The organism is Desulfovibrio intestinivivus, assembly GCF_053570665.1.
Window position 1 is genome coordinate 1,820,888 of sequence record NZ_JBRBQT010000001.1, and the last position, 228,543, is coordinate 2,049,430.

Sequence of the window (228,543 nt, forward strand, 5' to 3'; positions counted from 1 at the left end):
GTTGCCCGCTGGCGCGCTTTCAGACGTGGTGGGCAGAAGGCGTACCATGCTGGCGGGGCTTGTGGTATTTGGACTCATGCCCTTTGCCTATTTTTTTATCGATTCATACCGGGCGTTGATTGTTGTTCGCTTTCTGCATGGCTTGGCAACTGCAATTTATGGCCCTGTGGCTATGGCCGTGGTGGCAGAGGTGGCTGGTTCACGCCGTGGCGAACTGCTCTCGTGGTTTTCATCTGTGGGTATAATCGGCACCCTGCTGGGCGCGCCCATTGGCGGGCTGGTACTTGATGTGAGCGCCAGCGGCGGCCCGGTGCTGTGGCAGTTCCGTATGGTTTTTGCCCTTAGTGCCGTTTCTGGCATGGCGGCTCTGCTGCTTGGCCTTAAAACTCTGGGGCACGATGCGCCGTCCGAAACGGAGCGGGCGGCAGGGTCGGGCTTGCAGCGCTTTCGTCAGGGTATTGCCGAGGTGCTCTCTGACCGGCAATTGGTGACGGCCTCTGCCGTCGAAGGCGTGCAAAATATGGGCATGGGCGCGCTAGAGGCCTTTTTACCCATATATGCTGTAACAGTGGTGGGCTTGTCAGAATTTCAGGCTGGCCTGCTGTGGGGTGTGCAGATATTTGTAACCATGCTCAGCAAGCCCCTGCTGGGGAAAATGTCGGACTCGCGCGGCAGGCGCGGCTTGATAGTGGCTGGTTTGATCTTGTGCGGCGGCGCGCTTGGCGCGATTCCCTTTTTGCATGCATTCTTGTCTTTGCTGGCGGCTTGCCTTGTATTTGGCATGGGCGAGGCGCTCGTTACGTCTTCTTCCGCAGCTCTGGTGGCAGACATGTGCCGCGACCGCCGTTTTGGTTCGGCTATGGGAGCTTTTGGAACCATCTTTGATATCGGGCACGCGTCCGGCCCTATTTGTGCGGGCCTGCTCATTGGCTGGGGAGGGTATCAAGTGAGCTTTCCCTTGCTCGCAGTTTGTATCTTTTTGTCGATCCCTGTCTTTTTACGCAATGTTCCATCACATGATTGATCTGCGAGAGTGCAAATAGTAGGGTATTCTGAAGTCTTTATGCATTCGTTTATGGTGAACCGGCAGGCCATTTAGCTATGTAACTATCTTGCGAGCAAGGAAAATTCCATGAATGAAAGCAACGCAACGCATCAGGTTACCTTGCGGGAAGCATTCCTTTACTGGTTCAAGCTCGGCTTCATCAATTTTGGCGGGCCTGCCGGGCAGATCGCCATGATGCACAAGAATTTGGTGGATGGCAGGGAGTGGATCAGCGAAAAGGTTTTTCTGCGGGCGCTCAATTTCTGTATGCTGTTGCCGGGGCCGGAAGCGCATCAACTGGCTGTGTACATAGGCTGGCGGCTCAACGGCTACTGGGGCGGAACCATTGCCGGGCTGTGCTTTTTGTTCCCCTCGGTTATTCTGATGTTGTTCCTTTCATGGCTGGCTGCCGCCCAGGGGCAGGTTCCCTTTGTGGCCGGGATTTTTCACGGAATCGCCGCCGCCGTTGTGGCCATTGTGATTGAAGCGCTTATCCGGCTTTCAAAAAAATCGCTCAAACATCCTGCCTTGTATGCTTTTGCGGGCGGCTCGTTTGTACTGGGGCAGTTCTTTGGCGTGTCCTTTCCTGCGATTGTGTTGTTGGCTGGTGTGGCTGGTGTCATTCTTGGCAAATTTCGTCCAGACATTTTTTGCCAGAAAAAGCCGGGAACCAATGAATGCCTGATTGACGCGCCGGAATCTTTCACCAATCTGCCGCCGCTGACGCACCTTTTCAAGGTGGTGGGGATATTCGCGGTGATCTGGATGGCTGTGATTCTGCCCGTTTTCGCATGGCGAGGCATGGGCGACATACTTTCCCAGATATCCATTTTTTTCAGCAAAGCGCCCTTTGTGACCTTTGGCGGCGCATATGCCGTGCTTGCCTATATTATAGAGCATGCAGTGAACCTTGGCTGGCTGACGGAAAAGGAAATGCTGCTGGGCCTTGGCCTGGCGGAAACGACCCCCGGCCCGCTGATCATGGTAACGCAGTTTGTGGGCTTCATCACCGCCTGGAACCAGCCCGGCGGTCTGACGCCCATGACGGCAGGCATTCTGGGCGGCCTGCTCACCACCTTCACCACGTTTTTGCCGAGCTTCATGTTCATATTTGCCGGTGCGCCCTACATTGAGGCCATTACGGCCAACAAAAAACTCAATGCCGCACTTACGGGCATATCCGGCGCGGTGGTGGGCGTGGTGCTCAAGATCGGCGTATTCTTTGCCTGGAACACCTTTTTCCCGGCTACGGGACTTGATGTATTTGCCGTGACTGTTGCGCTGGTGTCGCTGGTGGCTCTGGTGCGCTTTAAGCTCTCCATGCATGCGCTGGTGGGGTTGAGCGGGCTTGCCGGGCTGGTCTGGCAGATGCTCTGATGCCTTGCGGGTGTGGGGCGGTTCTTCATTGGCCTGGGGCTGGCAAGGCGATGCCGTCTTGTCTGCACAGGATTTTTATCCTTAACGTCTGACACGTGGGGGAACGTATGAACGCAACCATTACGCCGCAGGAACTTCAGGGTATGCTGGCCGCCAATACCGCGACTGTTTGCGATGTGCGCAGGCGGGCTGATTACGAGGCTGACCCGCGCACTATCCCCGGCGCCGCATGGCATGACCCGGAGCAGGTGGACGTGTGGGCGGCGCAGCTGCCCAAGGACAAACCCGTAGCCATCTATTGCGTGCGGGGCGGCTCTGTAAGCAAGTCTGTCCAGGCGGCATTGGGGCAGAAAGGTTTTGACGTGCAGTATGTGGAGGGCGGGCTTGCCGCCTGGGATGAAGCCCATAAGTAGCTGAGCGCCGCGTAAGGGGACCCCATGCGCAGGTGACTTTGCACAGCGGTGCGCCGTGCTGCCGCAAAGGAAACGCCGCTTCCCTGCAAAGGGAAGCGGCGAAGCCTGCGCGCCGGGAAGGGAACGGCGCTTACAAAAGGCAGAGAGGCTTAGAAGCTGTACTGGAACACAACCTGGGCTTTCCAGGCGTCCTGCTTGTCAAAGCTGCCGTTGCCAGCGCCGTTGTTGTAACCGGCCTTTTTCCATGTGTCCTTGTCGATCATGTTGGCAACGTAGCCGAGTTCCAGATTCACACTCAGGTTTTCGTAGGCCTGCCACGTATTGACGAGGTTGAATTCCAGCAGCCCGTCGTTGGTGGTCAGATAGGGACCGTCGCCGCCGTAGCCCGCCTGCCAGGAGGAGGCATCCTTCATGTACTTGACCATGGAGGTGGCGTTGGTGCCGCCCCAGTAGGCCAGACGGAAGGTGTGGGAGATGTTTTCAATAAAGCTCATGTCTTTCAGCTGTGCGCCGATGCCCCAGGTGCCGGCATAGCTCATGCTCCAGTCGCACCCATTGGCAACCGGGCTCCACGAAAGGTTGCCGTCGCCGACAAAGGAGGTGAAGTTGCCCGCGCCAGCGATGGAAGGCATGCGCTCGGAGCCGTTTTTCACGTTGCCGTCGTCGCCGCTGGCGTACCAGCCAAAGATGCCGGGAACGCCCCAGTCCAGCTTGTATTCAACAAGGGCTTTTGCCAGCCAGCCCTGACGCTCGGTGCTGGCGCGCACGCTTTCCACGCCGCGCTTGAGCACATCGTAGCGGCCCATGGCTTCGGAGTAGCCGTAGTTGATGTCGAATTCGATGTTCAGGGGATCGAACATGGTGATGGCCACCGGCAGACCCGCCCAGAACATGGAGCCGTATTGCTTGTTGGTGCTGGAGGAGTTGAGGGGGTTCAGGCCGTTGGCGTAGTTGAAGCCGGGGTTGGTGCCGGGAATGGTGAGGCCAAGTTTGCCGTCGCTGGTTTCCCAGGGCGAGCCGTAGGTTTCGTCATCCAGGCCGCGCAGGGAATTTTTGCCGCGCATTCCGTACATGGCCCAGGGGGTGACTTCAACACCGTCAAAGCTCAGGGGCATGGAGAACATGAACAGATCAAGGTTGTCGAGGTAGTTGGTCTTTTCCGTGCTGGAGCGGCCATTGCCGTCAACAAACGCGCCATTAAAGTTGTCGTTGACCGGGCGCGCCCACATAAAGGTGAGGCCCACGTTTTCGTTAAACTTGTAGTTGGCGGTCAGGGCCGCGACATCGCAGTCCATAATGGCGGAGCCGCCAGCCACGTTGGGCATTGCGGCTGCCTGGAGGCCCATGCGCACGCGGGCGTCAGTCTGCGGAATCAGCCAGTCGATGTAGGCGTTTTTAACCTTGACCTGGTTGTTCCCGTCAGCGCCAAGAGCTGCGCCATCGCCTGATTTGCCCCACTTCTGATCGCCGATTTCAAAATACACCGTGCCGGACAGGGCCTCGGAGGCCACGGCGTCCAACTGGAGGCGGATGCGCTGGGAAGCGCCAAACTGGTCTTCAGTGTTGGTTTTGGACTTGGCTCCGTCTTTGTCTCTGGTGTTCTTGGTGAGGACGCCTTCGCCCACGCCAAAACCAACCAGCCATTCGCCCTTGGCCTTGAAGTCAATGGCCTTGGCCCCCCCGGCCACGCCCATCAGCATGCCTGCTGCAAGCAGTGTGACCATGCACACCTTTTTAAAGCGGTTCAGACCATTCCTTTCTCGTGAACTCATTCCTTTCTCCTCGTAAAGGGTTTGCGCAACGGTCGCAGACGCCACAGGCCCTTGCAACGCGCGCGTTATTTTTTCAGAAGACATCCCTGGCGGGCTGGCGCTTGGCGTGCAGCCGCAGGGTCATGTCCTTGGCCTAATACGCCCCCATCTGCCGCAAGCGAGGGGGCGATCAGTTTTCCGCGTGGTGGTTCTTGTGGTGGCCGCACTTGCAGTTGGCGCAGTTGCCCTTGCAGACGTGCTTTTTCTTTTGCTCGATGAGAACGCGATTGCCGGTAACGGCCATGTCAAAGCCGCTCTTGCCCTTGAATACGATACGTTCTGTGCTGAGACCGCCCAGCAGGAGCGAGGTCTTGAGGGCGTCAACGGCGGAAGGATGTGGGTTGGCTACGTGGCGCACGTCAATGAAAATGCGTTTGCAGTTTGCCTGATTGCACTGAAGAAGCTCAATAAGCGCAGTTGCCTGGGGAGGATCGAAGCGGGAAGAAACGGAAATGTGGAGGTTGTCGTGGCTGAAACGGTGGCTTAAACCCGTATGATCGGTAAACACCGGCTGCTGATCCATATTTTTATCTCCGCTTTGCTGAATGTGCATGGCGGTACACTGTCACAGGCAGAGCGGTGTGTCAATAAAAATGAAATTACTTTTCAAATTCAAATCATATCATGCTGATTTTATTATTAAAAATTGTACAAAAAATTGTATTTTTCCTAACATGTTCAATTGGAAAAGAAAGATTGCTAATCGATTTTAGGCTGCGAATATGACGGTGCGGAGTTGAACTGAGGGTTTTGCCAATAAATAGGGGCGGATGCTCCCAAGGAACACCCGCCCGCTGTGCAGAAGGAGGATTTGTTAGCGCTTATGCGGCCTTGATGCTGCCGTCTTGCACATGGAACAGCGCGGCCTGGGGTTCTGCCTTGCGCAGCAGTTCCGCCATGTGCGGCTGGCAGGTAAAGTAGAGCAGCTGATGGGCCTTGCCCTGGCTGCCGCCGGTCAGTTCCACAAAGGCGCGCGCCGTGCGCTCAGCCCTTTGCGGGTCAAAGTTGACCAGCACTTCGTCCATGATCACAGGCAGGGGCGCGGCATGCAGGGCATGATTTTTTATGTAGGCCAGCCGCAGGGCCAGATAGGCCTGCTCGCGCGCGCCACGGCTCAGATTTTCCGGCGCTATGGGTTCGCCCTGCACGGGCAGGATGGCGAGGCTGGCGTCTTCCAGCGAGGCGTTGATGCCGCGCCAGCGCTGGCCCGTAATGCGGGTGAAGATGCTTGAGGCAAGGCGAATGACCTCTGGCTGGCGTTCCCGCTCAAAGGTGCGCTTGGCTGTTTCAAGGATGCTGCGGGCAAGGGCCACGCGGCTCCAGGCAAAGGCCATGCGCTCCATGTCTTCCACAAGGGCCGCCTCCTGCTGCAATAGCTGTGAAAGCTCCTCGGTGCGCGAAAGGGCGTCCACCTTGCTGCGCAGTTCCGCAACGCGTTTGACCAGATTTTCTTCCTGCTCCTGAATGCCAGTCAGTTCTTCGCTGATGGTCGCGCTACGGCGCTCCTGACTTTCCTGATCCTCATGCTCGAAGGAATCGAGAAATTCCTTCAGGGGTGTTTTGTCCGCAGCCAGCCGCAGGGCGTCTTCCAGATCCTGACGGCGCTGGGTAAGGGCGCGCAGTTCTTCGTGCAGGGCGGCCTGACGCAAAAATTCTTCTGCATCGTGCGCACCCGCCATGGCAAGCAGGGAGCGCTCCGCGCTCCGGGCGCTTTCAAGGGCGGCTTCCGCAGCGCGGGCCTCGTCCTCCATTTCCGTCACTTCATTATCGAGGTTGCGGCGGCGGCTCTGCGCCTGCGACATGGCTTCCGCCGCTTCCAGCGCGGCATCAAGGCTGAGCAGCCAGTCGGGGCGGTTGTCCGCATCCTGATGCGGCGGCAGGCCAAGCTCCGCCAGCAGGGCTTGCAGCGGGTCGCGCAGGGCAGACAGCTCTGTACGGCCCTGATTGAGCTGCGATTGGGCGCGCTGCACCGAAGCCTCGGCAGCCAGGCAGTTTTCCATGTATTTCAGGGCTTCCCGCACTGTTTCCGGGTCAAGGTCGGTGCCGAGGCCAAGATCATGCAAGCAGGCCGTCCATTGCGAACGCGCTTCGTTGAGCCGCTCCTGCGCCTGACGCTGTTCCGCGCTGGCTTCTGCCTGGCGGGTGCGGGCGCGGTTAAGTTCGCTCTGTGAATTTTGCAGCGCGGCCTCGGCCTTGATACGCAGTTCGCGGGCGGCATCGGCCTCGCGGCAGGATTCAAGCACCTGCCGCACAGCCTCCGCCAGTGAATCTGAATCCGCGTTGGCGGGCAGGCGTTCAGCCACGGCAGGCACCAGACGCATGCGGGCTTCTGTCTGACGCAAGTCGTCATCCAGAGTTTGCAGCTCCGCATCGGCGGCGGCAACGCCGCCAAAGGCGAGCCGTGCTGATTCCACCCTGGCAAAAAAGGCAGCCGCACCCTCGGGCGAGGGCACATTGGCCACGTGCAGGGCCAGCATGAATTCGTGCCAGCGGCGGCGGGTCTGCTGCACAATGCCTTCTACCTCGGAGCGCACAGCCTGCCTTTTGCTCACTTCCGTGCGGGCGAGATCCATGGCGTGCTTCAGTTCGTCCATGTCCTTGCGGGCGCGTTCTTCTTCAAAGCATTGCTCGCGTTCGTGTTCAAGCAGCACTTCCCTGGCCTCAAGCGTCACCAGGTCCATGCTCTGTACGCCAGCCGCCGCGCAAAGCTGGTTGGCCTGCTCGTCCAGTTCCGCCACGTGGGCCGCGCACGAATCGCGTCTGCCCTGAAGTTGCAGATGTTCCATCTGGCGGCGTTTTGCCTCCGCGCCAGTGTGTGGTACGCCGCCAGCCATAAAGCCAACGCCGCAGAGCAGCAGCAGATAGCCGGACCACAGGCTCACGGGCAGCTCAATGTCGGCCGTGAGGCCAATGCTCGTGATGCCCATGCGCCAGTAAGCCAGCAGCATGCCCGCGCCGCCAAGAAAGAATGCAAGGCCCAGAACCAGCAGGGGCAAATTTTTCACTCTTGTGACAGGCGGCTCATTGCCGATGCGGGCGCTGAGTTCTTCAAGCCGCTCACGCTCCGTGCCCAAGGTGGCGGAAAGGGCGCGCAGCTTGCGCAGGGCAAGGCTTTGCCCGTCAAGATCCTCGCGGGTGGGGCCGTTTATATGGCGCTGTTCTTCGCGCAGGGCTTCCACGCGGCCCTTGACCGCGGCAACCTGTTCCTCCGCCTGGCGCACGTCCTGCGCGGCATCGTCAGCCTGCCGCATTTTTTCCTGCACATCGGCAGCAAGGGCGAGAGCTTCTTCCTGCCGCGAAAGGAGCGAATCAAGCAGGGCTTCTGCCTGAGCGCCGTCACTTGCACCGTTGACCACCAGCCGCAGGGGATTGAAAGCTCGGGAAAATGTTGTTTTTGCTTCGTTCACAGCGCGTTGGCGCAGGGGACGCTGGCGGCGGGCTTCTTCCTGCCGGGCAAGGGCCTGACGCAAATTGTCGCGGGCATCGTCATCCAGCGCTGCGGGCGGCGCGGGCAGCAGATCAAGGGCGGCTGTGTTGGAGGCCACCTCGCGCTCTGCGCTTTCCACTTCGCGGTTGCTCTGGGTGAGGCTGTCCACGGCGGCCTGATGGGCCGAGGCTGCGGCGCGCATTTCCCGCCCCTGGCGTTCAATGTCCTCGCGGGCAAAGAGGGAGCGGTCAGTGGCCCGGATGCGGTCGCACGACCAGTCCGGCCCGAGGCGCGAGAGTTCGCGGGTGAGGTCTTCCTGCGCGCGCAGCAGGGCTTCTTCCTGTGCGGGCAGGGCGCTCAATGCCTGCCTGAAGCCGCTTTTGCGCTCTGCCATGCGGCGCAGGGCGGGCAGGGCCTCCAGCAGGGGATAGTTGATCTCAAGTTCGTCACGCCTCTGGCGCAGCCGGGTGAGCTTTTCCATCTGCGCGGCCCATTGGCGCTCGCAGCCCTCGCGGGCCTCCTGCGCGCGGGCAAGGCGCTCCCTGCCGTTTTCGGGAAAGGTGGCGCTTATGGGGTCAAGCCGCTCAAGGCGCGCGCCCGCCATGCGCCATTCGTTCCACTGCAACCACACGCCAAGGCGGCGTTCAAGGATGCGGCGTTCTTCTTCAAGCTGGAGTTTGCGGTGGCGCAGATTTGCCAGATCGTCGCGCTTTTCGGCAAGGTCCATTGCCATGCTGTCGTACCCGGCGCATTCCTGTTCCAGTTCGATCTTGCGTTGCCGCAGTTCGGCAAGCTGGCGCAGGGCGGCGTTGAGGGCGGGCTTGCTGCCGCCGCTCTTGAAAATTTCATCGGCCTGTTTGTCCAGCAGCTTGAGCGCCTCGCCGGGCGAACGCAGCCCCGGCCCGAAACTTGCGCCGTACAGGGCGTTGCGCACGCCTTCGTCAGTGAGGCTGTTGAGGTCTTCAAGCTCTGTGAGGCTGAAGCCGAACACGTTGCGGTACACATCGCGGCTCACGCCGGAGAGCATCTGGCGCAGCATGTCTGGTTCCAGCGGTTTGCCTTCCGGATCGGTGAGGGTGAGTACGCCGCCGTTGCTGCCGGGCCGCCGGGTAAGGCGCAGAATGCCGCGTTCGTCCGAGCGCAGTTCCATGCTGCCGCCGGGCTGCCCGCCGCGCAGGGGGCCGGGGATACGCTTGTATTCCTTGTTGCGCGGGTCGGGATAGCCGATGAGCATGGTGCGCAAAAATTCCAGGCAAGTGGACTTGCCCGCTTCGTTTTCACCCAGAAAAATGGAAAGCCCCGGCGAGAGATTTTCAACACTCACGTCAGAAAAAATACCGAAACCGTCCATGTGGAAGGACTGGATATACATCAGCGTGCCTCCAGAAGATCCGTGCACAGGCGTTCGGCCTCTTCCAGAAGGGCTCGCATACGCGCATCGTCGGGTTGGGTGAGAATATGGCGGAGCTGCCCGTGGTCATAGACCTGTTTCAGCGCCGGGGTTGCCACATCGTGCAGGGTGTCGCTGCTTTGCGCCATGCGCTCGGCCAGCCGCAGGGTTTCGCCAAGCAGGTCTTCCCGTTGCAGATACTGGGCACGGTCAATGGCGGGGCTTGTTTCGGCCACCATGTCCTTGATCCACACGCTGGGAGTGCCTGTTTGCAGGTGCGACAGCCGTTCGGCAAGGTCTTCCTGATTGGGGGCATCGCGCAGGGCGGCGTCAAGCTGGGTGCGCCCGTGCAAAACGACGCGGGCCATCAGAGCCTCGCAGCCGGGGTCAGTGGCTTCGGCGGCCTGTTCCAGCGCGCGGGTCATTCTGTTTTCCACCTCGTTGAGGTGGGCCACATCGTCAAGCACAATCTGCACCCTGGCCCACTGCACAGGGCCCAGACGCACAAAATCCTCGTTGCAGGCATAGCCGCCGCCCGGTTGCGGGCTTGCCGTCACCCGCAGGCAGCCGCGTGGCCCCGGCTCATTGACGTGCAGGCCCTGAGCGTTGCCGCTGTAGGCGATAAAAGGGGTGGTGCAAAGTGTGGCCCGCTCGTGCACATGGCCCAGCGCCCAGGCGTCAAGCCCGGTATTTTTGAGGTCGTCCAGCGAGCAGGGGGCGTAGCGGTCGGCCTTGTTCTGGCCTTCGACCGTGCAGTGCAGAACGCCAAGCTGAAAGCAGTCGTGGTGCTGGTCGCGCCGGAACAGGCGGGCCAGGTTGCGGCCTTCCTTGATCTTGGCGTGGCTGATGCCGTGCACAACGGCCACGACCTTGCCGTCTTTTTCAACCGTGTGGCTTTCGGCATCCGGCCCGAAAACAGTGACGTTGTCCGGCCACTGTACAGCCGCCAGCCTTGAGGAAAGGGGATCGTGGTTGCCGTGCGCCAGAAAAACGCGCACTCCGGCATCACGCAGGCGGCGGCAGCCGTCGCACAGTTTAAGCTGAGCTTTAACGCTATGGTTTTCCTCATTATACACGTCGCCAGCCAATATGAGAAAATCCGGCTTGTCTGATTCGCAAAGCCGGAAGAGGCGGTCCATGGCCTTGAAGGTGGCCTCTTGCAGCAGACGCGCCAGATGCCCACCCTGCGCAGCCGTGCGGGAAAGCCCCTGAAACGGAGTGTCCAGATGCAGATCGGCGGCGTGAATATAGCGGATGCCGTCCATGTAAAAGCCTCTTTTGTGGATTTGTGGGAAATATTGCTGAAATCTAGACTTTTTCAAAATAAATGACAAGCGCAACGGCCAATTACGCCATTGCTTCAGGTGTGACGGCGCTGGTACAACAGTATGCCAGAAATATTATGCTGCAAGTACAGATAGATGGAAAAACCGATGGAGCAGGGCGGAGGAGGGCAGAAAAAAGCCAGACCGCCGATGTGCCGGAGGTCTGGCCCTGGAGTTGCGCTGAAAAAGCGGCTTGCCGGAGTTATTCCTGCACGGCGGGGTTGCCGTGCACAGGCAGGGAGCCGTTGCGGATAAAGTGATCCACAAGGCCGAAAACCATTTCATTGCCGCAGAAGTTTCCTGCGGCTATGGCCGCCTTGTAGGCAGGCAGGTTTGCCTCAAAGCGCTGGAGCAGTTCCGGTTCCAGCGTGTGCATGTCGGCCTGCATGCCGTAGTTCAGGCGTTCAATATAGAGCGCGTTGAAGCGTTGCTCCACCATGGCCTTGAGGGGCAGGGTGAGTATGGGTTTGCCCAGGTGCAGGGCCTCGCCCATGAGGGTATGCCCGCCGCCCTGGATAACGTAGGAGCAGCCTTCCAGCAGTCGCAGAAAGCCTTCTTCGCTCTTGCGCATGAAGATAACGTTGTCCTCCTGCCCTTCGGTGCGGTCATAGCCGAAGACGTAGCAGGTTTTGCGCGTGGCGGCGCGCAGAAAGTCCACCAGTTTACGGTGGGTGGAATTGCTCTGGTATACGAGTACGTGGCCGTCATCGCGCGGGTTGAGCGCAAGCACGCTGTCGCGCAGGATGGGCGGGGCCACGCGCGCCTTGTACTGCGGCAGCACAGGCGGCGAGTAGAAAGATATGATGAGGTTTTCCGCCGTGGGGCGGAAGAGATAGCGCGGGGTGAGGCCCTGCACAAAGGTATCCCACCACATGTTGGGCGGCAGGTTGTGCTGGCAGCAGGTGATGATGTGCTGATGGTCGAGGGTCAGGCAGGGCAGCCCGGCTTTTTCGGCGGCGCGCGGCACAAAATATTCCAGATCTGTCATGCAGACATCGGGCTGGAATTCATCAATGAGGCGCGACACCTGATCAATGTAGCGCTGCCTGTGCCACAGCAGGGGCAGGGCCCGGCTGATGGTGGCGGCCATGTCTACCTTGTAGTCCTTGAACACCGTGCCCAGGTTGGGCAGTCGGCGCACGGGAAATTCCGGCTCAAGAATTTTTGGGGCATCGTCGTCCGCCACAAAAAGAAATTCGTGCCGTGAAAGGCGGCGGGCTATGGTCAGGCCGCGCATGGCGTGCCCGTGACCTGTGCCGTGAATGCCGTAAAGTACGCGCGCCATGGTTCTCCTTTATCCCTGCCGCAGAATAGGCGGCGGGTTTGCGGCGGCAAGCCTACCAATGCACGGCAGTAGCGTCAATTGCTCGTCTTGACGCACAAGGGCCTGTTATCTACCATCACGCATTCATTGCTGTTTGTCACATCTGATTGCGGGGCGCAGCAGCGCCAGCGGAGCATACATGCACGAGCCCAGCACCGGGGCGAGCCCGCAGGGGCCGCTCTGCAACGTGACCATCCCGGTTTTTAACAGGCCTGCGGCCACGGAGCGCGCCATCCGCGCCCTGGCAGCCACCTCGCGCGAGGTGCCGTTCCATATCACGGTGGTGGACAACGGCAGCGAGCCGGAGCTTGTAAAAAAGCTGCTGGCCTTGCGGGCAGAGGGCTTGATCGACAATCTTTTTTTGCTGCCGCGCAATATGGGCGTGGCCTGCGCGGCCAACGTGGGCTGGCAGCTTGTGCCCGCGCCGCTGTACATGAAGCTGGATAACGACACAGCCATTGTGCGCAAACACTGGCTGCGCGACCTGCTGGCCCTGTGGAGCCACGGGCAGCCGCTCTCCAATCTTGGCGGCGCGTTTAACCGCGAAATGCTGCGCAAAACTCCCGGCAGCCTGCAAACCCCGCACGGTGAGCTTGGGCTGTGCGTGGGCAATCTGCCCGGTCAGGCCGTGCTTGTGCCGCAGGCTGTTTCTGAAAAGCTGGGTTTCTGGAATGAGGAATACGGCCTCTACGGCGGCGAAGACGGTGATTACGGCCTGCGCATGCAGGCGGCGGGCCTGCCGCAGTACTATTACCTCGGGCCCGAGTATTTTGAAAATATCAGGGAAGACGATGACGCGCGCGAAACCTATGCCGCACGCGGCATAGACAAGCGCAGGCTGCACCGCGAGCTGGTCGTCAGGGATAACCTGTGCATGGGCAAGCTGTTCATGAATAAAATCCTCTACCTTTCCGGCCTGCGCTCTCTTGCGCCACTACAGCGCTATGTTGTAGACGATGTGGACGGGCAGGGCCGGGTGCGGCTGGCAGAGCGTAAGGAATACAAGGATTTTCAGCGCGATCTTGCGCAGGTGGCTGCAGGGCTGAACGCCCGTTTTCGGGATTATGTCATGTCCTACAAACTGGATGCGCCTACGGCGGACGCCATGCGGCAGGTGCTTGAAAAGCACGCGCAGGCAACAAAAATTGATAAGGGGCTGTGATGAACGCACGTAAAGTCAGAGAAGACCTGGGCCGCGCCAAGGCCTGTTGCGCGCGCCGTGATACGGAGCGGGCGCTCTTTCTAACCATTTCGGCCCTCAAGGAACTGGGCGGCCAGAGCGCCCCGCTTGATCTGCGGGGGGATTTTCGGGCCGCAGTAGCGGATCTGGCTGTTGATCCGGAGCTGAAAGCCGCCGGAGCGCCCGCCTTTGTCTATACTCCCGGTGCGGAAAAAGATCTGCTCCAGCTTCTTTCGCAGCTTTACCGCTCCCTGAAGGGACAGGAAAAGGAAGAGGAATATCAGGCGGCCTTGCAGCGCAAGCTGAACCTTGACCACGGTTTCAGCGACGGCAAAAAGTTTTTGGCAGAGGGTAAGCCGTCAGAGGCTGATGCCTGTTTTGCCGAGGCTCTCAAACACTACAAGGACGAAAAGGCCATCTTTGGCATGATGGCCCGGGCCATGATGGATGCGGGCGAATATGTGCGCGCCATCGGGCATGCGCGGGCCGGCCTCAAGGAACTGCCGGACGATGCGGAACTGACGCGCCTTGTGGAGGAGTGTACCCGCCTGCGTCAGTAAAATTTTCGGCGTATTTTTTGCATCGTTCTGACGAAAACTTGGCGGCGGCAAAAGCTGCCGCAGGGAGTCGTCATGAACGGTCACAATCGTGTAAGGTCAGTTCCCTATATGGCATTGAGCGCGGCGCTCTTTGGCTGCGCGCTGTTCTTTGCAGTTACCCTTTGGCGCGGCGAAAGCATGGGAGAAAGCGGCCAGTTTGCCTATACCCCAGGTTTTGATGTGCGGGCGGATGTGGTCAATTCTGTGCGGGTTGTGCCGCTGGCGGGAGCCAACCTGCGCAGCCCCAGCGTGAACGCGGATAAATCTGCTGCTGTTTCCTTGGCCTATTAGGCTGTTTTTATTTTGAAAAGTTGGATTGCCACGCACCAGTAGCGGGCGGCCCATTTTTTGTGTACAATCTCTCACCTTTTTTGATCTTGTCCTTTCAGCGGTCATTCTGCTGGAGGGCTGACGTGTCGCGCGTAGTCTAAAAAGGAGATGCAGAAGTGTGTTTTTTGCTTGTTGCACCCCGTCGTATCTGAAGATCACTAATCGGGAACGGTTCTTCCCTTTGTTTTAAATTGCAATTAGCTGTAATTTTTACCGTATTGCTTGTAAAACATAGTAATTTGCCATGTTATATTGACTTTGTTTCAGAATGTGCCTACATTGTACAAGATGCCCGATTAGAAGGGATGAAAAGCCTTATTGTTCTCGTCACTGTAGTGCCATGTTTAACTTCCTTATTTCTCCATAATATTAGTGAGTTACTGACCGATACTTTTTGTTCGGCAATAACATCACGCATTCTTTAAAGGACATGTTTGCGTTATGAATTGGGACTGGGACAAACTTCAGGAAAAAAGGCAGAAGCAGGGTTCTAACCCTCCGCCCCGACCTCCTCAGGATATGGATTCTGACGATATGGGGCAGGAAGAAGAAACCCCTCGTGCCAAGCGCACTCCTTTTAACAACGGCCGTGGCCCCGGTGGCGAAAATCCTTTTTCCAAAATAGCCCGCATGCGCTTTCCCAACGGAAGGGCGGCTGGCCTGGTGGGTTTTGCCATTGTGGTTCTGTGGCTTCTCTCGGGTATTTATATTGTTAATCCCGATGAGCAGGGCATTGTGCTGCGCTTTGGCAAGTATGACCGCACCGAAGGGCCCGGCCCGCACTACGCGTGGCCTATTCCCATTGAATCAGTATATAAACCGCAGGTGACCCAGGTTTTGCGTAGCGAGGTGGGCTTTCGCTCCGTTGGGCAGGCGGTCACGTTCCAGCAGGGGCAGTTGCGCACTATTCCGGAGGAAGCCTCCATGCTCACGGGTGATGAAAACATCGTCAACGTGCAGTTCAGTGTGCAGTACAAGATCAGCGACCCCGTGGAATACCTTTTTAATGTCACCGCACCCGGCGCACTGGTGCGCAATGCCGCAGAGGCGGCCATGCGCGAGGTCATCGGCAACAGCCAGATCGACTCTGCCATTACCGATGGCAAGCTGAAAATTCAGAGCGAAGCCACCCAGCTGCTGCAAACCGTGCTTGACCGCTACGGCGCGGGTATACAGGTGCTGGCCGTGCAGTTGCAGGATGTGCACCCCCCGCAGGAAGTTATTGACGCGTTCAAGGATGTGGCAAGCGCCCGCGAGGACAAGAGCCGCATCATCAACGAGGCCGAAGCCTACCGCAACGAGCTGCTGCCCAAGGCCAGGGGCCAGGCTGCCGCCATGGGCAACGAGGCCGCTTCCTACAGCGCAACTCGCATGCGTACCGCAGAGGGCGATGCCTCCCGTTTTGAGGCCCTGCGCATCGAGCACGACAAGGCCCCCAAGGTCACGGAACAGCGTCTTTATTATGAAGCCGTGGAAGAGATCCTTTCCAACTCGAGCGAAAAGGTGCTTATGGACAATCCGGCTGCTGGCCGCGCGTTGCCCTATCTCACCTTGCCTGGTTTCGGCGCTCCTGCTTCGCCCAAGATGCTGGAGAAGAAATAATGAGTAAAAATCCTCTGGTGCTGATTCTTGTTGCTCTGGTACTGCTTATTGTTGTTACCCAGGGATTCTTTACTGTTCACCAGACCCAGAAGGCTCTGGTTCTGCAGCTGGGCGAACCGCTTTCACGCGTGTACGGGCCTGGTCTGCATTTTAAAATTCCTTTCATCCAGAACGTGGTCTATTTCGATGCCCGCGTTCTGGACTATGAAGCGCGCTCAAGAGAGGCCTTTACCGTAGATAAAAAGGCCATAGTTCTTGATAACTATGCGCGTTGGAAGATCATTGATCCCCTGCAGTTTTACCGTACCATGCGTTCCATTCCCGGAGCGCAGGCGCGGTTGGACGACGTTGTTTATTCGCAACTGCGGGCGCTTGTGGGTGCGTACACCCTTACAGAGGTCGTGTCCTCCCACAGGGCGGCCATCATGAAGGAAGTGACCAACAAGGTTTCCGACCTCATGCATGGCTACGGAGTCGAGGTGCTGGATGTGCGCATCAAGCGTACAGACCTGCCACCTGAAAACCAGCGTGCGATTTTTGGACGCATGCGGGCCGAACGTGAACGGCAGGCAAAGCAGTACCGTTCGGAAGGTGAAGAGGAGTCGACGCGTATTCGTTCCGATGCCGACCGCCAGCGCGCGGTTATTCTGGCAGACGCGGTGCGCGCCGCGCAGATTGAACGAGGATTGGGCGATGCCAAGGCTGCGGCAGTTTACGCCCAGGCCTATAACAAGGCCCCTCAGTTCTATGCGTACCAACGCTGGCTTGACGCCATGCGTAAATCACTAAAAGAGAACAGCAAGATGGTGCTTTCCAACGAAACGCCACTGCTCAATCAGCAACATTGATGCGTGGTTTTCCACGCCAGGAGTCAAAGAGTTATGCCCGGTTTTGCAGAAATATATGAACGCATCAAGCTGGCCACCAACAGCCGTACACAGGTTGAGCTGGCCGAGGTTCTGGACATTCGTCAGTCCAGTATTTCCGATGCGAAACGGCGCAATTCCGTGCCCGGTGACTGGTTCATGAAGCTCTTCGAGAAGTTTGGGCTGAACCCTGACTGGCTCAAGCAGGGTGTAGGCCCCATGTACTTGCGCACCGAGCAGGGCTATGTGCCTGAAGACGCACCGGCCTCCCTTGCAGAGACAGCTGCCCACTATGGCGATGCCATGGCCCGTGGCGGCATCCATTCCGTGTACGACGCCAAGTGCGTCTACAATGATGATGCCCCCCGTCCTGCCCTGGCCCTGGCGGGCAAGATATCGCTGCCGCTTTCGCTCACCCGTGACGGCCTTCAGGTGCTGCGGGTGCGCGGCGCCAACATGGCCCCACTTATCTCGGAAGGGGCGCACGTGGGTGTGGATACAATGGATACGGATGTGGTGTCTGGCCGCATCTATGCCATTTTTGCCCCCAACGAGGGCGTAGTGCTGCGCAGGGTGTTTTTGAACAGCACCCAGGATGGCTATGTGCTGCGCTCCGAGGCGGCAAGCTTCCCCGAAACCCAGTTGGCTGCGGGCCTGCTTGCCAAGCGCATGCTTGGCCGCGTGGCGTGGGTGTTGCAGGAAGTGTAGAAAAATGATGCTGCAACCGGCTTTTGCCGTTCATTCGTTTTGCCGAAGAGCCTGGTCGGTGTGCGGTCTTGCGGGCTGTCTGCTGCTGTGCGCCTGTAGCGGCGCGCAGACAGCGGCCTCACGCGGTGGGGACGGTATTACATCGTATGATTTGCCGTCCTCTCCTGCTGCAAGCCAGCCTTCCTACAGCACGGCTGGGGCACCCCCTGCCGCTTCGTCAAACACGGGGCAGGGTTACGCGACCCCCAATTATTCAGGCGGTTATTCCGGTGGGTATGCGGGGGGCAGCAACGGTGCGGGCACTACGGCAGCCCCAAGCTATGGAGAGCCGCAAAGTCAGGCTCCAGCCTATGCCGCGCCAGCTCCAACATATGCGCCCTCGCCTGCGCCAACGTATACCCCGTCGTATCAGCAAAGCCAGCCGCAGCCAGCGGCAGGCTCCGCTGCCATAGCTCCGGCATGGCGGCCTTTGGCTGATCGGCTTGCGGCTGACGGGCTTTCCGGCCCACGGGTGGACGCCCTGCTGGCTACGCTCAGCGCCACGCCCACGCAGTCGCCCATGGGCAGAAAAATGCGCGAGCTGTATAACCGCAAATTTTTCCCCAAACCGCCTTCCACCGCGCCTGCGGCCCTGTATTACAAGGGCGTGCTGACCGATGCCAATGTGCAGTTGTGCCGCCAGTTTGTGGCGCAGAACAAGCGCGCCTTTGATCAGGCAGAGGCCCGTTTTGGCGTGCCTTCATCCATAGCGGTATCCCTGCTGTTTGTGGAAACCCGTCTTGGCAAGGTGCTGGCCGATGTGCCGGAAAACGCCTTTTACACGCTTGCCAGCATGTCGGTAACGCGTCAGCCTTCTGATATCCCTGACTGGCTGCCGCGCATGCCCAGCTATCAGGAGCATCTCGACTGGTTTGCCGAAATCATGCCCAAACGGGCGGATTGGGCCTACAAGGAAGTTAAGGCCCTGGTGGAGCATATGCTGCGCGATAATATCGATCCGCACCATCTGCCGAGTTCCATCTACGGTGCTGTGGGCCTGTGCCAGTTCATGCCCTCCAATATCGCCATGTACGGCGCGGACGGTGATGGCGATGGCAAGGTTGATCTGTTCACCATCCCCGATGCTGTGGCAAGTCTTTCCAACTATCTGGCCAAGCATGGCTGGAAGTCGGGCCTGCCGCGCACACGGCAGCATCAGCTACTCATGGCTTACAATCATGCCGCCATCTATGCCAATACCATTCTGGCCCTGTCAGACATGATCAACGGCGCGCCCTCGCCCGAGGCCTCGGCCAAGGCAGCCCCGGCCGCTGCGGGCAAGCCTGCCCCGGCAAAAGCTGGTAAAGCCGCTCCGGCCAAGGCTGCCAAACCGGTGAGCAAGGCTCCAAAGCCAGTTAAGCCTGCAAACTGACGGTTTAAATTTATCCATGTACCACCATCCCGTTGTCCTCTGGGCAGCGGGATTTTTTGCGCGCAAAACCCGCCCAGGCAGGCATCAATGATCGGCAGTGCTCTGTGCCGGAAAAGCATGGATGGAATCCGGGGTGTATCTGCCGCCAACTGAAGGCCACCAATGACAATCTTGCCATCCCTTTATTGCGGTGGCATACTTTGAGGATGAACACTAATTCCGGCGCGCAGCCCCCTCTGAAAGAAAGCAACCGGCCTCTGGCCGATCTGCCTCCCTTGCCATCGCTTTGCAGCGCGGGCGCTCTGCGGCCCGTACCCAGTGAAGCCGCATGCTCGGCCCTGTGGGACAAATACGGCATGCTGCCGAATATTCGGCGGCACTCTCTGCTGGTGGCGCATGTGGCAGCCACGCTGGCCCAGCGGGCGGCAGACAGGGGCTTTGCCGTATGCGTCCCCGAGGTTCGCGCTGGCGGCCTTTTGCACGACATTGCCAAGACCTACTGCGTCAAGCACGGCGGCAGCCATGCACAGGTGGGCGCAGCCTGGACCGTGGCTGAAACGGGTAACTATGCCATTGCGCAGGGCGTGATGATGCACGTGTGGTGGCCGTGGGCCTTGCCCCAGGGGCCGGAAATCTGTTCACTGCCTTTTTTTGTGATCTATGCCGACAAGCGCATCAGGCACGATGCCTGCGTAACGCTTGAAGAACGCTACGAAGATCTGCTTGAGCGCTATGGCCGTACCGAGGCTGCGCGCGAGGGCATTGGCGTTGCCTACAGACAGGGAAAAAATATTGAAAGCGCCCTTGAGGCGCAGCTGGGATGGGCCTTACATGAAAATTCTTTTGATTGCGGGCGGGTGGTCCACTGAGCGCGAAGTTTCGCTCAACGGGGCGCGCGCCATGCAGGAGGCGCTTGCGCAACGCGGCCATTCGGTAACGTTTTTTGACCTGCTTTCGGGCTTTGACTGCCTGCTTGAGACAGCAGCCGCGCACGATTTTGCGCTCATCAACCTGCACGGCGCACCCGGCGAAGACGGCCTTGTGCAGGCCATGCTTGAGCGGGTGGGCTGCCCCTATCAAGGTTCCGGCCCTGCGGGGTCTTTCCTGGCGCTCAACAAAAGTGCTGCCAAGCAGATATTTCGGCAGGCGGGCCTGCCCACGGCAGACTGGGAATTTTTGCCTTGCGCCCCTGAGGCAGGCTGGCAGCCGCGCTTGCTCTATCCGCTCTTTGTCAAAAGCAATACGGGCGGGTCTTCGCTGCGCATGGGCCGCGCCAGCAACCGGGCCGAGCTTGACGCAGTGCTGGCATCCATTTTTGCCGCTGGCGACGAGGTCATCATGGAACCCGTGCTCGCAGGGAGGGAAGTGACCTGCGGCATTCTGGGCGAGGAAGCACTGCCGCCCATTCTTATTGAGCCTGTGGCTGGCGATTTTTTTGACTATGAAAGCAAGTACGCCAAGGACGGAGCGCGCGAGATATGCCCTGCGCCAATTAGCGAAGCGCTGACCGCCCGTGTGCAGGAGCTTGCCCTTGCGGCGCACAAGGCTCTTGGCCTGAGCGGCTACAGTCGGGCTGATTTTATTCTTGGCCCGGACGACAGCCTGACCATACTTGAGGTAAACACCCTGCCGGGCATGACGGCCACCAGCCTTGTGCCGCGCGAGGCCCGCACCGTGGGGCTCGACTTTGGCCAGTTGCTTGAGAGGCTCATTGAGTTGGGCATGGCCGACCAGCGTCGTAACTGATTTTTACCGGGGCCCCCGGCAGTCGGGCGGCCCCGGTATCGCTCTGCGTAGCGGCCTTTAGGCTGCGGCGCGGTATCCTTTCTGTTTATTCCCTCCCCGTTTCGCGCTGCCTGCCTGTTTCGGGACAAGCTCTGAATTGGTGATTCCAATGCTCAGTAAATCTGTCGCAGGTCACATGGCGGCATTGTTCTGCATTGTCGTGTGGGGCATTACATTTATTTCCACAAAGGTTCTGTTGCGGGCTTTTACGCCTGTGGAGATTCTTTTTTTCCGTTTTTTGCTGGGCTATGTGGCCTTGTGGCTTGCCTGCCCGCGCTTGCTGCGCATTACGGACAAACGGCAGGAAGTGCTGTTCGCCTTGGCTGGGCTGTGCGGCGTGACCCTGTATTTTCTGCTTGAAAATATCGCTCTTACTTATACGTTTGCCTCAAATGTGGGCGTGATTGTTGCCATATCGCCATTTTTTGCAGGCTTGCTGGCCTTCTGGCTGCTGCGGGCCGAGCGCCCGGGGCTGAATTTCTTTTTGGGCTTTGTGGCTGCCATGCTCGGCATCGGCCTCATCAGCTTTAGCGGCAGCACGCAACTGCGTCTCAATCCTCTGGGGGATATACTTGCCGTGCTGGCCGGGCTTTCCTGGGCAGGGTATTCCATTTTGACGCGCAAGCTCCTGGTCTTTGGCTATAACAGCCTGCTGGTCACAAAGCGCTGCTTTTTCTACGGCTTGCTGTTCATGCTGCCTTGCCTGCCATTTATGGAATTTCATCTGGGGCTGGAACGGCTGGAAAATTCGGTTAACAGCCTCAACCTGCTGTTTCTGGGGCTGGGGGCGTCCGCCCTGTGTTTTGTGGCCTGGACGTTTGCCATTCAGAGGCTTGGGGCTGTCAAAAGCTGCGTGTACATCTACCTTATTCCCGTTGTCACGGTGATTACTGCTGTTCTGGTGCTGCATGAGCAGATTACCTGGATGGCTGCGCTCGGAACAGCCCTGACGCTGCTTGGATTGGGCATTTCTGAAATGCGCAATTTCAGCCTGATGAAAAAGGCGGAGCAACTGAGCAAGTGACAGGAGGGCGTTATCGCGCCTCTTTGACTGACAGGCTTGGTAGCTTTTTTATGCGTGGGGATACGGTCGCCGTATCCCCACTTTTTGTTGCAGCATGCGCTAGATGACGCATGCAACTTGCTGGTGAATTGTGGACGCTATATGCATTTTCCCCAAAAGTTGCGGAATGAAAGCTGGTCAAGCGTGAATATCCTGGTAGGGGGAAGCCAGGCTGTTTGAGTGTGGATATCGCAGTAGATTAAAACGGGAGTTGCGGAATGGCAAAAAGTCGCATATCACAACAGCCCGGCCTATTCTCATAGCGGTGATATACATTGCTATGGTGGTGAGATGCTGCTCGTAATAGCCGGGACATGCCTTGCGGTGGCATGTGCGCGGGACGTGGCATCTTATAGCAAATTTTCTTCAACTCACCAAATATTTAAGAAAATTAGAGTGTGTATGGAAAGTCTTATTGGCGTGCTGCAACAAATTCAGGAAATTGTCTGGGGCCCCCCAACCATGATCCTTCTCCTGATTACCGGGCTTTATTATACTCTCCGGTTGGGATTTCTTCAGTTTATCCATCTCCCCAAAGCCATTCGTTATATTTTTGAAAAAGAAGAAGGCAGTGTGGGCGATGTTTCCGCATTTGCTTCCCTCTGCACGGCGCTGGCCGCAACCATTGGCACAGGCAGCATTGTTGGCGTGGCAACCGCCCTGCGTGTGGGCGGGCCGGGCGCGCTCTTCTGGATGTGGGTTTCGGCAGTTCTTGGCATGGCCACAAAGTACGCTGAAGGCGTGTTGGCCATCAAATACCGCTCCATAGACGAGAATGGTGAAGTGGCTGGCGGCCCCATGTACTACATTGAGCAGGGCATGGGCATTAAGTGGAAGTGGCTTGCCAAGCTGTTTGCATTTTTTGGCGCGGTGACAGCCCTGATGGGCTGCGGCACATTCCCGCAGGTCAATGCGATCACGGAATCAGTCAGCAATGCCTTTAATATGCCGATCTCACTGGTGGGCGCTGTTGTGACAATTGCCACCGCCGCCGTTGTTCTTGGCGGCATCAAGTCCATTTCCAGCGTGGCTGAATTTGTTGTGCCGCTGATGGCGGCCTTTTACGTTGCAGCTTCGGCCTATGTGCTGTTCAACCAGTCGGCGGCGCTTCCTGGAGCTTTTGTTCTGGTTGTGAAGTCTGCTTTTGAGCCGACTGCCGTGGCTGGCGGCGCTACCGGCGCTGTCATAGTTTCTGTAATGACCGCCATGCGCACCGGCATTGCCCGAGGTGTGTATACCAACGAAGCCGGGCTTGGCAGCGCCCCCATTGTGGTGGCCGCAGCCAAGTCTGATTCCGGCGTGCGGCAAGGCCTGATTGCCATGACCGGCGTGTTTTTCACGACCATTGTCATCTGCACCATGACGGGGCTGGTTATTATCACCTCTGGTTTGCTGGAAAGTTCTACGCTTGACGGCGGTATCCTTTCCAACGCCGCATTCAATGCTGGTATGTCCGGCGACATGGGGATGTACGTAGTCTCCATCGGGCTGGTATTTTTTTCGTTTACAACAATCATTGGCTGGAATTACTACGGCGAACGGTGCGTTGTGTATCTTACGGACGGGGTAAAATACGTAATGAGCTACAAAATACTGTATATTTTGTGCGTAGCGGTTGCCCCGTATCTGTCCATCAGGCCTATCTGGTATATGGCCGATATCACCAATGCCTGTATGGCCTTTCCCAACCTTATTGCACTATTGGTGCTAAGCCCCATAGTCATAGCGGAAACAAAGAAATATTTTCAATGATTGACTGCCCGCATCGTAACTAAAGGCGCAAAAAAAGCCGGTAAATCTCCGGCTTAAACAGGTCTGTATGCATTTTTAAGGGCATTCCCGATTGCTGGTATAAACCGGCAACCAGGAATGCCCTTTTTCAGTTGATTGCAGCAGTGAGCGTTTTACAGCAGCACACCCAGTATCAGTGCCGCGCCGCTGATGAGGTAGCATTTGCGCACCAGAGGCCCGTGAGCGTCCAGCGGCAGCCAGTCGCCATCCCCGGCAAGGCGGATGCGGCGGCAGGCGGCCAGATAAAAGGGCAGGCCCGTCAGACACAGCACCACCGGCCAGCCCGCCAGCCCCGCTGCCCACAGGTTGCACAGCAGCAGCCACACCAGCGGCCACCACAGGCGGAACAGCAAAAATGCTCCGGCCTTGCCCAGAGTATTGGCAAGAGTATGCTTGCCTGCCGCCAGATCAGTTTCGATTTCCGGCAGGCTCTGGTAGTACAGCACCCCCGCCACCATCAGGCCCACGGGCAATGCCAGCGCAAGGCTGCACGGTTCAAAACGGCCCAGCAGCAGAGTGGCGCTGGCGCTCACCATGATAAAGCCCATGTTCAGACATACAAAAACTTCGCCCAGGGCGCGATGCCCGTAGCGGATGGGCGGCGCCACGTAAAAAACGGCGGAACCCACCGCGAACACGCTCAATGCCCAGAGCGCAGGCCGCAGGGCCGGGGCCAGCCCCAGAATCAGCAGGCCGCCCACGGCAAGCGTTGCCGGGGTAAGCAGGAGCAGAACAATGGACAGTTGGCGCGGGCTGATAAGGCCGGATTGGATGACGCGCGAGCCGCCGATGTTGTCGCCGCCGTCCACGCCAAGAATATGATCAAAGAGGTCATTGGCCAGATTGGCAATGGTCAGGCCCATAAAGCAGCCAGCCAGCAGCAGGGCGTAGGTTGCCCACTGCCCTGGCCGGATGCTCCCTTGCAGGCGAAAGGTCAGTGCCAGAGCCAGAGTAACCGGAATAGCCGCCGTAATGAAAAAAGGCGGGCGGCAGGCCTGCCACCACGCCCTTGCCTGTTGGCGGAAAGTAAGCTTTGGCGCGAGGGCAGGGCGGGGAACCCATGCCTCGCGCAAAAGATCGCCGCAGCGCATGTTATACGCCTCCTTCACTCCATGTGTAGGGAATGGAAGGGTCATCGGCGGGCAGTCGCTGCCCTTCAGTGGGGTCGTGGGGGATGTCGGCACAGTTGCAGATGAGCGCCGGGGCGTCACCCATAGCCGTAAAGCCGTACCACACGTTCACGGGGATGCGCAGCAGGCCGTAGTGTTCCGGTCTGCCAAGGGCCAGTTCGCACAAAACGCCGCGCGTCTCGGAATCTGGCCTGTCGTCATACATCACGATTTTCAGCAGGCCGGAAGGCACGGCAAAGTGCTGGGTCTGGCGGGTGTGGCGCTTCCATGCCTTGACGTGGCCGGGCAGCACCTCTGAAAAATAGATTTCGCCAAAGCCCTTGCTGAAGTCTGGCAACAGGGGCGAACCGGGGCGCAGCATGTGCAGCACCGGCCCGCCTTCTGTCGGAATGACCTTCAGGGGGTGCAGCAGTGCGCCTGCAATGCCCACATCCTGCGCAGTCATTTCTTCCGTATTCATTACTTTACCCACACCTGATTGCGCTGTTCGGCCGCGTTGACGTAGGCCGCGATCTGCCCAAGGGTGAAGTCGAGCATGTTCTGGGGCTGTTTGCCGTTCTGGCCCCGATAGAAGCAGTGGTACCATTCGGCGGTGTAGCGGATGGTTTCCTCAAAGGTGAGGGTGGCCTTCCAGCCCAGATGCGCCAGCGCTTTATCGCAGCAGAGCTTGAGCAGGGTGCATTCTTTCATGCCAGCCTGACCATTCTTGTCCATTTCGCTGGCAAAGCCGGGCCAGTGCAGGGCAAGGGCATCCACCACTTCGGCGACGGTGTTGTTGACGTCTGCCGCAGGGCCGAAGTTGTAGGCCTGACCGCGCAGGTTGAAAGGCTCGTTGAGGCCCAGCAGCAGACGCGCGCCAAGCCACAGGTAGCCGGAAAGAGGCTCCAGCACCAGCTGCCAGGGGCGCGTGGACCACGGGCTGCGGATCTGCACAGGCTGCCCGGCGGCCCATGCGCGGGCGCAGTCGGGCACAATGCGATCCTGTGCCCAGTCGCCGCCGCCAATCACATTGCCGGCGCGCACGGTGGCGCAGGCTGGGCCCTCCTTGAAAAAGCTTTCAAAATAGGAGTGGGCGATGATTTCCGCGCAGCCCTTGGAGGCGGAGTAGGGGTCGTGCCCGCCGAGGTGGTCGGTTTCGCGGTAGCCCCAGACCCATTCATCATTGCGGTAGCATTTATCGGAAGTAATCATGATGACGGCCTGCACATCGGGGCAGGCGCGCACAGCCTCAAGCACGTTGAGAGTGCCCATCATGTTGGCTTCAAAGGTCAGGGCCGGGTCGTCATACGACTTGCGCACCAGTGCCTGCGCCGCAAGGTGGAAGACCACATCGGGGCGGAACTGGCGCATGGCCTTGATCATGCTCTCGCGGTCGCGGATGTCGCCGCGTACATCGGCCTCGAGGTGCGCGCAAAGATCCATGGCGGTGTAGTGCGAGGGAGTGGTGGGCACGCAGTCAGAAAAACCGCCGACCACTGCGCCCATCTGGGTCAGCCATGCCGCAAGCCATGAACCTTTGAATCCCGTGTGTCCGGTTACAAAGACCCGGCGTCCTTTATATGCGTTGGCAAACATGTTGGTTCCTCGTTGGGTTTTCGCGCGTTGGCTGACGCGGAAAGGGGATGTGCAGCCTGTGAAGTAAGCTTCGGCTACGGGCAGGCCGCAGCCGAAGCTTTAACTAAGTGTTGCGAAGCGCCGTTTAGATCCAGAAGGCCTTGCCCGCGTCCCACATCTCGTTGAGCTTGATGGAGTCGCGCAGCGTGTCCATGCACTGCCACTGGCCGGGGTGCGGATACATGGAGAGCTGCCCTTCCGCCGCCAGCCGCTGCAAGGGTTCTTTTTCCAGATCGCAGGCTTCGTCCTCGGTGAGGTAGTCAAGAAATTCGCGTTTGAAGACGAAAAATCCGCAGTTGATAAATTCGTCCAGCACGGGCTTTTCTTCCCACGAAAGGATCTTGCCGCTGGCATCGGTGCGCACCGTGCCAAAGCGCGAGGGCATGCGCACACCGGTAAAGGTGCCGATGCTGCCCGACTGCTTGTGGAATTCGATGAGCTTGTTCAGGTCGATATCGGCAACGCCGTCGCCGTAAGTAACCATAAAGCGGTCGGTGTCAATGTGCTTGGCAACGCGCTTGAGGCGTCCACCTTTTTGCGTTTCCTGCCCGGTGTCGCACAGGGTTACGCGCCAGTCTTCAATGGGATTGGGGTAGGTGGTAATGTTGCCGCTCTTGAGGTCAACCGTAAAATCCGTATTGCGGATGTTGTAATCATGGAAATACTGCTTGATGACCTCGCCCTTGTAACCAAGGGGCAGGATGAAATCCTTGAAGCCAAAGCGCGCATAGATGGACATGATGTGCCAGAGCACGGGCCGTCCGCCGATCTCGACCATGGGCTTGGGTTTGACCGAGGTTTCTTCGCGCAGACGCGTACCCTTGCCGCCGCACATGATGATGACTTTCATTCTAAGCCTCCTGCCGCCGCGTTTCATGGCTTGTTCCGTTCGCGGCGTGTGGCCCATGTGTAGCAGAAGGGCGCAAGGAAAAAAAGCCCCGCAAGGGGGCTTGGGCCGACGGGATGCACTTTGCATTTGCGCCCGCACGGCGTAGAATAAGCAAAGCGCATTCAAACCCAAACTTTTTTGTGCGCAAGAGAGGTAGTTATGATGTTGTTTCGCCGTGGTTTGCTGTTGCCGCTGGTGCTGCTGATGGGCGCACTGGTTGCGGCCTGCGTTACTTCCGGCCCGCAGAAGGCGCTGAATGATGTGGCCGACGCCCTGAACAAAAATGACGGCGCGGCTTTTCTGGCGCAAATTGACATGAAGCCCTTTGCAACCAACCAGATTAAAAATATGACGCGCGAAGATCAGGCGCTCAACGCCCTGGATTCCATGGGGCGTTTGCTCGGGCTGGGTGGTATGGAAGACCTTTTGGGCAGCGTTGTGGATATGCAGGCGCGCTTGCAAAAGCAGTATATGCGCGGCGTGAGCACGGGCGAGCTGGTAGCCCAGTGCGGCAAGGCTGACACTCCTGACTGTCCGTGGGTGCCTGAGAGTCTGAAGGCCGCCAAGGTTACCGAGCTTGGGGCCGATGCGGCGGTGGCGCAGGTGACTACGCCCGCCCGCATGACCAGTTGGCTTGCCCTGCGCAAGGTGGGCGAGAAGTGGCTGGTGGTTGGGCAGGCCGTGATGGAAAGCACTGCCAGAGAGTATGCGCTGCAGAAGGCTCCGGCTGCTCCTGAAAAGCCTGCGCCGGTAGCGCCCACGCCCAAGGAAGCGCCGGAGAAGGCCCCTGTGCCGGGGAATCGCGCCGACAAGGATGGCGTGACGAAGATTTAGGGTAAATTTGCGAGCGCATAGGGCGAAGTAAGAAGGGATTGGTGGCGGGGTGAGCCTGTCATGCTGATTTACGCAAACCCGTCTTTTACGCCCTGAATGCGTCAGCGCCGGGATTTTGATGCTCACGTACATGAGTACGCTGCGCTCAAAATCCCGGCGCTTCCTTTTCAGGACGCAAAAAGCGTATTTTGCAAATTCGCCCAACACCAGCCATCGCCTTCGCGTTGCTCCGGCGAGTTTAAGGAAGGCGACCCCACGACCATCTCCTGATGGCGGTGGAGTTTTCTGACTCACAAACTTCCCATCTGGTCATTGTTGAATGGAATTTGCCATTATCGCAAGTACCTTGTTGAAGTAGCACATTTCTTTGTTTTCTGTCAGAATTTGTCCACGCGTGGTGATGCCAGAATATTTAGGGCTACTGAGAAAGAGACAAAGCTAATCCCTGAATTTTGGCGAGATCAGTGGTATTGGGCTGAAAAAGATATTAATTAAAGCGAAAGCGCTCTCCGGCATTAAGGAAGCGCGGAGGGTGATCACCTTGGCGAGCGCAGCGCGTGAAGGAAAAGTCCGTTAAGCAATACGCTTGTCGGAGATACTTGGCACCTGCTTTTTGGGTATTGCGGTGGCAGTCTGAAAGATAAAAATGATTGTTATTATTAGCTTGCGAGTAGATTAGCTATGAGTAAGGCCAAGTTGAGGAAAATAAATCTTGACGATACTTCTAAAAAAAAATTGGAAGAATCAGGCACAAGGCTATTTCGAGAGCAAATGGATGCATTTAATAATTCACTCTATGGTCAAATTAGAATTTTTGAACAAAACCAAGAGAATTATTTAAAGAATATTATAAATAAAATTACTGAGCCACAGGCGACACTTAAACGCAGATTAAATGATGCATCGCCATTCAAAAAACTAGAAAACGATCTCGAACAGATCAATTGCATCGCAGGCATTGGAAGTAAGCTGAACTCTACCGGTTGGAATAATTCTTTATCAAGTGTGATGAAGTCCATTGTTGATCAATGGAAGATCATAGACTTTAAATCAAGCCTTTCTGTTTCATCTTTTCATCAAAATTCCAGTATTGGCCGTTCTGCTAAGCAGTGGCAAAGATATTACGAACAGAAAAGTAAATTTTCTCCTTTGCTAAAACTCCTTACGCAATACGATGGAGTTGGTGTCGATCAATATCTGTCTAGTATAGATGCAAGCAAAAAATTAAAGGGGGATTTTGAAAAACTTAGGTGTAAGTTGCCTGACGGGCTATGCGGCTCTCAGCAAGTCAGTGCAAAGAAATTTGAAACACTTATTAATGATGTTGAATCACACACTAATGATTTGTCATCAATTTCTGAGGGACAATGCAGGGCAGCTTATGCAGCAGCAAGCGCCTATTTAAATTCAAATTCCGGCGCATCCGACCTTCAGACGAAGATGGCAACATTGTCGCCCGGAACCAGGTTGCTTATTAATGTAATTATCCAGTGTGTGATTATCCCTTTGATTGCTTTTTATGTGCTTGAATTTAGAAGAGATATTGCAGTAAAAATTTCTAGTATTCCCGCGTGTGAATATGCATCATTGCGCCAGGGCATGGGGATTAATACCCCGGTGGCCGAAATAACAAACCCTAATGGTGCACGCGTTTACCCTGATGCAACGGATGACGTTGCTCCAGTTTACAAATTTGAGCATAAGGAATTTGTAGCACTCATGTGGGACAGAACCCCGGACAGTCAATGGCGGAGAGTCGCCTACGCATTCAATACAGAAAACAATACTCCCATCAAGTTTGGTTGGATACGAACGAATACTTACGAGCGAATCCGCATGCCAAGGAAAAATTTGGTTGGCCTTTATTCTGAGATGTTTGAAGAATAGTGTGGTCGAGAGGCCACGAGCTCTTTAGATAGCCGTGTTGGAACAGGGGCTTTGGGCGTTAAAACTCTCAAAATAGATTCTAAGTGTTTTTCTTTAGTATCTATAATTGCGACTCATATTTGGCTGAAGCGGATTTTGATCGGATCGAAAGCGCCCTCTGGCATTAACGCGGCGCGGAGGGAGATCACCTGAGCGAGTGCAGCGAGCGAGGGAAGCTCCCGCAGCTATGGCCGCGTTGCCCTCGTTGTTTTGAGGCAGTTGAAAGCGCTCTTAGGGGGTGCTTCGGGGGGGATGCAAGGGGGGCCGAGAAGGGGGCGAAGCCCCATAACCGGCCCCACCTTGCCGCACGCCGCGCAGGCGTCCCAAACTCCGCCAGAAGGCGGAACCGAGTGCCCGCAGGGCAGCAAAAAGAATTAGTTTCTGGCAGGCTAGGCGAAACCGCACGCCGCGCAGGCGTCCAAACTCCGCCGGAGGGCGGAACCCAGTGCCCGCAGGGCAGCAAAAATAATCAATCGCCGCCGCGCAGGCATCTCCCCCTAATTCAGTACTGTCGGCGCATCAGACGCGATCATGCTCGCAGGATGCCGCAGCAATAAAAGCTCCAGCTCCTCCAGCAAAGCCTTGCAGCCCTCGCCGTTCATGGCGGAAATCGTCAACGCATGGGGAAAGGCATCCGCCAGCTCCGCGCGAGCCGGGGCTTCCAGTTGATCCCACTTGTTCAGAATCATCAGACGCGGCATGTGATCCAGTTCCATTTCGGCGAGGATGCCTTCCACAGCGCTTATCTGCTGCAAGAGGTCAGGATGCGAGGCATCGGCAACGTGCAGCAAAAGATCGGCGGCTTCCAGCTCCTCAAGGGTCGCGCGAAAGGCGTCCATCAGCTCCTTGGGCAGATTGCGGATAAAGCCCACGGTGTCGGCCATGATGATTTCTTTTTCCGCAGGGAAGCGCAGCCGTCGGGTGGTGGGGTCAAGCGTGGCGAAGAGTTTGTTTTCGGCCAGCACTTCCGAGCGGGTAAGCGTGTTGAGCAGGGTGGACTTGCCCGCATTGGTGTAGCCCACAAGGGCCGCCAGCGGGATGCCCTGACGTGAGCGCCTGGCGCGGGTGAACGAGCGCTGCCGCCGCAACTGGTCAAGCTCTTTGCGGATGCGGGCCATGCGTTCGCGGATTTTGCGGCGGTCGGTCTCCAGCTTGGTTTCGCCGGGGCCGCGCCCGCCAATGCCGCCCATGAGGCGGTCCATGGCGCGATTTTTACCCACAAGGCGTGGCTGCGTATAGCGCAACTGGGCCAGTTCCACCTGGAGCTTGCCCGCGCGGCTCACCGCGTGCTGGGCAAAAATATCCAGAATAAGCTGGGTGCGGTCAATGACCTTGCGCTCGGTGATGTCTGCCAGATTGTGCAACTGAGCGGGCGAAAGCTCGCCGTCAAAAACCATCATGCCTGCACGGCCTTGCAGGGCCAGCACTTCAAGTTCTGCCACCTTGCCCTTGCCCATGATGAGGCGCGGGTTGATCTGCGCCACGCGTTGCACCATGCGCCCGGCAACGGTCAAGCCTGCGGTGCGGGCCAGTTCCGCCAGTTCGTCCAGATTGCGTTCCTGAATGATGCGTGGCTGCGTGCCTACAGAAACCAGCATGGCGCGGGGGGTATCGTCCGCCTCGCGGGCGTCCTCTGCCTTGCGGGCCAGCTCTTCTTCCAGGGCTTCCGCGGTGGCTACAAACTGTGATTCCGTGCGGTCCCACGGCTGGGGCGTATCCAGATGATAGGGCTGGCTGCCCGAAGGATTGGGCAAAAGATGGGCCGCCTGCCACTGCACGGGCTCGCCAACCGGGTTCACGGTGAGCGCCACCACGGCATCCAGCCGCAGAAACAGCATATCCATCAGGTCTTCCTGGCTGATGCCGCCGGGGGAAAGGTGGGTGTGCAGCAGGCGCAGGCCGCGCAGGCGTTCCTGCCCGCTGCGACCGCGCGGCAGTTCAGGGATCATGATGCTGCCCGCCTCGCCCACAATAACCATCTGCACCCGGCCCTTGCGGTCGATGAGCAGGCCCAGTTGCCGCCCCACGGCGCGTGAAAGCAGGGAGAGTTCCCGCGCCTGGTCAACGGTGTAGACTTCTTCCGCCGGGAAACGACGGTTGAACAGACGGGTGAGTGCTGCAAGCTGGCTCGGCTTGAGCCCCTGAACGTTACCTTCTGGCTTTGGGATGGGAAGCTCCTGAACGAAAAAATGTTAACCGCACCCGCAACCACTGTACCTCAAAAGGGGCAGGGCTGCGGGTGCGTGAACAAATGCGGTGCGTGGGCTGTGTACAAGCCTAGGGACGCAGATACGAGGTGATCAGTGCGTCATAGCGCGAGGTTGCCTCAAAAGCGCGCGAGGCCATGACCTGCCGGAACTCAAGGCCCACGGTGGTGTCTTTTTCCATTTCTTCCATGGCGGCGGTGTACCACTGCGGCGAGGGCAGCACCAGAATGCTGTGGAAGTTCTTGGCCGCAGCGCGCAGCATGCAGGGGCCGCCGATGTCAATTTCCTCCACGGCCTGCTCAAGCGAGAGGTGACGTTCCACCGCGCCTGCAAAGTCGTAAAGGTTGACGCAGACAAGGTCAAAGGGGCGAATGCCCTTTTCCGTCAGGGTCTGCATGTGCTGCGGCTCGTCCTTGTTGGCCAGAATGCCCGCATGAATCTTGGGGTGCAGGGTTTTGACCCGGCCCCCCAGAATCTCTGGGAATCCTGTTACCGTGCTTACTGCGGTAACGGCCAGCCCGGCCGCCTCAAGGGCCTTCTGGGTGCCGCCGGTGGAGATAAGCTCCACCCCCCGCGAGGTAAGAAACGTGGCAAACTCCACAAGGCCGCTTTTGTCCGTAACGCTCAGAATAGCGCGACGAATTGGCAAAATATCCATAAGCGACTCCTTGAAAAATGTCCCGAAAAGGGTTTGGCGGCGTATATACGCCCACATTCTTGATACCGCAAAAAGCCCGTTCTGGCAATGCGTTGCAGATAAAGCCATCCCTGAGGCCCCTTGCCCGCAAAGCAAGGCAAGGCTATGCTGCGGCAGGAGGACGTATGCAGCTCAAGCTTGTTTCATGGAATGTCAATGGCCTGCGCGCCGTGGCGGGCAAGCCCGAATGGGAATGGTTTTCGCGTACTGAAGCGCAGGTTGTGGCCTTGCAGGAAACCAAGGCCCACCCTGACCAGTTGAGCGAAGACGTGCGCGATCCTGACGGATGGGAATCCCACTGGTCGTGGAGCACGGTAAAAAAGGGCTACTCGGGCGTGGCGGTATTCAGCAAGATACCTTCGCTGAATGTCAGCATAGAGCTGCCCCAGCCGGAATTTCAGGGCGAAGGCCGTCTGCTGCATCTGGAGTACCCGCAGTTCCACTTTTTTAATGGCTACTTTCCCAATGGCGGTGCGGAAGAACTGGACGACAACGGCAAGCCCACGGGCCGCTTCAAGCGTGTGCCTTACAAAATGGGCTTTTTCGACGCCTTTCTCGCCTATGCGGAAGAATGCCGCAAGAGCAAGCCTATTGTGGTTTGCGGGGATTTTAATATAGCGCACAGGCCCATTGACCTAGCGCGCCCCAAGCAGAACGAAAAGTATACGGGTTTTTTGCCCGAAGAGCGGGCCTTTCTGGATCGCTTTACAGCCATGGGCTATGTGGACACCTTCCGTCATGTGCATGGCGACAAGGCAGACAGCTATTCCTGGTGGTCGTACAAGAGCCGCGCACGGGAAAAGAACGTGGGCTGGCGTATCGACTATTTTTTTGTATCGCAGGAGCTAGTGCCGGCTGTGCGCGATGCCTGGATTGAAACGGACGTCTTTGGTTCAGACCACTGCCCCGTGGGGCTGTGCCTGGAATTCTAAGGCCGCAAGTCATCTCTGTCGCCGGGCTGGAATCAAGCGGTTCCAGCCCGGCATTTTTTTGCCTGAGGCCTGCCCCCTCACAGTGTAGTACCGGGCAGAACAAATCCATGCATTCTCCGCAATCCCGATCGTAAACTGCTCATATTTTTCTGAACATGCTGCGCAAGCGGCTATCCTGAAAATGCAAAGTTGCTCAAAACGCATGCGTTGAGGCCGACTCCGGCGGTATTGCCTTCCTGTAAAATGGAGGGTAACAGTAACGGTTATGGCAACGAGCGTGAATATTGCGGTTTTTCAACCTCGCAACAGCCTGAATAATGTGCAAGGAACAGTAGCTCCCCACTTTTGAGGCGCTCCGTCAGATGGAGCGCGCCCGCCAGGAACCATCGCCCACCCCGTGGATTTTGTCCGATACTCCTGAGTGCCAATACGTGGCCTATGTCCTTTTGATTCAGTCCTGTCTTCACCTGCTCTTGGGTTTGCCCCTACTCTGATTTCCCCCTCCTGTCCCGGAGGGGAAAGGTTACCTTGCCGCGTCTGCGGCACAGAATGAGGATTGTGATGAAAAAATATTCCGACTCCACCCCGCCTTTGCTCGCGCACAGGGAAGTGACCCGGCGCGAAGTTCTCAAGTGGTGTACCGCGCTTGGCGGTGCATCCCTTTTGCCATTGGGCGGTGGTTTGCCCCTTGGTCTGGCCCGTGCCGCCACCCAGCCGCCGTATGGCGCGGGCGAGCAGTGCTTTTATTCCGGCTGCGTGGTGAACTGCGGCTCGCAGTGTACGCTGCGCGCCTTTGTCAAAGATGGCCGCGTTACGCGCGTGGAAACGGATAATTCCGATGACGGCCCCAACAACAGGGCCATCCGCGCCTGTCTGCGCGGGCGTTCAATGCGTAAATACACCTATTCGCCCGACCGCATTAAGTACCCCATGCGGCGCGTACCCGGCGCCAAGCGCGGCGAAGGAAAGTTCGAGCGCATTTCCTGGGACGAAGCCCTCGATACCGTGGCCAAGGAATGGGTGCGCGTACTGAACACCTACGGGCCGGAGTCCATCCACCGCCTGTACGGCTCGGGCACAACGTCCAGCGGCATGACGCGCCGCAACGAATTTTTCAGGCTTGCCAATTTGCTTGGTGGGCATCTGGACGAATACGGCACATACAGCACTGCCCAGATTTCAGCAGCCATTCCATATCTCTACGGAATCAATGCGGGCAATACCATCAATGACATGGCTAACTCAAAGCTCATCGTCATGTTTGGCTGCAACATTCTTGAAACCCGCCAGAGCGGCGGCGGCCTTTCTTATGAGTTGTTTGAAGCCAGAAAAAAGGGCAATGCCCGCATCATCATGGTTGATCCCCGGTATTCGGATTCCATGGCAAAGCTGGGGGACGAATGGGTGCCCATCCGCCCCGGTTCTGACGGCGCGCTTATCGCGGCCATTGCCTATGTGCTCATGAACGAAGGGCTGGTTGACCAGCAGTTTGTGGACACCCACTGCCTTGGTTTTGACGAGGAGCACATGCCCGAGGGCGTGCCCGCAGGCAACAGCTACCGCGCGTACATCATTGGCGAAGGCCCGGATAAAACGGCGAAAACGCCGCAGTGGGCGGAAACCATCACCGGGTATCCGGCGGAAAAGATCATCCGCCTTGCCCGCGAGATCGGCTCCACCAAGCCCTGCTGCGTTATTCAGGGTTGGGGGCCGCAGCGCCACGCCAACGGTGACACCATTTCCCGTTCCATTGCCATGCTTGCCATCCTTACCGGCAACGTGGGCATTGCCGGGGGCGGTTCCGGCAGTGCGGAAAGCGTGAGCCAGATCGGTTTTCCACGCATGCCCGAAGGCACTAATCCGGTCAAGACGCGCATTTCTTTCTACACCTGGGTCAACGCCATTGATGACTACACCCAGGTGACTGCCAAAAAGATGGGCCTGCGCAACAAGGAAAAGCTGGATCACGGCATCAAGTTCTTGTGGAACAGCTCGGGCAACGCCCTCATCAACCAGCATTCGGACATCAACGGCACACGCAAGATTCTTGAAGATGAAAGCAAGTGCGAGTGCATTGTGGTGGTGGAAAACCGCATGACGGCTTCGGCAAAATTTGCGGATATCCTCCTGCCTTCCGTGACGCCGCTGGAACAGGACGACATCATCCAGCAGGGCTATCAGGTGGATCAGAGCTCCCTGCTCATTGCCCGCAAGGCCATTGAACCCCTGTTCGAGACCCGCTCGCAGTATGATATTTGCGCGGCCCTGAGCGAAAAAATCGGCAAGCTTCTGGGCCTGCCCGATCTGACGGCAAAATATACCGAGGGCCGCAGCCAGCTTGACTGGGTGAAGCACCTTTACGCCCAGGCCCGCGCCAAAAAGCCGGAACTGCCGGAATCCTTTGACGAAGCTTCAAAGATCGGCCTGTTCAAGTGGTTCCCCATGCCGCAAAAGGTTGCCTTCAAGGCTTTTCGTGACGATCCGGCGGCCAATCCGCTCAAGACGCCTTCGGGCAAGATCGAAATATTCTCCAAGCGCCTGTGGGATCTGAACCAGACTTGGGAACTGCCCGAGGGCGATGCTATTTACGCCATACCCGTGCATGAAAAAACATGGGAAGGCCCGTGCGATTATGAGGGCATGAAAAAACATCCCTTCCAGCTTATCGGCCACCACTACAAGGGGCGCGCGCATTCAAGCTACGCCAACATTCCCTGGCTTGAGCAGGTTGCCCCGCAGCAGCTCTGGATGAACGAGGCCGATGCGGCGCAGCGCGGCATCAGGCACGATGACATGGTCAAGGTGTTCAACGACCGCGGCGCTGTGGTCGTGCGGGTCAAGGTGACGCCGCGCATCATGCCCGGTGTGCTCAGCCTGCCGCAGGGCGCATGGTACACCCCGGACAAAAACGGCGTGGATCAGGGCGGGTGCATCAACACCCTGACAAAAACGCACATGACCCCCTTGGCCAAAGGCAATCCGCAGCACACCAATCTTGTGGATGTGGTTAAAATCTAGCCTGTTGCGCGGAACTGTCTGCATTGAGGAGATTTATTGTGAAACAGCCGGCTTTTTATATAGATATGACAGCCTGTACGGGCTGCAAAACATGTATGGTGGCCTGTATAGACGGCCACGACCTGCCTCAGGGCGTCATGTGGCGGCGCGTGGCGGAGTACACGGGCGGCAAATGGGTGCGCCGCGCCAACGGCACGTATGACCAGAACGTGTTCTCCTACTATACGTCCGTCAGTTGCAACCACTGTCAGAACCCCGTGTGCGTGAAGGTTTGCCCCACCACAGCCATGCACAAGGACGAGCAGGGCATTGTGAGCGTGGACCCCGACAAGTGCGTGGGGTGCCGCTATTGCGAGTGGAACTGCCCTTATTCCGCCCCTCAGTATGACAAGCAGATGGGCAGAATGACCAAGTGCGATTTCTGCAAGGACAGGCTGGCAGCCGGGCTCAAACCCCTGTGCGTGGAAGCCTGCCCCATGCGGGCCATCCACTTTGGCGAATATGAAGACCTGAAAAAGCAGTTCGGCGATGCCGTGCATGTGGCTCCGCTGCCGGAGCAGAACGTGACCTCCCCCTGTCTTGTGATTACGCCGCCTCACAATGCGCAGCCTGTGGGCAGCAACATGGGCTGCATCCGTAATCCGGAGGAAATGTAACATGGAGTATCTTCAGGAATTTCCGCTGGTATTCTTTACCTTGCTGGTGCAGATGGCCGTAGGCATGGTGCTGGTGGGCAAGTGCGTGCTTGGCAACGAAGCCGACCGCGCACTGCGTGAAGGCGTGCGGCGGCAGAATGTGGCGGCGCTGCTTCTGTTTGCCGTGGCCGTGATCATCAGTTTTGTGCATCTGGGCACGCCCCTGCATGCACCCTTTACCTTGCTGCACGTGACGCAGTCGTGGCTCAGCCGCGAAATTCTCATGATCGGCCTTGTGGGGATTGCCCTGCTGTGGCTGGTGGTGGTCGGGCGCAAAAAGCATGCGGTGGATGGCGAGAAGAAAGCCATGATCGTGGCGGGCCTGTGCGGTATAGCGCTGCTGTTCGTTATGAGCTGCGTTTACAATCAGGCCACAATGCCCGGCTGGCGCAACTGGGGCGTTTTTACAGCCTTTCTGGCTTCCACATGTCTGCTGGGTGGATCCTGGCATGGCGTGGTGCTGAGCCTGTGCAAGGAAGCCGCACCCGTGCGCGCACTGGGCCCCTGCCTTGTGTGGGCGGTGCTGGGCCTTGTGCTTATGGCCGTGAGCCTGCCGCTGGCAATGCCTGAGCAGTCTGCCCTTGTCAATCCGGGTTCCCGCCTGCTACCCCCGGCGTGTATTGCCTGGTCGCACGGGTTGCACGCATTGGCCTCGGGTCTGGGCGTTGTACTGCTGGCTCTGGCTGCGGCCCGTGGCATGCAGGGCAAAGGATTTCGTCCGGCGCTGGCGGTTCCCGCATTTCTCCTGATTGTTCTGGGTGAAGTGTTCGGGCGGCTTGTTTTTTATCTTTCCTATTCACGCCTGGGCATGTAGGCACGGCAAACTCTACGGGGGCCATCTGGCCCCCGCATCAATACATATGGAACAGGAACAGTTGACGCAATACGTTGTGGCTTTGCAGTTTTGCAGCCGCATTTTCCAGAATTCGCCGGATGAAGACCTGCTGCGCGGCGTCATTGGCGGCGGGCTTTTGCAAGGTTTTGGTGCTTGGTCATGTTTCAGGCCTTCAGAGCTGGCTGAAAAGCTTTGGGGCGAGGCTCTTGATCCGGAGGGCCGCACTGCCGCCCTTACGGCAGCCTATCCGGCAGAGGCGGCGCAGGGCTCCTGCCGCGCGCTGTACCTGGATCTGCACATGGATCATCTGGCCCTGTTTTCCGGGCCGCAGCCTGCCGCCGCGCCGTGGGAATCCGTGTGGCGGGAGAAAGACCGCCTGCTTTTTGGCCGCAGAACCCAGGAAGTGCGCGACTGCTACAGGGCGTGGGGCATTGCCGCAGAGCGGGACGGGCACGAGCCCGAGGACCATCTGGGGCTGGAACTGGCCTTCATTCTTTTTCTTGTGCAGAACATGGACGGGGCCGTTGCCTCAAGCCAGGGGCAATCCCCGGCGGCTGCGCTGGCGGCTTTTATGGACGAGCACATCCTGGCCTAGGCTGGAGACTGTCTGAAAAAGGCTTCGGAATGCGCCAATACGGTGTTTTACCGCGAGATGTCGGCTCTTTGTTGCCTGCTGCTCGGAAACGTGCGGGCGCTCATTCAGGAATAGCCTGTACAGCGCACGCCAAAAGGATTTTGAGCAACGACAAAAGCCGTTCCTTGCCGAAAAAGGCGGGAACGGCTTTTGTTTGAGCAATTTGCCATCCGGCGAAATACAGGGGTGAGCAATTCTTGTTAGAAATTGCTCCGTTAGGGCGAGGGCAGCCCCGGTCTAGTCCAGCAGGCCCAGCAAACGCGCAACGCGCTGTTCGTTCAGGCCGCTATGCACCTGCACAAGATCCTGACTGTGCTGCATGGCTTCCTGCTCCACCTGAGCAAGGGCCTGACGCATTTCATCAGAATTGAGCATGTGCGGGGTGCCGGGAACAGTCTGTTCCAGAACCGGCGCGGCGGAGGTGCTGACGTCATCGTCAGCGGGCGCTGCCGGGGCCGCGGGGGTACTTTCTGCCCTGTTCACGGGCAGCATGGAGTTGACCCTTTCCTGAAAGGTAGGAAAAACAGGCCCCAGATCATTATTGCGAAAACGGAATTCCAGTTCCATCGGGCTTCTCCTCAGGCTTGACGCCTTGCTGCGTCATTGCACTCGCGCTTGAGCGCGCGGCGGCCATGTGGAAAAATTGACCGCCTGTTGGTATTGCCCGAAAATATGCAAATATCAGGCCGTTGTGTGCGGCACTGGTTTGCTTCTGTAAAGTTTCAGTCCATGATCTTGACCATCAGGCCCGGAGCCAGCCGTACCTGACCATCCACCACAATTTTGTCGCCCTCGGCCACGTTGCCGTCCACAACCGTGCGGTCAGCGTATTCAAACAACGGCCTCACCTTGCGATAGCTGGCCCGGCTGTCCTTATCCACCACGTACACGTAGGATTCGTCCCGGCCAGACTGCACGGCACGTGTGGGCACGGTCAGAGCCCCGGCGGCCATGCCCAGCGGCAGCTCCACCTGCACAAATTGCCCCGGCCACAAACGGCGCTGGCTGTTTTCAAAGGTGGCGCGCAGCCGGATGGTGCCGGTACGCGTGTCTACCGTATTGTCCACAAGGGTGAGAAGGCCTTTTTCCGTCGCGCCCCCGGCAGGCGTTGCAGAAACCGATACCGTTGTTTGCGCCATCTGTTCTATGATGACAGGCAGGTGCGCCTCTGGCACAGAAAAGCCCACATAAATGGGCGAAAGCGTGTCTATGCTGACAATAACTGTGGCGTCAGCTGATTTGACCATGTTGCCCTTGTCCACATTGAGTGCGCCCACTCGCCCGCTGATGGGAGCCACCACCGTGCAGTAGCTGAGGTCAAGGGCGGCGCTTTCCACAGCTGCCTTGTCAGACTGCACCGTGGCGCGCAGGGCCGCCGCATCGGTCGCGGTCTTCTCATAGGCATCGCGGCTTACGTAACCGCCGCCCACGAGCTTGCCGTAACGGTTCATGTCGTCTTGGGCTTTGGCAAGCTGCGCCTGCGATTTGGCAAGTTGCCCTTTCTTTTCGCGCAGCGCGGCCTCAAAGGGGCGGGGGTCAATGGTGATAAGCGGGGCGCCCTCGCGCACATTCTGACCTTCGGTAAAGTGAACCTGCTGAATTTCGCCCGTTACGCGGGGCTTTACCCCCACAGAGGCAGAAGCCCGCACGTTGCCCACAGCATGCAGCAGGCGCGGCACATCGGCCCGTGCAACGGCTTCAACCCGCACAGGGGCAGACGGCACAGCATTTTTTTTGCTGTCGTCTTGCGAGCAGGCCCCAAGGGCGAGCAGAAAAAAAAGCAGGAGGAGAGGAAGGGGATTCTGGGCTGGTTTCATGGCGTTCCCCATAAGTGTGAAATAGCCGACATAAGGCCGTTGCGCGCAAGAGAAAAAATGAAGCAAGGAGTACCCGCCGTCAAGAAGATAGTTAGCCACGCACCTAACAATCTGCGCTTGCCGCCCTTTTTGCGATGATTGACATTCGGCACGGTCACGGCATAATTACGCCGCATTTTTCGTGCAACCATCTGTGGTCGTTTTTTGAACGGCGGCAGCCTAACGCCCCATTTTCGGAGCTGAATCAACATTATATATGCGCCTTGCGGCGCTCCAGGAGCAGGAATTGGCAAAAAACCGCGCATTGCAGCAGTGGCGGGTGGAAGATTCCATCGAACTGTACGGCATCCGTAATTGGGGTGCCGGGTATTTTGACGTGTCGGATGCGGGCGAAGTTGTGATTTGTCCGCAGGGGCCCAAGGGGCCGCAGGTTTCGATACCGGAAGTTATCGCCGGGCTGAAAGAGCGCGGGTATGATATGCCCGTGCTGTTGCGCGTGGAAAACATTCTGGATTCGCGCATTGCCAATATCCACGAATCATTCCGCAAGGCTATCAAAAATCTGAATTATACGGGTTCGTACCGTGGCGTTTTTCCCATCAAGGTCAACCAGCAGCAGCAGGTTGTGGAAAAAATAGCCCAGTTCGGCTCCACCTACCATCACGGCCTGGAGGTCGGCTCCAAGGCGGAACTCATTGCCGCCGTGTCGCTCATGCGCGACCGCGAGGCCTGCATTGTCTGCAACGGCTACAAGGACGAAGAATTCATCGACCTTGGGCTTCAGGCTCTGCGCCTTGGCTTTAACGTGCTCTTTGTTCTCGAAATGCCCAGCGAGCTGGAAGTTGTGCTTGAGCGCAGCAAGGCGCTCGGCGTGCGGCCCAACATCGGCGTGCGCGCCAAGCTGGCCGTAAAGGCCAGCGGCCACTGGACGGATTCCGGCGGCGAACGCTCCACCTTTGGCCTTTCACCCGCGCAGATCGTGGACGTGGTGGATACTCTCAAGGCCAACGACATGCTTGATTGCTTCAAGCTGCTGCACTACCACCTCGGGTCGCAGGTTTCCAATATTCGCGACATCCGTACCGGTGTCATGGAAGGCGCGCGCCTTTACGTGGGCCTGGTGCAGGAAGGCGCCCCCATGGGCTATCTTGACCTTGGCGGCGGTCTGGCTGTGGACTATGACGGTTCGCACACCAACTATGTTTCGTCGCGCAACTATACGCTCGATGAATACAGCGCCGACATTGTTGAAGCCATCATGAGCATTCTTGATGAGCAGAAGATCCCGCATCCGCACATCATTACGGAATCCGGCCGCGCCACAGTGGCCTACTATTCCGTGCTGCTCTTTAACGTGCTTGATGTGAGCATGGTGGAAGAAGTGCAATTGCCCGACACCCTGCCCGAAGGTACGCCGGAGCCGGTGCAGAACCTGCGCGAAACCCTTGCCAACATCACCCTGCGCAATTTGCAGGAGTGCTATAACGATGCCATTTACTACCGGGACGAGATGCGTCAGCTGTTCTCGACCGGGCGGGTGAATCTGCGTCAGCGCACCTTGGCCGAGCGGTTTTTCTGGGCCATCATCATGCGCATTGCTCAGGAGAAAACACGGCTCAAGACGATACCCCGCGATCTTGCGGATATCGACGTGAGCCTTGCCGACATCTATTACGGCAACTTCAGCGTGTTCCAGTCCTTGCCCGACTCCTGGGCCATTGACCAGCTGTTCCCGGTTATGCCCGTGCATCGGCTCAAGGAATTTCCTTCGCGGCAGGGCATTATTTCTGATATTACCTGCGATTCTGATGGCCGGATTGACCATTTCATTGACCCGCAGGGCATGAAGCCCACCCTTGATCTGCACCCCTTGCGGGACGGCGAGGAATACTACCTTGGCGTGTTCCTGGTGGGTGCGTATCAGGAAACCCTGGGTGATCTGCACAACCTTATGGGCGACACCAACGTTGTTTCCATCAGGGTGCGGGATGACGGCAATTATGAGTATGTGCGCGAAATCAGGGGTGACTCTGTGGCGGATATTCTGAGCTATGTGGAATATGAACCGCGCCGCATTCTGGAAGATCTGCGCAGTACGGCGGAGCAGGCTGTGCGGCAAGGGCGGATTTCGGCCAGCGACCGGTTTGCCATTATGCAGGCATTTGAAGACGGGTTGCGCGGGTACACCTATTTTGAACGGTAGAGGCTGCGCAGGGTAGCCTGTGCGGTAGAAATAAGACAGTAAGGCTGGGAAAGTTTGGCGGCGGGGTGAGCCTGTCGAGCGCATTTACGCAAACCCGACTTTTTTGACCTGACTGCGTTAAAATCCTGTTTTTGATGCTCACGTACACGAGTACGCTGCGCTCAAAAACAGGATTTTTCCTTGTCCGGCCAGAAAAATGCGTATTTTGCAAATTCACTCAACACCAGCCATCGCCTCCGCATTGGCTCCGGCGAGTATAAGGAAGGCAACGCCACGACCTGCTTCTGATGATGGCTAGTGGGTGAAAGGCAGTTAAAGGCAAGAAAGTCAGAAAAGGCAAAAGAGTCGGAAGAGCTTGGTGGAGTGGGTGAGCCTGTCAGGCTGATTTACGCAAACCCGACTTTTGCACCCTGAATGCGTCAGCGCCGGGATTTTGATGCTCACGTACTTGAGTACGCTGCGTTCAAAATCCCGGCGCTTCCTTTTCAGACCGCAAAACGCGTATTTTGCAAATTCGCCCAACACCAGCCATCGCCTCCGCGCTGCTCCGGCGAGTTTAAGGAAGGCGACGCCACGACCTGCTCCTTATGGTGACTGTAAGGAAAAGCATAAGGGCAGCTAGAGAGAAGGCAAAAGCCCGTGGATCGGGTTAGATTTTTGTTGTTCAGAGGGTCAGCGAGCGTCAGGGATAGGGGAAATATTGCTTCTGGGCTAATGAGTTGTCTTGTGATTCGACATAGAACTAGTTTTTGCCGCAAGTGTGAGGTAGTAGCGATTTCGGCTGGGTAGGAGGGAAGTGTGGTTACAACAGGGAGAGCGGGAGCGTGGTGAGGATTGCAGTTCGGTTCCAGTTGCGCGTAGTTTTTTCAATAGTCAATTCTGCCCGTGATCGTGGGCTGAAACGGACTCACATTCAAAGCGAAAGCATCCTCTGGCATTTACGCGGCGCGGAGGGAGATCACCTGAACGAGCGTAGCGAGTGAGGGAAGCTCCCGCAGCATAAGACGCGTTGCCCTCGCCAATTTATGGAAGTTGAAAACCTTTCTTAGGGAGGTGCTTCGGGAGGGATGCAAGGGGGGCCGGAGTGTTGACGCAGTCAACGCGACCGGAAATCAGGAGCGGGTCGCGGCTTTGCCGCGCCGTCAGCGACTGATATCCGTGCCTTTCCGCCCGGCGGCCATACCGCCGATGGCGGCCCAAACACCGCGTTGCGGGTTTGGCATCAGATTGGCGGGCACAGCCCCATAACCGGCCCCGCCTTGCTGCGCGCCGCACAGGCGTCCCAACTTCGCCGGATGGCGAAAACGCCGTGCCCGCAGGGCAGCAAGAACCAAAGGGCATCCCTCGCCGGGGATGTGAAATCGCACGCCGCACAGGCGTCCCATACTCCGCCGGAGGGCGGAACCTCGTGCCCGAAGGGCAACAATGCTAATCAACCCGCGCCGGGAAGGCGCATAAAGCGAAATTACGCCTCCCAACACCTTGCCCGCCAGCCGGAGCCAAGTTCCTTCCACTGTGGGGCTTCGTGGCGGCAAATGTCCTTTGCCTTGGGGCAACGCGGGTGAAAGCGGCATCCGGCGGGCGGAGCCAAGGGGCTTGGCAATTCACCTTCCAGCGCGGCAATGGGTTCGCCCCGGCGGCTCCCGGTGGGCATGGCAGCCATGAGAGCCTGTGTATAGGGGTGCGCCGCGCCGCCAAAAATGGCATCGGTGGGGCCTTCTTCCACAATCTGGCCCAGATACATGACCAGGATATGGCGGCACAGAAAGCCCACCACCGCCAGATCGTGCGAAATGAAAAGATAGGCTGGCCCGAACTGCTCCTGCACTTCGCGCAGGAGGTTGAGCGCCTGCGCCTGCACCGAGGCATCGAGTGCGGAAACAGGTTCGTCGCACACAACCACGTCTGGCCGGGTGATGAGCGCCCGCGCCACGGCAATGCGCTGCCGCTGCCCCCCGGAAAACTCGTGCGGATAGCGGCGGCCCGTGCCTTCAAGCCCCACGGTAGCCAGCATGGCCTCGGCCTGTGCATGGCGTTCCTCGCGGGAGACGCCGCGCGCCGCCAGCGGCTCTGCCACGGAATTGCCCACCGTGAGCCGGGGATTGAGGGACGAAAAAGGATCCTGAAAGATCATCTGAATGCGCCCGGCAGCCCAACTGTCCGCCCCGGCGGGGGGCAGGGAGCGGCCATCAAGCAGCACCTGCCCCTGAGAAGGGGCCAGCAACCCGCAGGCCAGACGCCCGAGGGTGGATTTGCCGCAGCCGGATTCGCCCACCAGACCAAGGCTTGCGCCCTTGGCGAGGCTCAGGCTAACGCCGTCTACGGCAACCAAAGAGCGCCTTTCGCCGAACAGCCCTCGCCGGATGTCAAACACCCGTGAGACATCCTCCAGCCGCAGCAGGGCGGATGCGGAAGACTGGTCCGGCGCAAGCTGATTCAGCATGTTTTGCCCGCCACGCCTGCGGAGCTGAAAGTCGCCATGTCGTTGTACACGGAGGCAGCGCAACGCAGCAGGTGATAGGCCACAGCGCCGCCCGTTCCTTCGCCAAGGCGCATGCTCAGGTGCAGCAGCGGATTGTTGCGGGTTTCGCCGCCGGTCAGCTTGGAGAGCGCGCGTACGTGGCCCGGCTCTGCCGAGGCGTGGGAAAGCACGGCGTAGTCGGCAAGCTGGGGGCAGATGTGCAGGCCCGCCACATAGGCCGCGCTGCATATAAAGCCGTCAACCAGCACGGGCAGGCGGCGCGAGGCTGCGCCAAGCATCAGCCCGGCCATGAGGACAATTTCAAATCCGCCCAAGGCGGCCAGAATATTGATGGGGTCGTCGCCTTCCAGCATGGAAGCATTGACTGCCAGCGCGCGGCGCACGATTTCGGTCTTGTGGCGCACCATGTCGGGGTCCGCGCCAGCGCCGGGGCCTGTCATCTGCTCGGGGTCAAAGTGCAGCAAGGCGCAGTACAGGGCCGTGCCTGCCGTGCTGTTGGCAATGCCCATTTCGCCCACGCCGAGGCAGCGGTACCCATTATCCGCAAGCTGGTGCGCCAGTTCCACGCCCATGCGCAGCCCCTTGAGGCATGTTTCGCGGCTCATGGCCGGGCCCTGGCTCATATCTGCGGTGCCGTCGCCCAGACGGCGCTCAATGAGGATGGAGTGCGGCTCATAGGGGCCGCCATCGCAGCCTGCGTCCACCACGCGCAGATCCATGCCCGAGGTCTTGCACAGAACATTGACCGCCGCGCCGTTGTTGAAAAAGTTTTGCACCATCTGGCGCGTCACGGCCTTGGGAAAAGGCGAAACGCCCTGATCGGCAACGCCGTGGTCGCCAGCAACCGTAAGCATGATGGCAGGGCTGACGCTGATGGGCGCTTGCCCGCCGCTCATGGCGTAGAGCCTCTGGGCGAGGTCTTCGAGGCGGCCAAGGCTGCCCTGCGGTTTGGTGAGGTCATCCAGATGGGCCTGGGCATCGTCCAGGTCTTTCTGAAGCAGGGGCGCAATGCGCAGGCCGGGCAAAATCAATTCCAACAGGTCGGATTGAGTGGTTTTCATGCCGCTTATTTATCCTTAACAAGGGGCGTGCGCAAGACGGGACGGCTCGCCGCTGTGCGGAGTAAATCCATTTGGGGGCCTTTACGATCGCGTCAACGTGCTTATGTTAGCGACGAGGTAAGGAATTTATATGAAAATCAGACCCATCTATATACAAAAAAATCTGCCTTGCCGTGGGAGTTCGCGCCTCGGACGGGTAGAAGCGGCGGCAGTTGAGGGAAGTTTTGCCCTGCGCCTGTTTTTTTTGATGCTGGCAGCGGCGCTGCTGCTGTGCACACCTTCTCGGGCTGGGGCCGTAGCGGCGGACAGCCCCCGCATGACCCCTGTGGTGCGCGCCGTGCAGGCAGTTGCCCCGGCGGTTGTGAACATAACGAGCACACATATTGTTGAAGGGCAGCGGCTTTCGCCCCTTGAGCAGTTTTTCGGACCGGGCTTTCCCGGCTTGCCGGGTTTTGATATGCCCGGCGGGCGTAAAGTGCGACAAAAGCGCGTCAGTCTTGGTTCTGGCGTCATTGTAGACGGAGAAAAAGGCCTTGTGCTCACCAACGCGCATGTTATCGCGGGTGGGGACGAAGTCATGGTGCATCTGCTGGACGGCAGGGAATTTCCCGCCGCCGTCAAAGGGGCTGACCCGGATTTTGACATTGCCGTGCTCCAGATCAAGGGAGCGTCAAAGCTGCCTGCCGTAAAGCTCGGCGATTCAGGCGACATCATGCCGGGCGAGACCGTCATCGCCATCGGCAATCCCTTTGGTTTCAACCATACCGTCACCACGGGCGTGGTTTCTGCCCTTGGGCGCACTATCCGCAACAAGGACGGCGCGTTCACCGACCTTGTGCAGACTGACGCGGCCATTAACCCCGGCAACAGCGGCGGCCCGCTGCTGAACATCGAGGGGGTGCTCATAGGCATCAATACGGCCGTGGATGCACGCGCCGAGGGGATCGGTTTTGCAATCCCCATCAACAAGGCCCGCCGCGTCATGCACGACCTCATGAGCGCAGGCCGCGTGGCCCCGCTCTGGCTGGGCCTTGATTTGCAGGATGTGGACGGGCAAACTGCCATGGCCCTGGGCCTCAAAGATGCCGGCGGCGTGCTGGTTACGGCGGTGTTTCCCGGTTCTCCCGCTGCCAAGGTGGGCATAGCGCCCGGCGACATACTTGAAACCATAAATTCTTCACCTGTGCGCGACAGGCGCGATTATCTGGATATTTTGCGCAACCAGACAGCCGGAACCCCCTTGCGGCTGCAACTGCTGCGCGAGGGCGGGCCGTTGAAGATCGAGGCGACCCCCGAACCCTTTGGCGATGCGGAGGCCCGCGCCCTGCTGGAGCGTCGCTGGGGATTCAGCGCAGCGCAAACTGCGCAGGGCGTGGTGGTGCGGCAGGCCAGGGCAGACGGCCCGGCATCTTTTTTGCGTCAGGGCGACCACATAACAGCGGTGGGCGCTGCCGAAACCAGAACCATGGAAGATTTTTTACAGGCTTTCAGAAGAGAGCGCATGTCCGGGCAGATTTTGTTGCAGGTTGTGCGCAACGGCAAAGGCTATTACGCGCGTCTTGTGCCATAAGGCTCATAGGCGTTTTGTAACCAGTTGTTGAGGCAAAATATTTTTTAAAAAACTTTTCCGCCTGCACTGGAGCGGGGCTTGATATTCCTGTAGTTGTTGCACGGTTGGCTATTTTCCAGCCGACACTTGACAGGGTGGATGCCTAAAGCTATCCATTGCACAAGCGGAATTTAGCCGCTTGAAAAATCAAGCAAGTCAATGCAAATTTGGAGGACACCATGGGTTATAATGTTAATGTTGACGTTGACAAGTGCGTGGGCTGTGGCGAATGCGTGGACGTGTGCCCCGTTGAAGTTTACGAAATCAAGGACGGCAAGTCCGAAGCCGTGAACGCCGAAGAATGCCTGGGCTGCGAATCCTGTGTGGAAGTTTGCGAAGTCAGCGCTATCACCGTTGAAGAAAACTAGGAATTGCAGGGGTGCCCAAGCGGCATTCCCTTGCTGATTCTGCCGAGTTTTCATTGTGCCGCCCGGCGCGCACGCGCCAGGCGGCATTTTCATAAGGCACAGGCCGCTTTGCCGCCAGAGCATCCTGACTTTGAGAATGTGCATTCTTAAAGTTTCAAGACGCCCGCTAAGGCGCTTATCAGCGCATACAAACCGCGCTCACGCCTCTGTGGCGGACGTCTGCTCACGCAGCCGCCAGGGCGATTTCTGTGTGAAATCGTCTGTTCTCCCTCATGTCTTCCGCACTACCGCAGGATAACCATGATCCCTGATCTGAGCTCTATTTTTACCCGCTATGAAACATTGCGGGCCGAAGTTGACGACCTTTTCGGCAGGGTGCGCGGGGCCTTTCCCCAGTGCGTAGTCTGCAAGGAAGGCTGTAGCGATTGTTGCCACGCGCTTTTTGATCTTTCCCTTGTTGAAGCCATGTACATCAACAAGGCATTTGAGGCCGCCTTTGGTTACGGGCCGCAGCGCTCCGCCATTCTTGAGCGCGCTTCTGATCTGGACCGCCGCGCCACGCGCATCAAGCGCGAGCTGTACCGGGCGGAAAAAGACGGCGAAAGCCCCGAGGCCATCATGGAACGCGCGGCTCAGATCAAGCTGCGCTGCCCTCTGCTGGACGATAATAACCAATGCCTGCTGTACCACGCCCGGCCCATTACCTGCCGCGTGTACGGCGTGCCCACGGCCATTGCCGGGCAGGGGCATGTGTGCGGTTTTTCCGCCTTTGAAAAGGGCAAGCCATACCCCACCATCCATATGGACAAGATCCAGAACAGGCTTGAAGACCTGAGCAGGGATGTGGCCACAACAGTGCAGAGCCGCTTTAAAGAACTGCATGACGTGTATGTGCCTTTGTCCATGGCTCTGCTAACCCGCTACGATGAGGCATATCTGGGTATTGGCCCGGCCAAGAAAGAAGAGGCCTGATCGGGCGTGAAAGGAGTTTGAAATGTACGGCAGCATTCCCGCCACCGTCTTTCGCGATGGAACGCCGCAGCAGCTTACGGATGAGCAGGAAGGTCTCAAGCGCGAAATTTATGAGCGCATGAATCCGCGCCGTCGTAAATTTGTGGACCGCATCGGCTATGAAAACTGGGATCCTTTCCAGAAGCCCAACGAGCCGCTTGATATGCGGACAGATGTGTCCAAGCGCACCACGCAGCAGCTGGTCAACGAATTTCTGAAAGACGCGGCCAAAAAAGGGCCGTATGGCAAGGCCTACAGCAAGGGCGCTACCGAATGCGCCCTTGGCGTGGTCAATAAGGACGAAAAGTACATGGGCATTTTTGATTTTTGCCGATGGTACCATGATCTTTTGAAAAAAGAGGGGCACATAGCATGAAAGCTCGCTACGATGACCTGGATGAATACATTGCCGATCTGAAGGCGGAAATCGCCCAGAACGAGCAGTGCGCTACCCATTACTACAATCTTGGTCTGGCCCTGCTGACCAAGCGCGACTTTGTGGCTGCTGAAGAAGCCCTGCTGAACGCGGTGCGCAATTCGCCGCATCTGGCGGAAGCCTACGTGCAGCTTGGCGGCATCTGCCTTGAACGCGGCGACCTTGACGGCTGCCTGCGCTATAATGAGGAAGCCGCCAACTGCCGCGCCAAGTTCCCGGTGCCGTGGGGCAACATTGCCTTTGTGCATTTGCAGCGCGGCGAGCCCGACAAGGCCATCACGGCCCTGAACAAGGCCCTCAAGTGGGATCCCAATTTTGTGCAGGCCCGGAATGCGCTTTCCACCGCCTATTATATGAAGGGCGACTTTGCGGCTTGCGAAACGGCCTGCAAGGAAGTGATCAAGCTGCAGCCCGGTTTTGCCCCGGCCTGGAACAATCTGGCGCTGGCGCAGTTTGAAATGGAACAGTACGCCGATGCCGCAGAATCCGCCAAAAAGGCGCAGGCTCTGGGTTTTGAAGTGCCGGAAGGCTTTCTTGAAGAGCTTAAGGCCAAGGGCGTCTAACTCGCACCCCGTGCAATGAATATCCGTCAGGGCCACTGGAGAAATCCGGCGGCCCTGACAGTTTTTCTGGGGGCCGGGTATGGTTCAACGGCAGCACTGCAAAACAAAAAGCCCACCGGCATATGTCGATGGGCTTTGAACGCACATAAATTTTGTCTCAGGCGGTGTCGCCGTCCGTAAGCTCGCTGCACAGGGCCGCGCCATTGCTCACGCCCGCCAGCGCGATCTGAAAGGCCTCCACGTGTTCGGCGGGCAATCGCAGTTGCAATCTGGCCTCAGCCTGATAGTCTTCACTTTCAAGGCGGGCTTCGTAGGTTGGCAACATGCGGCGCAGGGCATCAAGGTGTGCGTAGGCAACCGTAAGCTGCAAACTGGTTTCCGGCACTCGCTGCCTCACGGGCAGGTCGGCCAGATTTTCGCGCACACTGTCCTGATAGGCCCGCACAAGGCCGCCGGTGCCAAGTTTGACGCCGCCAAACCAGCGGCTCACCACCACGCACAATTCGCCGATGCCGCTGTGCAGCACAATTTGCAGCATGGGCCTGCCAGCCGTCCCGTGGGGTTCTCCATCGTCAGAAGAGCCGATCTGCGCCGTGTTTCCCGGCGCGCCAGCGGCGTATGCCCAGCAGTTATGCGTTGCATCGGCGTGCTGGCGGCGTACCTGTTCCACAAAGGCCCGCGCTGTTGACGCATCCGGCGTATGGGCGCACTGGGCCAGAAAGCGGCTGCGGCGGATAACGATTTCTGTGCTGTGCGGGTGTTGGGGCGCAACATCAGGCACGGCATAGCGCGTCATTCGTCGTCACCGCATCTTCTACAGGCGGCGCGCTGGGCGTCGTTCAGAGGTGGGCAGAATTCGCGTATGCAGTCTTTTGCATTGGGGTAGCGCAGGGTCAGCTCTTCCGGCTGACCGAGGCGCAGGTCTTCCATGTCAAAGCCCGGTGAGACTGTGCAGCCCACAAGCGCAAACTCGGTGCCTGGCGCGGGCGTTGCGCCAAACCAGCAGCCGCCGGGAATGGTAAACTGCACGTGTTGCCCCGCCATAATATTCGGGCCAAGAATCACTTCGCGCGGTTGCCCGTGGGTATCAATACAGGCCAGGCGCAAGGGGCCGCCAAGGTGGAAATGCCACAGTTCATCCTGCCGGATGCGGTGCAAACGCGAATATTGCCCCTGCTCAAGCAGAAAAAGAATAGCTGTAGATACAGGTCTTGGCCCTATAAAACCACAGGGCATTTCATCCGCCGTAAGAATTTGCGGAGCTTCGTATGTGCGGTGATAGAACCCCCCTTCGGGGTGGGGCCGCATGCCGAAATAGGATATGATTTCTTGGGCGTTCATAGGTTCCTTTTAGCTTGTCATAGCGTTCTGCGCAACGGTATCAAGGGCTAAAGGGCGGGCCTGTAAAAATATTTTTTTGTAAAAAACTGCTTTACAAGACAGCGAGAATTCTTTAATCAGGAATTGTTCCTGATAAAAACAACAACTTCATCGAGGAGAATACCCATGAGCACCACACAAGAAAATTTGATGGCGGCCTTTGCCGGCGAATCCCAGGCCAACCGCAAGTACCTTGCCTTTGCTGTCGCTGCCGACAAGGAAGGCATGCATCAGGTTGCCAAGCTGTTCCGCGCTGCTGCGGCTGCTGAAACCGTTCACGCTCATGCCCACCTCAAGAATGCTGGCAAAATCGGCAACACCATGGCCAACCTCAAGTCGGCCATCGAAGGTGAAACCTACGAATTCACCACCATGTACCCCGACATGATCAAGCAGGCCCAGGCCGAAGGCCAGAGCGCCGTTGCCAAGTATTTTGACTTTGCCAATCAGGTGGAAGAAATCCACGCCAAGCTCTACAAAAAGGCTCTGGAAAATCCCGCCGCTCTGCCCGCCACCGATTATTACGTGTGCAAGGTTTGCGGCTATACCCACGAAGGCCCCTGCGACGCATGTCCTGTGTGCGGCGGCGGCGCGGCTGCTTTCTTCAAGGTTGAAGCCTAGCTCGGCCTTTGCGGCGCATGCAGGCACATTGCGGATAAAATCCGCATGAACGGGCTTGAGACAGGCTGGCAATAGCAGTCCTGCACGAAGGCCTGGCATGTCTTGACGCGCTCGATATGCGCCGGAGGAAACTGATTTGTTGATGCAGCAGTTTCTCCGGCGCATGTTGCATGAAGAGAGGGGCCGTGTTTCGTCGCTTGCGGGAATGTGAGCGTCAGCACCTTTGAGGGTGGCCTGCAAGGCGCAAAACGCGCCTTTTTGATTTGCAATTTAGCTTGAAAAGGGGCACTATCCGGCTGGTGCGCGGCCCCTCCATTGGCTGGCGTTGCAGCACCCCCTGCGTTGCGGCTTTTTGGGCTTGCGGCGCTGTGTTCGTTCATTACGTCCGCGTGGAGATCGTTGTTATGCGTCTTCTTGTCCGTCTTAGCCTTCTTGTGCTTCTGCTTGCCGTGGGCGGCATGGTCGCCCTGCCGGGCACTCCCCAGTGCGCCGAAAAAAAGGAAACGTCCAAGGAAGCCCCCAGTAAGTTTGATGCGCTCAAGCGTTTCAGCCAGGTTCTTGATCTGGTGGAGCGTTATTACGTGCGTGATGTGACGCAGGGCGACCTTATCAATGGCGCAGTCAAAGGCATGCTTCAGGGCCTTGACCCGCACTCCACCTTTATGAACGCCGAAGAATACAAAGAAATGCAGGAGACCACCTCCGGCGAATTCTTTGGTATTGGCATAGAAATTTCCATGGAGAACGGTCAGGTTACGGTGGTGACTCCCATTGAGGACACCCCTGCGTACCGGGCCGGGCTCAAATCTGGCGATATTATTCTGTCCATCAACGGGCAGCCCGCGCAGGAACTCTCGTTGCAGGAAGTTGTTTCCCGCATCCGTGGCCCCAAGGGCTCGGAGGTAGAGCTTGCCATCCTGCACAGCGATGCCAAGGCCCCGCAGACTGTCCGCCTTGTGCGCGATGCCATTCCGCTTATCAGCGTGAAGTCCAAGAAGCTCGAGGACGGGTATTACTGGATTCGCCTCACGCGTTTTTCTGAGCGCACCACAGAAGAGCTGCGCGACGCCCTTAAGGCGGCAGAAAAGGAAACCAAGAATTCCGGCGGCATCAAGGGCATTGTGCTTGATCTGCGCAATAACCCCGGCGGGCTGCTTGATCAGGCTGTGAGTGTTTCTGACACGTTCCTCGACAAGGGCGTCATCGTTTCCATCAAGGGACGGCGCGACAATACTGACCGCGTGTACGAAGCCAAAAAGCAGGGCGACGATATCCACGCCCCCATGGTTGTGCTGATCAACGCCGGTTCCGCCTCCGCCTCTGAAATCGTGGCTGGCGCCCTGCGCGACCAGAAGCGCGCCCTCACAGTGGGCGAGCGTTCGTTCGGCAAGGGATCCGTGCAGAACATCATCCCGCTCTCTGACGGTTCCGGCCTCAAGCTTACGGTTGCCCTGTACTACACGCCCAACGGCAGCTCCATTCAGGCCGAAGGCGTTGTGCCTGATGTGGAAGTGCCGTTTGAAGCCCCCCGCACGGACGACAAGGATAATTCCCGCCTTATGGTGCGCGAACAGGATTTGAACCGTCACATTGAAAACGGCAAGGATAAAAAATCTTCCAAGGCCAAGAACAGCAAGGAAGATGCCGCCGAACAGCTCGCGCGCGACAACCAGTTGCGCATGGCCCTGCAAATGGTCAAGAGCCTCCCCAAGATGCGGGAAATCAGGAATTAACCCCGTAACCGCGTAAAGCGGGCGGGCAGGAATAAACAGGGTGTTGCCTTTGCGCGACACAAAGTTATCAGACAGCCTTCTGGCCGGGCCCTTGCGGTTCGCCGGGGGGCTGTCTGCGTCTGCACAGCTTGCCGTGGGCGGCTTGCTGTGGCTTTTATGCAGTCTGGCCGTATCCTGCTGGGTTTACTGGCAGCTGGAAGCCCCGGCCCAGAAACAGTCGACTGCGTCAGGCGCGGCTTTGCCTTTTGCTGTTGCCCACAAATCCGCAGGTGCCCATGCCAGTGGGCCGGGTTTTGACCGGGCGCTGGCTCTGGAATGTGTGGATGCGCTGCTTGCGCGCACGCTTCCGCTGGCCTTGCCTCAGGCGCAGTGGCAGCAGCTCGCTTTGCAAGAAAATTTACCTGTCGAAACTTCGCAAGTGCCCTCCGGGGCAACCATTCTTCCCATTTCCACCACTTCCGCCGGGCAGGCGGCATATGCCGCTACATCTGCAAGCACGGCGGATCTGCGGCAGTTCATCGTCAGCGGCCCATGCGCGCCGCTGCGTCTTGGGCTGGCTCTGCTTCAGGGGCTGCGCGATCAAAATCCTGTTCTGGAAAGGGCAGGAGTGCGCGCCGAGGTGCGCTGGACGCCGCAAGGAACCCTTGAAGTCCTACTCAATCATCTGGTATACTATGTTGTTAGCTTCCCTGGTCGGGAGGGGCAGCTTTCAGATTTGGCACAACCTCTGCCGCCGGTGGCCCTGGCTATTGTCATTGATGACATGGGCCAGAAGCTCGAATCCGCAGAAGCTCTTTCCTCGCTGCCATTCCCGGTGACTCTGGCCATCTGGCCCAGATCGCCTCATGCGCAGGAAACCGCCGTGATTGCGGCATCCCGGCGGCTTGATTGCCTCTTGCACCAGCCCATGGAGGCCCTGCCACGGGCCATGCATGGCAGGCCGGACCCTGGCCCTGGAGCGCTGCTCACCAGTATGAGCGCGCAGGAGCTGCAGACGGTGCTTGAGGAAAATCTGCGGATTTTACCCTCGGTTGTTGGCCTCAACAACCACATGGGGTCAGCTTTTACTGGTGATATTTCGTTGTGCAGAGCACTGTGCAGTATGCTTGGCGGGCGAGGGCTCGCCGTGCTCGACAGTGTTACGCGCCCAGACCCCCAGCTGGCACTTGCAGCCAGAGAAGCGGGGCTGGTCAGCCTTGCACGCGATGTTTTTCTGGATACGCGCCGCGACACTGCGGCCATTCTGTCTGCGCTGGACGCGGCGGCAGCCCGCGCCCGCGCTCAAGGCATGGCTGTGGCCATTGGCCATCCTTATTCTGAAACCCTGCGCGCTCTGCGCGACTGGCAGGACAAGGACGGCGTGGCGGTGGTGCCCTTGCGGCGCATACTCTGGAAACTGGCCCAGGATGGAGCCGCCGTTGCGGCGCGTTCGTATCCTGCTAACAACAACATGGAAAAGGAGTAAGCATGCAATCCACTTTCGCCATTATCAAGCCTGACGCAGTTTCGCGCAATCTGACCGGGGAAATTCTGGCTGCCATGGAAGCTTCCGGCCTCAAAATAGTGGCTCTCAAGCGTTTGCGCCTTTCCAAGGCCCAGGCTGCGGGCTTTTATGCCGTCCACAGCGAGCGCCCCTTTTTTGACAGCCTGACCGACTACATGTCTTCCGGCCCGGTGGTTTGCGTTGCATTGCGCGGCGAAGACGCGGTGCCCCGCTGGCGCGCCCTCATGGGGGCCACCAATCCGGCTCAGGCAGAGCCCGGCACCCTGCGTCACAAGTATGGCCAAAGCCTGGAAGCCAATGCTGTTCACGGCTCGGACGCCGCTGAAACCGCGGCTTTTGAAATAGGCTACTTCTTCAGCGGCCTGGAAATCACGGAGTAATATTATGGCGCTCAAAATCGGCTGTGTCGGATGCGGCAACATGGGCGGGGCCATCATGGCCGGGCTTGCCCGCAAGGGCGGCTACGAACTGTGCGGTTTCAACAGAACCGCTGCACGCATGCGCCCCCTTGAAGAGCTTGGCGTGCGTGTGATGGAAAGCCCCCGGGCTGTGGCGCAGGCCGCCGACGTGCTGGTGCTGGGCGTTAAACCCTATCAGGCGGCAGAGGTGCTTGCGCAGATGCGCCCAGAGCTGACAGCCGGGAAAACCCTGGTTTCCGTAGCTGCTGGCGTGAGCCTTCAGCGCCTCACCGAGGCAGTTGAAGGGCGTTGCCCCGTGGTGCGCTGCATGCCCAACACCCCGGCCCTTGTGGGCATGGGCGTGTTCGCCCTCTGCTTTGATGATCCTGACCTGCCCGAAACCAGCAAGGCTGACATTCAGGCTTTGTTCGGCGCGTTGGGTGTGTGCGTGGAACTGCCGGAAAGCAAGTTCACGGCGTTCACAGCCCTTATCGGGGCCGGGCCTGCCTATGTGTTTGCCATGATGCAGGGGCTGGTGCAGGCTGGCGTTACCCTTGGTTTTCAGCACAAGGAATCGCGCGAGATGGTCACGGCCCTTTTTGGCGGATGCGCCAAAATGGTCGAGCAGAGCACCTCGCCCATCATGCAGTTGCGTGACGATGTCTGCTCCCCCGGCGGGGTGACTATCGCGGGCGTGAACGTGCTTGACCGCGCGGGCCTTGCAGGTCTGCTGGTGGAATCCGTGCTGGCCGCCAACGCGCGCGGCAAGGAAATGGAAAGCTGAGGCCCTGCGCCTGCCGTTGGCCTGTCGTTTGCTAGTACGCCTGACAGGGCATGAAAATAAAAACCGGCTGTTGTTAACAACAGCCGGTTTCTCTGTCTGCGGAGATATCTGATGGTGTCGGGGCGGCGTGGGTCGCCCGGTCATGCCCTAATGATCCAGGCGGATGTCCAGGGTGTGACCATCTTTTGAAAGCGTGAACTTGGGCTGAATCTTGCCCGTCAGGTCAATGACAATGCGTGTTTTGTCATCGCTCTTGCCAATGCGCACGTTGGTCACCGCAGGGTTCTTGGGTACGCCGGGCGCCTTGACCTGCCACTTGCCGTCCAGGTCAATAACCAGACGTTCAGGGCCGCTGAGTTGCATATTTTTGTAGACAATGGGCGCAGCACCCACGAGGCGCACTGTTGCGCCCTTGTCGCGCGCAAGAACCACAAACTTGGTGATGTTCTTGTGCTGTGGCGCGGCCTTGGCGGCTTTATCCTTCGCGGGTTCTGCCGTTGGCGCTGTTTTTTCCGTGACAGGGGTCACAGGCTTGGGCTGCACCACTGGCTTGGCAACGGCTGGCTGAGGTTCGGCAGCGGCTACATTGCTTGTCGGGGCGCTCTTTTCCTCCGGCTTCAGGCTGGGGATGGGCGCGCGGGCCGGGGCTTCGCCGCTGGCGTTGAGATCAGGAATGCCGCTCGGGGTCTGCGGGGGCAGATGCAGGGAAGGAGACGTGGCGGACTGGTTGCCAGCATCGGCGGGCGGGGCCGCATCCGGGGAGGTGACAGGCGCGATAATGCCTGCGGGGTTTGCTGGTTCAGGCTTGCGCATGCGTTCATTGAGCATGATAAGCGCCATGCCCAGAACACACACTGCCACAAGAAGACCGAGAATTACTTTGTTCATGCCAAAAGGCTCCTGCCAATGACTTGGGTTGGAACAGCTGCTCAGCGCTGGGGCGTGGGCTTGCCAGCGCTGCGCGTCCGTTTGAGTTCGCGGATGTGTTCCAACAGCTTGAAGTAGAGAGGCTCTCCGCTGGACATGCTCAAAGCCGTGCCGATGTGGGTGGCGGCTTCGTCATACAGGCCAAGCGAACAGAGAATGCGCGCCAGGTTGAAGTGGGCGTGATCGTCCTCGGGGGCCAGTTCCACTGCCTTGCGTGAAAAAAGCAGGGCGAGGTCGGGCTGGGAATTCTGGCGCAGACGTACGCCAAAATCACGGAACATATGCTTGTGGGCGGGTATGATGCCGTCCTTGGTCTGCGCCAACTGCTCAAGGGCAAGCAGTGCTGCCTTGCGCTCGCGCGGGCGTTTGAGGCGCAGCAATGTCTGGCGAAAAGTCTCCCGCAGCTTTGACTCCACCATCTTGGCCTTGCGGGCGGCTTCAAGGTCGTAGGCCTTCTTGGGCGCGGTAGCGGCAGCTGGCGCTGGGCCTTCGTCATAGTGAACAGCGGTGACGCCGGTGGCGGTACGGGAAGGAAAGGGGATAAGCCCCATGTCGGGCAGCTCGGGGGCCACTTCCACCGATTCGGGCAGTTTGGCCTTTGAAAGCGTCTGGAGCGGCGTACTCCCTGCTTTGGCTTTGGGTGCTCCAGCCTTGCGGGCAGGTTGTGCTGCCGCAGCATCCGGTTGTTGGGGGGCTGGCGCGGACGGGGCGGATTCAAAATGGCTGAGATCCGGCGTGATCACCGGCATAGCCAAAATATTGTGCTCTGCCTTGAATGACTGGGAAAAGGTTTTTGCGTTTATGCGCTCCACTTCTGTCACAGGCTGGAACGCGGCGTTGAGTTCCTGCACCGCAAAGGCTCCGTCTGGAAGCTCCCAGACGAAGTAGTGCGTTTTGCTGCGGCTCTCTGTCCAGTCGGCAGAGAATGAGAAGACGCCAGAAAATTTTGAGCGACGCATGTGCAAAATGTACATTATTTGCGTCGAATAGCAAGATTCGCTTCTGGCCTTTACGGGGCCGGGTCTTTGGGCTAGCATGACCCCATGCACGAAATGTCCATAGCACAAAGCCTGTTGCAGATGGCTGAGGATGAAATAGCCCGTCAGGGCTGCACTCGTCTGGAAGTTGTGAACGTCACGTACGGTTCACTTTCTGGTGTTGTGCCCGAGTCGCTGCAATTCTGCTTTGAAGTCATGGTGCAGGGTACCCCGCACGAAGGCGCGCGCCTGGAGCTTACCGAGCTTCCGCTACGGCTGCGCTGCTCCGCCTGCGGTAAAGTTTTTGGCGGGGAGGGGCAGGATGCTCTCTGGCTGCCGTGTCCCGATTGCGGCGAGCAGTTCGGACATGTGGTTGAGCAGGGCAGGGAACTCTATCTCAACCGTCTGGAAGCCAGCTAACCCTTTTGCCCTCTGGCTCTCCAGAGGGGCGGTTTGCTCCTTTCACTGCCGTCTTTGCCTTTGTCTTATCTTTCAGGCTCATGACCACGCCGTACCGACGGCAAGCAAGGAGAATTGAATGCAAATTCCTGTGGTTCGCAATGTATTGGAAGCCAACGAAAAAATGGCCGATAACGTGCGTCGGCTGCTTACCGAAAAGGGAATATTGTCGCTGAATCTCATCAGTTCGCCCGGCGCGGGTAAAACCACCCTGCTGGAACGCACCCTGAGCGATCTGGCCGGAGAATTCCGCATGGCGGTGGTGGAAGGCGACCTCCAGACAGATAACGATGCCCGTCGCGTTGCCGCCACAGGCGCGCAGGCCGTGCAGATCAATACAGACGGCGGCTGCCACCTCGACAGCAACATGATCCTTACCTCGCTGGAAAGCCTTGACCTCACCGGCGTGGATATCCTTTTTATTGAAAACGTGGGCAACCTGGTGTGCCCTGTGGAATTTGACTGCGGCGAAGACGCCAAGGTCGCCCTGTTGAGCGTTGCCGAAGGTGACGACAAGCCGGAAAAGTACCCCCTGCTGTTCAACCTTGCCAAGGCAATGGTGCTCAACAAGGTCGACCTGCTGCCCTACGTGGATTTTGACCTTGCGCGCGCCCGCAATTTTGCCACAAAGCTCAATAAAGATCTGGATATCTTTGAGGTTTCCTGCCGCAAAGGCGATGGCCTTGAAGGCTGGTACAACTGGCTGCGGAACATGCGCGCCGCCAAGAAGGAAGGCAGGCTTTAAACAGCCCCAGCCCGATACTGAAAATTCAAAAAGGCATCCCCGGCTCTTGGCTGTGGATGCCTTTTTACGTTCAGACCGTCCGGTTGACAGGCTCTGGAATATTCTATCGATAATTTATCTTGATTCTTCGCTTTCCTGATAGGCGGCAACATCAACCACAAGATTTTTTGAAGCCGGGCGCAGGGTGATGGTGAACAGCTGCACATCGCTGCTCGGGGCATCGGCATCCGCAAGCTTGGGCAGCATTTCTGTGGGAGCGAGCATGATGGTGGCTTCGCCCTTGCTGGCAGACATGAAATACTCAAGCACCTGCCGCAGCATGTCCTTTTGCTTGTTCAGATCCATGGACGGCATTTGGGTAAAGTTGATGTCCAGCCCCGGCAATTCGGCCTGCCATGGGCTGTATTTTTGCTCGTAAAGGGCGCTCAGCAGTTTGTCCAGGGTTTCCTGATCCAGCTTGCGGCGCAGTTCCATGTGGTCAAGCACAAGGGGAGTCTTGCTTGAAGGCTTTTCCCCGCGCTGGGCAGGCTCGAGCCGCGCGGCCCAGACCATACCCGCAAAGCCAAGGCTGGCAAGCACGGCATCGTTGTCGTCACGTTGCGGCGTGGCGCTCAGCAGAGTGCAAACGTCCTTCATGGGCATACCGGGGCGAAAACGGTCAAGCGCGCAGACCGGGCCAGCATCCGGCCCAGGCAGCAGGCTTTGCGCTTCGCCGGTCAGGCGTTGCTGTTCCCCCTTGGAAATGGCGAGTTCCAGCACGGGTTTTTCGCCCATGCGCAGGGTCACGCTTTGCGCCTTGGCCAGCGGCACATCTTTGAAAATCCACAGGGCAAGGCCTGTGTCCACGCGCAGGTTGGTGACCGCGCCGGGGTTTTCAATGTCGTCCCGCCCGGCGGGAGGCATGTCGAACCGCACAAAATGCATACTGCGGCCAGTCTGAAAGCCCATGCTCAGAATATCCTCGCCTGTGGCGTTGACGATGGTGAGGATTTGCGGTTCAGGGCCGGGTTTTGCTATATGGGCGGCAGAGGCCGCGCCAGCAATGATCGCTCCGGCCAGCACAAGACAGATGGCCGCGTATATGCGAAGAAACCATACATCCTTGGTCATGGCGTACTCCATGTTTGTAACTTGTGCCAGCATGATAGCAGAGCGCAGGGCAGGCCCGCAAGCGGCCACGGAAGCTCTGGTTGTAAAAGGCTATATAGGGCAGTGTTTGCAGTGATCTGTCGTGCAGATTACCGGCGCACTTTACGCCAGCGCCATGCATTGATATGGTTGCCCGCGCCGACGTTCTTTCTGTCCCTCCCTGCGCACGATTATCGCAGCAAACCCCAACATCCGGAGATTCCATGCCTCCTGCTACCCGTCAGCCTTCATCCGATCAGGCAAATGATAAAAAATGCCTGTGCCTGCGCCCTTCGTCCTTGCTGGCGGCAGGCTTTCTGGTGGTGGCGGCAGTGGTGTTGGCATACCTTGGCGGGGTTATGAGCGGCAGGGCCTACTGGAAGGCCCACCCGCAACCCACTGCGGTCAGGTCGGGCACGTCTGCGGCAAGCGCCCCTTCATCCGCGACCACGCCGGACGATGACCCGCATGCCGCGGGCGGCGATCAAGCCTCCAGCGCGGATGCGGGAGCAAGCGAACCCAAACAAAAAGTGCTGGCCGCCGAGGAACTGCGTTTTGCCAGAGTGCTGCGCAACGATGCCGCCACGGGCGATGCCCCGCTCAAACCCTTGCCGCCCATGACGCCAGTGCAGCCCAAACCTGCAGGCGTGGCTCAGGCCGGGGTTGCGCCAGCACAGCAAGGTGGCGCGCAAGGTGGCGCGGCAGGGCAGCCGGCGGCTCAAGTCGGCATTGCAAGGCCGCAGACCTCTGGAATGTACGATTATGTATTTCAGGTGGGAGCATTCAAGGATGCGGACGCTGTGGACTCTTTGCGTCAGCGTCTGGAGGGTCGGGGAATGCGTACAAAGATGGAGCGCTCGGGTAAACTCTATGTGGTGCTGGTGCTGCTGCGCGGCGATGAGGCCAGGGCCGCAGAGGTGCTGCGCTCCACAGAAGGCATGGGGCTGGGCAAGCCCATACAGCGCAGCCGCAAGCCAGTGCTGCAACAGTAATTTTTTGTCTTTTACCCCGGCCTGCCCCGTGCTGTTTATTGCGCAGCGGGCAGAAAACGGTGTTCAATGCTGCCGCGCACGGCATGCCGCATGGGCAGCATGGCGGGGTTTGCCCCCCCGTGCAGCGCGGCCAGCAGGTCTTCTGCGCGGTCAACGTCTCCACTGCACAGCACGGCCATATATACGCCCGCCTGTTGATCCGCTCCCACAATGCAGGCCGTGTCCACTCCCAGCGCGTCTTTTCCTCTGAAAACATACTGGACATCAGCCCTGTGCAGAGGCTCCCGCACCCCGGCGGCGGCGCGCAGCAATCCTGCCACGTCAGCCGCATCCGGCGGCCCTGCGGTTTTGCCCACCATGATGCGCACATGGACGGCCTCTTCCGGCCCGGTGAGTGCAAGCACCCACGCTCCGGCCAGGGTTGACGGGGCTTCGGCCTGCCAGCCCTGGGGCGTTTCCAATGAAAACCAGCCGTAGTTCTCGGCCCTTGCGGTCTGCGCTGCTGCCATCAGGGCCAGCCAGATGGCAGCAGCGCAGACCGCCCAGATTGCAGGGCGCACTGTGAAATGAAAAGTCATATGATCCTTTTGCGCTGCGTGCTTAGTCGTTCAATTCCACCTTGGGGGGCTGCCAGGTTCCCTTGCCCAGCGGCAGCACGGAGAGCCCTTCGGTTTCAGGCCAGTACAGGCGCATTACAAGAAAGATCGGGCCGTCCGGCGCGGGCAGCCAGTTGCTTTCGTGCGCTTTGCCAGGGGAATCGCGCTGGATCAGGATGGTAAGCGAGCCATCGGGATTCTTTTTCATGTCCGGCAGCATGGGCGAATTGATCAGGTAGCGGTCAATGGGATTCTTTATGAGCAACTGGGTATTGCCGTCGTACATGGTCACAGACCAGAAAGCCTTGGCCGGAGGGTATTGTCCGGCGGGAATGGTCATGTGGTACTTGTGCTTGCTTCCGTCAAGAGGGCTGCCGTCAGCCAGCGTTTTGGTCATGGGGTACACGGCTTCTTCGGCATCATTGCCGTAAATGCCCGCCTTGGCCCCGGCTGCCCGCATCAGCCAGTCCCCGTTAAAGAACTCCCTGTTGCCAAAGGGAGAACGCATCTTCCAGCCGTTCACGCGAAGCCCCGGCCTTGTGACTGAGGCATCGACCATGCCAGCGCCTTTTTGCAGGCCGCGCAGCAGTGCTGCCTGCGTATCCTTGGGCAGGGCATCAAATACAAAAGGTTTGCCTGCGACAACGCCAATACTGGCAAGCTGGGCGCGGATAGCGACTTCTTCCGGCCCGGCCGGGGCAAATTGGAGCGCAAAGGCCAGATAATCAAAAAATTCCGGCTTTACAAAATCCTGCCCGATGTTGGGGAAGGGCGGCATGGGAAGCGCCGGGGGCGGCGTTTGACCCAAAAAGGCCGAGAGGGGTTTTACGGCGTAGCCTGTCTGGAATTTCAGCACATTTTCAATATCTGCGGGGTTGAACAGCTGGGTGCGGAACAGGGCCATGGCAAACTGCGCATTGGAGCGGAACACGCGCATGCCCGCAGGCGCTGCGCCCTTCCATTCCGGCCCCGCCACAAGATAGCTGCCCCCGCCGTTGCCCGTTGTTCTGCTGCCTATGTAGCCAAAGTTGAAAGTATTGGCGTCCACAAGCTGCACACTGAAATACCGCCCGTCCGTATCCTTCGGCACGGTAATGACCACCGGTTCGGCCCTGAGGTCAAGACAGGCAAAGGAGTAGGGCGTGTCGCTGTTGGGCGTGATGACCACGGTATCCTTGTAGGTGAACACCCGCGCCCCGTTGCGCAGGGCGTTGAAGGGCGCTTTGTACTGCGGGGACTTGGTGTCAACGGAGTATTCGTAGGTGACGGCGTAGTGCATCACTATGGGCAGGCCATAAACAAAACCTTGCGCGGCAATGTTTTCTACCGCAGCGGCATCGGGAAATTCTTTCGGCTGTTGCGCGGCGTAGCTGAACGGGGCGCACAGAATCAAGGTTAGTGCAAGTGCCACCGTAACCCTGACGATGCTGAAAACAGGTGAATGGTTTGTCATGATGTCCCCGGTATAGTTTAAGACATGTTCCTGGCAGCATTTTGCTGTTTCTTTTGCATGCCCCACAAACTCGCCGAAATCAACTATTGTATTGTATGTGTTGTGCCGCATGGACAAGCCCCCCTCCTCTAGCTATTCTGACTGGCAGCGGGGCAACTGCCCCGTCATAAAACTATCTGGCGCGGTACTGCTTGCGGTGGATGCAAGCTGGGAGGAATATGACTGTTCCCCGTAAGGTTCTGATTTTTTGCGCGGCGCTTGCTGTGCTGCTGCTGGTTGCATTATTATTGTGGCAGTGGCTGCGGCATGATGGAGATCAGCTTGTGCTGTATGGCAATGTGGACATACGGCAGGTTGATCTGAGTTTTCGCGTTAATGGGCGCATTGCAAAAGTGCTGGTCGACGAAGGTGATGCCGTTGCCCCCGGCCAGGCACTGGCCCGGATTGATGATGATCTGCTGACCCAGCAGCGTGATCAGGCCGCCGCAGAACTTGCAAAACAGCAGGCTTCTCTGGTGCGGCTTGAACGCGGCTACCGGGTGGAAGAAATCGCTCAGGCCCGTGCGGCGGTGAGCGGTTCTGCCGCTCTGGCAGAAAACGCGCAGATCAATCTGAATCGTGTTGCCGCCATGCGTGTCTCCAACGCTATTTCGCAAAAAGACCTGGACAACGCCCGCGCCCAGTATCGTGAAGCCAGCGCCAAACTGCGTTCCAATCAGGATCAGCTCGACATGCTGCTTTCCGGCTACCGGGAAGAAGAAGTGCTGGAGCAAAGAGCGGCGGTCGCCTCTACGGCGGCAGCCCTCAACCAGGCGGAAATACGGTTGCAGGACGCAACCCTTGTGGCGCCGCAAAAAGGTATAGTGCTTACCCGCGCCCGCGAGGCCGGGGCCATAGTGCAGGCCGGGCAGACTGTATACACGCTTACACTTCCTGACCCCTTGTGGCTGCGGGCCTATGTGGATGAACCCAATCTGGGGCGCGTCAAACCCGGCATGGCTGTGAAAATTCTGGTGGACGCCGCGCCAGGAAAGAGCTTTCCCGGTACGGTGGGCTTTATTTCACCCTCGGCGGAATTTACCCCCAAGACGGTTGAAACCTCCGAGGTGCGCACTGCTCTGGTCTACCGGCTGCGAGTGCAGGCGCAGGATCCGGAAAATGTCATGCGGCAGGGCATGCCCGTGACCATCATTTTGCAGGATACGCCCGCGCCATGAGCGGCAATGCCGCCGATGCCCAGGCCGTCTGCCTGGAGGGGCTGGTCATGCGCTTCGGCAAGGGGCGCGAGGCCGTCACCGCTCTGGACGGCGTGAACGCGGTCATCCCCGCCGGGCGCATCACCGGGCTGGTGGGGCCTGACGCGGCGGGTAAAACCACGCTCATGCGCATCATGGCGGGCCTTATGTTGCCAAGCGAGGGGCGCGCAAACCTCTTTGGGCAAAGCCCGGTAGAGCTTATGCGCAGCCAGCCCAACAGCATTGGCTACATGCCGCAGCGCTTTGGCCTGTATGAGGATATTTCCGTCATGGCCAACATGCGGCTGCATGCCAGCCTGCGCGGGCTTGAAGGGGCAGAGCGCGACCGCGTGTTTGAAAAGTTGCTGGGATTCACGAACCTTGCCCCTTTTACCGAGCGCCTTGCGGGCAGATTGTCTGGCGGCATGAAGCAGAAACTGGGCATCGCCTGCGCTCTGCTAGGGGCGCCGCGCCTGCTGCTGCTTGACGAACCCGGCGTGGGCGTTGACCCGCAGTCGCGCCGTGAACTCTGGCGCATGGTGCAGGATTTGAGCCAGGGAGGCATGACGGTTGTGTGGTCCACCGCCTATCTGGACGAGGCCGAGCGCTGCCCCGGCGTGATCATGCTGGACAGTGGCCGCGTGTTGTTTGCCGGGCCGCCGGAGGAACTCACCGCGCGGGCCGAAGGGCGGGTTTTTCTGCTTCGGGCCGCTGCGGGAATGCATAAAAAGGAATTGACCCTCTGGACCATGCGCTCGGGCATTGAAGATGCCCTTATTCAGGGCAGCCGCATCCGGCTTGTGCTGGCGGCAAATGCCCCTGACGATCTGCGGCGCGAGGTGCTGGCCCGTGGCGGCGAGGCCGTGGCCCCACGGCTGGAAGACGCCTACATGAGCGCCGTGGGCGGCATCAACCAGAGCCCTTCGCCCTATGGCAAACTGAATGTGTCCCACAACGGCGGCAACCACGCTGGCACTCAGGGCAGCGTCGGCGGCAGTAATGTTCTGGAATCAGAGGGCGCGGCAGGAGCGCCTCCCTCGGCTGCCACTTCGTCAGATGCGGCTTCGTCCTTTGCTTCCGCTGATTCCGGCCCGACTTTTTCCATCTCGGCCCGCAACCTCACCAAACGGTTTGGCGCATTTGTGGCGGCGCGCGATATCTCCTTTGATGTGCGCCCCGGTGAAATTTTTGGCCTGCTTGGGCCCAACGGGGCGGGCAAGTCCACCACATTCCGCATGCTCTGCGGGCTTTCGCGCCCCACATCCGGCAATTGCGCCGTGGACGGGGTAGATCTGCTGCGCGCGGGCAGCGAGGCCCGCTCGCGGCTGGGCTACATGGCGCAGAAGTTTTCGCTGTACCCGGATATTCCCGTGCGTGAGAACATCAATATTTTTGCCGAGCTGTATGGTCTGTCCAAGGAACGGCGCAACGCCCTTTTGCCCGAGCTGGCCGAGGCGCTTGAATTGCAGCCCTATCTGCGCAGCCGCACAGGCTCGCTGCCGCTGGGGCAAAAGCAGCGGCTGGCCCTGCTGTGCGCCACCCTGCACGAGCCGCCCGTGCTGTTTCTTGACGAGCCGACCTCTGGCGTGGACGCGCGCACCCGCCGGGATTTCTGGAAGCACATTTCCGCCATGACCACAGCCGGGGCCGCTGTGCTGGTGACGACCCACTTCATGGAAGAGGCGGAATACTGCGACCGCATCGCGCTGATCTACCGCGGAGCCATGATCAGCATGGGAACACCAGACGAACTCAAGGCATCCTGCACCGAGGTGGAAGACCCCACGCTGGAAGAAGCCTTTATTGCCAACATTGAAAGATACGACAGGGAGCATCCGCAGTAGCAGGCCGCGAGACAGAAGATTTTTTTCGTAAGGTTCTGCTGCCCGATCCACAACAAACGGCCCGGCACACATGCAAAGCAATATCTGGTTACGACAGCTTTTTGCCCTGGTGGGCAAGGAATTTCAGCAGATCGTGCGCGATCCCTCATCCTATCTTGTGGCCGGGGTTTTGCCTTTCATCTTTCTGCTGCTCTTTGGCTACGGCATTACCCTGGATGCGGGCGTGCTGCGGGTGGCTGTGCTGGATCAGAGCGGCGGGCGGCATTCTTTGAGCCTTGCGGCGGATTTTGCCCACTCCCCGTGGTTTGCCACGCGCCCTGTGGGAACCATGGCCGAGGCCGGGCGTATGATGCGCGATTCTGTGGTGCAGGGCATACTGGTGATTCAGCAGGATTTTGACGAGCAGCTTGAGCGCGGCAGTGCCGGGGCCGTGCAGGTGCTTGTGGACGGTTCAGAACCCAATACCGCCCAGTATATCCAGAACTACAGCCAGGGGCTGATTATGGCCTGGCAGCGCACGGCCTTGCCGGATGGCGTTGCAGCAGCGCTGCCCATCAATATTCAGCCGCGCTTCTGGTACAACCCTGCTGCCAAGAGTGTGCAGTTTCTTGTGCCGGGGGCCATAACCGTTATCATGACGCTTATCGGCACACTGCTGACCTCCCTGGTATTTGCCCGCGAGTGGGAGCGCGGCACCATGGAGGCCATGTTCGCCACGCCAGTAAGCCGCATGCAACTGCTGCTGGGCAAGCTGATTCCGTATTTCTGCATGGGCATGTTCAGCATGGCCCTGTGCGCGGTGGCGGCGGTGACGCTCTTTGCCGTGCCGTTTCGCGGCTCCTTGTGGGTACTTGTGCTCTTGTCGTCCGTATTCATGCTGAGCGCGCTGGGTCAGGGGCTGCTGATTTCCGTAACACTGCGCGGGCAATTGGTGGCGGCTGAAGCGGGATTGTTCTCCGGCTTTTTGCCCGCACTGCTGCTCTCGGGCTTTGTGTTTGACATCAACAGCATGCCGCCCGTGCTTCAGGCCCTGACGCGGCTTTTGCCCGCCAGCTACTTCAATACCTGTTTACGTACCATTTTCCTGACCGGGGACGTGTGGGGCGTGTTTGGCCCCAGCCTGCTGTTCATGGGGCTGCTGGCCTCGGTATTGCTGGGGCTGGTGTACCGCAACCTTGTCAAAAGGCTGGATGCGTGATGGCAAGGATAAAACTGCCCCGTCTGAACCTGCGGCGCATGGCGACCATTGTGCGCAAGGAACTGCTGGTTCTGCTGTGCAACAAGGTTTCGCGCATGCTCATTATTGTGCCGCCGCTCATGCAGATTGTGGTGTTTGGCTGGGCGGCCACCATGGAAGTGCGCAATGTGGATGTGGCCGTGCTCAACCATGACAGCGGCAACTGGAGCCGCGAGATCGTACGCAGGCTACAGGGGTCGCATACCTTCCGCAGCGTGACATTTCTGGATGGCGAGGCGGATATTCGCCCGACCATCGAGCGGCAAAAAGCCCTGTTTGTCATGGTGTTTGATGATGAATTTTCCCGCAGGGTCGATGCAGGTGCGCCAGCGCAGATGCAGGTAATACTTGACGGCAGGCGCTCCAATGCGGCGCAGATTGCCTCCTATTATCTTGAAACCATTGTGCGCGGCATTGGGGAATCCACGCCACGGGGGCAAATGGCGCTCGGCGCTGCAACTGCCGCAGGCGGCGCGCCCAAGCTGGATGTGCGCGTGCGCTGCTGGTTCAACCCCAATCTGGAATTTCAGTGGTTCTTTTTGCCCAACCTTATAGGCATGCTGGGCTTTATGCTGGGGCTGGTGGTGACGGGGCTTTCCGTGGCGCGGGAGCGCGAGGTGGGCACCTTTGACCAGTTGCTGGTTTCTCCGGCCACCCCTACGGAGATTGCCCTTGCCAAACTAGTGCCGGGTTGTCTGGTGGGGCTGGTGCACGGCACAATTTTTCTGCTCATATCTATTTTCGGTTTCGGGGTGCCGTTTACCGGCTCTCTGGTGCTGCTCTATGTGGCCATGCTGGTTTTTGCCATGGCTTCGGGCGGGGTGGGGCTGATGGTGTCGTCGTTATCTGCCACGCAGCAGCAGGCCTTTCTGGGGGCCTTTACCGTAGGGGTGCCGTGTATTCTTATTTCCGGCGCGGTTACGCCCGTCATCAACATGCCGCCATTTTTGCAATACGCCAGCCAGCTGAACCCCATGCGGCATTTTACCACCATTGTGCAGGGGGTTTTTCTCAAAGATATAACCGTGGCTGCGGCAGCGGTGAGCCTTGGCAAGATTGCCTGCATCAGCGCGGTGGCGGTGGGCGTTGCCGTGTGGATGTTCAAGCGCAAGGCCTGAGCGGGTGGTCTAAGCGCCCCTCATAAGGCGTGCATAAATCAGGCTGGCCGTGTGCTGCTGACCTCTGGCGTGAAGCTGGTGCAGAATCAGGATGGGGTCAGGCTTCCGGCGGTTTTTTGGCGGAAGATGATTGCGGAGAGCGCGCAGGCAGCGGGGCTGGTTTTTTTGTGGGGGCAACGGTGCTGCGCGGCGTGCGGTGGGCCCTGCCCACGATAAGGGCAATAACAACAATGGAATAGAGATAGCCGGTAAAACCCACAAGCACTGTGGCATTTTTGGCAATCCAGGTTTTAGGCGTGATGTCGCCGTAGCCGATGGTGAGGATGGTCACGTAGCTGAAGTAAAACAGGTCGTTGGCCGCTTGGTCGCCCGCGCCCAGCCCATTGAAAGAACCCGGCTGATGGAACTCGATGGACAGAAACAGAAAATAGCCGCAATAGCCAATGAGCAACAGGCCGCACACCGCAGCGTAGACGATCTTGGTCGTAAACATCTGCGCGTGGGATATCTGCCGGAATACCTCAAACATGATGCTGCCGAAAAAACACAGATAGAGCAGCAGCAATTCCTCTTTCATGGTCTTGATAAAAAACAGATCCATGGCCCGGCCCACAATGAGCAGCGCGCCGAAAAACAGGACAAGCCGCAGAATGCGCGGTTTGAATTCAAAAAGTACAAGAGCAGCAAGCAGCTGGATAGGCAGATAGATTGCCTGCGCCGTGCCCCGGTAGATGTTTTCTGGAAATATGATGTTCAGAATGAACACGCACCACAGCGAGAGCATGAGCAGTTCAAAACGATTTTCGTAAAGTCGGGCGCGCAGTGCTCGTAGTTTCAGCATACTATCCTCATTTCGCGCATACTACAGGCATGAATCATCCCCGGCAAGAGGGCGCGCGCTCTTATCGATGCAGATAACCGTCGCATGGCGTGTGGACAGGCGGGAAGGAGAGCCGTACACTCCGGCATCCTAGAAATGCAATGGAGACTGCCATGCCCCAGAAATTTATCCGGCTTGTTATGCGGGGTTTGCCCCTGCTTATGCTGACGGTTCTGCTTGCAGCACAGGCGCAGGCCGCGCCCCTGACAACAAAATATTACAGCCTTGATCTGCCCGCGGACTGGGTGGTGGTGAATGGCCCTACCAAGGTGCAGGAAGCCGTGCAGGTTGTGATGGGGCAGAAGGATCACAAAAGTTCTGCGCTCATTATTGTGGGGCCTGCCAATGCTGGCGAGGCCGAGCAGGCCGCCAGGGGCAATGCCAAACGCTTGCAGGGTTCAACGCCTGTTTTTCGCAGCAATGGCCAGTGGGAATTTACCTTTGAGCAAAAGGGCGTGAAGGGCTACGGCATTGTGCGCGAAGATGCGCAGTCCAAGTTATTGCTCATGCTTGTAATCAGCGGCGATGCGCGCATGGCAAACTTTGTGTACAGCATGCGCGGCCCGTACCGGGCCTTGATGCCGCAACCGCCGCAGCTTCCCTGATGCGCAATTTTTACGATTTTGGGCCGTCCGTATGGGCGGCTTTTTTTGTCTGAAATTCCAGTCAGACGAGGATACAAAAAAAGGACTTGCGGATTACTCCGTAAGTCCTTTGATTTTTTGTGGAGCCCTTGAGCAGGATTGAACTGCTGACCTCATCCTTACCAAGGATGCACTCTACCGACTGAGCTACAAGGGCGTAGCAACGAAGAAAGCTTCTATCCTAACCGTGGGTGATCGTCAAGCATTCCTGCGCAATTTTTTTATTTTTATGAAAAAGCACAGGGTTGGGAGGCCAAAATCACCGGGATTACGCTTTCAGCATGCCGTGGATGGCGCGAAAAAGCGCGCGCCGGGCCTGCGGGGAGGTGTTCTCCGCAGTTTCCTTGCGGGCGGCAAGGGTCAGGGTCAGAAGTTCTTCCTGGCTTGGCAGAGCGGCCTTGCCCGTGGCCTCTGGCTCTTCTGCGTCCTGCTCCGGCAGTGCCCTTGCGGTCAGCAGGGTTGCCACCAGGTCCGCAAGTTCACTTTGGTCAGCGCTCAGCAGGCGGTCACGCCACTGCTCTGCCTGATGCAGGGCCGCGGTGGCGGCTGCGGAAACCTCGCGGCGGGCATCCAGCATGGCGCGGATGGGCGCAGGGTCAATCTCGCGCATGACGCGGCCAATAAACTGCATCTGGCGGCGGCGGCCTTCGTGGTCGCCTATGCGGGCGTAAAGTTGCAGCGCTTCCCTGAGGTCTGCGGGCAGGTCAAGGTTTTTGACTTCCTGCGGGCCAAGGCGCGTCAGCTCTTCGCCCATGTTTTGCAGGGCAAGGCTCTGGCGTTTTTTTTCAGAGCGGCTGGGCGGCAAGTCAAAGCCTTCCGCCTCATCGCTGGATTTCCATTGGTACTGCTTTTTGCGCGGCATTGCCTCTCCGTCAGATATAGATGCCCAGCAACACGCCAGCCAGTACGACCGGCGAAATGATGCCGTTGATGGTAAAAAAGGCCGTGTTCACATGGCGCAGATCCTGCGGCTTCATGAGCCTGTGCTCCACAAGCAGCATGACGCTGATGCCGAACCACACCACGTACCAGGGCCAGGAAAGCCCGGCGGCAAAGCCCGCCAGCAGCAGAAAGATGGACGTCATGGCGTGCGAAAACGCGGCCAGCGTCAGGGCCGTATCCGGCCCAAAAGAAGCAGGCACGGAATGCAGCTCAAAGGCCACGTCAAAATCCATGTCCTGAAATGCATAGTAAATGTCAAATGCCGCTACCCAAAAGGTAACAGCCCAGAACAGCAGCACAGCCGCAAGGCCAAGGCTTGCGGGATTGACCGAAAGCCAGCCAGCCAGCGGGGCAAGACCCAGCGTCGCGCCCAGCCAGAAGTGGCACAGGGCCGTAAAGCGCTTGAGCAGGCTGTAGATGGCCGCAAACAGCAGCGCAGGCACGGAAAGCCACAGGCAGACTGTGTTCAGCGCCGCGCAGGAGGCAATAAAGATAACTGCCATGAGCGCGCAAAAGGCCCATGTCTGCCCCTTGCTGATAGCGCCCGTTACCAGGGGGCGACCCTGTGTGCGTGGGTTGTCGCGATCAAAGGGCAGATCGGCCAGCCGGTTGAAGGCCATGGCGAATGAGCGCGCCGCGATCATGCCGATGGTCAGAAAAATCAGGCTGCGCGCAGAGGGCAGGCCGCGTGCTGCCAATACCGCCCCTGCCCACGCGTAGGGCAGCGCAAAAATGGAATGCTCAATCTTGATCATCCGGCAAATGTCGCCAAACTGGCCAAAAGGCGTGGAAAGCCTCATGCCGGAACGCGGAAAAAAGCCCATGTGTTCTCCTTAACCGCCGCAGTCGGCGGGGTCGCCCTGCAATTTGGCAAGGGCGTGGGGCAGGGCGGGCAGTACGGCGGCAAGGTTTTCCACAACGGCCTTGCGGCTGCCCGGCAGGTTGATAATGATGCTTTGCCCCAGTGTGCCCGCTGCCGCGCGCGAAATAACCGCGTGGGGCGTTTTGGCAAGGCTGGCGGCCAGCATGGCCTGAGTAAAGCCCGGCAAGGGCGTATCGAGCAGGGCGGCAGTGGTTTGCGGCGTGATATCACGCGCCGAAAGCCCGGTGCCGCCGGTGGTGCATATAAGGTCAAAACCCTGGCTCAGGGCAAGCTCCGTCAGCAGGGCGCGCAGTTGCGCGGCTTCATCCGGCAGCAAAAATCCCTGACTGTGGCTCAGCGGCATGGCGGAGCCGACCATTTCAGCAATGGCTGGGCCGCTCAAATCCAGCCGCTGGCCGCGCGCGCCTTTGTCCGACAGGGTTATCCAGGCAAGGCTGTAGCCGGTTTTTCTGGCGGTTACTTCCAGCGGGCCTTCGGGCAGATCCGTCAGCGCAGTCAAAAACAGACATTGCACCGCGTGGCTCGCCTGCCACGGCTCCTCCCCGTTGCCGCCGGGGTTTGCCATGTTGGGCGGCAGGGGCATCCATGCGCGCCCCGTAACCTTGAGCAGGGCTGTGCCGCAGGCCCCGCAAAAGCATGTGCCCACCCGCAGGTGGGGCATTGCCCATGGCTCGGGCATCATGAGGCCGTGGCTGCGGCAAAAATCGGTATCCGTGGCGGCAACAGGCAGCAGGGGCAGACATTGGCCCCGCTTGCAGGCGTGTACGTGCAGCAGGATATTCATACGTTGCTCCGGGGAACTGGCCGATGGCTGGTATCGGATTGGAGTGGGCAATAGATTATTGTAGCCGTAAGCGCAATGGGTTACAAGTCTGATACGCGCCTGCGTTTGCGCAGCCAGTGAGGCCTTTCGCCTACGCATGGCGCGTCCGCCGCCCCGGCGGCCCCCCAACGCTGCACGGCAGCGTCATTTCCGTGTATTTTAAGGAGTATCCCCATGAGTACCCGCAGCCAGGATCAGACCCAGGACCTGAAGGTTCTTGGCACAGGCCGCCTTCAGTCCCCGGAGGGCGGCCCCAGCGTAGCCCTGCTGGAGGCCTTTCCCAACTGCTTTCCCCAGCGCCCCTATGTGATCAGCATCAGCTTTCCCGAATTTACCTCGCTCTGCCCGGTGACCGGCCAGCCCGACTGCGGCACCATCACGGTAGAGTACATTCCTGACGAGCTGTGCGTGGAATCCAAGAGCTTCAAGCTCTATATGTTCGCCTTCCGCAATCACCAGTCGTTTATGGAAACCATCACCAACAACGTGCTGGAAGACCTGCGCACCCTGCTCAATCCCTGCTGGTGCCGGGTCAAGGGGCTGTTTGCGCCGCGCGGCGGCACGCGCATCCACGTGTTTGCCGAAACCTTCAAGGACACCATGCCCGAAGAGCAGAACCGCCTTGTGCGTGAAGCCGTGGCTGCGTGGAAGTCCGAACCCGATCCGCACCGCCCGTAGCTGCAACACTTTTGCTTCCGGTGGCAACAAGGGCTGTTAAAAGCCTAGTGCCGCCGGAAGTGGAATATCTTTGTTGCAAACAGCTTGCAGGCCACTTGTTTTGACGTGAGCGCGCCCAGAACAGCCGGTGGCGCGCTGCCCTGATTTTTTGCATGGCTGAAACGAGGAATAATGATCGCTTCTGAAAGCGGCTGCTCGCAAGGCAAGGGTGGGGAATCCTCCTCGTTTTGCGCTTCTGGCCCTGCCGAGCACGGCCCCGGGCATTCTGGCGGCATTGCGCGCACGGCGGCCCTTTTGGGCGGCTTTGCCCTTGTTTCGCGTGTGCTTGGCCTTTTGCGCGACATGAGCATGGCCTGGCTTGTGGGCGGCGGCGCTGCCGCCGACGCACTGGTGGCTGCCATGCGGCTGCCCCATGTGCTGCGCCGCATGTTGGGCGAAGGCTCGCTTTCCATGACCCTGACGGCAAGCCTTGTGCATCTGGAGCGCATGGGCGCATCGCCCGACCATGCTGTGGAGGCGAAGCGCAGCCGCAGCATGCGCCTGTTGGCCCGCGCTCTGGCCGTGAGGCTTGGCCTTGTGCTGACTCTGCTCACAGTGCTTGGGTTGGTGGCCACCCCTTGGCTTACTGATATTCTGGCTCCCGGTTTTTATGGGCCGGAACGGCAGGAGGCCATATACCTGCTGCGCATCTGCCTGCCCTATACGCTGGCGGCGGGCATGGCTGCTCTGGGCATGGCCCTTTTGCACAGCCTTGGCGTGTTCTGGCTGCCCGCTGTTTCTCCTGCCCTGTTCAATATTGTCATTTTGTGTTTTGCAGGAGCGGCTGCCTTGGGCCTGCTGCCTGCGGCTCCAGCTCTGGCTGTGGGCATGCTTTGCGGCGGTATTGCGCAATGGCTGGCGCAGTGGCTGGCAGTGCGGCGTTTGCTGCCTTTGCGTAAAGCCGGGCCTGACGAAGGGCCGGATATCGCGCAGGGTAGCGCAGGCGGGAATGAATCCTCGCTGCAAAAGCGCGCGGCATCCCTTGCCTGGAACTGCCTTGGCCGTCTGCCCGCGGGCCTGCTTGGGGCATCCGCACCGCAACTTGCCATGCTGGCAGCCATGTCGCTGGCGTCCAGCCTGGGCCGAGGGCAGGTGGCTGCTCTCTACTATGCCGAACGCCTGCTTGAACTGCCCCTTGGACTGGTGGGCGTGTGTCTGGGCATGGCAAGTCTGCCCACATTGAGCCGCCTTGCAGCTGCCAGAGAATTTTCGCTTTTTTCGGATCAGTTGCGCACGGCCCTGCGTTTGACCCTGCTGCTGAGCCTGCCCGCCGCCACAGGATTGTGGGCCGTGGGGCCGCGTCTGGTGGAAGGTCTGCTGCGGCACGGCGCCTTTGGCGACAATGCGGCTTACGAGACAGGTCTCGCCCTGTGGGCCTATTTGCCTGGTCTGCCCGCCTTTGCCGTCAACCGCTCCCTGCTGGCGGCCTGCAACGCGCTGGGCGAGGTGCGGCGCACGGCGGTCAGCGCTGTGTGGGCCGTGGTTGCTACGCTTGCGGTCGGGGCCGCACTGGTCCATAGTCTTTCGGGCAGTCTTGGCGTCATGGCTCCGGCACTGGCCGTAAGCCTTGGCTTGTGGCTGCAATGCGGCTTTTTGCTGTGCATTCTGGGCAGGGCGCTGAAAAAAGGTTCCGCTGGCGCGGCATCCGCCAGCGCATGTCTGCCTCCGGCGGGTGCGGTACTGCGTCAATGTGCCGCTGCTGCGGCCACGGCCCTTGCCGCGTGGCAATTGCTGGAACTGCTGCACGGGCGCGGCATCTGGTTGGGGCTTGCCCTTGCCATTACTGGCGGGGCAACGGCCTGGGCTGTTTGTCTGTTTGTTCTGCGCGATGCTGATGCCATTGCGGCTGCCAGCGCACTGGCGCACCGTCTGCATGGCAGACCACACCAACAGTAAGGAGCGCGGGGGCGTGGCTCTCGCGGCAAAACATATGCCCAATATCTCTCACGTTCTGCGCCGCAGACTTGCCCTGGCTGTATGGGGGGCGGCCTTGCTGCTGTTCCTGCTGCTTGGCGTCTGGAATGTCAATGAGGACAGGCAGGAGGCGGAAAACCGCCTTGGCAGCGAGGCCGGACGTACCGCAGCGCAACTGGCGGCCCTGCTTTCCCTGCCCGCCTGGGAGCTGGACGAACTGACCGCGCGCACCATTGTTATGGCGGCCATGACCGATGAATCCATTTACGCCATCAAGGTGCAGACACCGCGTGGCATGCTGGAAGGGCAGCGGCGCAACTACCAGTGGGAGCCCATCCCCTGGGACGATGAAATTGCGGAAAACAGCGTGCAGGGCATGAATCCGCTCAAGATGGAAGGCCGCCCCGTGGGGTCGGTGGAAGTGTACCTTTCGCCCCGCATTACTGATGAAGACCTGGCCCTGAAGGCCCGGCGGGAAGTGGCGCGTTTTTGCCTTTCCGCCCTGTTTTCAACCCTGGTCTTGCTGGCCCTGCTCTGGCACTGGGGCGATCTGGCGCGGCTGAAAGCCTTGCTGCTGGAGCGTACCGCGCCGCAGGGCACTGCGGCGTCCGGCGAACCTGCTGCTGATTCGGCTTCTGCGGCATCCCCGGAGCCAGGCCTTGCAGATATTTTTGAATCAGGCTCAGCTGGTGATAATACAGCCCGCAGTCATGAGGCATCACCGCAGCCAGCCGCAGAGGCGCAGGGCGGAAGCGGCGCGCCCCTGAGTGAAGATATCGCAGCCGGGGCTGTTGTGAGCGCCGAACTTGGGCGGGCCTTTTTGTTGCGCCGCCCCGAAGCCTGGCGCGTTACGGCGGGCATGTTCGGCAGAACGTTTGCCCCTGCCCCTGATCTGCTGCTGCGCCTCTATGCGCTGGAAGATGCCGATAACCTGTGCCGCCTTGGGCGGATTCTTGAAAAAGCAGCGCCCTGTGTGGGCGCGGAGCGGCTGGCCTCTACCGCGCATGCAATGCAGTGGGCCGTGAATGATACAGACGCCGCTTCTGCGGCTCTGGCCGTGGAAGAATGCGTGCTGGCGTTGCGCGAAGTGCTGGGAGCGCTGGAAACACAAACGGCCCGCAAGGAAAGCAAACCCTCGGTGCAAGAGGGCGGAAGATAAGGAGATCATATGGGTTTTTTCTCTGCCATAAAAAAAATGTTCGGCGGCGCGGAAGATGCGGCCAATGCGGCGCATGAAGCGCCCGCAGAAATTGGCGCAGATGCAGGCGCAGCTGGTGCTGCCGCAACTGAAGCTCTTGCAGAACCTGCTGCGAAACCTGCGGCAGAAGCCACTGCCCAGCCCTTTGCGGCATCTGCCGCTGATGAGGCCCTGACCCTGCGGCTGCGCGAGGCCGAGCCACGGCTTTCCGTATGGCTTGGCATCGTGCTTGAGGGCGTGGATGAGGCGGGCGACCTGTTGTGGCAGCGTCTGTTCTTTTTGCTGCGCGCCCTTGATGCCCCGGAGGCCGAAGCGCAGAACTTTGTGCGTGATTTTCAGGAATGGCTCGCCCGCATGAATTATCGGCAGGTGGAGGAATTCCGTTCTGAATTGCAGTATCGTCTGGCTCTCGCCCTTGATATGGAAGACGAAGAGGACGAGCGCAACCGCCTGTTTCTCAAGATCAGCCAGGGGCTTTCGCGTACCCGCGAGCAGTTTTCCAAGGGGCTGGACGCGTTGTTTGCCGGGCATGGCGAACTGGACGATGCCTTCTGGGAAGAGCTGGAAGAACTTTTTATCATGGCCGATCTTGGCTATGAGCCTTCCATTGAACTGGTGGAACGCCTGAAAGAGCGCGCCCGTAAGGAAAAGGTCACGGAATCCACCAAGGTGCGCCAACTACTCATGGCCGAAGTGGAAGAAATCTTTCGCGCGCCGCGCCGCATCGCAGCCGTTAACCAGCCCGAAGTTGTGCTGATGATCGGCGTCAACGGCGTGGGCAAGACCACCACCATTGCCAAGCTGGCCCATCGCGACCGCATGCAGGGCAAAAAGGTCATGATTGCCGCCGCCGATACCTTCCGCGCCGCCGCCATTGAGCAGTTACAGGTCTGGGCTGGGCGCGTGGGGGCGCTGTTCCATGCGCGCACCGCTGGTTCAGACCCTGCCGCCGTGGCTTACGAGGCTATGGACCGCGCGCTTCAGGAGGGCGTGGATGTGCTCTATGTGGACACTGCTGGCCGTTTGCAGACCAAGGTCAATCTGATGGAAGAACTGAGCAAGATCCGTCAGGTGCTGGGCAAAAAGCATGCGGGCGCGCCGCATCGCACCATTCTGGTAATCGACGCCACCACCGGGCAGAACGCCCTTTCGCAAACCAAACTGTTCAAGGAAGCTGCGGGCATTGATGAACTCATCATCACCAAGCTCGACGGCACGGCCAAGGGCGGCGTAGCCATTGCCGTTGCCATGCAGCATCACCTGCCCATCACCTATGTGGGCCTTGGCGAAAAAATGGAAGACCTGCGCCCCTTCAGCGGCGAGGATTATGCCCGCGCCCTGCTGGGCGTGAAGGAAGACGCGTAGGCCCGGTCAGGATTCAACCCTGCAATGCCGGCGCGATTGCCGGAAGCGGAGCATGCCATGAGAAGAGCGTTTATCTGTCCGTCCAAGTACGTTCAGGGCGAGAACGAACTGCTCAACCTTGGGTATTTTGTGCGGCAGTACGGCACAAAGGCCCTGCTGGTAGCCACGGAAAGCAGCGTGAACCGGGTGCGCCAGACGCTGGACGCCACAGCGGCCAAGTTTGGCGTGACCTTTGTGGAAACGGAATTTCAAGGCGAATGTTCACGCGTTGAAATCGCCCGTCTTGGCGAGCTGGCCCGCCAGCACTCCTGCCACTGCACCGTGGGGCTTGGCGGCGGCAAGGCGCTGGATACGGCGCGCTGCGTGGCGGCGGGGCAGGGGGTCATTGTGGTGCCCACCACAGCGGCAACGGACGCGCCCACGAGCCATTCCGCGGTGATCTACACGCCAGAAGGGGAAATGGAAGACTACGCCTATTTTCCCCGCAATCCCGATGTGGTGCTGATGGATGTTTCCATCATTGCCGCCTCGCCGGTGCGCTATCTGGTGTCGGGCATGGGCGATGCCCTTTCCACATATTTTGAGGCGCGGGCCAGCGTACGCTCCTGCGCTCCCGTCAACGCCGGTCTGCCCTGCGGCGCGCGTACGGGCGACTGCCCCCCTGCCAGAGGCACCCTTGCCGCGCAGGCCCTTGCAGCCACCTGCTACCGCACCCTGCTGGAAGACGGCTACAAGGCCGTGCTGGCCAGTCAGGCCAAGATGGCGACGCCAGCATTGGAAAACATCATTGAAGCCAACTCCCTGCTTTCCGGCCTGGGCTTTGAGAGCGGCGGTCTTGCGGCAGCCCATGCCATCCACGATGGCCTGACCGCGTTGGAAGAAACCCACACCTATCTGCACGGCGAAAAGGTCGCCTTTGGCACGCTGGTGCAACTGGTGCTGGAAAACGCCCCCACGGAAGAACTGGACGAAGTGCTGGGTTTTTGCACCTCAGTGGGCCTGCCTGTGTGCCTGAGCGATATTGGCATCACGGACATCAGCCCGGAAGCCCTGCGCAAGGTGGCCCGCAAGGCCTGCCTGCCCGAAGAATCCATCCACGCCATGCCCTTCCCCATCACGGAAGAGAGCGTAGCTGCGGCCATTATGGCGGCGGACGCGCTGGGCAATGCATTCAGAAGCTAAAAGCATCCTGAGGCGCAAGCGCCAGGGCTGAAATTGTCAGCAATAGAAGGGGGATTCCTGCACGGGAATCCCCCTTCTCCGTATTTGCAGGGCAACCCTGAGAAGTCCGATCTCCATTTATCCCCGGTTGCGGCGTATTTTTGCCGTTTTGCTGTTGGCGAGGGGGCGTTCCTTTAGAACTTAACAAGATATGAAACCCCCCGTTGACTTTCCCCCGCACTGGAAGGTTACGCTGGTCTGAAATAACCATTTGAGCATCTAGCAGGTGCTGAAAATACATCTGAAAGGGTTTGTGGGCCGATATGTATTTTTTGGGGATTGTCTACGTTTAACGCCTGGAGTCGTGTGATGAAAAAAATTTGCCTTGCATTGTTTGTCAGTTGCTTTGTCTTTGCATTCGCGCTCAGCCAGTCGGCCAGTGCCGCTACAGAGCTAAAGCACTGGCCTGCCCCTGTGAAAGAACAGCTCGACAAGGTGATTGAAAAAAATGCCAATCAGGGCAACTTTGCCGTTTTTGACATGGACAACACGAGCTACCGCTATGATCTGGAAGAATCCCTGCTGGCCTACATGGAAATGAAGGGCGCGCTCTCCCGCGAAAAGCTGCCCCAGGAACTGCGCCTTATTCCCTTCAAGGATACCAAGGACTTCAAGGAAGGTCTGGTCAGCTATTACTACCGTCTGTGCGAAACGGAAGACCTCATCTGCTACCCCTGGGTTGCGCAGGTTTTTGCTGGCTTTACGCTTAAGGAACTCAAGGGCCATGTGGACGGCCTCATGGAATACAAAAAGCCCCTCAAGGCCAAGTATTACAGCGGCGACACCGTGAAAGAAGCCAGCATCAATCCGCCCAAGCCCTTCACCGGCATGCAGGAACTGTACGCCAAGCTGATGGAGAACGGCATCAACGTGTACGTTATGACCGCCGCCAGTGAAGAACTGGTGCGTATGGTGGCCAGCGATCCCAAGTATGGCTACAACGTCAAACCTGAAAATGTCATCGGCGTCACCATGCTGCTCAAGGATCCCGCCAACGGCGCCCTGACCACCTCGCGCCTCCAGATCGAAAAGGGCCAGTACGACCAGAAAAAGAACCTTGATATGCTGCTCACCACCTACCTCATGAATCCCATGACCTGGTACGAAGGCAAAATGGGCACCATCCTCGGCTACATCGACCAGTGGAAAAAGCCCGTCATCGTGGGTGGCGACACTCCCATTTCTGACGGCTACATGCTGCTGAACGGCGTGGACGTGGAAAAGGGCGGCGCGCGCGTGTGGATCAACCGCAAAGACAGCGCCATGAAGAAGATGGAAGGCATGTGGACCAAGGCCGCTGCCCGCCAGAAGGAACTGGGCCAGCCCGTCACCGCCGACAAAAACTGGCTTGTGGTCAAGCCCGAAGAAATTCAGTAGCCCGAGGCGCGCTGGCGGTTCCGCCGCCTGACGCCGTGATCTGACATTCAGCGGGATATTCCGCCAGATATCCCGCGCAACCTGTCCCGCATCCCTACCCCCCCAATAAGTGAGGCCCACACGAAATGGTTCGTGTGGGCCTCATGATTTTAGTCTGCTAAGCTGTGATCAGTGTGCTCTTACTCGGCCTTGAAGGTGAGCTTGTCGTCCGTGGCGTCTACAGTGACGCACTGACCATCGCGGATTCTGCCGCCCACCAGCTCCTTGGCAAGCGGGGTTTCCACAGCCTGCTGCACGTAGCGCTTGAGGGGCCGTGCGCCGTACACAGGGTCGTAACCGGCATCGCCAATAAACTTGCGGGCCGCATCAGTAAGCTCAAGCCTGATCTTGCGGTCTTCAAGCCGCTTGCGCAGCCGATTGACCTGAAGATCCACAATGCGGGCAATCTGGTCGCGCCGCAGGGGCAGAAAGACCACGGTTTCGTCCACGCGGTTGAGGAACTCGGGGCGGAAGTGCGCCCGCAGATCCTCCATGACCCTTTCCCGCGCGCCTTCCTTCAGCCTACCGTCGGCGGAGATGCCCTCCAGCAGGTGCACGGAGCCTATGTTGGAGGTCATGATGACTATGCAGTTGCGAAAGTCCACCGTGCGTCCCTGGCTGTCCGTAAGGCGTCCATCATCCAGCAGTTGCAGCAGGGTGTTGAACACATCGGGGTGCGCCTTTTCAATCTCGTCAAACAGGATGACGGAATAGGGCTTGCGGCGCACGGCCTCGGTAAGCTGCCCGCCTTCGTCATAGCCCACGTATCCTGGAGGCGCGCCGATGAGCCGCGACACGGAGTGCTTCTCCATGTATTCGCTCATGTCCAGCCGCACCATGTTGTCTTCCGTGTCAAAGAGTGCCTCGGCCAAAGCCTTGGAAAGCTCGGTCTTGCCGACGCCCGTGGGGCCAAGGAAGATGAACGAGCCAGTGGGCCGCGCCGGGTCGGAAAGCCCCGCGCGGGCGCGCAGCACGGCATCGGCCACGGCTGTGACGGCCTCGTCCTGACCCACCACGCGCTCGTGCAGCTGGTCGCCCAGGCGCAGAAGTTTTTCGCGTTCGGATTCAAGCAGGCGCGTTACCGGAATGCCCGTCCATTTGCCCACAATTTCGGCCACGTCGTCGGGGCGCACTTCTTCCTTGAGCAGACGCGGGCCTTCGTGTTCCGAACCAGCGCCGGAAGCGGCGGCCAGCTTCTTTTCCAGCTCAAGCAATTTGGAGTACTTGAGTTCTGCGGCCTTGTTGAGGTCGTAGGCGCGCTCGGCCTGCTCAATGGCAAGCTTGGTCTGCTCGATCTGCTCCTTGATTTCGCGCACATGGTCGATGGAGCCTTTTTCGCTCTCCCACTGTTTGCGCATGTTGGCCTGCTGGGCGCGCAGGTCAGCCAGTTCGTTCTCAAGCTTTTCAAGGCGTTCGCGCGAGGCGGCATCTGTTTCACGGCGCAGGGCCTCACGCTCGATTTCGAGCTGCATGACCTTGCGGTTCACTTCGTCCAGATCAGCGGGCAGCGAGTCGATCTCTGTGCGGATCATGGCTGCGGCCTCATCAATGAGGTCAATGGCCTTGTCCGGCAGCTGACGGTCGGTGATGTAGCGGTGTGAAAGAACCACCGCTTCAACAATGGCAGAGTCGCTGATGCGCACGCCGTGGTGCACCTCGAAACGCTCCTTCAGCCCGCGCAGGATGGAGATGGCGTCTTCCACCGTGGGTTCTTCAACCATGACGGGCTGGAAGCGGCGCTCCAGAGCCGGGTCTTTTTCAATATATTTGCGGTACTCGTCCACCGTGGTCGCGCCGATGCAGTGCAGCTCGCCGCGCGCCAGCATAGGCTTGAGCAGGTTGCCCGCGTCCATGGCCCCTTCTGTTTTGCCCGCGCCCACGATGGTGTGCAGTTCGTCGATGAACAGAATGATCTGTCCCTCGCTCTTTTGCACCTCGTTGAGTACGGCTTTGAGGCGTTCCTCAAATTCGCCGCGGTATTTTGCGCCTGCTATGAGCGCGCCCATATCAAGGGCAAAGAGCTTGCGGCCCTTGAGGCCCTCCGGCACGTCGCCCTTGACGATGCGGAAGGCCAGACCTTCCACAATGGCTGTTTTGCCCACGCCCGCCTCGCCTATGAGCACCGGGTTGTTCTTGGTGCGGCGCGAGAGAATGCGGATAACGCGGCGGATTTCGGAATCGCGGCCAATGACCGGATCCATTTTGCCCTGACGGGCTGCTTCCACGAGATCGCGGGCATACTTGGTCAGCGCTTCAAAGGTGTCTTCGGGGCTGGCGCTGGTCACGCGCGCGCCGCCGCGCAGCTCTTCCATGGCTGCCACAAAACGGGCGCGGGCGATCTTGTATTCCTTGAAAACTTCGCCAAGAGGCGAGGAGGGCGCAACATCGGTAAGCGCGGCAAACAGGTGGTCAACGCTTACGTATTCGTCCTTCATGTGGTTGGCTTCGTTCTGCGCATCGCCCAGAATTTTCGCCAGCCGCTGGGTAATCATGATCTTGCTGGGATCCATGCCGCCTCCGGAAACAGAAGGCCGCTTGCGCAGCGCGCCCTCAATGGCAACGCTGAGGGCCTTGGGCTGCACGCCCATCTGTTCCAGAATGCGCGGCACGATGCCGTTTTCCTGCTGTACAAGGGCCAGGGCCAGATGCTCGGCATCCGTCTCCTGATGGCCCATGCCTGCGGCAATGCTCTGGGCCTGCCCCACAGCCTCGCGGGCTTTATCCGTAAATTTGTTGATGTCCATAAGCTTCCTCCACACGCGCCCGCGCTGCGGCGGGCAAAATTTTGTTATTTCTGGCCGGGAGGCTGCATGCTCTCAAACCGGCTATTCGTCTTCAAAATGCTGTAAGCGTTGCACCCTGCGTTGCAGAGAATCTATGCGCTCCAGAAGATCCACAATAATAGTGCCGCCGAGCACGGGCAGCTCAAAGTCGCAACAGATGCGCTCAAGCTTGCGTACACGGTAGATGTCTACATCGCGAAAAAGGAAATCCTGCGCCGCGCTGGTGCGGGCTTCAATCCAGCCAAGGCCCATCAGTTCCTGGAGCCGCTCCGGCGCAATGCCTGTGGCTTCAATGAATTCCTGCCAGACCATGACCGTTGAAGGCACGGGCAGTGAAGGTTTTTTCGGGGTCATGCTCATTTGTGTCCTCCACCAGTAACCGTATCGGTTGCCGCCTGCGGCGGCGCCGCTGGAACATGCATGCAAACCCTGTGCGCAGCCGCCGGGGGTGTCCGCTGGCGGCTGCCTGATTGTTCCCTACGAGCGGGCCTTGAATGTTGATATCTCGGCCAGCTTGCTCCACAGATCGCGCTCTTCGTCCGTGATCTGCGCGGGAACCCTAATCATGATCTTTGCCAGCAGGTCGCCCCGCTTGTCGCCAGCGCCCAGGCCCTTGCCGCGCAGGCGGAACTTGCGCCCGGAGCTGGAGCCTGCGGGAATCTGCATTTCTACGCTGCCTTCAAGGGTAGGCACTTCAACCCGCGCGCCAAGGGCTGCTTCCCACGGGGCCAGGGCCAGATCGCATTGCAGGTTGTCGCCGTCCACCTTGAAAACATGGTGGGGCAGATAGCGCACGCGCAAAAAGAGGTCGCCCGGCGTGCCGCCCGGCGCAGGGTCGCCCTGCCCGGCGAGGCGCAGTTTTGCCCCTTCGCGGATGCCAGCGGGCACGTTGACCTCAAGAGTCTTTGCGCCAGCGGGCATGTTGATGGACACGGAGCGCGGGCCGCCGCGCAGCACTTCTTCAAGGCTCAGGGCCAGCTCCGCCTCCACATCGCGGCCACGCCGCTGACGGGACGAAAATCCGCCAAAGGGATCAGGGCCGAAATTGGCCCCGCGCCCGCCAGCTTGTCCGCCCATCTGGCCGCCAAAGGGGCCGCCGAACTGAGCGCCGCCGCCATACTGGCCACCGCCGCCAAACAGGGTTTCAAAAAAGTCTGAAAAGCCCGAACCGTCAAAATTTTTGCCGTTGAACGTGAAATGCACATTCTCAAAGCCCGGTTCGCCCTGAAACTGCTGGCCGTGCTGCCAGTTGGGGCCAAGCTGGTCGTACAGTTTGCGCTTTTCCGGATCTTTGAGCACTTCATAGGCTTCGTTGATTTCCTTAAACTTCTCCTCTGCCTGCTTGTCGCCGGGATTGAGGTCAGGGTGGTATTTGCGGGCCAGCTTTTTGTAAGCCTTGGAGACCTCCTCGGCTGACGCTGCGCGCTCTACTCCCAGAAGTTTGTAATAATCCTTGTACGATACTGCCATGATGCGTGCTCCCCGTCGGGTCGTTTCCTTGACGTGCGTCCAGAATACACCTGTTCGCCACGCCTGCCCATAAAAAGTAAGGTCAGCCAGCGCATCGTCAATAGGCAACTGCCGTGTTTTTGTCTGGCATTACGCGGGGCTTTCCATAAATAACAACAAAAGACCCCTGCCGCCCGAAAGGGGACGGCAGGGGGCAAAAGTGAAAAATAGTAAAAATTATTCAGCTCAACCTGTAAATAGTATTGATTAATGTGTATATGGGGTATAATTGCAAAAGCTGTTTATCTACCAGACTATCCCGCGAGGAGCCGCACATGCCTCAGCCCAACGACCATTTGCTGATTGATCTCACCAACGCGCAGCAAGCAACGGCCCTGAATTCCGACTCCATTCTGCACCGTATGCAGCTTGAGACATTTTTGGATCGAGTCGATGACGTTGTGGGCCGAGTGGATGGATTTTCTTCTAAATTGAAGCAATGTGGTGATGGTCATGCTCGTAGCGTTAGCTATGAACGTTATCATGACGTGATAACCCTTCATGGTAAACGTGGTTCTGGTAAAACCACTTTTTTACTTTCGGCCTTGGAGTTGCTTCAAGGGGTAGGAGAAAAACAGCGAGAATTTCGTGACAATGGCAGAGCAAATTTGAAAAACCTTTGCGTGTTAGAAGTCCTTGATCCAACGCTCTTCGGTCTGCACGAACATTTACTCTTGTCTCTGTTGGCGAAAATTGCTGTTGAAGTAACAAATGCGGTCAAAAAAAATGGAAGAAATTTGGACTGCGGGCACTCTGACGTTTGCGAACTGGAAAAGTGGAGAAAAAGTCTGAGCCAGTTTGCAAAAAGCCTCAAGCACATGGGTGAAACCCGAGACGATCTTGATGGGGATTCACCCAAGGAAACTGTACCTTGGGATGATGCGGAGTTTATTTTTGAGCAAAATATGGAAAGTGCTAGGCGCAGTTTTAGCTTGGAAAGAGAATTCCATAAATTTCTTTATGATAGCCTACAGCTAATCGGCAAAAAAGCCTTTGTTCTAGCACTGGATGACATTGATACTCGTCCACAAATCGGTTGGCATGTGCTTGAAGTGTTGCGCCGCTATTTTACTTCTCCGCAGCTCGTGGTTGTACTCTCTGGCGATATGGAGTTGTTTAAAACAATCATTGAAAAACAACAGCTAAAAATTTTTGATTTAAATTTTGCTAGTACTTCAAGAGTCCGTAAGGAATTTAAATCTCGAGTTGACGGACTGACGGAACAATATTTGTTGAAGATTTTGCGAACTCCTTCACGTATTAGTCTTGGTTCATTTCAATTCGCTTTGCAACAATGGAGACGCTCAAAGCCAGAGGCCGAACAAATAATTGGTAAACCAGACCATAACATGCAACTTGAGCTTCTGTTGAAGCGAGCCTTTTTCCCATTACTAGCCTGTAGCCGCAGAATAGAACAGCGTCTTTTCAGACAGACGCTTTTTGGTAATCCCGCTCGGACTGTGACTCAAGTTTTGGCCGCATTGTGGGAAATTTCAATGAAGCATTCAGAATACCAGGTTGAAGAGGAAAAACGTTTAGACGAGTCAAACGAATATCTGCCTCCAGCCGTATGTGAGTCGGCTGTGGAGCGCATGCGTGAGGTTTTTCAAGTTTCTTTGCAGAATATGGGATTTTCGAGACCTTTTGATCTTGCAGAGGCTTTGCAGTCAGCACACGGTGTTAATTTGCTGATGCCGCAGTTGTTTGCACACGGATACGTGACTACTGGACTTGATTTACTGCCGACTCGTCAAAATCCTGACGAGAATAATGCGTTACTTGCGTTGAACGCAGAAATGGCTTTAGCAATGCGTACTAACCCTGCGGTGCTTCTGGGATATGCTCTTAAAGCTTGTTTTTTGCGCGAGGTTCTGTTGCGTCGCGGCCAAGAAATAGATGTTACTTTGTACGAAAAGTATGAACAATATCTTTGCCTCAAAACAGAAGAAATGCTTAGCGTGACGGCTGCACGAATATCAGCTCTGCATTGGGGGCAGCCTCGTGCTAAAGGGCCAATTCGAACTATGGGGATGGTTCGTTTATTTGGAGCTTCAATCACAAAAAATGCGCCGATTGCCGTGAAGGCTATGTATGGAATGGAGATTGCTAAACTTCGAGCAATTGGGCGTGTGAATATTCCAGTTGAATTGCAAATGTTTGTTAGTATTTCCAGTGACTATGATGATAATAAGCCACTTCGCAGGTGGGTAAATACCCCTGAAACACTCAGGGGGGCTATTTCATCGTGGCAGCGTGAATTCGTGGGCTTGGGGGTAGTTGAGATCCGTGATGGCGATGACAGTTATCGTGCCTTTTCTGTTTTTCCATTATTGGCTGCTTTGTGCGATATATTAGAAAATGAAGATTCTATGCATAGTTTGGTTGCACAATATGGTCAGATTCAAAGTTTTCATTCTTTTTCTTCATCAATTGATGCTTTACTGCATGAAGATGACTTAGGCGAAGATGAAGAGGTTTCTGAAACTGAAAGTGTATCTGTAGAAATTTACAATGAAAAATTTATTAATTCTTTAATTGCATGGGTAAGACAGTCAAAAAGAGATTTAGTTACGATTGTTTCGCCAACACTTCTTTGTTCGAGAATAATGCAACGTTTTTTTCGTGCTCTGTCTCTCATTGATAATGATATGAATAATAGATCAACGTATGTTGGATCATATATACATAGGTGCTTGATTGCTTTTTTTAATAGTGTTTTAGTTGAGGAATATTTACTAAAAGACAATGCTGAAAATAATACAAATGTTTTGCTTGATAGTCCGACAAAGTCAGATGATATTTTTATAAGGAATATGATTTATTCAAATGCCATTGTTAAAAAGTATTCTAGTGATAAATATGTAAAAGAGAAAGATTCTGTGGTGATTTTTTTAGAAGATATAAAGAAAGGTGATTCTTTAACTATAGCAAAAGAATTTCCATTATTCAAGTCAATATTTACCTGTCCAATTTGGGAATTATATTTAAACCAATCTGATTTTTATAATAAAGACGAAGAGGGTTTAACAGTGTTTAGCTTGTATATGGGAGCCATTGGAAAACCTGCAAATACTTTAGAAGATAGCAACGAGATTGCATATGGTGAGGGGCATGTTTATGGTATAAACCTATTTGCCCTCCTCAACTCTTTAGCTATCCCCAAGCCAGAACAGGGAGTTGTTCGTAATAATGCCGCATCGAATAGTGCTCGCAAAATTGTAAAAACAGAAACGCGCACTAATGTGGGCAAGAGGTATGGGCTGCCTTTAAGTCCAAAATCAATTAAGAGCAAAAAGCTATTAGAGGCTCCTGAGTCTTTTAGGTTTTTAGATTCCATGCGCCTCCGCCCAGGAGGAAGCGATAAAGCTTTTGCGATGCAATATGAGAATCTTGTGCGAACACTCTATCAAGATGAATCTGTAGTGAGCAGATTGATGGATCAAAAGAATTTGGATGCGTTCTGGATGTATTTAAGAAAGAACCTTAAAGCGTAATGATCATCACATACCGCCATTTTTGCGCATCGGCTCGCGTGCTGGAAGTGTATCAGTCCACAGAGTCCGGTTGTGACTACGCACTCCCCAGCACGGAGTCCTTGAGTTCGGCCTTGCGTAATGCAGTCAAGCTTAGTCTGCGCACAGAGCATGTGGATGTGCCGGATCACCAACACCAGAATCGGCGTGAGCAGGCGTTTACCAACACCAAGTCACTAGCAGGCATGCTGCTGACAGCCCTTGGCGCTACGGACGGGCAGGGAAATGTAAGCAGCGAGGCTGATTGTCACTGTCTGGAGGTCAACCACGGGCGCATCTATGTGCGCGCCAACAGGCTTGAAGACTGGCAGCACGAAATAACAGCTTATCAAAGCCCTCTGCCTGTTATGGCTGCCGCGTGGTTGCGGCGTTGCCTGCGGGAACATGTGGCCTTTACTGCCGCGCTCAAACCTTTCTGCGAATTTTTCAATCATTCTACCTTGCCGGGTGTGCACGACCAGCGCCTCAACGATCTGATAAAGAACGGCACACACAAGCGGGGGCGTTTGTGTGAATCGCACATGCACATTAACGGTTCCACAGAATTTACGCCCACATGGGTGCATTCCCTCGCCAACCACAAGGGCACCTACCGTGAGCTTGAGAAGGCCCGGAAAAAGGGGCCGAGCAAAGAGCGCGTTGGTTATTTTTTCGATCAGTTGCGCACATCACCTCTAAAAATTTTGCATAGGCTGCGTACTGCAACCATTTTGCGGGTGTGGTTATGCCAGTTGTTGCTGACCCAATCTTCGTGCGGGCAGCAGTCCGAACAATCCTGCCACAGCGGCAGCACTGACGGGCCAAGCTACAATGATCTGACTGCTCTGTTGCGCGGCTGTACCAATGGCTGGGAATTTTCACGACAGCATCCATTTGAGCACTCGGACCTTCCTGCGGGCATGACCGACGTGCAGCGCGAGGCTGCCATGTGGCTGTTTGCCCTGTGGAAGCTGCACGAAAGCAAAGACCACTTTTTAGCAATCCTCATGCATGTCTACATGCTGCTCATGCACCAGCATTTGCGGTTGCTTGTGCAGCAGCCAGAGCAGTACGGCTTTGACCAGTTTCAGTACATTACTCTTGCTGGCGCGCGCGAAGCTGCCGAAGATGTGGGAAAGCCAGGATTTGAAGCGCGGTTCCGGCAGTTTTACGGCATGCACGGGCCGGATATGGCCCATGTGGAGGCGCGTTTCGCGCCCAAGGATGACCCGCAAAAAATGGACAAGCTGCTGCGCAGCATCTGGAAAGGCTACATTGCAGCAACAGAACAGGCTAGCAGCAAGGGCATTGAACCGTGCCCCACGTGCCCCCGCATTGCCGGGCAGTTTCGCATTTGCAATGGGGTGGTGCACTGCGCCCCCGATGCGCTGGAAGGCAGCGGCAAGCCGTATACTCTGGGCCTGGTGGCGCACTTCATCAAACAGCCGGACACGAAAAAAGGTCGTTGTCGTCATCAGGCATTACGCGACACAATGGCCAAGCAGGCCCGCACCCTCATAGCGCGCCGGGAAGTATATCGTAAAAGTTCACCGGACCTGTATGCTGCTATTATCGGCAAGGATGCAGCCTCCAACGAGCAGGATACCTCGCCAGAAGTGTTTGCGCCTGTTTTTCGCCATCTGCACATTGCGGGCATTACCCGCACCACATTTCATGCAGGCGAAGATTTTGAACATATCCTTACGGGCATCCGCGCGGTGCACGAAGCTATACGTTTTTTGAACATGGGCAGCGGAGACCGCATCGGACACGCCACGGCACTGGGCTTGGCACCAGAGCAGTGCCGCATCAAGATATTCTATTGCAAGCAGGGTCTCTGGCTCGACAGTCTGGTGTGGCTGACATGGCTGTTGGAGCAAAAGCCGGAGCTGCGGGCCTTTGGCGGCGAAATATGTTCATTCCGGCAGGTTATTGAGCGACTGTACTTTAATATTTATGGCAAAGACTGCCCGCAACTGCATGTGCTGTGGAAGGCATGGGAGCTGCGCAAGTATGATCTGCGCAGCGTTACTGAGGATGATTTTGAAGCCATCACACCACAAACACGGCACGAGAGGGACTTGCTGCGGCAGGAAAAAGCCGAATGCGGCGAAAGGCTGTATGCGGAAGCTTGCCGGGAACTGGAACTATACCATGCCGCAGGCACAAAAAAATCAAGCGATTTTGTAAGGTGCAAAGACTGCGATAGAAAAAAGAAAATGTATGGCAAGTGGGACGAAGTCATCACCCTCAAACCAGAGGAACTGCCCGGTGCGGATTTGATACGGGCGGTTCAGGACGCCATTATTAGGGAAATGCTCCAAAAGGATATTGTGGTAGAGGTGCTGCCCACCAGCAATGTGCGCATAAGCCATTATGAAAAAACAGAAGAACACCATATTATGCGTTGGCTGAATTTTGATGACAAGCGCCCGGCCCCGCAGGTTGTTCTTGGCACAGACGATCCCGGCATCTTCTCAACCTCGCTTCGCAACGAATACAGTCTGATTCTCAACAAGCTCAAGGAGTTGTATCCCGGCAGGTGCGAAAAGCCATACGACATTATCAACCACCTTATCGAAAACGGCTTGAGCTACCGATTTACGGCATAGAGCTGACAACATCGCATTGCAGAATACAAAAAGGGAAGGAAGGGCGTTACCCTTGCCTTCCCTTCTTTGTTGCGGTCAAACTTGCCCGTTTTGCGTTCGTAGGCTTGTAGCTAGAGGTTTCTACGGCAGCAGCGGGCCGCGTGAGCCGATGGTGTAAAAGTTGCGGCCCACGCGGGAGGCTCCGTTGAGCAGGGTGCTGCTCAGGCCCAGATAGTCTGTTTCGGCGCGCGAGCCAGCAAAGCCGGCGTTGGATGCCGATACCGCCGACTGGTTGCGCAGGCTCCAGGCCCGCATGTCTTGCGCGTGTGCTCTGCTTTGTCCCTGCTGTTCGGCAGCGAGGGCGTCCAGTTCGCCTTTTTCAGCGGTGTCCAGGGTTTTATCCAGCGTGGAGCCTGCATCGGTCTGCGCTCCTGATGCCCCGGCCTGAGCGCGTTGGGCACCGATGATGCGGGCCGCCTCCTGCCTTTTGGCCTGCGCCGCTTCGTAACCCGCCCGGCGTTCCTGGCGGGCGGCCTCGTCCGCCGCCTGTGCGCTCAGTTCCGCCTGCTGGGCGTTGCGGGCCGCAAGGTCGGACTGATATTCCGTCTGCTGGCGGCGGTTTTCTGCCTGCTGCACGGCGCTCACGGTTCCGGCTGCTGCCCCGGCGAGGGCAACGGCGGCGCTGATCATGGCGGCTGTGCTGGTTGCTATGGCCATTAGCTGTCCTCCTCGATTGTTCCTGCGGCCTTGGCTGGCGGTGGCGGCAGGGTTTTGTGCCAGATGGTCTCCGTGGGCTGCGCTCCAAGGCGGCGGTAGAGCGCATGGCAGGGTCGGGACGCTGGCGAACTGTACTGCACAAGGCCCACGCCGCGCGCGGCAAGGGCCGACTCCGCGTGGCGCAGCAGGCGCAGGGCAAACAGGCCGCCGCGTGCCCCAGGGGCAAGATACAGCCCGTCCAGAGCCGCCAGCAGAGTTTGCGGGCAGTGCGGGCAAGACACCAGAGTAAAGACGGCATAGCCTGCCAGTGGAGCGCCGGAAGTATTGGAGGTCGCGCCGTGGTCGTCCTCGGCAAGCCCCCGCGCGGCGCTTATGTGCAGCATGCCCAGCCGTTCAAGGCTGGCGTAGCGTTCATGATCAAGTCGGTAACGTTGTGCGCCGTGCAGGGCGGCTTCCACCTCATTCCAGTGGGCGGCGGCGAGTTGTTCCGCTTCTGTGGATACCTGCGAAAATGTTTCTGTTGTTATGGTCAGCATGGATTGCTCCTCTTGCCGCATCAGGCAAAGGTTATGTCCAGCGTGAGCGCAAGTACGCGAAAGGGCAGGGGCCTCTGCTGCACCAGCCAGATGCTCGTCTGATTGTCCCAACCGCCGCTGGGAGCGCACATGATGTCGCCAGAAAAGGGCTGCACGGCCTCGCCCCAGTGCTCCGGCATAAAGGGCAGGTCGTACAGTTCGCTGCGGCTGGGGCCGTATTGCCCGCCTACGCTGCGGTACAGGCGGAGAGAGCAGGAACCGTAGGCTCGCCCCTGCGCCAGTGTCGTGCCGGAATTGAAGTCGCCCTCCACCGGCAGGGGGGAGAGCACTGATGCATACGGCAGGCCTGCCTGCACCACAGAGGCCGCATAGGGCAGCTCTATGCGCCCACCACGCACCACGCAGCCCTCCACAGGGCTGCCGTCCGCCAGTACGGAAAGCGCGCAGCCTTCCAGATGGTCCAGCCCTTCCACTGTCGACGTTGGCGTATCCGTGCGGATGCCAAGGCCGCAATCTACAAAGCAGGCTTCGGCAATGGGCTGGCTGTCCGCCCAGACCGGGGCCAGCCGTTCGAGAAAATAGCGCGTCCGGCCCGCAATGGTGCGGCGCACCACAAGGGCCAGCGCATCGCCGTCCTGATCAGCCACTGTTGCGGCAGAAATAACCTCGCCGTCTGTCACATGGCGCGACCAGCCCCAGATGTCGTGCTCCTTCATGTAGGTAAAACCCAGTAGCAGGCCGTCATCGCGCACGCACCAGATGGTTGAGCCGGGGGTCTGCTGATAGGCCCACTGTTTGATGGTGTGCCCCTCAAACAGGTGCGGCGCAAGAATGGAAAGGTCATTTCCCGAATATCCGTCTTTTTCCAGCGAATAGAAAAGATCGCGCACTCGCGAGCCGTGGCGCTGCACATGCAGTACCGAGTTGCCGATGATGATGGGCGCAAGCCCCGCGCTGCCCCAGTACGACTGGGCGGTGATGCTGACCTTCTGGGGCGTGATGGCCGATCCATCGCCGCCGCTGGCCTTGTATTCGCTGCCGGAGGTGCCCACCAGAAGATCACCGAAGCTGGCAACCCAGGTTACGGAGTCTATGGAGCCGGAGGCGATGAGGTATTCCACCGGGTCGTCATCCTGCAAGGGGCGCGACTTGCGGAAGGATTCAAAATTGCCCGTGCGCGACATGTAAAATGCCTGTGGCGTGCCGGGGGTGGCCGCAAGCACCATGCGCTGCTGGTGAAAGGCCACCACGCCGGGATTGTTGCCGTCAGCAAAAGGATTCCAGTCTTCGCGAGGCGTGTCTGTGGTGTCGGCCTTGTAGTTCTGGTCGCTGAAACTGGTGCCGGAGGCAACGCCGATAAAACCGAAGTAGCCCGCTTCCTCGCGGTAAACGTTATATTCCGCAGCGCCTTGAACGGCAGGCCAGCTTATGGTTGTGCTGTTGCCCACCACCCAGTCGGAGGGGTGCCGCGCTCCTTTGCATTCCCCTGCAGGCGAGGCGAGGGACTGCCTGCCGTTGGCATCCACCGCCGCCACCTTGTACCGCAGGGTGTAGGAACCGCCGCTGCCAGTAAAGGCCAGCGTGGGTGCGGCGGGGGCGGGCAGGGATGTGTTCAGTTTCACCTGTTCCAGGCTCCAGGTATAGTTTCCACCCGGTGCGTCGCGCCGCACTATTTTGTGCAGCGGATATTTCTGGTGGGCCAGATAGACCACATCGCCCACCTGCGCGTGGCAGAGCGAAAGCAGGTCTTCCGCCGCATAGGGGGTCGTCATGACAGGTGCCGTGGTGAATCCGGCAACTGTAGCAACGCGTAATGTTTTTTCGCCAAAAACCAGAAGAAAATTCTGGCTTGGATGCGCGCTGAAGGTGAAGGGGAGCAACACGGAATATGCTCCAAGCTCCGCCAGAAAGCGGGTGCCGGGCCGCCGGGCCACGTCGCCGTGCAGGCCGGGGAGCATGTTTTCCATGCAGGCAACACAGTTGCGGTAACGGGAAAGGTCGTACCGGGCCGAGAGTGTGGGTGATATTTCGCCGCCGGTAAAGTTTTGCAGGGCTATGCGCATGGCTGTTCCGTCTGCAAAATGCCAGGAGCATCGGGCCAGGGTGTTTCATCACCGCCGCCATCCCACGGTGCGCCGGACTGTTCGGGCAAGGCGCGAAGTGCGGCCCGGTATGTCTTGACCAGCGGCAGATCGCCCTCGCTGATGGGGTAGTCGGCCAGCAGATACTTGTCCGTATCTGCAAGCCGCACGTCACGGGAGGCGCGCAGAACTTCAAATACGGAATCTCTGGGGCGCGCAGGAATCGCCCCGGCTTTATACGGCCTGCCGTCCCATCCGCGCACCACCTCATAATCAACCTCGACACTGCCGGGGAATGGTTGCGCGTCCCACATCTCAATATCACCAGCGGCGTTGCACAGTATATGGCAAGGCATCAGTTGCCTCCTTCTGTAATAACAAAGTGCATATACATTGCACTTAGGGAACTATAACTGGCCCACACTGCGTCCCCCTTGCGGACGGGCACCATTATCCCCAGTGATTGCCCCGGCCCCGAAGACCAGTCGAGGATATCTACTACATAGCTAGCTGTGGACAAACGTATGTACTGACCTGCTGCTGTGGATACACCAGCAAGCTTGAACCAACCTGCGGATGGTGCTGGTACTGTGTACCCCCCAGAAGCGGGAACGGCCACAGCCACCACCCTCTGGCTGGGCATGGCGTAGTTCGCCACCTTGCCGGAGCCTACTGGCGTCAGGTTATCCATATCCAGATTTGCCTTGCCCGCCAGGCCTGCCATGTAATTTGACCAGTCGAACACGCTGGCGCTGTTCTGCGCAGATGCCAGAACCACAAAATGCCGCAGGCGTATGCCCTCAGTAGTGACTGTGTTGGAATTTCCGTAGATGGGGCTGCTGCGACTCGCGTCAAGCCCAATAGAGTTCCAGCCACCACCAGATGATTGACCAAACCCAATACCGCCTGAACCTGTAGAGTATAAAGCACCCGTTCCATACTCTCCCCTAATCGCCTGAAATCCCAACGTGCTGCCTGTGATGTTCGGCAACCCGGCCTTATAACTCTTGCCCAGCTCTGAGGCACTTGCGGCCTGCGTGATGGAATCGCCGTTTTTCAGCAGCGGCACTTTGAACTTCTGGGCGGTGGTGTCCAATGCGAACTTGGCGCAGTTGCCCGTCAAGGCAACCTGGGCGGCAAAGGCGGCATAGGTGCAGGTGAGCAGTTTGCCGCCCGCAAGATACGTGTCGTAAAACTCCCTGAATTGTTCACGCGTGTATTCCGCAGCGTCAGCCGGGACTGTGCCGTTGGGCACGTAACCCTCTGCCGCCATCACGCTCATAATGCTGCCGATCAGAGTTGTGCTGACGGCTGTGATACCACTCTCAACCCCGTTCAGCCGCGTATCCTGCTGGGTGTTTTTTACTTCCGCATCGGCCATGCGGCTGAGCAGGTTGTCCGGCACGGCCTGTTGCGCCGCGTGGGCGGCAGTTTGGGCTGTCTGGGCGCTTGCCGCTGCTATATCTGCCTGCGCAGTGGCGGCGCTCATGCTTGCTTCTGCCGCTTCTGCCACCGTTTGTGCTGCTGTGGCTGCGCTGGCCGCTGCAGCAGCGGCAGAATGCGCGGCTGCGGTGGCGTTTTGGGCTGCTGCATCACGGCTGGAATAGATGGATGCAACCACTTCTTCCGGCGACTTGTCGCTGGTGGCGGGCATGATGACGGCGCGTGCGAGTTTTTCGTTCAGTTGCTGAAGTTCCGCAGTGGCCTGATCAAGCCCGTCTTCTATGACCTGCGGATCAAATCGCGAAGCGGATATGAGGTCTATGCCCTGCTCAAAGGGCATGTTGCGCACAATGGCGAGCCGCCAGCCTGCGGGCAGGGGCGCTCCATCGTGCAGATAGGTAACAGTGCCGCCGCTCTCGCCTATGTTGGCTGTCCAACCCTGCGCAGGAGAGGTTTCTCCCTTGGGCGATGTGGTGCTGATGTTTAGTTGGTCTGTGCTCCAGACCTTGAAGGCAAAGGGAAAGGACGTTGCTGCGCCATTGCCTTCATACACGGCGCGGCTGGGGCTGTAGGGCAGGGTCATGCCTCGCTCCTTGCGGTTTTTTGCTGTGATTGCGGGTGCACTCAGCGCACGGCAAGCCAGGGGTCTTCCACCGGGCGGTCACTGCGTTCGGACGCGGCAGCGCTGCGGGCTGGCGGCAGGCTTGCGGCGTAGAGCTGCTCCAGCTCGGCTGCCTTCTGGCTGCTGCCCTTAAGTAGGGGGGCAGCTATGAGAGCCGCCAGCTTGCGGGCCAGCATGTGCGCGAAGAGATCATCAAAAAGGCGGCTGTTGCGCACATCTTCCGTGTACAGGGCAAGGGCGCGCGCCGCGTCGGTGAGCAGCAGCGAGCCATCGCCCGCCGCATTCTGTGCAAGGCAGAATGGGCGGGCCGTAATGCCCTCGTGGCGCACCTCGTGCACCTTGAGGCAGTCATCGGGCAGGGCGTAGGCAAAACGGAATTCCGGCGCGTAGCCTTCGGGCAGCGGCACAAGGGCCATCCATGTTCTGCGTTGGGCAAAGCTCCAGGGGAAATCGCGCAGCACCTGTCGGCGGGCGGAATCCCAATACAGGCGGCATTGCAGGGCCTCTGGCGTGTTTTCCTGCTCGGAGGCGACACTGCGCGTCCCCAGAAAGCCCAGTGCGCGGTTCCACACGCTTATCTGGCTGATGGTCATGGCAGTTCCTGTGATGAAAAGGAGAAGAAGCCTCCGGCCTGCCCCGCAGGGGGCCGGAGGCTGTACGGTGGCGGGGTGTGTTTTAGCCAGCCATGATGGCAGGCTCGTAGGGCAGGTCTTCCTCCCGCGTGAGGGCGGCAAAGATACGTCCCTTGCTCACGGTTTTACCGTCAGCGGGCGTGACGGAGAAGGTCAGGCGCAGCCAGCTCTTGCGCACGCTCTGGGGCAAAAAACGCATATAGGGGCGCGCGCCAAGGCCGAGGCCGGGAGCTTCCACCGGGTTTGGCACAGTCACTGAAGCACCGTTAACGGCAGTCCAGGGGCCTTCGGCGCGATCTGCCTCCTCCATGCAGATGGTGAGGCTTTGCGTTTCAGCCGGGGCAAAAGCTTCGGTAACAGAAAGCCGCAGGGGCATGGGTTCCATGCGCCCGGGAAGCTTCAGGCCGGTAAGGGCCACAGGCTGTCCCGTGGCGTTGGCGGTAAGGGGGCCTTCAAAAAAAACGGAGTTGCGGTCGATAATAGCCATGAAAACTCCTTTGGCGGAATAGTGGAGGAACAGCGAAAAACCAAGCTGGGTACTGCGTGGAAGCCCCGGCAAGGGCTTCCGCGCGTTACAAAGGATTGTGGTTAGGCCACCACGCCTTCGTTGGAGAGCACGGCATCGCACTGGCGCACAGGGCGACCATGCAGCACAGGCACGGCCTTGGAGTCAAAGAACTCGCCGTACTGCAGCTGCACGTTACCCGCATCGGAATTCTGCAACTCAAGGGCGGTGAGCATGTCGGCATTGGCGTACCACACGGCCTTCTGGCGCAGGTGCTGGGGCATGAGGTTCTTGGCCTCGATGGTCAGCTTTTGCATATCCACAAAGCCGCTCTGCCCCTTGCGCTTGCCGAGAGAGGCCACGGGCAGGTTTGCGATGCGCACGATGCCGCGCCAGTCGCGCACGGCAAGGCCGCAGCGCCAGTTGTATTTGTCGCCCACCACCTGATATTTGCGGCCGTCCGGGTCCTGAGCCATGTAGGTTTTGAGGTCTTCGTGCGAGAGCCCGCCGTTGCTTTCCTTGGGGTAGACGCCGTGCACCGACTGCGCGCCCCACGAAATAAGCCACAGGGAGGTGCAGCCGCCCTCGTCGCGCCCGCCCGCATCGAGCACGTTTTTGGCGTCCAGCGCGGGGTAGCGCATGGCAAGGCCGTTGAACTCGTCGGGGTTCAGATTGCTGTTGCCGTAAAAGAGGGTGGTGGCCACTTTCTGGCGCATGGCCTCGGCAAAAGCCACGCCTTCGCTCATGCGAAAGGCCTTGTCGCGGCTGCCGTAGAGGCGCAGTTCTTCCACGTCCAGTTCCATGATGGCTTCAAGGATGCCGCAGCCTTCCTTGACCTGGCTCCACTGCGATTTGGAGGGCGGCGTACCCTGATAGAGTCTGCGCCAGTAAACCTCGGGCAGTCCAGTGCGGATGCGGGTGAGGTGGCCGTCGCTCTGGTTGGATTCCATCCAGAGCACATCGTCCATGATGTCGTTGGTTTTGTTCATCAGCTCGATGATCTGCCCGGCCTTGTCGCCACGGTAGAACTGTTCCATCTCGGCCAGGGACACCACCAAACCCATGGAATTAGCCATAATACCCTCGTCTGTTTGCAGGTTGCTCAAGAAATGTTGTTGCTATGACCTGTGATTTGCAGGGGCGTAAATCAGATGCTTCCGCTGCGCGAACTCCAGCCTGCGTACATGCGCTCTTCAAGCGGCGGCATGGAGCCGCCCGCCTGTCCCTGCACCAGCCCGTCCTCCATGAGGGCATCGGCAAGGCGGTTGAAAAAGCGCAGCACGTCAGGGTTGTTGCCGTAGCCGGTCTGTTCCAGCAGTTGGCCGATGCACTTGCTTTCATCAAACCGGTCAAGGGCAAGCTGGGCGCGGGCAACAGTGGCAGGCAGGTTTGCACCGCCGATCTGCGGGTCTTCCGTGGCCTCCTTGCGCCACTTGTTGACCTGCTCCTGCCACTGAAGGCGCTGGCCTGCTTCATGCTCGCGCAAGCGCTGGGCATAGGGATCTGCCTGCGAATTGGCCTGTTCATTCGCTCGATCGGGATTTTCTGCGCCAGCGGCAGCCTGTGGCGCTGCGGCGGCAGGGGCGGCACCGCCGGCTCCTCCGTTGCTCTGGTCTGCGCCGGAAAAGCCGCTCGCAGAGGAAAAGGCGTCTTCGGCAGTGGAGGAAGCCTCAGAATGTGTCGAGATCATGAGCGTCGTTCTCCTTGGTTTGCAGCAAGCGGGGCAAATGCCCGGGGTTTGTCTGTTGCATGAGGCGCATAAGGCGCATGCCGATCATGCGTTGGCCCTCGGCGTAGAAAAGGCGTGCGCTTTGGCAGGATTCGGGGGCATTGCCCACATCCTCGGCACTGAAGTTGCGGCACAGATGCAGCAGCCAGCGCAGCAATACGCGGCCCTGAGGCTGGGCCATTAGCGCATCCACTGCGGCCCGCATGGCGGCATCAAACGTCTGGGCGCGGTTGGCGGTATGCTGATGCATCTGCTGTTTGGCCTGTTCCCGCTGCTCCGCCTGTTCATATGGGGCAAAAACATCCATCAACGATGTTCCTCCGATTTTGCGCCCTGGGGTTCGTCATGCTGCTCCGCTTGCGCCATTGTCGCCTGTCCTGTCGCCTGTGCCATTTTCGTATGTTCAGCGCGGGCAAGGCCACCCGGCAGGGCGTTGCGCAGCAGCCGCGTGATGCCGTCCAGCACGCTGCCCTGTTTGCCGTCCGGGCCGGAAAGCGGGCTTTGCGAGAGCTGGCGTACCATGTCCACCCCTTTGCCAAGGGCTTCTGTGATGGCCTGCGTCTGGGCGGCATCAGCCCTGGCGGCGCGCAGCTGCTGGCGTTCCTCTGGCGAGCGCGTGAGGCTCACGGGCAGGCCCAGACTTTCCGCATAATTATCCAGCAGATGATCCACATTGAGGGTGTCCAGGGCTTCGGGCCATGCGCTGGAAGCCTTGAGGGTCAGGGCCATGTACTGGTCTGCCGCATTGATGCCCACCAGCTTCTGGGCCTGCGCCAGCAGGGATACAAACTCCACGCGCAGGCGGCGGCCCGCCAGCTCGGGCGGGCAGGGGGGCAGCATGTCCAGCTCGCGCATGCACTCGAAGGTGCGATCCATGAGCGGAATGAACAGCTCATCGTGCAGCCGTTCCAGCACCGGGCCAACAAGCACCAGTTTTTCCTCCTCCCGCGCCGCGATTTCGCTGGCTGTCACGCCGCTGCGGCCGTCAAGGATGAGCTTGAACAGGTCGTTGTAGAGTCCTTTGCGTATCTGATCCTGAACCGACTCCATAGCCTTGCGGGCCGTAGCGAGGTCGGGGTTTATCTGCAACAGGGGCGTTGCCGCCTGAGGGCTTTGACCCGGCGCGCTGTCCACGTAGTTGACGCCGCCAGGGGTGAGATCAAGCCCCACGGAGCGCAGGCCCGCAGCCACGCTCATGGGCGGGTCAACCGCCTTGTGGATGGCCTTGAGCGTGGTGACGCCCATCTGTTGCAGCATGCGGCAGTCGGGCAGGGCGTCCATGGCGGGCGAGCGCCCGTACACATCGTTGCCCGCCACATCCCAGCGCGGGCCAAAGCCCGGAAAGGAGCGAAAGCCCGAAATCTTGAGGGCATGGCGGTTGCCGTCGCGTCCTTCCAGCCAGTAGACGGAAGCCACGGGCATGCGGCTTGCGTCTGCCAGCCCGTGCTGCGTGTTTTCACGCGGGTACACGGCCTGAATGACGTTGCGCCGCTCCTCGGGATTGCGGCGCGCCGCCTCGCGCAGGGTTTCGGGCAGGGCCGAAGGGCCGAAAGCCTGAACGATCTGGCGCAGGGTCATGGCGCTGCGGCGGAACACCGTGTCCACCCGCCGCGTTGCATCGCAGTCCAGCGCATATTCCCCCGCGCAAAGGGGGATAAAGCGGAACCCGTGCTGCGGATCAGCCAGCTCAAACACAAAGGCCGTGCCAAAGGTGCCCAGTTCGCCATACATGGTGTGCATGGCATTGTAGAAGTTTGACCGCTGGAACACGGTGCGCATCCGGGTGGCGACTTCGTCCAGCCATGCCTGACCAGGGCGGCTGCGGGCCAGATCGGCATCGTCAAGGCTTAGCCGGAACCAAGGCCTTGCCGGACTGGTGAGTCCGCCCTGAAGGCCAGCCGCCAGCGTACGCATGGCCAGAATGCCAGTGGCGTCCACAAGCCCCCGGTTGAGCATGGGGCCTTCTTCCGCCGCGTCCACCTGCGGATTCAGGCGGCAGCGCGTGGGCAAAAAATGATCAGCCAGGCTTTGCCATGCTGCGTCCCATGGGGCGCGGCGGCGCAACAGGGCATCATGCCGCCGGGAAAGGGCCTGCACGTCCACAGCATATTGCACGGCATTCTGCGCGATATTCTGGGGCGCAGGCTGCCCCGCAGACGCGATGCTGTTCTGGATGTGTGCGGTCACGCTACTGCCCCAGAAGGGTTTTGCGCGTTGCATCGGCGCGGTTAAGTGGGCTGGTGTACACAGAGCCGTTGATGCCCGCCGCCTTGGCGGCTTTGTCTTTCTGGTTCTGGCGCGCCGCGGTGGCGGCCTCGGTTACGGGTTTTTCCACTTCCTGCTTGGGAACGGGCGCAACTGCGGGTACATCGGGCGTGCCGCCTCCTCCAAATCCCATGACGTTCTCCTTATGTTGAATGATTACTGACAAGTCCTGCGGTGTGCAGAGCACCAGCACGCCGTCCACCCATGTCTTTTTGCGGGTATGCAGACATGCGCCGGGCAAGCGCCCGAGCACGCGGAATCCACAGGCTTCGGCCAGCCTCCAGGCATGGCGGTTGGGGGCCGGGCAAAGCCCCATAACTGCGGAGCAGTCGAGGTTTGCAAAAGCCCAGTTCAAGCCCCCGTGCGCCATGGACACCGCCAGCCGCGCCCATTGACGAAAGGTGGTGAAATCGAATTCCCACACCCGCCCCCTGCGAGGACTGAACATTGCGCAGGCCAGCAATGGGGCCGGGCTGGAAGCGCAAGCAGAGGCGGGCTCCGGCGGCGGGCCGTAACAGCCCAGCAAGACGCCTCTTTCCGGAGCGGTGATTGATTGCCACTGGGCCAGCGTGGGCTTATGCAGGGAACTCATGGCGCTGGCTGTGAGGCCCTCGGCTTCCATGCGTTCAAAAACGGCATCGCGGGCGTGTTGATCCACAATGGGGGCGTAGGAAAAGCGCATCAGCGTCCTCCAAAAAAGTCGTAGTCAGTGCGGGCGCGGTGCGCGCCAGAGGCCGTTTCCTGCTGTGGGCGAAAGCCCGTGACTGCGTATCGCAGTGCGTCTGCCGCGTGGCTTGCCCAGTCGTGCAAGGGGCCGGAGCCTGCCTGCGCGGCCTGCGAGCCTTGCCCGGAGCCAGCCTTCCAGCGCCGCCTGTAGGCCCGCAGGGCCTTTACGCCCTGGGCGCAGGCTGCCGCATCAAACCAGAAGCGCGGCAACTGGCGGCGCAGGGCATCTATGCCGTCAGCCAGCGAGAGAGCCGGGGCCAGGGTAAAACGTATGCCCAGTTGGGCGGCGCTTTCCCAGCGGCTCAACCCGGTGCCCAGTTCGCGCACGCGGATGTCGTGCGGGGCAATGTGGGTGCCGTAAACAAATCCGCGTCCGGCAATGACCCCATCATGGACATCATGAGCGGCGGCTTCCGCAGTTTCAGCAGGGCGGGCCTTGGCGGCCAGCACCTGCGCATAATGCGCCAGCCCCTCGCCGGAAGCTTCGTAGTAGTCGAGGATGCGCCAGCAGCCCGAGGGCTCCACCTGAAAAAACCAGATGGCCGTGGCGTCATCCATGCCCAGATCCCATGCTGTATGCACGGGAAGCTCCGGCGCGTGGGGCAGGGGGCGGATGCGCCCCTCGCGTTCTGCTGTATCCAGCAGAGGCGCGTAATAAGCACCGCGCACTGCCGCTGCAAACGAGCATTCAAACTCCTGAAGATATTCGGCCTCGTCCATGCCCCGGCGTGCCGCTGCCAGCTCCTGCTGCGGCAGGTAGCCGGTTTCGGAAGCGGGAAAGCGAAAGCGCGACCAGATGCCTTCTTCATCAGCGCCTGCCTGCTGCCATACGTCATAGAGCAGGTTGTCCGTGCCTTGAGGCGTGCCGCAGAACAGTGCGCGGCCCTGGCGGTCGGCCAGCATGGGGCGCAGCACCTGCGTCCATACCTCGCGGGGCATGTCCGCCGGTTCGTCCAGCACCAGATCATCCAGATACAGGCCGCGCAGGGCTTGCGCGTTTTCCGTCCCCAGCAGGCGTATGCGGCCCCCGGTGGGCAGCACGCAGACAAGCTCGCTTTCCAGAAATCGCGTACCGGGCACGGCCCCGGCAAACTGCTTGCAGTAGTCCCATGCGACCGCCTTGGCCTGCCCCAGAAAGGGCGCGGCATAGGCTGCCCGCCAGTCGTGCTTGCCCACGCGCAATGCCTGGCGCACCAGATCATTGACCGCCGCTACTGTTTTGCCAAAGCGCCTGTGGCAGAGCAGCACGCAGAAGCGGGTGCGCTCCTCATGAAAGCGCCACTGCAAAGGGCGGGGGCAGTAGGGGATGATGTGCGGCGCAGGCTGGGACATGGAAAATATCCTTGTTTTTCAGGAGAAACTGTTAGTTGCTTGAGCCGTATTGCGGCAAAATTTTTTGCGCGTGTGCTTTGCCGGATGCACCTGACGGCTTGGATGATGTTCGGGGCGATGCTCCAGATAAATCTGCAGGCAGCCTGCCGGATGCAGCCCTTGGGGGGCCGCCCCACACAACAACCATCCTGGGCGGGGCATCGGGCGAGGCTTCATCGCGGAGGGAGCGCAGGATGGCATGCAGTTCTTTTATTTCTTTGACAATATCTATACTTTTTTCCGCAATATCAGCAGCGCTGAGGGTGCTGGTGAGCAGGTCAAGCCGCTGCCCAAGGCTGTCGAGCAGGGTGGAGTTGCGACAAGTGCCTTTACGTTTTGCAGGGGGCATCAGTTGCAGCCTCCCGCAGCATCGGTGCCTGTGCGGCAGGCGAAAGCCGCACCACTCTGAGGCACGAGGCGCAGACGGTCTTCCTGCCGCTCAAAGCTGTGCTCAAGCCGCTCAAGCAACCTGTCCAGACCAGAAATGCGCATATTGAGCGCCTGAATTTCACCGCGCAGGGCCGCCAGCTCGTTGTGCAGGCCTGCCATGTCTGCGGTATCGGGGGCGAGCCGCAGGTTTTCTTCTATGGCGCCGAGCCTGCGGGTGGTTGCGGCCTCACGCCGGGTATCGCGCTGTACGTGCAGCAGGTAGTCCTCCTGCCGCACAAAGGCCCGGCGCAGGCTCCACAAGGCCCAGGCAAACAGCCCCTGCACAAGCAAAACAAGCAGGCTTGCCCCTGTGGAAGAAAAAATGTCCATCATTACCGTATCCTCCAGGCCTGTTGACCTGCTCAAAAACAAATTGTCTCAGTGTGTTGCCAGATCGTTGCGAGTCTGGACCGGCCTAAAATCCCAGCCCCAGCATGCCCAACAGCAGGGTCATGATCTGGTTCAGGGCCGAGGGCGGCAGGTGGTCGCACCAGCCCGGAAAAAGCAGGGGAATAATGATGAGCCTCCCCGCAACCTCCCAGCAGAACAACAGGGAGAGCATCCAACCGAGGAAGGAGCGCCACAGCCGCAACATGCTTGCGGGCGCGCCGCCCACCTCAGCCTCGTTGATGCGGCTTTGCGCATCGTTCTGCCGGTTGCGGTCGGGCAGAATTTTGCCCACAGCGCCGGTGATACCGCCCAGCAGATTCCCTAGCAGTGCCCACATGTCAGTTTGCCTCCCGTTCAAGTTCAGCAAGATACTGGGCCAGGGCCTTTACCCTGTTGCGCCAGCCTTCAAGAAACACTTTGAGGGACGGGCGGCGGGCAGCCAGATCACGGTAAAAGGCATCGCGCAGGCGCAGTATCTGCCGGGCGGCAAACCACTGGAGGTTGGCCGATTCCAGGGCTTCGGCCAGTTCTGCCGTGCGCGGGCCGGAGATTCCGTCCTCGGCAATGGGCCGATAGTGGTCGAGCTGGGCTTCGCCAACGGCGTTCATGCCCTGCTGCAACTGGCGCACAGCTCTGGCTGGCCCCATGTTGACCGCGCCGTCGTACAGGGCCACTGCCAGAGGCAGGGGCAGGGCGGCGCAGCCAAGGGCATCCCAAAAGTGTTTTTTGAACAGCGCGGCGGCCTGCTGCATGGTGCAGGCGCGGATGTCGTCAGCGTCCACATCGCCGTCCATATCCAGATCAAGGCCGTTGTACGTACAATGGGGGGTGCGTGCAGCGGTGCAGCCATCGCAGCTTCTGTGCAGGCGCAGGCATTCCTGCCGGGCCTGCTGGGCAAGATCCTGCACCCAGCGCAGGGAAACCCCGTACTTGGTCAGACCGCCCGGATCAGCGGGATGGTCTGTGAGGCCGCCTTCCCATCTGGCGGTGAAGGCGTGGGCAGTATCAAACAGATTGGGCATGATGAGGCTCCTTGGCATGATGTGACCGCAATCAGCGGCGTGAGGAGAACATGCCAAAAAGTCGGGCGCGCGTAAGACTGAAAGGATTCAGTAGTGTCAAAAGCGCATGATGCGTTATTTTTGCAGAATTTTAGCGGAAAATGAGGAGTTTGTGGCAAAAAAAGCCAGCATAAACGCTGGCTTAAATTTTTTAAGGGCAGGCAGTCTGCCGTTATTGGCTTAATTTACAGCGCATTATCGCGCTTCTGGGCAGAAATTTGCGCGGAATCGCCAAGCATCAGCAGAAGTTTAGCCTGCGGGGGAACGGAACTTTCTTTTTTCAGAATTTGCCATACGCGGCGGTCGGATACGCCGTGACGGCGCGCCAGGCTGGACACCGCAGATGTACTGCTTGAACCGCGCCCTGTGCTGCGTGAGAAACCTTTGACGATCTCATGCTGCCGGAGGCGGGTCATAATCGCTGTGCAGCGAGGTACATACAGGCTTGTGCCGCCAAAGGTCGCCATGAGCTTGCGCAGGCATTTAAGGCCAAGAGTTTTGCGCAGCGGATGCGTTCTGTCCTTGGGCACATTGCGCGGTACGCGTATGCATTGCCCACCAAACGCGTGCAGCACCCCCCAGAATTGTTTCATATCGTTCAGGGCCCTCCATATCTGACGCGCATTGTCGGGCAAGTGGTTGATAAGTTCGCGCCATTGTTCTTCTGTTTCGGCCATATGCAGGGCATGGCCCCATGCGGGATTATTTTTGCGGCGTATACGCGAATCACCCTCTGGGGCAGAGGCTTTTGCCGAAGATTTGGCAAGTTCTGGTTGACTGTTGTCGGGCTTTGCCGGGTCAATGAGCCTATTGGTCATGGCGCGTCTCCACTGTTTGGCAGGCGCGCGCGGATATGTTGATTGCGGGCGATTCTGGCGTTGCGGGCGATATTTGCGAGGGGATGCGGAACTGTGCGGGGAACTCCTGATCCATCTGGCAGGCCAGAAGATACAGGTGTTCGATGACGAGGCGCAGTATGGGCTGCTGGATGGCGCACTCGCCAGTGTGTAAGGAATCCAGCACAGCGCTCAGGTTAGGGATGTCGTCAAGAAATGCGGACATGCTATGCTCCAGAAATAGGAAATTTAATTTAACGGGCCGTAAAATAGAAAAATCACTATTCGCAGGGATAGTCAAGGAAAAGTTTTATTTATAAGAAAAGTTTTAACAATATGAATTTATTTACATAAATTAAAAAAATTACAGAAAATGACGCCTTTTTTTAACATAGATTTAAAAGTTTTCTTTGAGCTTCAAGGAAAACTTGAAATTACCTAAAAACAAATATAGATGTGTACAAACAGCTCGTTTTTTTTATGAAAAATATGGTCCGTGCTGGTCGGCCATCTACGGCCCCGGCACTTCAGGGCAGCAAACAACAAGGGAAAAACATGAAGAAAGCACAAGCGCCCCTGGTATCAGCATTTGGCGCGCGTATGCGTCAGCGCAGAGAAAACTTGGGTTTGCACAAGCAGGTACTGGCAGACACTGTGGGGCTGAGCCTGACGACAATTCAGCAATATGAGAACGGGCAGATGCCCAAGGGCAGCCATGCCGTGCGGCTTGCCGATGCCCTAGAGTGTTCGCTGGACTGGCTGCTGGCCGGGCGCGGTGATTGCGGCAACGGTATGGTGCACACGCCTGAAGCGCGGCTTATGATGGTTCCCATGGCCGAGGCCCGGCTCTCTGCCGGGACAGGAAGTTTTGAAACTGGCGGCGAGGTGCTGCGGCACTATGCGTTCAGGTGGGATTTTTTGCGGCGTAAGGGCAACCCTGCGCAAATGGTGCTGTTACGCGTCTCAGGCGACAGCATGCAGCCCCGTATTGTGAACAATGACGTGGTGCTGATAGACCAGAGCCAGCGTGAGCCTGTGCCGGGGCGCATATACGCAGTGGGCGTGGAAGATATGGTCTATCTTAAGGTGCTGGATGCCATGCCGGGCAAGCTTATACTTACGAGCATAAACCCGGATTTCGCCCCTATCGAAGCCGACACCAGCGAGCAACTGGGCGGGCTGGTGCGTATCATCGGCAGGGCCGTATGGGTGGGGCGGGAGCTGGACTGAGCCAATCGGCCCGCATGCGGCCACGGCAGACGCACGCAGGTTTGACCTCATCTGGAGCGCAGCAGCCGTGCGCGGCAGATATCTACCTCACGAACACTGCCTGGCATAACAATGCTTGAGCCTTATGGTCGGGCAACTACGGGGCTGCGATGGGACTGCGACGAGGCCGCCTGCTATCAGTTCTTGAGGGCTACGCTGGGGGCGGCGATTTTATCCATGTCGTATTCGCTGGCAAGGTTGCGGTTCCATGCGCGGATGGCTGCTCCCTGCGACACCGACCACTGCTGCGAGGTTTGCCCGCAAGAACAGACAACGCGCCATACCTCCTGCCTGCGACCAGGGGGAAGCATGGATTCCAGATGGACATTGGTGCCGCCGCATGCAAGGCAGGGGCGGATGGTGTGCGGATCAAGCTCTTTCATATAGGCCACCATACCAGTTTTGAACCGGCATCACAAGGACTGCGGCTGCTAATAAAGAGCACCCATGTGAAAGACGCAGCAATGAAATATTTTTTTACAGGCTGAGGCATTCTTAACGTTTTGCTGACGTGCATATTTGCAATGTAAGTCCGCACGCGACATGTGGCGCGTTGCAATTTTTTTAGCACCTTTCTGGAGGAAATATGCGTTATCTGCTCGTTATGATCATGTCTCTCATGCTTGCCGCCCCGGCCTTTGCTGCCAACACCACCGATGCTCCTGCTGCTCCTCACGCTGCTCGCAAGGCCAAGGGCGTGACAAAAGTCGCTCCGGTCGATACGGTAGCCAAGGCATTGGCCGCTGCCAACAAAACCCCTGTGTCCGTTACCGGCACTATCGTGGAACCTGTGCAGGGCAAGAAAAACCGCTACGTCTTTGAAGACGGCACTGGCCGCATGACCGTGGCCCTTGGCAAAAAGGCCGCCGCTGCCGCGCACATTGAAGCGCAGAGCAAAGTTCACCTGACCGGCGTCATGGTGGTCAAGGCTGGCAAAGAGGGCGTGATGGCCGTGCGTAAGGCTGAAATACAGCAGTAGACCGCGAAATTGCGGAAATTTCCCGATGTCCGCAGGCTGCGCCACAGTGCGCGGGCATCGGGAACTGCTTTTAAAATATCTTCTGCCTCCTGCCTTCACTCCCCACAGTACATTAATCCATCCGGCGGCGCAGCCCGGCCTTTCTGGAGAACAGCATGCAAACAGTGCGCCCCGCCCTGTATCTTTTTTTTCTGCTCCTTGCGTTCAGCCTTGTGATCTCCATGGAATCAGCCCCGGTCGCAGCGGGTTTTGAAGGGCCAGGCGTTGCCGCCACAGTAACGCGGGCCGTTGACGTGCTGGGCGCGCAGGATGACGCGCCATGCGTTCTTGAGGGGCATCTGGTGGAAAAATTGCCCCGGCGCAAGCACCGCTATCTGTTTGAGGATCACAGTGGACAGGTCGTTGTGGAAATCGACAACAAGATTTTTGAGCAACTGACGATCACGCCCAAGGACAAGGTACGCCTGCAAGGGCATGTGGATTGGAACCGCAAACGCCCCAATGAGGTGGAAGTGGATTCCATATCCATCATGGGTTCCATAACGTCAAAGGACCTGCCTGAAACGGCGGCTCCGGCGCAAAAAACTAGCCCCGCAAGGCGCTGATAATGGCCGTTGCCCTTTTGCTTGTGGAGGACAACGAGGATATTCTCGCCAACCTCTATGCCTTTCTGGAGCCGCTGGGCTATGAGCTTGACTGTGCGCGCAACGGCAGAACGGGCCTCGCCATGGCGCTTGGACAGCACTTTGACTGTATTGTGCTGGACATAATGCTGCCCGGCATTGACGGCATAAGCCTGTGCCGCGAACTGCGCGACAAGCACCACAAACATACCCCGATCATCATGCTCACAGCCAGGGATGCCGTGGCTGACCGGGTACAGGGGCTTGAAGCCGGGGCTGACGATTACCTCGTCAAACCCTTTGCCCTCAAGGAGCTTGAAGCCCGCATACGCGCCCTGCTGCGGCGTGGGCGCATGTCTTCCGGCAATACCGCCGATGGCGGAGCTGTGTGGAGATACGCGGATTTGACGTTTAATTCGGGCGAGCACTGGGCCGAGCGGCAGGGCCGCCGCCTGCGCCTGAGCCCCACGGGTTTTCGTATTCTTGATGAACTGATGCGTGTTGCGCCCGGCCTTGTGCGGCGCGAAGATCTGGAGCATGCCCTCTGGGGGGACGACCCGCCGGAAGGCAGCGCCCTGCGTACTCATATTCATGAGTTACGGCGTGAACTGGACAAGCCTTTTGCCGAATCCTTGTTGCACACCGTGCCGCATGTGGGCTACCGTCTGAGCACCGACCCCGGAGACAATGACTGATGCCCCGGCCAGAACCACCGCTTGCAGGCAGCTACGCAGCTGTACCCCGCCGCAGAACCAGCATCCGCCGTCGTCTGCTGGCGGCTTTTGTGTTTCTGGCCCTGATCATGAGCGCGGCCTTGGGCATCGTGGGGCGACTCTCCTTTGATTCGCTGGCAACCTACCTTGTGGGCTGGCATGCAAGGCCCGTGATGGAAGCCTTTATTGAGGCTGAAAAGCGCGCCTGGGAAGCCGAAGACAACGGCGGCGGCAATCTGTATTACGGCGAAGACCTTGCCGTGGTCATGCACTGGCGCTTTCTTGTTGGCAAGCAGGTGCCGCAGCAGTGGCAGGAGATGCCGGACGGCCTGCACTTCATCAGCCACATGGAAGAATTTATTCTCATTGAGCGCAGGGATGACGTCATCTATGTGCTCAATGGCGGCACGGGCGCCTTTTTGGCCCTGAAACAGCGCCTGAACCGTATTTTGCTGCTCTGCGCCGTCAGCGGCCTTGCGCTGGCGGTTGTGCTGGCTGTGGTGCTGAGCCGCCGCCTCACTGGGCCGCTCAGCAGGCTCACCACTGCGGTGGAAAGCCGCCCCCCAGAGCGCATGCAGGCCCATGCGCAGGAAACACCGGACGGCTTGGCTCCCATTCCGCTGACCGGTCTTGATGACGAGGTGGGCGTATTGGCGCGGGCCATTGCTGCGCGTGAAGAAGCCCTGCAACGGTTTGTTCTGCGCGAAAGCAACTTCACGGGCGATGTGAGCCATGAGTTGCGTACGCCGTTAACCGTCATGCAGGGAGGTCTTGAAATTCTTGAACTGCAACTGCAAGGGCTGGCGCAGGCTGAAAGATTCGCCCCGGTGGTGCAGCGGCTGTTGCGCACCACGGCTCGTATGTCCAATACCGTGCGCACCTTGCTGATGCTGGCCCGCCGCCCCGAAGAAATAGAATTTCAAACGCTGGATTGCAGCGCGTTGCTGTGGGGAATAGTGCGGGAAATGGGAGGGGACGGCCTGTTGCATTGCTCTGCTGCTTCTGACAGCTTGCCCGATCCGGCTCCTGAAATCACCCCTGAATTGGCCTCTGGCCTTGCCAACGCGTCTTCCCTCCAGCCTGTTTCCGGTAGTGATGCAAATCCTCTTGATACTGGCGTGCCCGCAGCGTCACGCCACCCTGGCAAGAACGCAGCCGGGCGAGGCCCTGAGCAGCGCCGACCGGTAGCCTTGCAAGCTGATATCGCCGCCACTGTACTGGCCCGTGGGCAAAAAGAACTGGCGGCGATCGTGTTCAACAATCTGCTGGACAATGCTTGCCAGTATACTGAAAATGGGCGCGCCAGTGTTTCCCTTTGCCAGGGAGAGCTGCTTGTTCGCAATCGCGGGTATATCCCCACCGGCGTTGATATTTTTGCCCGTGGGGTGCGCTGTACCCAAAAAGCAGTCAGCGGGAGTGGACTTGGTCTTTCGCTGGCGCTCAGAGCCTGCGAAAGACTTGGCTGGCGGCTTGATATGGTTTCAGATCCGGCAGACGGTGAAGCTGTCTTTCGTGTAGTATTTCCTCCGATATCTCAGGGAGTTGACATATAATGCCCGGTATTCAATCTCGGCAGAGCGTGGCCTCTGCTTTCGGCTTGTTTTCTGGCAAGCGCCGATGGGTGCTGCTTGTGCTGCTGGCAGTGGTGGCGCTGCTGTGCTGGCGTTTATTTTTCAGCGGCAATCAGGCGCGCCGTGGCATGGGTATGGATACGCCGCCGGTGCGGGTTGCTGCCGCCCTCGCTCAGGATGTTCCCCATTTTCTCAATGGCCTGGGCACTGTGCTGCCCTCAAGCGACGTGCTCGTGACCAGCCGTGTGGACGGCCAGTTGCAGCGCCTGCATTTCAAGGAAGGCCAGCAGGTCAAGGCTGGCGACTTGCTGGCGGAGATCGATCCCAGACCTTTTCAGGCCACGCTGGATCAGGCGCGAGGGACTCTTGCCAAGGATCAGGCCCAGCTGGACAATGCCCGTAAGGATCTGGCGCGCTATGCCAAGCTTGCGCAGGGCAACTTTATTGCGACACAGCAGTTTGAAACCCAGCGCGCCCTTGTGCGCCAGTATGAGGGCACGGTAGAGGCCGACAAGGCCGCCGTGGATTCCGCAGCGCTCCAGCTGAACTACAGCCGCATCACGGCCCCCACGTCGGGACGTCTGGGCCTGCGCAATGTGGACGAAGGCAACATGATAAAGGCCTCGGACACCTCCGGTATTGTGCGCATTACCGAGGTCAGCCCCTGTGATGTCGTGTTCACCCTGCCGGAAAGCCAGGTGCCGCTGGTCGTGCAGGCCCTGCGCGCCCACGAGGATGACGTGGATCGCCGCCCCCTGCCTGTTCAGGCCTGGGACAGGGAGCAGAAACGCCTGCTTGACGTGGGCGGGCTGCTTTCACTGGACAACCAGATTGATCTTTCCACCGGCACGGTAAAGCTCAAGGCGCGTTTTCCCAATACTGAAGGGGCCCTGTACCCCAACCAGTTCGTCAACGCCCGTTTGCAGGTGCGCGTTCTTAAAAATGCCGTCACTGTACCCACCTCGGCGGTGCAACTGGGGTCGCGCGGGGCTTACGTCTATGTGGCGGCCAAGAACGACAAGGGGCAGGATGCCGTAACTGTGCGGTCTGTAACCCCCGGCATTGCCACTGACGCCCTGACAGTTATTGATAAGGGCCTTGAACCGGGCGAACAGGTGGTGGTGGACGGGCTTGACCGTCTGCGCGATGGTATTGAAGTGAAAATTGCGGCCTCCGCAGAAACACCCAAGGCACAGCCTGCGGAATAGCAGCCCGGCTTTGCCGGAATGCCCACCGTGTCTTCCACCCCTTCCTGAAGGGGGAGCATCCGCCATATGAACCTATCGCGCATATTCATTTTACGACCCATCGCCACCTCGCTGCTTATGGTGGCCCTGTTTCTTTCAGGGCTGCTGGGTTACCGCTATCTGCCCGTGGCGGCCCTGCCGCAGATAGATTACCCCACCATTCAGGTCCAGACGCTCTATCCCGGCGCATCGCCTGATGTTATGGCCGCTGTCATCACGGCTCCCCTTGAGCGCCAGTTTGGCCTCATGCCCGGCCTTGTGCAGATGAGTTCCCTTTCCTCCGCCGGTGCCTCGGTGGTGACCCTGCAATTCGACCTCACGCTGGCGCTGGATGTGGCCGAGCAGGAAGTGCAGGCGGCCATCAACGCTGCAAACAATTTGCTGCCCAGTGACCTGCCTTCGCCGCCCATTTACAACAAGGTCAACCCAGCGGACCCCCCGGTTATCACCCTTGCCGTCACCAGCGACGCCATGCCCCTCACCCGGCTGGAAGACCTGGTCGACACACGCATGGCCCAGAAAATTTCGCAGTTGCCCGGCGTGGGCCTTGTGACGCTTTCGGGGGGGCAGCGCCCAGCCGTGCGGGTGCAGGTGAACCCCAAGGCGCTTGCCAATGCGGGCCTTACCCTGGCTGACGTGCGCACGGCCATTTCCAAGGCCAACGTCAACAATGCCAAGGGCAGCTTTGACGGCCCGGAACGGGCCAGCACCATTGATGCCAACGATCAGCTTGCCTCTGCCGATGCCTATGCCGAAGCCATAATCGGTTACAAGGACGGCGGCCCACTGCGCCTGCGCGATGTAGCCGAGGTGGTGGAGGGCGCGGAAAACGCCCGTCTTGCAGCCTATGTGGCAGGGGAGGGCATGAACTTTCGGCCTGCCATCGTGCTCTCGGTGCAACGCCAGCCAGGAGCCAACGTCATAGACGTTGCGGACAGGGTTTTGCGGCTTCTGCCCGTGCTCAAACAGACCTTGCCCGGCAATGTGGACGTGCGCGTGGTAACAGATCGCACCACCACCATCCGCGCCACGGTGCACGATGTGCAGCTTGAGCTGCTGCTGGCTGTGGCGCTGGTGATCTGGGTCATCTGGCTGTTTTTGCGCAATGCCAGAGCGACCATTATTCCCGCTCTGGCTGTGCCGCTTTCGCTGGTGGGCACCCTCGGCGTCATGCATCTTGCCGGGTACTCGCTGAACAATCTCACGCTCATGGCTCTGGTTATCGCCACCGGCTTTGTGGTGGATGACGCCATCGTGGTGATTGAAAATATCTCGCGCTATCTGGAGCAGGGGCAAAAACCCGTGCAAGCCGCCCTTACCGGGGCAGGGCAGATAGGCTTTACCATTATTTCGCTGACCATTTCGCTGGTGGCGGTGCTTATTCCCCTGCTGTTCATGGGGGATGTGGTGGGGCGGCTGTTCCGCGAATTTGCGGTAACGCTGGCGGTCACCATTCTTATTTCTGCTGTTATTTCGCTCACGCTCACGCCCATGCTCTGCGCCATCATGCTGCGGCCAGAGCAGCATGACGGAAGTCATGCGCAGCAGGAAGACGGCAGGTTTTTTACTCGTCTGCTGGCGTGGTATGAAGAAAAACTCGACTGGGTACTGCAACACCAGAGCCTGACTCTGGCGGTGGCGGTGGGAACGCTGGTGCTCACGGTTCTGCTGTACATTGGCGTACCCAAGGGCTTTTTCCCCGTGCAGGATACGGGCGTCATCCAGGGGATGGCCGAAGCGCCGCAGGATACGTCCTTTGAGGCCATGGCCGGGCGGCAACGTCAGCTGGCCGACCTCATACTGCAAGACCCTGCGGTTAAGAGCGTGGTGTTTTTTGTGGGCGTGGACGGCGTCAACCAGAGCATGGGAACTTCGCGCCTTTCGGTGGAACTGAAGCCGCTGGAAGACCGCGATGCCCGCGCGCCTGCCATTGCGCGCCGCATTATGGAAAAATCCACCGCTCTGCCCGGCATGACCCTGTACTTGCAGCCCGTGCAGGATCTGACCATAGAAGACCGCATTTCGCGCACCCAGTACCAGTTTTCAATAGAAGCGCTGGACAGGGATCAGCTGGATCAGTGGCTGCCGCGTATTGTGAACGCCCTTTCCCAGCGTCCAGAGCTTGAAATGGTCACCAGCGACTATCAGAATCCGGGCCGCATGGCATGGCTGAACATTAACCGTGACGCCGCCGGCCGCCTTGGCATAAGCATGTCGACCATTGACAACGCCCTGTACGATGCCCTTGGGCAGCGGCTTATTTCAACCATTTTCACGCAAACCAACCAGTACAAGGTGGTGCTTGAAACCGCCCCCCGTTTCCGTATGGGGCCGCAGTCCATTGAAAACATCTATGTTTCGGGCGGCGATGGCAAACCCGTGCCGCTCACAAGCCTGGCAACGCTTGAGGAGCGCCCCGTGCGGCTTTCCGTTGCGCGTCAGGGGCAGTTCCCGGTGGCGACCATTTCTTTCAACGTGGCGCGCGGCTCTTCGCTGGGTGCGGCGGTCAAGGCCGTGGAAGAAACCGAAAAGGAATTGAAACTGCCCACGGCCCTGCGCACCCAGTTGCAGGGCGCGGCCAAGGCCTTCACCACGTCTACAGACAATCAGGTCTGGCTTATTCTGGCGGCCATCATCACCATGTATATTGTGCTGGGCGTGTTGTACGAAAGTTACGTCCACCCCGTCACCATTCTTTCCACCCTGCCGTCTGCGGGCGTGGGGGCATTGCTGGCCTTGATACTGGCAGATATGGATCTTGGCGTGGTGGGCATAATCGGCATCATCCTGCTTATCGGCATCGTCAAGAAAAACGCCATCATGATGATCGACTTTGCCCTGGATGCGGAACGCAACGAAGGCAAGGAACCTCTTGCCGCCATTCGTCAGGCCTGCCTGCTGCGGCTACGGCCTATCCTCATGACCACAATGGCGGCCCTGCTGGGCGCATTGCCCCTCATGGTCGGCTGGGGCATGGGCGCGGAACTGCGGCGTCCTCTGGGCGTGACCATGGTGGGCGGGCTTATTTTCAGCCAGGCGCTCACATTGTTCACAACGCCTGTCATCTATCTGTGGTTTGACCGCGTGAGCCGCCGCTTCAAGGGCCATAAGGAAGACAGCGGGGCAGGGCAGGAAGGAACCGCAGCCCGGAGCAATCCCCCGCAAGAGGCACGGCCATGAGTACAGAGCGGCAAGACGCGGAAAATCCGCCTCTGCAAGGCCGTGCTGCTGAACAGGCCGACAATGCCGTCACTCCGATTAGGCCGGAGGCATCTACCCGCCATGGCCGTGCGAGCAGGCTCAAAGCCCTGCTGGAGCAGGGCCGCAGGCATCGTTTTGGCCCTGAGGCACTGCCAGCCAACCTTTCCGCGCCGTTCATCCGGCGGCCTGTCGCTACGGCCTTATTGACCTTTGCCATTGCCCTTGCGGGCATAGTGGCTTTTGGTTTGTTGCCTGTGGCTCCCCTGCCGCAGGTGGATTTTCCTGTTGTTGTGGTGCGTGCAAAGCTGCCCGGCGCAGGGCCGGAAACCATGGCCGCCACCGTTGCCACACCGTTGGAACGTTCGCTTGGCCGTATTGCTGGCGTGTCGGAAATGACATCCACCAGCTCGCTTTCCAGCACAGAGGTTGTGCTGCAATTCGATCTTGACCGCAATATTGACGGCGCGGCCAGAGACGTGCAGTCATCCATCAACGCCGCCCGTTCAAATCTGCCCACCATGCCCTCCAACCCCACCTATCGCAAGGTGAATCCGGCGGGCGCGCCCATCATGATTCTGGCCATTTCGTCTGATGTGTTGACCCGCACCCAGCTGTACGACGCGGCCTCAACTGTGCTGGCGCAAAAGATTTCGCAACTGCCGGGCGTGGGCGAGGTTATTGTGGGCGGCGGCGCGCTGCCCGCAGTGCGCGTGGACGTCATCCCCGATGCCCTCAACAGGGCAGGCCTGACCATAAGCGACGTGCGCACGGCTCTTGCGGCGGCCAATGCCTTTATGCCCAAGGGGCAGGTGGACAATGGCGGACAGTACTGGCTGATTGGCGCAAGCGACCAGCTGCGCAAGGCGGAAGACTATAAACCGCTTATTGTTGCCCGCAGGGCAGACAAAATCATACGCCTCTCGGATGTGGCAGAGATCAAGGACGGCCCGGAAGACGTGCGCGCCATGGCTGTTTCGGACGGCAAACCGGCGGTGCTGCTGATTGTGTTTCGTGCGCCGGGGGCCAACATCATTGAAACCGTTGATCAGGTAAAGGAAATGCTGCCGCAGTTGCGTTCGTGGTTGCCCGAAAGCGCCGACCTGGGCCAGAGGCTCGATCGCTCGCTGACCATCCGTGCCTCGTTACACGAGGTGGAAAAAAGTCTGGCGCTTTCCATGGCGCTGGTGGTGCTGGTAACCTTTTTGTTTTTGCGCAACGGCAGAGCCACGGCCATTCCTGCGGTAGCGGCTCCCGTGTCCTTGCTGGCGACTTTTGGCGTCATGTATCTGTGCGGCTATAGCCTGGATAATCTTTCGCTCATGGCCCTGACTGTTTCTACCGGGTTTGTGGTGGACGACGCCATTGTGGTGCTCGAAAATATCGTGCGACGCCTCGAAATGGGGGAAACTCCCATGCGTGCTGCCTTGCGCGGAGCGCGCGAGGTGGGCTTTACCGTAGTGTCCATTTCCATTTCTCTGGTGGCGGTATTTACGCCCATATTGTTTATGGGCGGGATTGTAGGGCGTCTGTTCCGCGAATTTTCTGTGGTCCTCACCACGGCGGTGCTGGTTTCGATGGTGGTTTCGCTGACCACCACACCCATGATGAGCGCCATGCTCTTGCGGCCCATGGCACATGAGGATGCCGCCGCCGCGCAGGCCGCCCGCCTGGGCGCGGGTGGGCTTGCGGGCCTGTGGTGGCGTCTGCTGGCCCGTGTGGGCAATTTTTGGGGGCGGCTGCTTTCTGGCATGCAGCGCGGTTATGCCAACACCCTGCCCGTGGTGCTGCGGCACCCGCGCCTGACCATCTGCTCGTTGCTGGTGGTGATTGCCGCCAACGTGTGGATGTATGTTGTTGTGCCAAAAGGCTTTTTCCCGCAGCAAGATACGGGCGTCATCATGGGCGGCATACGTACTGACCAGAGTTCTTCGTTTCAGGCTTCGCAGGCAAAGCTGCGCAAACTTGTAGATGTTATCAAGGCAGACCCGGCGGTGCAGCATGTGTCGGGCAACATTAACAGTGGGCGCGGGGGGGGCGGCGGGGTATTTATCGCCCTGAAACCTCTTTCGGAACGCAAACTCGACGCCATGGCTGTAATCGGGCGGCTGCGCGGCAAGCTTGTCTCCGAGCCGGGCATGCAGATTTTTTTGCAGCCCGCGCAGGACATCATGATGGGCGGGCGTGGTGCGCGCTCGCAGTATCAGTACACCTTGCAGGCAGACAACCTGGAAGACCTGCGCACGTGGGGCCGCAAGCTGCAAAGGGCTGTGGCCGCCAACCGGCTGTTCAAGGATGTGGACAGCGATATCGAAGAACGCGGGCTTGAAACTCTGGTCAAGGTGGATCGTGATGCCCTGGCCCGTTACGGCCTGACCATGAAGGATGTGGACGCCGCCCTTGGCAATGCCTTTGGGCAAAGTCAGGCATCGACCATTTATCAGGATAAAAACCAGTATCATGTAGTGCTGGAATACGGGCCGGACTGGCTGGCCGGCGCCGATGCCCTTGGCAAGGTGCGCCTGCCGGGCGCCAACGGCCTTGTGCCGTTGCTCAGCGTCGCCACGGTGGTTCCCGCTTTTGCGCCCCTTTCTGTGGCGCATCAGGGGCAGTTTGCCGCAGTGACCATCTCTTTCAACCTTGCATCCGGCGTGTCGCTTTCGCAGGCGCAGGAGGCTCTGGCTGCCATCAAGGCGGAACTTGCCATGCCGTCTTCTGTGGTGAGCGGTTTTCAGGGCACGGCAAAAATGTTCAGCGATACCGCTGGCAATCAGGTTGTGCTGGTGCTGGCGGCACTGGCCGCGCTGTATATTGTGCTGGGTATGCTTTATGAAAGCCTCATCCATCCGCTGACCATTCTTTCAACTTTGCCTTCGGCGGGCGGCGGGGCCTTGTTGGCCTTGATGGCCTGCGGCATGGAGTTCAGCGTCATTGCGCTTATCGGCGTGTTGCTGCTCTGCGGCATTGTCAAAAAGAACGCCATCATGATGATCGATTTTGCCCTGGAGGCTTCACGCACGCGCAATCTGCCGCCGGATAAAGCGATTTTTGAGGCCTGCATGCTGCGCTTCCGCCCTATCATGATGACCACGGCGGCGGCCATCCTTGGCGCCGTGCCCCTGGCTCTTGGGCATGGCGATGGCGCGGAAATCCGTCAGCCCCTGGGCGTCACCATCGTGGGCGGTCTGCTGGTCAGCCAGTTGCTGACGCTCTACACGACCCCAGTGGTCTATCTGTGTCTTGACCGCCTGAGCCGTCGCTTCAACCTCTGGCGCAAAACACGGCGTCGCTCCGTGGCGCAGCAGAATAAGGAATTCATAGTCAAGCCCTAAGTTTTCTGCGCAGCCCCATTGCCCTTTGCCTGCATTTAAGAAAGGATATGATCATTCCCCCTACCTGACGATCCAGCGAGGAATGTCATGTACCACCACACGCTGCACATTCTGCTGTTCAGTTCTGCCCCTTTGCTGGAGGCTTCGTTGCGCGCTGCCGCGCCGCGTCCCGGTTTTGCCCATATAATTACTGCCGACCATGATCCAGAGACTGACGCTCAGGCCCAATGCGCCGGGGCCGATATTGTGTTGCTGGACGCTCCCCGGCTTGAGCATCTGCCCGCCATGCGCCGCGCTGCCAGATCGAGCGCCCTTTTCATATTTGCGGGCGAGGCCCAGCCTGGGGCAGAATATCTGCCGCTGCTCGATGATGTATGGCTTGGCCCCGCAAGCGCCAGCCTGTACGACTTTCACGTGGCCCGCCTGCTGGATGCCGTGCGACAGCACCGGGATCATGACCTCGCAACCCTGCACCTGAACACCGTCATTGACCTGACCACGGACCTTGTGTGGTTCAAGGATGCCAAGGGCGCGCACGTAAAGGTGAACGAAGCCTTTTGCCGCCTTGTGGGCAAGAGCCGCGAGGTTGTTGAAGGGCGCGGGCATTATTTCATATGGGATCTGGAGCCGGAGGAATACGCGCAGGGTGAATTTGTCTGTCTTGAGACGGATCAGATCGTCATGAACTCACGCGAGGTGGGGGTTTTTGACGAGGTGGTCAAAGCCCCGCAGGGCATGCGCCAATTCAAGACGCGTAAGGCCCCCCTGTTCAATGTCGACGGCAGCGTTATGGGAACCGTGGGCATTGCCCGCGATGTGACCGACATTGCCAACATGACTGCGGAGCTTGACCTTGTTTTGCAAAGTATCCCATATGCGGTCATGCTTCTGGATGCGGACAGGCGTATTGTCAATTTTAATGAGCGGTTCAGGAGGTTGTTTGGCGTTGCCGACCACGAGGACATCATCGGCGTGAAGCGGGAGGATTTTCGCAAACGCGCCATTGACAGCCTTGGTTTTACACGCAACGGAAAGCACGTCAAAATGCGGTCAGCCGTGGATGGACACGAGCGCGCTATTGATATGTATGAGGAGGATATCTTCGACATCTTCAATAATGTGATCGGCATGATCTGCATCTACCGGGATGTGACCCGGCAGCGGCAGTTTGAAAAGCGTCTGAAAGAGCGGGCCAATACAGATGAACTGACCGGCCTTTTCAACCGTCATTATTTTTTCAGGCAAATACCTGTTACCATGCCTCTGGGTGCTGGGCTTGCCTATGTGGATCTGGACAACTTCAAGTATGTCAACGACAGATACGGCCACTATACGGGCGACAAAGCCCTGGTGCTGACAGCCCAGTTGCTGCGCAAACACCTGCGGGGCGCTGTGATCGCCCGCTTGGGCGGGGATGAGTTTGCCGCCTACTTTCCCGAAGGGTGCACGGAAGAAAGCCTGTGCACCTGCGCCAGCGATCTGCTGACCTCCATGATTGAAGCGTATGACGCGCACGAGGCGTATCAGGGGCTTTCGGCCAGCATTGGCGTTGCGCTGGTTGAGGATCAGGGGCTTTCGCGCGAAGATCTGGTGCGGCGGGGCGATCTGGCCATGTATACGGCAAAGCGCCTTGGCAAGAGACGTTACTGTTTTTACACAACCAGCCTTGAGTAGCGGGCAGGGCGTTCCCTGTGGAAACGCCGCCGGGCACAGGGCAGACACGGGCCGGATATGGGCCGGATTTGGGTGCAGACCATGCGTATTCCAGCATTTGAGCTTGAAGTATTTTTTGGCAAATACGAATTTTCCACGCCGTATCTTCTGGCGCAGTCAGACTGTGAGGCCATGAGTATTGATGCCCTGCTGGGATTGGAGCCGGATGCGGCCTCAGCCCGGCAGGATTTTTTGAACACCAGCCTTGGCTATGGCGAAAACAACGGCAGGCCCGATCTTCGCCGCGCGGTGGCAGGGCTGTACGCTGGTATGCGAGAAGAAAACGTGGTGCTGTTTACCGGCGCGCAGGAGGGCATTTTTGCCTGCATGAACGCCCTGCTTGAGCCGGGCGACCATGTGGTGTGCATGTTCCCCGCCTATCAGTCCTTGTATGAGGTGGCCCGGAGCACGGGTTGCCATGTGGACTTCTGGCATCTGCGGCAGACGGAGCAGGGCTGGCAGGGAGATATGGATGAACTGGCCGCACTGCTGCGGCCCGACACCAAGGCCATTGTGCTCAATGCGCCGAACAATCCCACGGGCTTTACCCTGAACCGGGAACAGACCGACAGGTTGTGCGAGCTGGCCCGTCAGCGTGGAGCCTGGATTTTCTGCGATGAAGTTTACCGAGGATTGGGCTGGAACGCGCCAAGCGTTGGTGCAGAGGGCGCTCCCGGGTCGCAGCAGGCAGGCGACAACGCACCCTGGATTGCAGATGTGTACGAAAAGGGTATTTCACTCGGTGTGCTCAGCAAGGCCTATGGTCTGCCGGGCTTGCGCGTTGGCTGGCTGGCCTGCCGGGACACAGCACTGATGGAAGGTGTTGCGCGCTACAAAAACTATCTGAGCATTTGCGGGGCAACGCCTTCAGAAGCGCTGGCCCTTGTGGCTCTGCGGCATGGGGAGCATCTGCTGGCAAAAAACCGGGGCATTATCAGCGAGAACCTCAAGACGGCAGACGTTTTTTTTGCCCGCCATGCCCACATGTTTACCTACAACCGCCCTCAGGCTGGCCCCATTGGCTTTCCTCGCATACGGCTCAGCGAGCCTGTGGCGGATTTTTGCGAAAGGCTGGCTCATGAAGCCGGGGTTTTGCTGTTGCCGGGTTCCGTCTACGGCATCAAGGAACCGTATTTCCGCATAGGCTATGGCCGTAAAAGTTTTGCGGCCCACCTCGCCCGGTTTGAAGAATGGCTGGTGAAAAAGGGCCTTGCATAAAAATGACTTAAAATGTTTGGGGCTTGCCCCGTCATATGCAACAAACCCCGCAAGGCTTTGCCCTGCGGGGTTTGTTTTCAGAATTGCGGAACAGTGCTGTCTTTGCCTGCGTTGACGGCATCAAGATACCGCGCCCAGGCTTCGCCAATGGCAAAAAGCTTTTCGCGGGGGATTGCCGCGCTGTCATACGTAATCAGTATGGAGCCGCTGACACTGTTGCCTTCCACGGCATGCACACCGCTGATGGCGCTCATTTTCTCGCGGGCCAGCCGCAGTACGCTTTCATGCCGCAGGGCGGGATGGCGTATGCGCACCCTGCCGTCCACAAAACTGCGCACATACCTAAGCAGATGGATGGCGTTCATAATAGAACTCCTCGCCGGGCAGACTTTTCGGCAGGTGGGGGCGCATGGCGTTAAGGGCAACGCCAAGGGTGGTCAGGTTATGCAGCAGGGCGGAAACGCCCGGCCCAAGCACCATGAACAGGCCTCCCATCAGGAACAGGCTGTTGAGGGTCATTGTGGCCACAAAGTTGCCGTGGATGCGGCGCAGGGTATGATTACCCAACAGGCGGGCGCTGACCAGCCCCTCAAGGCTGGGATGGGTCAGCAGCACGTTGGCAACTTCGCGGGCCAGGTCCGTGCCATCGCTCATGGCAACGCCCACATGCGCCGCTGACAGGGCAGGGGCATCGTTGATGCCGTCGCCCACCATGAGCACCTTGCAGCCTTCTGCTGCCAATTCCTGCACAATGCGGGCTTTGTCCGTGGGCAGCACCTGAGCGCGAAATTCCGTAATGCCCACCTGTGCAGCCACGGCCCTGGCCGTGCGCTCGTCATCGCCTGTCAGCATGAGCACCCGGCGCATGCCAAGGCCGCGCATGGCTTCAACCACTTGTGCCGCTTCGGGCCGCAGGGGGTCTTCAATGGACACCAGGCCAGCAGCCCGCCCATCCTCGCTCATGAACAGCAGGGAACGGCCAAGCTCGGTCTGCTGGCCGATAGCTTCCGCAAGGGGCGAAAGATCAACGCCTTCATCGTGCTCAATGTAGTGGCGGCTGCCCACCCGCATTTTTTTGCCGTGCAGCGTGGAGGCAACGCCGTGCGCCACCACGTATTCCACATGGGCGTGTTCCTCTGCGTGTTGCAGGTCTTCTTCCTCTGCCTTGCGCACAACGGCGCGGGCCACAGGGTGGGGAAAATGTTCTTCAAGGCAGGCCATGATGCGCAGCACTTCGTCACGCTCAAAGCCAGGGGCCGGGATGACCTCCACAACCTTGGGGCTGGCCTGGGTGAGGGTGCCAGTTTTGTCAAAGACCAGCGTATCGGCTTCGCTCAGGGCCTCAAGATAGCGGCCGCCCTTGATGGCAATGCCGTGGCGCGCGCCTTCGCGCATGGAGGCCAGCACCGCCAGTGGCGTGGCAAGCTTAAGGGCGCACGAGTAGTCCACCAGCAGCACTGAAGATGCACGGCGGAAATCACGGGTGATCAGCCACACAAGCCCGGCAAGGCCAAAGGTAAAGGGTACGGCCAGATCAGCCAGACGTTCAAACTTGCCCTGCACGCCCGCCTTGAGCGATTCAGACTCTTCAATAAATTTTACAACCTGACGCAGGCGTGTGCCATCGCCCACATGGCGGGCGCGAATCACAAGCCGTCCTTCTTCAAGGGCTGTGCCAGCGTATACAGAAGCCCCTTCTGTGCGGCGCACGCCAAGGGGTTCGCCTGTCATGGACGACTGGTTCACAAGGCCGCAGCCTTCCTCAACCTCGCCGTCAACAGGGATGGAGCCGCCAGCATGCACAACCACAAGGTCGCCCTCGCGCACCTGCGCCAGAGGAACGGAAACTTCAGTGCCGTCCACCAGCAGCCAGACGTTTTCCACGTTCAGGGCAAGGCTTTCGGTCAGCGAAGCCATGGAGCGGCGTCGTGTCCAGTCTTCAAGGGTCTCGCCCAGTCCCAGCAGCAGGGTAAGCATGCTGACCGTGCGGAAGTCGCCCATGATGAGCGATGCGCCAATGGCGGCAGCGTCCAGAACGTCAACGCTCAAGGTGCCGCGCAAAAGCGCGCCCAGACCTTTGAACAAAAAGGGCAGCGCGCCCATGACGCTGTTGAATACGCGCAGGGCCAGCGGCAAAAAGGGGCGTACGAATACATAGCGCACCAAGGGCATAAGGCCCTGACTGGGCGAAAGCGCGTTTTCGTAATGTTGCCCCTGGATATCAAACTGACCGCCTGCATCGGCCGCGCCTACCAGCAAGGTAAGGGCGGTAACGCGGGTTTCTTCGTTGTCATAAAAAATCAGCAGGCTGCCGATCAGGGCATTGGCGTGCACTTCGGTGATGCCTTCGAGCGATTCCAGGGCGCCGGCCAGGGCCTCGATACGGCCTTCGCCGAGGCAACTTGATGCGCGCACGCGCATTCTGCCGGATTCAGGCGTTGTGATGCCACGCAATTCATGAACAATAAAAAAACGCATGCGCGCTCCTTGAAGCGAGGCGGCCTGGGCCGCACTGTCCTGAACGATCCCCTGCATATACGGGAGGATGGAGAGTTTGCGTGCCGCCCGGATGCTCGGGCGGCACTGGCAGCTTCAGCGCCGAAAAAAGGCGCTGCAAACAACTGCGTGATTAGGCCTCGGTGGCGTCCTTGGATGTCTTGCGCTTTTCAGCCGCAAGGCGGGCCTCTGCGGTGAGGTCTTCCACATCTTCCTTGATGGCTTCAACCTTGCTCAGCAGGGCGTCTTTCACGTCCATGCCGCGGCTCAAAAGGTCAGTGGCCAGGGGCTTGAAATCCAGCTTGCCCTTGCTTACGGCCACCGCGCCGAGCACACCCAGGGCAACGCCGCCCAAAAACCACAATCCGCACTTCATGCCTTCGTTCATTTTCCTTCTCCTTGCTCTTGTGTGTCCAGATTCGGTCAGCGATTCCAGCATGCGGCAGATGGCCGAATCGAGATAATAGTCCAGCTTCCGTCCGGTCGCTCACTTGCGACCGGACGGTAAAACTGGCAGATTTTCAGGGTATGATGCTTAGATAAAAGCTAGCTGGAAGCGCCGGAAAGGTCAACTTTGATAAAGTCGGCTTCGCTGTTGCGCAAGGAGATGGTTACGCCTGAAAGGCGCAAGGCGACAGGATCCTTAAGGGGGGCGCGGCCTACGATGGAAACCGTGGTGCCGGGGATAAGACCCATATCACGAATGCGGCGGTTCATTTCGCCAAGGGCTTCAACGGCTGCAATCTTTCCCTGCTGTCCTACTTGCATCTGACGCAGATTGACAATCTGGCTCATGCGTGCACTCTCTATGTTTGATGCTGGTGGCAAATTTGTTCAATGGCTTTTAACCGTTCTGGATGAACAGGACGGGGTGTGCCCCCCCCCTGCTGCAATCCACAAAACAACCTTGCCTTCATTACGGTTCTGTGTCAAGAGAAAAGAAAGTCGTTTTCAAATTTGATGACAGATCAGGGCTTTAGTCCTGCAACAAGGAGGGGCCATGTTTCCTCAATATGTAGCGCATAGTATGGAAGGGCGGGCGCGTCTGCGCCATCCGGCTCTGGGCGAGGTTGCCGTGCGCAGCTCCGTGCAGGCAGCGCTTGGTAAAGAGCAGGATGTGCTTGAAGTACGGCCCGGTGCTGCCTCCATGCTTCTGCTTTTGAAGCCCGGCGTGGACCTTGCCAGCCTGTGCCAGCGGCTGGAACTGAGCGTACCGATCCTGGCCCGCTCGCAGGCTGAGGTCGCAGCCGAGCTGCGCGCTACGGCACGCGCCCAGCGGTGTGAGCAGTGGCGTAGCAAGGGCGGCGACAAAAGTGCATCTGCAACCAAGGGTTTTTCTTTAGGCAACAGGGGTGACAAGAGAAATATCCTGGGCATTTCGCAGCGAAAACTCGAAGTTCGGGCCATGCTGGGCGTGGCAGGGGTGTGCCTGGCTTCCGGCCTGTCCGGGCCCAAGCCGCTGCATCTGCTGGCGGGCCTTGCCTGGGCGTTGATGGCCAGCCGCCACGTGTGGGTTCGGCGCAAGGCTGTTTAATGAAAGCTTCCGTTGAACGTGTGCGCGCCGCCTGCGCGCGCTGCGCCGCATTTGCAGGCAAGTGGCTGCTGACGATCTTTGTGGCTGTGGCCGCTTTTGCCCTTGCGGCGCAGGCTCTGGCTCTGGTGCTGGCGGCTCTTGCCCTCTTGCTGATTGCCTTGTGCCTTGCCTCCATGTGCATGCCAGAGGAAAGCCGGGCTGTGTGGGCGTGGATGCGTGACACGCTGGGGCGCTGGAGCGCTGTGGCTGGAACAGATAAGACGGATGAGGCGCAATCGCCCGCTGAACCTGTGCCCGCTGAACCAGTGCAGGGTGAACCTTCGCAGAATGAATCGGTGTAGGCGGCAGGTACTGCCCCGCATGACCCGCAGAGAGGCGACTCCCGGCGGGAAGAATCATCAAAGTAGCCAGCACCTCTCAGAGAAATCTGTAAATTCGTAGTCAGCCTTGAGCCACGCCGCAGTGCCCTGGTCTGACTGGCGATTGGCGGCACTCTGGCTGACGCGGAACGTCCTCCTTTTGCGGGCCCGCGTTCAGAGCACACCTCAATAACCAGCGTGATCCTGCGGTCAGGCTCATTTTACCAATCTGGCTTTACTGTATCTCAGACAGCAGCACACCCCCGCGATGGCACAATCTGCGGGGGTGTGCTGTTTTGCCGGGACGTTGAGGGTGCGCCCCGGTTAGAGTGCAAAGCCGCTCCGGGCAGCCCTGCACCTGAAGTATCAGACCTGCGCGGTCTCGGCAGCGCCTTCGGCGGCGCTTTCCGTTTCGTGTCGGCCTGCAACAAGGTTGCGGTGTCCTTCAATTATTTTGCCGATGACTTCCGGTTCTGCCAGCGAAGTGGTGTCGCCGATGTCTTCGTAGCTGTCGCCAGCGATCTTGCGCAACATACGGCGGATGATCTTGCCCGAGGTGGTCTTGGGCATGGCGTCCACAAACTGGATGAATTCCGGGCTGGCAAGCGCGCCGATGTCGCGGCGCACGGCATCGCGCAGTTTTACGCGCAGTTGCGCGCTCCACGGCACTTCATCCCGCGTAACCACGTAGGCGTAGATGCCTTCGCCCTTGAGGGCGTGGGGCATGGGCACAACGGCGGCTTCGCCCACTTCGGGGCAGGCAGCCAGCACGGCTTCGATTTCTGCCGTGGAGAGCCGGTGCCCCGACACGTTGATGGAGTCGTCCACGCGACCCAGAATCCAGAAGTAGCCGTCCTGATCAACTTCTGCCGCATCGCCTGAAGAATAGCAGCCGAAGCGTGAGAAGTAGGACTGGTACTTTTCCTCATCATTATACACGCCCTGCATCATGCCGGGCCAGGGGCGGCGGATGACCAGATGCCCGGCCTTGCTGCCTGCTTCGGCTTCGTCCCCGTCACGCGAGGCTGTGCCGATAACCGCAGCGTCAATGCCGGGCAGGGGCTTGGAGGCCGACCCGGGCTTGAGCTTGGTGGCATAGGGCATGGGAGCGATCATGGCGCCGCCGGTTTCGGTCTGCCACCATGTGTCCACGATGGGCAGCTCGCCGCCGCCGATGTTCTTGTGGTACCACTGCCATGCCTCGGGGTTGATGGGCTCGCCCACGCTGCCGAGAATGCGCAGGCTGCGCAGGTCGTAGCGCTCTGTCCACGCCTCGTTCATGCGCATGAGCGAGCGGATGACCGTGGGCGCGGTATAGAAGATGTTGACCCGGAAGTTCTCTACAATGCGCCAGTAGCGGTCAGGGTATGGCCATGTGGGCACGCCTTCAAACATCAGCGTGGTGGCCCCAAGCGAAAGCGGCCCGTACACGCCATAGGTGTGGCCTGTGATCCAGCCTGCATCTGCCGTGCACCAGTACACATCATCGTCGCGCATGTCGAAGCACCACTGCGTGGAGTGCGCCGCATATGTGAGGTAGCCGCCCGTGGAATGCATGACGCCCGTGGGCTTGCCCGTGCTGCCGCTTGTGTGCAGCAGAAAGAGCGTATCGTTGGCGTCCATGGGTTCGCAGGGGAAGTCCGGGTTAAGGGTAAAGTCATCAATCAGGTCATGCCACCACACATCGCGGTTGCGCTGCATGTTCACGCCGTCAATACCGGCATGCTTGACCACAACCACGTGCGCCACCGAGGGGCACTTTTCAAGGATGGGGTCAAGATTGGCCTTGAGGGGCTTGAACTTGCCGCCGCGCACCGCCGCGTCCGCCGTGATGACAACGCGAGCTTTGCAACCCTGAATACGGCTGCGAACGCCGCCCTCCGCATAGCCGGAAAAGATGGCCGTGTGGATGGCGCCAATGCGGGCGCAGGCAAGCATGGCGATAAAAAGTTCCGGAATCATGGGCATGTACAAAGCCACATGATCGCCCTTGCGGATGCGCAGCGAACTCAAAGCATGTGCAACGCGGCACACTTCAGTATAAAGCATCTGGTAGGTGTAGCAGCGAACGTCTGTTTCTTTTTCGCCCTGCCAGATAAGCGCGGCCTTATTGCGCCGCCCAGAGATGAGGTGCCTGTCGATACAGTTAAAGGAGGCATTAAGTTTGCCGCCTGTAAACCACTTGTATTTATGGTTTACCTCATCTGCTTCCAGCACTTTGTCCCAGCGTTTGAACCAATGGATCAACTGCGATGCTCGCGCACCCCAAAAGTCGTTGGGGTCTTCCAGTGCGCGGCTGCAGAGAGCGTCATATTCTTCTGGCCCACATACCCATGCAGAAGTTTTGCCGTGCTCAGGTGGAAGATAGCTGCGGTTCTCATTTAACAGCGTTGTGATCCTTTCCTGGGACATGATTAAATCCTCCCTCCTGTGTGTTGCATAGAATTTCTAGAGGTGAAATGATTCCATGGTACAGCACTAAAAATATTTTAGAGAGGCGTCAAGAGCCCGGAATTGATTGATCTTTCAGTCATGCCTGTGCATATTTTCACAAAATGGCATAAAAGGCAACCTAGGATACCAAGCTGTGCGGATTGGAACGCCATACCAATTGAAGAAATAATTCACAATTGCCGACAAACTTTTTTTTATTTTTTTCAGAGCCATTGGGGAAAGGGCAAAAAGTGCGCTCCGCCATTCAAAACGAATAGGCTGGGGCAAAGGGAACGATCCCCCGAAGTTTGCGGTGACTAGGTCCGCAGTGGAAAATGCGGGATGCGACCACAAGCGTGACTTCGCGGCAGCGACTCACCCGGCAGCGCGGGGCAGGCGCCACAACATTATGGGCGCAAGGTTCCCCGGATTCGTTTGGGGCAAGGGGCTGGTTGTGAGGCAGTTCTGGTAGGGAAGACAACCATGACACAGCCCATGGGGCAGCTGTGTCATGGTGGAAAGGGCGTATCTGTCAGGCGCAGGGCAGCATGAGGCCCCTGTCCAGCATGACCTGGGCAAGCTGGGTGACGGGCAGGCCCACTACCGTGCTCCAGGAGCCGTCAACGCGCTCAACCAGCACCGCTCCTTGCCCCTGAATGGCATAAGCGCCTGCTTTGTCGTGCGGCTCTCCGGTATCCAGATAGGCTTGCAGCAAAGGCTGCGGCCAGTGGTGGAAGAAAACACGGCTGGTGTCGCTGAATGACAGCATGCGAAACGAATCGACACAGTATTCGTCCACATTGGGGCAAGTATTGGTGCTGGCAGGCCCTTCTGCTTGTGCAGGGCTAAAGGCTGCATCGGCAGGCAGCAGCAGGCACACGGCGCTGATAACTTCATGCCCGCGACCGTTGAGGCGCTCCAGCATGCGCAAGGCATGAGCCGGGTTTTCCGGCTTGCCAAGAATATCGCCGTCCACAGCCACTACGGTATCTGCGGCCAGAATCACGGGTTGTAATTCATGGTTGGCTGCTCCTTGCTGGCGAACGGCATGCCCTGATGCCAAGGCCTTGGCAGTAGCAGCGCGCCGAGTATACGCCTCCGGGGATTCGCCCTGTTCCGGGCGTGGTTCATCAGCACTGGTGAGGGCCAGACGGAAGGGGATTCCCCATTCGTTTAAAAACTGCCGCCTGCGGGGCGAGGCAGAGGCCAGGAGCAGTTCAAGGCCTGAGGCCATGCGGAACAGCGGGCGCAAAAATGAGGACGAATAGGCGGCAGCCGGGCACGGGGCAATATTGTAGGACATGGTAAAGCCTGATTAGCGCGGTGCGGGAGCGTGACGCAATATTTCGCCGCCCTGCATGTCCAGCACGCAAAAGACGCCGTTTTCTATAAGGCCGTAGGTGCGGGGCGAGCCGCTCTTGGGCAGGGAAAGGGAACCGGGGTTCCAGAAGTGCAGGCCATCAATGGTTTCGCCGCGCGGCACATGGGTATGCCCGCGCAAGAGAACCGTTCCGGGCTTGATGCCGGGGCAGGGCGGGCGCTCGGGCAGGTGGTGCCCGTGGCTGGCAAAAATACTCAGGCCGTCTGCTTCAATCCAGGTGGACTCTGCGACTGCAAAGGGCAAAAGGCACAGATCAACCTCTGCATCGCAGTTGCCGCGCACTGCCATCACCGGGCAGGGCAAGGCCGAAAGATCGGGCATGGTTTGCAGCACGGAGCGGGTGTCATAGCCCTGCGGCAGGGGATTGCGCGGGCCGTGGTAAACCAGATCGCCCAGCAGCACCAGTGCGTCAGGGGTAAGCTCTCTCGCTTTTTCCAGCAAAAAAAGCAGACTTTCAACAGACCCGTGCAGGTCGGAGGCAACAAGCATGCGCATCAGGCGCATTCCTTGGCAGCAGGGTGTTCCCTGTTCCAGTCTTCAAGAGGAATAGCTTCTTCCACAAGCATGATGGGAATATTGTCGCGCACCGGATAGACCACGCCGCAGGCCTTGCAGGCAAAGGCGGCGACTGAACCGTTGTCTTCCAGCGCCACAAGGTTGCCCAGGCATTTGGGGCAAGCCAGAATTTGCAGTAACTCGCGGGTTTCCATAGGCATAAAGAATCCTTCTGTTAATCGTGAGGGGGTATTCTATCTCCAAGCGTCTTCCAGTTCAAGACTTGCCCCATATTGTCATTTTGCGGTATAATAATTATCCCATGAAAGATAGTATGAAATTCATTGATCTGCACACGCATTCCTCCGCTTCTGACGGTACGGATACACCTGCCCAGCTTGTGGGCAAGGCACATGCAGCAGGCCTTGCCGCAGTGGCAATCACTGACCACGACACCCTGTCTGGCCTTGATGAGGGGCAGCAGACCGGGCGCGAGCTCGGTATTGAGGTTGTGCGCGGTTGCGAAATTTCGACAGGCACGGAACTGGGCGAACTGCACATTCTTGGCCTGTGGCTACCGGAAAATCCCCAGCCTTTGCTGGAAAAACTACGCTGGCTGCGCGAAATGCGCGCAGAGCGCAATGTGGGCATAGTAAAAAAGTTGCAGGATCTCGGCTACGACATCAGCATGGAAGAAGTGCTGGCGGCGGCCAAGGGCGAGAGCGTGGGGCGACCACACATCGCTGCTGTGATGCTGCACAAGGGCTTTGCCAAGGATCCCCGGCAGGTTTTCAAAGAATTTTTGGGCAGCCGGGGCAAGGCGTATCTGCCCAAAACCGTGCTGGAACCTGATGAAAGCGTTCGGTTGCTGGCCTCCATGGGGGCAACGGTATGCCTGGCGCATCCGCTGCTCTGGAAGGCCCCCGCAGGATGGCTGGACTCCATGGTGGCCCGCCTCAAGGAATACGGGCTCAGCGCCATTGAGGCCTATCACAGCGAACACTCCGAAGCCGATGTGCGCACCTGCCTGGCCCTGGCCAAGCGTTTTGACCTTGGCGTTTCCGGCGGATCGGACTATCACGGATCAAACAAGCCCACTATCCGTCTGGGCCAGGGCTACGGGGGCTTGCGCGTCAGCTCGGCTGTACTTGAAGGCTTGAAAGAACGCCGGGACGCTGCCGGCCTCCATATCTGACCGTCCCCCCATCGCCCGCTTGCGGCGGCCAAGTCAAACCGCTTGCGCAATCGGGTCACCCGATGTACAGCGGTTTTCCACACTTATCTGGAAGGCATTGCATGCGTATTCTTCATAAACAGCAACATCTTCCCCCTCTTGAGGGGCCACGGCTTGAGCCGCATCCTTTTCATGGCGCAGGGGTGCCCCCTGACGAACACGATGGTGCGCCGCTTGTTCCTGTTGCCCGACCCGAGCGCGGGTCAGCCGCGCAGGGCACTGCCGCCCCCCACAGAGAAGCCCCTTCGGGCAAGGACATAGGCACAGAAGCCTTTGAACTGCGCCAGCTTGGCGAAGAGGATTTTGAGGAGTTTGAGGCCCTGCTGCGCTACGCCTTTCAGGTAAGCACATCTGAAATGGCCCGTATCGGCTGGTCCGACATGGAGATGAAGCAGTCCAAGATGCCCATATTTGAGGCATCCCACGTCATGGGCTGGTTCTACAAGGGGCATCTTGCCTCGCAGATCGTTAACTACCCGATGGAAGTGAACATCCAGGGCGAAATTTGCAAAATGGGCGGCATCACCGGCGTCGCTACCTATCCCGAATATACGGGGCGTGGGCTGATCCATTCGCTCATTGGCAAAAGCCTTGAATATATGCGCTCACAGCAGCAGATTGTTTCCTACCTCTGCCCCTATTCCATCCCCCTGTACCGCAAGCACGGCTGGGAAATTGTTTCGGACAAGATGACCTTTGCCATCAAGGACACCCAGTTGCCCAAGCGCCACCCCGTGGACGGGCAGATCGAGCGCGTGGACATCGAGTGCGAAGACCTGCACCGCGTTTACAAGTATTTTGCGCTTCAGGAACACGGCGCGCTCATTCGCGGCAAGCTGGAGTGGGAGGAGTACTGGCGCTGGGATTCGGACGACGTCATGGCGGCAGTGTACTACAGCGCCGACGGCAAGCCCCTGGGCTATGTTATCTACTACATTGAGAACGAAGTTTTCAGTATCAAGGAAATGGTCTACCTGAACCAGGAGGCCAAGTACGGCATCTGGAACTACATCAGCGCCCATTTTTCCATGATAACCAAGGTGGAAGGCGCCAATTACACTGGCGAGCCCATTGCCTTTCAGTTTGAAGACAGTGAAATTGACGAGAGCATTCAGCCCTACGCCATGGCGCGCATTGTGGATGTGCAGCGCTTTATCGAACTGTACTCCTTCCAGTTTGAAGACCCCAAGCTGACTCTTGAACTTGAAGTGAGCGATGTCATGGCCCCGTGGAACAACGGCATCTTCCATGTGAGCTGGCGTGACGGGCGTACTTTTTGCGAAAAGGTAAACACCTGGAGCACAGGGCATCGCCTTTCGCTGGATATAAAAACGCTCACAACGATGCTGATGGGCTACAAGCGCCCCACCTATCTGTACAACAATGACCGCATCGACATGGACTATCATCTGCTGAAAACGCTGGAGACACTGATCCCGCCGGACAAGCCGTATTTTTCGGATTATTTCTGATTTTCGGGAGCAGGGGCTCGCAGGTTGACACATCTATGGACAGATGGCAGTTGTACGCCGTTCCGTGGATGCATTGTTCTGTTCTTTTGGGTTTCCGCAGGCCGTGCCTTTTTATCCGAGCCCACGCAAAGGAGTATTGGATATGGCATGGTTTGCATTGAGTTTGGCCGTGGTGACCGAGATTTTGTGGGCGCTCAGCCTCAAGTGGGCTTCTTCGCTGGGCAACTGGCAGGCCGCGGCAGTGCCCATTGTGTTGAGCTTTGTGAATATGGGTCTGCTGGCACTGGCCATGCGTGGGCTCCCGGCGGGGATGACCTATGCCCTCTGGACAGGGGCAGGCACTGTGGGCGTGGTTCTGGGCGGGGCGCTTTTTTTCGGCGACAAGGTTTCGCTGCCCCAGCTGTTTTTCATCGCCCTTATCATCATCGGCAGCGTAGGGACAAAGTTTTTTTCATCCCAGGCATAGGACTTTTTGCCTGTCGCGCCGCATGATCGGCGCGCTGAAGCATTGTTGCTGCGTACGTACAGAGCATGGAACATAAAAAGGCGGGGTTGTCCCCGCCTTTTGTGTCTCTTGGTATAGCGATCTAATGCAATTACTTGGCTATTTATCCTGCCCGCAGCATTTTTTGTACTTTTTGCCGCTGCCGCAGGGGCAAAGGTCATTGCGGCCAATACGCGGCGCGGCTTTGGCGGGCTTCTTGGGGGCTTCCGAAATGCTGCCGCCGCTGGAGTAAGAAAGCTGCGAATTGCTTTCCTTATGGCGGTATTCCCGCGACACAGGGGAATGCTGCGGCTCTTCGACCGGCACTTCCACTTCCTGCTGTTCGGGTTCGGCGGGGATAGGCTCAATCTGTACACGGATGCGCGTAAGGGCCCGGAACACGCTTTCGCGAATCTGGAACAGCATGGCCTGGAACATTTCAAAGCCTTCGCGCTTGTATTCCAGCTTGGGATCGCGCTGGCCGTAGCCGCGCAGGCCTATGCCGTCGCGCAGGGCGTCCATGTTGCGCAAATGTTCTTTCCAGCAGCGGTCAAGCTCTTCCAGCAGAAAGTAACGCAGAATATCGGCATAGGTGGGGCCGGTTTCCGCCTTGAGCTTGTCAAGAATACCCTGGGCCATAACTTCGGTTTCTTCGCGTTCGGGCAGGCGTGCGCCTTCATCAAGCACTCTGTCGAGGTTGAAGACATCGCGCAGCCGCGCCAGAGCCGCGGCGCGGGCATCGTCCTGACTGTCCACAGGCAGGGATGCCAGCGGGCTGTACACGTCATCCAGCACATCGCTCATGAATTCCTGCAAAACGGGCTCAAGGTCTTCCTCAACCATGAGTTCGCGGCGCAGGGTGTAGATAACTTCGCGCTGCTGGTTCATGACGTTGTCATAATCAAGCAGTGTTTTGCGTATTTCAAAGTGGTGGGCTTCCACACGCTTTTGAGCGCCTTCCACCGCGCGGGTAACCATGGCGTTTTCAATGGCTTCGCCATCGCGCAGGCCAAGTTTTTCCATGAGGCCCTTGATACGGTCAGAGCCAAAGAGGCGCATGAGGTCGTCTTCCAGCGAAAGGTAGAAGCGCGAAGAGCCAGGATCGCCCTGACGGCCCGAGCGGCCACGCAGCTGGTTGTCGATGCGGCGGCTTTCGTGCCGTTCTGTGCCAAGAATGTGCAGGCCGCCCAGATCCACAACGCCTTCGCCCAGCATGATGTCCGTACCACGGCCAGCCATGTTGGTGGCAATGGTGACGCGGCCTCTCTGGCCTGCCAGCGCCACAATCTCGGCTTCTTTCTCGTGCTGCTTGGCATTGAGCACGCTGTGCGGAATGCCGAGCTTGCTCAGCCGGTGCGAAAGCATTTCGGACGTTTCAATGGAAATGGTGCCCACAAGCACGGGCTGCTCTTTTTTGTGCAGTTCGGCAATGGCTTCAACAATGGCGTCAAATTTTTCCTGCCGCGAACGGTAGATGAGGTCAGGATAATCCTTGCGAACCATAGGTCTGTTGGGCGGAATGGAGATAACCTCAAGGCTGTAGATCTGATGGAATTCCACAGCTTCGGTATCCGCAGTACCGGTCATGCCCGAAAGTTTGTCATACAGGCGGAAGTAGTTCTGGAAGGTGATGGAGGCAAGCGTCTGGTTTTCAGCAGCGATGGTGACGTGTTCCTTGGCTTCCAGCGCCTGATGCAGGCCATCTGAATAGCGGCGGCCAGCCATAAGGCGGCCAGTGAATTCGTCAACAATAATTACCTGGTCTTCCTGAACAATATAATCCACATCGCGCTTGAAAATCTGATGCGCCTTGAGCGACTGCATCACATGGTGTTGGGCCGTGATATTGGCGGGGTCAAAAAGGTTGTCCAGCTTGAGCAGTTCCTCGCACCGGGCCACGCCATCATCGGTGAGCATGGCGGTGCGGGCTTTTTCGTCCACCGTGTAGTGTTCGGCGGTGAGCTGACGGACAATGTCGTCCACCGTGCGGTACATGCCCACCGACTCATCGGAAGCGCCGGAAATGATGAGCGGCGTTCTGGCTTCATCGATGAGGATGGAGTCCACTTCGTCCACAATGGCAAAATTGTGCCCGCGCTGCACCAGCTGGTTGGCGTAGAATTTCATGTTGTCGCGCAGGTAGTCGAAGCCGAATTCATTGTTGGTGCCGTAGGTGATATCCTTGGCGTATTCGGCCTTGCGTTCTTCGTCATCAAGGCCATGCACGATAACGCCCGTAGTCAGGCCCAGAAATTCGTATAGCTGGCCCATCCAGGCCGAGTCGCGTTTGGCAAGGTAATCATTGACCGTGACCACGTGCACGCCCTTGCCAGACAGGGCGTTGAGCACCACGGGCAGGGTGGCCACCAAGGTTTTGCCTTCGCCGGTCTTCATTTCGGCAATTTTGCCCTTGTGCAGAACCATGCCGCCGACGAGCTGCACGTCATAGTGACGCATGCCCAGTATGCGGCTTGAGGCTTCGCGCACCAGAGCAAAAACTTCGGGCAGCAGAGCGTCGAGAGTCCTTGTGCCGTCCTGCACTTCCTGACGGTATTGCGCAATGCGTACAGGAAAGTCGGCATCGGCCAGCTGCTGCATTTCAGGCTCGAACGCGTTTATGCGCTGTACCATGGGGTGGAGCTTGCGCAAGTAGCGGTCGTTGGTGCTGCCGAAGATTTTTTTGAAAAGAAAACCAAACATGAAGTCTCCTTACTAGAGCATTTTCACTTTGAAATGCTCGCTTACCGCCTAAGCATCTCTGCTGTCTTCGCTCGTAACGGGAAAAGCAATTCGCGGTGCGGATTTTTCAATATCCACGTGGTGCAAACAAATATTTTCGATCTGATCTGTCTGGCACCATGTCCGGTCGCTTATGCTGCGCAAACACCTGTTTCGGGTGCGCTGCGGAACGTACTGAATGCGCGGTGCCTGATCCCAAGTGGACAATGCACGGCATCCCTCAAAAATAAGACATAACATTGAGGTTGGCAATGCAACGCGGCAAAAATATTATCGGGCAGGAGGCTGCAGAGCGGTGCCAGTGCGCCCATGAGAGCACAGCAGCCACCTTGCTGAATCATTTTTTTGCGCGCTCCAACCCTTGCAGCGCAAGTTTCATATTGGGCTTGAGGGTAAGCGCCGTCTGAAAAAACTGCACAGCCCGGACACGGTCGCCCGACTGTAGAAAAACAGCACCAAAGTTGCAGGCAATGGAGGCGTTGTTCTTGACCATTTCCGGCTCCAGATCCAGAGCCTTCACGAGGTTTGCCTTGGCCTGGATAAAATCCGCGCCTTCGGCAAAGGCCATGCCTACATTATAATAGAGCGTGGAGTCGTCAGGGGCGACCTTGATGGCGCGTTTGTACTCACTGATGGCGTCCTGCCAGCGGCCCTGCCTGCGCAGGCTGATGCCAAGCTGGTTGAACAGGGCCAGATCTTCCCGCCCAAGGCGTTTGCCCTTGGCCTCAAGACTGCTGCGCAGAAATTTTTCTGCCTTTTCGGGATCACGTTCGCCATAAATACTGGCAATTCGACTTGAGAGGGCGCTGAGGCCGTCGGCAGCTTCTCTGTTCATCTGCACCACTGCTTTTTCAAAAAAGGCCTCGGCCTTTTCCACATCGCCGTTGGCCAGATGGGCCTCACCCAGGCTGACCTTGCGGTTCACGTTAAGAGGCGAGATCGAGTCCAGTTTTTCGAGATAGCGCACCTGCTGTGTCACATCGCCAATTTCCGCGTACATTTCAGCAAGGCGCTGAAGCGGGGCGAGGTAGAGATCGGCAGATTTTGCGGCTGATTCATAAGAGATACGTGCTTTGTCGTATTGCTGGGTGGCGCGGAAGATATCGCCCATAACCAGAAATGCCGCGGCGCTGCCAGGCTTGAGCTGCAAAACCTTCTGGCAGGCGGTCAGTGCCAGGTCGTATTTTTTTTGCGCCAACAGCTTTTTTGCCACGTCAATGACCTGCCCTAGCTTGCTTTGCGGCCTGAGGGTAAAAGCCATTTTTTCAATGAGAGTATTGGCAGAAACAGGCTTGGCGATAAAGTTGTCTGCCCCAACTTCGTGGAGCAGCATGAGGCGGTCGCGCTGCACATCGCTCGTGAGCACAATAATTTTAAGCGCTGTGAAGGCCTGCTTGATCTGGCTCACAAGAAAGCTCAGATCCTGCCCGCCGATACTGCGCTCCATAAAGATAAGGGGGGCAGGGTGTCGGGCCAGAATGTCGCGCAGCTCACGCAGCATCGTGCGGGGATCTGCAATGGCAGTAAAAATGCTCTGCGCGGTAAGCCCCATCTCTTTGGCCAGGGTTAGGCGCAATTGTGTGCAAAAAGCCTGGTCATCGCTCACAGCCAGGATATGTCCATTTTCATTTGTAATGTAATTTATGACAGTATCTTGGTATGAATTGAGTTTTGCCCTGTTAGCGGCATCAATCATGGACATGGGATCTCCTGAAAATATCGGAACCTAAGATGGCAATTTACTGCACTATAATGGAGGGTGTGCGACAAAAGAGCGTCATCTTGGCAAATTGCCGGAGGGGTGCGGCTCTTGTAGTTTTTGCGAGGCCAGGCGTCAAGAAGTAAGATTGGCGCGGCAAATAACCTGGATGACGTGATAAAAATTTTGCAAAAATGGCTTGACGTTCAAGGGGAACTTGGATAGAAAAAATCTCCACGCGATAAGAAGCAATTTTTATCGGCGTTCCCTGGACGGCAGGGAAGGATGGGTTGAGTCCATCCTGATGCACCCCAATGTGACCGCAATATGTGGTTGCAGAGGGTTTTGACATGTGCAGGCGTTACCGAATGCCGGACAATGTCGAGCCGTTCCAGCCCAAAGACGGATCCCACCGCAGCCCCCAGGCCGCGCGTGACCCGGGGCTGTAAGGTAGGGGGATAGCCCCCATTTGGTGACCCTGCGGGACCGCTTGGCCGCTCTTTCTATGGAGTGGCTTAGCCTGGGCGACGCTGGGGAGCATCACGCGGATGATGCAGGCGCGTTCAGGCGTCCAATCTTCCGAATTCTTCCTGAAATTTCAGGCGTGATGCGCGCATTAGCGCAACCCCTTACGTTGCTCCGTTTTCCGTTCCTTGCCAGGGTGAGGTCGGCCCTTCGGGCCATGCTTCATGGCCCGCGTATGCTGTGAAGGAGCCCGCGCTCGTAGCCCATAGGGCCGCGCGGGATGTTTTTGCAAACGGAGTAGGCACAATGACGACAGTTAGCAGCGATCGCATTCGGATCAAGCTCAAAGCCTACGATTACCGCATTCTGGATAAAGCCGTTGCGGAAATCGTGGATACGGCGCGCAATACCGGTGCCGGTGTGGCGGGACCAATTCCCCTGCCCACCAACATTCACAAGTACACCGTGCAGCGTTCCGTGCATGTGGACAAAAAGTCCCGTGAGCAGTTTGAAATGCGCATTCACAAGCGGCTCATGGATATCCTGGAACCCACGCAGCAGACCGTCGACGCGCTGGGCAAGCTTTCGTTGCCCGCCGGTGTGGACGTGGAAATCAAGCTCTAGCGAGAGGCAGTCATGGCTGAGAAAATGGGAATTTTGGGTCGCAAACTTGGTATGACCCGCATATTTGACGGCGCTGGCGCTGCCGTGCCTGTCACGGTGATTGAGGCCGGTCCGTGCCCCGTCACCCAGGTCAAAACTGCGGAGACGGACGGCTACAACGCCGTTCAGATCGCGCTGACCCCCGCTAAGGAAAAGCACAGCACCAAGGCTTTGCAGGGACACTTCGCCAAGGCTGGCAAGGGTCTTTTCCGCCATCTGCGCGAAATCCGCCTTGCGGGTGCGCCGGAACAGGAGCTGGGTCAGGAACTGACCGTTGAAATTTTCGCCGCAGGCGATACGGTCAAGGTGACCGGCACAAGCATGGGTAAAGGCTACCAGGGGCGCATGCGCCGCTGGAATTTCGCCGGCTCCAAAGATACCCACGGCTGCGAAAAGGTGCACCGCAACAATGGTTCCATTGGTAACAACACCTTTCCTGGCCACGTTTTTAAGGGTCGGAAAATGGCGGGCCATTGGGGCAATGAAACCGTTACGGAAATGGGCCTGACCATCGTTGATGTGCGTCCTGAGGACAACGTCATTCTGGTCAAAGGTTCCGTGCCCGGCCCCAAGAACGGGCTGGTGCTGATCCGCAAGCAGTAGAGGAAGCAGCAATGGCTACCGTGAAAGTATATGACCAGAACAAGCAGGAAAGCGGCGAAATCACGCTGGCTTCCGACGTGTTCGAAATCGAGGTGAGGCCCGAAATCCTCAACCTCGTGGCGCGCGCCCAAATGGCGGCTAAACGTGCCGGCACGCATATGGTAAAGACCCGTGCGCTGGTTTCCGGCGGCGGCGCTAAGCCCTGGAAACAGAAGGGAACGGGCCGTGCACGTTCCGGCTCCAACCGTTCGCCCATTTGGCGCGGTGGTGCCGTTATCTTCGGACCCAGCCCCCGCGATTACAGCTTCAAGGTTAACAGCAAGGTGCGCGCCCTGGCCATGAAGATGGCCCTGTCGAGCCGCCTGGCTGCTGCAACCCTGATGGTGGTCAAGGGTATTGAACTGCCCGAAGCCAAAACCAAGCATTTCGCCAAGGTTGCCGACACGCTGGGCCTTTCCAAGGCTCTCATCGTGGCGCCCGTAGAAGACAGCGCGCTGGTTCGTTCCGCTCGCAATATTCCGGGCCTCACCCTGACCACTGTCGATCGCCTTAGCGTGCTTGAAATCCTCAAGCACAAGCAGCTCGTTCTGCTTGAAGGCGCTATCGAACCTGTTCAGGCGCGTTTCGCAAAGAAGGGGGCGTAAGATGGAAACCACTTCTGTTCTGCTCAAGCCCCTGCTGACCGAAAAGACGACCTTGATCAAGGACGAAGCCCAGCAGGTGGCCTTTATGGTTCACACCCTGGCCAACAAGCTTGAAATCAAGCTGGCCGTGGAAAAGGCTTTTGATGTTAAAGTGGAAGCCGTCAACGTTGTACGCCGCGCCCCCATGAACAGGGAGCGCCAGGGTCGCGTTGTAGGCCGTAAGCCCGGCTGGAAGAAAGCGTATGTTACGCTGCGCCAGGGCGATAAAATTGAGTTCTTCGAGGGAGTGTAATCATGGCTGTCCGCAAGCTGAAACCGACCTCCGCGGGGCGTCGCTTCCAGACGGTTTCCGACTTTGAGGAAATCACCCGGACGCGCCCTGAGAAGTCGCTCACTGAAGGCCTCACCAAGAAGGCCGGTCGCAACAATCTGGGTCGAGTCACCAGCCGCCGTCGCGGTGGTGGTGTCAAGCGTCTGTACCGTATCATCGATTTCAAGCGCGACAAGGCTGGCGTTGAAGCCACTGTTGCGCACATTGAATACGATCCCAACCGTACCGCCCGTATCGCGCTGCTCCATTATTCGGACGGCGAAAAGCGCTACATCCTCGCTCCGGTTGGCTTGAAACAGGGTGACAAGATCATGTCCGGCATCAACGAGCGCAATGGCGTTGTGGCCGACATCAAGCCCGGCAATGCTTTGCAGATGGCCCGCATCCCTGTGGGTACCATTGTGCACAACATTGAGCTTTACCCCGGCAAAGGTGGCCAGATGTGCCGCGCCGCCGGTACCTATGCCCAGCTGGTCGCCAAGGAAAGCAACTACGCCCTGCTGCGTCTGCCCTCGGGCGAAGTGCGCAAGGTGCTTGCTACCTGCGTGGCTACTGTGGGTCAGGTGGGCAACGTGCATCACGAAACCATCTCTCTGGGCAAAGCTGGCCGCAACCGCTGGCTGGGTCGTCGTCCCAAGGTTCGCGGCGTTGCCATGAACCCGATCGACCACCCCCTGGGCGGTGGCGAAGGCAGAAGCTCTGGTGGCCGTCATCCTGTGTCGCCTTGGGGTATGCCTGCCAAGGGTTACAAGACCCGCGACAAGAAGAAGGCCTCTTCCCGGCTGATCATCAAACGCCGCGGCCAGAAGTAGGAGTAGCTCATGCCGAGATCGTTGAAAAAAGGGCCGTTTGTTGACGGCCATCTGATGAGAAAGGTCGACAGCACCGTGGCCAACAGCGACCGCCGTGTAGTCAAGACCTGGTCGCGCCGCTCGACCATCCTGCCCGAAATGGTGGGACTGACCTTTGCGGTGCACAATGGCAAGAAGTTCGTGCCGGTGTTCGTTACCGAAAACATGGTTGGCCACAAGCTGGGTGAATTCTCGCCCACTCGTACCTTCCATGGGCATGCCGCCGACAAAAAGGCCAAGGCCGGCAAGAAGTAGGGTAGGCATATGGAATCTAAAGCTATTGCAAAATTCCAGCGCGTTTCGCCGCGCAAGACCCGTCTTGTGGCCAAGAACGTGCAGGGTCTTGGAGTGGAGGAGGCTATGAACCTTCTGCGCTTCACGCCCAACAAGCCCGCTGGCGTGCTTTTCGGCGTGCTCAAGAGCGCGTTGGCCAATGCCTCGCAGCTGGGCGGCGTTGATGTGGATGCCATGGTGGTGAAGGAAATCGTGGTGAACGAAGGCCCCACCTGGAAGCGCTTTATGCCCCGGGCTCAGGGCCGGGCGACCAAGATTCACAAGCGCACCAGCCACATCACCGTTATACTCGCAGAAGGGCAGGAATAGGCTATGGGTCAGAAAGTACATCCGTTCGGGTTCCGGCTTGGGTATAACAAGAATTGGCAGTCCCGCTGGTTCAGCAAGAAGGACTACCCTGCCTTTGTCTATGAAGACAGCAAAATCCGCGCGTTCGTGAAGAAGCTCCTGTTTCATGCCGGGGTTTCCAAGATCGAGATCGAACGTGCCGGCGGCAAGGTACGGCTTATCCTTTCCACCGCTCGCCCCGGTATTGTTATCGGCCGCAAGGGTGTGGAAATCGAAAAGCTTCGCAACGATCTTCGTCAGAAGTTCGGCCGCGAGTTCTCTCTTGAAGTGAACGAAATTCGTCGCCCCGAAGTGGACGCCCAGCTGGTGGCCGAGAACATCGCCCAGCAGCTTGAGCGCCGCGTGGCCTTCCGGCGCGCTATGAAGCGTACCGTGTCCATGGCCCGCAAGTTTGGCGGCGAAGGCATCAAGGTAACCTGCGCCGGACGTCTGGCCGGTGCAGAAATCGCCCGTACCGAATGGTACCGCGATGGCCGAGTGCCCTTGCAGACCCTGCGTGCCGACATTGACTACGGTTTTGCCGAAGCGCACACCACCTACGGCATCATTGGTGTCAAGGTGTGGATCTATAAGGGTGAAATCCTTGACAAAGAGGTTGATCAGTAATGCTTGCGCCCAAAAGAGTTAAATTCCGCAAGTGGCAGAAAGGCCGCCTGCGTGGCCTGGCCACCCGCGGCGCCACCATTGCGTTTGGTGATATCGGCCTTAAAACCGTGCAGCATGGCCAGCTTTCCAGCCAGCAGATTGAAGCTGCTCGTATCGCCATGATGCGTCACATCAAGCGTGGCGGCAAAGTGTGGATCCGTGTGTTCCCCGACCGCCCCGTCACGGCCAAGCCTCTGGAAACCCGTCAGGGTTCCGGTAAGGGCGCGCCCGTGGGTTGGTGCGCTCCGGTCAAGCCCGGTCGCGTGCTGTATGAAATCAAGGGCGTGAGCCTTGACCTCGCGCGTGAGGCGCTGACCCGCGCCGCTCACAAGCTGCCCGTTAAGACCATCATTGTGGTGAGGGAGGGCATCTAAATGGCTGCCAAGAAAAAGACCGAAACCGCCGCCCGGCCCGCCGCACAGGATTTGCGCTCCATGAGCGTGGAAGAACTGCGCACGGCTCTTACCGAGCAGCGCCAGGAACTGATGAACGCCCGCTTCAAGCATGCCGCTGCGCAGCTTGAAAAGACTTCCGAACTGAAAGTCATGCGTAAGCAGGTGGCGCGCATCGAGACCGTATTGAACGAAAAGGAACAGAGGGCCTGAACATGCAAGCTCTGGAAGATCGCAAGGGCAGAATGCTGACCGGCATTGTGGTGAGCGACAAGAACGACAAGACCATTGTCGTGCGCGTCGAGACCCTGGTCAAGCATCCTCTGCTTAAGAAGTATGTGAGGCGCCGCAAGAAGTTCACGGCTCATGATCCCATGAACGAATGCGGTATGGGCGACAAGGTTAAAATTGTGGAGTTCCGTCCGCTTTCGCGCAACAAGCGCTGGCATCTGGTCTCCATCATTGAAAAAGCCGTGTAGGGTAGTGCCATGATCCAGGTAGAATCGACGCTTCAGGTGGCCGATAATTCCGGCGCCAAAAAGGTTGCCTGCATCAAGGTGCTGGGCGGTTCACACCGCCGCTACGCCTCGGTGGGCGACATTATCGTGGTTTCCGTTAAGGAAGCAATGCCCCACAGCAAGGTTAAGAAGGGCGATGTTATGAAGGCTGTTATCGTGCGTACCGCTAAAGAAGTGCGTCGCATGGACGGCAGCTACATCAAGTTCGACGGCAACGCCGCTGTGTTGCTCTCCAACCAGGGTGAGCCGGTGGGTACGCGTATCTTTGGCCCCGTGGCCCGTGAGCTGCGCGCCCAGAACTTTATGAAAATTATTTCGCTGGCCCCGGAAGTGCTGTAGGAGACCGTCATGAAAATGTATCGCATCCGCAAGGACGACAAGGTGATGGTAATCGCCGGCAAGGACGCGGGCAAAATCGGCAAGGTGCTGAAGATCCTGCGCAAGAAGGATCGCGTGCTTGTGGAAAAGACCAACATGGTCAAGCGCCACATGCGCCCCAACCCCTATGCCCAGCAGCCTGGCGGTATCGTGGAAAAGGAAATGCCTATCCACGTGTCCAACCTTATGGTTGTCTGCTCTGCCTGCGGCAAGGCCACTCGAGTGGGTTACAAGACCATCGAGTCCGAGGGCAAGGAAAAGAAAGTGCGCTTCTGCAAAAAGTGCAACGAAGTAATGGAATAAGGTGATACGATGACACGCCTTGAAAAGATATATAGAGAGAAGGTGGTTCCGGTACTGCAGAAGGAGTTCAGTTACTCCTCTTCGATGCAACTGCCCGGTATCGAAAAGATCTCTCTGAACATCGGCCTTGGCGCCGCTAGCTCGAACAACAAGCTGATGGAAGAAGCCATGGCGGAACTTACCGCGATTGCTGGCCAGAAAGCTGTGGTTACCCGGGCTAAAAAGTCCATCGCCGCATTTAAGCTGCGCGAAGGCATGCCTATCGGTGTGCGCGTCACCCTGCGCAAGGAACGCATGTGGGACTTTCTGGACAAGCTTATGAACTTTGCCTTGCCCCGAGTGCGTGACTTCCGTGGTATTCCTGACCGCGGTTTCGATGGACGCGGCAATTTCACCCTGGGCATCAAAGAACACACCATCTTCCCCGAACTGGAAGCTGACCGTGTTGAAAACCCCAAGGGCATGAACATCACCATCGTCACCACGGCGGCCACGGACAAAGAAGGCAAGTTCCTTCTCGACCAGCTTGGCATGCCGTTCCGCAAGTAGGAGTTAAGCAATGTCCCGTACTTCTCTGGAAGTAAAGGCCAAGCGCAAGCCTAAGTTCAGCGCCCGCGCCTACAATCGCTGCCCGCTTTGCGGTCGCCCCAGGGCTTTCCTGCGCCAGTTCGGCATCTGCCGTATCTGCTTCCGCAACATGGCCCTTCGTGGTGAACTGCCCGGCGTGCGCAAGTCGAGCTGGTAAAATTTCCGGGTGTGCAAACACCCGGGAGGCGCGCCCTGCGCGCCAGCGGGAAGTGGCGGCATCGTGCCGTCAACCCCGCCCCCAAACTCTCAGGAGCATTCGATGTTGACAGATCCCATTGCGGATATGCTCACGCGCATCCGCAACGCGCATTTGGCCCTGCACAAGGAAGTAAATGTGCCGAGCTCGAAGATGAAGGAATCTTTAGCCGCCATCCTCAAGCAGGAAGGTTACGTCGAAGACGTGGCCGTGGCCGAAAAAAACATTGTTATTACCCTTAAGTACCAGAAGGGAAAGCCCGTCATCAGCGGGTTGAAGCGTGTGAGCACGCCCGGTCGCCGGGTTTATGTTGGCGCGCATAACATCCCCAGGGTGCAGAACGGCCTCGGCATCTGCATTTTGTCCACGTCCAGCGGCGTGCTGGACGGCATGACCGCCCATGAGAAGAAGGTGGGCGGCGAACTTCTGTGCGAAATCTGGTAGGCGGTGCACCATGTCGAGAATAGGTAGACTGCCCGTTGCCGTTCCCAATGGCGTTGAAGTCAAGATCGGAACGGATGTTGTGGAAGTTAAAGGGCCCAAGGGCTCGCTGAGCACCCCTGTCTGCTCTCTGCTCACTTACGAGCAGGCCGATGGTCACGTGACCCTTGGCCGTATAGAAGATACCCGCCAGAGCCGTTCGCAGCACGGCCTGCGCCGTACCCTTATTGCCAACTGCATTGAAGGCGTTACCAAGGGCTTCTCCAAGGGCCTGGAAGTTATCGGTGTCGGTTACCGCGTGGCGGTCAAGGGCAACATTATCGAGCTTTCAGTGGGCTATTCCCACCCTGTGCTCGTTGAACTGCCCGACGGCATCAAGGCCGTGGTTGAAGGTCAGGTTCTGACCCTCTCCGGCATCGACAAGGAACTTGTGGGCGAAATGGCCGCCAAGATTCGCCGCATTCGTAAGCCTGAACCCTACAAGGGCAAGGGCATCAAGTACGTTACCGAGACTATCCGCCGCAAGGTTGGTAAGTCCGGCGGCAAGAAGTAGGGGGGCGCGTCATGAAATACAGCAAGAACGAATCCCGGCAGCGCCGCAAGATCCGTATCCGCAAGAAAGTCAACGGCACCTTTGAGCGCCCGCGTCTGGTTGTGTTCAGGTCCAACCTGCACATCTACGCCCAGATCATCAACGATCTGGACGGCGTGACCCTGGCTGCCGCCTCTACCCTTACGCTTTCCAAGACCGAAGCCGGCATGCACTGCAACAAGAGCGGCGCCGAGATGGTGGGCAAGGAAATTGCCCGGATGGCCAAGGAGAAGAATATCAATCAGGTGGTATTCGATCGCAACGGGTACATTTATCACGGTCGCGTCAAGGCCGTAGCCGACGGCGCCCGCGAAGGCGGCTTGGAGTTCTAATATGCGTCAGGAAAATACTGAAACTCAGCAGAACGAGTTGGGCGAAATCGAAAAGATCGTTTCCCTCAACCGCGTGGCCAAGGTCGTCAAGGGCGGTCGCCGTTTCAGCTTCAGCGCCCTCGTTGTCGTGGGCGATGGCAAGGGCGGCGTGGGCTTCGGTCTGGGCAAGGCCCAGGAAGTGCCTGAAGCACTGCGCAAAGCCACCGAACGCGCTCGCAAGAACCGCGTTCAGGTTGCCCTGGTTGAAGGCACCCTTCCTTATGAAGTGCTCGGTCGTTTCGGCGCCGGTCGCGTCATGCTGAAGCCCGCCTCTGAAGGTACCGGCATCATTGCCGGCGGTGCCGTGCGCGCCGTCATGGAAGCCGTAGGCATCCGCGACGTCCTCGCTAAGGCCATTGGTACCAACAATCCGCACAACGTGCTTCGTGCCACCATGCAGGGCCTCGTTTCCCTGCGCAGCGCCGAAGATGTTTCGGCCCTGCGCGGTAAGAAGCTGGAAGCCCCGAGGAAGTAACCATGGCAGAAATCAAGGTAAAACTCGTGCGTTCGCGCATCGGCTCCACGCCTGCGCAGCGCAAGCTGCTGGACTCCCTTGGCCTCAAGCGCCGCGAGATGGTCAAGACGTTCAAGGATACCCCGGCTATCCGGGGCATTATCGCCAAAGTTCCGCATATGGTTGCCGTTGTTGAGTAACGGCCAAAGGATATACCATGCAACTGCACAATCTGTTTCCTTTTCCGGAAGAGCGTAAGACCCGCCGTCGCGTGGGCCGTGGCTCTGGTTCCGGTCTGGGCTGCACTGCGGGCAAGGGCCACAAAGGGCAGAACGCTCGCGCCGGTGGCGGTGTCCGCCCTGGTTTCGAAGGCGGCCAGATGCCCCTGCAACGCCGTTTGCCCAAGCACGGTTTTAAGAATGCTCCCTTCAAGGTCACCTACGACATCGTCAATCTTGACGCGCTCGTGTCGGCCTTCCCGGGCAAAACCACCATCACCCTTGACGACATGTACGCTCGCGGTATTGTCCGCATGGGCGCGCCCGTGAAAATTCTTTCGCGCGGCGAAGTCTCAGGTGCTCTGTCGGTGGAGGCTCACAAGTTCAGTCAGTCTGCTGCGGAAAAGATCCGTCAGGCTGGCGGTAACGTCACTGAGCTGGAAGCGGTTTCTGCCGCTGAATAATTCAGGTGGCCGCGCGTAAGCGCGGCCTCACGGCTTTCACTGGCGTCATTGCCCGCCGCGAGGCGGGCAATGACGTTGCGCACATACTGCGCCACAGGCGCACAAACGCAACGAGTGTTTCATGGCAGTAGGATCGGCAAACAATATGGCGGGCCAGGCTTCGCTGACCAAACGCATCGGCTGGACCTTCCTGATTTTGTGCTGCTACCGCATTGGCGTTCACGTACCCATTCCGGGCGTTGACGCTTCTGCGCTGGCGTCGTTTTTTCAAAGCATGTCCGGCACGCTTTTCAGCCTGTTCGACATGTTTTCTGGCGGCGGCCTGTCCAACGTCTCGGTGTTCGCTCTGGGCGTCATGCCTTACATTTCGGCAAGCATTATCATCCAGCTTTTGCAGGTGGTCAGCCCCGACGTCAAGCGCATGGCCAAGGAAGAAGGACAGGCGGGACGGCGTAAAATTACGCAGTACACCCGTTACCTCACAGTGCTTATCACCCTGGTGCAAGGCCTTGGCATTGCCGTTGGTCTGGAAAATATGACCAGCCCCGCTGGCGCGCCTGTGGTTCTAGCACCCGGCTGGCATTTCCGTCTTGTGACCATGGCGACCTTTACGGCTGGTTCCGTGCTGGTCATGTGGCTTGGCGAGCAGATCACGGAGCGCGGTATCGGCAACGGTATCTCGCTGATCATTTTCTGCGGTATTGTTGTGGGCATTCCCCGTGGCATCATCCAGTCTGTGGCTCTTATTCAGGCTGGCGACATGAGCATCTTCATGGCAATTGTTATCGTGGTCTTGATGGCTGCGGTTACTGTAGCCATCGTGTTCGTGGAGCGCTCACAGAGAAGAATCCCAATCAGTTACGCCAAGCGTCAGGTTGGGCGTAAAATGTACGGTGGTCAGAACTCGCACCTGCCTTTGCGTCTGAACACGGCGGGCGTTATTCCGCCTATTTTCGCATCTTCTTTGTTGCTGTTTCCTGCTACCATTGGTCAGTTTTCGACCAATCCTTATGTGAAGCAGGCAGCAGAATTCTTCTCGCCGCACGGCGTTGCTTACAACGTCCTGTATGTGGCCTTGATGTTCTTTTTCTGCTATTTCTATACGGCAATCATTTTTGATCCCAAGGATATGGCTGAAAATCTGAAGAAGAACGGCGGGTTTATCCCCGGGATTCGTCCTGGTGAAAAAACCCAGGAATACGTGGACACGGTGCTTTCGCGGCTGACCCTTTCGGGGGCCACCTATATTTCAATAGTCTGCCTGCTGCCCATGCTGCTCATCAGCAACTTCAACGTGCCCTTTTATTTTGGCGGCACGAGTTTGCTGATCCTTGTGGGTGTGGCCATGGACTTCATGAATCAGGTGGAATCACACATGATCTCCAGCCAGTATCAGGGCCTCATGGCCAAGGCGCGGAAGAGCGGCAGGCTTTAGAAAGTTGGGGCAGGCCTCTGGCTTGCCCTCCGCTTTCGCAAGCGCGGATGGTGATTGTATAATGAAAAAATATCACGGCGCATTCATCAAGAATGAAAGGGAAGTGGCCTGCCTGCGGGAAGCAAACCGCATGGTGGCCAACATACTGGATGCCGTGGGCGATATGGTGGAGCCGGGCCTGCCTACCATGCGTCTTGAAGAGTTGGCGCGCGACATGTGCGCCGACTATAAGGTAAAGCCAGCGTTTCTGGGCTACTGCGGTTATCCTTTCGCTCTGTGCTGCTCGGTCAACGAGCAGGTGGTGCATGGTTTTCCTTCTGCGCGGCTGCTTAAGGAAGGCGATATCGTCAGCATCGACATGGGCGTTGTTTATGAAGGTTTTGTGGGCGATGCCGCTCGTACCTTTCCGGTTGGAAAGGTCAGCGACGAAACCCGCAAGCTCATGCGGATAACGGAAGAAAGCCTGTACGTTGGCATTGAACAGGCCCGGGCTGGCAATGATGTCTACGACATCGGAGCAGCTGTTCAGGATTATGTTGAGGCAGCCGGTTTCAATGTTGTGCGACGTTTTGTTGGGCATGGCGTGGGCGCAAAAATGCATGAAAAGCCCGAAGTTCCTAACTTCAGGCCGGGCATGCGTGGGTTGACCTTGCAAAACGGCATGGTCATTGCCATTGAACCCATGGTAACTGTTGGCACTTACGAAGTGGACATTCTGGACGATCAGTGGACCGCCGTGACTCGCGACGGTTTGTGGGCCGCTCACTTTGAACACAGTGTTGCCATAACCCCAAATGGCCCCCAGATTCTCAGCATTTCGGACCGTGGTTTGAACCGGCACACAATTGAAGGTTGACATCAGCGTTAAAGCTGGATAAAGATTTTCGTTCCCGTCCTTATTTTGAGGACTGCGGCCTGTTGTTCTATCGTGGCGAAGCCGCAAGCCGGATCTTTATTTGGTCAATGCAATGGTTTCTTATTGGAGATTGAGGTATGAAAGTAAGACCTTCCGTCAAGAAAATATGCCCCAAGTGTAAGGTTATCCGGCGCAAGGGAGTGCTTCGAGTTATCTGCGAAAACCCCCGGCACAAGCAGCGCCAGGGCTAGGGCAGGAGACTAATTGTGGCGAGAATAGCAGGTGTTGATTTGCCTCGCGGCAAACGGGTGGACATTGCGCTCACCTACATTTATGGCATTGGCCGTACCACGGCCATGAAAATTCTGGATACCACCGGCGTTAACTGGGAGCGTAGTATTGACGACCTCTCTGCTGACGAAGTTAACGAGATCCGTAAGGAACTCGAACAGAACTACAAGGTGGAAGGCGACCTGCGTCGCGAAATCTCCAGCAACATTAAGCGCCTTATGGACATTGGTTGTTTCCGTGGTCTGCGTCACCGTCGCGGCTTGCCCGTGCATGGTCAGCGCACCCATACCAATGCCCGCACCCGTAAGGGACCCCGCCGCGGCGCCGTAGGCAAGAAGAAGTAGCGGTGCGGCTGCGCTTGTCGCAGTTTGTAAAGCGGATGCAGCAATAGTGCTGCCGTGAGGACGAACGGATTTTTCCGCCATTGGCGGAAAAGAATCTGACAAGCTTCCAATTTGAGGTTAGTTATGGCCAGACCCAAGAAAGTGGTCAAGAAAAAGGAAAAGAAGAACGTGCCGGTGGGCATTGCCCACATCCAGGCTTCGTTCAACAATACCATCATTACTTTTACGGATACGCGCGGCAATGCTGTCTCCTGGGCCTCCTCGGGCCAGAGCGGCTTTAAGGGTTCGCGTAAGTCCACCCCTTTTGCTGCGCAGGTTGCCGCTGAAACGGCTGCCCGCAAGGCTCAGGACAACGGCATGCGTACCGTGGGCATCTATGTGAAAGGCCCCGGTTCCGGTCGTGAAGCCGCCATGCGCGCTATTTCGGCTATCGGCTTCAAGGTGGCGTTCATCCGCGACGTTACGCCCATTCCGCACAATGGCTGCCGGCCGCCCAAGCGCCGCCGCGTCTAGTTTGCGCCTAGCGTAAACCGCGCCTAAACCGTAAGAGGTAAAGATAGATGGCTAAATATACTGAAGCCAAGTGCCGCATGTGCCGTCGCGAAGGCTGCAAGCTTTTTCTGAAGGGCGACCGTTGCTTCACTGACAAGTGTGCATACGACCGTCGTCCTTATGCCCCCGGCCAGCATGGCCGCGCGCGCAAAAAGGTCAGCGAATACGCAGTTCAGCTGCGTGAGAAGCAGAAGACCCGCCGCGCGTACGGCATTCTCGAACGCCAGTTCCATGGCTACTTTGAGAAGGCCGAAATGCAGAAGGGTGTTACTGGTACCAACCTGCTCGTTATTCTTGAACGCCGCCTCGACAACGTGGTGTACCGCCTTGGTTTTGCCAACTCGCGCAACCAGGCTCGTCAGCTCGTTCGGCACGGCATTTTCACCCTCAATGGCCGCAAGGTGAACATTCCTTCCTTGCAGATCCGCGTGGGTGACAGCATTGAAGTGCCCGAAAAGAACCGCAAGATTCCGGTGCTCGCTGAAGCTCAGGAAGTCATTGCACGTCGTGGTTGCCCCGCCTGGCTTGAGGCTGACGGCGCCGCTTTCAAAGGCTCTGTCAAGGCGCTGCCGCAGCGTGACGATATCCAGTTCCCCGTCAACGAGCAGCTGATTGTCGAACTTTACTCGAAATAAGCGGGGGTTCGCATGCTTATAAAACAGGGCGAACGCCTTATAAATGCACGCAACTGGTCAGAGCTCGTAAAGCCCGATCAGATCATGCGCGAAGAAGAAACCGCCAGCATCACGCATGGCAAATTCATTTGCGAACCGCTGGAACGGGGCTATGGCACCACCATCGGCAATGCAATGCGCCGGGTTCTTTTGTCGTCCCTTCAGGGTGCGGCCTTCGTATCGGTGAAGATCATCGGTGTGCAGCATGAATTCACCACGGTGCACGGTGTTCTTGAAGACATCACTGATGTCATCCTGAACATCAAGCAGGTTCGTCTGCGCATGGACACCGATGAACCGCAGCGCATTACCCTGCGCGTTGACCAGAAGGGCCCGGTGACTGCCGGACACATCATGGGCAACCAGCATGTTGAAGTGCTCAATCCTGATCAGCACATCGCCACCCTCACTGAGGATGTCGTGCTTGAGATGGAATTTGAGGCTCGCATGGGCAAGGGCTATGTGCCTGCTGACATGCACGAGGGGCTGAACGAGGAAATCGGCGTTATCAAGCTGGATTCCAGTTTCTCCCCTGTGCGTAAGGTGGCCTACACCGTGGAGCAGGCTCGTGTTGGCCAGATGACCAACTATGACCGTCTGCTGCTGGAAGTATGGACCGACGGCTCCCTCACACCCGAGGATGCCATTGCCTACAGTGCCAAGATCATCAAGGACCAGATTTCTGTGTTCATCAACTTTGATGAACGTGTGTCTGGCGACATGCGGCACGGCAGCGGCGAGAGCGGCGAAATCAATGAGCATCTGTACAAGAGCATTGACGATCTTGAATTGTCGGTGCGCGCCACCAACTGCCTGCGCGGCGCCAACATTGCCCTTGTGGGTGAACTGGTGCAGCGTTCGGAAGGTGAGATGCTCAAGACCAAGAATTTTGGTCGCAAGTCGTTGGATGAAATCAAGGGTGTTCTTTTGGACATGGGCCTTGACTTCGGCATGAAGGTCGATTCCTTCGACAAGAAATATCAGGAATGGAAAAGGAAGCAGCAAAATGAGGCATAGCAATTCCGGCAGGAAACTCTCGCGTACGCCTGCGCACCGTAAGGCCCTGTTGCAAAATCTCGCTAAGGCCCTGCTGATCCACGGCAAAATCCGCACCACGGAAATTAAGGCCAAGGAGCTGCGCCGGGTGGTGGAACCCCTGATCACCCTTGCCAAGCGCAATGACCTGCACGCCCGCCGTCAGGCTTACCGTGTGTTGAACGATCACGCTTTGGTTAAGCGCCTTTTTGATGAGATCGGTCCTGTTTTCGCCGGCGTTCCCGGCGGTTACACCCGTATCCTTAAGCTGGCCATGCCCCGTAAGGGCGACAACGCCCCCATGGCCATCATTGAGCTTTCTCGCGCTCTTGAAGCTGCTCCCGCTACGGAAGCCGCCGTTGAAGATGCGCCTGCCAAGCCCAAGCGTACCCGCAAGCCCAAGGCTGAAGAAACCGCCGAAGCGTAACCGCTTTGTTGGTTTGACGAATACTGACGAAGGGGCGCTTTGCGCCCCTTCGTCGTTTTGCACTGCATGCATTCTAGGCTGAATGAGGATAGTTGCAGTGCAAAATCCCCTGAGCGCTTTTTCAAAATACGCCGCATAGATGACCTGCTCAGGCTTCTTGCCTCATTTATCAAATCCTGATTCTGCCCATCAATAAAGTCGGCTGCTCTATCATTCGCGAATTACTGCGCAGAGTCTGCCCTTTTTCCCTATCGTTGCCCTCGAGTAAATTTCTTAGAGATGCGTTTAATTGCCCGTAAAAGCGTCTCAATTGGTCTCATTCCCCTTTTTGGGGGGCGGGGGAATAATAGTCATCATCTGTTGCAAGCGTGTTCAAAGGCAGTTTCAATTTGAGCATTTTTGCTCAATGAAGCCAGATCAAAAGCTCGCATCCTTACTCGCAGTGGATTGGAATATCGTAAGGAAAACTTCGATGGGGGGCCTTAATATTTGTCGCGGAAAGAGCTCGATCTCTTTGGCTGGATGCTCACCAGTGGCTCCTTTTGGGGCTGTACCCAGGAATCATGTGATCTGTTCAAAAAAGTCAGGACAAGCCTGCATAAGGCGAGAAGCAGGGAGTAAAGAACAGGGAACCCGCCCGCAGTGAGGCAGGTTGCCTGTTGAATCAGAAGGAATAGACAATAGTTAGTGTCATTTTCCAGGCTTCTCTGTAGTTAAGGCTGTCACTAGATATTTTTTGGTAGCCACCCCCAGACGTCCTTGTCCAGCCACAAGTGAATATAGCCAAGCTCCAGCACAAAATCCTGATTTTTAGCAGCCTTGTAGGTGCTATTCAGATTTAGCTCAAAACCGGCGTCGCTGGTGGTGAGGTACGTGCCCTGTGGTGCGTTAAAGTCCGTCATGTTGCGGTAAACCGCACGCCCAGAATTGTCCGTAGTCTGGCGTCCTGTAATGTATGAGGCCATTTTGATGTTGTTGGTGTGACTGAAATAGTTAAGCCGGATTATATGGCACAGGGCAGCAACAAAGCTGATGTCTTTTAGGCGAGTGCCTGCACCCCACGTTCCAGAGGGCTTGGTGCCCAGAACTCCCTTGCCCCCAGCGTACAGCACACTGCCACGGCAACCGAATGACGATGATAGGGAATTAGTAGCGTTTGGTAGTGGCAATATACGGCAAGCATTCAGAGCCGTTGTGCGGGTTATCGTCGTCACCGCTGAAACTCCAGCCATAGAAGCCTTGCACGCCCCAATCAAAGGCATATTCGGTCAGAAGCATCCCAAACCAGCCGGATCGGTTCAGGTATTCCCTACCGTGATCAACTGCGCCGTAACGGAGCTTGCACCATCCGCGCCGAGCGCGCCACCATGATTGGCCATGCCCCAGCACTGCTCGCCGATTTCAAAAAAACTGTACCGGACAACTTTTCGGAAGCGACCGCATCGAGTTGTCAATGCATGCGGTTATACGCTTCAAAATAGTCTCTCGGCTGGTGCATGGATGACCATTGCTGGCCATTGACTGTCTCACCCGCGCGGCTTTTGTTCATAAAGTTGCGACCGTTGACGTGGTCAAAAGCAAAATGCCAAGCCCTTCGACTTTTAAGTCGATAGCCAAGCTTTGTCCGCTCATTGCAAAAAAACAGCAGACTCCCGCAATAAATGATACAAAACCCTTCATTAGAACCGCCGTCTATTCAGTATTCAATGTCCCTCCCTCTCCCCTCAAGAAACAATCCTTTCCGCGGTGAACCTGCTGCGTTTTTTTGTTGCGCTCCTTTTCTGGGCTTAAACGTTTCAGACATCCTTTGCTGAAGAGGGAGCATATTGATGCTCATTTATTAACGCTCGTTAACTATTTAATCACGTTTCCGAACCTGCAGCGAGGCTCACCCCCGCGATTGTGATTTATATAACGTAAAAAAAGATCGTTTTTGCAATAGATTAAGTGCATCCTCCCCAATTTTTTAATCGTATTTATTGTATGGCATGCCTTTTGCTTCCATTGATACATATTTGGACTGTTGCAGAAACTGTTTGCTTGATGAATGATCACTGTTTTTCTGATTATTGTTTTTACTATTAAATCCATATGCTCATGAAATAACATGAAATGCATGCGGATTTGATAAAAATAACAGACTAAATGGAGGATGACATGGCTACAGCAACTACAGCTCTTGAAAATGCACTCGCACAACTGGAACAAGCGGCAGCCCTCGCCGGACTCGAACCCCATGTTCATGAATTTCTCAAGCGTCCCATGCGTGAACTTACAGTGCGCATCCCCCTTAAAATGGATAATGGTACTGTAAAAATTATCGAAGCCTACCGTTTTCATCACAACTGGGCCAACGGCCCCATCCGTGGCGGCACGCGTTTTCATAAGGATGAAACGCCCGATGACGTGCGCGCGCTGAGCATGTGGATGACCATCAAAAACGCCTGCAACAACATCCCCAACGGCGGCGGCAAGGGCGGCATTGCCGTTGACCCAACCACCTTGTCTCTTAACGAACTGGAGAGGTTGTGCCGTGGCTATATCCGCGCCATCTCTTCCATCACCGGCCCCTGGATGGATTTTCCCGGCGCGGACATCGGCACCGATGCCCGCACCCAAAGCTGGATGCTGGACGAATGGGAAGCCATGCACCAGCGGCTTGAACCGGCTGCCGTGAGCGGCAAAGCCATGCCCCTTGGCGGTTCTGCCGGGCGCGCTCTGGCCACTAGCCGTGGCGTGCAGTACGCCACCCGTGCGGTTGCGGCCTCTGTGGGCAAGCCCATGTCGAGTTTGCGCGCTGTTGTGCAGGGTTTTGGCAAGGTGGGCGGAAACCTTGTGTCGCTGTACAATGAAGACAATGTGACCATCTGCGGCGTAAGCGACGTGAACGGCGGCATCTACAATGCCGATGGTCTCGATGTGAAGGACGTGTTTGCCTGGTTTGAAGAAAAGGGCACCCTGACCGGGTATCCCAAGGCCAAAGCCGTGACCAACGCGGAGCTGCTGGTGCAGGATTGCGACGTGCTGGCCCCCTGCGCCGTACAGAGCGTTATCACCCCTGAAAATGCGGCTAACGTTAAGGCTTGGGCCATTATGGAAGGTGCCAACGGCCCTGTGACTGTTGAAGCCGAAAAAATTCTGCGCGACCGCAAGATTATCGACTGCCCCGATGTGTACGCCAACTCTGGCGGCACCCAGGTGGCGCATTTTGAGCGCATTCAGAACCTCAATAATGACTGCTGGACTGAAGAATTCGTCAACAAGAAGCTCGAAGGCGTGTTCCTTGACGTATTCAATGAAATATATGCGGTCTCCAACGAGAAAAACATCACCATGCGCATGGCCTGCTGGGTCAAGGCGTTGAACCATACAGTGGCTTCCATGAAGTGGCGTAGCTGGGTATAGGCGTTTTAGAAGCATAAGCTTAACGCCGTATCAAGGGGGGCAGCCGAGATTTGTGCCTCTGAACCAGAAATGGCGACCTCCCTGTTTTACCTCAAGCAACTGCACGTATGCAGGTTACCCAAAGTGCGCCCAACGGGGTGCGCAATGCAGGCCGCCCGCCTGAACACCAACAGGCGGGCGGCAGTCATTGCTGGGGCCTTTATGCTGGCATTACAATCATCGGGTGAGGTCATATGGAAGTCAGTTTTGTTCATTATCTGGGCATGTTTCTGGTGGTCGGCATTACCCTTGGATACTCAATTTATTCCGCGCGCAGCGTAAAATCTGCGGACGGGTTCAGCCTTGTGGGCCGCGCCGCTTCTTCTCCTCTGGTGGCGGGCGGTATCGTGGGCGTTATTATCGGCGGCGGCGCAACGGTGGGCACGGCGCAGCTGGCCTATCAGGCCGGTCTTTGCGCCTGGTCGTATTCTCTTGGTGCAGGGTTGGGTTTTTTGGTGCAGGGCATTTTTTACGCCCGCGCCCTACGGCGCACCAATCTTGAAACCGTTCCCGAATTTTTTGGCCTGCATTATGGCAAATACGCTGCCCCGGTCATCAGCATATGCGGTACCTTGAGCATGCTGTGCGGCTGCGTGGCCGGCGTCATTGCGGGGATAAATATACTGGCCGCAATCCTTAAAATCAGCCCACTTGCGGCAACCTTTCTGCTTGCGGCGCTTGTGCTTATGACCGTGTTTTTCAGCGGTCAGAAAGGCAGCAGCGTTACTGGCATTATAAAAATGAGCGTACTGTGGGTGGGCCTGCTGGTAGGCAGCGCGGTGGCTGTGGTGTCGCTGTACGAACTTCCTGATTTCTCTACGGTGTTTCCGCATGAGCCCTGGCTGAACCTTTTCAGCACCGGTAAGGGGCAGGTGCTCGGCAACATATTCTCTACCGTGGTGGGCATTTGCTGCTCGCAGAACTACATTCAGGCACTGTACTCAGCCAGCGATGCCCGCACGGCTTCTCGCGGGGCCATCATGGCTGGCCTGGTGGTTATCCCCGTTGGGCTGCCCATTGTGGCCATTGGCATGTTCATGCATGCGCAAAATCCGGCATTGCCTCCCATTTTGGCCTTGCCTACGTTTTTCTTCACCTATTTGCCCGACTGGTTTGGCGGCATAGCCATTTCGGGGGTGCTGCTGGCCATCATCGGTTCTACCGCAGGGCAGGCTTTGGGCATTGGCACCATGATTTCGCGCGACTTTGTGGGCAATGTGTTCAAGGTTACATCAAGCGAGGGGATTCTGAAGGCCAACCGGATTACCCTTGTCATCGTGACCGCGATCTTTTCGACTCTGGCCTATACGTATCTTCATTCAACCGTGCTGTACTGGAATTTCTTCTCCTTCCTGCTGCGCGGCGGCGGTGTTTTTGTGCCGCTGACACTGGCGATTTTCAAGCCCGGCTGGCTCTCGCCTTTCTGGGCTCTGACCTCCATCATTTGCAGCACCACGGCAGCCATTGTCGCCAAGCTGGCTTTCGATGTGAGCCAGCCGCTGTTCCTTGCCTTGGGCATCAGCCTTGCCATTGTGGCCTTGGGGGTTGTGGTCTCTGGTAAGAGCTACCGGGCTGCCTACATTAACGCGCAGGCCGAAAAGCAGGCCGACCCTGTGTAGCGGGGCGGTGGCAAAAGTTGCTGAGGCAGAATTTGTAGTCTGGCTGCGTCATACCGCTGTGACATGTGCTGACAACACGGCAGGGAGTCCAACGTACGGCTTTGGAATGCCAAGGGCCGCGTAAACAACCCGTTGTGTTTTTAAACAGATCTGCCCTCACGAGGCGGCTTGCATTCAAAGGGCATTATGCCCGAACATGCAGGCCGCTTTTTTGTCTTTATCAACCTCTTGGGGGCAATCTGGCAATGAGTCTGTGTTGCCTCCGTACTGGCAATGTGCTGCCAATGCCCGACTATGGGGCGTACCTCACCTCTGATTCAAACGGTCATGAGTCGTGCCTAATCGGCTAAACCGGAACGTATTGGTCGTTGGAATCAGTTTCAGGGGGAATAGAGTTTCGCCCAGGTGACCGCATTGACGGGTATGATTTTGTCCTGTTATCAAATTATACCGCAAAGATAGATTCTTTTGGCTGTTTACCGATGCGCCCGATGCCGGGCTAGGGAATACTATGCAGGATTATGATTCAAAAAAAGCAGACCATGTATTATCAGACTCCGACATGGTATTGCTCCAGACGCTCGGTCGCCGAAATTTTTTGATGTACTCTGGCGTGCTGGCGGCTACTCTTTGCCTGGGTGGCTTTTTCCCCTGCGAAGGCGTCGCAGACAGTGGGATGAAAGAAACAGCAATCCCTGTTGCATATCCTATTGATCCCAATGTGGCGACAACTGTTGAGCGAACACTTCTTTTTGCTGCCGTTGCGCCGGGCCTCAAAGAGCCGGATCTGCCAAAGATATCCCAGTGCAGTGTGTATGGCTATGGTAACCATACTTTTGGCCCTGGGCTTTCTGCTGTTCGGCGTACAGATATGCTCGCGCAGGGCGGCGGCACCCCCGAGGCGAAACGTCTTGTGCAGTTGGCAAGCTTTTTTTCCTTCTCGGATGTGCACATCACAGACAAGGAATCCCCCAACCAGCTGATACTCAATCAGCAGTTAAACCCCTTATTCTATTTTTCTTCGTCCATATATTCGCCGGTTATGCTGTACTCCACGCAGGTGCTGGATGCGGGCATTCAAACAGTAAACGCCTTGCATAAAAAAGCCCCGTTTGATTTTGGCATATCGCTGGGTGATGTGTGCAATACCGCCCAATATAATAATTGCGTTGGTATATTGATGTGTTTGACGGCAAGGTTATTACACCGTGCTCTGGTGAACGCCTTGGTATCGACAGCATTGACTATCAGAGGCCCTTTAAGGCCGTTGGACTGGATAACTCCATACCCTGGTACCAAACACGTGGGAACCATGACCATTTCTGGATGGGCAGTTTCCCCGTGCATGCCGACAAATCCTTGGGGCTTGCAGAGGCGTACACCTCGGGTGAAGTCATGGCGGCTGGCCTCATGTCTCTTGATAGCGGCGGTGCGCATTTCCCCTGCCTGTATGATGTGCCAGGCAGCCTGCGGGCGAAAACATTTTATATGGGCCTGATCGATGGAGCTACCCCTGAAGGTGCTATTATTGGGGCAGGCTCCAGGAATGCCTACGCGGCAGCCCCAAAAACGGCGGCAGACCAAAGTCGCCATCCTGTAAGCATTGCCCAGTGGAAACAGGAGTTTTTTGACACAACTACAGAGCCAGCAGGGCATGGGTTCAATCTGGTGGATCCTGCGTATGGCAACGGATTTGCCTGCTACAGCTTTGTGCCCAAGGCCCAAATCCCGCTCAAGGTCATTGTGCTGGACAATACCCAGTCTGAAACAGACGGTTCCCACGATATCCACGGCCACGGATTTCTGGATGCCGCGCGGTTCAAATGGCTTAAAGAGGAGCTGGCCGCAGGGCAGGCCGCTGATCAGTTGATGATAATCGCTGCCCACATACCCATTGGTGTTTCTGCCCTAGGCTCCGAGATGGAATGGTGGGAAAGCGACAAAGACCCCAATGCGGTTGAGCAGAATGCCACCTCGTTGAAGGATCTGGTCAGCATGCTGTGGGATACGCCAAACCTGCTCATGTGGATGTCAGGGCATCGCCATTTCAACACGGTAAAGGCCTTCCCCTCGCCGGATGCAAGCCGTCCGGAAAAGGGCTTCTGGCAGGTGGAAACTGCGTCACTCAGGGATTTTCCGCAGCAGTTTAGAACGTTTCAGATATGCCTTAACAGCGACTACACCGTATCCATTGTCACAACCAACGTTGACCCTGCGGTCGCGGAAGGAACCCCGGCCGCAAAGTCGCGCTATTACTCCATCGCTGCACAGCAGGTTTTGCAAACAAATCTTACCGTTAACGCTCCCAATGCCGCAAAGTACGCCCACAAGGAGATCAGTTCCATGGATCCCAGCCGCGCTCAGGATGGCAAGGTTGATCCCACCATCCAATGGCAGGATGTGGCCGGTTACGGGCCTTTCCCTTCGTTGCAGGATGGACAGTATGGTTCGCCTGCGTATCTTTCGAGCGCCTACCCATCCTACAATGCAGAATTGCTCAAGCAGCTAAGCCCGACAATGGTAAAAGCCCTCAGAGACAGATTTGGTCGTTAAATAACGATAAGATTACTATGAGTTTCCCCTTAGGGGATCAGCGGAATGTCTGGCCGAAATGCTGGCTATGCCGTAGATATTTTTATTGTGTATTAAGGGGCGGGAAATATCCCGCCCCTTTTTGTGCGTAGCCCACCGAGGGAGAGTTTTTGCATGACACAGCAGATTTATTGCATGTACGCGTTTTGTGCTGCTGAAATGGCAGGGGAATTGGTTAGAAACCTGTCGGGAAAACTGCCCATTGAGGGGCTTGCCCCCGTCTTTGGTGTAAAGCCGTTTAGTGCCAGCAACTTCAGCCAACAAACTGGATGCTTAAAAAGCAGAAAACCCGCCAAGCTGTTAGCTTAGCGGGCTTCTTTGAACTCTCTTGGAGTTCAAGATGGTGCCGAAGGGGAGAATAGGCACCGCGACACCATCGAGTCCAAAACAACCTGATATTGTTGATAAAATTTTTTGAGATTTTTGTCTATGCCCCCACACTTTGACCCCATGCTTTGACCCCACTTAGGTGCATTGCACCTGCCTGGAGTTCCCCCCTATTTGCTCCACCCTTAACATTTAGCGCCCAATACACTCCAGAATCTGAAACCATGCCATTGTATTCGACTCATACCAATGCTTTTCTGTCCTGCTTGGTGGAATGAATAGGTCATCTGGCGATCTAAGGAGTGCATGATGGTTTCAGACAGTCCTGATTTGCAAAAGCCAGTACTTGGCTTGATAAGTTGCACCTGTGACGTGCCTGTATGGGGAATCCTACTGATTGGGGTGTTTGTATTGTGTTTGGTTGTCTTTCTATTCATGGCAACTAGGAATTGCAGGCGAGCAATGGCTGATTGTAGCTGGGCGCGTGCCCAGGCAGATACGGATGATCTGACAGGACTTTGGAGTCGTCACGCCATAAATCGTAGGCTTCAGGAAGGGCAGTGCCATCAAGATGTAGATGGCCCATTGTGGAGCGTTGTCTTTATTGATGTAAATGGCTTAAAGTCGATTAATGACAACTGTGGGCACCTTGTGGGTGACTGTGTGCTGAAAGTATTTGCGCAAGGTTTGTCACACTCAATCCGGTTCAGCGATTATGCAGGAAGATGGGGCGGGGACGAATTTGTAGTATTGGTGTCTGGAATGCGCTCAAATGCTGACATAGAAAATTTTTGCCATAAGCTTCAGCAAGAAACATCAAAAGCAATCACTGTAGATGGCAATGAAATTAAGATTAGTGCAAGCTTTGGTTATGCACTCGCAAGAGTTGATGGCGAAAGTATAAATGATCTGATCAAGGTTGCTGACTCGCGAATGTACATGAACAAACATGAGGATTGTAAGAACTAGTCAACTGGGACTATAACTGAATTTATAAATCAAACAGGCGTCAATGTCATTGACTACTGGCTTGTGCACCCAAAACGGCGCAATCAATTTGGACAAATCAGCAAGGCTGGCTAGATTGGTAAAAGCTAGGCTAAGCACTTATTGGCAGCCTCGAGCCTCAGCATTTCTCTCAAGCCATGCATTACACTCTGCCTGTAGGCATGGTCAGACCCAAGGGGGGCAACTCGGCTCCCCTTGGGTTCTTTAATGTGCAGTGTTATTTTTCGTGTTTGCCGGTGGGGCTGTGTGGGCAACCTGTGCCCGTGTTTGTGCTACCGCACCATGTACATTTGTTGGCTCCTGAGCCGTGCTTGTGCTTTTTTGTCGGGCTGTGCGGACAGCCTGAGCCGTAGTTGGTGGAACCACAGAATACACATTTTTTTTCATCGTCATTGTGCTCATGCTTTTTGGTTGGGCTATTGGGACAGCCTGAGCCGTAGTTGGTGGAGCCACAGTAAGCGCATCTTTTTTCGTTGTCATTGTGCTCATGCTTTTGTGTTGGGCTATGCGGACAACCAGAACCAAAGCTGGCAGAGCCGCACCAGATGCACTTTTTGGGATCGGAGCCATGTTTGTGCTTTTTTGTCGGGCTGTGGGGACAGCCTGAGCCGTAGTTGGTGGAACCACAGAATACACAATTTTTTTCATCGTCAACGTGTTCGTGTTTTTTTGTGGGGCTGTTTGGGCAGCCTGAACCGTAGCTGCTAGAGCCGCAATACTTACATTTACTCAAGATGCTCTCCTTTTGTGTATGAATTAAATTTGATTGTTTTTTCTATCTATGGGTTTCAATGGGGCGAATTTTGCTGCACTTTATCTCAACATATATCCCAGCTTGTAAGCAAGAAATTTGCAACCAGCAAGAATTGTTGAGCTAGTTGCTACGTTGAGTTGTTTTTCTAAAAATGGCTCATATCAGTGACGATGCTGCATAAAACTGGTTCTTGAAACGGCCAAGAAAATTTTTACTTCCGTTATGTGGAGTTTTTTTCTTGATGGAGTGTGCGGATGATATTGCCAGCCTTGCAAAAGTATTCATTTGTAACTCCATGAGTCGCAGGATGTGTAATTATTGCAAATATTGTTGTTCCGTTATGCCCTGTGCTTATGTTGTCTGCTACTTCTATGAATGGAACGTCAGAAATTTCTTCCCAGTATTTTGCGTATTTCTTGCTGTAAAAAATGACAACATTAGGTGAATATTGAATGATTTTTTGTTGAATTGATTTTATTCGAAAAGCAAGAATCTCCTCAGAATAGTTTTTTCTTGAGCTGAGATATGGCAGCGTAGAAATGGAGTTATAGTGCCATTTACTGGTTGATGGGGATGGCAGTGGTAGCAATTCAAGAAGGCAGGTATCGTCGTTCCACCGGCCCAGGCGTTTTGCCTGATATTGGCGTATCCGATCTATCGATGGGGCAATATTCTGAAAGCATAACGCGATGCGTATCAATTTGCTCCATGTAGTTTGTAATACGGGGGGGGCTGCAAAGAATTTGTCTATACCAATGGCTTGGTGGTAGGAGGCCACATCTACCAATTCGCTGCAATGTTTTGTCCATGCATTAATACGCGCCATGATTTCTTCTTTTGTATTGCCTCCGCCTTCTTCCATGCCAATAAACCATATTTTTCCATGATAATTACCATAACCATAAAATTCATGTATAAATTTATGTAAAACTGTATCAAAATCGCTATTCATTGCATGTCTCTTGGTCGTCGTTATAATTCAGATTTAAAACAGACTTAAGCACAATATCAAGGTCGTTCAGGCAGTGTTGTTTTTTGCTCACAATTACGACTTGGATGTTTGTGCCGTTTCATTAATTTTCTTGACCTACCATTGGGAAGTTTAATGAATGCTGTCTCTTCTTTTGCAGCATATCCTTCCAATGTGTCGCTGTGGTGTGGTGCATTTACCTCTGGGCTTAATAAAAAAGAAAAATCTGCATTAGGCCATAATTCCCCAGCCATCATCCGAGTTTCGTGCGGTGAATATGATATTGCAGACAGAGTATCAGCCATTGCGATTATGGAAGATCGATATTTCAGCTTGGATATCAGGGCTGTAGGAAAGCCCTTTTGTCCGTGAAGGAGTCCCCAAAGCTGACTTATCAATATTTGTATCCCAACTGAATTCTTGCTGTTTTTTGCCGCTGCAAAGACTGCATCTTCATAACGCCTATGGGCGATGGTGCAATATAGGGCTATGGCAAGAGCCTCATCTGCAGTTCTGCCGGTTCCTAATTGGCTTGGAATTTCAGCGCTGGTATTTTTGCTGAGATAATTTTTTCGGCCAAAAGTAAAAGCAGCATATATCAATTCATGAAGCGAATTATCTATTGATATAATATTAGTATAGCGAGAGATGTCTTTGAGCAGCTTTTCAAGGCGCTCCCCTGTAGGCGCGTTGTCAAAGGCAAACAAGCTAACAAGCCTTACCCAGACCCCAGCCACTAGCGACGTAATGGGGTCGCTATGCGTCAATCGTAAGGAGTTAAATCCAAGCCTAAAATCTCCCTGGTAAATATTTTGTGCATCATTACTGTCATCTGTGCGGATAATGTGCTGTTTATCGCCAATTGGAAAAAAATTGCATTGTGCACTTATGAGGCCGATTGGTGTGAGGCGTGCGATGCTAAGGCAACCCTTATTGCTGTTGGTTGGGTAAAATGTTTTTGAATCGGGAAAGGATTTATTGATATAGCCATTTTGCAGCCCTGCCGCCCCATTGGGGTAGGCCAGAAAAAGTGAGCCGTTTCCTTTAGATTGAGCTAAGGTGGATATGTTTGCTTGTAGAGTGCGCCAGTCGCGTAATGCAAAATATTGCATGCATAGTTCTGGGTAGAGGTATTTTAACCTTTGGGGGGCTGTGCCCATAACCTCGCGTGCATGTTCGTTCATGATTCGAAGCTTGTTTGCTTCTATATTTTTTGTATTGCCTAGTTTCTTTAGCAGGTTGTCTATTTTTGCATGGAGGGGGCGCAAGCGAGGGCAGGCTGCTGCTGGGGATGTGTATGATCGAATCAGCGCTTCAGTAGTAAAAAGTGAAAGGAGCGTGCTTTGTGTTATTTGCAACGTGTCTAAACTAGCTATGTGATTAATGCAGTCTGATGCAGATGTGTATATTTTTTTTGATGTTGTGATTGAATGTTCGATTGCATCGCCAATAGCTCCGCCGATCATGCCCGCACGAACGGTATTTCTTTTTTTGTTAGCCTCAAGAATTGGAGGCAGGTTCAGAAGATAGGCCTCCTGCTCTATTGTTTCGATGGCACCAGGGCGAGCCTTACGAATCAAGGAAATGGCTTTTTCTGGTTCACACCCTTCTTCAATGAGAATACGAGCTGCCAGCGTACCCGTGCGACCTAAGCCCCCGCGACAGTGGATGAAAATTTTGCCTCCAAGGGAGATCAGTAGCCTGAGCAAGGCACAGGGAAGATCCCATGTATGACAATTGTCGTGGCTTTGTCGCATCTTGAGGGCAGACCCATCAACAACCGTGAAATGCCACCATGTCATCCCAGCCTTTTTAACTGCGCGGCCCAGATTTTTTACATGGAGCGCAGAAAGTTCTGAATCTTCCATGAGGGTTACTACAATTCGTGCCCCCCATTGCTGTATGCGGGCAATATCAGTTGCAAGGTCTCTGTTGCATGAACCACTCATGGCACAAGGGTCAACCTTTCCAGGGCAAATTGACATGCCAAGGCCTGGAAAACCTTCAGGTGTAGCGATTTTCAGTGGTGAGGTTTTGCTTGTGTGCACGATCGACATTTTCTCCCCTTTTTGCAGAAGCATACCACAGGGTATGAAATTGTTAACCATCCAAAAAAATTTAAATTGTGTTATGCTTCAAAATACTGTGCGTGTGTCTCTGCAACTGTTTGTGCAACTTTAGCTCGCAACCATTCAGGCGAAAGGACTTCTGCAGTTTTTCCAAAGCTGAGCACCCAGGATAAAAATTCTGGTGTGCTTTGACATTGCACTTGCAGATTTAGTGAGCCATCTTTAAAAAATTCAGTTACTTGATGTGCACTCCACTGGCGTTCTGCCACATAGGTCGCAGCGGCGGCAGAAAACCGCACCACGGCGGTAAAGGGCTCGCCCTGCATTACCCCAAATGTAGTATTGCCTGGCTCGGGAATTTCCGGCATACAGGCTGCCCGCCGTGTGGCATTGCAGACCTTGATACGGTGTAGGGCCAGCGTGGTATGGTTTTCGTAAGCAGGAACAACCGTGCCTTTTGCTGCCACAACATAGCCTTGTATCAGGAGACTTTCTCGGAATCCAATCATGCGTTTTGGGGCAAAATCAAAAGATTTTTCTTTTGTGGTTGTCGCTCCTTTATATGTAATTTCGCAGACTTTGTGCTTGCGAATAGCATCCAAAATAGTGCTAAGCATTTTTTGAAAAGGCTTATAGTCGATTCGCCCTTTGGATATGCTTGTACCAATGTGATCAGGCAGCTCCTGTGAACCTTGCGGCAAAAAAGCCACAGCTTGCCGCAGGCTTATTTCCATTTCTTTGTGCATTGTTTCTGGCAGCAAATTGGTCAGCAATTCGCGACAAAGGGCAAGTTGGTACAGCCCCTCGGCATTAAGGCAAACCGTGGGGAGCCGTGATGGCTTTTCCAGTTGATATAGAACCTCGCGCCCCTGCTGAAAGCGTTGTATTTTGCCAAATCGTGATCCTTCAAGCTGTTCAATCAACCTGGTTACGGCCGGTTTAGAACAGCAAAGCATGCCTGAGAGTTCCGTAAGACTGTACGGGCGGTTCGCCACCAGCAGCATAGTGTAAAGGCCAAGTAGTTTTTCTGCTGGTTTTGCGTCATTCCACTTTTTGCCCATTACGGTCTCCTTAATGAACTAATTCGTTAATTATTAGGCAAAACCGATACGTTGTGCAACATCTTCGAGCTTTAATGACTGCTCGTGGAGCAAGGCTGACAGCAACACTTCATGAGAAATCGAACCTTGCTCACACAGCCAGAACTGCATGAGCACGGCATGAAAGTCACCAGGGGTAAGTTTTTTTTGTAAGCATAGTTTATTTTTAAGCTCAAGTGATAGTGGCGTGCCCACAACTGGGGCAAGCACTTTGGTATAGAGGGCTTCCAGCTGCGTTGGCCCGGCATATGTAAATTCAATTTTAAAACTGAAACGTCGCATTGCCGCAGGATCCATCCCATTTCTATGATTGGTGGTGCAAATGCAAAGCCCTGTAAAGGATTCAAGAGCAGTTAAGAACTCGTTTATTTGAGTTTTTTCCCATCCCTGGCTCACACTGTCGCGATTATTCAAAAAACTGTCTGCTTCGTCGATAACCAGCATGGTGTCATTGTGTTGCGCCTCAGAAAATGCGGCGGCAATATTTTTTTCTGTCATGCCAACATAAGGATCTAACAGGTCGCTAGCTTTCCTGATGGTTAAATTCCTCCCTAACAGATGTGCAAGATGTTTTGCCAGTGCTGTTTTGCCAGTTCCAGGTGGCCCATAAAAAAGAATTGTGCCCATGCCCTGACAGCCAGTTTTGTTGGTGTTCAGGTGCTTGTTCAAACGATGAAGTTGATCAAGCTGCACGCCAAATGGTTGAACTGTGCACACACCGTCCAGGCTGTAAGCGTTGCAGGTGTCGCTGGTGGGCTTTCTTTTGGGCTTAATTCCGTTTTCCGCCAGGGTCGCATGTGCCAGCAAAATACGCTCTACGCAGGCGGCAAAGCCGTTGCGCGTGGCTAATGTTTTGGCTTCGCGTAAGGCATGTTCTATGACAGCTACCTGCGTGGGGTATTGGTCAGAAAACTGTTCTACAACTTCAGGTGCGATATGCTTTTCGACCTGCAATCGTTGCATTGTTCTGAGCCAGATGCGTCGACGTTCTATTTTATCCAGTGCCTCAAAATGGATGCTGAAGCTAAAACGCCTGCGAACTGCCTGATCAATCTGGTTAACATCGTTGGTTATCCATATGACATGCTGGTTTGGGTGTTCCATAAATTCGTTTAGCCACGCTTTGGTGGATGAACTTCTGTACATGGTTACAGAGGTGTCCAAAAGGCGCTCTGCCTCATCCACTAGAACAAAGCTATTTTTATGGGGAGCAGCCATTCGTAGGCATGCCGTGAGCGCAATGCGCCTGTCCTGGGTTAAGTCATCCTCTTTGCAAGGAACAGCCCAAGCCTTAACGTTTAGCTCATTGGCAAGGGCGTTGGCAAAGCTGGATTTCCCTGTGCCTGGTGCGCCGTATAGCAAAATATGAACAGGTCTGCTGCTTTGGCGACGCAGCAGGCGCATAACGTGTTTTTTACTCTCTTCTGCAATGTTAAATTCGTTTAGAGGCAGAGACTTGCCTCGCAAGGGAGTGCAAAAAATTTTGTGCAATGAGGCTGTATCGCAACGTTGCCAGATTGTTTCAAATTTTTCGCAAAGCCTGATGCCTGATCCCCCAGCATAAAGAATGCCCATATCTTGCAATTGTGCAATTGTTTCCTTGCAAACAGTGCTGGGGATATTCAGCATGTAGCTGAGCGTCAGTCTGGATTCAACAGACTGAATACGCAGGGTGTCTTCAAAATAAATTTCTACAAAACGAAAATTTCCTGTCAAAAAAGCGAGGATACACAAACTCATTGCTTCATTGCTCAAGCCAAAAAAAGTTTGAATTTTTTTCTGTGATTTGGTGTAGGGTTTGCATATTTGTTCATGGGGATAGATGCAGGATAAAAATGTTTGTGCGCATTGCCTGAGGTGAGGCTGAAACCACGCATGATCTTCTGCGAGTTCTTCCAGGGCATCGTCCAGACGTTTTACTGGCTTTGTTTGCATTTCTTTAATGGCGTGGCGAAGCTTTGTATTGTTATGGCTGCGACCAGAATAAGCGACCATCTGGTCTTGGAGCATAACGACAAAATCCCTTAGGTCATCTGCGCACCAGCGTAGACAAGAAAAGAAATAGTTGTTCAATGGAATAGGTAGGTCAAGGAGCCTCATAAGCCATTTGCCCGCTAGGGCCTTGCCCAATGCTACTTCTGGTGAAATCAAGGTGTCTGAGGATGGACATGAAATTTGAAACGATTTGCGCATTTTGGGATTCCTTGTTTGCAGGTACCATGCACATTTATCGTTTCAGATTTTGACGGTTGTTTTCAGTTTATTTGACCTTACCGCCAGGACAACGCACGGCCAATAGTGAATTGCTAGCCAACAACCAACTATAGCACCATAAACAGGTGCGCTACTTGACGTGCCCAATAATTGCCGTAAGTAAAAATCCATGTAATGTGCCCGCTACCGTCTGCACGCTAGGGCAAAAAAATTGCTGATTTTTGGAGGCAGAATGAGCATGGAATGGGCTAAACTATTTGATATTAAAACGTTTTCTGAGGCTAATCCGCAAGGCTTTACAGGGTTTGAAAAAATTGGCGATTTGGGCAGTGCCTGCGCCAATGCTCCCAAAGAGGCAGGCGTCTACATGATCCTGCTCCCCGGCGAAACAGAGCAGCCCATTTTTTGCGTTCCCGGCAGGGGGGCCCGCGCCAACAAGGTCACGCCGCAGAGCGAAGAAAAATTACAGCAAAGCTGGGTGCAGGGAACAAGAATATTATATATTGGCAAGGCTGGCGGCCCGAAATACAAAACAACCCTTATGGCGCGTTTGCAGGCGTATATGCGGTATGGAAACGGTATAAAGGCAGCGCACCGTGGTGGAAGATCAATCTGGCAGTTGGAAAATATTGACGAGTGCCTTGTTGCATGGCGCGTCGCCCCTGAAGATCCAAAGGGGTGTGAAGGCTGTTTGCTGAAGAGGTTTAAAAATATTTATGGAAATTTGCCCTTTGCCAACAGGCAAGGTTAGGTTTTTTACGGGCCCTAGTAGTGCCGAAGCCAGATAGTGAGGTTTAGGTAGATTCCGTTTTTGTACTATTTGCACGTCCTCGTATGTCTTTGTGCCGCTGGTGATTGATGTAATGAGCGCAGACGGTTTCTCAAGGTTGTTCCATGGTCACCTTTCCGCAACATCTGGAAGCATAAATCGGTGTGTGAAAAATGGGGTAGTGCGCTGCTGATTAATTGGGGGGTGCAGAAAATATAGTGTTATAGTCCATTGCCTCCACATTTATCTTGAATTGAGCAATCTCTTAGCTGTGGAGTTCTTTGCCATGCATCCGGTTCGTGAACAGATGCCGGATGCATGGCTACTTCATTTTTTGTTATGGCTTCTTTGCCTCTGGCAGGGCAAGTATGTTTTCGGTTTCAATTGTGCTGTCCTTGCCGGGCTGTTTGCGAGCGTCAAACTCTTCAGCCGCAAACGCCGCAGCAAATACGCCTGCTATTCCGGCCACCATACCGCCAATAAATACCCAAGTCTTGCTCATGTTCTTGCTCCCCTTGTTCTTGCGAAATGATAGAAGTTGGGGAATTCCCGCCTTCTGCATGCCAGCCCGAGTGGGGCTAGTCGTCCCAGTTGTCCTTGATGACTTGCAGCACTGCGATGGCTACTGGTATCCAAGCCAGTGGGTTCATATGCCCTCCTTCATTTTTAGCAGCGCGGGATGCGCCGCTTTTTGTTAAGCGTAAAGAAACGGAATACTCCCGTTCGGTACCAAGGTCTGAAATCTAGGGGCACCATCATGCTGCACCGCCTTTGAGTAATGCAGCCTGCAGCATGGCAAACATGGCAGGCACCAGATCAGGCAGATCGTTGACCATCCTACTTGTGTGCGGCAGCAGATGTATAATGTGCTCATCCCGTATGCCAATGCCATAAACTTCAAAGCCAAGTTTTTGCGCCACCCCCAGGGCATTGTTTGCGGCCAGCTGGTTGTCCGGCATGCCATCAGTGATAACCAGAATCATCTTACGCTGTTCTTTGAGGGGCAGCATGGTTTGCAAAACCCACCACAAGGCCCCAGCCAAGGGGGTGCCGCCAGAAGCCCGAATGTCGAACATATCTGGCACTGCCTGCCCGTGTCGCATGATGGGGAATACTGAATTGGTCGCCGTGGCAGCAGGGAAGGCCGTAACCGCCGGGTTCACGCCACGAATATGGCTCAACGCTGTTGCCACGGCATAGCAGGCCCGGTTGGCAAGATTAATCGGTGCGCCAGCCATACTGCCGCTTACGTCCAGCAGGATATGGACAGCCGTATTGAGACCCAGTTGCACAGACTCTTTTTGGAAAACACGAGCATTGCCAACCTGCAGACGATAAAGCGAATTAGCGTGCAGAGTCCCTCTGCGCCAGATGCTGCAACGTCTTTGCGTTTGCGCCTGCAGAAAGCCCTGAAAGCGTGTACGTAGAGCAATGCTGGCCTGAAGGGCTTGTAGCTTCTGCTCTGCTGGCAAGGCGGCTGCATGCCGGGTGCCTTCTACCGCGACGTTAAGAGCGTCACCGGCTGCTTCGGCACTATTATTGGTAAGTTCAATCGCCATGATTTCGCCGAGTTGCTGGGGTAGATCCTGCGCCCCCGCATGAAAAAGAGTTTTGAGCGGTAAATCACTCAAAGCACTTGATGGTTGAACAGACCAAGATTGTTGGTTTATTTGTGAAGTAGAATCATTGGTCTCCCTTGTCGGCTGTGGCATGTCGCCTTGATCGTTTTTTTCCGTATACTTGTTGGTTGCCATTGGCTGAGGCGGTTCCCACTGCCGGATGCACTGGGCGATTTGCCGAGCGTATTCAACTGCTGCCGTCGTATCCGGGCAATGTATGTAGACCTTGACCAATATGGCATCCAGGGCCTCTTTCAATCCGGGGAAGTGATGCTCCATGATGCTTGCCGCGTATTGGCGTGCCGGGGTCACCTCATCCACATCCCAGGCTCGCACCGTCAACAGCACATAGTCCAAAACAGCAAGGGCCGGGGAATCGTCCCCGGCCCTTGGCTGTGCTTGTTCTACAAAGAATCGTCGTATCAGCCAGTTCAGGTTCCTCCGGCAGCCGGGGAAAATGCCCGACAGCTTCTTTTCAACACGCCAGTCCTCAAGGCAGTTGAACAGATTGAAGGTCACAGGATTAAGGTTTGCAGCTTTCAGCACGCTAAAATCAGTGTGCCGTATATGGGCAGCCTCATGGTCTGTGAACCCTTTGGCCAGCGCCAATAATTCCGGCTCACAATCAATGGGCAATGATGGCAAGTGGATAACCTTACCGTTGGTACAGGCTTCCTTGCCGCCAATACGCACCTGCACGCCATAGCGGTCACCCAGAATGGATGCCAAAAGGGGCAGGCAGTTGAGAACATCTTTTGTTCGAATCATGGTACCCCACAATAAGAAAGCCCGACATTTCTGCCGGGCTACTGTTCGGGTTTGTCAGGCAACGCTACAAAGCATGGCGGATCGTTTGCCAGCGTAGTATGTCGCCCTGCGGGCGGGAGGTAAGCTGGATTCATTTTGCCAATTTTTTATATAGCGTATCGTGTTCAAGCATGCTGTTATCAAGGGCTTCAAGTACATTCCTCTGTACAACTATTTCCTTGCGATTTTCAATGAATGCACGTGCAGCATCTTCTAGGACTGCCCCAATTGGACGGCCTTCCTGTCGAGCGATTGTTTTGAGGCATTCATAGAGGTCCGCATCCATCTGGCTGGCGAACCTTGTCCGTCTGGTTGATACTTGTTGCATGGGGATCCCTTTCCTTGAGGCTAGCCATAGCGTTAGCCTTATTCAATGAATTTTTGATATTACCACAGACCCAGGCTGGGTATGGCAGGATGCGGCAAAGCGCTATCTGCCACGGGAATCTCAGGCAGGATGGGCTCATCGTCCATATTCCCATTCATGGTGCCATCCATCAGTACAGCAGGGCCGTCCGGCTCGTGGATAACGCCCGGACCAGTCAACAGGGCATCCAGCACAAAGGCCGGGCCGTAGCCTTCAACAACTTTTTGGGCGTGGCCCACAAGAGCCGTACTGTCCTTGAGCAGGCAGACCAGCCCTTGCAACAGCAGCAGATCTGTGCCGGTGATGTTGCCCTTCTTGGGCATGCGCAGCAGTGCAGCCTGCACGATGTCAGCCACCGGGGCCACATGTGGCTCTACGAAAGACAAGCCCGTGAGCTTGGCATGCAGGGTGCGCAGCGGTGAAAGCGCCTTGTGGGTTACCTCCGTTTTGCCATGATAAACCCTGCGCCATATATCATCGGCAGACTTGGCCACCTCATCAAACAGGGTGCCGCCAAGGCCCTGCACCTCTTCTGCCAGACCGGCTTCCAGCACAGTGGTGTTGTCTGCGTGCTGCTCAAGCGGGGCCACCTTATACAACTGCCAGCGAAAATCCATGCGGGCTCGTACATAGTCGGGCCCCACAAGGGAGTTACGGATAATTTCGCCCCACTGATGGTGCTTCTCAATCCATGCCTGCACATTTTGGTCATAGTCCGCCAGAAATGTCTCCTTTTCTTTTTCGAATTCGGTGCGGATGTTAAGCAGCTCCTGCACGATTTCGCCGGCTTTTTCCTCGGGGATGGCCCAGCCGGACATGAACCGCACCCCATGCCGGTCAAGATAGTTAAAGGCGCGAGCCTTGAGCGTGCCGAACACCTTGAGGTTTTCCGGGTCAGCAATGCGTTTGGAACCAAGCGAGGCCAGATCCTCAGGCGGTAGCTCCGCGCCGCCCAGGTCCTCCTGGCACATTTTGCGTCGGGCTGACCACAAACTGACGTTAAGGTTGAGTGCCAATAAATTGTCTAAAATACGGATGTCTGAAACAAGTTTTGTCATGGTTTTCTCCTAGAAAGAGCTTTTTGCAGGATTGAGAGTGTAGCCTTGCGTGATCTTTTTTGTCGCGCGAGCTTCAAGTTCCAGCACGGAATTGTTGCCAGCACAATTTTCAGCGGAGATAAAGTGTTGTTGCCCGACAGTGTCCGGTTTGCCCCACTCCAGCGTGAGCCCCACAGGGCTGGCTTCGCCGATCCAGTATTTGCCGTCCTGTTTTTTGCCAGAAAGGTTGTGGACTACCTGAAGATGAACGCGGGGCTTGGCCACCGTGGGTGTGCGGTGCAGATGCCCGCGCATGAAGCGTAGGGCTTGCTCACCTTGCAGGGGGACTGCCTCAGACGCCTCGGTTTTGGGGGATCCTGGTTCCACTTGTTGTGGGAACATGCGCTGAGCCAGTTCATGCAACATGGCGCGGGTTTCACGGCTGGCACGGAAGGCCAGAGCCCGGTCGAGGGCGTAGGTGACAGGCTGTACGCCCTGATGGGCTAGCGGCTGAAAGCGAACGGTCAGATCACCCCAGCGCAGCAAACTGCGTGTGGAGAATGTTACTTCTATGGTGCTGGTCAGATTGCTGGTGGTAGCCTCGCCCATGAAGAGTTTTCGAACCTCATTGGCATAGTCCACCATGGTGGCGCACAACGATTCGGGTAGCGAAGGGAAGCGCCGTGCGAGCAGGCGTTTTTCCACCTCGGCAGATGGGTAACCCACTTCGCAGATAGTAAAACGGTCCAACCAGGCAAGGTTCTGCCGCTGGGTGCCCTGATAGAGGCCGGTGTCATCGCCACCGCCATTGGTGTTGGCCGTGGCAACCAGACGGAACATGGGGTGTGGCGCAATCAGCTCGCCGCCGTTTTCCGCTATGCACAGGGGGGATCCGTCCAATACGCTATTCAGCCCTGCTGCAATCTCTGGCGAGGTCAGGTCGATCTCATTCAGCAGCAAAAGTGCGCCGTAGCGCATGGCAAGCGTAAGCGGGCCGTATTCAAAGGTCATGTTGCCGTTTTTGACCGTCAGGTGACCAATCAGGTCGGCAAATTCCAGCCGCCCGTGCCCAGTAACCTCAAAGACGGGATAGTTAAGCCTGGCAGCCAGCTGCTTGATGCAGCTGGTTTTGCCGCAACCAGTGGGGCCGAAAAGGTACAACGGTTCCTGAGCATTGAGAAACCAGACCACAACATCGCGACTGGACTCGTGGAAAATATAGTCGTGGTCAATGGCCGGGGTGTAGGCCGAAGGAACGGCGTATCCTTTGACTGTGGTGCCGGAGAGCTTGCCGCTGAAAACCTGCCCGGCATCAAGGTCGCTGGGTTTCAGGTTACTAAGTCCTTCGATCAAATTTGTATTCATAATTGCTGCTCCTTAGATACAGAAAAAGCCCGGCTCCTTTTAAGGGAACCGGGCTCTTCGAAATATGGTATCAGTCTGGCTAGGATGGTTTTTTGTGAATTATACGGAATTGTCTGACTGGAGAACTTCTGTGGCCTCAGGCAGCGAGACGACTTCCGTATGACCATCAGGGTAACGCAGGGTGCATTGCCCTTTTTCATCCAGATAGTTCAACGGAATGCCTTTTTTAAGCTCAAATTCAAGAATAACATGCTGATTTTCAATGGCAGTAGCAACCAGCTCTTCAAGGGGAAGTGGTATTGCCTTCGCTGCATTGCTTACAATTTGCCTATCAAGAAGCAGTGTTCTCCTTATGGCACTATTCTTCAGAGGGCATACGTCGTAAGGCTTGTCGATATGCCTCAAGGCGTTCACGCTTACCAATGGAGATGACCGATACAAAGAGAATGTCATCATCCACCTTGTACACAAGGCGATACCCAATGGAGCGCAATTTGATTTTGTAGCAATCACGCATGCCAGACAGGGCAGATGAAGGAACTCTCGGCTGCTGTAACCGTTCTACAAGTTTCTTTTTAAACTGTTCTCTGATGCTTACATCAAGCTTTTTCCATTCTTTCAGTGCTAGCTCATGAAACTGCAGACTATAGCTCATCAAGCGTTACCTTGACAAAAGGGCCATCTTCGCGCTTTTCAACAATCTTTCTGTCTTCAAGATCTTCGAGAATTTCGAGGATTTCTTCATAGTGCTTTGCGGACAACAGGTATGCCTCAGGTTTGTTATGGTTCAAAACTGCCACCGGCGCATCCTTGGCAGTTGCCAGGACATTCGCAAAGTTCCGTTTGAGTTCAGTGACGCTAACGGTGATATTGGAGTGTATGGAATCCATGAAATCCTCCAAGTTGGATAAATTCGATATCTTTTATGACATCAAATTTGACATCAGTCAATGAGGCTCAGTCCACTGCAATTTCCCGGGCAATTCGCACCCGCTGCGGATTGCACTGATAACTACCGCGAGTTTCAATGTCGTCATAATCTTCGCCAATACGGATGAACAGAAAGTCTTCGTGGGGCAAATTGTCCATGAGCTTGCCAACAAAGGCGATTTCATCAAATTCATCGTACCACTTTTCCCCCTCCCACAGAAAGACAACGGAGCCTGAGCCTTCATCGATTTTGTTGGGTTCACCACCGATGAGCATTTTGATTGCTGCAAGGTTGTCGGGATTGTTCTTTTCTGCCTCTGCAAGAGCTGTTTTTAACTGATCCATGCCTTTTTTTGTCAGGCACAGGGCCACGTCAGAATAATATCCCATGTAGATCTCCCGAAGGTCAGTTTATGGGCGAAATGCTCAATTTTTCGAAAGGTGAGCCCGTACGCTCACAGCGGGCCAGCAAGGTATCCACGTCGATGTCGCCCAGATGCCCCGTATGAAAAATCTCGGTCAACTCCTCCCGCAGAGCATCCTTGTCCAAAGTGGTGCGACCAGCTGCCACTGACATGCGGAAGCGATAGTTTCCCGTGTCTACCCAGTCCCGAGTGCCCGCCTGGCGGTGAACAAGCTTGAGTACCGTCTCCATCTCTTTTATTTCGCTATCTAAAGCGGTGCGCTGCTCCTTGATGGCAGCCAGCTTTTCCAAAGCTGGTTCCCATTGGGGCATTTGCACGCCCTGCGGGAATTTGGGGCAGTCACCGTTGTGTTCGCAGTACGAGCACAACGGGTAAAAGCCCTGAGCGCAATCAACCTGTGCCAGGGTTATGTGTCCGGCGCGGAAATCTGCAAGTTCTCCCCAAAGTTGTGCCGCATGGTCAAGGGCCGTATCGAGCATGGCCTGATTGAAACCGTAGGGGCCGAACGTCCTTACCTCCTTCATGGAAAGGCAGAGCAACCATGCTTCCATGCTTGTCTCAGCAGCAGTTTGGGGCATCTCAAAGCCAAGTTGGGCACGGCAAAGTTGAGGGAAAGTTATTTTGTCATGCAGAATCGTACCATCCTCAGCACGAAGGCTGAAAACGGGCTTGCTCCACGCCTTTGTTAGCAGGCCGATTTGCCCGTGCAGTTGCAGCAGATGGGAATCGTGCGGGGTGCCGGGAAGCTTGTCGGTGCTTTTTACTTCCAGAATGCGAATGGCCTTAACAGGCGCGCCCCAGACCAGCACAAAATCAAGATGAGCTTTGATGGGCACGCCCTGATGTTGCCAGTTAATCTCAAGCTGGGGCAGAACATGCAGGCCCAACGATGACAGTGCCTGCCCAACCCCAGATTCAAACCAGTGCCCTCGCTGCAGCGTAAGCAGGCGCTCCAGGCTGTTTGTGGTGGGCAGCACCTTTCTGGCCAACGCCGCCCGTGGGCATTCCCAGTGTTGGCCGATATCACTCATTCCCACATAGCTGGAGCGGTCGCCCAGATGGGCGAGTGTGTCTTTGTGGGCAACGGCTTGCAGGCCTTGCCGAATTAACGCCCGTAATCCTTCTGTGCGGTCTTTCTGTTCCATGGGTTATCTCCATAAAAGCGAAAGGGCCGCCATCAGGCAGCCCTCTCACTCGACATTTTTATTTTTGCTATGCAGCGTCAACATACTTCCACCACAATTTTCTCTGCGGGTTCCAACGGAAGCCCGAACCAGTCAGCAGTTCCTTTTTTGCTTGCGTGTTGCCGGTGGCAATGATGCAAGGGCGTCCGTCCTGAGCGGTAACTTGCTGGTAGGTGACGCCTTCCAGCGGCGGGAGATTTTCAAGGCTTGCTGGCGGTCGATTTGAGGGGCCTGAAATGTTGTTTGCGGTAGATGGGTTGCGGTGTTGCCCTTTTTGTAATTCAGGGGCGTTTAGGGGGAGTTTGGGACGTGTGGGCGATTTTTTGCCATTTTTAGCACCTTCACCATCGTCATCTTCCGTAACCATGCCCAACATGGCGGTTAGAGCGTAGCGGCGGGCATAGGTCATTGCCGATCCCATGCCCTGAGGGTCGGCCTTTGGCAAAGGAACAACAGCAAGGGAACTTTGCCATTGCCCCGACTCTACATGTGTCAGCTTGGTAACCAGCCCTAAGGAGTTAGGTTGCTCCACAGGCACAGGGTACTGGCACAGCCAGATACCGTTTTCGATGAGCGCATCGCGGCAGGCGTCCATGACGCTGTTGAGACTGGCGTACCAACTTTTGGTGAATGGATTTTCAGCGTCTTTTGTAACCGGTTGCACGGTTCGCTGCAGGTTGAGTAGAGCCTTGGCCAGATCTGTGATGTTTTCTGATTGATATGTGTCCATTGGATGCCTCCATGAAAAATGAACCTCCCTCTAGCAAATCGCTAAACAGGATTAATAGCGGGGTTTGGGAGTATAATTCCTGTCTGTTCAGTGGAGCAATATATCGCTGAACATATTTGAAAGACAAAGCATATGAAAAGATGATCTAACATGCCCAGCTTCCCCAGAAAGATTCCATTTATTGGTGTTTTCCAAACGGAGTAATATAACTTTTTTAGGTGTTTCTGCCCTGCGATGGCGTATTCATTTATTGACAATTCAAACAACCAATGCAAGTCATAGCATTTACGTTTAAGCATTCATGATGGGTTGATAATAGACATTGAATAAATCGTGTTACGCTTTTTTCAATATACCATACTTTATAGTATAAAATATAACCTGACAAATGGGGCGTAGTGGTAATTCTACGTTGCGTGTATCTATTCTCTTTTGCAGAGTGGCACGGTTTTTACAAGTACCGCTTATGGCCGACGCTGCTCACACTGAAGTGAAGCCCTAAAACCAGTTTTTCTCGACTGGTTAAGCAGGCCGGAGCGTGTGGCAGCCATCAAGAAAGCCGCTCGTATCGAAGTTGAAGCCCCGAGCGCAGGATGCAGCGAGAGAAGGCGGGAGTTTAATGGGGCAATCTAACCCAGGTCCTTCTGCGCACAATATCAACTGCGACACGATAAACCTCTGAGCCAAGTTTTAATGAAAGGGGCTGCAAGAAACGGATTCCGTTCAGCAGAACTGCGCATGTGGCGTAGCGACCTGTATATGCTAGTTCATTTTTGTAATAACAGAATATTAAACTATTTTTTCTTAGATTGTAGCGTCGTTGTTGTCCGTCACGCCGCGGCAGGCTCCTAACCCTCGTCGATAAAATCACACGCACAGTCAGCGGGCTAGCCACTGCGCTGGATCTGGTGCTTGCGGAGGTTGATACCTTGCTGGACGAATGGGTTTTGCATCTTCTTGTAGCTAAAAGAATAGTTGTAATCATTAAATATTTTTTAAGTTACGAAAAATCCAATATGAAATCATTGAAGGGCTGTTCTTTTATGACCAGCCACTGCTGAGAGGAAAACAATGTTAAGTTTAGGATGGGTCGATTTTTCAAAAAGCGACTGTGATATGGTATTCAGTGTCCTTCGCCAACTCACTGAGCCGGGCGCGGTGGACGAGCTTGGCATCGGCACAATTCGGGACGGCTTTGCCAACATCCTATTCCCGGGCACTTCTACAATCCAGACGAGAGCAAAATATTTATTTATAATTCCCTATATCTGCTTGGAGTTGGAGCGCGGCGCAAGGCTCTCTCCCCGTGAGTTCATAGGTGCTTTGGAACAGCATGAACTTGATTTAATTGACGTTCTTGCCGTGGAAGGTGCTGAGGGCGTTATTGGCCAACGGTCACGACAGGCACTACGTAGAAAGCCGTCAAGTATCTATTGGAGAACACTTCGCACTTATGGTTTCTTAACTGATCCAGTCACGATGAGTGAGTATGCCGGGCTTGCCTATGAGCGGAAAAAAGCATCAGAGCAGCAGAGACTACTCGGCAAGCGAAAGCAAAGCACGAAGGCGACACGACAGACGACTCCGAAGCAGGGATAAGCGGCGCTTCTGCTTGGCGAGTTCCAACACATAAAGAGAACTGGCGTGACAGCCTTACCATTGACCTGACTGCCACTGAAGCAACCTACCTGCGTGAGCGAATACTTTTCATGCCGGACACGCGGGATAGCTTGCTAGCACTGATTCTGCGAGAAAAACGTCTTGATTTCACCGAATATGAGTCCTTCGATGACATAGACGCTCTGCAAGGCCTGATGCCACCGCAGATGCTTCGAGATTATCAGCTTGCCCGTGATTTTGCACGGTTTATTCTTGGTGCGCAGATCCGATATAACGTCATTTATTCAAACAAGCAAAATGAAGACGCAAACGAGCGGTGGAATCTATATTTACAAAAGCGGCCCATGGTAAGCCTTGAGGAGATAGAGGCTCGCTTAAAGCCTCGTTCCAACGTTATGAAATTTTTGAGAGCCTATCAAAAAGCTATTGGCAACGAGTGCGAACTTGATAATCTCATCATCCAGCGCGAAAAGGATATTAAAGATGCGGCGCGGTCAAAGCTCACTAACAAGTGTCTTTACCAATACGACGGCGAGAGTATTAACATGGAGGCGCTCACTTACCGCCTGCCATATGTGCAGAGAATAGTAAGAGATATATTTGGGGGGGTAACCCGCAATGCTTAGCCCCCAGTCAGACCGTGTTGATTACAGAATCATGCTGTCCCCCCCTCCGCTCTACAAGGTGGGCTTCGCAGTAGGTACGACCTACTCCCTTGATCTGGAAACGCTCACTGCAACCTGTGCGATTGTTGGCCTAAATACAGGCCCCGACACCGAGATGACAGAAAGCCCCTTGCATATGCTTGAAGCCATTCGCAGGGCAAGCGTCAAGCTATTAATTTTCTGCCAGAGCGGACAGATAAAAAAGCCCCACAAGCCGAGCAAGCTGCTGCCACTACTCGAAAGCTGCGTTTGCGAGGTCAATCTGAGAAACAAACGGTCATTCCATCCGAAAACATGGTTTTTGAAATTCACAGCAGATGGGTTGCCCAACAAGTACCGTCTGATTGTCATGTCCAGAAACCTTACCTTTGACCGAAGCTGGGATGTAGCCCTGCGCCTTGATAGCGCAGATAAGGGCGAATCTGTCCTCGAAAAAGGCAGCGGCACGGACAAAGCCATCTTCAATTTTTTGCAGTATCTGCACAAGAACACAAGCACTCATAACGGCCAGTTGCAAGCCAAACGCAAGCAACTTGCCAAACTAGCAGGTGAAATTTCAAAAGCCGAGTGGAGGAGCTCAGGGCGCGAGTTTGAGGGTTTCGATTTTATCTCTTACGGCATCGGTACACCTGCGACAGATAATCTGAGCGAGACATTCCATAAACTGGTCGTTATATCGCCGTTCCTCAGCGGGGGCGTCATTGAAGACTTTGCCGACAAGCGGTTAAGCGATGCCGATTGCACGCTGATTACCAGAAAATCCGAATTGTCAAAGCTCGACGAAAAGTTACTGAAGATTTTTGACACCTATACCATCAAGGACGCTGTCGTAGACGGCGAGGAACGCATCTCTGAGTCTGGCGACTTCAAGAAGCAGGACATTCATGCAAAGGTCTATTTGCGCACGAAGCATTCTGACAGTGAATTGTATATCGGCTCGGCAAATGCTAGCTACAACGCCTTTCGTGGCGGCAACGTGGAGTGCCTGGTTTGCCTTTGGGGTAAACAACGATACCTGAACGTAGAGAAGCTAAAGCAAGACCTGTTTGGCAAGGATGAAAAAACGAACCCTTTTGAAAAAGTGGAACCGAAGGATTACATAGCCGACAGTGAGGATGCCATTGTCACAATGCTTGAGGGCATTGTGCGTGACTTTTGTACGTTAAAAAAGACGGCGGATGTCATAGAAGAAGACAACTTCTCCCTTACGATTCGAATGGAGCCATTCCAGACTGATGCTAAGCTTACACTATCGCCTCTGATGAAAATTACCCATCAGCCAGTATGCGAAAAGATGGATTTCACGGATCTGCGTTTGTGCGACTTGTCAGAATGGTATATCGTCACAGCCCAAAAAAGTAACCAGGAAGTCAGCCGAGTGCTGAAAATCTCCACTAAGGGTATTCCCCAAAACCGCGACTCTGCCGTATTCAGCAATATTGTGAAAGACAAGAACGCATTTCTTAATTACATCGCTTTTTTCTTGAGCGAAGACGTTCTCTCCGCCTTTTTGGAAAGGAAGAAAAAAAGTAGGGGCGACTTCAAATTTTTGAATATGAATTATGACACACCAATTCTGTATGAGCGAATGCTGAAAGCCGCTGCAACCGACTCGGACAGTCTGCGTGATATTAGAAAGATAATTAAGCTCGCCAATAATAATATTGTACCGCAGAACTTTTTGCGGCTCTATGAGCAATTCGAAAAGGTGATGAAGTCATGAAGCTTGAGACGCGGGAAGCAGAAATTTTGAGCGAGCTGAAGGATTTTCAGTGCGCCACGGTAGAACACTGCTTTGACCTCTTTAGGGGGGGGGCAACAGCGCGTCCTCGTGGCTGATGAGGTCGGGCTTGGCAAAACAATGATTGCGCGTGGCGTAATCGCAAAGCTTGCCAACCACTATAGGCAGAGCGGTAAGCAATTATTTAAGGTGCTTTACATATGCTCAAACACGTCTATCGCAAACCAGAACATCCGCAAGCTGAAAATTTACGATGGCATTACTGTGGATGGAGTATCAGATACACGTCTTTCCATGCAGCATTTAAAAATCTTTGAGCAGCAGCAGGATCCCAAAGTTTTGGAGGGTTATATCCAGCTTATCCCCCTTACTCCTGCGACCTCCTTCACGTTGACAAGCGGGAATGGCAATTCGTCTGAGCGTGCACTTATCTATGCTGTACTGAGCAAGATGCCAGAGTTTTCCAAGTATACTGGCAAGCTGCGCGCATTTATGACGCAACGGGCGACAAAGGGGTTTGACTGGTGGGCCGATGAAATGACGCGCCGTGTGGATGTCTGCGGCGAGCAATACCTGCGCCCGTTGACCGATGAAGTGCGCGTCATGCTCACCGATGATTTGATCCATTCCATTATTTCTGATGGGTACGAATCCCTCGCGAAGCTACGGTTGATATTCGCTGAAATCAGCATCCGTAGGCTTACCCCCGACCTTGTTATCATGGATGAATTTCAGCGCTTTCGTGAGCTTATCAGCGCAACACCCAATTCCGATACTGGTATGCTCGCACAGAAGTTCCTCAAGGATTCAGGTGCGAACACGCTACTGCTGTCCGCAACGCCGTATAAGCTGTACCAAACCCTCGAAGAAGCCGCCGAGAGCGGCGTGGACGAGCACTATCAAGAATTTATGGAGCTGATGCGCTTCCTGTTCTCCGATGATAATAGAAATATCCAGTTCGAAGAGACTTGGAGTGACTTCTCCAAGTCCCTTCGTGGAGTCAACATTGATTTCGGCACGCGAGTCAATATAAAGGCTAAGGCGGAGAAGGAAATGTATAGTGGGATGTGCCGTACAGAGCGCTTGCTTATCGACGGAAGTGAATGTTTTATAGATTGCAATAAAACAGATGTCCCACTCGCCGTATCCGAAATGGATATCCAGACTTTTATTGCAGCTGAGAGCTTGAGCGAATCAACTCATATTCCTGTAGAATATGTAAAGTCCTGCCCATACCCACTGTCGTTCATGGAGCATTACAAATATAAGTCAGACATCAAAAAGCAAAATCCGGAGATAAAACCGAAAAACCGCAAACTGCTATTCGTGGACGAGAAAAAATTGCGCTCCTATGAGACTCTGCCATCGAACAACGCGCGGCTTGAATGTCTCATTAACATTGCGTTCGATAAGAGTGCTGAGAGCCTACTATGGGTGCCGCCATCCATTCCCTACTATCAGCCGCGAGGCGTGTTTAAGGGCAAGGTCTGCTTTTCCAAGGTTCTTGTGTTTTCTGCGTGGGAGATGGTGCCGCGCATGATAGCCTGTATGCTCTCCTATGAGTGCGAACGACGCACCATTGGCAAGCTGTACGAGAAAGAAGCTGATAAGCGCAACAAAGGATATTTGTCTGAAAGCATGGACATTGGCACCAATCTCAAACGCAGATCGGTAACGCGCTTCCCTTATCGCAAACTCACAGATAACCGCATGAAGCCGATCATCACTGCGAGCGAATTTCTCGCCAAGCTGTATAATCCTGTAGAGCATATGGGCAAATCTCTGAGTGCCATTCGCAAAGGCATCAGGAAACAAATCCAACCTCTGCTTGATAGTATGAAGCATGAATACCGCATTATTGAGCGTGGTGTGTCTGATATAGATTGGTATTGGATTGCACCACAAATTTTAGACAAATATATAGTTTCCAATCGCTGGCCAGGGAATGAAGATTTCAAAATACCACAGAGAAAAATGCCTTCTGATTTGGCTGATGTTCTAACATCGATGGCCATTGCATCGCCTGCCACTTGTGCCATGCGCGTGTTTAATAGCGACTGTCGCCTCTCGGAACGTTTCGCCAAAGAAGTTGCTGATATGCTCGACAAGCCGGAGGCCATTGCGGCGGTTGAGCTGGCCTATGGCAAGAGCGACGATGCCCACTATAAAAATGTGCTAAAATACTGTGAAGATGGCAACTTCGCCGCCATGCTTGATGAATATGTTCACATTCTCAATGACGGCAATGTCGAAAGCCTGTGTAATCAAATGTGCGAAGCACTGAAAGCGACTACAGCGAGCTATTCTGTTGACAGCTACGGGAGCTTCACCGACAGCAACAAATCTCAAATTCGTTTACGGTCCCACTTCGCGGCAGGTTTTTATCAGACCAGAGGTGATGAAAAGACCTCACAGCGTAAAGAAAACCTAAGAACGGCATTTAATGCTCCATTCCGTCCGTTCGTTCTTGCCACAACCTCCATTGGGCAAGAAGGCTTGGATTTCCACAACTATGCACGAAAAATTATGCATTGGAATCTACCTCACAATCCCATCGACCTTGAGCAGCGCGAGGGGCGCATTAACCGGTATAAGTGCCTGGCCATTCGCCAGAGTTTGGCGCAGAAGTTCAAGGGTGAAGTTTTCACAAAGGGCATTTGGAATGAACTGTTTCAGCTTGCGCTTGACACCAAGATAAATGACGACCCTGAGCTTGTTCCATACTGGTGCTTACCTGAGGATGCAGCATTCAAAATTGAACGTATTGTTCCCATGTACCCGTACAGCAAGGACAAGGCACAATACAGCCGACTGCTAAAAATCCTGTCACTTTACCGGGTTACGATGGGGCAGGCTCGGCAGGAAGAATTGCTTGAGTACCTGTTCAGTAACTGTAACGCTGATGAACTCAAGGAACTGTTCATCAACCTGAGTCCAATCACGAAGAAGCGGCACGATTCCCCTTGTTGCAACTTCACTTAAAATGGAATTTGCCAGTAGCATCATGTTTATGGGGAACGCCGTCAACCCAAGATAGGGCCGCTAAATACGCAGTACTAGAATTAAAAAAACTTTCAACGTGTGCTGTTTTGTGTGAAAAGCCAGATGGATGTGGTATAAAATATTATATCTACAGTTTGTTACATGGTAGTTTTGGTACTGACTTGCTCAAGTTGACTATCAGACGATTTCATTTTCTATTGCTTCTTGCCACAAATGTTCCGTAACGCGTATCTACCGGGGGAAGATATGGATATTTACAATTTTATGCGTGATATTTCACTGCTCACACAAAACCAGTACTTTACAGTTATATACTGTCTAGGCACTTTCGCAATTTTTATTTATTTATGTTGTCGCAAATTTGAGGAAGGAAAACGAATCGTACAAGCATGCAATGAAGCGACGCGAGCCATAGAATTTGAGTCTCAAGATGAGAATGTGGCGTCTGCAGAAGGGCTTGAGACTCAAAATGATAATGCGTTTCCCAATGCAGGAAAACGGCGCAACGAGATTGCTTTTAAGTATAATTTTTCTAGCATCAACGATGCCATTTGCCAGAATGCTATTTTCAAGCATTACTGGTCTGAATTCACGGAGTCACTGGTTCATAGCAATGACAATAATACACCAGTGCGGAACTCACACTCCGCAGCATTTTTTTTCAACGAAGACACCATAATCCTTCCCAACTATAGCGCAGCAACCTATATCGCCAGTCCTAATTACCTTACGGGGCTGGGCATTTTGGGAACATTTATTGGCCTTGCCGGAGGTATTTACCTCGCAAGTGCAGGTCTTAGCGGTGGTTTTGACGCTGATAACACGGAAAAATTACGCACTGCGCTCAACCAGCTTCTATCCGGCGCGGGCCTCGCTTTTATGACATCTATTGTAGGGCTTATCTGCTCGTTAATATTTGCAGTCTGCGAAAAACGCACCTTCCGCGCGTTGCAAAAACACCTTGGCGACTTTGTCAACGCCCTTGATGCGCGTGTACACCTGATTACAGCCGAAGACATAAGCAGGCAGCAGCTTGCATTGCAGGAAGAACAGCGCGACCTTATGCAGAGCTTCGTGGATGATGTTGGACAAAATATCAGCGAAGCAATAAATGGCATGTTTTCTAACGGGATGCAGCCTTTATTGGAAAAAATGGTTAGCGAGCTCTGTTCACTTCGCTCTGACAGGGCAACAGAGTCACAAGAAGTTATTTCCAACCTGACCAAAGAGTTGGCAGACAAAATTCATTCTGCAGCTGGAAAGGAAATGGATGCCTTCAGCGCGGCCTTTGCTGAGATGCACTCCACGTTGGTACCCTTGCTGGAAGAATACAAAGAATCCCAAGGGCGCGGATTGGAGGCGAGCAAAGCACTGAATGAAACACTGCAACAGCTTGTCAATGTTCATAGCTCTTTGCACTCATGCATTCAACGCATTGAAAGCAGCACTTCTGTTTTTGAGGAAGCTACAACGCAGACTCAAAGAGCTATTCAGGCTGCAACAGAGCATACAGCTTCTGCCATAGAAGAATTTAAATCATGCCACTCTGTCATTGCCGAGGAAAGATCACAGCAGGAATTACGTTTTGAGCAACAAATGTTAACAATTCAAGAACACTCTGCAATATTTTTAAATGCCTGGAAGGAGTCCCTGGTCGCCCTTGATGCACAGAAAAAGCACATGGAAGATTCATTGGATAAACACACTTCTTCTACGCATGAACACTATGAAATGGTTAAAAACCAGCAATACGCGTTAGAACAATTATGGAAACGGTATGCAGAACGATTTGAAAATATAGATACTGCGTTGCAAAATACGTTTATTACTCTGACAGATGGTCTGGGGGCATACAGCAAATCTACAAAGGATTATATCGCAGGGCTGGATGACCATCTGGAACGGGCAGCAGCCCATCTGTATAGTGTTGTCAGAGGGCTCAAGGAGGCTGTGGAAGAATGGCAGGATATACGGGAAGGTATGGACGCTACAAACGCTTCCACCGAAGAAAAAACGCGTGGCTAATTGCGAGGTAGCACATGTCTCAACGACAGTATCCCCTGCATAAAAATGATAGCCGCTCTGATGAACAAGGGTATCTCGCCTCTGTTAGCGATTTGATGGCCACCTTGCTATTCATATTTATCATTACTCTCATGGCCTTTGTCATCAATTTGCACGAGGCAACCACCAGTGCCGCGCAAAAGGAAGAGGACAGCAAGAAGGAAATTATTGCTCTTAGAAATATTCAGCAGGAACTGACAGATGCGCGGTCCATACGCCAAAGCTTATTGGAAGACGTAAAACAAGACCTGATGCAAAAAGGCTTGAAGGTCGAGATTGATGTGGACAAAGGCTTGCTACATGTTCCTGAAAAAATACTTTTCCCTTCCGGGCAAGCCAACTTCGCTCCTGGTGGAGAAGAGAGCCTTCAACTGCTTGGGGCTATTCTGGCCCAACACCTACCTTGCTACAGCGGCACAAAAGACAAGCCCTCTGAAATTTGCGCATCAAAAAAGCCTACCCCTGGCAGGCTGGAGGCCGTGCTGGTGGAAGGTCACACAGACAACGTGCCCATACGCACTGCGCAGTACATGGACAACTGGCAGCTTTCTGCAGCAAGAAGTCTAGTAACCTTTCGCTATCTCATGCAAAAGCAGCCTCTTTTAGAAACATTGCGAAATGCCAACGGTGAGCATTTTTTTGGTGTGAGTGCATATGGTGAAACTCGTGGAGTTAGGGAAAATGCATCTGAAGAAGGCAGACAGGCCAACCGGCGGATTGACCTGCGCTTTGTTCTAGCAGCACCAAGGCCAACCGATACGCAAGGAAGTAAATAGTAATGTCACTGCGGGACTGTTTGCGATATTGGAGGCCAGAATCACTGACACTGGCAATGCCACCACCGCCTGCCAAGCTTCCTGCCCTATGCCAGGTGCTTGCCCAAAGCGTTGATACAGTGCAACGTGTGGCCCCAAGCCCCCTGTCGTTACAGGAATTGTACGACAGCATCTGGGATTGCCATCTACAAGGCCGACCTCTCACCTCTCTCCCGATTAAGACACTGAAGCAGGCACCTTGGGTATTCTATTACGGGGAGCAGAATCTTGCTGATGCGGCAAATTTTGTCGTGCAGTATTTTCAATGGCTGGAGAGCCTGTCCCCACTGCGGCAGGGACGCGTACTCATTTTGCTTTGGTATGTGCTGATGCAAAAATACCCCATGCGTAGCCCCAGCTTTGCGTGGCTTTGCCACCGTGTAGACAGCGAGCTAGCGGAATCTACACGCATCAAAGTACAAAATGTATACAAAGCTTGCCAAGATTATGCGCTTCTGTCCGCAGATGGCCCTGATCTGTTTGCCCGTGATCTGCTGACACAAGGTTTACGGGAGGCGTGCGTCCGGCGGTTCTTTTCAGAGGATCTGTTTGCCAGTCAATTTGTCAGTAATGGGGCAGAGTGCGCCCAGAGTCTTTTGTCCCGCGCGATTGCATCCCCGGACAACTTAGTACTGCTACAAAATTTCATCGCGCAGTACGACCGGGAAGAATCTGTTCGGCATTTATTCCCCAAAAGCTCCACAATTAATGCCCTGCTACTGCCGTTTGTAAACAAAACTCCTACGGAAGAAATTTATAAAGGGCCTATACGCGACTTTCTATTGCGTCATTTCAAAGACCCGCGTGTAGACAACCGCCTGTGGCATGGTGCTGCCACAGCTGCGCTGACCGTCATGGAACGCTGGCTTGTGGCAGCACAGCTTCAGGACTTTTTCAGCATTCTGCGTGACACTGCTGAACCAGCATGGCAGGAGCGCCAGAGATTTTGGTCGCGCTACCTTTCTCTTGGTGTCATAAGCAAGGCTTGGGTAATTCTTGGCAAGGAAGCTCGCGTTGCAGCAAGACAGACCACCTTGCCGCGTAACAGCTTTGCAGATTTGACCGGGGCGATGTCAAATCAATCGGTACTGCTTATGCAAATTGACTCGCTAATCATTATTGAATGGAGCCATAGCGGAGCGTGCCGCTTTTGTGATGAAGTCGATGCATCTGTACCCCAATTTTATCTTAATAAATATACTGCATCTGAGCTGCGCCCCCTAGATAGCATTGCTGTGAGTCACATAGGAAACTGGCAATTCAAGATATCACAACATATTTATCAACAAACTGGAATCAGATAGCGTATGAAGCCTTGCCAACTGTGTTACCAATTTACAGATGAGTATGTGCAATTTTCTGTTGCGCGAGGTGAAGATATGCTCCCCGTGGGGGCATGGTGCACACATGAAGTGCGCAATAAAACTGGCGAGCTTTTTTCTTACAACATGCTTGAGCAGATTTGTAATAAAGGATGGGCCACTGTGGCTGAGGATACCGTCACAATCCTCAATCAAGATATGGCAAAGTGTCAGCCATGGGAATTAGCAGCCCTGGCATTGCCCCCAGCCCTTCCCTTCCATTTGCGCATCCACCCTCGAGGCACCCTCACGATGGGAAGCAAGTTTGCTGTAGAATATGCTTTCCATGCCCTATCCCGCCCCGTCTCGTTTACTCGAACTGGAATAATGGTCAGAGCCGAGGGCAAGGAGTACTGCCTACTCGACCCCAATTACAGTGTCGTTACAAAAATTGATGCCTACAAGCTGGCACCTCTGACGGATCCACAAGACAGAACATCGTGGTGGGCAGAGCTGCTTGATTTGGTAGCTAGCCCGGATGAAGTCATTGAAAATAAGGCGTTACGTTCATACAAAATTGCCAGAGCATACCACTTTACTGTCAGTATTCAATCTATCCGTGGTGACCTGCGTATCACACCCCGCCTGCTAGCAGAAGTGCCGACGCACGAGAATGAAGATGGCAGCACCCTGGAAAACGAGATTCTCCCGCCGCAGGCGCACGCTATTTTTGTAAAAAATTTTGAGCAGCAACCCCTGCGAACCCAATACTCACTGGGAAGCGGATACTTCATTTCGCTACCCAAGGAAATGCAGGCCGGGTTGAGCGCAGTTAAGGGCGTTAACCGTTCAAGCATTCAAGAAAAAATAGACTTCATCAATAATCCCTATGAGTTTTTGAAAGAGCGCCTGGCGGGCGATCTGTCAGAAGAAATCATAGACAGCATTTTTGTGGAAACACCTCTTTTTTTAGAGGAGCGCGTCAAGGGACTCTGCATATGGGAAGCGAAAAATGTCTTTCCCACAAGCTCCAGCGGGCAAAAATGGCTGCCGGATACGCTGCCGGACACTGTGCAAATTGTTGTTGATGACCAGCCATATCAAGTATCAGTGCCAGAGCTGAAACAATTCATTACGGATGTGGCAGGCGCACTGGAAAGCAATGAACTGCATGTGATTTTGTGCGGAGACACTATTTCTGTAACGTTTGACCTGCTTGAGCAGCTTAAAACAACAGCACGAATCTTTTGGGAAGAAGAGAAACAAGAAAAAGTAGAAATTCTCCGCATTGCGCCGAAGGTAACTGACGTTGATGAAGTATCTGCCGTGCCAACGCGGCCAGCGTGGGAAGGCGCTATTGAGTATGCTGCTGGCGTGCACCCGCATCTTCACCAGCAGGCTGGCATTGATTGGCTGCAAGCACATTGGCGTGCGGGAAGCTCAGGTGCCCTGCTGGCTGACGATATGGGGCTTGGTAAAACGCTTCAGACTCTTTCCTTCATGTGGTGGCTTTTTAAACAAATGGAAACAGGGCATGCTGATCGCCACCCCATACTCATAGTTGCGCCCACAGCCTTGATTAAAAACTGGCAAGAGGAGGCAAAAAAGTTTTTTAACGGTGCGCTCGGTGATCCCCTCGAAGCCTATGGTTCTTTTTTTACAGCTTTTGCTGGCAATAGAGCCGCCGCGCGAGAATACCTGATGCAGCATTCGTGGGCCATCACAACGTATGAAACCATGCGTGACAAAATAGAAGTATTCGTAGGGCCGTACTCTCTGCTTGTTTTTGATGAGGCGCAAAAAATAAAGAATCCTGGTGCATTAGTTTCTGAAATGGCAAAGTCCATAAAGACAGAATTCTGCCTTGCACTGACCGGAACGCCAGTAGAAAACAGCTTGCGCGACCTTGTGAGCATTGTGGACAGAGTACAGCCCACCCGCAAACACAAGCTGCTGCGCTTTGTTGAAAATTATGAAGCTATCGAGAGGGGTGGGAAGCCAACTTTTGGCCCATACCCGGAAGAAGTACAGTGCCCCAAGACAAACCGCGGCAACAGTGCGGGCCAACAGGATGATCCTGAAGAAACCTACGACAAGGAAACCTTCTTGCAAAGAATTAAGGAAGAACTGGAATGCGCCACGCCTCCAGTGCTTCTGCGTAGGTTGAAAGATACGCATTGGAACGAACGGCCAGAAAAAACAATCTACCCGCCTTACGAAGACATTATGCTACCTTTGCAAGCGCAAATATATGACGCAGCACTGGCTAATGCTAAGGAAAAACTCCGCAGGGGGTCAATGGGGGCAGTGCTTGAAGCCATTCAGCGTATGCGGCAAATATCATTACATCCACCGCTTGATCCAACGGATTCACCCAAAAAGATGCTGAAATGCTCAGCGCGCATTGCCCGCCTCATGACGATCTTGGACGAAATACAGGCACGCGGTGAAAAAGCCCTAGTGTTCGTGGAATATCTCGACACGCAGGCACGGCTTGCCACACTCATGAGCGATAGATATTCTCTTTCTGTCTCATGCATCAATGGCGGAGTACAGGCAACGCAACGACAAGGAATTGTAAATAAATTCCAAAATGGACCTGATGGATTTGACGTGTTGTTGCTCTCACCCAAAGCTGGGGGGGTGGGGCTAAACCTTACCGCTGCCAACCATGTCATACATCTAACGCGCTGGTGGAATCCGGCGGTTGAAGACCAGTGCACTGACCGCGTTTACAGAATCGGCCAAAAGAAACCCGTGTTTCTGCACTACCCACTAGCCATCCATCCTATTTACGGCGATCAAAGCTTTGATTGCAATCTACACCGCCTGCTTGATAAAAAGCGTGCTCTGAGCCAGGGCGTGCTTAGCCCCATTAATCCCGGAAACAGTCGCGAAGAACTTGAGGCGCTGTTGGGGGATACGTAGCCTCGGCTTGGCGCAATATCCCAATAAGTTGCTCTTCGGTGAATCTTCTTCGTTTCATTCTTGGGCTCAGATGTCAGGGACTCTAACCTTTCAATGAGATATTTAGCGGGGGTGCATTGCATCCACCAGAAACTCACCGACTCGCCAGATGTTTATCTACCATCCATAGCCAGTGGAGGGCGGGTTGCCAACACCACCAGTGGAGAGCCACACGGTAGTAGTACCGGAATCGGCGTTTTCTCGTTGTCGTTCATAGGTGCTTTTTTGTTGATGAGCAACGGCCCCTGCCCACTGTTGCCATCACCTTTCGTGACGCCAACCCCAGTCGCGGTCTTTCAGACGACCAGTTTGAAAATAGTCACTCACTTGAGCCACAAACTCTTTGAAGTCGCCATTTTCCACAAGCACACGGTTAATGGACTGCCAATCTGCTTCGGGACGGCTGATGGCTGGCAAAAAAATTTCACTTTCCGAAGGGTTGTCGGGCACCAGTATAATCACACCGATGCCGTGCAAAGCCGACAGCATGCGGAGTTCCTGTTCCACACCGCCGTCAGAAGCAATGGCGGTGGTTACCAGATATCCCTCATTGGCCCAGCTGGAATTGCTGACAGCCTGAAAAAAGCATTCACGCACATTAGACGCGGTCAGCTCTTTCTTTACTTCAAACGACCACAAACGAACGCTATTGCTGCCACTTTTTTGGACACAGTTGCGCACGAGGCCATCCCATCCTCTGTCCAAAGGCTGCATGGCTACAATATCCGGGTGCAACCATTTGTTGCCGCCAGCCCCACGTGTATTGCGCGAGCGTGATTCATTGATGCGTAAGCAGTATAATTGCAATTCTGATTTAAGGTAATCCATAAGCACAGGATACAGATCGTGTTCTCTAAGGCTGCGTATATCTTGGGAAAGAGAAGGCACCTCTCTGTCTTCACTCTCCTCAGTATTATCCTGTTCAGAAGAGTCGGATTCTTCACTGCTAGGGAGGCCGTTCACAGGCCATGAATATTTGCGAGGTCGAGGTCTATCTTGTAAAGAAACGCCTGAGTGCTGTAGCGAACGTGCTTGAGCACCAATTTCCGCTGCCACCTGCGCAGTAAAACTGCGCTCGTCGGCAAATCGTGGATTATTCCGCTTGGAAACGTAGTCTTCCGCAAACTGCTGGGTAATGGCGGCGGCAATCTCCTTGGCAATAAATTGCTCACCGGGGTGGGCCTTGAGAAAGGTCAGCACACGTTCCAACTGTGTCATGTCATCACTCCATTCTACCAGCTATTGAATTCCGCCGAAATTTGGGATGTTGCAACAATGAAAATGTACTACGCAACCGCTCCCGTATCTCCGCGCAGGCGGTCATAAACTTCTTTGACAAGCTGCTCCTCAACCGTTTTGCGAAAGTTTTTGTCGCTCATAACGCGGTCAAAAATGCCTTCGTTGCCCTCCATGCGGGCGATGAACAAGCGCTCCAGAATGTCGGCGAACACAAGGCCAAAGGCTTCCAGCGTGTTAACCTTTGATGCCCGCCTGAGGGTTTCGTCTTCAGCGGCGGCTTCGGCCACCTGATCAAAAAAGAGCTGATCCGCCGGGGTAAAGGCGGTGCCGAAGCGTTCATTGAGTGCGTCCACCAGCGTGGAAAGCGGCACTTCTGTTTCATCTCCCTTGCTGCTGCCCGTTTCCGTGGGGCCTTTCAGTGGGTCGGCCTCGCCCTCGTCCAGACGTATCTTGCCTTCTTCCAGCTTTTCCAAACGATAAAAGCGCAGGGCTACTTCATCATCCAGCGCAAAAGCCGCGCCGCCATCCTCTGTAGGAAGTTTGGTCAACAAAAATCGGCTGTAAGCATAGACCTTTTCCAACTCGGAGTCGCCATAGGGAATAATTTGCGACAAGAAGGCGTAAAGATTGCGAAAGGCCCCCAATTTACCCCGTAACAGATCCTGCTCTTTTTCCGCAAGGGCTGTAAAGCGTTCCACCGCCAGATCAATGAGAGCATTGAGCTTTTGGTGGTTTATCGTGCTGTCACCGCGCTTACTGAACCAGATGGCGCAGAAGGACAGCACTTCTTCACTGTTTACGACCCCGCTTTCCAGCAATTCACGGTGCAGCGTATAGAGCCGCTGCGGATCAGGGGCTTCGCCCATGTCGGCGCGTTCGTAATAGGGCTTGAATGCTTTGTAAATGTCGGCACTCTGGTCGCGGAAGTCGAGCACAAAGGTATCACTTTTGCCCGATGCCCGGCGGTTCAGGCGCGAGAGCGTCTGTACGGCCTGCACACCGCCCAGCTTTTTATCCACATACATGGTGTGCAACAAAGGCTGGTCAAAGCCGGTCTGGTATTTGTCGGCCACCAGCAGCACATTGAACTCGTCCGTTTCAAAGCGTTCCGGCAGTTCCATTTCTTTGATATTTTTGTTCATGCCGGGTTCTGTGTAGGATTGGCCGCTGTCCGGGTCATGTACTTCGCCGGAAAAAGCCACCAGCGTGCGCACATCCGTATAGCCTTTTTCAAGCAAATAGGTATCCAGAGCCAGCTTGTAACGCACTGCGTGCAGACGCGATTCTGTGACCACCATGGCCTTGGCCCTGCCGCCGATTTTGTGCATGGTGGAAGAGCGGAAGTGCTCCACCATGATTTCCACATGCTGGCGGATATTGTGAGGGTGCAGCCCCACAAAGCGAGCCAGAGCACGGGCGGCTTTGCGCTTGGGCACTGCCGGATCATCTTCCACGGCCTTGACCAGAGAAAAATATGTCTTGTACGGCACATAGTGAGCCAGCACGTCATGAATGAAATTTTCTTCAATGGCCTGCCGCATGGAATAGAGATGGAAGGGCGGCTGGCCGCTTGGCCCCGGCTCGTTGAACACCGCCAGAGTTTTGTACTTTGGGGTTGCCGTAAAGGCGAAGTAGCTTAAATTGGGCTGCCGCGTGCGGGCTGAAAGCTCCCTGAAAAGATTGGCGCGGGCGTCGTCACTCAGGTTTTCGTCATCTTGCGTATCCAGCACCTGTTCCGCCACCACCGCTTCAATACCGTCTCTGTTAAGCACCCGTCGCAGTTCCGTGGCGGTTTCGCCACTTTGGGAGGAGTGCGCTTCGTCGATGATGACGGCAAACCGCTTGCCTTTGGTCGCCAGCGAAATGTCATGCCCTTCCTTGGTCAGCCGCTCCAGAGAGGCGGCGATGAAGGGAAATTTCTGGATTGTGCTGATGATGATGGGCACGCCAGAAGCAAGGGCTTCCACAAGTTGGCGGGTATTCTGGTCAATCTTTTCCACCACGCCGCGCTTGTGCTCAAATTGGTAGATGGTGTCCTGCAACTGTTTGTCGATGACCACGCGGTCTGTCACTACGACGATGGAGTGGAACACCTTTTCGTTGTCGGCGTTGTGCAGGCTTGCCAGATGGTGGGCCAGCCAGCCGATGGTATTGGACTTGCCGGAACCCGCCGAGTGCTGCACCAGATAGTTGTGCCCCGAACCATGCTCACGGGCATGGCCCGTGAGCTGGCGCACGGCGGCAAGCTGATGATAGCGCGGAAAAATGAGGCTTTCGGTGGTAATGGTCTTGATGGCCTTGCCAGACACAATCTTTTTGCGCTTCACCTCAAGGTGAATGAAACGCGCCAGCAGGTCGAGCAGACTTTTACGGCTCAGGGTTTCGTGCCACAGATAGGCTGTGCGGTACTGCCCGGCAGGTGAAGGCGGATTGCCCTTGCCGAAGCCATGCCCCTGATTGAAGGGTAGCCAGTACGTGTCTTTTTTGTTCAGGCGGGTGCACAGCCAGGCCACGTCCGTATCAACTGCAAAGTGCGCCAGAGTTCGTTCTGGCCGTTCATTGAAGCGGAACAGCGGTGCGCCGGGGTCGCGGTCGTTTTCGTATTGTGTCTTGGCATTATCCGCTGTCTGCCCTGTCATCTGGTTTTTAAGTTCCAGCGTCACCACGGGTATGCCGTTGACCGCCAGCACCGTATCAATGGTGTCTCGAGTGCCGGGCTTGCAGGGAATCTGGCGGGCTACGGCGCAGATATTGGCGTTGTACAGGGCAATGGTCTCTGGGTTGAGACCGGAGGCCGGGGCAAAGGCGGCCATGCGCACCTTTTTGCCATAGCAGGTAAAGCCGTGCCGCAGCACATGCAGACTGCCGGAATCCGCAAGGTGATCCTTCAGCGCCTTGAGCAGATGGGCGGCTATGTTGTCTTCTGTTCCCAAGGCCTTTTGCAGGGCGTTCCAGACTTTGGGCTGAGAATTCTGCACCCAGGCCAGCACGTCCGCCGTAAACAGGGCCGCGTCCGCGTCATAGTCCCGCGCCGAGCGCTTTACATAGCCCTGAGCAAGAAGTGTGAGCTCAATGGCTTCCTCAAAACGGCGCTCCGTGTGCATGGCGGGCATGGCAGCTCCTCGGCTGGCTTGAAAACATTATTGAAGGGGCGCGGCATCGCGCACGTCAATCTTTCCGGTCACCGCATGAGTAATAAGTGATGCCCTATACTCACGCAAGAGTTCAATAGATTTTTCCAGGTTTTTCCGCTGACTGTCCATGGCGGGGCACTGGGATTCGAGGTAGTCGGCAATGGCCTGCTGTTCGGGGAGGGGGGGGAGGGGAATAGGTATTTTTGATAATATTTCCGTGTTCAAGTTGTCCATTGTTGAACCAACAGACTCCAATTTTAAATAATCCCTGATGAATTCTGTTTGTAAATAGGAGGCAAAAAAAGCACTTAGAGCATTACCTTTGAAGCGTATTTGTAAACACCCTGTACCACAGATATAACCATCATCACCAGATAGAATCTCGGCGCATCTCCCCATTTCCCCTCTTCTGGCAAAAACAACATCCCCCACAGTTAATTTGTGACGCTGCAAACGTACTTCGTTATACTTGTCAATTGAGCATCGGTAGTTCGGTACGATTTTGCCGTTTTGTATATGAGATGGATTGATTACTGGCGTTCCATTTTCAATATAGTCTTCAGAATGAAGCTGACTACCAAAAGGACCTGTCTGAATAAATTGAGTGATTACGCCTAGTCGTTTGATCTCCCACCCCTCCGGGACCATACCCAGCCATTCCAGGCCGGAATTCTTCATGGGCACAGTGGGATCAAGACCGCGTGTGACGGCCTGCGTAATGACGGTACGCCGCTTTTCGTCCAACAGGTCGAGCATGCGTTGCTTTTTTTCGATGAGAGAATCTATCTGAGTGCATTGCAGATCAAGAAATGCGGCAATGGCCTGCTGTTCGGCAAGAGGGGGAAGTGCACAGCAAATACAGACCAGCGTAGATGGATTTATAGTCGGATAGCTGACTCCCACGGATTTTGCACAAACATCATCGACAAAGCCAGTTGATTGAACATAATATTTAACAAAGTCAGGTGCCATTTCAACAGACGGCCGAATAACGGCAAAGCCTGTTGAAACTATTAAATTCTCTATGTCAAACCTTATGGGAGCAATGGCCTTAAGATACGTTCTGACGGTAGATACAATACAATCCCCCTTACGCGCTATTCGGCGAGCTCGCGAAGGGGCTTTACCGAAAGTCGTACTTTCCATGCATTGAATGCCCTCTATGAGGCCTACACTTGATATGTCAACGTACTGAAAAGAATAATCTTCGTCAGTCGTTTCTGGCAAGGTTTCATCGTTGTAAGTTACAATGTATTTGAGCCTCTTCACCTCCCACCCCTCCGGCACCATGCCCAGCCACTCCACGCCAGAGTTCTTATACTCCGGATAGGGCTTCCAGCGTTTTTCTACGCTACTCATGCGCGGCCCCGGCAAGGCCCGTCATGAGGCCCTGCTGTGCGGCGATCTCCGCTTCCAGCGCTGCCATGTCCGCCTCAATGGCTTCCAGCGGGCGTGGTGGCTCATACACATAGAAATGCCGGGTCATGGGAATTTCGTAGCCCACCTTGGTCTTGTCATAATCAATCCAGGCATCAGGCCAGTGCGGCTTTACCTCGCGCTCAAAATAGCTGTCGCAATACGGTTGCACTAGCGAAATAAGCTCGCTGTTGTCCACCTTGTCGCCCTTGCCGACGTAGCCCAGGGGCAGGGGGAGAGGTAAAGTTTCCGGCAGGGGTACGCTTTCCGTATCGCGCAAGTCGCTATCCGGCTCCGGGTTGCCCTTGGCATCGCGCACAATCGCGGCGTTGGGGTCGCGCTCGCTCAGGGCCGAAAGCAGGGCCTTTTTCATGGGGGCTTCCAGCTTTGCGCCTGTTTTTTTGCAGGCTTTCTTCAAGTCTGCCTCAAAGTCAGCCCTGTCCATGTACAGCTTGCCCGCGTCAAAGAGGCTGAGTAGTTTACGCAAGCTTTGCTGCATTGCCTGCCCGGCCTGCACGTCCTTTTCTATGGCTTCTTTGTTTTTGCGTTTTTTGCTCTCCACCAGCGAGGCAAAAGGCCCACTATCGGTAAAGCGTGCCACACGCTCGGGGCTCACCTGCACATTAACGCGCAAGGGGCGCTCCACCGTCAGCTTGATGTAGCCAAAGGCCTGATTGGGAAACACCTTGGAGCACACACGCTCTTTGGGCTCGCCCGTGCCATTGACCATGCTCGTACCGTTGTGGACAAATTCGCCGTAAAGGCGGGCAATCTCCGCAATATGCTCTTCTGAAAGCTCATTGCGCTTGTTGCCCAGACTTTTTTTCATCTTGCGGAAATGCCGTGTGGCGTCGATGAGCTGCACCATTCCCTTGCGTTCCGCTGGCTTGCGATTGCTCACCAACCAAATGTAGGTGTAGATGCCGGTATTGTAGAAAAGCTGATCCGGCAGGGCTACCACGGCATCCAGCCAGTCGTTTTCTATGATCCAGCGCCGGATGTTGCTTTCTCCGCCGCCCGCATCACCGGTGAACAGGGGCGAACCATTGAACACAATGGCGATCTTGGAGCCGTTACCGGGCTGACCACCTTCGGCCTCCGAAGGGTGACGCTTGTAAAGCATGTGCAGGAGAAAGAGCAGCGAGCCGTCATTGATGCGCGGCAGGCCTGGGCCGAAGCGTCCCTTGAAGCCGAAGGTCTCATGCTCTTTCTTCACCGCTGGCAACTGGTCCTTCCAGTCCACACCAAAAGGAGGATTGGCCAGCATGTAGTCAAACTGTTTGCCCTCGTGCTGATCCTTGCTCTTGCCGTCGCCCAGCGTGTCGCCCAGAGCGATATTTTCCACGTTCTCGCCCTTAATGAGCATGTCGGAACAGCAGATGGCCCACGATTCGTCGTTATAGTCCTGCCCACAGAGCGCAAGGTGTGCCTGTGGGTTGTGGCTGCGGATATAATCTTCCGAAACGGACAGCATGCCGCCGGTGCCGCAGGCTGGGTCATAGATGGTCTTGGCTATGTCTGGGGTGTAGATGTCGTCATCGCCCGTATAGACAAGGTGCGCCATGAGGGTGATGACTTCACGGGGGGTAAAGTGGTCCCCGGCCTCCTCATTGGCCTGCTCGTTGAATCGGCGGATGAGGTGTTCAAAAATATAGCCCATCTGCAAGTTGCTCACCCTGTCCGGGTGCAGGTCTATTTTTTCGTCGGCGAATTCCTTGATGATGCTGAACAGGCGGTTTTTGTCGTCCAGTACGGCGATTTCCGCATCAAACTTGAATTTGTCGAAGATTATGCGCACGTTGGGCGAAAAAGCGTTGATGTATGCGTTCAGATTGGCGGCCAGCCCATTGGGATCATGCAGCAGGGTGGAAAACGTGTATGGGCTTACATTGTAAAAGCTCACCCCATGCTTTTGGTTCACAAAGTGGCTCAAGGTCTTGACGATGGTGTCGTCAGACATTTTCTGTTCTTTCTTATTCTTATTGGCTTTCTGTATGGCCTTGAGGCGTTGGTATTCGGCGCATACCTCCGCCTTGCTATCCTCCAGCGTCATGTCCAAACGGCGCAGAACAATCAGTGGCAGCATAACCTTGCGGTACTGCGGCGGGCGATAGGGGCCGCGCAGACGCTCGGCAATGCTCCATATGAATTCGACAAGTTTGCTGTGCTGTTCTGTAAGCATGGACGTTCCTCTAGCAATACGGAAAATTGGGACGGCGGCACTAAGCTGCCCTCAGCAGTGACAATAGACATGGTGAGGGCTTGGTATAGCAGCAACAATTGTGCTTGCCAATCGGTGGAGGTTTGTCCTTTTTCATTAGAAAGTAGCCAGCAAGACCTAACCCTCCTCTGAGAGAGGAGAGCCTCCAGGAGCGACGCATTGTGGAAAGGGGGTCATGGTTCACCCCTTGCACGCAGCCCTGCGAAAATTTCTCGAGCGGGGCGTCCCTTGCCCGCCTCAAAGCTCTTGCCGGAGATACTGAGGGCCTTGAGCATGGCAAAAGTTTTTTGCATGCGCTCATATTCAGGAATGCCCATGAGCACGGCCTTGGCCTCGCCATTCTGGGTGATCACAACGGGCGGTGCAGCTTCTTCACTGAAAGTGCGAATGATTTCTGTAAAGTGCGCCTTGACCGCACTAATTGGGCGTACTGCTGTGCTGCGTTGCATATTCACGCTCCTTTAGCCAAATAAGTGCTGAATTTGGTTCTATTGGTCAAGTTGGCTTCACGGCATCGTGCTCTGGATTGTGCTTGCCAATCAGTGAAGGCTTGTCCCCGTTCATAAGAAAATAGCCTGCCATAATAGAGAGGGCCGGGGAAATCCCCGGCCCTCTCCTCGGTCCATCAATTATCCAAACTAAGCCATACCTAAAACTCATACCGCAGCGAACCAAACACGCCATGCCCAGTGCGGTGTTCCGAAGCCTGCAAGTTATAGGTTAGGCCAAGGGTAAAGTCGCCCTTGCCAAGCTCAAAGCCCAAGCCGCCGTCAAAGGTGGCGTAGTCCACCACTTGCATTTTCATTTCGGCTTGGCTGTCCACACCGGGAACGCGGGCCTTGCTCCTGGCCTTTACGTCTCCCGCCGCCGGAATAACTCCCAGATCAAGTTGTGGCTTGATCTGCCAGCCGCTCTCGGTTTCAAAGGCTTTGGAAAAGCTCACGCCCACGGGGAATGTCCAGATGGACTGCGTGCTTTCGTCCACTTCAAAGACGGTGCCGCCGCTCTTCACGTCATAGCCATCGGTCACAAGCCCGAGGTAGCGCACCCCCGCATGCGGAATAATATCCAGCGCACCGGCGTTGAACTTGTATTCCGCCTTGAGGCCCGTATTCCAGGCATGGCTGGTGACGTCGGCCTTGAGGTCGCCCATTTGCATGGAGGCGGGCATATCCTGCTCCACCTTGCTGTAGTTGCCGGTATAGCCCACATCGGCAGAGAGGCCGAAGTTGTTGTATACCCAACCGCCATAAAGGCTCACGCCCCAGAAGTTGAAGCGGTTGTCCGTGCTGTTGAAATCGCCGTTGGATTTGGCGTACCCGGCACCAACGTTGAACGCCGCACCAAAGCGGAACATGTCGTTGATGGTGTAATCCGCACCCAGGGCAATGCCGCCCAGGTTGCTGTTGTAGCCAGTCTTAAAGTTCTCCGCCTTCATGCCCCAAACGTTGTTGGACTGGTAGAGAGGCATGATCCATACCCCAAGGCCGTTTTTAAGGCCGTCCCCGGCACTGAGCCCGGAATCAAGACTGAGGCTGCCGTCCGTATCTTGGCGCACGGCCACAGCTTGACTCATATCCGTACGTGGCAACGCCATAGATGTGCGGTTGAGCACCGCACCGGAAGCAGCTGTCGCAGCACTCAGGGTGCTGCCCTGCACGGCACCTACAGCAGCCATCTGGGCCGCACCTTCAACAGTTGCTGCGGCTTTGTTGCGGTCTGTCGTGCCAATATAATTGTCGCTCATGGCACGGGATACGAATCGCACGCCCGCGTTGGGCGAATTCGGATTTACCCCGGTCTGAACCACCATGCGATCTACCAGTGCCCCCATGCTGTTCGACAACATGGGGAAGGACGAAGACGCCGCATTGGCCTTAAGGCTCACGCTGTATGCGCCATTGGCTGTATCAAACGTGCCGCCCGTGGCGGAAAGCAGAGCGGTGCTTGTGGTCAAATTGCTGCCTGTCCAGCTGGCAGCATCTTTTGTGGAAGCGCCAAAACCGCCGGTGACGTTCAGCGTTTCTCCGTCCTGACCACCCACGATGTGCAGTTTTGCTCCGGAATCCACAGTAAGGGTGCTGGTGCCCCCGGTTTCACCGGAGAGGGCCACGCCGCTGCCGATGCCCGTAGCGTCCACCACAAGCAGAGATTTATCGGCAAAATGAGCGGTGTTGGCCGTGGCAGCTGCACCGCCCGTAACCCATGTTCCATCCACATTGATGCCGCCTGCGGTGCTCAGCCTCTGCGGCGTGCGCAGGGCGAGCGCAGCAGTTATGTTCTGTCCCCACAGGCCCTTGCCGTCGCTCTGGTAACGCAGCACTTCTGTGCGCAGCCATTCGGCGTCAGTGCTGCCAAGCGAAACCATGCTGTTCTGGCCCACGGTCATGAGGGCATCCACGGTATTAGCGGTGAAGGTCAGACCGCCCATGGAGGCGTTGGAAGTGTCACCAGCGGCAGCGAAAGGCGGGTCAAAGTTGAGCTGACCACCGTTCATGCTGACGCCGGTGGCAACAAGGGTGCCGCTGCCGGAGCTGCTGCCCACGGCAACCGTAGTGGTTGCGTTGCCAGTGAGCCCCCCGGCCACGGTGTGTGTACCGTTGATCACATTGATAGTGTTGGTGCCGGTTGAGGCATCAATGCCGCCCTGTAGCGTGCCACCGGTTGAGCCACCCGCAGGGTTGCCCAACGTCAGTGTACCGCCGTTGAGCGTGACGCTGCTGTCTGCCAGAACATTACCTGAAGCCTGCCCCGTAAGGGTCAAAGCTGCGTTGCCGCTGACAGTGGTTGCGCCAGTGATGCCGCCAACTGTTGCGGCACCAGTAGAAAGGCCCCCGCTGCCACTTATGACTGCAGTGGGCGTGGCAAGACGGGCGTCGCCCACGTCCTGCAGTGAAGCACCGGAAGTGTCCACCGTGATGCCTTGGACGGTGCCCGTGCTGCCAGCCGCCAAGAGCTTGTCTGACAGGGTTTTGAATTCAGCCAGCGTCATGCTTGAACCGGCATAGCCATTCAGCAGCAGGGTTCCGCCATTGACAACATTGATGGCGTGCTGGGTGGCAGAGTCTTTGAAGTCATCGCCCGTGGCGTTGACCAGTTCATCATACTTTACCTGCAAGGAGCCCGTACCCGTTACTGCCACGCCCGTGGAACCGGCAGCGTAGGCGGCATTGGCCACACTGCCATTGACCACAAGTTTGCCGGAATTGGTGGTGCCGCCCACAGTCAGCAGGCCGCCGGTCTGGTCGAGGTTGTTCACAGTCAGCACCGCGTTGCCGCTGATCTTGGCCTGCCCGCCGGTCTGGGTCAGGTCGCCAGTTTGCCAGTTGCCGTGCCCAACCTGTAGCGAACCGCCGCTTACAGCCAGAGATGTGGTGGATGTCTGGTTGCCGCCGGGGCCGGAATCCGCCCCCAGAAAAACGTTGCTGCCCGTACCAACGCTGAGGCTTGTTCCCTGAAGGAACGCCGTACCATCGGTGGTGCCAAGCAGTGTGAGAGTGGCGCTGTCGCCGCCTGCAACATTAAAAGCAAATGTGCCGTTGCGCATGTCCAGCGAATTCAGCGTGAGCATACCTTTTTTCAAGGTTGCCGTTCCGCTGGGGGCGAGCCCCATGTGTTGGGCGCTAACAGTGCCACCGTCCAGGGTGAGGCTGCTACCAAGCAGACCCGTGCCCGGCTCTGGGCTGAAAGAGCCGAAGTGCAGATTCTTCGCAGAAGTCAGTGTGCCGCCGGTGTTAACGGTTACGTCTGAACCGCTCACCTTGGCGTTGCGCGCAATGGCCAGTGTGCCGCCATTGTTCACGTCAATTGTGGTGTAGGTCTCTGCCGCACCGTCCGCTACCTGATGCGTGTCGCTGATGGCGATGGGCGCAGCGGCAACTGCCATGCCAGCACTTCCCATCAAAAATGCGCTAATTGCCACTCCGCTAAGCACATTGAGCATGTGACATTTTTTCAGAATTCCCCTGTAGCGCTGCACGAGCATACCCAGGGCACCTTGTGTAAATCGCATGCAATCCTCCTCAGAAATTGTCTGGTTGTGTCCAACCGGCTTCCTTCGCGGAAGCTGGAACAACTTTGTTCTTCCCGTTGCGAGGATTATGTAAAATTAGCCGTCGGTCAATACCCTACTAGCGAATGTGCCGTATTTCATTCAAATCTTGCACCATGAAAGAAATATCATGCCCATTCGGACTGGCTTTTAGGCGGGAGCGCCAACAGCGAGAGATATCGCAGTGGACGGTATCCATGCGTCTGCAGTACCACACGCGTAACATTCAACGTATTGAGGATGGCTCGCGCCAGCCTGGTGTGCTGCTCGCGCTACGCATGGTGGTCGCAGTAGGTGCGGATCCGGGGGATTTTTTTGAAACTCTTTTTGAAGAATCCGTCGGCGAAGCGCTCGATGGGGCGGCAGGAGCGCCACCCCAAAGGTTGAGCGTGACTTACCAGCCACTGGGGGCTGTTGAGGGACTGAAGAGCATATTTGGTCCGTTACTGGCTCAGGCACGGTTGGCCGTCGGCATGTCGCAGACCGCCATGGCAAAAAGCGCGGGTTATAACCTGCGCAATGTCAATGCGGTGGAAAAGGGGCAGCAAGAGCCTGGCGTGATGTCTGCTCTTGCCCTAGTGGCGGCAACGGGGGTCGATATCCGCGAGTTTTTTGATCAGCTGCATCAGGTCTCAGCCGCGCTCCCCAAGGAGTAATTGCGGCGGGCCGTGGAGATATGGTCAACTGGGTGTTCCTGTGCTAGTGGCAGGACATGGCAGACACAAAAGGATGCACAAGTAAAACCAGCAGAAAATACGCAGGTACGTGGCTGTGCTGTGTTCTGGGTGTTGCTCTGTGCTTTTTATCTGCCTGCGCTTCCTCGCCTCGGCAAAAAGCCAGTGCTCTTGCGCAAGAGCAGGGATTTTCCGAGCGCCTCTTCTCAACGAAGCTGTTTACTTTGTACGGCTTGCTTCGCCCCGGCTTATCGTCTCACTCAAAAATTTTGCGCGTGTATATTGAAGGCGACGGACACGCCTGGGAGTCTCGCACCCGGCCATCAACAGACCCCACGCCGCGCAATCCTGTTGCCCTGCGCCTGGCTATGGCTGATCCGGGGGCGGACACGGTGCTTTATCTGGCGCGACCATGCCAATATGTTCAGGGCGACGACAAACGGCAGTGCTCAAAGCGCTACTGGACGTCAGCGCGGCTTGGGCCAGAGGTGATGAAAAGCCTTGATGCGGCCATTACCTTAGCCAAGGCAGCATGCGGGGCAGAGCAGATCATTCTGGTCGGATTTTCTGGCGGTGGCGGGGCTGCGGCGCTTCTGGCTGCCATGAGGCAGGATGTGGTCTTTCTGGGAACCGTTGCGGGCAATCTTGATATTGATGCCTGGGCAGACCTGCAGGGCGTGAGCCAGCTTGCAGAATCTTTGAACCCTAAGTCGATGGCTCCATCGCTGCAGCACTTGCCCCAGCGACATTTAAGCAGCCGCACGGATGCGACCATGCCCCCGGAACTCAGCGAGGGGTTCTGCCGGGCAGTGAACCAGCCAGAAAGTTGCGTTGTCATTTCAGGCGTGCCCCATGGCGGGCCGTGGCAGAATTACTGGAGTTATGATTATACAGGCCAAAAATGAAAATGCGAAGCCCATTCGTTTGAGTAGGGTTTACACTAAGGCAAGTCCATAGGTGCAGCAATGGGTCTCATCCGCACTGTAGTTCGCATCGTTGCTCTTGATTGTTTCAATAAGGCCATCTGCCTCTACCTCAGACAGGTCAGCAAAGTCTTTGCCGAAATGCATTGATGATAAAACTTCTGCGTCAACGCCAAACTGTACAGCCAGGCTGAACACGTAGGATAACATTTGAGGGGATGCTTTGTGTTGTTTGTTAGGGCTGATCATTGTCGAATCCTTTCCGTATGTGCATTGAGATTGTTCAGCAGAGGGGTATAACTGTAGGGCGATACCTCTCTAGTGACTATTGCAGCGTATATGTTTTCAGTTTGATTCGCAGATAGGCAATGAACGATTCACGTGTAAGTCGTCAACGTTTATGCTTAACTGAAGCTATCTGCACGATCCCGGACACAGATTGCACGACGAGAATCAGGACGTGAGATGTTTGCTTTGCGTGTCTTGCCGAAATCACGAACACCATCGTTGTAGATCCCCTTGGTGTGGTCTTTAGCCAAGTACATGGCCTGCCGGACAACGGTATCAATCTTGTCTTCGTAGTTGGGGTCATCACTGCGGAGAATGATGCCATTGGCTTGTTTGTTGCCTTCAGGGGATCTATTGCAATAATGAATCAATCCGTGAGGGGGCACATTGAGTATCCTTCCCCATATTTCTTCCGCTGCTTCAATGTAGGGATAGTATCTGCAAGTCTTGTTGCCATCGAGCAAAAGCAAGCAGTGATAGTGTTGGTTATTGCTTCTAAGGGATTGCTCTCTCACCCAAAAATACGCTGGGGATACCCCTTTACGCGAACACTGTTGAATCAACAACTTCATGAGAGCTGATATGTCGCTATTATCTTCGACGGCATTAAACCCTTTTGGATAGGTTGCATCAAATCGAATAACCATTGTTTTGCTGTGTGACGTTGTGTACTCCAGAAGGAGTGTTGATAGCTTGTCATGTATATTTGGTCTATACAGGCTATTGTCGTCATCATGCATCATAGATCTAAAGTTTATGTTGTTCATTTGAATCTCCTATCTGTATTTCATTTTGTTCACTGTTTGTGTTTGCATATCTATATCGTTCTCATGTTTGTATTTCTATCTATGCCACTTGTTGTGGCATAGTTGTAATACTTATAGTTCTTATATAAGTACTACAATCATACCTTCGTTGTTATCGCAGAGAATCTGGCCGGTTAAGCTAAAAATCTCAAGTAATCCAAGCGAAATCTGATATGTGGGTTTGAGGGAATTAGCTTTCACATATCATTAGGTATTGAGTAACGTTGATTAGCTGGAGACATGCATCTAGATGGCTTTAGACGACATTCCACTGTTGTAGCTGTTATCACAGGCGTAATGGTAAGTGAGTATGCGTATATAGAAACTAAAAGTGTCTCAATCGAAAGAGCGCTGAGTATCGCTGACATTGTGCAGATATATTCGGTGATCAGCGGAATGGGCGGTCGGTATGTGTCATTGCCTTTGCTGTTGCCCTAAGTATTTATGGCGTCAGCGGTGGGGTAACCCGGGTTAGGCGGAGGTATTTGGGGCATTGGCCTCAGGGGACCTATTGCGTAACAGGGCGCGAAAAGGTACCTGCCCTCCATGAAAGGCATGGGTAGACGGTATCATCAATCGTAATCAAAAGACGTTTGATGGTTTGTCTGAGATTTCTCTTGTTTTTATAATGCTTCTCCTTCTTAGCTATGGTTGGTAGGTTGGCAGATTCAAGTGATCCATCCGCTAGGAGCAGCCCCCCTTAAGGGGGGGCTGCTCCTAGCGGATGGATCAGAGTATGTCTGCCAACTTGCCCATTCAAAGAAAGAAGGAGCCGAACAGCACTGAATAAATTCAGGTAAGAAATGAGACATGCATAGGAGGGACTCTTCTGGTTGGCCTTGCGAGCATGGCACGCCTCGAAAAAACGGCTACCACTGAGCATCCGTTTGCCGCAAATGGGATAGTCCGCTCTCATTCAGGCGCGCAGGATTGATGAGCACCTTGTTATGTATCTCCTTTGTCTGGCGTAGCCTCACCGGATGAGGCTATTTTATTTCTGCCCTGTGCAGGTGCATTTGTCCAAAACTCAAGCTGGCCACCCTCGCGCAGTTGCTTTATGCGAGCCGAAAGAACGCTACGCCCAAGGTGCAACTGCACCATCAGCTCTTTGACGATATCGCCCTGTGCCTTGTTAGGGTGTTCTGCAATATAATTGATGATGGCTTGATCGGTATCCGGCTTGTTGGGGGCAGATATGTTGTCATCCGAATTTTTCATGCCTTCGTCCTCTCCAGGCGGAAGGGCTGCGGCAGGAGATGCTATTGCTGCTTTGTCAGTGGGCTGGAAGGTCATCCCACCGGATTCCATTTTCATGCGATATTCGACCCAGCAATTGGGACTAGATTCAAAGTTGCGATTTTTTGTTGCTGTGGCCTCAATCTTATCATTTTTCTTTTTAAGTAGCAGAACAGCATCTACAGTCATCTCTTTTCCTATAGTTCCAAATGCTGTATCCCCTTTCTTGCCTCGATGATCAAATATGATTCCAGTTTTTTCGTGCTTTCTGCACCAATCATAGAACTTATTGAGTGCTGTCGTGTTGGACAGTTCGTTTGACATGCTCGAAGGGAAAATTTTGAACATGCTGTCTATAATGATAATCTCTGCATTTTCAAGATCGGGCAGCAAATCACTCCAGCCAGTATCTATATCGAGCCGCAGATCTTTCTTCTCCGCTACCGATGAACGAACCATAATTTCTTCTGCGGCTTCCTCAGACAATCCAAGTCCCGTGGTCATTAAGCGAGCACGTTCTTTCAGGCTGCTTGGGTACATCTCACCATCGATCAGCAGTACGCGGTATTTACGTGAAGGACATACGCGTCCATCAAGCGCCTTATGCCCATTTGCGAAGCACAGGGCTAATAGCAGCGCAAACATGCTTTTCCCTTCGCCGCGCCATGCAAATATAGTCATCTGGTCGCCAAAGTGCAGCAAGTCTTCCATGATCAATTCTGGCTTGTTTTCGCTGCTTTGCAATTCCGACAACGGTTTCGCACCCTGCAGAATCTCCACTTTAAATTCGTCGCGGCAATGTTTTGCGAATTCAGAAAGACTGGGAAGGTTGCCCGGGATCACAATAGGATAAATGTCATGGGCAAGTATAATACGGTCGCTTCTGTTATGCTGCTTTTTTAAACGTTTCATAAGGCGAGGAGTCAGCCCTTGATCTTGTAGGACTGTGTATACCTTAAATGCCTCATGACACCCTTCAGCAGAATTGTCCGGGAAAATAAATGGTACCATTTTCCCAATGGATGACCAATCGCTCATTTCAACCGAACTGTATGTCGTCACAGAAAGTGCTTCTGGTAGCCAAGCGTGATACTGTTTAATAGTTTCACATGTCGCCTCATTTGCACATACGAGGACATACTTCTTCTTATCATGACTTCGTTTCAGATCATGTAAATCATACAAAAGACAATTATTTGGAGGATAAAGTAGATCAAAAACAATATTACCATAAGAATTTTTAGTAGGCTGCCAGGCAGATATGGGAAGTTTGACAGGATATCTTGAATCGCCATAGAAATACACAATGCCAAATGCTATGTTTCCATTCTCGGTATAGTACCAATAGGGTTTAGACTGCTGGAATCCAAAATCTATCTGCACATTTTTGATGGTCTGTTCCGCATCCTGCCGGTCCCTGCTCGACATCAATCTATAGCTGTGACAAGCTTTCCGATTTAATAGATAACGATCTTTTGGGGTCAAAATCATCCCTATGTCCTGGAGGATATTGAAGCAAACATTTTGGTGAAGCCATCCTCGCTCCATTTGAAAAAGCGGCCCAAGGTAAAATCCACCCAATGTTGGGTGTTGCTCGGCGTCCAGGATGGATTGCTTGTCGTTGCTACTTCCGTGTAGACAGCTAGCACGGTGATTCCTTTGAGTAGAATACGCACCACAGCTATCAGGATGCAAAGAAATAGTCGTCCCACTTGACAAAACAATGTCATTGCCTTCATGTTTTGCATTGGGATCGATAAGCTTTGCTAGGCTCATTACAAGAGCTTGGTCTGTTTGAACTTTGCGCCAAAACAAGTCTTGTATAAGTTTATCTTCTAAAGAGCCATGCAGGCTCCATGCTTGGTGGCCGAATGCCCGCAAGTAAGACATGCTCTCCTCCACTAAAAGTAATACTGAAATAGATATTGTTATGATGACAGCATTGCACTAAATGGCATTGTCATGGTCTGCTTACAGTGCTGATGATAGGCACGGTGTTTTTTTCTACTATCAAGGTGAAACTGTAGCGAGAGATGAAGCATTTGTAACATCTCAGTTATATTCATTGCAATTTTTGCTTGCCAGATAAGCATATTTCAATACCATACTCAAGCTTCTCAATCACTTCTGAGTTGAGGGTTGCTGGAGAGAACTTTTCCCCATACTGCTTTGCGGCAAGCATGGGCAATTCATGCCCGAAGACCTGCCGAAAATAGTCGTTTTGCAAGCCACGTTGCTTGAAAAAGTCAGCAAAGGTATGCCGGAGTGAATGGAATGTTTTGCCCGAAGCTTCGCCAAGCGTTGCAGTCACAACGGCCTTGAACTGCTTGCCAGGCTGTTTGCCAAACTTGACCGCGCCTTCCGATTTCTTCAGCTCAGGGAATAGCCTGATATGCTTATTCTTGGCAATTTCAGTATGATAGTCTAACAGGCCCATCTGTATAAGGTCTGAATGGATGGGGACAATTCTGCGTGCATTTTTGTTCTTCAGCAGTTTTGGCCTGCCAAGTTCATCAAGGCCGTTGCTGTTGATATCAATGACCCAGATTCCCTTTGTCTGGCTTTCATAGATGTCGGCACAGTGAAGCTGAGCGACTTCTTCGAGGCGCATGCCAGTGAAAAGGGCAATCAGAGGGATCCAGTAATAAGAGGGGGATTTGAATTCCTTTCTCGCGAATTTGGGATGCGCAAAGATTTTTGTGAGCTCGTCGGCAGAGAACGCCTGACGCAGTTCAATAGCCTGGCGGCTGTCCTTGATCTGAAGATGGGTCGCCGGGTTGGCGTCCAATAGCCCCTCGCGCACATACCACGCAAGCATGCTTCCAACAGCTTCCACAAGAATGTTGACGGTTGTGACGCTCAACGTATCTTGAACTTTCAGGTCGAGCAGATCCTGTATGCTTTTATCCCTGAATGCCTTAATTCGTGAGCGGTTAGGTGGGAGCTTTCTCAACGTTTCGCGAAAATTCCGCATATCCAACCGGGTAATTTCCTTGATGGGCTTGTCGCCAATAATGGTCAGAAATTCTTCCAGGCGTCCCCGGTGGTCCCTCACGCTGTGCTCACGCCATTCACCGTCCTGAAGTTTCTGGCCGATGTACCGTTCCATGGCTTCAGAATAAAGGATTCCTCCCGTCTGCTGCTGGTGAACGTGCGTAGGCACCTCCAGCAAAGCAGGTGGCTCCTGTGCTGTGCATGAGATATCACAAGGCAACTTGCCAAAATCGCGCCCCATAACTTCTTCTTCCATCAAGAAATCGCCTTTGGTGCGGGCAATGTCGATGCGATGCCTGGTGATCTGCATCTCTTTATATGCTTTCACTATTTGCAGATAGTTTTCCCCAGCAAGCTCACTTCGTGTGAAAGCACCGGAACGAAGCAAGTCAACAATGCATTCTGGTGCAATCTGTTCAAGCAGTTGTGGTGAATTACAGTGCAGGAGTAGTTTGATTTGAGACGTTCTGAGCTGGTCGTATGTGATGTTGAGCTTCCCCACAGAGATGTTTTTACGCTCTGAAAGATCTGCGTGATCCTGTTCCAGCAAGCGCTGGAGCAGGATATTCATGCGACGGCGTATTTCCTTATAGTCCAGCATAAACCCCTCAAGAATCATATTGCCAATTTCTGCGGACAGCATGCGGGCGCGAAATCGCGCAATCCTCAGGTAGGACGTTTGCAGGCTTACGCGCAGTTCGGCCCGCCCAAGTGATTTTCGCAGGTTGGCGGGGAAGGCATATCGAAAATAGTAGATTTTCCTTTTGCAATAAAGATACGCAGGTGCTGACTTTTTGTCATCATCCTGGTTGTTGGCGACGGCAGGCACAAGGCTGGAAAGGGCAGGAAGAGGAAGGGGCATGGGGTTATCTCCTGGCAACGGCAAAACGGGCTTGCGCCCAATTTTGTCGTGCCTTTGACCCCGCGCTTTGACCCCATAAGCTCCCAAGGGCGGGTTTTGGTCTGGTGCCTATGCTGGGCACAAGCCAAAAAAAAGAGTCGTTACAGGCTGTTGCTTGTAACGACTCTTAAAAGATGGTGCCGAAGGGGAGACTCGAACTCCCACTCCCTTGCGAGAACTAGACCCTGAACCTAGCGTGTCTACCAATTCCACCACTTCGGCGCGAAGATGTGTTTACGCCAACAGGGGGTGGCTGGCAAGCATTTTTTTTGATTTCGGCAAAAAAAGTTTATTGCGGCAAGTACGATAGGCTCAAGTTTCTTCCAATGTTGGCTCCTGGGGCCGAATTTTCGGCTTGTCAGGGATGGCGCGTGCAAATGCCGTTTTTATCTCCGACAGGGGCTGCCTGTGGTCGCGGCAATTCAGCCGCCGTGGCGGGGTCGTTTCGGGTAGACTCTTTTATCAATAATATGGGGGGCAACCTCAGAATCGTCTGGTCAGCGCTTGGGCACCAAGCTTGCATCCACGGGCTGATAGCTCTGCTTGCCGCAGCCTGTGTCTTCTGTGCCTTTTCGGGGCTTCGCGAGCAAGCAGGGAATATTTCTAAATGTACGGGTATTGGCCCGCATATTGCAAAAGCTCTGGCAAGGGCCATCAGGCCCGAGGTAGACGGCGGCGCTTCATTTTCAGTGCTGCTGCCAACACAAGGAGCTGCTTATGCAAGCAGGCATGTTTAGCGGACTTTTTGCCGCATTGACCACGGAACACCGCATGAATTTCATCGCCAATAATTTGGCGAACGTGAACACGCGTGGCTATAAACGTGAGACAGTGGCGTTCAAAGATACCATGCCGACCTTTGCCTTTGACGAGATTCGGGAGCCGATTTTGAACCTCAAATCTACGCCCCTGTTTCCCGAACCGATGAATGCCGCAAGGGTTCGCTTATCTGTGGCGAACACTGATTTTTCGCAAGGTTCCATGCAATATACCGGCAACAACCTTGATGTTGCCATTAATGGAGAGAATGCCTTTTTCAGGGTCACTACGCCGACGGGGCAGTACCTCACGCGCAACGGGGCTTTTGTGCTCAACGGCGATGGCGTCCTCATGACGCCGCAGGGCTACACCGTGCAAGGCGCTGGTGGTGTTATCAACGTTCCGGCTGGTACGCGCCATTTGCAGATCAGCGGCGATGGTCAAATACTTGCCGATGGCAACGTTATTGACCAGTTGGCCCTGGTCAGCGTGAACAACCCGCAGAATCTTGAAAAAATGGGCGGCAACCTCTTTCGCCCGCGCGATGGTGTTCAGGTTGTTGAAGGCAATGCCTACGACAATGGCGCGCGTGTCGAGCAGGGCTTTACGGAAGCCGCCAACGTGGAAGTCGTGTCCGAAATGGTCAACATGATCGAAGTGCAGCGCCAGTTTGAAGCCTACCAAAAGGTCATGCAGACCTCAGACACGCTGGATCGCGCTGCCAACGAAAAAGTGGGCCGCCGCCAGGGTTAACCGGCGATGGTTTAGCAGCAACCGGCAGCCGCGCTGGTTATGTATAAGGAGAAATTCCCATGATGCGATCGCTTTGGACAGGCGCCACCGGCATGGTGGCCCAACAGCTCAATATCGACGTGATTTCCAACAACCTGGCCAACGTCAACACCACGGGCTTTAAAAAGAGCAGGGCCGAGTTTGAAGATCTCATGTACCAGAGCATGCGCATGGCCGGCGCCATCACCGAGGGTGACAACCGCCTGCCTGTAGGTATTCAGGTCGGTATGGGCGCTCGTCCCACTGCTGTGCACAAGTTTTTTACGCAGGGCGATTTTCAGAATACCGGCAACACTCTGGACGTAGCCATTGAAGGCGACGGCTTTTTCCAGGTGGATGTAAACGGCGAACTCATGTACACGCGCGCCGGTTCCTTCAAGCTCAATCAGGATGGCACCGTGGTCACCGCCAACGGCTATATTCTGCAACCGCAGTTTGCCGTGCCCGCGCAAACCAAGACCATTTCCATTTCATCCTCCGGCCACATGGCGGCTCTGGATGCGCAGGGGCAGGAACTGGCCGGGGCCGAATTGCCGCTCTACACCTTTATCAATCCAGCGGGTCTTGATGCCCGTGGACGCAACCTCTACACGCCCACTCAGGCTTCGGGTGATGCCACAGAAGGCGTGCCCGGCACAGACAATGTGGGTACCCTGGCTCAGGGTTTTCTGGAAATGTCCAACGTGGAAGTTGTGGACGAAATGGTGAACATGATTGTGGGTCAGCGTGCCTATGAAGTGAACTCAAAGTCCATCCAGACATCAGACTCCATGCTGGGCATCGCTGTGCAGCTCAAGCGCAGCTAGGGCCGATTATTGTTGACATTGTTTGTCTGTTTTGCGCTGATTTTGAAAAAATCTGCGCCACGAAAGGTTTGCTGGGCACTGGCAGCAATGCTGCGTCGCCGTCATGCAGGTATTTGAGCGTGAAAAGACATTAGGGGTATGCGTCATGCGGTTTTTGCAGGTCATATGGGCAATGCGGGATGGTCAGGTGCTGCCTTTGCGCGCGCTTCTGGCTGCGGCTCTGGTGTGCTGCCTGTGGGCTACGGCTTCCGTGGCGGCTCCGCAGGGCGGCGTTCCCAGCGCCACCTGGCAGGATAATGACCGCAACCATCGTCGCTCGCCCAATCAGATAGTCACCCAGTTGCGCACTCCCCAGGCTCAGGCAGGGCAAATGCCCCTTGCGGATGATGCGCAGGATCAGCGGGCCGCCAAGGCGCGCAACCAGCTTGCCGCAGGCGAAGCCCCCGTGGTGCAGAATGGCCAGTTGAACATGCTTGGCCCTGACGACTGGCGGCTCAAAATTCTTTCAGCAGCGGTCACCAATTCAGATATGGTTTTGCTGGGTGATATCGCTGTCCCGCTGGGGCAGATGGGGCAGGATACCTGGGCGCAACTGCGCGTGCAGCAACTTTGGCCTGCGCCCCCGGAAGAAGGAAAACCCTTGCAGATCAGCCATTCTCGTCTTTCTCAGGCTTTGCGGCAGGCCTTGGGCAAGGATGTTGCCGGGCGTTGCATTTTGCCATCTTCGCTGGTGATTCAGCGCGGGGGGCTGGTGTTTCATGAGGAAGACCTGCGTTCCTATGTGGTCAAAAGTCTGACGCCGCAGCTGTCCGCCATGCCGGGGCAGGTGGAGTTGAGCGACTTCCGGCTGCCGGATTACATTTTTTTGGCCCATGCGCAGCAGCGGGTGCAGCTTGAACCGGGCAAACTGTCGCCCGGCCGAGTGCCCTTGCGCTTTGCTGTGCAGGAAGTGGACGGCAATGTGCTTCGGCGCATTTCCGGCACGGTCAACCTCACGCTCTGGATAACGGCTCCGGCGGCATCGCGCCCCATGAACAAAGGGGAAGCCCTGGCGGCAGAGTCCGTCACCTTTATGAAGGTCAACGCCAGCCAGTTGCGTGATCTGCCGTGGGATGGGCGCGGCGGCCCCTGGCAGGTGAACCGCGCGCTGAACACCGGCGAGCCAATTTTACAAAGCGACCTTGTGAGCCAGCTGATGGTGAGACGCGGCGATGTGGTCAACCTCATCTATATAAAGGGCAACCTGCGCATAGCCACGCAGGCCCAGGCCCTGGCCGACGGCGAGCCGGGGGCCACCATTGCGGTACGGAATCTGCAAACCAAAAAACAGGTATACGCCATTGTCAAAGATGGCAGCACCGTGGAAATCCACTAGCGTTTAAAGGTGGAAGGAGAGGAGCATATGCAGGCACGATACATAATACCCGTTCTGGCGCTGAGCTACCTGTTCTGCGTCGCCTGCGGCGGCAGCCCAACCCGGCGACCTGCACTGCATCCGCCGGTAACACCGCCACAGGAATATCGGCAGGAGGCCAATTCGGCCAACAATCCGGGGTCGATTTTTGCCGCCAGCGAAACAGATACCCTTTTTGAAGACAGCCGCGCCCGGCGCGTTGGTGATATTGTTGTGGTCAAACTGGTGGAAAATACCAAGGCCCAGAACAAGGCGGAAACCACAGCCAACAAGAAAGGCTCCAACGATTACGAGGTTTCCGCCATGTTCAACAAGGATCACGCAGGCTTCATTCCCTTTGTCGCTGTGGGGCCGCAACCAGCGGTGGGCCTGCCCATCCTGAATACGGGGTCTGCCAGCGGTCTGACGGCCACGGGCAAGACCAAGCGTGAGAACTACGTGACCACCTCGCTGGCCACGCGTGTGCTCCGGGTGTTGCCGGGCGGCCTGATGGAGATTGAGGGCGCGCGCGAAATCCGCGTCAACGAAGAAACAGAATACATGGTTGTGCGCGGCATGATCCGCTCCAAAGACGTCGGCGCCGACAACAGCGTTCTTTCCACCCAGATTGCGGACGCAAGCATTGAATATTACGGCAAGGGCGTGCTGGCCGACAAGCAGAAGCCCGGCTGGTTCACACGGCTTATGGATAACGTCTGGCCCTTCTAGACGCTTCATCCACCGTATGGGATGATACCTGCACACCCCGTCAGCGCTGCATGCGTTGGCGGGGTGTTTGCGTGAAGTAGCCAGAAAAACGGCAAATCAGCTCTTAGTTCCTGATTACAAAGGCATAAAAAAATATAGAAAAATAGTCGTTATTTTTTACTATTATATTTAAATAGTTATCTGAGGGGATAAAAAGAAATACGCAAAAAATATGTGAAAAATTGCGCAGCTCCTTGACCTAAGGATTCTTCCATTCTATGTTGATCGCAGTTCATTGAGCCCGTAGGCTGAAGAGCAGGGGCTTTGCGCCGAAGCCTTTTGTTTGTTTTGTCTGTGCCCCGCGAGGGTTTTGTGGGCAAAATAAAAAAGCTCCTGAATCTTGCGATCCAGGAGCCCCGGCGGAGAGTGGATTCAAACACCCGTCTGGCAAGCCAGTTTCGGAGTGTCCATATACAAGTGTCAGCGTCATAAGGCGTTGACGTTCTTGTTGGTTTTTCCAGCCTCCTCCTGCGAACCAGACTGTTCTGCCGCAGTCTGGTTCCTATCCAAGCCCCTCCGTTACCCACGGGGGGCTTTTTTATTAGCATGCTCATGCTAAAACGCCAAGCCCTGTCTTTTCTCTATTTCTTCTTTGATAAAAAAGTAACAATTTCATTCTCATAACTGTCAGATCATCAAAAGTGCCGTGTTGCTGTCGCGTCCCTGGCGCAAACTGGCTTTGGCCGGGCAGCAAAGGGGCAGATACTGTTGCATTGGATTCAACGTGCGCCGAGTTTGCGCATGGCTGGTTTGAATTTCCACTGGCGGCGGGCTCTCTGTCCGTATTGCGCACGGTGGGCGCAGGGCGTATAGTAGAGAACGTTTATCGTAATCTTCAACCCTGCGGCGGCATGCCGCTTGATATGACTGTACATGAAATTCGCGCTCGGCTGGCGGCAGACAAGGCCACAGTCGGCACATGGCTGCAATTGCCCTCTCCTGATGTGGCCGAGCTTATGGCCCGCGCCGGTTATGACTGGGTTGCTGTTGATATGGAACATGGCTCTTTTGGCCGCACCGGGCTGCCGGACGTTTTCCGCGCCATCGAATGCGGCGGCGCGGCTCCTTTCGCGCGTCTTGGCGAGGCCAGCAAAACCCAGATCAAGGCTGCGCTTGAGGCCGGGGCTCAGGGGCTTATCTTCCCCATGATTGAAAGCCGCGCACAGCTTGACCGGGCCATTGATCTTTCTGTGTACCCCGGGCAGGACACCTGGCGCGCCGCGGGTGAAACCGCGCCTGAATATCGCGGGGTAGGCTACTGCCGGGCCAACGTTTTTGGCAAAAATTTTGACGAGTACCGCGCCAGTCGCGCGCCCGAAATATTTTTGGTGGCCCAGATCGAGCACATCCGCGCGGTGGAAAATCTGGAGGCCATTCTGGCGCATCCCCGTCTGGACGCCATCATGGTCGGCCCCTACGATCTCTCCGGCTCCATGGGGCTTACGGGTCAGTTTGACCACCCGGACTTCAAAGCTGCCATGGCGCGGATTGCCCAAGGTTGCGCCAAGGCAGGCGCGCGCATGGGCCTGCACATTGTGCAGCCTGACCCTGCGGAGCTTGAGCGGCAGATTGCCGCTGGCAGCCGTTTTATCGCGTATGGCATTGATTCGGTCTTTTTGTGGCGGGCGGCTGAACGCCCCAATTCGGGAGAATAACTGTGAATATTACCGTCTTTGGCGGGTCCGGCTTTCTGGGCTCGCATATCTGCGACAAGCTTTCTGAAGCCGGGCATGCGGTCACCATTGTTGACCTGCATCCCTCGCCCTTTCTGCGGCCCGACCAGACCATGCTTGCAGGCAATATTCTGGATGAAGAAACCGTCAACCGCGCCGTAGCCGGTGCGGATATGGTCTTCAACTACGCTGGCATTGCCGACATCGGCGAAGCCAACAACCGCCCGGTGGACACGGCGCGCATCAACGTGCTGGGCAACGTCATGGTGCTTGAGGCCTGCCGTAAAGCTGGCGTAAAGCGCTATGTTTTTGCCAGTTCCCTGTACGTGTACGGCAAGTCCGGCGGCTTTTACCGTTGCAGCAAGCAGGCCTGCGAACTGTATATCGAAAACTATCAGGCCATGCACGACCTGCCGTACACCATACTGCGTTATGGCTCGCTGTACGGCCCGCGTTCCGACCGCCGCAACGCCATCAACAGGTTTGTTTACGAGGCTCTTGCCAACGGCGCCATCACATACTACGGCGCGCCCACGGCCCTGCGCGAATACGTGCACGTGGACGATGCCTCGGCAGCCACCCTGGCCGTGCTTGATCCGGAATTTGAGAACCAGAATATCATCATCTCTGGCAACCAGCCCATGCGCGTAAGCGATCTGTTCAAAATGATCGGGGAAATGCTCGGCAAGGAACTGACCATCAATTATCTGAATGATCCCAACAGCGGGCATTACCAGGTCACGCCTTATGCCTTTATGCCCAAGGTGGGCCGTAAGCTGGTGCCGCCGCTGACTGTTGATCTGGGGCAGGGCATCCTGCGCGTGATGGAAGAGGAACACAAGGAGCTGCACCCCGAGCTGGAGTCTGAGGGCGGATACCTCGTATCCACTGACGACTAGACCTGGGAACGGCAGTTGCCGCAAGGGCATGCGCCCGTTTGCGGCATGATTGGATGCAGTTTTTTACGCACACAAATTATTGAGGCCACAAGGAGCCGTCAGATGAACATCATTGCCATCATTCCCGCGCGTATGGGTTCCAGCCGTTACCCCGGCAAACCGCTTGCCCTTATCCACAACGTTCCCATGGTGGGGCATGTGGCCTTTCGCACGGCCATGAGCAAGTGCCTTTCCGCCACCTATGTGGCCACCTGCGACGAGATCATTGAAAATTACTGCAAGGACGCAGGGCTCAAGAGCGTCATGACGGGCGACCATCACGTGCGCTGCTCCACGCGTACCGCAGAAGCCCTGTTGAAGATCGAAGCCGCCACCGGTCAGAAGGCCGACATCGTGGTTATGGTGCAGGGCGATGAACCCATGGTGCGCCCCGAAATGATCGATGCCGCCGTGGCCCCCATGCTGGCAGATCCCTCCATCAACGTGGTCAACCTGATGGCCGATATGGACACCCTTGAGGAATTTGAAGATCCCAACGAAGTCAAGGTCGTTGTGGACCATTGCAACAACGCGCTCTATTTTTCGCGCGAGCCCATTCCTTCGCGTAAAAAAGGTTCGGACAAGGTGCCCATGCGCAAGCAGGTCTGCATCATTCCCTTCCGCCGCGACTATCTGCTGCACTTCAACGAAATGCCCGAAAGCCCGCTGGAAATTTATGAATCCGTGGACATGATGCGCATTCTCGAACACGGCGAAAAGGTGCACATGGTGCCCACCGACTGCCGCTCGTGGAGCGTGGACACCCCTGAAGATCTGGCCCGCGTGGCCCGCCTCATGGAAGGTGATGATCTTATGAAGGAATACCGCAAGTAAATGGCGGGCGAGCTTAATTCCACCCCTGCACAAGGGGACAAGGCCGCTGACGGTTCAAAAAGCGCAAGCGCCGTGGGGGCACAAACCCACGGCGCTGCCGCCGAAACCTCGGTGTCGGCAGGGCCGTCTGCTCAACCTGAAGCCCAGCCCGGAGTAAAGGCCGCACCGCCAAAGCCGCATGCAGGGCCAGGGCTGTTCAGCCGGGTGTCGGCGGCGTTTGAAGAACTGTGGGTGGCCGCTTTTGCCTGGATTCCCACGCCTGTGGGCCTTGCCTTGCGCCTGTTTGCCTGGCGGTGGCTTTTCAAAAGCTGCGGCTCGGCGCGTTTTGGCACGGGCTTGAGCCTTGCGGGCTGCCGCAACATGCGCATTGGCAACGGTGTGCGCATGGGGCGCGGCTGTTTTGTTACCGCCTCTGACGGCGACCTGGTGCTGCACGACTGCGTGGCCCTTTCCCCCAATGTGCACGTGGGGGCGGACGCGGGCCGCATAGAGATAGGCGCGCAAACCGCCGTGGGGCCTGGCACGGTTATCCGTGCGGCCAACCACTGCATCGCGCGTCAGGATGTGCCGATCATGCACCAGGGGCATGTTCCCGGGCAGATTATTATTGAAGAAGACGTGTGGATCGGCGCCAACTGCGTCATTACGCCAGATGTGCGCATTGGCCGCGGGGCTGTGGTGGGCGCTGGCGCGGTGGTCACGCGCAATGTGGCCCCCTTCAGCATTGTAGGCGGTGTTCCGGCCAAGCTTATCGGCATGCGCGGGCAAGGCGGTCAGAAGCACTGGGATTAACGAGAGCCTTTCATGCTGAAATGCTCTGGCAAGATGGGGCCATGCCGCCCCGGACTCGAACAGCTTTTCAAGGAATATTATGTCACTGCAATGCCTTGTTTTTGACTGCGATGGCGTCATTCTTGACAGCGTGCCCGTGAAAACGCGGGCCTTTGGCCGTCTGATGGAACCGTTTGGCCCCGAGGCGCGCGACCGCTTTTTGATGTACCACAAGGTGCACGGCGGCGTGAGCCGTTACAAGAAGTTTGAGTGGTTTTATGAAGACGTGTTGGGAAAGACCATAACCCCCGAGGAATCAGAGGAACTTGGTAACCGCTTTGCCGAATATGTGCTGGACGAACTGCGCCGCTGCGAGCTGATACCCGGCATTCAGGAAACTCTTGATTCCTGGCGCGGCAAGCTGCCCATGTTTGTCTGCTCCGGCGCGCCGCACGAAGAAGTGCTGGCTGTGTTGCGCGAGCGCAAGCTGGATGGCTATTTTGACGCCATCCACGGCTCTCCGCCAGCCAAGGCCGTGCTGCTGGCCCAGATTGTGAACAGGCAGAAGCTTGACCCCGCCGATGCGCTCATGGTGGGCGACGCCCCCACAGACAGGGACGCAGCCGAAACTGTGGGTACGCTGTTTTACGGTGTGGGGCCGGAGCTGAAGGGCGGCTCGTTCCCCTGGGGCGAAGACCTCACGGACCTGAGCGCCTGGATAGCTGCCCGCGCCTAGGTATCCTGCCTGCTGGCAGCTTTACAACTACTTGTAACCACTACAGAACGTCCTGCCTTACAACGCGGGACGTTCGCTCATATACGCCAATGAAAAAATTCGTTCTTGCTTTGCTGCTGACCCTGAGTGTGGCCTTGCTTGTGACCGCCTGCGATTCCGGCAAAAAGGAAGAAGGCGCAAACGGCAAGCCCGTTGCCGAATCCTCCCACAGCGCGCCAAAGGCGGAAACTGCGGTTCAGGCACAAGCTGTGGAAGAAGCAACCCCGCCTCCCAGCCCTGAAGAACTGGACAGGGCAGACCGGCTGGTGGCTTTTTCCAACGCTGCCTCGATGGCTCTGGCAACCGGGCGCTATGCCCAGGCCGATGTGCTGGCGGCCTACACCAAGTATTATCTGGCAGAGTGGCAACTGGCCAAACGCCCTGAGCTGAATACGGATCAGGATGCCGCCCTTGCCCGCCGCCTGACGCCTCCGGTCAGCCTTTTTACTCCTGAGCAGACCAAAAAAATGGCTGCCTGCGTGCAGGACATGAATAAAGCCATCGTAGACATGCGGGCTGACTATCGCCTGCTCGAAAAGTACGTGGCCGACGAAAGCATTCAGGATAACGGCGTCAAGGGCAAGGCCCTTGCTGCAGAAATACTCAAGGGCCATGCCTCCTTTATTGTTGCCCGCGATGCCTATATGGCGATTGTGGAGGGCGAGGCTGCCCCGGCAGAAGATGTCTTGCTGCACAACCATCCGCTTAAACGGCAAATTCAGGCTGCGGAACGCATTTTTGCCGTGTTTGGCAAAACTGCAACCCTGCTTGCACCCGGCAAGCCGGACAGAGAGGCGCTGAAGGCCCAGCGTGACGAGCTTGCCGCAGCCATTGCAGAAGGCGGGCGGCCTCCTTTTATGGCAGCGCCGGAACTGGAGCGTCAGTACCGTGCTTTTCTCAAGCAGGCTGGCAGCTACGCGCAGCTTTTTGACCAGGGGCTTGAAGAAGAGTTTTACGTTCCAGTGCGGTTTGAAATGAACAAGGCCGCTCTGGCAAGCCGGGCCGCCTACAATGATTTTGTCAAGGTTGCCAATCAGATGCGCTGACGAGTCAATGTTCTGACTGCGCGCATTGATTGTTTTGTAACATGCTGTAATTTAATGGTTAGGTTTATTTGGCAAGGCCTTTGCAGATTGAATGTAAACGGGTGTCAATTACCCGAACATCCATCTGATCTGGAGGTTCAGCATGTTTTTTTTGCTGGGAGGCCACGATAAAAAAAGCCGCAAGGCCGAGAGAACTGTGGGCATTTCTGACGCAAGCGCCAGAGTGCGTGAGGTTTTTCTGGCCGGGCGCTTTCCTGTGGTGACAACACATCAGGTGGAGGGGCGACGCATTGCCAAGGTGCTTGGCCTTGTCTGTTGCCGGGGGTTTGACTCGGACGAAGCCTTTTTTGGCATGGCGGCAAGGGCCATGAACAAGGGCGCACAGGCTATTGTGGGCTATAATGAAAACGTGGCCTTTCATCCCGATGGCAGCAAGTATTTTTCCTGCTTCGGCACTGCCGTGATGTTTGAGTATGACCCTGCCGACCCGGAAGCATTGCCACTCATGCTGCAACAGAAGTTCAAGGCGCAGGAACAATCCGGCCTCAGCGAAATCATCTGATCAGGCTGGTTCTTATATATGCCAAAGCCCCTGTTCAATCTGAACAGGGGCTTTGCATTTGTAACAGATGAAATATTGAATGCTATTTAAGGGTGTCAGTTCAATTTTCTGATAGTGGGCGTGAGTACTGTACTACAAGTTTTACGATTATTTTTATGTATAGTGTAATGGTATGTTTTTGTATCATGCTGTTAATAATAGATAAAAAATATAGTTTGAAATTATATAAAGTATTGATAAATGTAAACGATAAGTATGATGAAGGTTTGAGTCGTCTATAAAGAGTATATTCTTATACTTTGAATGGATAAACACTGTAAATTTGCAACAGTTTTTTAGGGGCATATTATGAGGCTTTCGATAAAACTTGTGTTTCTTGCAGTATTGTTGACGGCATTTTCAATAATTATTGGATTTGTTTCTGTTGTTGGAATGTCTTCTATAAATAAAGATGTTAAGGACATTTCTGAAAACTGGCTTCCAACAATCAAGTCTGTTGGTGAGATTAACAGTATGGTGAATGAATACAGGCGCAATGAGCTGGTTCACATTCTTACAACAGATGAATCGGTGATGCGGCAGTATGAAAACAAGATACAGAATTTGACCGGCAGTATTAATGAAAAAGTTAAAGAATATGAAAAATTAATCTCTGAGCCTGAGGAAAAAATAGCATTCCCCAAGTTCCTTGCGGCATGGAAGGGCTATTTGGAAAATCACGCGAAGGTTGAGTTTCTGTCCAAAAGCAACAAAACCGAAGATGCTGTCAAGCTGGTGCTTGGCCCGGCTAGGGTGCAGTATGTTGAGGCCCTTGATCAGCTAAAAGTTATTATTGATATCAATAACAAAGGAAGCAAGACTTCCGCTGCTGACGCGGAAGCTGCATACGAACGGGGGAAGTTGCTTACGATCTCGTTGATAATCGCGGTCATGCTCGCTGCTACAGCAATTTCCATTTTGATTATCAGGGGTGTAACAAAGCAGCTCGGCGAGGATCCCGGTTATTTGCATCATGTGGCCTCGGAGATAGCCGCCGGTCAACTTGATCTGGCATTCAAACCGTATTCCGGCGATGGCGGCGTTTACGGTGTGCTCATAAAAATGGTTGGCAACCTCAAAGCCAAAATTGCAGAAGCAGACAGCAAATCGCAGCAGGCCGAGCAGCAGGCAAAAGCCGCGCAGGAAGCAACCGTTCTTGCCGAGGAGGCAACCCGCCGGGCAGAACGGGCCAAGGCGGAAGGCATGCTCCAGGCCGCGCAGCAGCTTGAAGGGATCGTACAGATCGTGTCGTCCGCGTCAGAAGCTCTTTCTGAACAGATTGCGCAGTCCAGCCGTGGGGCTGACGAGCAGTCGGGCCGTGTGCGTGAAACCGCAACGGCCATGGAAGAAATGAACGCCACTGTGCTGGAAGTTGCCAGAAATGCCCAGCAGGCTGCGGATGTTTCGCATCAGACCCGGGAACAGGCCGTGGAAGGCTCGCAGATACTCGACGATGCAGTTAAGGGCATTGAATCCGTCCACACGCAGTCCATTGCCATCAAGGAAGATATGGATGCTCTGGGCAAGCAGGCAGAGAGCATTGGCCAAATTATGGGTGTCATTGCCGACATAGCAGACCAGACCAACCTGTTGGCGCTGAACGCCGCCATTGAGGCCGCTCGTGCGGGCGATGCGGGCAGAGGTTTTGCCGTCGTTGCGGATGAAGTGCGCAAACTGGCGGAAAAAACCATGTCAGCCACGCAGGAAGTGGGTCAGGCCATTACGGGCATTCAGGCTGGCACCCGCAAGAATATCCAGAATGTTGAGCAGGTTGCCGTTACTATTGAAGGTGCAACCAATATGTCTGTACGTTCCGGTGAATCGCTCAAGAAGATTCTTGAGCTGGTCCATCTGGTCAACGATCAGGTTCAGTCCATTGCGACTGCCAGCGAGCAGCAATCCGCCGCCAGCGAGGAGATCAACCAGTCTGTCGAGCAGGTAGCGACAATTTCTGCGGAAACGGCTCAAGCTATGGAGCAGGCTTCCGGTGCGGTTGCAGACCTGACGCAACAGGCTCAGTCACTCCAGCGGCTTATAGAAAAAATGAAGAATCAGTCTTAGCAAACGCTGATTGATAAAAGGAAAAGGCCGTTCAGAGATGGACGGCCTTTTCCTTTTATGGGCTTTTTGCTTGTACCAGCAGGGGCACAATAATCTGTGCGGCTATCGGGCCTCGGGATACACCACGTTCACCAGAGCCAGCCCTTGAGGCGGCGCGGTGACGGAGGGCACATCCCTGCGGTCGCGTGTGGCAAGCAGGGCGGGAATATTCTTTGGCAATACCTTGCCCTGGCCGCAGGCAGCCAGCAGCCCCGCCATATTGCGCACCATCTGTTTGAGAAAGCCATCGGCAGTCACAATAAAGCGCAGCATGGGAGCGTGCGGCGGATAGAATTCGCAGGGGGGCATGGTGTGCAGCTCGGCTTGCAGCACCGTGCGCTCTGTGCTTTCCACATCCGTGCCCACATTGCGCAGCGCGGCAAAGTCGTGCAGGCCCGTCAGGTGGGGCAGGGCGGCGCGCATGGCTTCTATGTTCAGTGGGCCGCATTTCCACACAAAGGGCGTCAGCTGTGGCGGCATAAAGGTCTGTTCCAGCCAGAACTGATAGGCGTAGGTTTTACGCAGGGCATCCTTGCGCGCGTGAAAGTCCGGCGCGGCCTGCGTGGCCTCCAGCACACGGATATCGCGGGGCAATACCGCATTGAGGCTGCGCCGCCAGTCCATGTTGGCGCGTGCATCGGGCACATCGCAGTGCACAACCTGCCCGTGGGCATGTACGCCGGAATCGGTGCGGCCCGAGCCTTGGGCGCGTATGTTCTGCCCTGTGATGGTGCGCAGGGCCTTTTCCATTTCGCCCTGAACTGTGGGCGGCGGGCTCGGCTTTTCCTGTATCTGCCAGCCGCTGTAGCAGGTGCCCACATAGGCGATCAGAAGCTTGAGGCGCATTAATCAGGTATCCTCATGCGGGTGATAAGCTCCGTAAGCTTGGCTGTCTTGGCCGGAGAAACGTAGGTGAGGATTTCGCCTGACTGCTTGGGCGACATGCCGGAAAGAATGCGGATGGCCACACGTTCGTCCATGCTTTCCAGAGCCTTGGCCGCAGCCTTGGGTTTCATCATGGAATAGGTGAGCACCAGTCGGTGAACTTTTTCGTTT

General features: G+C 56.1%; 206 protein-coding genes, 2 tRNA genes and 1 pseudogene (2 of these 209 only partly in view). 122 read left to right on the plus strand and 87 right to left on the minus strand.

Annotation, left to right across the window (positions count from 1 at the left end; all coding sequences use genetic code 11):
• The 3 genes from ACUZ9P_RS07840 to ACUZ9P_RS07850 form a co-directional block, all read left to right on the plus strand.
• Positions 1-1,024: the 3' portion of an MFS transporter gene (locus tag ACUZ9P_RS07840; RefSeq protein WP_449249287.1), read on the plus strand. The gene continues 164 nt to the left of window position 1, outside the view; 1,024 of the gene's 1,188 nt are visible here — the last part of the coding sequence; its start codon lies off the left edge, out of view; the stop codon is at positions 1,022-1,024.
• A 108-nt stretch (positions 1,025-1,132) separates the two neighbouring features.
• Complete coding sequence (gene chrA, locus ACUZ9P_RS07845; protein WP_449249288.1) at positions 1,133-2,422, plus strand: chromate efflux transporter; 1,290 nt, start codon at positions 1,133-1,135, stop codon at positions 2,420-2,422.
• Between the two features lie 107 nt (positions 2,423-2,529).
• Positions 2,530-2,835 (plus strand): thiosulfate sulfurtransferase GlpE, encoded by a 306-nt coding sequence (locus tag ACUZ9P_RS07850; protein WP_449249289.1) that lies wholly within the window; start codon positions 2,530-2,532, stop codon positions 2,833-2,835.
• A gap of 149 nt (positions 2,836-2,984) precedes the next feature.
• Here ACUZ9P_RS07850 and ACUZ9P_RS07855 read toward each other — a convergent pair whose 3' ends face one another.
• From ACUZ9P_RS07855 to ACUZ9P_RS07875, 5 genes are all read right to left on the minus strand, one after another.
• A complete protein-coding gene (locus ACUZ9P_RS07855) occupies positions 2,985-4,607 on the minus strand; it encodes an outer membrane homotrimeric porin (protein WP_449249290.1) in 1,623 nt (540 codons plus the stop codon).
• Positions 4,608-4,776: 169 nt separating this feature from the next.
• Positions 4,777-5,169, minus strand: a complete 393-nt coding sequence (locus tag ACUZ9P_RS07860) for a hypothetical protein (protein ID WP_022658030.1) — start codon at positions 5,167-5,169, stop codon at positions 4,777-4,779.
• Between the two features lie 298 nt (positions 5,170-5,467).
• Positions 5,468-9,445 carry an AAA family ATPase gene (locus ACUZ9P_RS07865; protein WP_449249291.1) on the minus strand — a complete coding sequence of 1,326 codons (3,978 nt, stop codon included), beginning with the start codon at positions 9,443-9,445 and terminating at the stop codon, positions 5,468-5,470.
• Positions 9,445-10,728, minus strand: a complete 1,284-nt coding sequence (locus tag ACUZ9P_RS07870; protein ID WP_449249292.1) for a metallophosphoesterase family protein — start codon at positions 10,726-10,728, stop codon at positions 9,445-9,447. Before ACUZ9P_RS07870 ends, ACUZ9P_RS07865 begins: the two co-directional genes overlap by 1 nt.
• 262 nt (positions 10,729-10,990) lie before the next feature.
• Positions 10,991-12,073, minus strand: a complete 1,083-nt coding sequence (locus ACUZ9P_RS07875; RefSeq protein ID WP_298992242.1) for a glycosyltransferase family protein — start codon at positions 12,071-12,073, stop codon at positions 10,991-10,993.
• 178 nt (positions 12,074-12,251) lie between these two features.
• On the opposite strand from ACUZ9P_RS07875, the gene ACUZ9P_RS07880 reads away from it, so the two are divergent.
• From ACUZ9P_RS07880 to ACUZ9P_RS07930, 11 genes are all read left to right on the plus strand, one after another.
• Positions 12,252-13,274, plus strand: a complete 1,023-nt coding sequence (locus ACUZ9P_RS07880; RefSeq protein ID WP_449249293.1) for a glycosyltransferase — start codon at positions 12,252-12,254, stop codon at positions 13,272-13,274.
• Positions 13,274-13,852 (plus strand): tetratricopeptide repeat protein, encoded by a 579-nt coding sequence (locus tag ACUZ9P_RS07885; RefSeq protein ID WP_449249294.1) that lies wholly within the window; start codon positions 13,274-13,276, stop codon positions 13,850-13,852. Before ACUZ9P_RS07880 ends, ACUZ9P_RS07885 begins: the two co-directional genes overlap by 1 nt.
• 72 nt (positions 13,853-13,924) lie before the next feature.
• A complete protein-coding gene (locus ACUZ9P_RS07890; protein WP_298992251.1) occupies positions 13,925-14,182 on the plus strand; it encodes a hypothetical protein in 258 nt (85 codons plus the stop codon).
• A gap of 480 nt (positions 14,183-14,662) precedes the next feature.
• Positions 14,663-15,823, plus strand: a complete 1,161-nt coding sequence (gene hflK, locus ACUZ9P_RS07895; protein WP_449249295.1) for an FtsH protease activity modulator HflK — start codon at positions 14,663-14,665, stop codon at positions 15,821-15,823.
• On the plus strand, positions 15,823-16,671 hold the full coding sequence (gene hflC, locus ACUZ9P_RS07900; RefSeq protein ID WP_298992257.1) for a protease modulator HflC: 849 nt from the start codon (positions 15,823-15,825) through the stop codon (positions 16,669-16,671). The genes hflK and hflC overlap by 1 nt, the downstream gene beginning before the upstream one ends.
• 33 nt (positions 16,672-16,704) lie before the next feature.
• A complete protein-coding gene (locus ACUZ9P_RS07905; protein ID WP_192112498.1) occupies positions 16,705-17,397 on the plus strand; it encodes a LexA family transcriptional regulator in 693 nt (230 codons plus the stop codon).
• Positions 17,398-17,401: 4 nt separating this feature from the next.
• Complete coding sequence (locus ACUZ9P_RS07910) at positions 17,402-18,808, plus strand: lytic murein transglycosylase (protein ID WP_449249296.1); 1,407 nt, start codon at positions 17,402-17,404, stop codon at positions 18,806-18,808.
• Between the two features lie 206 nt (positions 18,809-19,014).
• Positions 19,015-19,677: an HDIG domain-containing metalloprotein gene (locus tag ACUZ9P_RS07915; RefSeq protein ID WP_449249297.1), complete on the plus strand. Its 663-nt coding sequence runs from the start codon at positions 19,015-19,017 to the stop codon at positions 19,675-19,677.
• The gene (locus ACUZ9P_RS07920; RefSeq protein WP_449249298.1) at positions 19,640-20,554 is read left to right on the plus strand and encodes a D-alanine--D-alanine ligase family protein; all 915 of its coding nucleotides are present in this window, start codon (positions 19,640-19,642) and stop codon (positions 20,552-20,554) included. Before ACUZ9P_RS07915 ends, ACUZ9P_RS07920 begins: the two co-directional genes overlap by 38 nt.
• A gap of 148 nt (positions 20,555-20,702) precedes the next feature.
• Positions 20,703-21,617, plus strand: a complete 915-nt coding sequence (locus tag ACUZ9P_RS07925; RefSeq protein ID WP_449249299.1) for a DMT family transporter — start codon at positions 20,703-20,705, stop codon at positions 21,615-21,617.
• A gap of 441 nt (positions 21,618-22,058) precedes the next feature.
• Entirely contained in the window at positions 22,059-23,408 is a 1,350-nt protein-coding gene (locus ACUZ9P_RS07930) for an alanine/glycine:cation symporter family protein (protein ID WP_449249300.1), read from the plus strand.
• A gap of 152 nt (positions 23,409-23,560) precedes the next feature.
• On the opposite strand, the gene ACUZ9P_RS07935 is transcribed toward ACUZ9P_RS07930, so the two are convergent.
• The 4 genes from ACUZ9P_RS07935 to rfbF all read right to left on the minus strand — a co-directional run bounded on the left by ACUZ9P_RS07935 (position 23,561) and on the right by rfbF (position 27,041).
• The gene (locus ACUZ9P_RS07935) at positions 23,561-24,538 is read right to left on the minus strand and encodes a prenyltransferase (protein ID WP_449249301.1); all 978 of its coding nucleotides are present in this window, start codon (positions 24,536-24,538) and stop codon (positions 23,561-23,563) included.
• A gap of 1 nt (position 24,539) precedes the next feature.
• Positions 24,540-25,037: a dTDP-4-dehydrorhamnose 3,5-epimerase family protein gene (locus ACUZ9P_RS07940; protein WP_227118589.1), complete on the minus strand. Its 498-nt coding sequence runs from the start codon at positions 25,035-25,037 to the stop codon at positions 24,540-24,542.
• Entirely contained in the window at positions 25,037-26,152 is a 1,116-nt protein-coding gene (rfbG, locus tag ACUZ9P_RS07945; protein WP_449249302.1) for a CDP-glucose 4,6-dehydratase, read from the minus strand. The genes ACUZ9P_RS07940 and rfbG overlap by 1 nt, the downstream gene beginning before the upstream one ends.
• A 124-nt stretch (positions 26,153-26,276) precedes the next feature.
• Positions 26,277-27,041, minus strand: a complete 765-nt coding sequence (gene rfbF, locus ACUZ9P_RS07950) for a glucose-1-phosphate cytidylyltransferase (protein WP_449249303.1) — start codon at positions 27,039-27,041, stop codon at positions 26,277-26,279.
• 198 nt (positions 27,042-27,239) lie between these two features.
• On the opposite strand from rfbF, the gene ACUZ9P_RS07955 reads away from it, so the two are divergent.
• Together ACUZ9P_RS07955 and ACUZ9P_RS07960 are read left to right on the plus strand one after the other, a co-directional pair.
• Positions 27,240-27,914, plus strand: coding sequence for a hypothetical protein (locus ACUZ9P_RS07955; protein WP_449249304.1), 675 nt, complete (start codon positions 27,240-27,242; stop codon positions 27,912-27,914).
• Positions 27,915-28,595: 681 nt separating this feature from the next.
• Complete coding sequence (locus tag ACUZ9P_RS07960) at positions 28,596-29,801, plus strand: hypothetical protein (RefSeq protein WP_449249305.1); 1,206 nt, start codon at positions 28,596-28,598, stop codon at positions 29,799-29,801.
• 536 nt (positions 29,802-30,337) lie between these two features.
• On the opposite strand, the gene hflX is transcribed toward ACUZ9P_RS07960, so the two are convergent.
• Positions 30,338-31,867, minus strand: coding sequence for a GTPase HflX (hflX, locus tag ACUZ9P_RS07965; protein WP_449249306.1), 1,530 nt, complete (start codon positions 31,865-31,867; stop codon positions 30,338-30,340).
• Positions 31,868-32,117: 250 nt separating this feature from the next.
• Complete coding sequence (locus ACUZ9P_RS07970) at positions 32,118-32,705, minus strand: IMP cyclohydrolase (protein ID WP_298996290.1); 588 nt, start codon at positions 32,703-32,705, stop codon at positions 32,118-32,120.
• A gap of 164 nt (positions 32,706-32,869) precedes the next feature.
• Between ACUZ9P_RS07970 and ACUZ9P_RS07975 the strand changes: the two genes are divergently transcribed.
• The 5 genes from ACUZ9P_RS07975 to ACUZ9P_RS07995 all read left to right on the plus strand — a co-directional run bounded on the left by ACUZ9P_RS07975 (position 32,870) and on the right by ACUZ9P_RS07995 (position 38,819).
• Positions 32,870-33,676 (plus strand): exodeoxyribonuclease III, encoded by an 807-nt coding sequence (locus tag ACUZ9P_RS07975; protein WP_324836913.1) that lies wholly within the window; start codon positions 32,870-32,872, stop codon positions 33,674-33,676.
• 561 nt (positions 33,677-34,237) lie between these two features.
• Positions 34,238-36,694 carry a DMSO/selenate family reductase complex A subunit gene (locus tag ACUZ9P_RS07980; RefSeq protein ID WP_449249307.1) on the plus strand — a complete coding sequence of 819 codons (2,457 nt, stop codon included), beginning with the start codon at positions 34,238-34,240 and terminating at the stop codon, positions 36,692-36,694.
• 38 nt (positions 36,695-36,732) lie between these two features.
• Positions 36,733-37,350 carry a DMSO/selenate family reductase complex B subunit gene (locus ACUZ9P_RS07985; RefSeq protein ID WP_449249308.1) on the plus strand — a complete coding sequence of 206 codons (618 nt, stop codon included), beginning with the start codon at positions 36,733-36,735 and terminating at the stop codon, positions 37,348-37,350.
• Between the two features lies 1 nt (position 37,351).
• Positions 37,352-38,203 carry a dimethyl sulfoxide reductase anchor subunit family protein gene (locus tag ACUZ9P_RS07990; RefSeq protein ID WP_449249310.1) on the plus strand — a complete coding sequence of 284 codons (852 nt, stop codon included), beginning with the start codon at positions 37,352-37,354 and terminating at the stop codon, positions 38,201-38,203.
• Positions 38,204-38,249: 46 nt separating this feature from the next.
• Positions 38,250-38,819 carry a TorD/DmsD family molecular chaperone gene (locus tag ACUZ9P_RS07995; RefSeq protein ID WP_449249311.1) on the plus strand — a complete coding sequence of 190 codons (570 nt, stop codon included), beginning with the start codon at positions 38,250-38,252 and terminating at the stop codon, positions 38,817-38,819.
• A gap of 276 nt (positions 38,820-39,095) precedes the next feature.
• Here ACUZ9P_RS07995 and ACUZ9P_RS08000 read toward each other — a convergent pair whose 3' ends face one another.
• Both ACUZ9P_RS08000 and ACUZ9P_RS08005 read right to left on the minus strand, forming a co-directional pair.
• Positions 39,096-39,425, minus strand: a complete 330-nt coding sequence (locus ACUZ9P_RS08000) for a hypothetical protein (RefSeq protein ID WP_022658059.1) — start codon at positions 39,423-39,425, stop codon at positions 39,096-39,098.
• Positions 39,426-39,580: 155 nt separating this feature from the next.
• The gene (locus tag ACUZ9P_RS08005; protein ID WP_449249312.1) at positions 39,581-40,675 is read right to left on the minus strand and encodes an efflux RND transporter periplasmic adaptor subunit; all 1,095 of its coding nucleotides are present in this window, start codon (positions 40,673-40,675) and stop codon (positions 39,581-39,583) included.
• A gap of 286 nt (positions 40,676-40,961) precedes the next feature.
• Between ACUZ9P_RS08005 and speA the strand changes: the two genes are divergently transcribed.
• Positions 40,962-42,878, plus strand: coding sequence for a biosynthetic arginine decarboxylase (speA, locus tag ACUZ9P_RS08010; protein WP_449249313.1), 1,917 nt, complete (start codon positions 40,962-40,964; stop codon positions 42,876-42,878).
• A 1,465-nt stretch (positions 42,879-44,343) separates the two neighbouring features.
• On the opposite strand, the gene ACUZ9P_RS08015 is transcribed toward speA, so the two are convergent.
• A complete protein-coding gene (locus ACUZ9P_RS08015; protein WP_449249314.1) occupies positions 44,344-45,321 on the minus strand; it encodes an ABC transporter ATP-binding protein in 978 nt (325 codons plus the stop codon).
• The gene (gene cobT / locus ACUZ9P_RS08020) at positions 45,315-46,421 is read right to left on the minus strand and encodes a nicotinate-nucleotide--dimethylbenzimidazole phosphoribosyltransferase (RefSeq protein WP_449249315.1); all 1,107 of its coding nucleotides are present in this window, start codon (positions 46,419-46,421) and stop codon (positions 45,315-45,317) included. The genes ACUZ9P_RS08015 and cobT overlap by 7 nt, the downstream gene beginning before the upstream one ends.
• A gap of 130 nt (positions 46,422-46,551) precedes the next feature.
• Here cobT and ACUZ9P_RS08025 point away from each other — a divergent pair, with 130 nt between their 5' ends.
• The 5 genes from ACUZ9P_RS08025 to ACUZ9P_RS08045 all read left to right on the plus strand — a co-directional run bounded on the left by ACUZ9P_RS08025 (position 46,552) and on the right by ACUZ9P_RS08045 (position 50,408).
• The gene (locus ACUZ9P_RS08025; RefSeq protein WP_449249316.1) at positions 46,552-47,991 is read left to right on the plus strand and encodes a trypsin-like peptidase domain-containing protein; all 1,440 of its coding nucleotides are present in this window, start codon (positions 46,552-46,554) and stop codon (positions 47,989-47,991) included.
• Between the two features lie 218 nt (positions 47,992-48,209).
• Positions 48,210-48,398: a ferredoxin gene (locus tag ACUZ9P_RS08030; RefSeq protein WP_022658065.1), complete on the plus strand. Its 189-nt coding sequence runs from the start codon at positions 48,210-48,212 to the stop codon at positions 48,396-48,398.
• Positions 48,399-48,698: 300 nt separating this feature from the next.
• Positions 48,699-49,370, plus strand: a complete 672-nt coding sequence (locus tag ACUZ9P_RS08035) for a YkgJ family cysteine cluster protein (protein ID WP_298996313.1) — start codon at positions 48,699-48,701, stop codon at positions 49,368-49,370.
• A 22-nt stretch (positions 49,371-49,392) separates the two neighbouring features.
• A complete protein-coding gene (locus tag ACUZ9P_RS08040) occupies positions 49,393-49,785 on the plus strand; it encodes a hypothetical protein (RefSeq protein ID WP_022658067.1) in 393 nt (130 codons plus the stop codon).
• Positions 49,782-50,408 (plus strand): tetratricopeptide repeat protein, encoded by a 627-nt coding sequence (locus ACUZ9P_RS08045; RefSeq protein WP_298996315.1) that lies wholly within the window; start codon positions 49,782-49,784, stop codon positions 50,406-50,408. The genes ACUZ9P_RS08040 and ACUZ9P_RS08045 overlap by 4 nt, the downstream gene beginning before the upstream one ends.
• A gap of 157 nt (positions 50,409-50,565) precedes the next feature.
• Here the strand turns inward: ACUZ9P_RS08045 and ACUZ9P_RS08050 are convergent, their stop codons facing one another.
• The gene (locus tag ACUZ9P_RS08050; protein ID WP_449249317.1) at positions 50,566-51,204 is read right to left on the minus strand and encodes a YigZ family protein; all 639 of its coding nucleotides are present in this window, start codon (positions 51,202-51,204) and stop codon (positions 50,566-50,568) included.
• Positions 51,201-51,749 carry a cupin domain-containing protein gene (locus ACUZ9P_RS08055; RefSeq protein ID WP_449249318.1) on the minus strand — a complete coding sequence of 183 codons (549 nt, stop codon included), beginning with the start codon at positions 51,747-51,749 and terminating at the stop codon, positions 51,201-51,203. The genes ACUZ9P_RS08050 and ACUZ9P_RS08055 overlap by 4 nt, the downstream gene beginning before the upstream one ends.
• 165 nt (positions 51,750-51,914) lie before the next feature.
• Here ACUZ9P_RS08055 and ACUZ9P_RS08060 point away from each other — a divergent pair, with 165 nt between their 5' ends.
• From ACUZ9P_RS08060 to proC, 5 genes are all read left to right on the plus strand, one after another.
• The gene (locus tag ACUZ9P_RS08060) at positions 51,915-52,409 is read left to right on the plus strand and encodes a rubrerythrin family protein (RefSeq protein WP_449249319.1); all 495 of its coding nucleotides are present in this window, start codon (positions 51,915-51,917) and stop codon (positions 52,407-52,409) included.
• Positions 52,410-52,813: 404 nt separating this feature from the next.
• Complete coding sequence (locus ACUZ9P_RS08065) at positions 52,814-54,142, plus strand: S41 family peptidase (RefSeq protein ID WP_449249320.1); 1,329 nt, start codon at positions 52,814-52,816, stop codon at positions 54,140-54,142.
• A gap of 49 nt (positions 54,143-54,191) precedes the next feature.
• Positions 54,192-55,607, plus strand: coding sequence for a divergent polysaccharide deacetylase family protein (locus ACUZ9P_RS08070; RefSeq protein WP_449249321.1), 1,416 nt, complete (start codon positions 54,192-54,194; stop codon positions 55,605-55,607).
• Positions 55,608-55,609: 2 nt separating this feature from the next.
• Positions 55,610-56,026 carry a nucleoside-diphosphate kinase gene (gene ndk / locus ACUZ9P_RS08075; RefSeq protein WP_324836630.1) on the plus strand — a complete coding sequence of 139 codons (417 nt, stop codon included), beginning with the start codon at positions 55,610-55,612 and terminating at the stop codon, positions 56,024-56,026.
• Between the two features lie 4 nt (positions 56,027-56,030).
• The gene (gene proC / locus ACUZ9P_RS08080; protein WP_449249322.1) at positions 56,031-56,828 is read left to right on the plus strand and encodes a pyrroline-5-carboxylate reductase; all 798 of its coding nucleotides are present in this window, start codon (positions 56,031-56,033) and stop codon (positions 56,826-56,828) included.
• Between the two features lie 147 nt (positions 56,829-56,975).
• Here proC and ACUZ9P_RS08085 read toward each other — a convergent pair whose 3' ends face one another.
• Together ACUZ9P_RS08085 and ACUZ9P_RS08090 are read right to left on the minus strand one after the other, a co-directional pair.
• Positions 56,976-57,716 (minus strand): AMIN domain-containing protein, encoded by a 741-nt coding sequence (locus ACUZ9P_RS08085; RefSeq protein WP_449249323.1) that lies wholly within the window; start codon positions 57,714-57,716, stop codon positions 56,976-56,978.
• 41 nt (positions 57,717-57,757) lie between these two features.
• Complete coding sequence (locus tag ACUZ9P_RS08090; protein WP_449249324.1) at positions 57,758-58,714, minus strand: tetratricopeptide repeat protein; 957 nt, start codon at positions 58,712-58,714, stop codon at positions 57,758-57,760.
• Positions 58,715-58,798: 84 nt separating this feature from the next.
• On the opposite strand from ACUZ9P_RS08090, the gene ACUZ9P_RS08095 reads away from it, so the two are divergent.
• Positions 58,799-59,152 (plus strand): hydrogenase maturation nickel metallochaperone HypA/HybF, encoded by a 354-nt coding sequence (locus ACUZ9P_RS08095; protein WP_022658078.1) that lies wholly within the window; start codon positions 58,799-58,801, stop codon positions 59,150-59,152.
• A 118-nt stretch (positions 59,153-59,270) separates the two neighbouring features.
• Positions 59,271-59,936: a hydrogenase nickel incorporation protein HypB gene (hypB, locus tag ACUZ9P_RS08100; protein WP_298996331.1), complete on the plus strand. Its 666-nt coding sequence runs from the start codon at positions 59,271-59,273 to the stop codon at positions 59,934-59,936.
• 114 nt (positions 59,937-60,050) lie between these two features.
• Here the strand turns inward: hypB and ACUZ9P_RS08105 are convergent, their stop codons facing one another.
• Positions 60,051-61,046: a peptidoglycan glycosyltransferase gene (locus ACUZ9P_RS08105; protein ID WP_449249325.1), complete on the minus strand. Its 996-nt coding sequence runs from the start codon at positions 61,044-61,046 to the stop codon at positions 60,051-60,053.
• A gap of 242 nt (positions 61,047-61,288) precedes the next feature.
• Between ACUZ9P_RS08105 and ACUZ9P_RS08110 the strand changes: the two genes are divergently transcribed.
• Entirely contained in the window at positions 61,289-62,056 is a 768-nt protein-coding gene (locus ACUZ9P_RS08110) for an SPOR domain-containing protein (RefSeq protein ID WP_449249326.1), read from the plus strand.
• A 35-nt stretch (positions 62,057-62,091) separates the two neighbouring features.
• Here the strand turns inward: ACUZ9P_RS08110 and ACUZ9P_RS08115 are convergent, their stop codons facing one another.
• A complete protein-coding gene (locus ACUZ9P_RS08115) occupies positions 62,092-62,634 on the minus strand; it encodes a hypothetical protein (RefSeq protein WP_449249327.1) in 543 nt (180 codons plus the stop codon).
• A 22-nt stretch (positions 62,635-62,656) separates the two neighbouring features.
• Positions 62,657-64,105: a DUF1254 domain-containing protein gene (locus tag ACUZ9P_RS08120; protein WP_449249328.1), complete on the minus strand. Its 1,449-nt coding sequence runs from the start codon at positions 64,103-64,105 to the stop codon at positions 62,657-62,659.
• 218 nt (positions 64,106-64,323) lie between these two features.
• On the opposite strand from ACUZ9P_RS08120, the gene ACUZ9P_RS08125 reads away from it, so the two are divergent.
• The 4 genes from ACUZ9P_RS08125 to ACUZ9P_RS08140 all read left to right on the plus strand — a co-directional run bounded on the left by ACUZ9P_RS08125 (position 64,324) and on the right by ACUZ9P_RS08140 (position 69,539).
• Positions 64,324-65,322 carry an efflux RND transporter periplasmic adaptor subunit gene (locus ACUZ9P_RS08125; protein WP_449249329.1) on the plus strand — a complete coding sequence of 333 codons (999 nt, stop codon included), beginning with the start codon at positions 64,324-64,326 and terminating at the stop codon, positions 65,320-65,322.
• Positions 65,319-67,184, plus strand: a complete 1,866-nt coding sequence (locus ACUZ9P_RS08130; RefSeq protein WP_449249330.1) for an ATP-binding cassette domain-containing protein — start codon at positions 65,319-65,321, stop codon at positions 67,182-67,184. The genes ACUZ9P_RS08125 and ACUZ9P_RS08130 overlap by 4 nt, the downstream gene beginning before the upstream one ends.
• Before the next feature lie 70 nt (positions 67,185-67,254).
• Positions 67,255-68,382, plus strand: coding sequence for an ABC transporter permease (locus tag ACUZ9P_RS08135; RefSeq protein WP_298996345.1), 1,128 nt, complete (start codon positions 67,255-67,257; stop codon positions 68,380-68,382).
• Positions 68,382-69,539, plus strand: coding sequence for an ABC transporter permease (locus ACUZ9P_RS08140; RefSeq protein WP_449249331.1), 1,158 nt, complete (start codon positions 68,382-68,384; stop codon positions 69,537-69,539). Before ACUZ9P_RS08135 ends, ACUZ9P_RS08140 begins: the two co-directional genes overlap by 1 nt.
• Positions 69,540-69,636: 97 nt before the next feature.
• Here ACUZ9P_RS08140 and ACUZ9P_RS08145 read toward each other — a convergent pair whose 3' ends face one another.
• A complete protein-coding gene (locus tag ACUZ9P_RS08145; protein ID WP_209818849.1) occupies positions 69,637-70,380 on the minus strand; it encodes a potassium channel family protein in 744 nt (247 codons plus the stop codon).
• 152 nt (positions 70,381-70,532) lie between these two features.
• Here ACUZ9P_RS08145 and ACUZ9P_RS08150 point away from each other — a divergent pair, with 152 nt between their 5' ends.
• Positions 70,533-71,024, plus strand: a complete 492-nt coding sequence (locus ACUZ9P_RS08150; RefSeq protein ID WP_449249332.1) for a hypothetical protein — start codon at positions 70,533-70,535, stop codon at positions 71,022-71,024.
• A 120-nt stretch (positions 71,025-71,144) separates the two neighbouring features.
• On the opposite strand, the gene ACUZ9P_RS08155 is transcribed toward ACUZ9P_RS08150, so the two are convergent.
• The 4 genes from ACUZ9P_RS08155 to ACUZ9P_RS08170 form a co-directional block, all read right to left on the minus strand.
• A tRNA-Thr gene (locus tag ACUZ9P_RS08155) sits at positions 71,145-71,220 on the minus strand.
• Positions 71,221-71,331: 111 nt separating this feature from the next.
• Positions 71,332-71,925, minus strand: coding sequence for a ribosome biogenesis factor YjgA (gene yjgA / locus ACUZ9P_RS08160; RefSeq protein WP_449249333.1), 594 nt, complete (start codon positions 71,923-71,925; stop codon positions 71,332-71,334).
• A 10-nt stretch (positions 71,926-71,935) separates the two neighbouring features.
• Positions 71,936-72,829, minus strand: coding sequence for a UbiA-like polyprenyltransferase (locus ACUZ9P_RS08165; RefSeq protein ID WP_449249334.1), 894 nt, complete (start codon positions 72,827-72,829; stop codon positions 71,936-71,938).
• 9 nt (positions 72,830-72,838) lie between these two features.
• A complete protein-coding gene (locus tag ACUZ9P_RS08170; protein ID WP_449249335.1) occupies positions 72,839-73,672 on the minus strand; it encodes a MogA/MoaB family molybdenum cofactor biosynthesis protein in 834 nt (277 codons plus the stop codon).
• A gap of 213 nt (positions 73,673-73,885) precedes the next feature.
• On the opposite strand from ACUZ9P_RS08170, the gene queF reads away from it, so the two are divergent.
• The 6 genes from queF (at position 73,886) to ACUZ9P_RS08200 (ending at position 81,503) form a co-directional block, all read left to right on the plus strand.
• Complete coding sequence (gene queF / locus ACUZ9P_RS08175) at positions 73,886-74,389, plus strand: preQ(1) synthase (protein WP_192113672.1); 504 nt, start codon at positions 73,886-73,888, stop codon at positions 74,387-74,389.
• Positions 74,390-74,560: 171 nt separating this feature from the next.
• Positions 74,561-76,324, plus strand: coding sequence for a murein biosynthesis integral membrane protein MurJ (gene murJ, locus ACUZ9P_RS08180; protein WP_449249336.1), 1,764 nt, complete (start codon positions 74,561-74,563; stop codon positions 76,322-76,324).
• Between the two features lie 34 nt (positions 76,325-76,358).
• Positions 76,359-77,501 (plus strand): hypothetical protein, encoded by a 1,143-nt coding sequence (locus tag ACUZ9P_RS08185; protein WP_449249337.1) that lies wholly within the window; start codon positions 76,359-76,361, stop codon positions 77,499-77,501.
• Between the two features lie 9 nt (positions 77,502-77,510).
• On the plus strand, positions 77,511-78,905 hold the full coding sequence (ftsY, locus tag ACUZ9P_RS08190; protein WP_449249338.1) for a signal recognition particle-docking protein FtsY: 1,395 nt from the start codon (positions 77,511-77,513) through the stop codon (positions 78,903-78,905).
• A 57-nt stretch (positions 78,906-78,962) separates the two neighbouring features.
• On the plus strand, positions 78,963-80,087 hold the full coding sequence (locus ACUZ9P_RS08195) for a glycerol dehydrogenase (RefSeq protein ID WP_449249339.1): 1,125 nt from the start codon (positions 78,963-78,965) through the stop codon (positions 80,085-80,087).
• Between the two features lie 348 nt (positions 80,088-80,435).
• Positions 80,436-81,503, plus strand: a complete 1,068-nt coding sequence (locus tag ACUZ9P_RS08200; RefSeq protein WP_449249340.1) for a hypothetical protein — start codon at positions 80,436-80,438, stop codon at positions 81,501-81,503.
• Between the two features lie 179 nt (positions 81,504-81,682).
• On the opposite strand, the gene clpB is transcribed toward ACUZ9P_RS08200, so the two are convergent.
• The 3 genes from clpB to ACUZ9P_RS08215 all read right to left on the minus strand — a co-directional run bounded on the left by clpB (position 81,683) and on the right by ACUZ9P_RS08215 (position 85,795).
• Complete coding sequence (clpB, locus tag ACUZ9P_RS08205; protein WP_449249341.1) at positions 81,683-84,286, minus strand: ATP-dependent chaperone ClpB; 2,604 nt, start codon at positions 84,284-84,286, stop codon at positions 81,683-81,685.
• 81 nt (positions 84,287-84,367) lie between these two features.
• On the minus strand, positions 84,368-84,685 hold the full coding sequence (locus ACUZ9P_RS08210; RefSeq protein WP_209818864.1) for a chaperone modulator CbpM: 318 nt from the start codon (positions 84,683-84,685) through the stop codon (positions 84,368-84,370).
• A 117-nt stretch (positions 84,686-84,802) separates the two neighbouring features.
• Entirely contained in the window at positions 84,803-85,795 is a 993-nt protein-coding gene (locus ACUZ9P_RS08215) for a DnaJ C-terminal domain-containing protein (RefSeq protein ID WP_449249342.1), read from the minus strand.
• Between the two features lie 314 nt (positions 85,796-86,109).
• On the opposite strand from ACUZ9P_RS08215, the gene ACUZ9P_RS08220 reads away from it, so the two are divergent.
• Both ACUZ9P_RS08220 and ACUZ9P_RS08225 read left to right on the plus strand, forming a co-directional pair.
• Positions 86,110-89,328, plus strand: coding sequence for a P-loop NTPase fold protein (locus ACUZ9P_RS08220; RefSeq protein ID WP_449249343.1), 3,219 nt, complete (start codon positions 86,110-86,112; stop codon positions 89,326-89,328).
• Positions 89,328-91,958 (plus strand): hypothetical protein, encoded by a 2,631-nt coding sequence (locus ACUZ9P_RS08225; RefSeq protein ID WP_449249344.1) that lies wholly within the window; start codon positions 89,328-89,330, stop codon positions 91,956-91,958. The genes ACUZ9P_RS08220 and ACUZ9P_RS08225 overlap by 1 nt, the downstream gene beginning before the upstream one ends.
• 120 nt (positions 91,959-92,078) lie before the next feature.
• Here ACUZ9P_RS08225 and ACUZ9P_RS08230 read toward each other — a convergent pair whose 3' ends face one another.
• The 19 genes from ACUZ9P_RS08230 to ACUZ9P_RS08320 form a co-directional block, all read right to left on the minus strand.
• Positions 92,079-92,654 carry a hypothetical protein gene (locus ACUZ9P_RS08230; RefSeq protein WP_449249345.1) on the minus strand — a complete coding sequence of 192 codons (576 nt, stop codon included), beginning with the start codon at positions 92,652-92,654 and terminating at the stop codon, positions 92,079-92,081.
• Positions 92,654-93,190: a GNAT family N-acetyltransferase gene (locus ACUZ9P_RS08235; RefSeq protein WP_449249346.1), complete on the minus strand. Its 537-nt coding sequence runs from the start codon at positions 93,188-93,190 to the stop codon at positions 92,654-92,656. The genes ACUZ9P_RS08230 and ACUZ9P_RS08235 overlap by 1 nt, the downstream gene beginning before the upstream one ends.
• 20 nt (positions 93,191-93,210) lie before the next feature.
• Complete coding sequence (locus ACUZ9P_RS08240; protein ID WP_449249347.1) at positions 93,211-95,253, minus strand: hypothetical protein; 2,043 nt, start codon at positions 95,251-95,253, stop codon at positions 93,211-93,213.
• On the minus strand, positions 95,244-95,627 hold the full coding sequence (locus ACUZ9P_RS08245) for a phage tail assembly chaperone (protein WP_449249348.1): 384 nt from the start codon (positions 95,625-95,627) through the stop codon (positions 95,244-95,246). Before ACUZ9P_RS08245 ends, ACUZ9P_RS08240 begins: the two co-directional genes overlap by 10 nt.
• Positions 95,627-97,297 carry a hypothetical protein gene (locus ACUZ9P_RS08250; RefSeq protein WP_449249349.1) on the minus strand — a complete coding sequence of 557 codons (1,671 nt, stop codon included), beginning with the start codon at positions 97,295-97,297 and terminating at the stop codon, positions 95,627-95,629. Before ACUZ9P_RS08250 ends, ACUZ9P_RS08245 begins: the two co-directional genes overlap by 1 nt.
• A gap of 41 nt (positions 97,298-97,338) precedes the next feature.
• Complete coding sequence (locus tag ACUZ9P_RS08255) at positions 97,339-97,929, minus strand: hypothetical protein (RefSeq protein ID WP_240824040.1); 591 nt, start codon at positions 97,927-97,929, stop codon at positions 97,339-97,341.
• 82 nt (positions 97,930-98,011) lie between these two features.
• Positions 98,012-98,455 (minus strand): hypothetical protein, encoded by a 444-nt coding sequence (locus ACUZ9P_RS08260; protein ID WP_449249350.1) that lies wholly within the window; start codon positions 98,453-98,455, stop codon positions 98,012-98,014.
• A gap of 101 nt (positions 98,456-98,556) precedes the next feature.
• On the minus strand, positions 98,557-99,549 hold the full coding sequence (locus ACUZ9P_RS08265) for a major capsid protein (RefSeq protein WP_449249351.1): 993 nt from the start codon (positions 99,547-99,549) through the stop codon (positions 98,557-98,559).
• A gap of 71 nt (positions 99,550-99,620) precedes the next feature.
• On the minus strand, positions 99,621-100,163 hold the full coding sequence (locus ACUZ9P_RS08270) for a hypothetical protein (RefSeq protein WP_449249352.1): 543 nt from the start codon (positions 100,161-100,163) through the stop codon (positions 99,621-99,623).
• Positions 100,144-100,509: a hypothetical protein gene (locus ACUZ9P_RS08275; RefSeq protein WP_449249353.1), complete on the minus strand. Its 366-nt coding sequence runs from the start codon at positions 100,507-100,509 to the stop codon at positions 100,144-100,146. The genes ACUZ9P_RS08270 and ACUZ9P_RS08275 overlap by 20 nt, the downstream gene beginning before the upstream one ends.
• Positions 100,509-102,389, minus strand: coding sequence for a portal protein (locus ACUZ9P_RS08280; RefSeq protein ID WP_449249354.1), 1,881 nt, complete (start codon positions 102,387-102,389; stop codon positions 100,509-100,511). The genes ACUZ9P_RS08275 and ACUZ9P_RS08280 overlap by 1 nt, the downstream gene beginning before the upstream one ends.
• 1 nt (position 102,390) lies before the next feature.
• Entirely contained in the window at positions 102,391-103,149 is a 759-nt protein-coding gene (locus tag ACUZ9P_RS08285; protein ID WP_449249355.1) for a GNAT family N-acetyltransferase, read from the minus strand.
• On the minus strand, positions 103,149-104,525 hold the full coding sequence (locus ACUZ9P_RS08290; RefSeq protein ID WP_449249356.1) for a terminase large subunit domain-containing protein: 1,377 nt from the start codon (positions 104,523-104,525) through the stop codon (positions 103,149-103,151). Before ACUZ9P_RS08290 ends, ACUZ9P_RS08285 begins: the two co-directional genes overlap by 1 nt.
• A gap of 31 nt (positions 104,526-104,556) precedes the next feature.
• Entirely contained in the window at positions 104,557-104,913 is a 357-nt protein-coding gene (locus ACUZ9P_RS08295) for a hypothetical protein (protein ID WP_449249357.1), read from the minus strand.
• Positions 104,913-105,326 carry a hypothetical protein gene (locus ACUZ9P_RS08300; protein ID WP_449249358.1) on the minus strand — a complete coding sequence of 138 codons (414 nt, stop codon included), beginning with the start codon at positions 105,324-105,326 and terminating at the stop codon, positions 104,913-104,915. Before ACUZ9P_RS08300 ends, ACUZ9P_RS08295 begins: the two co-directional genes overlap by 1 nt.
• 82 nt (positions 105,327-105,408) lie before the next feature.
• Positions 105,409-105,720, minus strand: coding sequence for a hypothetical protein (locus tag ACUZ9P_RS08305; protein ID WP_022658116.1), 312 nt, complete (start codon positions 105,718-105,720; stop codon positions 105,409-105,411).
• A gap of 1 nt (position 105,721) precedes the next feature.
• Positions 105,722-106,405, minus strand: coding sequence for a glycoside hydrolase family 108 protein (locus ACUZ9P_RS08310; protein WP_449249359.1), 684 nt, complete (start codon positions 106,403-106,405; stop codon positions 105,722-105,724).
• Between the two features lie 224 nt (positions 106,406-106,629).
• On the minus strand, positions 106,630-107,262 hold the full coding sequence (locus tag ACUZ9P_RS08315; protein WP_449249360.1) for a Mor transcription activator family protein: 633 nt from the start codon (positions 107,260-107,262) through the stop codon (positions 106,630-106,632).
• Complete coding sequence (locus ACUZ9P_RS08320) at positions 107,252-107,506, minus strand: hypothetical protein (protein ID WP_449249361.1); 255 nt, start codon at positions 107,504-107,506, stop codon at positions 107,252-107,254. The genes ACUZ9P_RS08315 and ACUZ9P_RS08320 overlap by 11 nt, the downstream gene beginning before the upstream one ends.
• Before the next feature lie 329 nt (positions 107,507-107,835).
• Here ACUZ9P_RS08320 and ACUZ9P_RS08325 point away from each other — a divergent pair, with 329 nt between their 5' ends.
• Positions 107,836-108,510, plus strand: a complete 675-nt coding sequence (locus ACUZ9P_RS08325; protein ID WP_022658120.1) for a S24 family peptidase — start codon at positions 107,836-107,838, stop codon at positions 108,508-108,510.
• Positions 108,511-108,686: 176 nt separating this feature from the next.
• Here ACUZ9P_RS08325 and ACUZ9P_RS08330 read toward each other — a convergent pair whose 3' ends face one another.
• On the minus strand, positions 108,687-108,932 hold the full coding sequence (locus ACUZ9P_RS08330; protein WP_298996448.1) for a hypothetical protein: 246 nt from the start codon (positions 108,930-108,932) through the stop codon (positions 108,687-108,689).
• Between the two features lie 203 nt (positions 108,933-109,135).
• On the opposite strand from ACUZ9P_RS08330, the gene ACUZ9P_RS08335 reads away from it, so the two are divergent.
• The 9 genes from ACUZ9P_RS08335 (at position 109,136) to ACUZ9P_RS08375 (ending at position 123,143) form a co-directional block, all read left to right on the plus strand.
• The gene (locus ACUZ9P_RS08335; protein WP_298996451.1) at positions 109,136-109,528 is read left to right on the plus strand and encodes a NirD/YgiW/YdeI family stress tolerance protein; all 393 of its coding nucleotides are present in this window, start codon (positions 109,136-109,138) and stop codon (positions 109,526-109,528) included.
• A 155-nt stretch (positions 109,529-109,683) separates the two neighbouring features.
• Positions 109,684-110,133, plus strand: coding sequence for a NirD/YgiW/YdeI family stress tolerance protein (locus ACUZ9P_RS08340; protein ID WP_298996454.1), 450 nt, complete (start codon positions 109,684-109,686; stop codon positions 110,131-110,133).
• Between the two features lie 2 nt (positions 110,134-110,135).
• Positions 110,136-110,846, plus strand: a complete 711-nt coding sequence (locus ACUZ9P_RS08345) for a response regulator transcription factor (protein WP_449249362.1) — start codon at positions 110,136-110,138, stop codon at positions 110,844-110,846.
• Positions 110,846-112,417: a sensor histidine kinase gene (locus ACUZ9P_RS08350; protein WP_449249363.1), complete on the plus strand. Its 1,572-nt coding sequence runs from the start codon at positions 110,846-110,848 to the stop codon at positions 112,415-112,417. The genes ACUZ9P_RS08345 and ACUZ9P_RS08350 overlap by 1 nt, the downstream gene beginning before the upstream one ends.
• The gene (locus ACUZ9P_RS08355) at positions 112,417-113,643 is read left to right on the plus strand and encodes an MdtA/MuxA family multidrug efflux RND transporter periplasmic adaptor subunit (RefSeq protein ID WP_449249364.1); all 1,227 of its coding nucleotides are present in this window, start codon (positions 112,417-112,419) and stop codon (positions 113,641-113,643) included. The genes ACUZ9P_RS08350 and ACUZ9P_RS08355 overlap by 1 nt, the downstream gene beginning before the upstream one ends.
• Positions 113,644-113,709: 66 nt before the next feature.
• Positions 113,710-116,862, plus strand: a complete 3,153-nt coding sequence (locus ACUZ9P_RS08360) for an MdtB/MuxB family multidrug efflux RND transporter permease subunit (protein ID WP_449249365.1) — start codon at positions 113,710-113,712, stop codon at positions 116,860-116,862.
• Entirely contained in the window at positions 116,859-120,212 is a 3,354-nt protein-coding gene (locus tag ACUZ9P_RS08365) for an efflux RND transporter permease subunit (protein WP_449249366.1), read from the plus strand. Before ACUZ9P_RS08360 ends, ACUZ9P_RS08365 begins: the two co-directional genes overlap by 4 nt.
• A gap of 87 nt (positions 120,213-120,299) precedes the next feature.
• Positions 120,300-121,886, plus strand: coding sequence for a diguanylate cyclase (locus ACUZ9P_RS08370; protein ID WP_449249367.1), 1,587 nt, complete (start codon positions 120,300-120,302; stop codon positions 121,884-121,886).
• Between the two features lie 81 nt (positions 121,887-121,967).
• The gene (locus tag ACUZ9P_RS08375) at positions 121,968-123,143 is read left to right on the plus strand and encodes an aminotransferase class I/II-fold pyridoxal phosphate-dependent enzyme (protein ID WP_449249368.1); all 1,176 of its coding nucleotides are present in this window, start codon (positions 121,968-121,970) and stop codon (positions 123,141-123,143) included.
• Positions 123,144-123,220: 77 nt separating this feature from the next.
• On the opposite strand, the gene ACUZ9P_RS08380 is transcribed toward ACUZ9P_RS08375, so the two are convergent.
• The 4 genes from ACUZ9P_RS08380 to ACUZ9P_RS08395 form a co-directional block, all read right to left on the minus strand.
• Entirely contained in the window at positions 123,221-123,508 is a 288-nt protein-coding gene (locus tag ACUZ9P_RS08380) for an HMA2 domain-containing protein (RefSeq protein WP_449249369.1), read from the minus strand.
• Complete coding sequence (locus ACUZ9P_RS08385; RefSeq protein ID WP_449249370.1) at positions 123,486-125,621, minus strand: heavy metal translocating P-type ATPase; 2,136 nt, start codon at positions 125,619-125,621, stop codon at positions 123,486-123,488. The genes ACUZ9P_RS08380 and ACUZ9P_RS08385 overlap by 23 nt, the downstream gene beginning before the upstream one ends.
• Positions 125,622-125,772: 151 nt before the next feature.
• Positions 125,773-126,027, minus strand: coding sequence for a hypothetical protein (locus ACUZ9P_RS08390; protein ID WP_298996472.1), 255 nt, complete (start codon positions 126,025-126,027; stop codon positions 125,773-125,775).
• A 158-nt stretch (positions 126,028-126,185) separates the two neighbouring features.
• Complete coding sequence (locus ACUZ9P_RS08395; RefSeq protein ID WP_022658134.1) at positions 126,186-126,434, minus strand: FeoA family protein; 249 nt, start codon at positions 126,432-126,434, stop codon at positions 126,186-126,188.
• 205 nt (positions 126,435-126,639) lie between these two features.
• Between ACUZ9P_RS08395 and ACUZ9P_RS08400 the strand changes: the two genes are divergently transcribed.
• Both ACUZ9P_RS08400 and ACUZ9P_RS08405 read left to right on the plus strand, forming a co-directional pair.
• Positions 126,640-127,173, plus strand: a complete 534-nt coding sequence (locus ACUZ9P_RS08400; protein WP_449249371.1) for a hypothetical protein — start codon at positions 126,640-126,642, stop codon at positions 127,171-127,173.
• Complete coding sequence (locus tag ACUZ9P_RS08405; RefSeq protein WP_449249372.1) at positions 127,173-127,514, plus strand: hypothetical protein; 342 nt, start codon at positions 127,173-127,175, stop codon at positions 127,512-127,514. The genes ACUZ9P_RS08400 and ACUZ9P_RS08405 overlap by 1 nt, the downstream gene beginning before the upstream one ends.
• A gap of 384 nt (positions 127,515-127,898) precedes the next feature.
• On the opposite strand, the gene acs is transcribed toward ACUZ9P_RS08405, so the two are convergent.
• From acs to ACUZ9P_RS08425, 4 genes are all read right to left on the minus strand, one after another.
• Positions 127,899-129,944, minus strand: coding sequence for an acetate--CoA ligase (gene acs, locus ACUZ9P_RS08410; RefSeq protein WP_449249373.1), 2,046 nt, complete (start codon positions 129,942-129,944; stop codon positions 127,899-127,901).
• Positions 129,945-130,497: 553 nt separating this feature from the next.
• Entirely contained in the window at positions 130,498-131,268 is a 771-nt protein-coding gene (locus ACUZ9P_RS08415; RefSeq protein WP_449249374.1) for a Maf family nucleotide pyrophosphatase, read from the minus strand.
• A 12-nt stretch (positions 131,269-131,280) separates the two neighbouring features.
• Positions 131,281-131,841 carry a phosphodiesterase gene (gene yfcE / locus ACUZ9P_RS08420; protein ID WP_449249375.1) on the minus strand — a complete coding sequence of 187 codons (561 nt, stop codon included), beginning with the start codon at positions 131,839-131,841 and terminating at the stop codon, positions 131,281-131,283.
• Positions 131,841-132,062, minus strand: coding sequence for a Trm112 family protein (locus tag ACUZ9P_RS08425; RefSeq protein ID WP_022658140.1), 222 nt, complete (start codon positions 132,060-132,062; stop codon positions 131,841-131,843). Before ACUZ9P_RS08425 ends, yfcE begins: the two co-directional genes overlap by 1 nt.
• Positions 132,063-132,175: 113 nt before the next feature.
• On the opposite strand from ACUZ9P_RS08425, the gene ACUZ9P_RS08430 reads away from it, so the two are divergent.
• From ACUZ9P_RS08430 to ACUZ9P_RS08440, 3 genes are all read left to right on the plus strand, one after another.
• Positions 132,176-133,036 carry a PHP domain-containing protein gene (locus tag ACUZ9P_RS08430; protein ID WP_298996490.1) on the plus strand — a complete coding sequence of 287 codons (861 nt, stop codon included), beginning with the start codon at positions 132,176-132,178 and terminating at the stop codon, positions 133,034-133,036.
• A gap of 101 nt (positions 133,037-133,137) precedes the next feature.
• A complete protein-coding gene (locus ACUZ9P_RS08435) occupies positions 133,138-134,547 on the plus strand; it encodes a GNAT family N-acetyltransferase (RefSeq protein ID WP_449249376.1) in 1,410 nt (469 codons plus the stop codon).
• 142 nt (positions 134,548-134,689) lie between these two features.
• On the plus strand, positions 134,690-135,013 hold the full coding sequence (locus tag ACUZ9P_RS08440) for a DMT family transporter (protein ID WP_022658143.1): 324 nt from the start codon (positions 134,690-134,692) through the stop codon (positions 135,011-135,013).
• A 138-nt stretch (positions 135,014-135,151) separates the two neighbouring features.
• Here ACUZ9P_RS08440 and secA read toward each other — a convergent pair whose 3' ends face one another.
• Both secA and ACUZ9P_RS08450 read right to left on the minus strand, forming a co-directional pair.
• Positions 135,152-137,731: a preprotein translocase subunit SecA gene (secA, locus tag ACUZ9P_RS08445; protein WP_449249377.1), complete on the minus strand. Its 2,580-nt coding sequence runs from the start codon at positions 137,729-137,731 to the stop codon at positions 135,152-135,154.
• Between the two features lie 376 nt (positions 137,732-138,107).
• A complete protein-coding gene (locus tag ACUZ9P_RS08450) occupies positions 138,108-139,472 on the minus strand; it encodes a tetratricopeptide repeat protein (RefSeq protein ID WP_449249378.1) in 1,365 nt (454 codons plus the stop codon).
• Positions 139,473-140,240: 768 nt separating this feature from the next.
• On the opposite strand from ACUZ9P_RS08450, the gene rpsJ reads away from it, so the two are divergent.
• From rpsJ to rplQ, 29 genes are all read left to right on the plus strand, one after another.
• Positions 140,241-140,558, plus strand: coding sequence for a 30S ribosomal protein S10 (gene rpsJ, locus ACUZ9P_RS08455; RefSeq protein ID WP_022658146.1), 318 nt, complete (start codon positions 140,241-140,243; stop codon positions 140,556-140,558).
• A gap of 12 nt (positions 140,559-140,570) precedes the next feature.
• A complete protein-coding gene (gene rplC, locus ACUZ9P_RS08460; protein ID WP_022658147.1) occupies positions 140,571-141,200 on the plus strand; it encodes a 50S ribosomal protein L3 in 630 nt (209 codons plus the stop codon).
• An 11-nt stretch (positions 141,201-141,211) separates the two neighbouring features.
• A complete protein-coding gene (gene rplD, locus ACUZ9P_RS08465; RefSeq protein WP_298996501.1) occupies positions 141,212-141,844 on the plus strand; it encodes a 50S ribosomal protein L4 in 633 nt (210 codons plus the stop codon).
• Between the two features lies 1 nt (position 141,845).
• Entirely contained in the window at positions 141,846-142,136 is a 291-nt protein-coding gene (gene rplW, locus ACUZ9P_RS08470) for a 50S ribosomal protein L23 (protein ID WP_022658149.1), read from the plus strand.
• Between the two features lie 2 nt (positions 142,137-142,138).
• The gene (gene rplB, locus ACUZ9P_RS08475) at positions 142,139-142,987 is read left to right on the plus strand and encodes a 50S ribosomal protein L2 (RefSeq protein ID WP_298996503.1); all 849 of its coding nucleotides are present in this window, start codon (positions 142,139-142,141) and stop codon (positions 142,985-142,987) included.
• Between the two features lie 9 nt (positions 142,988-142,996).
• Positions 142,997-143,281, plus strand: a complete 285-nt coding sequence (rpsS, locus tag ACUZ9P_RS08480) for a 30S ribosomal protein S19 (protein WP_298996505.1) — start codon at positions 142,997-142,999, stop codon at positions 143,279-143,281.
• Between the two features lie 9 nt (positions 143,282-143,290).
• The gene (gene rplV, locus ACUZ9P_RS08485) at positions 143,291-143,629 is read left to right on the plus strand and encodes a 50S ribosomal protein L22 (RefSeq protein WP_022658152.1); all 339 of its coding nucleotides are present in this window, start codon (positions 143,291-143,293) and stop codon (positions 143,627-143,629) included.
• 3 nt (positions 143,630-143,632) lie between these two features.
• A complete protein-coding gene (gene rpsC / locus ACUZ9P_RS08490) occupies positions 143,633-144,274 on the plus strand; it encodes a 30S ribosomal protein S3 (protein ID WP_022658153.1) in 642 nt (213 codons plus the stop codon).
• Entirely contained in the window at positions 144,274-144,687 is a 414-nt protein-coding gene (rplP, locus tag ACUZ9P_RS08495) for a 50S ribosomal protein L16 (protein WP_022658154.1), read from the plus strand. Before rpsC ends, rplP begins: the two co-directional genes overlap by 1 nt.
• Entirely contained in the window at positions 144,688-144,918 is a 231-nt protein-coding gene (gene rpmC, locus ACUZ9P_RS08500; RefSeq protein ID WP_298996508.1) for a 50S ribosomal protein L29, read from the plus strand.
• A gap of 2 nt (positions 144,919-144,920) precedes the next feature.
• Positions 144,921-145,184: a 30S ribosomal protein S17 gene (gene rpsQ, locus ACUZ9P_RS08505; RefSeq protein ID WP_022658156.1), complete on the plus strand. Its 264-nt coding sequence runs from the start codon at positions 144,921-144,923 to the stop codon at positions 145,182-145,184.
• Positions 145,185-145,193: 9 nt separating this feature from the next.
• Complete coding sequence (rplN, locus tag ACUZ9P_RS08510; RefSeq protein WP_022658157.1) at positions 145,194-145,562, plus strand: 50S ribosomal protein L14; 369 nt, start codon at positions 145,194-145,196, stop codon at positions 145,560-145,562.
• 9 nt (positions 145,563-145,571) lie between these two features.
• Positions 145,572-145,904 carry a 50S ribosomal protein L24 gene (gene rplX / locus ACUZ9P_RS08515; RefSeq protein WP_022658158.1) on the plus strand — a complete coding sequence of 111 codons (333 nt, stop codon included), beginning with the start codon at positions 145,572-145,574 and terminating at the stop codon, positions 145,902-145,904.
• A gap of 9 nt (positions 145,905-145,913) precedes the next feature.
• On the plus strand, positions 145,914-146,453 hold the full coding sequence (gene rplE, locus ACUZ9P_RS08520; protein WP_022658159.1) for a 50S ribosomal protein L5: 540 nt from the start codon (positions 145,914-145,916) through the stop codon (positions 146,451-146,453).
• 10 nt (positions 146,454-146,463) lie between these two features.
• Positions 146,464-146,649, plus strand: a complete 186-nt coding sequence (locus ACUZ9P_RS08525) for a type Z 30S ribosomal protein S14 (RefSeq protein ID WP_012624307.1) — start codon at positions 146,464-146,466, stop codon at positions 146,647-146,649.
• Between the two features lie 102 nt (positions 146,650-146,751).
• A complete protein-coding gene (gene rpsH / locus ACUZ9P_RS08530) occupies positions 146,752-147,132 on the plus strand; it encodes a 30S ribosomal protein S8 (RefSeq protein ID WP_022658160.1) in 381 nt (126 codons plus the stop codon).
• Between the two features lie 10 nt (positions 147,133-147,142).
• A complete protein-coding gene (gene rplF, locus ACUZ9P_RS08535; protein WP_298996513.1) occupies positions 147,143-147,682 on the plus strand; it encodes a 50S ribosomal protein L6 in 540 nt (179 codons plus the stop codon).
• An 11-nt stretch (positions 147,683-147,693) separates the two neighbouring features.
• The gene (gene rplR, locus ACUZ9P_RS08540) at positions 147,694-148,053 is read left to right on the plus strand and encodes a 50S ribosomal protein L18 (protein ID WP_192113620.1); all 360 of its coding nucleotides are present in this window, start codon (positions 147,694-147,696) and stop codon (positions 148,051-148,053) included.
• Between the two features lies 1 nt (position 148,054).
• Complete coding sequence (gene rpsE / locus ACUZ9P_RS08545) at positions 148,055-148,567, plus strand: 30S ribosomal protein S5 (protein ID WP_022658163.1); 513 nt, start codon at positions 148,055-148,057, stop codon at positions 148,565-148,567.
• Between the two features lie 2 nt (positions 148,568-148,569).
• Positions 148,570-148,746: a 50S ribosomal protein L30 gene (gene rpmD / locus ACUZ9P_RS08550; RefSeq protein ID WP_022658164.1), complete on the plus strand. Its 177-nt coding sequence runs from the start codon at positions 148,570-148,572 to the stop codon at positions 148,744-148,746.
• A 17-nt stretch (positions 148,747-148,763) separates the two neighbouring features.
• Entirely contained in the window at positions 148,764-149,228 is a 465-nt protein-coding gene (gene rplO, locus ACUZ9P_RS08555; RefSeq protein WP_298996519.1) for a 50S ribosomal protein L15, read from the plus strand.
• 121 nt (positions 149,229-149,349) lie between these two features.
• Positions 149,350-150,663 (plus strand): preprotein translocase subunit SecY, encoded by a 1,314-nt coding sequence (gene secY / locus ACUZ9P_RS08560; RefSeq protein WP_298996522.1) that lies wholly within the window; start codon positions 149,350-149,352, stop codon positions 150,661-150,663.
• Positions 150,664-150,724: 61 nt separating this feature from the next.
• A complete protein-coding gene (map, locus tag ACUZ9P_RS08565; protein ID WP_298996525.1) occupies positions 150,725-151,519 on the plus strand; it encodes a type I methionyl aminopeptidase in 795 nt (264 codons plus the stop codon).
• Between the two features lie 137 nt (positions 151,520-151,656).
• Positions 151,657-151,770 carry a 50S ribosomal protein L36 gene (gene rpmJ / locus ACUZ9P_RS08570; RefSeq protein ID WP_005027799.1) on the plus strand — a complete coding sequence of 38 codons (114 nt, stop codon included), beginning with the start codon at positions 151,657-151,659 and terminating at the stop codon, positions 151,768-151,770.
• Positions 151,771-151,785: 15 nt separating this feature from the next.
• The gene (gene rpsM / locus ACUZ9P_RS08575) at positions 151,786-152,154 is read left to right on the plus strand and encodes a 30S ribosomal protein S13 (protein WP_022658169.1); all 369 of its coding nucleotides are present in this window, start codon (positions 151,786-151,788) and stop codon (positions 152,152-152,154) included.
• Between the two features lie 123 nt (positions 152,155-152,277).
• Positions 152,278-152,667 (plus strand): 30S ribosomal protein S11, encoded by a 390-nt coding sequence (gene rpsK / locus ACUZ9P_RS08580; RefSeq protein ID WP_136399285.1) that lies wholly within the window; start codon positions 152,278-152,280, stop codon positions 152,665-152,667.
• A 47-nt stretch (positions 152,668-152,714) separates the two neighbouring features.
• Entirely contained in the window at positions 152,715-153,341 is a 627-nt protein-coding gene (gene rpsD / locus ACUZ9P_RS08585; RefSeq protein WP_298996530.1) for a 30S ribosomal protein S4, read from the plus strand.
• 12 nt (positions 153,342-153,353) lie between these two features.
• Positions 153,354-154,397 (plus strand): DNA-directed RNA polymerase subunit alpha, encoded by a 1,044-nt coding sequence (locus ACUZ9P_RS08590; RefSeq protein ID WP_022658172.1) that lies wholly within the window; start codon positions 153,354-153,356, stop codon positions 154,395-154,397.
• Positions 154,387-154,842, plus strand: a complete 456-nt coding sequence (gene rplQ, locus ACUZ9P_RS08595; protein ID WP_449249379.1) for a 50S ribosomal protein L17 — start codon at positions 154,387-154,389, stop codon at positions 154,840-154,842. The genes ACUZ9P_RS08590 and rplQ overlap by 11 nt, the downstream gene beginning before the upstream one ends.
• A gap of 725 nt (positions 154,843-155,567) precedes the next feature.
• Here rplQ and ACUZ9P_RS08600 read toward each other — a convergent pair.
• A complete protein-coding gene (locus tag ACUZ9P_RS08600; RefSeq protein WP_449249380.1) occupies positions 155,568-155,954 on the minus strand; it encodes a hypothetical protein in 387 nt (128 codons plus the stop codon).
• Positions 155,955-156,999: 1,045 nt separating this feature from the next.
• On the opposite strand from ACUZ9P_RS08600, the gene ACUZ9P_RS08605 reads away from it, so the two are divergent.
• The 5 genes from ACUZ9P_RS08605 (at position 157,000) to ACUZ9P_RS08625 (ending at position 163,793) form a co-directional block, all read left to right on the plus strand.
• A complete protein-coding gene (locus ACUZ9P_RS08605) occupies positions 157,000-158,247 on the plus strand; it encodes a Glu/Leu/Phe/Val family dehydrogenase (RefSeq protein WP_449249381.1) in 1,248 nt (415 codons plus the stop codon).
• A 233-nt stretch (positions 158,248-158,480) separates the two neighbouring features.
• A complete protein-coding gene (locus ACUZ9P_RS08610) occupies positions 158,481-159,905 on the plus strand; it encodes a sodium:solute symporter family protein (RefSeq protein ID WP_449249382.1) in 1,425 nt (474 codons plus the stop codon).
• Positions 159,906-161,087: 1,182 nt separating this feature from the next.
• Complete coding sequence (locus ACUZ9P_RS08615) at positions 161,088-162,458, plus strand: TIGR03768 family metallophosphoesterase (protein ID WP_449249383.1); 1,371 nt, start codon at positions 161,088-161,090, stop codon at positions 162,456-162,458.
• Positions 162,459-162,611: 153 nt separating this feature from the next.
• Positions 162,612-162,806: a hypothetical protein gene (locus ACUZ9P_RS08620; RefSeq protein WP_449249384.1), complete on the plus strand. Its 195-nt coding sequence runs from the start codon at positions 162,612-162,614 to the stop codon at positions 162,804-162,806.
• Positions 162,807-163,133: 327 nt separating this feature from the next.
• Positions 163,134-163,793, plus strand: coding sequence for a GGDEF domain-containing protein (locus tag ACUZ9P_RS08625; protein ID WP_449249385.1), 660 nt, complete (start codon positions 163,134-163,136; stop codon positions 163,791-163,793).
• Between the two features lie 1,013 nt (positions 163,794-164,806).
• Here the strand turns inward: ACUZ9P_RS08625 and ACUZ9P_RS08630 are convergent.
• The 4 genes from ACUZ9P_RS08630 to ACUZ9P_RS08645 all read right to left on the minus strand — a co-directional run bounded on the left by ACUZ9P_RS08630 (position 164,807) and on the right by ACUZ9P_RS08645 (position 170,918).
• Positions 164,807-165,538 carry a hypothetical protein gene (locus tag ACUZ9P_RS08630; protein ID WP_449249386.1) on the minus strand — a complete coding sequence of 244 codons (732 nt, stop codon included), beginning with the start codon at positions 165,536-165,538 and terminating at the stop codon, positions 164,807-164,809.
• A 56-nt stretch (positions 165,539-165,594) separates the two neighbouring features.
• Positions 165,595-167,613: an ADP-ribosylglycohydrolase family protein gene (locus ACUZ9P_RS08635; RefSeq protein WP_449249387.1), complete on the minus strand. Its 2,019-nt coding sequence runs from the start codon at positions 167,611-167,613 to the stop codon at positions 165,595-165,597.
• Positions 167,614-167,684: 71 nt separating this feature from the next.
• Positions 167,685-168,686, minus strand: coding sequence for a helix-turn-helix transcriptional regulator (locus tag ACUZ9P_RS08640; RefSeq protein ID WP_449249388.1), 1,002 nt, complete (start codon positions 168,684-168,686; stop codon positions 167,685-167,687).
• A gap of 33 nt (positions 168,687-168,719) precedes the next feature.
• Positions 168,720-170,918: an AAA family ATPase gene (locus ACUZ9P_RS08645; protein WP_449249389.1), complete on the minus strand. Its 2,199-nt coding sequence runs from the start codon at positions 170,916-170,918 to the stop codon at positions 168,720-168,722.
• Between the two features lie 253 nt (positions 170,919-171,171).
• Between ACUZ9P_RS08645 and ACUZ9P_RS08650 the strand changes: the two genes are divergently transcribed.
• Both ACUZ9P_RS08650 and ACUZ9P_RS08655 read left to right on the plus strand, forming a co-directional pair.
• Entirely contained in the window at positions 171,172-171,690 is a 519-nt protein-coding gene (locus ACUZ9P_RS08650) for a hypothetical protein (protein ID WP_449249390.1), read from the plus strand.
• A 304-nt stretch (positions 171,691-171,994) separates the two neighbouring features.
• Positions 171,995-172,240, plus strand: coding sequence for a hypothetical protein (locus ACUZ9P_RS08655; protein WP_449249391.1), 246 nt, complete (start codon positions 171,995-171,997; stop codon positions 172,238-172,240).
• Positions 172,241-172,463: 223 nt separating this feature from the next.
• On the opposite strand, the gene ACUZ9P_RS08660 is transcribed toward ACUZ9P_RS08655, so the two are convergent.
• The 9 genes and pseudogenes from ACUZ9P_RS08660 to ACUZ9P_RS08700 form a co-directional block, all read right to left on the minus strand.
• A complete protein-coding gene (locus ACUZ9P_RS08660; RefSeq protein ID WP_449249392.1) occupies positions 172,464-174,095 on the minus strand; it encodes a cobaltochelatase CobT-related protein in 1,632 nt (543 codons plus the stop codon).
• Positions 174,096-174,225: 130 nt separating this feature from the next.
• Entirely contained in the window at positions 174,226-174,462 is a 237-nt protein-coding gene (locus tag ACUZ9P_RS08665; protein WP_227117817.1) for a hypothetical protein, read from the minus strand.
• A gap of 59 nt (positions 174,463-174,521) precedes the next feature.
• A complete protein-coding gene (locus ACUZ9P_RS08670) occupies positions 174,522-175,559 on the minus strand; it encodes a DUF3150 domain-containing protein (protein ID WP_449249393.1) in 1,038 nt (345 codons plus the stop codon).
• Between the two features lie 354 nt (positions 175,560-175,913).
• Positions 175,914-176,903: pseudogene (locus ACUZ9P_RS08675) on the minus strand (AAA family ATPase); the annotation flags it as partial.
• Between the two features lie 358 nt (positions 176,904-177,261).
• Positions 177,262-177,558, minus strand: coding sequence for a type II toxin-antitoxin system RelE family toxin (locus ACUZ9P_RS08680; protein WP_449249394.1), 297 nt, complete (start codon positions 177,556-177,558; stop codon positions 177,262-177,264).
• Entirely contained in the window at positions 177,548-177,793 is a 246-nt protein-coding gene (locus tag ACUZ9P_RS08685) for a type II toxin-antitoxin system Phd/YefM family antitoxin (protein ID WP_215647100.1), read from the minus strand. Before ACUZ9P_RS08685 ends, ACUZ9P_RS08680 begins: the two co-directional genes overlap by 11 nt.
• 67 nt (positions 177,794-177,860) lie before the next feature.
• Positions 177,861-178,223, minus strand: coding sequence for a hypothetical protein (locus ACUZ9P_RS08690; protein ID WP_449249395.1), 363 nt, complete (start codon positions 178,221-178,223; stop codon positions 177,861-177,863).
• 16 nt (positions 178,224-178,239) lie between these two features.
• Positions 178,240-179,403, minus strand: coding sequence for a hypothetical protein (locus ACUZ9P_RS08695; RefSeq protein ID WP_449249396.1), 1,164 nt, complete (start codon positions 179,401-179,403; stop codon positions 178,240-178,242).
• A gap of 67 nt (positions 179,404-179,470) precedes the next feature.
• The gene (locus ACUZ9P_RS08700; RefSeq protein ID WP_449249397.1) at positions 179,471-180,172 is read right to left on the minus strand and encodes an ERF family protein; all 702 of its coding nucleotides are present in this window, start codon (positions 180,170-180,172) and stop codon (positions 179,471-179,473) included.
• A gap of 1,071 nt (positions 180,173-181,243) precedes the next feature.
• Between ACUZ9P_RS08700 and ACUZ9P_RS08705 the strand changes: the two genes are divergently transcribed.
• The 8 genes from ACUZ9P_RS08705 to ACUZ9P_RS08740 all read left to right on the plus strand — a co-directional run bounded on the left by ACUZ9P_RS08705 (position 181,244) and on the right by ACUZ9P_RS08740 (position 194,309).
• Positions 181,244-181,771 (plus strand): DUF6361 family protein, encoded by a 528-nt coding sequence (locus ACUZ9P_RS08705; protein WP_449249398.1) that lies wholly within the window; start codon positions 181,244-181,246, stop codon positions 181,769-181,771.
• Between the two features lie 110 nt (positions 181,772-181,881).
• On the plus strand, positions 181,882-182,418 hold the full coding sequence (locus ACUZ9P_RS08710) for a hypothetical protein (protein ID WP_449249399.1): 537 nt from the start codon (positions 181,882-181,884) through the stop codon (positions 182,416-182,418).
• Positions 182,411-184,180 (plus strand): phospholipase D family protein, encoded by a 1,770-nt coding sequence (locus tag ACUZ9P_RS08715; protein ID WP_449249400.1) that lies wholly within the window; start codon positions 182,411-182,413, stop codon positions 184,178-184,180. The genes ACUZ9P_RS08710 and ACUZ9P_RS08715 overlap by 8 nt, the downstream gene beginning before the upstream one ends.
• 108 nt (positions 184,181-184,288) lie before the next feature.
• The gene (locus ACUZ9P_RS08720; RefSeq protein ID WP_449249401.1) at positions 184,289-187,180 is read left to right on the plus strand and encodes a helicase C-terminal domain-containing protein; all 2,892 of its coding nucleotides are present in this window, start codon (positions 184,289-184,291) and stop codon (positions 187,178-187,180) included.
• Between the two features lie 267 nt (positions 187,181-187,447).
• Positions 187,448-189,226, plus strand: a complete 1,779-nt coding sequence (zorA, locus tag ACUZ9P_RS08725) for an anti-phage ZorAB system protein ZorA (protein ID WP_449249402.1) — start codon at positions 187,448-187,450, stop codon at positions 189,224-189,226.
• A 14-nt stretch (positions 189,227-189,240) separates the two neighbouring features.
• Positions 189,241-190,041 (plus strand): OmpA/MotB family protein, encoded by an 801-nt coding sequence (locus ACUZ9P_RS08730; RefSeq protein ID WP_449249403.1) that lies wholly within the window; start codon positions 189,241-189,243, stop codon positions 190,039-190,041.
• A gap of 2 nt (positions 190,042-190,043) precedes the next feature.
• The gene (locus ACUZ9P_RS08735) at positions 190,044-191,384 is read left to right on the plus strand and encodes an EH signature domain-containing protein (RefSeq protein WP_449249404.1); all 1,341 of its coding nucleotides are present in this window, start codon (positions 190,044-190,046) and stop codon (positions 191,382-191,384) included.
• Between the two features lie 3 nt (positions 191,385-191,387).
• Positions 191,388-194,309 (plus strand): DEAD/DEAH box helicase, encoded by a 2,922-nt coding sequence (locus ACUZ9P_RS08740; protein ID WP_449249405.1) that lies wholly within the window; start codon positions 191,388-191,390, stop codon positions 194,307-194,309.
• A 300-nt stretch (positions 194,310-194,609) separates the two neighbouring features.
• On the opposite strand, the gene ACUZ9P_RS08745 is transcribed toward ACUZ9P_RS08740, so the two are convergent.
• The 6 genes from ACUZ9P_RS08745 to ACUZ9P_RS08770 form a co-directional block, all read right to left on the minus strand.
• Positions 194,610-195,566: a COG2958 family protein gene (locus tag ACUZ9P_RS08745; RefSeq protein WP_449249406.1), complete on the minus strand. Its 957-nt coding sequence runs from the start codon at positions 195,564-195,566 to the stop codon at positions 194,610-194,612.
• A 68-nt stretch (positions 195,567-195,634) separates the two neighbouring features.
• Positions 195,635-198,700: a type I restriction endonuclease subunit R gene (locus tag ACUZ9P_RS08750; protein WP_449249407.1), complete on the minus strand. Its 3,066-nt coding sequence runs from the start codon at positions 198,698-198,700 to the stop codon at positions 195,635-195,637.
• Positions 198,701-198,727: 27 nt separating this feature from the next.
• The gene (locus tag ACUZ9P_RS08755) at positions 198,728-200,080 is read right to left on the minus strand and encodes a restriction endonuclease subunit S (RefSeq protein WP_449249408.1); all 1,353 of its coding nucleotides are present in this window, start codon (positions 200,078-200,080) and stop codon (positions 198,728-198,730) included.
• Positions 200,073-202,319 carry a type I restriction-modification system subunit M gene (locus ACUZ9P_RS08760; protein WP_449249409.1) on the minus strand — a complete coding sequence of 749 codons (2,247 nt, stop codon included), beginning with the start codon at positions 202,317-202,319 and terminating at the stop codon, positions 200,073-200,075. The genes ACUZ9P_RS08755 and ACUZ9P_RS08760 overlap by 8 nt, the downstream gene beginning before the upstream one ends.
• A 212-nt stretch (positions 202,320-202,531) precedes the next feature.
• Positions 202,532-202,807, minus strand: a complete 276-nt coding sequence (locus ACUZ9P_RS08765) for a type II toxin-antitoxin system Phd/YefM family antitoxin (protein ID WP_449249410.1) — start codon at positions 202,805-202,807, stop codon at positions 202,532-202,534.
• Positions 202,808-203,007: 200 nt separating this feature from the next.
• Complete coding sequence (locus tag ACUZ9P_RS08770; RefSeq protein ID WP_449249411.1) at positions 203,008-206,370, minus strand: autotransporter outer membrane beta-barrel domain-containing protein; 3,363 nt, start codon at positions 206,368-206,370, stop codon at positions 203,008-203,010.
• 236 nt (positions 206,371-206,606) lie between these two features.
• Here ACUZ9P_RS08770 and ACUZ9P_RS08775 point away from each other — a divergent pair, with 236 nt between their 5' ends.
• Together ACUZ9P_RS08775 and ACUZ9P_RS08780 are read left to right on the plus strand one after the other, a co-directional pair.
• Positions 206,607-207,065 (plus strand): helix-turn-helix transcriptional regulator, encoded by a 459-nt coding sequence (locus ACUZ9P_RS08775; RefSeq protein WP_449249412.1) that lies wholly within the window; start codon positions 206,607-206,609, stop codon positions 207,063-207,065.
• Between the two features lie 293 nt (positions 207,066-207,358).
• A complete protein-coding gene (locus ACUZ9P_RS08780; RefSeq protein WP_449249413.1) occupies positions 207,359-207,988 on the plus strand; it encodes a hypothetical protein in 630 nt (209 codons plus the stop codon).
• A gap of 30 nt (positions 207,989-208,018) precedes the next feature.
• Here ACUZ9P_RS08780 and ACUZ9P_RS08785 read toward each other — a convergent pair whose 3' ends face one another.
• The 5 genes from ACUZ9P_RS08785 to ACUZ9P_RS08805 all read right to left on the minus strand — a co-directional run bounded on the left by ACUZ9P_RS08785 (position 208,019) and on the right by ACUZ9P_RS08805 (position 214,453).
• Entirely contained in the window at positions 208,019-208,255 is a 237-nt protein-coding gene (locus ACUZ9P_RS08785; protein WP_449249414.1) for a hypothetical protein, read from the minus strand.
• Positions 208,256-208,410: 155 nt separating this feature from the next.
• Positions 208,411-209,061, minus strand: a complete 651-nt coding sequence (locus ACUZ9P_RS08790) for a YagK/YfjJ domain-containing protein (RefSeq protein ID WP_449249415.1) — start codon at positions 209,059-209,061, stop codon at positions 208,411-208,413.
• Positions 209,062-210,045: 984 nt separating this feature from the next.
• Positions 210,046-212,226 (minus strand): AAA family ATPase, encoded by a 2,181-nt coding sequence (locus ACUZ9P_RS08795; protein ID WP_449249416.1) that lies wholly within the window; start codon positions 212,224-212,226, stop codon positions 210,046-210,048.
• Between the two features lie 172 nt (positions 212,227-212,398).
• Positions 212,399-214,192, minus strand: a complete 1,794-nt coding sequence (locus ACUZ9P_RS08800; protein ID WP_449249417.1) for a DUF6538 domain-containing protein — start codon at positions 214,190-214,192, stop codon at positions 212,399-212,401.
• 174 nt (positions 214,193-214,366) lie between these two features.
• Positions 214,367-214,453: transfer RNA gene (locus tag ACUZ9P_RS08805), tRNA-Leu, on the minus strand.
• An 8-nt stretch (positions 214,454-214,461) separates the two neighbouring features.
• Between ACUZ9P_RS08805 and ACUZ9P_RS08810 the strand changes: the two genes are divergently transcribed.
• The 13 genes from ACUZ9P_RS08810 to ACUZ9P_RS08870 all read left to right on the plus strand — a co-directional run bounded on the left by ACUZ9P_RS08810 (position 214,462) and on the right by ACUZ9P_RS08870 (position 227,448).
• Entirely contained in the window at positions 214,462-214,968 is a 507-nt protein-coding gene (locus ACUZ9P_RS08810) for a hypothetical protein (protein WP_449249418.1), read from the plus strand.
• Positions 214,949-215,743, plus strand: coding sequence for a flagellar basal-body rod protein FlgF (flgF, locus tag ACUZ9P_RS08815; protein WP_298996765.1), 795 nt, complete (start codon positions 214,949-214,951; stop codon positions 215,741-215,743). Before ACUZ9P_RS08810 ends, flgF begins: the two co-directional genes overlap by 20 nt.
• A 59-nt stretch (positions 215,744-215,802) precedes the next feature.
• Complete coding sequence (gene flgG / locus ACUZ9P_RS08820; protein ID WP_298996772.1) at positions 215,803-216,588, plus strand: flagellar basal-body rod protein FlgG; 786 nt, start codon at positions 215,803-215,805, stop codon at positions 216,586-216,588.
• A gap of 145 nt (positions 216,589-216,733) precedes the next feature.
• Positions 216,734-217,963: a flagellar basal body P-ring formation chaperone FlgA gene (flgA, locus tag ACUZ9P_RS08825; RefSeq protein ID WP_449249419.1), complete on the plus strand. Its 1,230-nt coding sequence runs from the start codon at positions 216,734-216,736 to the stop codon at positions 217,961-217,963.
• A gap of 27 nt (positions 217,964-217,990) precedes the next feature.
• Positions 217,991-218,710: a flagellar basal body L-ring protein FlgH gene (locus ACUZ9P_RS08830; RefSeq protein ID WP_449249420.1), complete on the plus strand. Its 720-nt coding sequence runs from the start codon at positions 217,991-217,993 to the stop codon at positions 218,708-218,710.
• A 902-nt stretch (positions 218,711-219,612) separates the two neighbouring features.
• A complete protein-coding gene (locus ACUZ9P_RS08835; protein WP_449249421.1) occupies positions 219,613-220,404 on the plus strand; it encodes an HpcH/HpaI aldolase family protein in 792 nt (263 codons plus the stop codon).
• Between the two features lie 2 nt (positions 220,405-220,406).
• Positions 220,407-221,321 (plus strand): NAD-dependent epimerase/dehydratase family protein, encoded by a 915-nt coding sequence (locus ACUZ9P_RS08840; RefSeq protein ID WP_449249422.1) that lies wholly within the window; start codon positions 220,407-220,409, stop codon positions 221,319-221,321.
• A 102-nt stretch (positions 221,322-221,423) separates the two neighbouring features.
• Positions 221,424-222,194, plus strand: a complete 771-nt coding sequence (locus ACUZ9P_RS08845) for a 3-deoxy-manno-octulosonate cytidylyltransferase (RefSeq protein WP_215647079.1) — start codon at positions 221,424-221,426, stop codon at positions 222,192-222,194.
• Positions 222,195-222,986 (plus strand): acyltransferase, encoded by a 792-nt coding sequence (locus ACUZ9P_RS08850; RefSeq protein ID WP_449249423.1) that lies wholly within the window; start codon positions 222,195-222,197, stop codon positions 222,984-222,986.
• A gap of 79 nt (positions 222,987-223,065) precedes the next feature.
• Positions 223,066-223,701 (plus strand): HAD family hydrolase, encoded by a 636-nt coding sequence (locus ACUZ9P_RS08855; protein WP_449249424.1) that lies wholly within the window; start codon positions 223,066-223,068, stop codon positions 223,699-223,701.
• Positions 223,702-223,790: 89 nt separating this feature from the next.
• Entirely contained in the window at positions 223,791-224,786 is a 996-nt protein-coding gene (locus ACUZ9P_RS08860) for a hypothetical protein (RefSeq protein WP_449249425.1), read from the plus strand.
• A gap of 142 nt (positions 224,787-224,928) precedes the next feature.
• Positions 224,929-225,348, plus strand: a complete 420-nt coding sequence (locus tag ACUZ9P_RS08865; RefSeq protein WP_298996805.1) for a hypothetical protein — start codon at positions 224,929-224,931, stop codon at positions 225,346-225,348.
• A 348-nt stretch (positions 225,349-225,696) separates the two neighbouring features.
• Complete coding sequence (locus tag ACUZ9P_RS08870; protein ID WP_449249426.1) at positions 225,697-227,448, plus strand: methyl-accepting chemotaxis protein; 1,752 nt, start codon at positions 225,697-225,699, stop codon at positions 227,446-227,448.
• Between the two features lie 102 nt (positions 227,449-227,550).
• Here ACUZ9P_RS08870 and truA read toward each other — a convergent pair whose 3' ends face one another.
• Together truA and ACUZ9P_RS08880 are read right to left on the minus strand one after the other, a co-directional pair.
• A complete protein-coding gene (gene truA / locus ACUZ9P_RS08875) occupies positions 227,551-228,333 on the minus strand; it encodes a tRNA pseudouridine(38-40) synthase TruA (RefSeq protein WP_449249427.1) in 783 nt (260 codons plus the stop codon).
• Positions 228,333-228,543, minus strand: partial view of a hypothetical protein gene (locus ACUZ9P_RS08880; protein ID WP_449249428.1) — the end only. 1,094 nt of this gene lie beyond the right edge of the window; the window shows 211 of its 1,305 coding nt (coding positions 1,095-1,305); its start codon lies off the right edge, out of view; the stop codon is at positions 228,333-228,335. Before ACUZ9P_RS08880 ends, truA begins: the two co-directional genes overlap by 1 nt.

Excerpts from the sequence above, each read along its gene's own strand:
- chrA (WP_449249288.1), top strand. The coding sequence starts at position 1,133 with ATGAATGAAAGCAACGCAACGCATCAGGTTACCTTGCGGGAAGCATTC.
- ACUZ9P_RS07850 (WP_449249289.1), top strand. The coding sequence starts at position 2,530 with ATGAACGCAACCATTACGCCGCAGGAACTTCAGGGTATGCTGGCCGCC.
- ACUZ9P_RS07855 (WP_449249290.1), bottom strand. The coding sequence starts at position 4,607 with ATGAGTTCACGAGAAAGGAATGGTCTGAACCGCTTTAAAAAGGTGTGC.
- ACUZ9P_RS07860 (WP_022658030.1), bottom strand. The coding sequence starts at position 5,169 with ATGGATCAGCAGCCGGTGTTTACCGATCATACGGGTTTAAGCCACCGT.
- ACUZ9P_RS07865 (WP_449249291.1), bottom strand. The coding sequence starts at position 9,445 with ATGTATATCCAGTCCTTCCACATGGACGGTTTCGGTATTTTTTCTGAC.
- ACUZ9P_RS07870 (WP_449249292.1), bottom strand. The coding sequence starts at position 10,728 with ATGGACGGCATCCGCTATATTCACGCCGCCGATCTGCATCTGGACACT.
- ACUZ9P_RS07875 (WP_298992242.1), bottom strand. The coding sequence starts at position 12,073 with ATGGCGCGCGTACTTTACGGCATTCACGGCACAGGTCACGGGCACGCC.
- ACUZ9P_RS07880 (WP_449249293.1), top strand. The coding sequence starts at position 12,252 with ATGCACGAGCCCAGCACCGGGGCGAGCCCGCAGGGGCCGCTCTGCAAC.
- ACUZ9P_RS07885 (WP_449249294.1), top strand. The coding sequence starts at position 13,274 with ATGAACGCACGTAAAGTCAGAGAAGACCTGGGCCGCGCCAAGGCCTGT.
- ACUZ9P_RS07890 (WP_298992251.1), top strand. The coding sequence starts at position 13,925 with ATGAACGGTCACAATCGTGTAAGGTCAGTTCCCTATATGGCATTGAGC.
- hflK (WP_449249295.1), top strand. The coding sequence starts at position 14,663 with ATGAATTGGGACTGGGACAAACTTCAGGAAAAAAGGCAGAAGCAGGGT.
- hflC (WP_298992257.1), top strand. The coding sequence starts at position 15,823 with ATGAGTAAAAATCCTCTGGTGCTGATTCTTGTTGCTCTGGTACTGCTT.
- ACUZ9P_RS07905 (WP_192112498.1), top strand. The coding sequence starts at position 16,705 with ATGCCCGGTTTTGCAGAAATATATGAACGCATCAAGCTGGCCACCAAC.
- ACUZ9P_RS07910 (WP_449249296.1), top strand. The coding sequence starts at position 17,402 with ATGATGCTGCAACCGGCTTTTGCCGTTCATTCGTTTTGCCGAAGAGCC.
- ACUZ9P_RS07915 (WP_449249297.1), top strand. The coding sequence starts at position 19,015 with ATGAACACTAATTCCGGCGCGCAGCCCCCTCTGAAAGAAAGCAACCGG.
- ACUZ9P_RS07920 (WP_449249298.1), top strand. The coding sequence starts at position 19,640 with ATGAAAATTCTTTTGATTGCGGGCGGGTGGTCCACTGAGCGCGAAGTT.
- ACUZ9P_RS07925 (WP_449249299.1), top strand. The coding sequence starts at position 20,703 with ATGCTCAGTAAATCTGTCGCAGGTCACATGGCGGCATTGTTCTGCATT.
- ACUZ9P_RS07930 (WP_449249300.1), top strand. The coding sequence starts at position 22,059 with ATGGAAAGTCTTATTGGCGTGCTGCAACAAATTCAGGAAATTGTCTGG.
- ACUZ9P_RS07935 (WP_449249301.1), bottom strand. The coding sequence starts at position 24,538 with ATGCGCTGCGGCGATCTTTTGCGCGAGGCATGGGTTCCCCGCCCTGCC.
- ACUZ9P_RS07940 (WP_227118589.1), bottom strand. The coding sequence starts at position 25,037 with ATGAATACGGAAGAAATGACTGCGCAGGATGTGGGCATTGCAGGCGCA.
- rfbG (WP_449249302.1), bottom strand. The coding sequence starts at position 26,152 with ATGTTTGCCAACGCATATAAAGGACGCCGGGTCTTTGTAACCGGACAC.
- rfbF (WP_449249303.1), bottom strand. The coding sequence starts at position 27,041 with ATGAAAGTCATCATCATGTGCGGCGGCAAGGGTACGCGTCTGCGCGAA.
- ACUZ9P_RS07955 (WP_449249304.1), top strand. The coding sequence starts at position 27,240 with ATGATGTTGTTTCGCCGTGGTTTGCTGTTGCCGCTGGTGCTGCTGATG.
- ACUZ9P_RS07960 (WP_449249305.1), top strand. The coding sequence starts at position 28,596 with ATGAGTAAGGCCAAGTTGAGGAAAATAAATCTTGACGATACTTCTAAA.
- ACUZ9P_RS07970 (WP_298996290.1), bottom strand. The coding sequence starts at position 32,705 with ATGGATATTTTGCCAATTCGTCGCGCTATTCTGAGCGTTACGGACAAA.
- ACUZ9P_RS07975 (WP_324836913.1), top strand. The coding sequence starts at position 32,870 with ATGCAGCTCAAGCTTGTTTCATGGAATGTCAATGGCCTGCGCGCCGTG.
- ACUZ9P_RS07980 (WP_449249307.1), top strand. The coding sequence starts at position 34,238 with ATGAAAAAATATTCCGACTCCACCCCGCCTTTGCTCGCGCACAGGGAA.
- ACUZ9P_RS07990 (WP_449249310.1), top strand. The coding sequence starts at position 37,352 with ATGGAGTATCTTCAGGAATTTCCGCTGGTATTCTTTACCTTGCTGGTG.
- ACUZ9P_RS07995 (WP_449249311.1), top strand. The coding sequence starts at position 38,250 with ATGGAACAGGAACAGTTGACGCAATACGTTGTGGCTTTGCAGTTTTGC.
- ACUZ9P_RS08000 (WP_022658059.1), bottom strand. The coding sequence starts at position 39,425 with ATGGAACTGGAATTCCGTTTTCGCAATAATGATCTGGGGCCTGTTTTT.
- ACUZ9P_RS08005 (WP_449249312.1), bottom strand. The coding sequence starts at position 40,675 with ATGAAACCAGCCCAGAATCCCCTTCCTCTCCTCCTGCTTTTTTTTCTG.
- ACUZ9P_RS08015 (WP_449249314.1), bottom strand. The coding sequence starts at position 45,321 with ATGCTGAATCAGCTTGCGCCGGACCAGTCTTCCGCATCCGCCCTGCTG.
- cobT (WP_449249315.1), bottom strand. The coding sequence starts at position 46,421 with ATGAAAACCACTCAATCCGACCTGTTGGAATTGATTTTGCCCGGCCTG.
- ACUZ9P_RS08025 (WP_449249316.1), top strand. The coding sequence starts at position 46,552 with ATGAAAATCAGACCCATCTATATACAAAAAAATCTGCCTTGCCGTGGG.
- ACUZ9P_RS08030 (WP_022658065.1), top strand. The coding sequence starts at position 48,210 with ATGGGTTATAATGTTAATGTTGACGTTGACAAGTGCGTGGGCTGTGGC.
- ACUZ9P_RS08035 (WP_298996313.1), top strand. The coding sequence starts at position 48,699 with ATGATCCCTGATCTGAGCTCTATTTTTACCCGCTATGAAACATTGCGG.
- ACUZ9P_RS08040 (WP_022658067.1), top strand. The coding sequence starts at position 49,393 with ATGTACGGCAGCATTCCCGCCACCGTCTTTCGCGATGGAACGCCGCAG.
- ACUZ9P_RS08045 (WP_298996315.1), top strand. The coding sequence starts at position 49,782 with ATGAAAGCTCGCTACGATGACCTGGATGAATACATTGCCGATCTGAAG.
- ACUZ9P_RS08050 (WP_449249317.1), bottom strand. The coding sequence starts at position 51,204 with ATGACGCGCTATGCCGTGCCTGATGTTGCGCCCCAACACCCGCACAGC.
- ACUZ9P_RS08055 (WP_449249318.1), bottom strand. The coding sequence starts at position 51,749 with ATGAACGCCCAAGAAATCATATCCTATTTCGGCATGCGGCCCCACCCC.
- ACUZ9P_RS08060 (WP_449249319.1), top strand. The coding sequence starts at position 51,915 with ATGAGCACCACACAAGAAAATTTGATGGCGGCCTTTGCCGGCGAATCC.
- ACUZ9P_RS08065 (WP_449249320.1), top strand. The coding sequence starts at position 52,814 with ATGCGTCTTCTTGTCCGTCTTAGCCTTCTTGTGCTTCTGCTTGCCGTG.
- ndk (WP_324836630.1), top strand. The coding sequence starts at position 55,610 with ATGCAATCCACTTTCGCCATTATCAAGCCTGACGCAGTTTCGCGCAAT.
- proC (WP_449249322.1), top strand. The coding sequence starts at position 56,031 with ATGGCGCTCAAAATCGGCTGTGTCGGATGCGGCAACATGGGCGGGGCC.
- ACUZ9P_RS08085 (WP_449249323.1), bottom strand. The coding sequence starts at position 57,716 with ATGAACAAAGTAATTCTCGGTCTTCTTGTGGCAGTGTGTGTTCTGGGC.
- ACUZ9P_RS08090 (WP_449249324.1), bottom strand. The coding sequence starts at position 58,714 with ATGCGTCGCTCAAAATTTTCTGGCGTCTTCTCATTCTCTGCCGACTGG.
- ACUZ9P_RS08095 (WP_022658078.1), top strand. The coding sequence starts at position 58,799 with ATGCACGAAATGTCCATAGCACAAAGCCTGTTGCAGATGGCTGAGGAT.
- hypB (WP_298996331.1), top strand. The coding sequence starts at position 59,271 with ATGCAAATTCCTGTGGTTCGCAATGTATTGGAAGCCAACGAAAAAATG.
- ACUZ9P_RS08105 (WP_449249325.1), bottom strand. The coding sequence starts at position 61,046 with ATGACCAAGGATGTATGGTTTCTTCGCATATACGCGGCCATCTGTCTT.
- ACUZ9P_RS08110 (WP_449249326.1), top strand. The coding sequence starts at position 61,289 with ATGCCTCCTGCTACCCGTCAGCCTTCATCCGATCAGGCAAATGATAAA.
- ACUZ9P_RS08115 (WP_449249327.1), bottom strand. The coding sequence starts at position 62,634 with ATGACTTTTCATTTCACAGTGCGCCCTGCAATCTGGGCGGTCTGCGCT.
- ACUZ9P_RS08120 (WP_449249328.1), bottom strand. The coding sequence starts at position 64,105 with ATGACAAACCATTCACCTGTTTTCAGCATCGTCAGGGTTACGGTGGCA.
- ACUZ9P_RS08125 (WP_449249329.1), top strand. The coding sequence starts at position 64,324 with ATGACTGTTCCCCGTAAGGTTCTGATTTTTTGCGCGGCGCTTGCTGTG.
- ACUZ9P_RS08130 (WP_449249330.1), top strand. The coding sequence starts at position 65,319 with ATGAGCGGCAATGCCGCCGATGCCCAGGCCGTCTGCCTGGAGGGGCTG.
- ACUZ9P_RS08135 (WP_298996345.1), top strand. The coding sequence starts at position 67,255 with ATGCAAAGCAATATCTGGTTACGACAGCTTTTTGCCCTGGTGGGCAAG.
- ACUZ9P_RS08140 (WP_449249331.1), top strand. The coding sequence starts at position 68,382 with ATGGCAAGGATAAAACTGCCCCGTCTGAACCTGCGGCGCATGGCGACC.
- ACUZ9P_RS08145 (WP_209818849.1), bottom strand. The coding sequence starts at position 70,380 with ATGCTGAAACTACGAGCACTGCGCGCCCGACTTTACGAAAATCGTTTT.
- ACUZ9P_RS08150 (WP_449249332.1), top strand. The coding sequence starts at position 70,533 with ATGCCCCAGAAATTTATCCGGCTTGTTATGCGGGGTTTGCCCCTGCTT.
- yjgA (WP_449249333.1), bottom strand. The coding sequence starts at position 71,925 with ATGCCGCGCAAAAAGCAGTACCAATGGAAATCCAGCGATGAGGCGGAA.
- ACUZ9P_RS08165 (WP_449249334.1), bottom strand. The coding sequence starts at position 72,829 with ATGGGCTTTTTTCCGCGTTCCGGCATGAGGCTTTCCACGCCTTTTGGC.
- ACUZ9P_RS08170 (WP_449249335.1), bottom strand. The coding sequence starts at position 73,672 with ATGAATATCCTGCTGCACGTACACGCCTGCAAGCGGGGCCAATGTCTG.
- queF (WP_192113672.1), top strand. The coding sequence starts at position 73,886 with ATGAGTACCCGCAGCCAGGATCAGACCCAGGACCTGAAGGTTCTTGGC.
- murJ (WP_449249336.1), top strand. The coding sequence starts at position 74,561 with ATGATCGCTTCTGAAAGCGGCTGCTCGCAAGGCAAGGGTGGGGAATCC.
- ACUZ9P_RS08185 (WP_449249337.1), top strand. The coding sequence starts at position 76,359 with ATGCCCAATATCTCTCACGTTCTGCGCCGCAGACTTGCCCTGGCTGTA.
- ftsY (WP_449249338.1), top strand. The coding sequence starts at position 77,511 with ATGGGTTTTTTCTCTGCCATAAAAAAAATGTTCGGCGGCGCGGAAGAT.
- ACUZ9P_RS08195 (WP_449249339.1), top strand. The coding sequence starts at position 78,963 with ATGAGAAGAGCGTTTATCTGTCCGTCCAAGTACGTTCAGGGCGAGAAC.
- ACUZ9P_RS08200 (WP_449249340.1), top strand. The coding sequence starts at position 80,436 with ATGAAAAAAATTTGCCTTGCATTGTTTGTCAGTTGCTTTGTCTTTGCA.
- clpB (WP_449249341.1), bottom strand. The coding sequence starts at position 84,286 with ATGGACATCAACAAATTTACGGATAAAGCCCGCGAGGCTGTGGGGCAG.
- ACUZ9P_RS08210 (WP_209818864.1), bottom strand. The coding sequence starts at position 84,685 with ATGAGCATGACCCCGAAAAAACCTTCACTGCCCGTGCCTTCAACGGTC.
- ACUZ9P_RS08215 (WP_449249342.1), bottom strand. The coding sequence starts at position 85,795 with ATGGCAGTATCGTACAAGGATTATTACAAACTTCTGGGAGTAGAGCGC.
- ACUZ9P_RS08220 (WP_449249343.1), top strand. The coding sequence starts at position 86,110 with ATGCCTCAGCCCAACGACCATTTGCTGATTGATCTCACCAACGCGCAG.
- ACUZ9P_RS08225 (WP_449249344.1), top strand. The coding sequence starts at position 89,328 with ATGATCATCACATACCGCCATTTTTGCGCATCGGCTCGCGTGCTGGAA.
- ACUZ9P_RS08230 (WP_449249345.1), bottom strand. The coding sequence starts at position 92,654 with ATGGCCATAGCAACCAGCACAGCCGCCATGATCAGCGCCGCCGTTGCC.
- ACUZ9P_RS08235 (WP_449249346.1), bottom strand. The coding sequence starts at position 93,190 with ATGCTGACCATAACAACAGAAACATTTTCGCAGGTATCCACAGAAGCG.
- ACUZ9P_RS08240 (WP_449249347.1), bottom strand. The coding sequence starts at position 95,253 with ATGCGCATAGCCCTGCAAAACTTTACCGGCGGCGAAATATCACCCACA.
- ACUZ9P_RS08245 (WP_449249348.1), bottom strand. The coding sequence starts at position 95,627 with ATGCCTTGCCATATACTGTGCAACGCCGCTGGTGATATTGAGATGTGG.
- ACUZ9P_RS08250 (WP_449249349.1), bottom strand. The coding sequence starts at position 97,297 with ATGACCCTGCCCTACAGCCCCAGCCGCGCCGTGTATGAAGGCAATGGC.
- ACUZ9P_RS08255 (WP_240824040.1), bottom strand. The coding sequence starts at position 97,929 with ATGACCATCAGCCAGATAAGCGTGTGGAACCGCGCACTGGGCTTTCTG.
- ACUZ9P_RS08260 (WP_449249350.1), bottom strand. The coding sequence starts at position 98,455 with ATGGCTATTATCGACCGCAACTCCGTTTTTTTTGAAGGCCCCCTTACC.
- ACUZ9P_RS08265 (WP_449249351.1), bottom strand. The coding sequence starts at position 99,549 with ATGGCTAATTCCATGGGTTTGGTGGTGTCCCTGGCCGAGATGGAACAG.
- ACUZ9P_RS08270 (WP_449249352.1), bottom strand. The coding sequence starts at position 100,163 with ATGATCTCGACACATTCTGAGGCTTCCTCCACTGCCGAAGACGCCTTT.
- ACUZ9P_RS08275 (WP_449249353.1), bottom strand. The coding sequence starts at position 100,509 with ATGGATGTTTTTGCCCCATATGAACAGGCGGAGCAGCGGGAACAGGCC.
- ACUZ9P_RS08285 (WP_449249355.1), bottom strand. The coding sequence starts at position 103,149 with ATGCGCTTTTCCTACGCCCCCATTGTGGATCAACACGCCCGCGATGCC.
- ACUZ9P_RS08290 (WP_449249356.1), bottom strand. The coding sequence starts at position 104,525 with ATGTCCCAGCCTGCGCCGCACATCATCCCCTACTGCCCCCGCCCTTTG.
- ACUZ9P_RS08295 (WP_449249357.1), bottom strand. The coding sequence starts at position 104,913 with ATGCCCCCTGCAAAACGTAAAGGCACTTGTCGCAACTCCACCCTGCTC.
- ACUZ9P_RS08300 (WP_449249358.1), bottom strand. The coding sequence starts at position 105,326 with ATGATGGACATTTTTTCTTCCACAGGGGCAAGCCTGCTTGTTTTGCTT.
- ACUZ9P_RS08305 (WP_022658116.1), bottom strand. The coding sequence starts at position 105,720 with ATGTGGGCACTGCTAGGGAATCTGCTGGGCGGTATCACCGGCGCTGTG.
- ACUZ9P_RS08310 (WP_449249359.1), bottom strand. The coding sequence starts at position 106,405 with ATGCCCAATCTGTTTGATACTGCCCACGCCTTCACCGCCAGATGGGAA.
- ACUZ9P_RS08315 (WP_449249360.1), bottom strand. The coding sequence starts at position 107,262 with ATGACCAATAGGCTCATTGACCCGGCAAAGCCCGACAACAGTCAACCA.
- ACUZ9P_RS08320 (WP_449249361.1), bottom strand. The coding sequence starts at position 107,506 with ATGTCCGCATTTCTTGACGACATCCCTAACCTGAGCGCTGTGCTGGAT.
- ACUZ9P_RS08325 (WP_022658120.1), top strand. The coding sequence starts at position 107,836 with ATGAAGAAAGCACAAGCGCCCCTGGTATCAGCATTTGGCGCGCGTATG.
- ACUZ9P_RS08330 (WP_298996448.1), bottom strand. The coding sequence starts at position 108,932 with ATGAAAGAGCTTGATCCGCACACCATCCGCCCCTGCCTTGCATGCGGC.
- ACUZ9P_RS08335 (WP_298996451.1), top strand. The coding sequence starts at position 109,136 with ATGCGTTATCTGCTCGTTATGATCATGTCTCTCATGCTTGCCGCCCCG.
- ACUZ9P_RS08340 (WP_298996454.1), top strand. The coding sequence starts at position 109,684 with ATGCAAACAGTGCGCCCCGCCCTGTATCTTTTTTTTCTGCTCCTTGCG.
- ACUZ9P_RS08345 (WP_449249362.1), top strand. The coding sequence starts at position 110,136 with ATGGCCGTTGCCCTTTTGCTTGTGGAGGACAACGAGGATATTCTCGCC.
- ACUZ9P_RS08350 (WP_449249363.1), top strand. The coding sequence starts at position 110,846 with ATGCCCCGGCCAGAACCACCGCTTGCAGGCAGCTACGCAGCTGTACCC.
- ACUZ9P_RS08355 (WP_449249364.1), top strand. The coding sequence starts at position 112,417 with ATGCCCGGTATTCAATCTCGGCAGAGCGTGGCCTCTGCTTTCGGCTTG.
- ACUZ9P_RS08360 (WP_449249365.1), top strand. The coding sequence starts at position 113,710 with ATGAACCTATCGCGCATATTCATTTTACGACCCATCGCCACCTCGCTG.
- ACUZ9P_RS08365 (WP_449249366.1), top strand. The coding sequence starts at position 116,859 with ATGAGTACAGAGCGGCAAGACGCGGAAAATCCGCCTCTGCAAGGCCGT.
- ACUZ9P_RS08370 (WP_449249367.1), top strand. The coding sequence starts at position 120,300 with ATGTACCACCACACGCTGCACATTCTGCTGTTCAGTTCTGCCCCTTTG.
- ACUZ9P_RS08375 (WP_449249368.1), top strand. The coding sequence starts at position 121,968 with ATGCGTATTCCAGCATTTGAGCTTGAAGTATTTTTTGGCAAATACGAA.
- ACUZ9P_RS08380 (WP_449249369.1), bottom strand. The coding sequence starts at position 123,508 with ATGAACGCCATCCATCTGCTTAGGTATGTGCGCAGTTTTGTGGACGGC.
- ACUZ9P_RS08385 (WP_449249370.1), bottom strand. The coding sequence starts at position 125,621 with ATGCGTTTTTTTATTGTTCATGAATTGCGTGGCATCACAACGCCTGAA.
- ACUZ9P_RS08390 (WP_298996472.1), bottom strand. The coding sequence starts at position 126,027 with ATGAACGAAGGCATGAAGTGCGGATTGTGGTTTTTGGGCGGCGTTGCC.
- ACUZ9P_RS08395 (WP_022658134.1), bottom strand. The coding sequence starts at position 126,434 with ATGAGCCAGATTGTCAATCTGCGTCAGATGCAAGTAGGACAGCAGGGA.
- ACUZ9P_RS08400 (WP_449249371.1), top strand. The coding sequence starts at position 126,640 with ATGTTTCCTCAATATGTAGCGCATAGTATGGAAGGGCGGGCGCGTCTG.
- ACUZ9P_RS08405 (WP_449249372.1), top strand. The coding sequence starts at position 127,173 with ATGAAAGCTTCCGTTGAACGTGTGCGCGCCGCCTGCGCGCGCTGCGCC.
- acs (WP_449249373.1), bottom strand. The coding sequence starts at position 129,944 with ATGTCCCAGGAAAGGATCACAACGCTGTTAAATGAGAACCGCAGCTAT.
- ACUZ9P_RS08415 (WP_449249374.1), bottom strand. The coding sequence starts at position 131,268 with ATGTCCTACAATATTGCCCCGTGCCCGGCTGCCGCCTATTCGTCCTCA.
- yfcE (WP_449249375.1), bottom strand. The coding sequence starts at position 131,841 with ATGCGCATGCTTGTTGCCTCCGACCTGCACGGGTCTGTTGAAAGTCTG.
- ACUZ9P_RS08425 (WP_022658140.1), bottom strand. The coding sequence starts at position 132,062 with ATGCCTATGGAAACCCGCGAGTTACTGCAAATTCTGGCTTGCCCCAAA.
- ACUZ9P_RS08430 (WP_298996490.1), top strand. The coding sequence starts at position 132,176 with ATGAAATTCATTGATCTGCACACGCATTCCTCCGCTTCTGACGGTACG.
- ACUZ9P_RS08435 (WP_449249376.1), top strand. The coding sequence starts at position 133,138 with ATGCGTATTCTTCATAAACAGCAACATCTTCCCCCTCTTGAGGGGCCA.
- ACUZ9P_RS08440 (WP_022658143.1), top strand. The coding sequence starts at position 134,690 with ATGGCATGGTTTGCATTGAGTTTGGCCGTGGTGACCGAGATTTTGTGG.
- secA (WP_449249377.1), bottom strand. The coding sequence starts at position 137,731 with ATGTTTGGTTTTCTTTTCAAAAAAATCTTCGGCAGCACCAACGACCGC.
- ACUZ9P_RS08450 (WP_449249378.1), bottom strand. The coding sequence starts at position 139,472 with ATGTCCATGATTGATGCCGCTAACAGGGCAAAACTCAATTCATACCAA.
- rpsJ (WP_022658146.1), top strand. The coding sequence starts at position 140,241 with ATGACGACAGTTAGCAGCGATCGCATTCGGATCAAGCTCAAAGCCTAC.
- rplC (WP_022658147.1), top strand. The coding sequence starts at position 140,571 with ATGGCTGAGAAAATGGGAATTTTGGGTCGCAAACTTGGTATGACCCGC.
- rplD (WP_298996501.1), top strand. The coding sequence starts at position 141,212 with ATGGCTACCGTGAAAGTATATGACCAGAACAAGCAGGAAAGCGGCGAA.
- rplW (WP_022658149.1), top strand. The coding sequence starts at position 141,846 with ATGGAAACCACTTCTGTTCTGCTCAAGCCCCTGCTGACCGAAAAGACG.
- rplB (WP_298996503.1), top strand. The coding sequence starts at position 142,139 with ATGGCTGTCCGCAAGCTGAAACCGACCTCCGCGGGGCGTCGCTTCCAG.
- rpsS (WP_298996505.1), top strand. The coding sequence starts at position 142,997 with ATGCCGAGATCGTTGAAAAAAGGGCCGTTTGTTGACGGCCATCTGATG.
- rplV (WP_022658152.1), top strand. The coding sequence starts at position 143,291 with ATGGAATCTAAAGCTATTGCAAAATTCCAGCGCGTTTCGCCGCGCAAG.
- rpsC (WP_022658153.1), top strand. The coding sequence starts at position 143,633 with ATGGGTCAGAAAGTACATCCGTTCGGGTTCCGGCTTGGGTATAACAAG.
- rplP (WP_022658154.1), top strand. The coding sequence starts at position 144,274 with ATGCTTGCGCCCAAAAGAGTTAAATTCCGCAAGTGGCAGAAAGGCCGC.
- rpmC (WP_298996508.1), top strand. The coding sequence starts at position 144,688 with ATGGCTGCCAAGAAAAAGACCGAAACCGCCGCCCGGCCCGCCGCACAG.
- rpsQ (WP_022658156.1), top strand. The coding sequence starts at position 144,921 with ATGCAAGCTCTGGAAGATCGCAAGGGCAGAATGCTGACCGGCATTGTG.
- rplN (WP_022658157.1), top strand. The coding sequence starts at position 145,194 with ATGATCCAGGTAGAATCGACGCTTCAGGTGGCCGATAATTCCGGCGCC.
- rplX (WP_022658158.1), top strand. The coding sequence starts at position 145,572 with ATGAAAATGTATCGCATCCGCAAGGACGACAAGGTGATGGTAATCGCC.
- rplE (WP_022658159.1), top strand. The coding sequence starts at position 145,914 with ATGACACGCCTTGAAAAGATATATAGAGAGAAGGTGGTTCCGGTACTG.
- ACUZ9P_RS08525 (WP_012624307.1), top strand. The coding sequence starts at position 146,464 with ATGTCCCGTACTTCTCTGGAAGTAAAGGCCAAGCGCAAGCCTAAGTTC.
- rpsH (WP_022658160.1), top strand. The coding sequence starts at position 146,752 with ATGTTGACAGATCCCATTGCGGATATGCTCACGCGCATCCGCAACGCG.
- rplF (WP_298996513.1), top strand. The coding sequence starts at position 147,143 with ATGTCGAGAATAGGTAGACTGCCCGTTGCCGTTCCCAATGGCGTTGAA.
- rplR (WP_192113620.1), top strand. The coding sequence starts at position 147,694 with ATGAAATACAGCAAGAACGAATCCCGGCAGCGCCGCAAGATCCGTATC.
- rpsE (WP_022658163.1), top strand. The coding sequence starts at position 148,055 with ATGCGTCAGGAAAATACTGAAACTCAGCAGAACGAGTTGGGCGAAATC.
- rpmD (WP_022658164.1), top strand. The coding sequence starts at position 148,570 with ATGGCAGAAATCAAGGTAAAACTCGTGCGTTCGCGCATCGGCTCCACG.
- rplO (WP_298996519.1), top strand. The coding sequence starts at position 148,764 with ATGCAACTGCACAATCTGTTTCCTTTTCCGGAAGAGCGTAAGACCCGC.
- secY (WP_298996522.1), top strand. The coding sequence starts at position 149,350 with ATGGCAGTAGGATCGGCAAACAATATGGCGGGCCAGGCTTCGCTGACC.
- map (WP_298996525.1), top strand. The coding sequence starts at position 150,725 with ATGAAAAAATATCACGGCGCATTCATCAAGAATGAAAGGGAAGTGGCC.
- rpmJ (WP_005027799.1), top strand. The coding sequence starts at position 151,657 with ATGAAAGTAAGACCTTCCGTCAAGAAAATATGCCCCAAGTGTAAGGTT.
- rpsK (WP_136399285.1), top strand. The coding sequence starts at position 152,278 with ATGGCCAGACCCAAGAAAGTGGTCAAGAAAAAGGAAAAGAAGAACGTG.
- rpsD (WP_298996530.1), top strand. The coding sequence starts at position 152,715 with ATGGCTAAATATACTGAAGCCAAGTGCCGCATGTGCCGTCGCGAAGGC.
- ACUZ9P_RS08590 (WP_022658172.1), top strand. The coding sequence starts at position 153,354 with ATGCTTATAAAACAGGGCGAACGCCTTATAAATGCACGCAACTGGTCA.
- rplQ (WP_449249379.1), top strand. The coding sequence starts at position 154,387 with ATGAGGCATAGCAATTCCGGCAGGAAACTCTCGCGTACGCCTGCGCAC.
- ACUZ9P_RS08605 (WP_449249381.1), top strand. The coding sequence starts at position 157,000 with ATGGCTACAGCAACTACAGCTCTTGAAAATGCACTCGCACAACTGGAA.
- ACUZ9P_RS08610 (WP_449249382.1), top strand. The coding sequence starts at position 158,481 with ATGGAAGTCAGTTTTGTTCATTATCTGGGCATGTTTCTGGTGGTCGGC.
- ACUZ9P_RS08620 (WP_449249384.1), top strand. The coding sequence starts at position 162,612 with ATGACACAGCAGATTTATTGCATGTACGCGTTTTGTGCTGCTGAAATG.
- ACUZ9P_RS08625 (WP_449249385.1), top strand. The coding sequence starts at position 163,134 with ATGGTTTCAGACAGTCCTGATTTGCAAAAGCCAGTACTTGGCTTGATA.
- ACUZ9P_RS08630 (WP_449249386.1), bottom strand. The coding sequence starts at position 165,538 with ATGAATAGCGATTTTGATACAGTTTTACATAAATTTATACATGAATTT.
- ACUZ9P_RS08635 (WP_449249387.1), bottom strand. The coding sequence starts at position 167,613 with ATGTCGATCGTGCACACAAGCAAAACCTCACCACTGAAAATCGCTACA.
- ACUZ9P_RS08640 (WP_449249388.1), bottom strand. The coding sequence starts at position 168,686 with ATGGGCAAAAAGTGGAATGACGCAAAACCAGCAGAAAAACTACTTGGC.
- ACUZ9P_RS08645 (WP_449249389.1), bottom strand. The coding sequence starts at position 170,918 with ATGCGCAAATCGTTTCAAATTTCATGTCCATCCTCAGACACCTTGATT.
- ACUZ9P_RS08650 (WP_449249390.1), top strand. The coding sequence starts at position 171,172 with ATGAGCATGGAATGGGCTAAACTATTTGATATTAAAACGTTTTCTGAG.
- ACUZ9P_RS08655 (WP_449249391.1), top strand. The coding sequence starts at position 171,995 with ATGCATCCGGTTCGTGAACAGATGCCGGATGCATGGCTACTTCATTTT.
- ACUZ9P_RS08660 (WP_449249392.1), bottom strand. The coding sequence starts at position 174,095 with ATGATTCGAACAAAAGATGTTCTCAACTGCCTGCCCCTTTTGGCATCC.
- ACUZ9P_RS08665 (WP_227117817.1), bottom strand. The coding sequence starts at position 174,462 with ATGCAACAAGTATCAACCAGACGGACAAGGTTCGCCAGCCAGATGGAT.
- ACUZ9P_RS08670 (WP_449249393.1), bottom strand. The coding sequence starts at position 175,559 with ATGACAAAACTTGTTTCAGACATCCGTATTTTAGACAATTTATTGGCA.
- ACUZ9P_RS08680 (WP_449249394.1), bottom strand. The coding sequence starts at position 177,558 with ATGAGCTATAGTCTGCAGTTTCATGAGCTAGCACTGAAAGAATGGAAA.
- ACUZ9P_RS08685 (WP_215647100.1), bottom strand. The coding sequence starts at position 177,793 with ATGGATTCCATACACTCCAATATCACCGTTAGCGTCACTGAACTCAAA.
- ACUZ9P_RS08690 (WP_449249395.1), bottom strand. The coding sequence starts at position 178,223 with ATGGGATATTATTCTGACGTGGCCCTGTGCCTGACAAAAAAAGGCATG.
- ACUZ9P_RS08695 (WP_449249396.1), bottom strand. The coding sequence starts at position 179,403 with ATGGAACAGAAAGACCGCACAGAAGGATTACGGGCGTTAATTCGGCAA.
- ACUZ9P_RS08700 (WP_449249397.1), bottom strand. The coding sequence starts at position 180,172 with ATGGACACATATCAATCAGAAAACATCACAGATCTGGCCAAGGCTCTA.
- ACUZ9P_RS08705 (WP_449249398.1), top strand. The coding sequence starts at position 181,244 with ATGTTAAGTTTAGGATGGGTCGATTTTTCAAAAAGCGACTGTGATATG.
- ACUZ9P_RS08710 (WP_449249399.1), top strand. The coding sequence starts at position 181,882 with ATGCCGGACACGCGGGATAGCTTGCTAGCACTGATTCTGCGAGAAAAA.
- ACUZ9P_RS08715 (WP_449249400.1), top strand. The coding sequence starts at position 182,411 with ATGCTTAGCCCCCAGTCAGACCGTGTTGATTACAGAATCATGCTGTCC.
- zorA (WP_449249402.1), top strand. The coding sequence starts at position 187,448 with ATGGATATTTACAATTTTATGCGTGATATTTCACTGCTCACACAAAAC.
- ACUZ9P_RS08730 (WP_449249403.1), top strand. The coding sequence starts at position 189,241 with ATGTCTCAACGACAGTATCCCCTGCATAAAAATGATAGCCGCTCTGAT.
- ACUZ9P_RS08735 (WP_449249404.1), top strand. The coding sequence starts at position 190,044 with ATGTCACTGCGGGACTGTTTGCGATATTGGAGGCCAGAATCACTGACA.
- ACUZ9P_RS08740 (WP_449249405.1), top strand. The coding sequence starts at position 191,388 with ATGAAGCCTTGCCAACTGTGTTACCAATTTACAGATGAGTATGTGCAA.
- ACUZ9P_RS08745 (WP_449249406.1), bottom strand. The coding sequence starts at position 195,566 with ATGACACAGTTGGAACGTGTGCTGACCTTTCTCAAGGCCCACCCCGGT.
- ACUZ9P_RS08750 (WP_449249407.1), bottom strand. The coding sequence starts at position 198,700 with ATGCCCGCCATGCACACGGAGCGCCGTTTTGAGGAAGCCATTGAGCTC.
- ACUZ9P_RS08755 (WP_449249408.1), bottom strand. The coding sequence starts at position 200,080 with ATGAGTAGCGTAGAAAAACGCTGGAAGCCCTATCCGGAGTATAAGAAC.
- ACUZ9P_RS08760 (WP_449249409.1), bottom strand. The coding sequence starts at position 202,319 with ATGCTTACAGAACAGCACAGCAAACTTGTCGAATTCATATGGAGCATT.
- ACUZ9P_RS08765 (WP_449249410.1), bottom strand. The coding sequence starts at position 202,807 with ATGCAACGCAGCACAGCAGTACGCCCAATTAGTGCGGTCAAGGCGCAC.
- ACUZ9P_RS08770 (WP_449249411.1), bottom strand. The coding sequence starts at position 206,370 with ATGCGATTTACACAAGGTGCCCTGGGTATGCTCGTGCAGCGCTACAGG.
- ACUZ9P_RS08775 (WP_449249412.1), top strand. The coding sequence starts at position 206,607 with ATGCGTCTGCAGTACCACACGCGTAACATTCAACGTATTGAGGATGGC.
- ACUZ9P_RS08785 (WP_449249414.1), bottom strand. The coding sequence starts at position 208,255 with ATGATCAGCCCTAACAAACAACACAAAGCATCCCCTCAAATGTTATCC.
- ACUZ9P_RS08790 (WP_449249415.1), bottom strand. The coding sequence starts at position 209,061 with ATGAACAACATAAACTTTAGATCTATGATGCATGATGACGACAATAGC.
- ACUZ9P_RS08795 (WP_449249416.1), bottom strand. The coding sequence starts at position 212,226 with ATGTCTTACTTGCGGGCATTCGGCCACCAAGCATGGAGCCTGCATGGC.
- ACUZ9P_RS08800 (WP_449249417.1), bottom strand. The coding sequence starts at position 214,192 with ATGCCCCTTCCTCTTCCTGCCCTTTCCAGCCTTGTGCCTGCCGTCGCC.
- flgF (WP_298996765.1), top strand. The coding sequence starts at position 214,949 with ATGCAAGCAGGCATGTTTAGCGGACTTTTTGCCGCATTGACCACGGAA.
- flgG (WP_298996772.1), top strand. The coding sequence starts at position 215,803 with ATGATGCGATCGCTTTGGACAGGCGCCACCGGCATGGTGGCCCAACAG.
- flgA (WP_449249419.1), top strand. The coding sequence starts at position 216,734 with ATGCGGTTTTTGCAGGTCATATGGGCAATGCGGGATGGTCAGGTGCTG.
- ACUZ9P_RS08830 (WP_449249420.1), top strand. The coding sequence starts at position 217,991 with ATGCAGGCACGATACATAATACCCGTTCTGGCGCTGAGCTACCTGTTC.
- ACUZ9P_RS08835 (WP_449249421.1), top strand. The coding sequence starts at position 219,613 with ATGACTGTACATGAAATTCGCGCTCGGCTGGCGGCAGACAAGGCCACA.
- ACUZ9P_RS08845 (WP_215647079.1), top strand. The coding sequence starts at position 221,424 with ATGAACATCATTGCCATCATTCCCGCGCGTATGGGTTCCAGCCGTTAC.
- ACUZ9P_RS08850 (WP_449249423.1), top strand. The coding sequence starts at position 222,195 with ATGGCGGGCGAGCTTAATTCCACCCCTGCACAAGGGGACAAGGCCGCT.
- ACUZ9P_RS08855 (WP_449249424.1), top strand. The coding sequence starts at position 223,066 with ATGTCACTGCAATGCCTTGTTTTTGACTGCGATGGCGTCATTCTTGAC.
- ACUZ9P_RS08860 (WP_449249425.1), top strand. The coding sequence starts at position 223,791 with ATGAAAAAATTCGTTCTTGCTTTGCTGCTGACCCTGAGTGTGGCCTTG.
- ACUZ9P_RS08865 (WP_298996805.1), top strand. The coding sequence starts at position 224,929 with ATGTTTTTTTTGCTGGGAGGCCACGATAAAAAAAGCCGCAAGGCCGAG.
- ACUZ9P_RS08870 (WP_449249426.1), top strand. The coding sequence starts at position 225,697 with ATGAGGCTTTCGATAAAACTTGTGTTTCTTGCAGTATTGTTGACGGCA.
- truA (WP_449249427.1), bottom strand. The coding sequence starts at position 228,333 with ATGCGCCTCAAGCTTCTGATCGCCTATGTGGGCACCTGCTACAGCGGC.